This window comes from Testudinibacter aquarius, assembly GCF_004342725.1.
In the GTDB taxonomy this organism is placed as follows: domain Bacteria; phylum Pseudomonadota; class Gammaproteobacteria; order Enterobacterales; family Pasteurellaceae; genus Chelonobacter; species Chelonobacter aquarius.
This window is the reverse complement of record NZ_SMCP01000004.1, coordinates 115,343-292,881: the sequence shown is the minus strand read 5'-3', so window position 1 is coordinate 292,881 and position 177,539 is coordinate 115,343. Positions and strand designations below refer to the sequence as shown.

Sequence of the window (177,539 nt, the reverse complement as noted above, 5' to 3'; positions counted from 1 at the left end):
TAAAGTCTGTTGTGAAGAGCTTTTTCATTGTCATTTCCTTTTTTATTACACAATAAAGTGGTCTTTAGTATGTTGCAAGGAATTAGACTATTACATAATTGGCAAATTTGAAATGGCGCTACCCGAGAAGAAATATACGCAGATATAATGAGGAAGTTAGGGATCGTCAGGTTAAAAAATCACCAATTATCCCAATTTCAGCGGTTAGAACTCGACTGATTGAGTTTGACTGGGTATAATCCCGTGTCTATTTTTTTAAGTTCGGTGTTGGTTGTTCATACAATTGAGATGAGTGGCGCCGAGAATATCCGATTTTTTTGAGGTAAAAAATGCAATTTTCCGTAGAAACTACCCAAGGTCTTGAGCGCCGTATGACAGTCACTGTTCCGGCTGAAACCATCGAACAAAATGTTCGCCAAGAATTAAAAAATGTGGCAAAAACTGCCCGTATCGACGGCTTTCGCAAAGGTAAAATTCCACCGGCAATCGTGGAAAAACGCTTCGGTGCGTCGGTGCGTCAAGATGTGTTAAGTGATGCGATGCAAAGAAGTTTCTTTGATGCGGTAATGCAAGATAAAATCAATTTTGCGGGTCGTCCGACGTTTGCACCGCAAGAATATAATGTCGGTGGTGATTTTGTTTTCATGGCGACATTCGATGTTTACCCGGAAGTCCAATTACAAGGTTTGGAAAATATTCAAGTTGAAAAACCAGTGGTTGAGATCAGTGAAAGCGACATCGACAAAATGATCGATGTGTTACGTAAACAACAAGCCACTTGGAAAACCAGCGATGCAGCGGCAAAAGCCGATGATCGTGTGACTATTGATTTCGACGGTTCTATCGACGGTGAAGCGTTTGAAGGCGGCAAATCTGCTGATTTCGTTCTGTTGATGGGGCAGAGTCGTATGATTCCAGGCTTTGAAGACGGTATCGTTGGACACAAAGCCGGCGACGACTTCAGCATCGACGTCACTTTCCCGGAAGATTACCACGCGGAAAACTTGAAAGGCAAAGCAGCGAAATTCGCAATTAGCTTGAAAAAAGTAGAAGAGATGGAATTGCCGGAAGTGACTGAAGAATTTGTACAAAAATTCGGTCCTAAAAACAAAACCGTCGCCGATTTACGTGCTGAAATCAGCAAAAATATGCAACGCGAGTTGAAAAATGCGTTAACCAGCCGCATTAAAAACCAAGTGATCGACGGTTTGTTGGCGAATAACAGCATTGATGTCCCGGCGGCTGCGGTTGATCAAGAAATTGAAGTGTTGCAGCAACAAGCAATGCAGCGTTTCGGCGGTCAAGCACCAAAAGATTTCCAACTGCCGCGCGATATTTTTGAAGAACAAGCGCGTCGTCGTGTTCAAGTCGGATTGTTATTTGCCGAAGTGATTGCAACTAATGAATTGAAAGTGGATGAAGCGCGCGTTAAGGCGATGATTGAAGATATCGCAGCCGCTTATGAACAGCCGAGTGAAGTAGTTGAATACTACAGCAATAACAAAGAGTTAATGAATAACTTACGCAATGTAGTGTTGGAAGAGCAAGCCGTTGATGCGGTGTTGGCAAAAGCACAAGTCACTGAGAAAGCAGCTTCTTTCGATGAGATCATGAATGCTCAACAAGCTTAATCGGTAAGCTTTTGTTCTGATGACTAAAGTGCGGTTTATGACCGCACTTTTTGTTTTTAAACCGGTTAAAAATGGGATTGGCCTGTTTTTTAGCCCGTTTTTGGGTAAAATGGCAGAATTCTGTGTCAATTTTTAAGTAGAGGAAAAAATGAGTTTAGTTCCAATGGTGGTGGATCAAACATCACGCGGCGAAAGAGCCTACGATATTTATTCGCGTTTATTGAAAGAGCGGATCATCTTCCTGAGCGGCCAAGTGGAAGATAACATGGCAAATTTAATTGTTGCACAATTGCTGTATTTAGAATCAGTCGATCCGGAAAAAGACATCAACCTGTATATCAACTCACCGGGTGGTGTGGTCACTGCCGGCTTGGCAATTTATGATACTATGCAGTTTATCAAACCTGACGTGCGGACGCTGTGTATCGGACAGGCCTGTTCGATGGGGGCTTTTTTATTGGCAGGCGGCGCTGCGGGCAAACGTTTTGCTTTGCCGCATTCGCGCGTGATGATTCATCAGCCGTTGGGTGGGTATCGCGGACAGGCGTCAGATATTCAAATTCATGCGCAAGAAATTTTGAAAATCAGGGATACCTTAAACAAGCGTTTGGCGTTTCACACCGGGCAACCGTTGGATAAAATTGAAAGGGATACCGAGCGCGATAATTTCATGTCTGCCACTGAAGCGCAGGCATACGGTTTGGTTGATGAAGTGTTGACGCAAAGAATTTAATCGCTATCACAATATTTGGATAAAACAGCATGTCAGAAGAGAAAGAATATCGCTGCTCTTTTTGTGGAAAAGAGCAGCACGAGGTTGAAAAATTAATTGCTGGTGCTTCCGGCTATATCTGCAATGAATGTATTGAAGATTGCTACCATTTGCTGGAAAAAGACGAGCAAGAAAACGGTGACAATGAAAGTGCGGTTGCGCCACTGCAAGACAAATTGCCGACCCCACATGAAATTCGTAAGCACCTGGACGATTACGTCATTGGGCAAGATCACGCCAAAAAAGTGTTGGCGGTAGCTGTATATAACCACTACAAACGTTTACGTAGCGCGCTGAACAATGATGTGGAGTTGGGCAAAAGCAATATTTTATTAATCGGCCCAACCGGCAGCGGCAAAACCTTGCTGGCGGAAACTTTGGCACGAATGCTGAATGTGCCGTTTGCGATGGCGGATGCAACCACGTTAACTGAAGCGGGCTATGTTGGCGAAGATGTGGAAAACATTATTCAGAAATTGTTGCAACGCTGCGACTACGATGTGGAAAAAGCCGAGCGCGGCATTGTGTATATCGATGAAATCGACAAAATCACCCGTAAATCGGAAAACCCGTCGATCACTCGTGATGTGTCAGGTGAAGGGGTGCAGCAAGCGCTGTTAAAATTGATTGAAGGAACCACCGCATCGGTACCACCGCAAGGCGGGCGTAAGCATCCGCAGCAGGAGTTTTTGCGGGTGGATACCTCGAAAATTTTGTTTATCTGTGGCGGTGCGTTTGCCGGTTTGGATAAAGTGGTCGATCAACGTAACAATGTGCGTAGCGGAATCGGCTTTGGTGCCGAAGTCAAAGGCGAAAAAGACAAAGCTAATATCAGCGATCTCTTGAAGCAGGTTGAGCCGGAAGATTTGATCAAATTTGGTTTGATTCCAGAGTTTATCGGGCGCCTACCGGTGGTTGCGGCGTTGTCCGAATTGGACGAAGAAGCGTTAGTCAAAATTTTGACCGAGCCAAAAAATGCGCTGACCAAACAGTATCAAACCTTATTCAGCTTGGAAGATGTCGAACTGGAATTTAGCCAAGAGGCTTTGGTGGCAATGGCGAAAAAAGCATTGGCACGCAAAACCGGTGCACGTGGTTTGCGTTCGATTTTGGAAGCGGTGCTGTTGGATACCATGTATGATTTGCCGTCACTGGATAATTTGCAGAAAGTGCTGATTGATCTTTCAGTCATTGACGATCATCAACCGCCAAAATTAGTCTATAAATTGGATCAGGCAGGTTGAGTTAAGCCAATAACGACATAAAGTGCGGTTTACAGACAAGGATTAAAATATCCGATTGATATTGTAAAAGCAGGGGCGGATTGCATCCGCCCATTTGAAAAAATAAACCTGTGCTATCTAAAATATAAACAAACCTCAACAGACCCTGCTACCGCACTTTTACTTTTAACGTTGCTGCCAATGCACGATTTGAGCAAGAAATATTGCGTGATAGGCGAAATAACGCTTGAGATTTTCTATCAATAACCCAATATACAATCCATTAATCCCAATATAAGCAGAAGCAAGAGAGATGAAATAATGAGCAAACAACAAACCATACAAACACATATTCCGGTATTACCGTTGCGTGATGTGGTGGTATTTCCGTTTATGGTTATGCCTTTATTTGTGGGACGGGAAAAATCTATTCTGAGCTTAGACAAAGCGATGGAAAGCGGTAAACAGCTGTTATTGGTCGCACAAAAACAAGCAGAACAAGAGGATCCGAGCAGTGATGATATTTATAGCGTCGGTACGTTGGCAAATATTATTCAACTGCTGAAATTGCCTGACGGCACGGTTAAAGTGCTGGTAGAAGGACAAAAGCGGGCAAAAATTATTGCGCTGAATGATGAAGAATATCTGTCTGCCACCATTGAAACCATCGACAGTATTCGTGGCGACGAACAAGAGCTGGAAATTATTAAAAACAGTAGCTTGGAAGAGTTTGATTCTTATGTTCAGCTGAATAAAAAAGTGCAGCCGGAAGTGGTGAGTGCCTTGCGCGGGATTCATGATGCGGAGCGTTTGAGCGACACGATGTCGGCGCATATGCCGATCGCGTTGGAAAACAAACAAAAGCTGTTGGAAAAATCCCATGTGATTGAGCGCTTTGAATTTTTGATCGGTAGCATGCAATCCGAACTGGATATCTTGCAAGTCGAAAAAAGAATTCGTAGTCGGGTTAAAAAACAGATGGAAAAAAGCCAGCGTGACTACTATTTGAATGAGCAAATTAAAGCGATTCAGAAAGAGTTGGGTGAACAAGATAACCATAATGATGAAGTGGAAGCGCTGCGCCAAAAAATTGAAGAGGCACGGATGCCGATTGAAGTGCGCGAAAAAGCTGAAGCGGATCTGCAAAAATTACGCATGATGTCGCCAATGTCGGCAGAAGCGACAGTGGTTCGCAGCTATATTGAGTGGCTGGTGCAAGTACCTTGGCACAAGCGTAGCAAAGTGAAAAAAGACATTGCCAATGCACAAAAAGTATTGGATGCCGATCATTACGGTTTGGAGCGGGTTAAAGAGCGGATCTTAGAATATTTAGCGGTGCAAAGCCGTTTGAATCAGGTGAAAGGCCCGATTCTGTGCTTAGTAGGACCGCCAGGTGTGGGTAAAACCTCATTAGGGCAGTCAATTGCCAACGCAACCGGACGCAAATATGTGCGAATGGCGCTGGGTGGCGTGCGTGACGAAGCGGAAATTCGCGGGCATCGCAAAACCTATATCGGATCGTTGCCGGGCAAATTGATCCAAAAAATGTGCAAGGTCGGGGTCAAAAATCCGTTGTTCCTACTGGATGAGATCGACAAAATGGCGGCTGATATGCGTGGTGATCCGGCGTCGGCATTGTTGGAAGTGTTGGATCCGGAACAAAATACCAGTTTCAACGATCACTATCTGGAAGTCGATTATGACCTATCCGATGTGATGTTTGTGGCAACCTCAAACTCGATGAATATTCCATCGCCATTATTAGACCGGATGGAAGTGATTCGTTTGTCAGGCTACACCGAAGATGAAAAGCTCAACATCGCCAAACGGCATTTGCTGGTGAAGCAGATGACACGCAACGGCTTGAAAAAGGGCGAGTTGACGATTGAAGACAGTGCGATTCTGGGGATTATCCGGTTTTATACCCGTGAAGCAGGGGTGCGTTCGCTTGAGCGTGATATCTCGAAAATCTGTCGTCGTGCGGTTAAAAATCTATTGTTAGATAAAAGCCTGAAATCCCTAGTGGTCAACGAAACCAATCTACAAGATTATTTAGGGGTTAAACGCTTTGAATACGGACGTGCCGATACCGAAAATCGTGTCGGCGAAGTGACCGGTCTGGCTTGGACAGAAGTTGGCGGTGACTTACTGACCATTGAAGCGGCTTCAGTGTTGGGTAAAGGCAAGCTCAGTTATACCGGTTCTTTGGGCGATGTGATGAAAGAGTCGATCCAAGCGGCGATGACGGTGGTGCGTGCCCGTTCTGAACGCTTGGGCATTAATCCGGATTTTTATGAAAAACGGGATATTCATATTCATGTGCCGGAAGGGGCAACGCCAAAAGACGGTCCGAGTGCCGGGATTGCAATGTGCACCGCACTTGTCTCCAGTTTGACCGGTAATCCGGTGCGTGCCGATGTGGCGATGACCGGTGAAATCACCTTGCGCGGTAAGGTGTTGCCAATTGGCGGCTTGAAAGAAAAGTTGTTGGCAGCGCATCGTGGTGGCATCAAACTGGTGCTGATTCCGAAAGAGAATGTTAAAGATCTGGAGGAGATTCCGGATAATGTGAAAGCACAACTGGACATTCGTGCGGTCGAAACCATTGATGAGGTGTTGGCGCTGGCATTGCAAAATCCACCGGATGGGATGCAGATACTGACACCGACGGCTGTCGGTGATAAAGTGGTGGTGGCAAATAAGGTTGCCGCTAAAAAACGTGGAACTAAATCGCAGCCTTCACCCATTGTGAATTAACCAATCGATAAAAGCCGAATTTATCTAGCGGGTAAATTTGGCTTTTTTGTATTTTGCAGCGCCGGATTATTCGTGCATAACAGCCATGTTTCACATATAATTCGGCAACATTTTCAGGATTTAATCTTGATAATCGGTATTCAGCAATTGAGTTTTTAGGAATAGGAAAAATAATTATGTTGGAAAAACTGAACAGCGGCGTTGGCGGTGTGATGTGGAAAGTGGTATTCGTATTGATTTCCATCTCCTTTGTCTTAGGCGGCGTCGGCACTTATTTGGTCGGTTCGCATGATACTTCGGCGGCAAAAGTCAATGGAGAAGAGATTAGTCAGCACACCTTTCAATCTGCTTTGCAGCAGCAAACCCGCACTTTCAGCGATGAAATGGGCTCGGAGTTTTCGCTGCTGATGGATTCGCCGGAGTTTCAAACCCGTTTCAGACAGGACGTGTTAAATGGTTTAGTGGATGAGTCGCTGATCGGACAATATCTACAATCATTGGGATTAGCAGTGAGTGATGAGCAGATTAAACGTGCGATTGTCAGTAACCCAAATTTCCAAAAAGACGGCAAATTTGATAATGAACAATACCAAAGCTTTTTACGGTTAAACGGTATCAGTTCCGATTACTACGCACAAACCCTGCGCGCATCCATGGCGATGCAGCAAATGCAATACGGGCTGTTAGGTACTGAAGCTCTCAGCGAACCGCAGTTACAGCAGTTGATCAAACAAATTTTCCAAACCCGTGAAGTGCGGTTGACGGCTTTCCCACTTGCAGAGCAAGTCGCTAAACAAGTCATTAGCGATCAGGAAGCCGAACAATATTATAACGAACATAAATCGGCGTTTATGGTGCCGGAACTGGTTAAAGTTGAATATATTGATATTGCCAAACCCGATGTGGAAAAAAATATTAAGGTAGGCGATGTTGAAATTGCACAGTATTATCAAGACAACAAAGCCCAATTTAGTGGCAAAACCAGCCAGCATTTAGCGCATATTCAAGTGGCGGATCAAGCGCTGGCGCAAGATTTGTATCAACAGTTGCAGAACGGTGCCGATTTTGCGGCATTGGCGCAAGCACATTCACAAGATAAATTATCAGCAGTCAACGGTGGTGATTTAAGTTGGTCAACTGATGGCGCTTTTCCTGCGGCGTTTGAACAAGCGGCGTATGCTACTGATGTTGGAGCTGTCAGCCAGCCAGTTAAAGTCGACGGGGCTTATCATTTGATTAAAGTGCTTGAACGTCGCCAAGGCGAAGTGCAGCCGCTGGATCAAGTGAAAAGCCGGATTGCTGATACCATTCGCAATGAACAAACTTCAAGCGGATTTTTCCGTTTAGAAAAAGAAGCAGCGGAAAAAGCCTTTGAAAATCAAGCTTCTCTTGTCGATGTGGAGCAAGTTATCGGCAAAAAGGCAGTGCAGACCGATTATTTCTCACGCCAAGATGTGCCGACCGCACTTAACTTTTCCAATGTGGTGTATAACATCTTTGATACGGATTTGCTGCAAGGCGGCATGAATTCAGAAGCGATCAATGTTGGCGAGCAGCACTCTCTGATTGTGCGTGTGCTTGATCACAAAGCTGCCGGCAGTAAAACGTTTGAAGAAGCCAAAGCCGATATTGTAGCGCTATTAAAACGGCAAAAAGCAGAGGCATTATTGCTGAGCGAAGCCAAAAAAGCGGCAGACAGTTTAAACCAAGGGGGCAGTCCACAAACGGTTACTTTACCACAAGGCATCGGTTTGGCAGAAAATACACAACAATTTGTGTATGCCAGAATGCAGGATTCCGGATTGCGTGAAGGCGTGTTTTCGATGACTGCGACCGAAGGCAAAAGTGTCTATAAAGCGGTACAAGATGACAACGGTGAGATCTATCTGGCGGAGTTGATCAAGGTCAGTGATGGCGTTGCCGACAGCCAGGAACAGCAGGCTTTAGCCGCAAGTTATTTGCAGGCCAAACAGTTGCAAACCTATAACAATTTGCTTCAATCGCTGCGTAATCAGGCAAAAATTGAGATTAATCAGGATTTTTTACAGCAGCAGAATTAGTACTGAATCCCCGCGAACCATAAAATCCCCGCCTTGATGCGGGGATTTTTGTCTGGCTGATTTCACCAGCAAATCGCTATAAATTTGCTGGTAATTTCTGCTTGATTATGGTATAAAATGCGCCGTTATTCCGAACTGTCGGAACAACATTATGATTAATCAAGACTTCACACACATATCACCCACTGTCAGTCGGGGTGCCAAACGGTCGATGCGACAGGATATGTGGAGGCTAAACCCCAATTATATAAGGAATTATCATGGCACAAGTTTCAATGCGCGATATGTTGCAAGCAGGCGTACATTTCGGTCACCAAACTCGCTACTGGAATCCAAAAATGAAATCTTACATTTTCGGACCACGTAACGGCGTTCATATCATCAACTTAGAAAAAACCGTTCCGATGTTTAACCAAGCATTGACAGAATTGACCCGCATTGCAGGCAATAACGGTAAAGTGTTGTTTGTCGGTACCAAACGTGCGGCAACTGAAGCAGTTAAAGACGCGGCATTAAGCTGTAACCAATACTTTGTTAATCACCGTTGGTTAGGTGGTATGTTGACTAACTGGAAAACCGTTCGTCAATCAATCAAACGTTTGAAAGATTTGGAAGCACAGTCTCAAGACGGTACTTTTGAAAAATTAACCAAAAAAGAAGCGTTAATGCGTGCCCGTGAGATGGAAAAACTCGAATTGAGTCTGGGTGGAATCAAAAATATGTCCGGTTTACCGGATGCGATTTTTGTTATCGCTGCCGATCACGAACACATCGCGATTAAAGAAGCCAACAACTTGGGTATTCCGGTATTCGCAGTTGTCGACACCAACACCAATCCGGATGGCGTAGATTACATCATTCCGGGTAACGATGATGCCGCTCGTGCGATTCAGTTATATCTGACAGCAGTTGCTGCCGCAGTAAACGAAGGTCGTGCGCACGCTAACCCTACTGTAACAGAAGAAAGCTTTGTTGAAGCTGAAGCAGCAGAAGCCGCAGCAGAGTAATGTTATCGTAGTGAGTAGTAATGGCAATTTGCCCTTATTGACCACACAATGATTAATTGGTTAGCAGGGGGCTTTGAGGTTCCCTGCTTTTTTATTAAAAGTGCGGTTATTCCCAACTAATGGGTAGCACTGATAAGAGGATATTAAAATGGCTGAAATTACAGCAGCATTGGTAAAAGAACTGCGTGACCGTACCGGCGCAGGCATGATGGAATGTAAAAAAGCATTGGTTGAAGCGAATGGCGATATTGAATTGGCAATCGACAATATGCGTAAGTCAGGACAAGCAAAAGCAGCGAAAAAAGCAGGCCGTGTAGCAGCAGAAGGCGTGATTTTAGCCCGTGTTGACGGCGGCTATGGTGTGTTGCTGGAAATGAACTGTGAAACTGACTTCGTGGCTAAAGATGCCGGTTTCTTAGCGTTGGCTAACAAAGTCGCAGACGCGGCACTGGCAGGTAAAGTGACCGATGTTGAAGTGTTGAAAGCACAGTTTGAAGAAGAGCGTGCCGCATTAGTGGCGAAAATCGGCGAAAATATGAATATCCGTCGTGTCGCAGCGATTTCTGGTGATGTGGTCGGGGCTTACTTGCACGGTGCGAAAATCGGTGTGCTGGTTGCCGCAACCAATGCGGATGATGAGTTAGTCAAACATATTGCAATGCACGTTGCGGCAAGCCGCCCGGAATTCGTAAAACCGGAAGACGTGTCTGCCGAAGTGGTGGCGAAAGAGCGTGATATTCAAGTCGCTATTGCGATGGAATCCGGTAAGCCACGCGAAATTGCCGAGAAAATGGTTGAAGGCCGCATGAAGAAATTCACCGGCGAAGTCTCTTTAACAGGTCAGCCGTTTGTGATGGATCCGGCTAAATCCGTAGGTGATTTGCTGAAAGAGAAAGGTGCTGATGTGACCGGCTTTATCCGCTTTGAAGTGGGTGAAGGGATCGAGAAAGTCGAAACCGATTTTGCCGCCGAAGTGGCAGCAATGCAAAAAGTATAAGATTGACATAAGGCGAGGCAACTCGCCTTTTTACTGTTTACCGTTTACACTTCATATAGCCGGTTGGTTGAAAACCGTGATTAAATAGCAGACTATTTCATCAATGTTTTTATCATGGCGAGGAGAATAAAATGAGTGTGAAACCGACCTATAAACGTATTTTATTAAAATTAAGTGGCGAAGCTTTGCAGGGCGAAGAAGGCTTTGGCATTGACCCATCGGTGTTGGATCGGATGGCGGTGGAAATTAAAGAGCTGGTCGAGCTTGGGGTGCAAGTTGCGATTGTAATTGGTGGTGGTAATCTGTTCCGTGGTGCAAAATTGGCGAAAGCCGGTATGAATCGCGTGGTTGGTGATCACATGGGCATGTTGGCAACGGTGATGAATGGTTTGGCTATGCGGGATTCGTTACACCGTGCTGAAGTGAATGCCAAGCTGATGTCAGCGTTTCCGTTAAACGGGGTTTGTGATAGTTACAGCTGGGCGCAAGCGATTCGTTTGTTGAACCAAGGTCAGGTCGTGATTTTTTCTGCTGGTACCGGCAATCCGTTTTTTACCACCGATTCTGCTGCCTGTTTGCGCGGTATTGAAATTGAGGCTGATGTGGTCTTGAAAGCGACTAAAGTGGATGGCGTCTATGACTGCGATCCGGCCAAGAATCCGGACGCCAATTTATACCGCACTTTAAGCTATCAAGATGTGTTGGAAAAAGAGCTGCAAGTAATGGATTTGGCTGCCTTTACTTTGGCGCGCGATCACAATATGCCGATTCGGGTGTTCAATATGAATAAGCCGGGTGCGTTGAAACGTGTGATTTTAGGTGAGCCGGAAGGCACGTTAATTTGCCACGAATCTTGATTTATCGGGCAGAATAGGTTAAAAATAGCCGTTTACGGAATATTGATAAAAATAAAGGAAAAACAGCGTGATCAACGAAATTAAACAAGATACTGAACAACGCATGGAAAAAAGTATTGAGGCATTCAAAACTCAAATTTCCAAAATCAGAACCGGTCGTGCCCACCCAAGCCTGCTGGACGGTATTCATGTCGAATATTACGGTGCGGCAACACCGCTGCGCCAGTTGGCAAACGTAGTGGCGGAAGATGCACGCACTTTGGCGGTGAGTGTGTTTGACCGCTCTTTGATCCAAGCGGTGGAAAAAGCGATTTTGACTTCCGATTTAGGCTTGAATCCATCGTCTGCCGGCACCACCATTCGTGTGCCGTTGCCGCCATTGACCGAAGAGCGTCGTCGTGATTTGACCAAAATCGTGCGTGCCGAGGCAGAGCAAGGCAAAGTGGCGCTGCGTAATATTCGCCGTGATGCCAATGATCAGATCAAAGCGTTGCTGAAAGACAAAGCGATCAGCGAAGATGATGAACGTAAAGCGCAAGATCTGATTCAGAAAATCACCGATGCCGGGGTGAAAAAAGTCGATGAAGCGTTGGCAGAGAAAGAAAAAGAGCTGATGGAATTCTAATTCCGGTTAATGCTTTAGTTTAACGTGAAAGTGCGGTTATCATAGAGCTTGATAACCGCACTTTTGGTTTTTATCAACGATATTACTGATAACAATGTAGAGGGCAGGTTATATATCTGCCCGAACAGTGCGTTGAATTTTTCCATTTTGGATTAAATGCCGATATCTCACTTCGTCAATGGGCGGAACTATAATCCGCCCCTACTTTGTCTAATCAGTAACCGTTGTCAATAATTTGAGCGGTAAAACCGCTCATCTGTGCATAATCGATTGCGACCAACAGTCGCTGTCGGATAACAAATTAATACGGTGATCTATGCAACAAAATGTCGTAATTCTTGGTTCGACCGGCTCTATCGGTAACAGCACTTTATCGGTGATTCAGCACAATCCTGAAAAATACCGCACTTTTGCCTTGGTTGGCGGACGTAATGCCGAATTGATGGTGCAGCAATGTTTGGCATTTCAACCGCACTTTGCAGTAATGGCAGACAATCAGGCGGCAAAAACACTCAACATTTTATTAAGCCAAACAGCGGTCAAAACTGAAGTGTTGAGTGGCGAGCAAGCGATTTGCGAGATCGCAGCGCACCCCGAGGCGGATATGGTGATGGCGGCAATTGTTGGGGCGGCAGGTTTAGCGCCAACCTTGGCTGCGATTCAAGCCGGAAAAAAGGTATTGCTGGCAAATAAAGAATCGTTGGTGACTTGTGGGCAATTGTTTATGCAAGCTGTGGCGGAATCCGGCGCTACACTGTTACCGGTCGATAGTGAGCACAATGCGATTTTTCAAGCCTTGCCACAAATCGAACAACAGCGCATTGGCCATTGTCGTTTAAGCGAAAGTGGTATTGACAGTATTATTTTAACCGGCTCCGGCGGACCTTTCCGTGAGACCGCACTTGGCGAATTTGATAGGATTACCCCGGCACAGGCAGTGGCACACCCCAACTGGTCGATGGGACCTAAAATTTCAGTCGATTCGGCAACCATGATGAACAAAGGCTTGGAGTATATTGAAGCCCGCTGGTTGTTCAATGCCTCTGCTGAACAGATGGAAATTATTATTCACCCGCAATCGATTATCCATTCGATGGTGCGCTATCGTGACGGCAGCGTATTGGCGCAGATGGGTAATCCGGATATGCGCACCCCGATTGCACACAGCATGGCTTACCCAAACCGCACTTTTGCCGGGGTTGCCGCGTTAGATTTTTTTAAAATTAAAGCATTAAGCTTTATCGAGCCGGATTATCAGCGCTATCCTTGCTTAAAGTTGGCAATCGATTGCTTTGCCGCAGGACAGTATGCCACCACCGTGATGAATGCCGCCAATGAAATTGCAGTTGCTGCATTCTTACAAGGGCAGATTCGGTTTAGCGATATTGAACGAATTAATCGGCAAACGGTGGAACAATTTCCGGCTTTATCCGTCAAACAGATAGATGATGTATTTGAAATTGACCAAAAAGCCCGACAATCGGCACAACAACTGATTTTAGCTTTTTAAGTTGTTTTGGGCTTGTGATATAGTTAGCCGGATATCATTGGAAAACCGATTATGTACAAAAGATGAGCGAGAGATGAGCGAAAGTGTAACTTCAGCAGCGAATACCCCCGTTGGGCAGATGCCTAAACATGTCGCCATCATTATGGACGGCAACGGTCGTTGGGCGAAAGAGAAGGGTAAGTTACGCTTAGTCGGGCATAAAAACGGGGTGCAGGCGGTGCGTAAAGCGGTGACTTTTGCCGCAAAACAGCAGATCCAGTCGCTGACATTATATGCATTCAGCAGTGAAAACTGGGCGAGACCGGCTAGTGAAGTCAGCGGTTTGATGGATCTGTTCATGCTGGCGCTGAACCGTGAAGTGAGCAAATTACATAAAAATAATATTAAGCTACAAATTTTGGGCGATGTCAGTCAGTTCAACCGCACTTTGCAAAAGAAAATTGCTGAAGCTGAAGCATTGACGGCGAAAAACAGCGGTTTGATATTAAATATTGCGGCGAATTATGGTGGGCATTGGGATATTGTACAAGCCAGTCAAAAATTGGCGCGCCGAGTACAACAGGGTGAACTGGAACCTGAGATGATCACTGCCGCGTTGTTTCAACAAACGTTGGTGACTGAACAGCAAGCACCGGTGGATTTGTTGATTCGTACCAGTGGTGAGCAGCGTATCAGTAATTTTTTGTTGTGGCAGTTGGCGTATGCCGAGCTCTATTTCAGCCCGGTATTATGGCCGGATTTTGATGAGCGGGAATTTGCCCAAGCGATCGCAGTGTTTCAACAGCGTGAGCGGCGCTTTGGCGCAGCGGACTGATGATTAACGATTGAATTTACTATAATAATTAAAGAGGAATGTTAGGTGCTTAAACAGCGTATTATTTCTGCGGCAGCTTTATTGGTTTTTGTCATCGCAGCGTTATTGTTATTTTCGCCTTATGCGTTTGCCTTAACTGTAGCGACAATTGTGGTGTTGGGAATTTGGGAATGGTGCCAGTTTGCCCGACATCAGAACGATATTTGGCGCTGGCTGATTACCGGATTGTCTGCGTGTGGATTATTTGTGATCATTTTTGCCTATCGAGATTACATTAACGCCGGTATTGTACTGAATAGTTATACCGCTTGGCTATTGGTGGTCGCATTAATTTGGTGGACAGTGGCGCTGTTGTTGGTGGCAAGCTATCCGTACTCAACGAAATACTGGCAGAAACCGGCGTTGTTACAACTGTTTTTCGGCTTTTTCACGTTGGCTCCATTCTTGTTGGCGTTGCTGGCGCTGCGTTTGTATAACTATAATCAAAACAGCTACGAGGGTTTATGGCTGCTGTTTTATGTGCTGCTGTTAATTTGGAGTGCTGACACCGGCGCTTATTTTTGTGGCAAAGCGTTTGGCAAACATAAACTGGCAGCACGGGTTTCACCGGGGAAAACATGGCAGGGCGCCATTGGCGGTGTAGTAGTGGCACTGATTGTCGGCATACTGTTTCTGCAAATAACACCAAATGAGTTTGTGCTACGCAGTGTATCGTTACCGCTGTTGCTGCTGGTCTCATTCGGTACTGTCTCAATTTCGATTTTGGGCGATTTGACTGAAAGTATGTTTAAGCGACATGTTGGGATCAAAGACAGTAGCCAGCTGATTCCCGGACATGGCGGTATTTTAGATCGTATTGATAGTTTGACTGCGGCCTTACCGTTTTTTTGTGCCATGTTCTATTTTTGCCTATAGGAAATCGTGTGATGTCAAGCTTGTGGTATATTTTCGCATTTCTGCTGGTTATCTGCGTTTTGGTCTTCGTACACGAATATGGTCACTTTTGGGCGGCAAGAAAGTGCGGTATCAAGGTGCTGCGCTTTTCAATCGGTTTCGGCAAAGTACTGTGGAGTAAAACTGATAAACAAGGAACCGAATTCGCTATCTCGATGATTCCGCTGGGTGGTTATGTCAACATGTTGGACAGTAAAACCGAAGCCGTTTCCGAAGATCAAAAAGCTCAAGATTACAGCAGCAAACCGGTATGGCAGCGCGCTTTTGTGATTGCTGCCGGACCGATGGCAAATTTTATTTTTGCGATTCTAGCCTATTGGCTGATTTATATGATCGGGGTGCCGGCGGTGAAACCGGTGATTGACAGTGTTGTGCCAGATTCGATTGCAGCCCAAGCCGGATTGCAACCAGAGATGCAAATTCGTGCGATTGACGGTAAAGCGGTGGAAGATTGGACCAGTGTCAATATGCTGTTGACCACCAAAGTCGGCACTTCGCAAGTCACGCTCACCGTTTCACCGTTTGATCAGCCGCAACAGGTGCAAGATAAACGTTTGGATTTAAGCGCTTGGCAGTATGAGCCACAGAAACAAGCGGCGTTTACCGCACTGGGTATGGTGCCAAAGAGCGGTAAGGTAGATTTGACGGTATCAAAAATCACAGATAATTCTCCGGCCGCTGCTGCCGGACTGCGCGTTGGTGATAAGATTATGACCGTAAACGGTGAAACCTTGTCATGGCAAGCATTAGTGCAGACTATCGGCAGTCATTTGAATCGACCATTGTTGTTTGAAATCGAACGTCATCAACAGCGCTTGTCGTTATCTATCACGCCTGAGGCTAACAAAGAAGGCAAGGCCTATATTGGTTTTTCACCGACTTTTGAGCCGTTAGCACAACAGTACCGTACCGAATTAAAATATGATATTCTAAGCGCCTTGCAGCAAGGGCTGGAGAAAACGGCTGAATTATCGTTGGTGATTGTGAAATTAGTTGGAAAACTACTGAGTGGCGATATTTCATTGAACAACATCGGCGGTCCGATTTCTATTGCTCAAGGCGCCGGCGTTTCTCTAGATAGCGGTTTAGTTTATTACCTGAGTTTTATGGCGCTGATTAGTGTTAATTTGGGCATTATGAATTTATTTCCACTGCCGGTATTGGACGGTGGACAGTTAGTCTTTCTGGCGCTTGAGGCGATTCGCGGCAAGCCGGTAACAGAGAAAGTTCGCGAGATTTTTTTAAGAGTCGGCGTGGCATTATTATTAATGTTGACAATTTTCGCATTATTTAATGATATCATACGCTTTATTTGAATTTGACACGCTCGCAGGCAATCGGAATCAATATTTTATTTAACAGGGCTTATGTATAGGAAAATGATAATGAAAAAACTCCTAATGACCAGTTTACTTCTGGGCAGCACCACTGTCATGGCAGCACCGTTCACTGTGCAGGATATTCGCGTGGAAGGGACCGACCCAGTGACAGCTGAAAATATTATTGCCGGTTTGCCGGTTAAAGTCGGACAACGGGCAAATGATCAGGATTTGTCGCAAATTGTGCGTAATTTGTTTTTGCGTGGTGGCTACGAAAATGTAGAGGCCGTACGTGAAGGCAATGCGTTAGTGCTGCGCATTCAGCAGCGCCCTTATATCAGCTCGTTAGAGATTGAAGGTAATAAGCAAATTCCAAAAGAAGCACTGGAAACCAATCTACGTGAAAACGGGATTGCCAAAGGGGAAGTATTGGAACGTGCAAAACTGGAATCGTTCCGCCAAGAATTGTTGAACTACTACCATTCTGCCGGCTACAGCAACGCTGAAATCAACACTGTCATTGATGACTTGGGACAGGGCAGAGCAGCATTAAAATTAGAGATTAAAGAAAACGATTCAGCATTAGTCAAAGAGATTAAATTTGTCGGTAACCAAGCATTCAGCGAAGGTAAATTACTGGATCAGATTGAAATTCAGCCGGATGTTTCTTGGTGGAATCTTTTCTCTAGCAGCAAATTCTCTAATCCTAAATTTGAAAAAGACATGACAACATTGCGTGACTTTTACCTCAATCAAGGCTATGCCAAATTCAAATTGTTGAATACCGATGTGCGTTATAGTGAAGATAAAAAAGAGGTGTATTTGACGATTACGCTAGATGAAGGGGAAAAATATACCATTAATGATGTACGGATTATTGGTGATACCGCTGGAATGAATGCGGATCTTGCGCAATTATTAGTTAATATTAAGCGTGGCGAGCAATTCCGTGGCAATACGGTAAAAGCCATTGAAGATGGAATTAAGAATACCCTCGGCGCGCGTGGTTATGCCAATCCTCAAATTAACATCCAGCCGGACTTTAATGATGCCGAACATACTGTTGATTTGATTGTGGTGGTGGACGCCGGTCGTCGTTACTATGTGCGTTCTATTCGCTTTGAAGGCAATGATGTCAGTGCAGATTCCACATTGCGCCAAGAGATGCGTCAGCAGGAAGGGACATGGCTGTCAACCGCCTTGATCGAACAGGGCAAATCTCGTTTGGAAAGAACCGGTTTTTATGAAACAGTGGAAAGCCAAACATTGGCAGTTCCGGGCGTGGATGATCAACTGGATATTTTGTATAAAGTTAAAGAACGTAATACCGGCAGCATCAATTTCGGGATTGGTTTTGGTACCGAGAGCGGTTTGAGTTATCAAGCCAGTGTTAAACAGGACAACTTCTTAGGCATGGGCTCTTCGGTCAGCTTATCCGGCGTCAAAAACAAATACGCCACCAGTATCAATTTAGGCTATAGTGAACCGTATTTCACCCGTGATGGCGTCAGCTTAGGCGGAAATGTATTCTATGATACTTATGACTATGCAAAAAGTGACACTACAGCCTCGTATGCCCGTACCAGTTATGGGATCAACGGTACTTTAGGTTTCCCAGTCAACGAAAATAACGGTTATTATTTGGGTTTAGGATATGTTTATAACAAATTGAAAAATATGTATCCGGAATATAACCGTGCCCGTTATTTACAGTCGATGGGAGCCGATGACTGGAAAATCAAGAGTGATGATTTTGAGTTTAGTTTAGGCTGGAACTACAACACCTTAAACCGTGGCTTCTTGCCGACGAGTGGAACCCGTGCCAGCATTGGCGGCAAGGTGACTATTCCGGGTTCAGATAATAAATACTACAAATTGAGTGCTGATTGGGTCAGTTATTACCCGATCAACTATGATCAGACTTGGGTATTGTCCGGACGAGCAGGGCTATCTTATGCGAATGGTTTTGGTGGTAAAAAATTACCGTTCTACCAAAACTATAGTGCCGGTGGTATCGGTAGCTTGCGTGGTTTTGCTTATGGTGCGATTGGACCAAAAGCGATTTATAATACCAACAGTGGTGCTTTAGTCTCCGCACCGGCTTCAGCCTATAACAACATTAATAATGATGTTGTCGGCGGTAATGCGATGGCGACTGCCAGTGTCGAATTGATTATGCCGACACCGTTTGTTAGCGATAAGAGCCAGAACAATGTCAGAACCTCAGTATTTGTTGATGCGGCCAGCGTTTGGAACACTGCGTGGGATAAAGATAAAGCGAAGTTGTTTACTCAAGGCAATATTCCGCAACGGATTACTGATTATGGCGATCCGACTCGAGTGAGAGCTTCTGCCGGTGTGGCATTCCAGTGGAACTCACCGATTGGGCCATTGGTGTTCTCGTATGCCAAACCGATTAAAAAATATGAAGGCGATGAGATTGAGCAATTCCAATTCAGTATCGGTGGCAGTTTCTAAAGCTTAAATTGTAACAAGTAAATTGAAACTTTTTAGTTAAAATTACGTCATATAAACTAGGCAGATTGATGGTCGATCTGCCATATACATCTCTTTAAAGGATATACCATGAAAAAAGCATTAAAAATCGCAGGACTTTCTTTAGCATTGGCATTGAGCGCCTCACTGGCAAATGCCGCAGAAAATATTGCGTTTATTAACTCGGCCTATTTATTCCAAAACCACCCGGATCGTGAAGCGGCGGGTGCTAAAATTGATGCGGAGTTGAAAGCACCGGCTGAAAAATTGCAAGCCAGCGAGAAAGCGATTGTCACCAAAATTGAAGCGTTACAAAAAGAAGCGTCAAAATTGCGCGCTACCGATATTCAAAAACGCGAAGACGAAATTAATAAAATGCGTGAAGCTTATCAAAAACAAGCCGAAGAGCTGCAAGCTCAAAATGAAGAACTACAGTATCAAGAAAGATCAAAACTGTTGTCCAGCATTCAAAATGCCACCAATGAAGTCGCGGCTAAAGGCAACTATAGCTATGTGATAGATGCTAACGCCGTTGTGTATGCAGCAGCCGGTAAAGATATTACCGAAGAAGTCTTAAAAGCGATTAAGCCGGCAGCAGCGGCTGCGGAAGCTAAGAAGTAATCCGAGGCAAGAGGATATCAATGGCACAATATCGATTACAACAGCTTGCTGAACATGTCAGTGGACGGTTACGCGGCAATCCGGAAGCAACGGTGGAAAGCATTGCTGCGCTGGATAAAGCACAGCCGAATCAATTGAGTTTTATTTCCAATGCGAAATTTCGCGAACGCTTGCAGCAATCTGTGGCGGGCTGTTTGTTGGTGAGCGAAACGGATGTTGAATTTTGTCATGCGGACAGTAATCTGATTGTAGTTAACGATCCTTATATTGCTTATGCGCTGATCGCACAGCTGATGGATACTACCCCGCAAGCTGCCAGTGGTATTGCTAAAAGTGCGGTCTTGTCGCCGTCGGTAATATTGGGCGATAATGTCTCGATCGGCGCCAATGCGGTGATTGAGGACGGCGTGGTATTAGGCGATAATGTGGTGATCGGCGCGGGTTGCTTTGTCGGTAAAAACAGCAAAATTGGTGCCGGTACTCAACTTTGGGCGAATGTCACTGTCTATCACGAAGTAGAAATTGGGCAGGATTGTTTGATTCAAGCTGCTGCGGTGATTGGTGCTGACGGCTTTGGTTATGCCAACGATAAAGGTAAATGGATCAAGATTCCACAGCGTGGGCAAGTGATTATCGGTAATCGGGTTGAAATCGGTGCGTGTACCTGTATCGATCGTGGTGCTTTAGATGCAACGATTATCGAAGATAATGTGATCATCGATAATTTGTGCCAAATCGCACATAACGTACATATTGGTAGTGGTACAGCTGTTGCTGGTGGCGTAATTATGGCGGGCAGTTTGACGGTTGGCAAATACTGTTTAATTGGTGGTGCTAGTGTGATTAATGGTCACATGTCGATCTGTGACGGTGTGACCGTGACCGGCATGAGTATGGTGATGCGCCCGATTACTGAGCCTGGCGTCTATTCTTCCGGCATTCCGCTACAAAGCAACAAAGACTGGCGTAAAACAGCAGCTCTGACTATGAATATTAGTGAAATGAATCGTCGCTTGAAAGCATTAGAGCGAGAGCATGGAAAAGCATAAGCATTATAACAAAACAATTTTTGCTAGCGATACTTTGTCGTGGCAATGGACATCATACTAAGGAAATTAAAACCGTGACAACTGAAAACAACCAAACTGATTCGCAGTCAAGAGAAGCGAAAATTGTCGATATTAACGAAATTATGCAGCTATTACCGCATCGTTATCCGTTTTTATTGGTCGATAGAGTCATTGATTTCGAAGAAGGGAAATGGCTGAAAGCCGTGAAAAATGTAACGGTTAACGAACCTTGTTTCACCGGGCATTTCCCTCAGAAACCGATTTTTCCGGGCGTGTTAATCTTAGAAGCGATGGCACAGGCAACCGGCGTATTGGCGTTTAAAACGTTGGAATTGCCTAAGGATGAATTATTTTATTTTGCAGCTATCGATAATGCTCGCTTTAAACGCCCGGTTGAGCCAGGTGATCAAATGATTCTGGAAGTCCATTTTATCAAGGAACGTCGCGGTGTCACTCGTTTCACCGGAGTGGCAACGGTGGACGGAAAAGTGGTGTGCGAAGCCGAATTGATGTGCGCACGCCGTCCAATGTAACCCAGCAGCATAAGTAGGATAAGATGATTCATCCAACGGCAAAAATTCATAGTTCAGCAATTATTGAAGATGGCGCTAAAATTGGCGCAGATGTTGTGGTCGGCCCTTTCTGTCTGATTGACGCAGATGTGGAAATTGGTGATCGCACCGTGTTGCATTCGCATGTGGTGGTGCGTGGACATACTCAAATCGGCTGCGATAATCAGATTTTCCAATTTGCCAGCATCGGTGAAGTTAACCAGGATCTAAAATATAACGGTGAACCGACCAAAACGATTATCGGTGATCGCAATCGCATTCGTGAAAGCGTTACGATTCACCGTGGTACGGTGCAAGGCGGTGGTGTCACCCGCATCGGTGATGACAACTTATTGATGATCAATGCGCACATTGCACACGATTGTCAGGTTAAAAACCGCTGTATTTTGGCGAATAACGCCACGCTTGCCGGGCACGTTGAGCTAGATGATTTTGTGATTGTCGGCGGTATGTCGGCAATTCACCAATTTGTGGTGATCGGGGCGCACGTGATGTTAGGCGGTGGCTCGATGGTCAGCCAAGATGTGCCGCCATATGTTATGGCACAAGGCAACCATGCGCAACCGTTCGGGGTTAATCTGGAAGGGCTGAAGCGCCGTGGTTTTGATAAACCGGCAATGCATGCCATCCGCAATGTGTATAAATTGATTTATCGTAGTGGTAAAACGTTAGAGGAAGTGATCCCAGAGATCGAGCGGATTGCCGAAACCGAAGCAGCGGTCAGCTTCTTCTTGTCATTCTTTAAACGTTCAACCCGAGGGATCATTCGTTAGATTCGTATTTAGGTTGTAGGGGGGGATTGAATCTGTCCTTAGAATTCTAATCTTGAATCCCTCCTAACGCTTACCTAACCGCACTTTAAGTTAAAAGTGCGGTTATTTTTTAAGGAAAATAGCATGCAGTCAGAACAAAACGCGCCGTTGATCGCCTTGGTTGCCGGTGAGATCTCCGGCGATATTCTTGGTGCGGGCTTAATCAAAGCACTGCGTCAAATTTATCCAAATGCCCGTTTCATCGGCATTGCCGGACCGCAAATGTTGAGCGAAGGGGCAGAAAGCTATTTTGATATGGAAGCGTTATCGGTAATGGGATTGGTGGAAGTGCTGAAACACCTGCCACGCCTGCTGAAAATTCGAAAAACGCTGATTCAAAACCTGCTGGTGGCAAAACCAGATATTTTTATCGGCATTGATGCACCGGATTTTAATCTTGGCGTAGAAAGCATATTGAAACAACACGGGATCAAAACCATTCATTACGTTAGCCCTTCGGTATGGGCATGGCGGCAGAAACGGATTTTCAAAATTGCTAAAGCGACCAATTTAGTGTTGGCATTTTTGCCGTTTGAAAAAGCATTTTATGACCGTTTCAATGTGCCGTGTCGTTTTGTTGGGCACACTATGGCGGATGCGATTCCGCTCGATATCGATCGTCAGCAGGTGTGCGCACAGCTACAGCTTGATCCAAATCAGCGTTATTTGGCGATTTTGCCTGGCAGTCGTGGTTCAGAGCTGGAATTTCTCAGTGAACCATTTTTACAAACCGCACTTTTGCTGAAACAGCGTTTTCCTGATTTGCAATTTTTAGTGCCGTTGATTAACGCCAAACGGCGTCAGCAGTTTGAACAGGCAAAACAGCGGGTTGCACCGGAATTAGAGATGTACTTGCTTGACGGACAAGCTCGGCTGGCAATGCAAGTGGCGGAGGCAACCTTGCTGGCTTCCGGTACGGCGGCGCTGGAGTGTATGTTGTGTAAATCGCCGATGGTGGTCGGCTATCGCATGAAGCCGCTAACTTACTGGCTGGCACAACGCTTGGTGAAAACCAAATATGTCTCATTGCCGAATCTGTTGGCTGATGAAATGCTGGTGCCTGAGTTGATCCAAGATGAATGCAATTCCGAGCGTTTAGCGCAAGAGCTATCGCTCTATTTTGATGATAGCGAAGCGGCAAAAAACCGCACTTTGGGTTTAAAACAGCGCTTTGCCGAACTGCACCAAATGATCCGCTGTAATGCCGATCAACAAGCGGCACAGGCCGTGGCAGATCTGTTACAAGAGCGACAAAAATGACAGCGTTTGAATATCCACACAATGTGGGGCTTATTGCCGGAGTTGATGAAGTCGGGCGCGGGCCGCTAATCGGGGCGGTGGTGACCGCAGCAGTGATTCTTGACCCGAATAAACCGATTATCGGTTTAGCCGATTCTAAAAAACTCTCTGAAAAAAAACGCTTGCTACTGGCTGAAGCGATCAAAATAAATGCCTTAGCATGGGCGCTCGGCAGAGCTGAACCAGAAGAAATTGATCAACTGAATATTTTGCAAGCCAGCCTGCTTGCGATGCAAAGAGCGGTAGAAGCCCTGCCAATTCAACCGCACTTTGTATTAGTTGATGGTAATAAATTGCCAAAATTGCGGATGCCGGCACAAGCGGTGGTCAAAGGTGATAGTTTGGTGGCGGAAATCAGTGCCGCTTCAATTTTAGCAAAAGTGGCACGTGATCAAGAAATGGCGGAGTTGGATCGGCAATATCCACACTACGGCTTAGCGCAGCACAAAGGCTACCCGACCGCACTTCACCTAGAAAAATTACAGCAATACGGTGTTTTACCACAACACCGCCGCAGCTTTGCTCCGGTCAGGAAATGCTTGCCACAAAGCCTATAAGATTCGAATCTGGTTTTTATACTGGTAAACTTCTGTTTGATAATGATAAAGCTCATCAATACTTTGTGCCGTCAGCATATCTGCTGTAGTGCCGTACCCAAATAGATTGCCTTGCTGCAACAGCAGCAAGCGATCACAATAGCGTGCTGCCAAATTTAGATCATGCAGCACAATTAAAACCAAATGCTGTGCCTCTGCCAATTTTACTGCTTGTTGTAGTAAGTCATGCTGATGTTTGAGATCTAACGCACTGCTAGGTTCGTCCAGCAATACGATTTTTGGTGTAGGCGATGATAAAATTTGTAGCCAGCTGCGGGCGGCATGTACACGTTGTTTTTCGCCACCGGACAGTTTGAGATAGTTCTGTTGTTGTAGATCGGATAGTTCGAAATCTGCACTGACTTGCGCCAATAGTCTTTGCTGCTGGCTACGACTCAGGTGTTGTTGGTGGTGTATTAAGCCTAGTTCAATCACCTCTTGTACCATAAACGCAAAGTTTAGGCTGCTGTGTTGTGGCAGAAAGACCATATTTTCTGCCAGTTCTCTGGCGGAAAAGGAAGCAAGCGGTTTTTGCTGCCACAATATTTTTCCCGTATAGGGAAGATCTTGGCCAATAGCTTTTAGTAAGCTGGATTTTCCAGCTCCATTTGCCCCAAGTATGCCAATACAGTGACCGCACTTTAATTTCAGGTTGATATCATTCAGGAGGATTTTTTGTCCACTAACAAGCTGCAATCTGCTAATTTCCAACATTACAATCGTCCTTTATTTTTCACCAGTAGAGTAATAAAAAATGGTGCACCTAAAAGTGCGGTCAGAATTCCGATTGGAATTTCTGCTGGCGCAGCCAATTTACGAGCTAGAATATCAGCACTTAGCAGTAAAATTGCACCGATCAAAGCACAAGCCGGAATTAAAGTTTTGTGGTTAGGGCCTAGCAAAGTGCGAGCAATATGCGGCACAATTAGACCAATAAAGCCGATCATCCCTGAAACCGAGACCACAATCCCGATACCAAGTGCGGTTAAGATAATACAGGACCGTTTTATTTTTTCGACAGAGACCCCTAAATGCCGTGCTTCTAAATCACCGAGTAACAGTGCATTTAATGCAGAGGCTTGCCGCATAAATTGGGTCAATAACAAAAATGCGGTCACGGCACACAATATGACCGTATTGCAATTGCCATGCGCGAGTGAGCCTAGCTGCCAAGTTGTCAATTCCCGCAGCGCTTGGTCATCTGCAATAAATTGTAGTAAGCCCAAAAAGGCAAATGCTAGCGCTCCGATGGCAATACCGCTTAGTAAAATCAATGTCATTCGTGTGCCGTAGTGAGTTTTACCGATGTGGTAAACAAATAGTGTTGCCAGCAGACCACCGATAAATGAAAATAGTGAAAGCAGACTAAGTTTATTCCATAATAGTATCCCTTGCGGCAAGAGTACAATAGCGACAGCAGCGCCCAACGCTGCTCCGGCGCTAACCCCGATAATACCTGGATCAGCAAGAGGATTACGGAACAAGCCTTGTAACACTGCACCGCAACAGCCTAAAATTGCACCGATAAAGACGCCAAGCAAGGTGCGAGGCAACCGTAGCTGCTGCATGATAAAAACAGTGCTGCTGTCCCCTTTACCGTAAAGTGCGGTCAAAGTTTGCCACAGGTCGGTATTTACCGCACCGCTAACTAGAGAGAGCAGAATTGTGGCGCTAAGCAGCAGCAAGCCGATAGCGAGCACCAGAAAGTAGGCGTGATGTTTCATCATTGTAGACAATTTTGGTTATCGGCAATGGCTTGCATAATGCGTTCGCTTTCGCGCAGCGAGCTCAAATTAAAACCACCTAGCAGTGCTTGCCCATCGACGCTAAAAATACATCCCTGCTTAGTGGCATTAAGTTGTTGTAAAAAAGGATATTGTTTCTGTAATGTGTTTAGGTCTTGCGACAGGTTTCGCTCGGAAAGTAGTAAAATATCCGGTTGTAATGCCAAAACAGCCTCAATCGAGTAGGCGTAATACCCCTGTTTTTCAGCTGAGAGATTATGCAATTGCATTAAATCCAGCATGCCGTGAATCGTGGTGCTGTGCCCTCCAGTGGACAGTTGTCCTTTATTGGACAGTAGCAAAAAGAGGGCACGATTTTTACCGCGTGGCAAGGACTGAATCCGCCGGATTTGTTGCATTACCTGTGTCGATAATTTTTCTGCCGATTTGTTTTTCGCTAACAGCTGACCTAGGAGCTGGATATGTTGTTGTAAATCCTGATGGTTTTTTTGTGGGTTCTCTAATACTTCAATTCGGATTTTTGCTTGTCGTAATTGTGTCAACACGGATTCCGGCCCCATTTCTTCGCTGCCGATCAATAGATTTGGCTGCAGTGCCAAAATGCCTTCACTTGCTAAATTGCGTTGATAGCCTAACAGCGGAATCTGATACTTGTCGGCAAAACGGCGGCTGGTGGAATCGACTGCAATAAGTTGATCGCCGACATCCAGCGCCTCCAGTAATTCGGTTACGCCAGCACCGACTGATATAATCCTTTGCGGTGTTGTTGGTTGTGCAAGAGTAACCTCAGAAAGAAAAAAGAGTGATAGTATCAAGCTTAAAATAAAGTGTTTTTTCATATGTTTTCCTATCTGTGAGTTTTTTTTTCTATTTCAAAATCAATGGGTAAGCTAAATCTTAAAGTGGTTTTTTGCCGAATGATCTCTTCGGGCGGCTTAGGGAGTGGTGAAGCACGATAAAGGGTATTAATCGCTTCTTGATCCAATGCTTGATGTTGGCTGCTTTTTTTAAGCGTGACTTTTAATACAGTTCCTAATTTGTCGATTTCTACAGAGACAATCGGTTTTCCTTCGATTTTTTGTTTTAAGGCATTTTCTGGGTAACGTTTATAACGGCCTAAGTGCCCTCTTAGCAAGGCTTGCCAACTGGTTATAACGGTTTTACTATTGCCTTCACTGTTATATTCTGCCGCAATTTGCTGATCATTGCCGTTGGAGGGTGCGGTAACAGTTTGCCCGGTTGCAGTGGATTCGATATCACTGGGGTTTTTAGCTTTTTTATTGTTATCTGGCTGCTTTTTAACTTGTGGTTGTTGCTTTGAAAGTGGCTTTTTTTCCGCTTTAGCCTTGACGATAATCTCGGCATTTTCAACTATTGGGCTCTCTTCTAATTGCGGGGTTTCGAGTATTTCCGGTTGGTTGTCCGCATCCAAAATTTGGCTATCTTGGGTGATGACTTGTGGTGGACCAAGCGGGAGCTCCTCAATGCTGATAATCGATTGTGGCGGATCAGAGAAATTGACCACCACCGCGGTGCTAGCTTGCGGTATGACGGTGACGGTTTTTTTAATAATAAAAGTAATAATAAAAAAGTGGATAGCGCAGACTAATATCGTATTAAACAGCCAAATACGATATTTTTTGAGGCGATATAGTGATGGAATATCAACAATCATCAATTTTCCGCCTGTTCCTTGTTCTCTAAGCCGACCAAGCCGATTTTCAAATAACCGGCAGTACGTAGTTGGTTCATTACGTTCATCAAGATTTCATAGGGAATGGTTTTATCTACTTGAAAGAAAATCACCATGTCGCGATTATTGACGGTGAGTTGATCAAGTGCGGTTGCCAGATTGTGTAAAGGTAGAGGTTCGTTGCCTAAAAACAACTCTTGTTGTTGGTTAAGCGATAAAATAATAGGCTTTTCCAATTGCGGTTCAACATTGGCTTTGGCTATTGGCAGATCAATCGGCACGGTAACTGTGGCGAGCGGGACGGTCACCATAAAAATAATCAATAACACTAACATTACATCGATAAACGGGGTGACATTAATTTCGGAAAGTTCTTGCTCATTTGTGGAATCGGAAAGATGAAATGACATAGAAACCTCATACTGATGTTGCTGGATTTAAGCGATGTAGGGATATGTCACGCTTGATCATAAGGCGTAAAATAGCCGCTAAATTTTCAATCTGTAATCGGTATGTTGTTAAGCGCCTGGTGAAGATATTATAAATAATAACGGCAGGAATTGCCGCTACCAAACCAAGTGCGGTAGCAAACAGCGCTTCAGCGATTCCCGGTGCTACCACCGATAAGCTGGTAGTTTGTGAATGCACGATACCGATAAAACTATTCATTATTCCCCAGACAGTGCCGAATAAACCGATAAAGGGGGCAACTGCGCCAATAGTTGCCAGAGGACCGATGCCGTAGCGCATATTTTGCGTGTAGCTTTGAATTCGGCGATCTAAGCGATAGTCTAGGCGTTGCTTAAAATCATCGTCGCAAAGATAGTTGGAGCGTTGTAATTCATCGTTGATTTCGGATAAAAGATTGTGGCTGACATCAAATTTAATCTTCGAAGGTAACTGCTGCCGTGCTTGTTCAAAATGTTCTTGGGTCAATAAAAATGCTTGTTGTTTTCTCAGTGTTGCAGCGGAGTAATACAACTGAAACAGTTTACTGAAAAAAATTACCCAAGTTAAAACTGAGCAAAAAATCAGTATCCAGATGGTAGCTTGGACAACAGGGTGGGCGGAAAGGTACATCCCAAGTGGCGACATATCTTGTAGGATTTCTGTCTTGATAAGCTCTGGTACAGCAGCTGCCGCAGTAGCGTCGGCTATTGCTCCAGAGGCATGCGTTTCAGTATGTTGCACGACACTGTCGGCAGTTGTGCCGACAGTGTTATCAGCAAAGACTGAAAAACTGATGATAAGCAGGAAAAACAGTGAATAACAGCGAGTTAATAACATATGAAAATATCCGTTATAGTTAGCTAAAGCGAGGTGTGACCGCACTTTTAGTAAAAATTACACTAAATAAATAGCGATGAAATTATTCTTGTTTAGTTGCGCCGAACATAATGCGCTCTTCTCCACCACCAATTTGACCGACAATTTCATTTGCTTCCGGCCCGGCAAATGTCCCGGCATAGTCATTGACACGTACTTGCTGTCCATTATGCAGTAATCTGACTTCACCGTTTTTAAACCCCATGGTCTTGTTGTTGTTTGCAACAATGTTAGCTTCAGAAAGAATTAACTTAACGTTGGGCTGATCAAAGGCAATACCTTCCGCAGTCGGATTATTGTCGTCATCAGTAAACCGCCAGTTATGTCTAACAAAGCTATCTTGCCGAGCGGACATTTCACCTGAGATTGTTTTCGAGGCAATATTCACCTGAAATGAGACATCTCCCATGTAGCCTTCAGTTGGTGTACCGCCTTTTGGCCCTCCTTTATAGCCTAGGCTATGACCGCGATAAGTGATAATACCGTTAGCTGTACTGGCTTGAGCCAACTGATCAAATTGTGTTTCTGTGGTCGGTTGTAGTATATAAGTTCCGAGATTCTCGTGATTTTTAAAGGGGTGAGCCGGATCACCGCCGGCAGCGGGCGCAGTCAATTCCGGCGAAAACGTACCATAGCTGGAGTAAGTTTGGTTAATAAAGCGGAATTTTCCCAATTCTTCTCCGTTTTCGGAGGTGATAACCAGCTCTTGGACTTTATTTGGATCGACATCATAGTTGTTCATCACGGTTTTATCTTTAAACTCATTGCGGAGATCCAGGATATTTCCCTTGCTGTCGCGGAAGTCCATTGGGCCAGACATATAGAAGCCACGATTTTTATCAGTTTCTAATACGGCTTCATATCGTTCTCCTCCTTGACTTGAAACGACGACATTAAGAGTTCGATCTTCTAAGGTTCCATCTTTAAATCGAGGCTCTTCTGATTTAGGCTCTTCTGATTTAGGCTCTTCTGATTTAGGTTCTTCTGGTTTAGGTTCCTCAGATTTAGGCTCTTCTGGTTTAGGCTCTTCTGGTTTAGGCTCTTCTGGTTTAGGCTCTTCTGATTTAGGCTCTTCTGGTTTCGGTTCTTCTGATTTAGGTTCCTCAGATTTTGGTGCTTCTGTGGTAGTATTTGGTTTTTCCTCAGTAAAAGAAGATGAATTTGATGAGCAGGCTGCGGTAAACAAGCTCAGTAAACATACCATGGCAGTAGTTTTGTAGGTTATTTTCATAAGTTTTCCTTGAATTAGTTAATATTGTGGATATTAAAAACGAATTTCAGCGCCTAATAAAAATGTTCGTCCACGTGCTGAATTAGTAAACGAGTAAACGTAGTTGTCATCTTTGTCGGTCCCCACTTGTGAGCCGGTTGAGTTGAGTGAATTTAATGCATCGACATAATTTTTATTTGATAGATTTTGCACCGAGGCTTTGAGTAGGACGTGCTTGTTGAGTCGATATGTGGCGTAAAGATCGATAATAATCGGAATTTTCGGCAGCGCTTGCGAATCATTGCCGTATTTATCTACTTCAAGCCCGTTTGGCACTTCGCGGCGTGACTTTCCGGTGTATTTAAAAATAGAGCCGATGGTTAAATCACGCTCAAAAAACCGCCCACCTAATGTCAGTGTACCGTAGTCTTCCGGTAAATAAGTGAGCGATGTTGTGCCGAATCCTGTGCCGATTGAAGAACTTACATCTAAAGGTAAGGTAGTCTTTTGTCGGCTATAGGATAAATTGGCAAATAGTGTATCTGAATCATATTCTAAAGCGATTTCTATGCCTCTGTGCTTAATGGGGTTTAGTGCGTTAATATACATTTGTGCATGAAAATCCCCATATAAATCAGGATGATTTAGGTCGGTGATTCGAGTACCGCTACGAGTAATATAGAAACTTTGGCTGTGAATATAGTTTTTTATATGATTAACATAGGCTGTCAATTTGAAACCTAAGAAATCATTATCAGTGAATATGTTTTCCTTTTCGGAATTAAAACCAATTTGATAAGTCTTAGCTTTTTCCGGCTTTAAGTAGGGATTCATTGAGCCACTGCCTTCATTATTAAAGAAAACTTCTTGGGTATTGGGAATTCGAGTGGATTGAGAATAGCTGATAAACGGTTTAAACCACGGGTTTAAATCCCAAGATAGCATCACTGACGGCTGCAATGATTTGTTGTTCAATTTCATGCTGGCGGCATTTTTTGGAAAACAACCCAAATCGGCAAAAGAATTATCGCTGTTGCCCAAAGCGTGGCAAGAACCTTTATGACCTCGGACCGTACCATCAACATAGGTCAAGCCGGTATTTAATGTGAAATTCTGATAGGTTAACTCATTGATTAAATATAGGCTGTAGATGGTTTGTCTACCAACAGGAGAAAAGGGCGTATAATCATAGTTGTCTTTATTGACACCTAAGGCTTTTTTGGCATAGGTATTAGTCATAACACTACTGCCCAATGTCAGCCTGGAGGTAAAATCTTGCCAGTGTAATGTGGAAATATTGTTGATATCCAGATAGTAAGAACGGTTGTCTGTTTTCGCTTTATCCAGCTGCCAAATGTTGGCGTCACTATCATAAAGTTGGCGATTATCGGTATAAGCGCCCAACAAGGTAAAATCGATTAAAGGGCTGGCCGGGTCAAACTTATAACGTAGATAATAATTACTGTTTTTTGTTTGGCGACCGCCGACACTGTTTTGGTAGCCGCGGGCAGCCAGTTCAATTTTATGTAGCGCGGAAGGAGATAGATCAAATTTCGCCAACCAAGAGCGTGGCGACTGATCAAGACGGCGAACATAGTCATTTTGAATCGAATGTGTACCGTCACCACGTTTATAATTGGCTTTTTCTTTGCCGCCGCTATAGGCTAACATTGCACCTATTGAACCGCTGTCGAAAGCAGATTGCTTGGCAGCTACCGCCAACATAGCATTTTTTCCTAATCCGTTGGTGCCGTAATTATATTTTGACAGTAAACCAATATTACTGTCGGCAAAAACTACATCATCGACTCCGATGGTACGTAGGTTGGAGTGTCCATTTAAAGCATTAACCCCTTGAGCACCTTGTGAGAATCCTCGAGTGACACTGATACCTGTCAGAAAATTCGGATCAATCATAACGCCGAATTGGCTGCTAGGTCCATATCCTCCGTTTTCGCTATGATATTTACTACTGGAATTAGATGAAGTACCGTAAAAAGTTTGAGGAACATCGTCAACCATCGTGTTGACTCTGCCAAAACCGGTCATTCCCCGAATATTGACACTAACTGTACCTTGCGTCGGGTTGATGTTGGTAAAGGTTCCCGGCAGTGCTCGCACTACACTGTCTAATGATTGCATTTTTCTATTTTCACCCACTGCGCTGACTGCGCCGGGAATACTAAACGTTTTTTGTGATGTAGTACGCGGCAAACCTAATACTTTTAAGTCATCAAGTTGTAATTCATCTTGCGAACCTTGATCGGTATAGCCACCAGTAGCGGGAAGAAGACCGCAGCAAACTAAAGCAATAAAACGGCTGATAATCGAATAATTCATTGTTTTTCCTTGTTATAAATAAGTGTATCTCTTGGTATTAGATGACTTTGGCTAGCAATGCGATCGGCTTTGAGTAAAAATGTGTAGGCGGTAATATTTCTGATCTGGCGACTTGCACCGCCATAACGGCCGCTATGGCCTGAATTGGATTCGATATTGAGTAAAATTGCGCTATCAGCCAGATTATACTGTCGGATTTTAGCGGCATATTTTAAGCTTTCCCAAAATGGAACCCGTTGATCTTGTTGGGCTGTCATAATCAAGATTGAAGGATACTGTTGAGGCTGAATATTTTCATAAGGTGAGTAGCTTTTAATATATTGATACTCTTCAGGTTGTGAAATATCGCCCCATTCTGCAACTTCAGAATCTGTTTTGGTCATCGGATTACCGAGGGCGGCTAGCATATCCAAAAACGGCACTTGTAGCACCACAGCACGAAAAAGCTGTGGTGCTTGATTGACGGCAGCAGCGACCAACAATCCTCCGGCACTTTCTCCAAGGGCGTAAGTGCGGTCAGGAGCTGCATAGCCTTTTAATTGTAAGATTTGAGCAACATCAATAAAATCATGAATACTGTTTAATTTGAATTGCCTGCTCCCTTGGGTGTGCCAAGCAAGCCCCAACTCACCACCGCCTCTGACATGGGCTATTGCATAAACAAAACCTCTATCGAGTAAGCTGCGATAAGCTGTGCCGTATACCGGTTGCATACTGAATCCGTAAGCACCATAGCCGGTTAATAACAGGGGATTTTTACCTTTCTTGAAGTGTGATTTTTTATAAATCAGCGTAACTGGTACAGATATTCCGTCACGTACGGGAATCAATAAATATTCAGTTTGGTAGTGTTGAGCTTCGGTATTATGGACGCCTGATTCAGGCATATCCAACCATTGTCGTTGGTGCAGATCAAACTTCACAATACTTTGCGGTACGTTCAAAGCACTATAGCGTAGTGTTAAATGCGCTGAATCATACCCATCCCCATGTAGTATGCTCACTAAATAATTGGGATCCGGGAATAGGATTTTTTCTACCTTACTATGGTGTGGTATTGACCAATAATATAACTCAGGAACACCGTGATTACGCACTTTGATAATCACCCAATGTTTTAACAAGGTAAAACTTTCGAGGGTACTGCCCTTATGCGGGGTATAAACAGTTTGCCACTTTGCTTGTTTGTCTTTGGCATAGAATAATTCAAATTCGGTATTATTATGGTTACTTTTAATGTAGAAGCCGTCATTATGATGATCTAAATAGTATTCATATCCTATTTTTTCAGGCACAAACAGTGTTATTTCAGGATTGGACTGCATTAGATCTAGAGTGTATATCTCTGAGCTATCTTGTTTATTAAGATCTAAGATTAAATACTGACCAGAAGAAGAGAGTGATATCGACAAATGACTATTCGTTGAATTCTGCTGATAAATCAGATGGTCTTCACTTTGCGGTAAGCCGATAATATGCCGGTATAAACCGATAATATTGCCGGTTTCAGGGGCTTGTTGTAAATAATAGAAAGTGCGATTATTTTTTCCCCAAACAATTTCCCCGTTAGTATTGCTTACTTCTAGTGTTGTTTCGGGAGTCGTTGATTTATCTAAATGGATAAGTGAAATCTGATAATTTTCACTACCGATAATATCTTCTGCAATTAAAGCCAGTTGATTATCAGGCGAAATAACCGGAATATTAAGTTGATAATATGCATGGTTTTTAGCTTGTTGTGCACCATCAACAATTAAGTGCCAATGACTATGTTGAATGGATTTTCGTTCAAAGACAGGATGGTAACCTTGGTTATATCGGCGATAATTATAGCCGTTATCTGACCAATATAATTCGATTGGACGTTGTTGAGAACGAGTGGTTATTTCATTCGACAGTTGTTGTCTGAGAGCTTGCTCCGAGGCAAGGAAATGTTGTGTGTGGCGGTTTTCCTTCTGAATAATTTGCTCAATTTCATCCTGATAGCGATTATCCGCCAGCCAAGCATAGTGATCGATGTGCTGAACATGATCAGGATTTGCTGCTTGTACTTTTGTCGGAATGAGTGGTGGGGCAATTGTGGCTGACGCAATATAACTGACCAGAATGCCTAAAATAACCCGAATAATATTCATCTTTACAGTACCCAAATATAATCGGCATCATTCATCTCAATATCGGACAGATTTTCAACCATTGCGATGACTTTATAATTACTTTCTAAATATTCTGCTAAATGTAGCGGAATACCGATGGACTTTCTTATATGATGTAGCCCACCGATAAAAAAAATTGGTTTATTATTTTTAAGTAAGGTTTCAGCCATTCGGCGATCTTTGAATTGCTGGATCTCCACTAATCGATCAATTAACGGATCGCTATAATCTATTGCGTGAGACTCAACAATTAAGGTCCTAATCGCTTGTTTTACTTCTGTTGCTGTAGATTTTTCCCCGAGTAGCGGATAAGCGCCCTGCAATAAGATATTGATTTCTTCATGACTTAAATTTGCACCGTAAATATTGATATTGGATCTGGACAAGTAGGTGATCAAAGTGCGGTATTGCGTCCAATCCCATTTTGAATCCCAACCCAGTTGAGTGGCAATTTCATGATCCGATATCGTAGGTTGGCGGCGAATGACGGCTTGAGCCCGGTTTAGATTGATTTGTGCGATAGAAGGAAACATTTCTAGAGCAATACCGGTGATCAAAGATCTTTCTTCCAGCATTGTTATTAGCCGTAATTGGGCTTGGTGGTGTTTCTTTTCAGTATGTTTTTCACCGATCAAAATTATTTTACTTTCAGCTAGTTGACCAACCAGATCGTCAATTTGGATATAGCGTTGCTGACTGACATCAAAAATAGTTTTTTGTATGTTCTGTTGCGATTTAATTTGTTGTTTGCTTGCTAAAGTGGTGCAGCCTATACATAGAAAGAATAATAATCCTAATAAGGAGCGCTTGATAAAAGTAGTTTTTTTATACATACCGATAAATTATTTTAATTTATATTGATAATGAGATTGATTTTTATTATCATGCCTAGCCTTATCTATGTCAAGTGGGTTTTTTTCTTTCTTTGGGAAAATAAATATGGAATATGATATTAGTCGCTTTTTTGCTCAACCTGAGGGGATGCCATTTTCTTCAAGAAAGGCAACAATGCCTTGGGCAGGAAGTGTGCCGATTGATCGTTCAATAATTCAGCAGCAGTGGAGTGAATTACAGCAAATTGATAATGGATACCAAAAAACATTGTTATATCTACATATTCCTTTCTGTGAAACACACTGTAAATTTTGTGGATTTTATCAGAATCGATTTGAAATAAATGCAGCGCAAAATTACACCGAATTTCTATTAAAAGAGATTCAACAACATAGTCAGAATAAAGTATATCAGCAGAATCCTATACAGGCGGTTTATTTTGGCGGTGGCACGCCAACCGCACTTTCGACTCATAATTTATTGATTATTTTACAGGCGTTAAAAAGTTATTTGCCATTGGCAAGCGATTGTGAAATTACGATCGAAACTCGGGTTTCAGAAGAAAATAAAGAGAAATTGGCCGCTTGTTTTGCAGCCGGAGCGAATCGGATCTCTATTGGTGTGCAAACCTTTGACACTGATATCCGACGTAAGCTTGGGCGGCAATCAACTCAGGAGCAAGTCCTTGAGTTTATTGATTATCTGATAAAGCTTAATCAAGGAGCAATTGTCTGCGATCTGCTATTCGGCTTGCCAGGGCAAACCTCTGAGGTATTAACAAAAGATTTAGAATGGATAGAATCTTTGCAAATGGACGGCGTTGATCTTTATGCTTTAAATGTTTTACCAAATACAATATTAGGCAAGTCTGTGGCGGCACAGCGTATTTCAATTGCGACTTTTGAAGAGCAGCAGCAGTTATATTTACAAGGATTAAAACAATTAACTGAATATAATTGGCAGCAAATCAGTAATAGTCATTGGGCAAGGAATACGAGAGAGCGTAATTTATATAATTTGTTAATTAAAGAACATTCGAATTGTTTAGCATTTGGTTGTGCTGCCGGTGGAAATATCGGGCGTTGGAGTTTTATGCAACAACGAGAATTGCCTAATTATTATCAGCAAGTTAGCCAAAATCAAAAACCGATTGCAATATTAATGCAAAGACCGTCTTGGGCTGATAAAAGTGCGGTTGTGCAGGGCGGCATAGAAAAAGGATTTCTAGCGTGCGGACGTTATTTTAATGCCGAAGAATTATCGATATTAACGCCATTATTTGAGCAATGGCAACAAAGCGGGTTGTGTTTATATCAAAATACATCATTGAGATTAACATCGAAAGGGCGTTTTTGGGCTAGTCAATTATTAAATGCATTGCAACAATTTATTTTTTTAAAAGCAGATTAAAGATAAAAATGGAAATTTATTTTTATTTTTAAATCGTGTTGAGCTTATTTTTAACGTTATTGTGAAATTTACCAGCAAGAAGGATAGTATTATGTTTAAACCCTCTTATAGCGCACCGGGTCGAGATTTTACACTTGGCGTGCGCTATGAATTTTAGTCAGGTTTACTGAATGAGTAAATGTTAAGTGCGGTTTAAAGAAATAATATATGAAGGAATAAAGCATGGAAAAATTAAAAAAACAGGTTGCTGATTTATTGATGGAAAATCCCGAACTGTTGACATCGGAGCTAGCTGCTGCGTTAAAACAGCCAGAAGGCTTGGTTATTTTAGCGTTGCCATCACCTTTTATCCGGGTTTTTGATAGTGCAGAGGCGGAAGCATTGTTGGGAAAGCTGAGTGAGTGGGGGAAACTGATAACGATTATTGAAAAAGAAGGTTCCATTTTTGAAGTTTCCGGTCCATTTCCCGGTGGAAAAAACGGATATGGCTATTTTAATTTAAATATGAAAGGCGACAGTAACAGTGCCTGGCATGGGCATTTGAAATTAGAGGCAATCAAGAAAATTGTATTACTGAATAAGCCTTTTCGTCGCAAAGAGAGCTACGCTTTTGCCTTTATTGCCGCAAGCGGTAATGTTATTTTTAAAGTTTATCTAGGGCGAGATCGACAGAGAACGCTGTATCCGCAGCAAATTGAGCAGTTTAAACACTTATTTATACAACAATAACAGGATATAATAACTATGGCAGATCGACGAGAGCGGTTACAAAATCGTTTAGGTCCTGAAATTCAGGCAATGAAACAGCAATGCAGAACACTATTATTGGCAACCGTAGATGCTGAAGGTAATCCGAATATCAGTTATGCGCCTTTTGTGTTAAATGACAGGGGATATTATGTTTTTATTTCTGATGTTGCGCGTCACGCACGAAACTTAAAACAAGTGCCGAAAGTATCGTTAATGCTGATTGAAGATGAGGAACAGAGTCGTCAGATTTTTGCACGTCGCCGTCTTTCGTTTGATGCGACAGCAGAAATTGTGCCATACGACTCGACGGAATGGCAACGAGGCACACTGGCACTGGTGGCAAGGCACGGTGAGGTGGTGCAGCATTTGTCTTCGTTGCAGGATTTCACCCTATTTAATTTAATTCCTGAACAAGGATTGTTTGTTAAAGGATTCGGGCAGGCATTTAAAGTCAGCTCGGATGATTTAGTCGGAGCCATCCATTTACAGCAGGGACATTTATCGCGATAAAAGCGTGAGTATATTAAGCGTTAATGTAAAACTGCGCAATTGAGCGCAGTTTTTACTGATTTTGTTTGCTTACTGCCGATAAGTGCTTAAGAAGCGTGCGATTTTGTTAATCGCATCTTCCAGTTGGGTGACATAAGGCAGGGTGACAATGCGGAAATGGTCCGGTTGGTGCCAGTTAAAGCCGCGGCCGTGTACGATCAACACTTTCTCTTGGCGTAGTAGGTCGAGCACCATTTTTTCATCGTCATATAGGTTGAATTTTTTCATATCCAGTTTTGGGAACAGATATAACGCCCCCATCGGCTTGACACAGCTCACACCCGGAATTTGATTCAGCAGGTCATAGGCGAGATTACGTTGTTCTAACAAACGTCCGTTCGGCAAAATCAATTCATTGATACTTTGATAGCCGCCAAGTGCGGTTTGAATCGCATGTTGCATCGGCACATTGGCGCACAGGCGCATCGACGCCATCATATCCAAGCCTTCGATATAGCCTTTTGCCTTATCTTTCGGGCCGTTCAAAATCATCCACCCTTGGCGGAAGCCGCAGCTGCGATATGCTTTGGACAAGCTGTTAATGGTAATGGTCAATAAATCTGGCGCAAGGGCGGCAATGTGATGGTGTACTGCACCGTCGTAGAGAATTTTGTCGTATACTTCATCGGCGAAAATCAATAAATTGTGCTGGCGTGCGACTTCGGCAATTTCTAGTAGCACTGCTTTGCTGTAGACGGCACCGGTCGGATTATTTGGATTGATTAAGATAATGGCTTTAGTGCGTGCAGTGACTTTGCTTTTAATATCGGCGAGATCTGGAAACCAGTCCGCCTGTTCATCACAGACATAATGCACCGCTTTGCCGCCGGAAAGGGTTACCGCTGCCGTCCAAAGCGGATAATCCGGCATCGGCACCAAGACTTCATCGCCATCATTTAATAACGCTTGCATCGACATGGTGATCAACTCTGAACCACCATTGCCGATATAGACATCGTTCACTGTGGAATCTACCACCCCTTTGGATTGGTAATACTGCACCACTGCTTTGCGCGCAGAGTACAATCCTTTTGATTCGCAATAACCTTGGGCGGTTGGCAAGTTGCGGATGATATCGACTAGCACTTCATCCGGCGCATCGAAGCCGAACGGGGCCGTGTTGCCGATATTCAGTTTTAAAATTTTATGTCCTTCTTCCTCTAGGCGCACCGCTTCTTTGTGCACTTTGCCGCGAATATCGTAGCAAACATGTTCTAATTTATTGGATTTAGGGAAAATATTCATGGTTAACCCTTGATTAATGCGTTAAAAACAGTCGATGAAAATGAATTTATTTACTCTACGCTTATTTGCGAAAAATGGAAAGATTTAGTAAATATTTATTTTAAAGTGCGGTAAAATTAGGGCTTTATATGCCGAATAGGCAAGGATCGAGACACTGAATGATAGGTCTTCGATTACGACGATTGATAACTTAAGACAAGATTGGACGTTATGGACTGTTGGCAACAGATAAAACAACAATTACGACAACGGTTGAATGCGCATGACTTCAGCGCGCAAAACTCAGCAATCAGCCAGTATCAGCTGGAATTTACGCCGGATTCAGCGAGCGACGATGTGTTGGCTTGGCTAAAAGGACAGTGCTGTTACCCGCAATTTTTTTGGCAAGCCAGAGAAAGCGCAACGCAATGTGTCGCATTGGGACAGGTAAACTATTTTACCGAGTTGGCAGCAGCGCAAGCGTTTTTGACGGCCTACCCAATGCAGCAGCTGCAATTGGTCGGCGGCTTGACTTTTGAGGGGGAGGCGCATTTTTATCTGCCGCGATTGTGGCTGGAGCAACGGGCGCAAACATGGCGCATCACCCTGACCTTGTCCGCCGATGATCAGCAAAGTGCGGTCGAGGCTTTCTTGCAAGGATTGTCTCCGCCGCTGCCATTGAAACAGGTTCAGACAACATTACGCCTTGAAACGCAAAACTACAGTGAAAACGAGTGGCAGGCGCTAGTCGGCGAAGCCTTGGCGCAGATTGAGCAAGGGCATTTTACCAAAGTGGTGTTGGCACAGAAAAAAACATATCGCAGCGATACCGCAGTAAATCCCTATGATTTAGTGGCGCAGGCGCGTGTTCAGCACGCCGATTGTTACTATTTTTTGTGGGCGCAAACGCCGGAGCAGGTTTTTTTAGGGGCGAGTCCGGAACGCTTGTATCAGCGTGATCGGCAACGGTTGATCACTGAGGCGTTGGCGGGAACAGCGGTCAGTAGTGATGATCCGCAGCAAACCGAGCAACAGCAACAGTGGCTGTTGCAAGACCGCAAAAATATTCATGAAAATCGCTTGGTGGTGGAGGATATTTGTGCAAAATTGGCGAATTTCAGTCAGCATCTGGATATTGAAAGTTTGACCAGTCGTAAACTAAGTTATGTGCAGCATCTGGTACGCAAAATTGCCGCTAAACTTTACCCGGATGCCGATGACAGCACCTGTTTGAGTGCGATTCATCCCAGTGCGGCAGTGGGTGGACTGCCGGACCGAGCCGCCTTGAATTTTATTGCCACGCGGCAAAATTTTCGGCGCGAGTGGTATGCCGGCACTTTGGGTGTGATGTCGTTGGCAAACAGCGAATTTTGTGTTGCGATCCGCTCAACCTTGTTAAATCAAGATAAAATAATGATTTTCACCGGCGCAGGTATTGTTGCCGGTTCCGTTCCCTTGTTAGAATGGCAGGAGATCGAACGAAAAGCAGCGGGAATCCTGTTGTTATTTCCGGCATAAAATTTCCCGTGGATAAAGATGGAGTAGAGGAATGTCAGTTGCGGTATTGAATCGCTGTTGGGCGAGAGTGGTTTTAGAAAGTATAGTGCGCAATGGGGTGCAGCACATTTGTATTGCACCCGGTTCGCGTTCCACGCCGTTGACCTTGGAAGCCGTGCGACTGGAAGACGGGCATCGTGTAACCTGTCATACCCATTTTGATGAACGCGGTTTGGGCTTTTTGGCGCTGGGCTTAGCAAAAGCCAGCAATACGCCGGTAGCAATTATCGTCACCTCCGGCACGGCCGCCGCCAATTTATACCCGGCAATTATCGAAGCCACACAGAGCGGACATAATTTGATCGTGCTGACCGCCGACCGTCCGCCGGAACTGATTGGTTGCGGCGCTAATCAAGCGATTCAACAGCAAGGAATCTTCGCCGATTATCCGATCGCCGCGATCAATTTCCCGCGTCCGAGCGAAGATTATTCGACAGCGTGGTTATTGAGCCGTATCGATCAAGCCTGTCAGCAGCAACGCCTTACTCACGGCGTATTACATTTCAATCTGCCGTTTGCCGAACCGCTTTATCTTGCCGATGAAAATGAAATTCAGCATTTCCCGGCATTAGTCGATTTTAACCGTTGGGCGGGCAAAAAACAGCCGTGGATTGCGTATGCCGAGCAGCAAAGTGAGGTGCTGATTCACGAAAATTGGGACTATTGGCGTACCAAGCAAGGTGTGATCGTGGTCGGCAAATTGCCGCTGGAACAAAGCATGGGCATTTCCGCTTGGGCGGCGACCATGGGGTGGGTGGTGATCAGCGATATTCAGTCGGGGCTTGAGTCGTCATTGCCGTATGCCGATATTTGGCTGGCGAATGAGATTGTTCAACAAAAATTATTGCAAGCAGAAATCGTATTGCAATTCGGCAGTCAGATTATCAGCAAACGGGTCAATCGCTTCCTGGCACAATTCAAAGGTGAATTTTGGTTGATTGAGGCATCACAGAAAGATCTCGATCCGCATCACCATCAACACACTCGCTTTAATGTGAAAGCGCATCACTGGCTGCGTGCCCACCCGCCGCTGCGTCAGCGTCCGTGGTTGCTGGAGCCGCTGGCACTATCGCAATTTTGCGCCAGCTTTATCGAACAACAAATAGGCGGCAATTTAAACGAAGCGTCGTTGGCGCATCATGTCAGTCGTGTGTTGCCGAGCAACGGATCGTTGTTTTTGGGCAACAGCTTGTTTGTCCGTTTGGTGGATGCACTCTGTAAGCTGCCGGAAGGCTATCCGGTTTACACCAACCGAGGTGCCAGCGGCATTGACGGCTTGTTGGCAACCGCAGCAGGGGTGGCAATCGGCACTAACCAACCGCTGGTAGCGATGATCGGTGATATTTCAACGCTCTATGATCTCAACTCGCTGGCGCTGTTTAAGCAAGTCAAACAACCAACGATCCTATTTGTGATCAATAACAACGGTGGTGCCATTTTTGATATGTTGCCGGTCGATGAAAGCGTGAAAGAGCAGTTTTATCGTTTAGGACACGGGCTGGATTTCTCACAGGCGGCGGCAATGTTCAATATTAACTACAGCCGTCCTTATACCTGGGCGGATCTGAATTCGGTATTGAAACAGGCTTATGGACGTAAAGAGACGAGCATCATCGAGATTAAAGTCAATCCGAACGATGGCAGCAAAATTTATAAATCGTTGATTGAACAAATTGCCGGAGCGCAGATTGGCAGCTAACGGCGAGCAGCCAAAGCCGTGTTTGGTCTTTCTACATGGGTTGTTGGGCACACAGGCCGATTGGCAGCCGGTAATCGCTCATTTACCGCACTTTCATTGTGTTAGCTTGGATCTGCCGCTACACGGCAGGCAAAAAGCGACAAGGGTTGCTGATTTTGCCCAAACTGGGGGGTATTTGGCAGAAAAAATCCAAAGTGCGGTGGGTGGCAAGCCCTATTGGTTAATCGGTTATTCGCTCGGTGGGCGAATTGCGCTGTATTATGCGTTGCAGTCCCAGATTGAACGTGGCTATTTGCAAGGGTTGATTGTTGAGGGGGCCAATTTAGGCTTGCATACAGAAGCTGAAAAACAAATGCGGTGGCTGAACGATCAGACGTGGGCGCACCGCTTTGCGACCGAATCACCAAGTGTGGTATTGAATGACTGGTATCAACAACCGGTATTTGCTAATTTAAACATGGCACAACGGCAAGCATTAGTTGAAAAACGCACCCCCAATTGCGGCGTAAATATTGCACAAATGTTGCTGGCAACTTCGTTGGCAAAACAGCCCAATTTAGCCGCTAAAGTGCGGTCAACAGATTTGCCGATTCGTTTTTTTTGTGGCGAATACGATCAAAAATTTCGTGCACAGGCACAACAAAATCAGTTAAATTTAACCCTGATTCAACAGGCAGGACACAACGCCCATCTTGAAAATCCCGATGATTTTGCGGCAAAGCTGACCGCACTTTTAGTTTAAATATAAGAAGGAAACAGTATGTTATATCCAAGCGAAGCATTTTTATACGCCCCGGTCGAATGGCAGGATTGCAGCAACGGCTACAATGATATTTTATATCACAAATCTGCCGACGGTATCGCCAAAATCACCATCAACCGCCCGGAAGTACGCAATGCGTTCCGTCCGCAAACGGTGAAAGAGATGATTACCGCCTTTGCTGATGCCCGTTTTGATGAAAAAATCGGCGTGATCGTGCTGACCGGACAGGGCGAAAAAGCATTCTGCGCCGGTGGTGATCAGAAAGTGCGTGGCGACTACGGCGGTTATAAAGACGATAGCGGGGTACACCACTTAAATGTGCTCGATTTTCAACGCGATATCCGCAGCTGCCCGAAACCGGTGGTGGCGATGGTCGCCGGTTATGCCATCGGCGGTGGTCATGTGTTACATATGTTGTGTGATTTAACCATCGCTGCTGAAAACGCCATGTTTGGACAAACCGGACCGAAAGTCGGCTCGTTTGACGGCGGTTGGGGCGCATCGTACATGGCACGCATCGTCGGGCAGAAAAAAGCGCGCGAAATTTGGTTCTTATGCCGTCAATATAACGCACAAGAAGCGTTGGAGATGGGCTTGGTCAACACCGTTGTTCCTTATGCTGAATTAGAAAAAGAGACCGTGCGCTGGTGTCGCGAAATGTTACAAAACAGCCCGATTGCACTGCGCTGTTTAAAAGCAGCATTAAACGCCGACTGCGACGGACAAGCAGGATTGCAAGAGCTTGCCGGCAACGCCACCATGCTGTTCTACATGACCGAAGAGGGGCAAGAAGGGCGCAACGCCTTCAACCAAAAGCGCGAACCGGATTTCAGCAAGTTTAAGCGTAATCCGTAGTTTTCCTAAAAGGAATAATCTATGCCTATAATTGATTTAAGCGGTGATTACGCTGATTTATTACGTTCAGTGAAAGAACGAGTGCGTGATGCACAGTATAACGCATTGCGCGCTGCGAACTCTGCACTTGTTGAGCTGTATTGGGACTTAGGCAAGCTATTGGTTGAGCGCAAAGCTGATGAGGGGTGGGGAAAATCGATTGTTCAGAAATTAGCGATTGATTTAAAGAAAAGTTTTCCTGATGTTACAGGATTTTCATCTTCTAATTTATGGAGAATGAAGGCTTTCTTTGAGAAATACTCAGCCTATGAAAAACTCGTGCCACTGGTGCGAGAAATTAGTTGGAGCCACAATCTTATTATTCTTGAACGCTGTTCAGATATGCAAGAACGCGAGTTTTACCTCAAAATGAGTCGAAAATTTGGTTGGTCAAAAAAAGTATTGACCCACCAAATCGAAAATCAAAGCTATGAAAAAGCGTTGCTTGGACAAACTAATTTTGATAAAACGCTGCCTGAAACCGTTCGTAATCAGGCGAAATTAGCCGTTAAAGATGATTATCTTTTTGATTTTTTAGATTTGAGTGAGCTACACACTGAATCAGCTTTAGAACGAGCATTGATTGCTAAAGTAGAGGATTTTCTGCGTGCGATGGGTGGAATGTTTGCCTTTATGGGAAGCCAGTATCGTTTAGAAGTGGATGGACGAGATTTTTTTATTGATTTATTACTTTTTCATCGTAAATTACGCTGTTTGATTGCCATTGAACTCAAAATTGGAGAATTTAAACCCGAATATATTGGCAAAATGCAATTTTATTTAACCGCACTTGATAATATGATTCGTCAGCCGGATGAAAATCCATCTATTGGGATTATTCTTTGTAAGGAAAAAAGCCGGACTATTGTTGAATATACGCTACACGATGCGAAAAAACCTATTGGTGTCGCAACTTATCAAATTACCCGAACTCTTCCTTCTGATTTAAAAGGGCAACTACCGCCACCAGAAGAAATTGTCGCATTATTGGAAGATATTCATTAAAGGAAGGAGTTGTCATGACCACTCGCAGTTATCAGCTTTATCGTTATTCAATCCCGGTCGATTCGCAGGTGGTGTTGCGTAACCGCTTTTTAAAACGGCGTGAAGGGCTGTTGGTGCAGGTGAAGTGCGGTCAGCACGAAGGCTGGGGCGAGATTGCGCCGTTGCCGGAATTTAGTGTTGAAACGTTGGAACAAGCACAGGCGCAGACCGCACTTTGGTTGCAACAGTGGGATGAAACACGCAGTCGTAATCAAAAATTAGCGCTAGACGGGCTGCATCCCTCAGTGCAATTTGGCTTGAGTTGTGCTTTGGCAGAGATGAAAGGCTTGCTCGGCGAAGAAGGGAATTATCAAGCAGCGCCGCTGTGTTATGGTGACCCTGATGAATTGTATCAACAACTTGATCAAATGCCGGGCGAGAAAGTGGCGAAAGTCAAAGTCGGTCTGTACGAAGCCAATCGTGACGGTTTGATTGCCGATATGTTGCTGGAAGCAGTGCCGGATCTCAAATTACGCCTTGATGCTAACCGCTCTTGGACACCGGCAAAAGCCCAGCAATTTGCTAAATACGTCAAACCGGAACATCGTGCCAGAATTCAATTTCTGGAAGAACCGTGCAAAACCCGTGATGAAAGCCGCCAATTTGCGGTGGAAACTGGGATTGCGATTGCGTGGGACGAATCGGTGCGCGAGGCGGATTTTGTCGTGCAGGCGGAACCGCACTTGGCGGCAATTGTGATTAAACCGACTTTAGTCGGCTCGTTGCAACGCTGTGTCGACCTGATTCAACAGGCACAGCAACAAGGGATCATGGCGGTGATCAGCTCGTCGATTGAATCCAGTTTCGGTTTAACCCAGCTGGCTCGCATAGCGCAGCAATATACACCTGATGTGATTCCGGGCTTGGATACTTTGGATTTGATGGATTTTCAACTGATCCGCCGTTGGCAAGGTTCACATTTGCCGGTTGTAGAATTGGAGAGCGAATGGGTGAGCAAAGTTTTATAATTATCGCTGATATTCCCAAATCGAGTAGAATGTTGGTATAATCCTAAAATAGTCACGTGACGAAATTATTTATTTAAACGGAATAAAGAGCATGGCGCAAAAAATTCTTGTTTTAAACGGCCCAAATCTGAATATGTTGGGCAAACGTGAGCCGCAGCATTACGGCAGTTTAAGTCTGGCGGACATTGAACGGCAATTGCAACAACAGGCAACCGCACTTGGGCTGGAATTGGATTGCTTTCAAAGCAACAGCGAAGAAAAATTGATTGATAAAATTCATCAAGCTTTTGAACAGATTGATTTTATTTTGATTAACCCCGCGGCATTTACCCATACCAGCGTGGCACTGCGTGATGCGTTGTTGGCGGTGAATATTCCGTTTGTCGAAATTCACCTGTCGAATGTGCATGCGCGTGAGCCGTTTCGCCATCACTCTTATCTGAGTGACAAGGCGGTTGGGGTTGTTTGCGGTTTAGGCGCAAAAGGCTATCAATTCGGACTGGAGTTTGCTTGGGATTATTTAAGCAAAAAACAGTGATTTTCGACAAAATTGCGCTAAAAGTGCAGATTTATATCGCAAATACGCGAAAATTCAGGTAATCTTTGCGTTTAATATAACCTGAATAAAATGATCGAAGTTTACCCTTTGTCGCAAAATTGACGGTAAAGCGATCAGTGTGATTTACATTTCAATCAGCGGAATCAAAACATGGATATTCGTAAAATTAAAAAATTAATTGAGTTGGTCGAAGAGTCGGGCATTATGGAAATTGAAATTTCCGAAGGCGAAGAGTCGGTGCGTATCAGTCGTGGCACTCCGGCACCGGCAGCTGTGCAATACACGTTGCCTGCGGCAGCGCCTGTCGCTGCTCCGGCACCAACCGCTGCACCGGCAGCTGTAGCCGTCGCCGCTCCGGTGGCGACCGAAATTGCAGGGCATGCCGTGCGTTCGCCAATGGTTGGTACTTTCTACCGCAGTCCTAGCCCGGAAGCCGCCGCTTTCGTTGAGGTTGGTAGCGTGGTGAAAGTCGGCGATGCGTTGTGTATCGTTGAAGCGATGAAAATGATGAACCGCATCGAAGCGGACAAAGCCGGGGTGGTGAAAGCCATTTTGGTTAATGACGGCGAAGCGGTTGAATTTGATCAATCCCTGATCATCATTGAGTAATCTGCCTATCAGCAATCGCTTTTGACCGCACTTTGGTTCAAAAGCAAAGAATTCTCAATATAAAGAACTTTCAACATTAAGCGGATAATCGTATGTTAGAAAAAGTTGTTATTGCCAACCGCGGCGAAATCGCACTGCGTATTTTGCGCGCTTGTAAAGAGTTAGGCATTAAAACCGTCGCCGTCCATTCTACGGCAGATCGGGATCTAAAACACGTCCTGTTGGCAGATGAACGTATTTGTATCGGACCGGCGCCCTCAAGTAAAAGTTATCTGAATATTCCGGCACTGATTGCCTCGGCAGAAGTCAGCGGTGCCGACGCTATTCATCCGGGCTACGGTTTCTTGTCGGAAAATGCAGATTTTGCCGAGCAGGTGGAGCGTTCCGGCTTTATTTTTATCGGTCCCACTGCGGACGTGATTCGCTTAATGGGCGACAAAGTCTCGGCGATCAATGCGATGAAAGCCGCTGGCGTACCTTGTGTGCCGGGTTCTGACGGTCCGGTCGGCAATGATGCCAAGAAGAATAAAGAGATTGCCGAACGTATCGGTTATCCTGTGATTATTAAAGCCTCCGGTGGTGGTGGTGGCCGCGGTATGCGCGTGGTGCGTTCAGCTGCTGAATTGGAAGAATCGATTGCGATGACCAAATCTGAAGCAAAAGCCGCGTTTAATAATGATGTCGTATACATGGAAAAATACTTGGAAAATCCACGCCATGTGGAAATTCAAGTGTTGGCAGACACTCATGGCAATGCGGTTTACCTAGCGGAACGTGATTGCTCAATGCAACGTCGCCACCAAAAAGTGGTAGAAGAGGCGCCAGCACCGGGTATCAGCGAAGAGCTGCGTCGTGACATCGGCAGCCGTTGCGCCAAAGCCTGTGTTGAAATCGGTTATCGAGGTGCCGGTACTTTTGAATTCTTATATGAAAACGGGGAGTTCTATTTTATCGAAATGAACACCCGTATTCAGGTGGAGCATCCGGTAACTGAGATGATTACCGGCATTGACTTGGTCAAAGAGCAGCTGCGCATTGCCTCCGGCTTGCCACTATCTTTCAGCCAAGATGATGTGAAAGTCAAAGGGCATGCGATTGAATGCCGTATTAATGCTGAAGATCCGCGCAATTTCCTGCCGTCACCGGGCAAAGTAACCCGTTTACACACACCGGGCGGTTTTGGTATTCGGTGGGATTCCCATATTTATGATGGTTACACCGTGCCACCGCACTATGATTCAATGATTGCCAAGTTGATCAGCTACGGCGAGAACCGTGCCGAAGCGATTAGCCGAATGCGTAATGCGTTATCGGAAGTGATTATCGAAGGGCTAAAAACCAATATTCCTATTCACGAATTGATTATGGACGACCCAAATTTCCAACAAGGTGGCACAAATATTCATTACCTTGAGAAAAAACTCGGTATGCATGATTAATCCGATGTAGAAATCAGTAATAAAATGAAGTGGAATCAAATGGTTCCACTTTTTTCTTTCATGCTGTTCTTTTTGTATGAGGTATTCATATGAAGTTGCAAGAAAAGTATCAACAAGCCAGTAAAGAAGCACGTTGGGCATTGGGTTTAACTATCTTATATGTGATCGGCTGGTGTTTGTGTGCCTATTTGCCGAGTGGCACAACCGGACCAATTGGTTTTCCACTCTGGTTTGAGCTCGCCTGTATCTACCTGCCGGTTTTATTTATTGTGGTTGCCTATTGGGTGCTGCGCATTGTCTATCAGGATTTTGATTTGGATAACCACAGCGACAGCGAGCAGGAGACAAAACCATGAATTTAGGCATCCTATTTCCGTTGGTGATCTATCTGGCGTTCGTGTTTGGCGCAGCAATCTATGCTTACGTTAAACGCTCGAAAGGGGATTTTTTAACTGAGTATTATGTCGGTAACCGCTCGATGACCGGCTTTGTATTGGCGATGACCACCGCCTCAACCTATGCCAGTGCCAGTTCGTTTATCGGAGGGCCGGGTGCAGCGTACAAATTCGGTTTGGGCTGGGTGTTGCTGGCTATGATTCAAGTACCGGCAGTCTGGTTGGCGCTGGGGGCACTGGGCAAAAAATTTGCGCTGCTATCAAGAGAGAGCAAGGCGCTGACGATTAATGATCTGCTGTTGCACCGTTACAAAAATAAATATCTGGTGTGGATCGCTTGTCTGGCGCTGTTAATCGCCTTTTTTGCAGCGATGACCGTGCAGTTTATAGGCGGCGCGCGCTTGCTGGAAACCACCATCGGCATCAGTTACACCCAATCCTTGCTGATTTTTGCACTAACGGTCGGGATTTACACCTTTATCGGTGGTTTTCGTGCCGTAGTATTGACCGATACCATTCAGGGTACGGTAATGATTTTGGGTACTTTTATTTTACTGTTTGCGGTGATTTATGCTGCCGGCGGCGTAGAAAGTGCGGTTGCCGCCTTGGCTGCCACCGATCCACAGCTGGTCAGTCCATATGGTCCAAATGAGATGCTGGATTTCCAGTTTATGGCGTCATTTTGGATTTTGGTTTGCTTTGGTGTGGTCGGGCTGCCGCATACGGCGGTGCGCTGCATGGCGTTTAAAGACAGCAAAGCATTACATGGCGGCATGTTGATCGGGACTATCGTGTTGACGATTGTTATGCTCGGCATGCACCTTTCCGGAGCGCTAGGTCGAGTGATTTTGCCGGATTTGACAATTCCGGATCAAGTCATCCCAAGCCTCATGTTGCAAGTTTTGCCGCCAATTGTTGCGGGGATCTTTCTGGCAGCGCCAATGTCAGCGATTATGTCGACCATTGATGCGCAATTGATCCAATCTTCGGCGATTTTCGTTAAAGATATTTATTTATCAGCGAAACCGGAAATGGCGAATAATCAGAAAAAAATCGGGCTTTTCTCATCAATGGCAACCCTGATTTTGACCGCACTTTTGATTTTAGCGGCACTCAATCCGCCGGATATGATTATTTGGTTGAATTTATTTGCGTTTGGTGGCTTAGAAGCGGCATTTTTATGGGTGATCGTGCTGGGTTTATATTGGGATAAAGCCAATGCTTACGGTGCGATCGCCTCAATGACAGTCGGGTTGGGCAGCTATGTGTTGCTGACCGTTCTTTCACTCAAATTATTGAGTTTCCATGCTATCGTGCCATCACTGGTGTTCGGCTTAATCGCCTTCTTGGTTGCCAATAAACTCGGTGAAAAACAGTATCAAAAAAGAGGAAAAACAGATGCCTTGGGTACAAATTAGAATCAACAGTAACGATAAACAAGCGGAGAAAATCAGTGAAACACTGGAGGCGCTGGGCTCAGTGTCGGTCACCTTTGTTGACAGTCAAGACACACCGGTGTTTGAGCCGTTGCCGGGCGAAACTCGTTTGTGGGGTAATACGGATGTGATAGCGCTGTTTGATGCAGAAACCGATATGCAGCAAATTGTTGCGGAATTGACTGCGCAGCGGATCTTAACCCCCGCAGTCAGTTATAAAATTGAGCAGATTGAAGACAAAGACTGGGAGCGGGAGTGGATGGATAATTTTCATCCGATGCGCTTTGGCGAGCGGTTGTGGATTTGCCCGAGCTGGCGCCCGGTACCGGACGAAAGTGCGGTCAATGTGATGCTCGATCCGGGTCTTGCCTTTGGCACAGGCACCCACCCGACCACCGCACTTTGCCTGAAATGGCTGGACAGCTTGGATTTGAACGGCAAAACCGTCATCGACTTTGGTTGCGGTTCTGGCATTCTGGCAATTGCCGCCTTGAAGTTAGGGGCGAAACAAGCAATCGGTATCGACATCGATCCGCAAGCTATCCTTGCCAGCCGTGATAATGCCGAACGCAACGGCGTAGCCGAGCGCTTACAGTTATTTCTCGCCAAAGATCAACCGCAAGACCTACAAGCCGATGTGGTGGTGGCGAATATCCTTGCCGGTCCGTTGAAAGAGCTGGCTGAACCGATCATCGCATTATTAAAACCGAACGCAGATCTAGGGCTATCCGGCATTCTCGCCAACCAAGCACAAGCCGTATGCGAAGCCTATCAAAACCAAGTGCGGTTAGAACCCGTAGCGGAACAGGAAGAGTGGTGTCGGATTACTGGGAATAAATACTAAAATGTATTTGTTGGATATAGCAGGCAAACATATCACTATTTTGCCTGCTATATTATGTAATTACTCTGTGCTAAAAATGCTGAGAAATAATGAGTAAATGCTATTCAATGTTTACAATATCATCAAAGAGTGTTGCCCATTTGCTATCTTTTCTATAAAAGAGCGGTGGTTGTCCTATTAAGGCGGGAACAAGAAGATATTGTCCGCCGCGGATTTCTTTTTTATCCCATACATAGACCCAAGTTTCACCTGCTGGTAAATATACTTTCCATTCGTGTACAGCTTGTTTGTGAACAGGGGCAACAAGTAATTCTGAACCATAAAGATATTGATCCTGAATATCGTAAGTATTCAAGTCGTTTTCAAAGTGCAAGAATAGCGCCCTTTGTATTGGATAGCCTTTGGTGTGGGCTTCATTTGAGAAATGCTTCAAATATGGTGTTAAATGTTTATAGATTTTAACCATTTTAGCCAAATGAGCCATGGTAGCTATATCATGATCAAACTGAAAATTCTCATCGGGCCGATTGCATTCATGCGTTCTCATCATTGGTGTGAATGCTGCCATATCTACCCAGCGTTCAAATACTTCTTTTGTTCGTCGATTTCCGAAAAGGCTGGTATACCCACCTATATCACTATGGTGATATGCATTGCCTAGGATTCCCGATGAAAGTGCGCCGCAAATAACGGTATTAAGCCCATCATGGCGGGAGAAATCTACACATTGATCTCCAGCCCAGAGCATAGGACAGTATTTTTGCGTATTGGTAAAGCCGGCTCTCATGAAATACATCACTTCGCCGGTTAACCCTCTTTCAGCTACGGCTTCCGCATTAACGCTTGCCCAAAGAGGCGGCCAAGCATTATGCATTATTGTTGAGCTAACACCGTTGGCTAAAAATAAATCCTCAGTTGGCAAGTATTCGCCAAAGTCAGCCATCCATCCAGATACGCCGAGATCTAGCATATTTTTTTGAATAATCTCTTTTTTAAACCACTCTCTCGTTTCTTTATTGGTAAAATCTAATACTCCACAGTTAAATTCTCCAAAATCAACTAAAGCAACTTCACCTTTACTATTAAGAGCAAATAATGATTTTTCTTTTGCAATAGGGAATAACTCCCCGTCTTCACATAAATATGGACTAACATAAGCAAGAAAACGAATATTTTTTTCTTTAAGTGTTTGAATTCGATTATCTAAGTTGGGATAACGGTTTTTACTCCATTTCCAATCCCAAAAAAGCCTTTTACCAAAAGAAGTTTCTCGTATTCCTGCCCAATCCTCACACCATAATCCAGCGACGGGAATTCCAGATTCAACAGCATTTTCCAATCTGGAAAAGGAATTTTCCTCGCCACCTTTTAACCCAAGAATAACGCCATTGTAAATCCATTCAGGCAATTCAGGCTGTCTGCCAAAGCGGAGACTCAGCTTTTCTACGAGTTCTAAAAAAGTCGGAGCAGTAAAAAACTCGATTGATTCAGGAATTTCCCACACTTGTAATTCATAATATGTTTGATTCCTAAAATCAAAATCAGCGTAAGCACTACTGTTAATATGACAGGCGTAATGTTCGGAGGAAACAAAAGTTGGCTGCGGGTAGTTAGTATTATAATAATCTCCTCCAGCCTTATTATATTTATCCGATAAAAAAGTGAGCTCTGTTGACTTATCTCTACCGACACCTGGTTCAGAAGTCCATAATGGAAAGTGGCGTCCCCGCAGGTTGAAATAAGACATCTGTTCACCACAACCCCAAACTTTTTCAGATTCGGATGAGCTAAGTTTAATCCAGAAACGGTTTAGGGTGGGATTTTCACTTTTAATGGTTAATATTGATTTACCATCCTCTAATGAAGAATACATGAGAATTAATAGCGGAGGTGTATTATTTTGATATGAAAGTTGGATTTGATTGTTATCAAATTGACAATGAGTCAAAGGAATTTTTTCCATTAAAATATCTTGTATATCGAAATTTCCTCGATAAGCTGATATTTTTTCTTGCCCCATCCCGACAAAAAATGCAGGGTTATCACTGGTATGATTCAGTAATATCCGATCATCTTGAATGATTTGAAATCCGTTTTCGATGTATTTTAGCTTCATAAACTACCTCATTTATCTGATTAAATTAAGAGTTTAATGAATTATCTTGATGCCATAATTTCATCAACAAGAGTGCCTAGATATTGCATTCTAGGAGCCGAAATATCACGTAACATGAGTTCAGTATCAGGTAAGCCTATAGTTGAAGCCCAAATTGCACGTCCGGCAAGAAAACCAGAGGCACCAGCTTGCATCGCCATTCGGACTGCTCGGCAGAATAGATTTTCATGAATGCCTGAGGATAAAATAACCCAAGGAATATTAATATTATCGTTTAACTTTTTAGCTGCATCTAGCAGTGTTTTTGATTCACCTTTACCAAATAGCGGCATTTCTCCTTTGTACAAATCGGAACCGAGATCGCCTAGCTCTTTTGCAGCATTTAAGATACATTGTTCACGATCAAATTTATCACCAAGTCTAGGAGGTCTTACGACGGGCTCAATAATGCTAAGTAGTCCAGCAGAGTGACATTTTTGATTAAACTCTTTTACCATTTCGATCCGTTGTTGTGCATCTTCATCTTGACGCCACAGGATAAGAAGCTTTAATGCTTTCCCCCCGTTTTGTTTTACTTCTTGAGCATCAATATTTGGATCAATACATACATTATCAACAGGAATACCGTTTCCGGGAATGAATAAATCTCCTGCAACAATTAATGCTGAATTATCAGAAATAGCTTTTTGCTTAACGATCTCTGAGTAACAAAATTGATTATCTACTAATACGGCAGAAGCATATGGCGAGATGATTTTGGCTGCGTTGACTTTAAAATCAGTTAATATATTATCCGCAATAGGCTGCTTCATGCCTGAGTCTGCGAACATATTTCTCATCGCTTCTCGTTGATCAACGGCTAGCATTGCAAAACCGCCAGAAGGTCTAGCAATATCTTTCAAAGTATAAGAATCATTAGTCATTTTAGAATCTCCTATATTATACGGTTATAGTAATTTGTTATTTTTTTAAGCCTGAATTAATTCGAGCTTGCTCCAGTATCGCTGTCCAGTCTTGCTTGCCTCTGCCCATGGCTCTTGCTTGGTTATAGATTTCTAGGGCTGCAGCGCCCATAGATAGCGGAACGTGCAATTGATTAGCGACATCAGTAGCTATTCCTAAGTCTTTATGCGCGAGTTCTATCATGAAAGCGGGAGTTAAATCATTTTGTAATACTTTATTAGCCCAGGTTGTTGTGAAGTGACTCTTAATTGCAGGGGTTCCTTTCATCACTTCTATTGCGATGTCCAAGGGAAGCTCTAATGCTTCGCAAAGTGTTGCCGCTTCGGCAGATAAGGCATTGAGTGAAATACTCATAAAATTATTAATTAATTTAACTCTGATTCCTTTTCCTGGACCTCCGGCATTTATTATTTCTGACCCCATACAGAGCAGTATCGGTGAGGAGCGCTCAATTTGCGATGGCGTTCCTCCGGCTAAAATTAGTAGTGTTCCTGCGATTGCATTATCTGAGGTTCGCCCAACAGGTGCGTCCATAAACTCAATATTGTATTCTGCCAATCGATTACGTAAGCTGTCGCTTTCTAGCGGATGGATAGTTGACATGTCAATTATTAAGCTGTTTTTATCCATAGAATGGATAATTCCATCTTTCCCAAAGATCACGTTCTCAACTAACTTTCCGTTAGGCAACATAGTAATAATAAATTCACACCCTTTTACAGCCTCTTTGGGGGAAATTGAACTGTGTGCACCGAGAGATTGTACTTCGGATATTGCTGTTTTATTAATATCGTAGACGTTTAGCGAATGCCCTTTTTTAATGAGATTGGAAGCCATTGGTTTGCCCATTTGACCAAGACCTATAAATGCTATATTAGACATTTTAACTCCTTTGTGTTCGATTATTTTCGTTTGTTATCATATTTGTAATTTTTAGTTAAGTAAAGTGACCGAGATCACTTTTTTTAAAATTATAATTCAGTACAATTTGACTAAAATTTGGTATAAACCTGTGAGGGAAAAAATAATGATAAAATTGGCATGCGTCGGTATAGCGGTACAGGATAGAATTTATTATTTAGATAAATTGCCTGCTATAGGAGGGGGAAAATTTGTTGCGCATAGTTACAAAGAGGTCGGCGGAGGGCCTGCTGCCACAGCTGCAGTTACGATAGCAAAACTAGGTGCCAAAGTAGATTTTATTGGTCGCTTAGGAGATGACAACATAGGTAGTGCAATTATTTCAGAATTAAATAGCTATCAGGTCGATACCAGTAAAATTAAAGTGTATGAAGCTGCCAAATCATCTCAATCGGCTATTTTTGTTGATAATAATGGCGAAAGAGTGATTGTTAATTACCCAAGTCCAGATCTTTTAAATTGTACGGATTGGTTGGAAGAGATTGATTTTACTCAATATGATTTGGTTCTATGTGATGTCAGATGGCATGAAGGTGCAGAGTATTGCTTGCGAAAAGTGAAAAACTTAGGAATACCGACAGTGCTTGATGCCGATATAACTCCGCAGAGTATAGTATCTTTAGTCAAATTAGCAGAGCATGCAGTATTCTCTGCATCTGGTCTAGAAAAAATGACAAATGAGAAAGATATGAACCGTGCTTTGACAATGGCAAAGAAAATTTGTGCAGGTACAGTATATGTGACGAAAGGTAGTGAGGGGTGTGATTGGATTAAAGACAATTCACAAACTAGCTTTAAAGGGTTCAAGGTAGAAGTCGTCGATACGACGGGAGCTGGGGATGTATTTCATGGTGCGTTTGCTTTTGCAATTGCTAATAATTATTCTATAGATAAAGCAATTATATTTGCCAATGCGGTAGCTGCATTAAAATGTACTGCTGAAGGAGGGCGTGATGGTATTCCTGATTTGCAGCAAGTTGAAAAATTTATGCTGTGTATGAATAGATAGGCTATAATTAAAGTATGATTTAAATGCTATAAACTAAGGAAATATTTTGAACCATACTGCAATAACTGGAAATCCAAGACATGATAAGCTAATTTCTTTGGTGATGGATAATGGTTATATTAGTAATGAAGAGTTAGCTAATATTCTAGATGTTACGACTCAAACTATCCGTAGAGATATTAGAGTGTTAAGTCAGATGAAATTGATCTCTCGGCATCATGGCGGGGCGGGACGAGTCTCGAGTATAGATAATACCGATTTTTCTATACGAGAAACCTCACACATAGAAGAAAAAAAGTCTATTGCAAACAAGATCGCGGAGTACATTCCTGATGGTTCTACTCTATTTATCACTATCGGTACAACAGTTGAATGTATAGCAAAAGCGCTGGAAGTAAGAAAAAATCTGAGAATTATTACAAATAGCTTACGAGTGGCAAATGTATTATACCAAAATGAAAACTTTGAAGTTATCACGGTTGGAGGAATTTTGCGGGCACATAATAGTGGAATAATTGGTCCTAATGTTGTTTCTTCAATTAATAGTTTTCGAGCCGATTACTTGATTACCAGCTTAGGTGCTGTAGCTGAAGATGGAACTCTTTTAGATTTTGATATCAACGAAGTTGCTGTTGTGAAATCAATGTTGGAGAATTCTAAAAAGCTGATTTTAGCTTTGGATCACTCTAAATTTCATACTTCCGCAGCTGTTGAAGTTGGGCACTTGAATCAAGTCGATTTACTTTTTACGGATAAAAAACCACCTGCGTACATTATGGATCTCTTAAAAATGAATAAGGTCGAGGTATTTTTAACTAATAAATAAATTGATTTTATCTCAGCTATCTTACGCTTAATCTTAATCTTGTTTCATATCTTGTGTAGAGACTAATCCGGATCTATCAATAATTTTTTGCAATAAAAAATTACTATCTTCTATTGTAATAATATCCTCTGATTTTTCATAAAAATGTTTTATATCAATAAGATATTCTCCTTTAAAGGTGAAGTATCATCCTTTGTTAATATTTAGACACAAAAAACTTGATATTCCTCACAAAACTTGTTTTTTTGTGTTGTTTTTATTTTCGTTTTTGTCATTATTTATTCGTATATAGTCGCTAATCATAGATTTTATCTTAACAAAGGAAAATATTGTATGAAATGGATCAACACCAAAACGCATAACTCTTGGTTAGAAACAGAAGTAGATCGAATTTTTGAATTTGGAAGAAGAGCGGTTGTGCCGACAGGATTTGGTTGGCTAGGAAATAGTGGAAACATTCGAGAAGAAATGGGAACACAGTTGTGGATTACTGCGAGAATGTTGCATGTTTATTCTTTATCCGCATTAATGGGTCGACCTGGAGCTTATGATCTTGTTGAGCACGGGATCCGTGCTTTAGAGGGGCCTTTGAAGGATAAAGCCCATGGAGGATGGTATGCGATAGTTAATGATTCAGGAGTAATAGATCCCTCTAAACAAGGATATCAACACTGTTTTGTATTATTGGGAGCAGCAAGTGCGGTAATGACGGGGCATCCTAGAGCAAAAGATTTGTTAAATGATGCGATCGGAATTATAGAGAAATATTTTTGGAATGAAGAAGAGCAAATGTGTCTTGAATCATGGGATGAGCAATTTACCAAGACAGAAGAATATCGAGGTGGTAATGCAAATATGCATGCCGTGGAAGCATTTCTGATTGTATATGATGTCACTAAAGATAAGAAATGGTTAGATAGAGCTCTCCGTATTACATCAGTGATTATTCACCATTTTGCCAAAAATAATAACTATCGCGTCAATGAACATTTTGATCCAAGTTGGCAACCGATAGTTGATTACAACAAAGAACAACCGGCAAGTCATTTCCGAGCTTATGGTGGTACACCTGGACATTGGATTGAGTGGGGGCGTTTAATGCTACACCTCCGTGCTACATTAATTTCTATTGGAGCAGAAACACCAGAATGGTTGCTTGAAGATGCAAAAAATTTATTTGCAGCGGGGATTAGAGATGCTTGGTTTGTAGATGGTGAGCCTGGCTTTGTTTATTCGGTTGATTGGGATGGCAAACCGGTTGTTAGAGAGAGAATTCGTTGGGTTATTGTTGAAGCACTAGGTACTGCCTATGCACTATATACGGTCACTAATGATAGCCAATATGAAGAATACTACCAACGCTTTTGGGATTATTGCCGGACATATTTGATGGATTATGAAGGATGTTCTTGGTGGCAAGAGTTAGATGCAAATAATAAAGTATCCAGCAAAGTATGGGATGGTAAACAGGATATTTATCATTTAATGCATTGTTTAATTATTCCAAGATTACCATTGACTCCAGGCTTAGCACCAGCTTTGGCGCAGGGATTACTTGATTGTTATATAAAATAATATATTCGTTTAATTTTATCATTCAAATGTAGAGGGATTCATAATGATTTTAAAAAATATCGAATTTTTTCTATCAAAAATTAATGAGCCAATAGGAAAAATTGGCAAGCAGTTAGGTGGATTATTGCTAATAATTATGACAATAATCGTACTTATTCAAGTGGTTTCTAGATATATCTTCAACGATCCTATTAGCTGGAGTGATGAATTATCATGTTATTTGATGATATACATGACGTACTTATGTATGCCTTTTATTTATCTAAAGGATAAAAATATTGCGATGACATTTCTGCTGGAAAAAGCACAAGGAAATAGATTTTTTCATGTTTTAATGATGTTGATACATATTTTTGCATTAGTGACAATATTAATTTGGATCTACTTCGGATGGAATTTCTTTTTAAGAGGGAATGTGATGGCAAATAGCTTACCTTTTAAAATGTATTATATTTATATTATGCCGCCAGTGCTATTTTCAATAACGCTATTATCTGTTTTTCAAAAAATTATTAGTGAGCTTAATAACTTTATCAGTTTCGAAAAAATTGATGAGAACAAGGGAGTGTAATATATGGTTTCGCCAATTTTTGTTGTTTATTTTCTTATTCTTCTATTGGTTGGAGTACCTGTTTTATTTGCATTAGGATTATCTCCTGCAATAGCCCTATTTCAGGATGATAAAGTTCTATTTATCAATATGCTTTATCAGAGACTTTATTCAGGATTAGATAGCTTCTTATTATTAGCTTTGCCATTTTTTATGCTCGCCGGTGAGTTTATGGTGAGTGGAGGAATAACGACTCGAATTATCACATTTTCCCAAACAATGGTGCGACATATGCGTGGTGGTTTAGGGCATGTCGTTATTTTGGCCTCAACACTTTTTGGAGCATTAACAGGATCTGCGGTCGCCGCTACATCAGCTATTGGTAATATGCTAATACCGGAGATGGTCCGCTATAAATATGATCGTACTTATGCGGCAGCTCTGACAGCAGCTGCTACCGTTTTAGGAACAATTATTCCGCCAAGTGGGATAATGTTAATATATGCATTTGTAATGAATACTTCTGTCGCAGCTATGTTTATGGGAGGTGTTGTTCCTGGAATTATCCTATGTATAGGTTTAATGCTTGTAAACCGGCTTCAAATGAAGAAATATCCCGAAGTTGAGCAATTTGAGCGAGCAACGAGAACAGAACGTGTAGCTGGCTTAAAATTGGCAATCTTACCATTATTTACTCCAATTATTATATTAGGAGGAATTTATGGCGGGATTTTTACACCGACAGAAGCTGCAGCAGTAGCCGTATTCTATGCACTAATCCTCTCTGTATGGATAATGAAAAACCTAAAACTTAAGGAAGTTTTTCCAATGGTTGCAAGAGTGGGAGTTAATGCGGCTGCAATACTTATTATAGTTGCTGCTGCAAGTGGCTTCGCTTCTGCAGTGAGCCTATCTGGTGTCGCTAAAGAAATAACTTCTTTTTTATATTCAATAACTGACAATAAATACATGCTTATCTTTATCATTAATATTTTCTTATTTATTGTTGGAATGTTTCTTGATGCTGGCCCGGCTATATTAATTTTTGCCCCAATCTTAGCCCCAATTATGACTAATGTCGGTATTGATCCTGTCCATTTCGGTGTGGTAATGGTTTCTAATTTATCAATTGGACTTGCCACTCCGCCTATGGGATTAGTTCTATTTGTGGCTTCTGGAGTATCAGGTGTTCCCTTGCAAAAAATTTCAAAAGCAATATTACCTTTCTTATTTGTAGAGTTCTTTATTATATTTCTTATTTCATTTTTCCCTGCATTAGTGATTGGCTTACCTAAACTATTAGGGTTAATGTAGTGTTTTAATCTAAACTTTATACAAAGGAGTTTCTCATGAAATTGAAAAAAATTGTAGCAAATTCTCTATTAATGTTATCTGTATCAGTCATAGCTCAAGCAGCGAATTATAAAATTACAGTACCAATTGTAACTAATCCTGATAGTTATAACTATCAGTCACTACTAGTATTTAAAAATATAGCAGAATCTCACTCTAATGGTGAAATTACGGTGGATATTTATCCAAGTGGCCAATTATGTGGCAATGCAAAAGAATGTCTTGCCGGAGTGCAATCAGGAATGTTTGATTATTTCCAAACCACTGTTCCAGAACTAGCTTATTATTGGAAACCTATGGAAGGTTTTGATCTGCCGTATTTGTTACCGAATGATAGGGTTGCTGAATGCGTATATGATGATAAAGATTTTATGCGTGATGTTAGAGAAAATGTTTTAAAACAAACTAATGGCCTAAGATTAATGATGATTTCAAACTCTGGAGGATGGCGAAATATTGCGACTACTAAGAAAGAAGTTCATAGTCCGGAAGATGTAAAAGGATTGAAATTAAGAACCGTGCCCGCAGCGATTCAACAAAAGTTAGTAACCGCGTTAGGAGGATCCCCAACTCCAATTGCATGGCCTGAAGTTTATACGGCATTATCTACAGGAATGGTTGATGGAACTAAAAATGGCATTGTAGATATTGTTCAAATGAAATTTCATGAAAGTTTAAAATATATTATTTTAGATGGTCATGCGTATATGGGCGGGGCGTGGATTATGAATAATGATAAGTTTAATTCAATGCCGGATAATCTGAAAAAAGTCATTGTTGATGCAGTTTCTGCACAAAATCAATATTTAAGAGCCTATCCAAAATGGAAAGAGTATGATGCTTATGAGGAGTTTAAAAAGACTGGCGGGAAAATCTATAATCCAACCGATAAAGAAAAAGAAGCATTCAAAACAATGTCTGCATCTGTGACAGATAATTATATTAAAGAAAGTAATGAAGAAAGTAAGAAGTGGTTAGAACGGTTTGAAAATGTAGTTAAGGCTTGTGAAATCAGAATTGCTGAAGACGATAAATCTGCTTTGCAATAAAATAATATACTAATCAAGTTGGGGACGGCGTAATTTATAATATACAGCCATTCCCAATTTTATTTATTTTGAGGGAGATTGTATGGAAGCCTTGGTTAATAATTTTGGTGTATTAAATGGGAAAACGGTTGATTTAATCACATTAATTAATAATGACGGGATGAGTATTAGTGTTACTAATTATGGATGTATTCTTACTGCAATTAGAGTAAAGGATCTGAATGGAAATATTGATAATGTCGTTTTAAGTTATGATTCATTTGATAAATATTATGAAGGTCATCCATTTTTTGGCGCCGTGGTTGGTCGCTTTGCAAATCGCATAAGAAATGGTGAATTTAAATTAAAGGGGAAAGATTACAAGCTAGAACAAAATGAAGCAATTACAGGTAATCATATTCATGGTGGTATTAGGGGATTTGATAAATATATTTGGAAGTATGATATTGAAAAAAATTTTGAATCTATAATGATTCATTTTCATAGGCTGTCAGTTGATGGAGAATCGGGTTATCCTGGTAATTTAGATGTGATTCACACGATAGGATTAGATGAAAGTAATCAAGTACACTTTTATTTTCGAGCAACAACAGATAGTACAACTATTTTAAATTTAACAAACCATAGTTACTATAATTTATCAGGACTTGGAAATGGAAATATTCTTGGTCATAAATTAAAAGTGTATAGTGATTTTTATCTTCCAACAGATGATAAATTACTTCCAACAGGAGAGATCTTAAAGGTAGAGAGTACCGGATTTGATTTTAGAAATATGGTGAAAATTGAAGAAAATATGCAGAAGAATAACGGTTGTAGCATAGATAATACTTTTATCTTAAAAGGGGATCTTCAATATGACAATTTTAAAAAAGGGATTGTGCTTTATGATCCTAATAGTGGCCGTAACATGGAAGTCATTACAACACAACCAGGTATTCAAATATACAATGGTTCGAAGCTATCGAATAAAATATGGATTGGGCCGAGTGGTCTTAAATACGAATCTTTTATGGGAATTTGCTTTGAAACTCAACATTTTCCAGATAGCCCAAATCATACGCACTTTCCATCAACTTGCCTATGTCCAGATCAGATTTATGAGGAAAAAACTATTCATAAATTTAGCACTGTGATTCCTAGTGAGCGAAACTGATTAATACAAACGGAAAGGTATAATATGGAATTTATTATTATCTCTATGATTATAGCGCTTGGAGGCTTTGTGCAAGGGCTGACCGGATTTGGACTGGCTCTTGTTTCAGTTCCATTGCTTTCACTGTTTATCGATGTGAAGTTGGCAATACCAATAGCGGGTATTTTTGGTTGGTTTGTAACTTTCCCTATAGTATATAAAATGCGGCATTATGTTAATTGGAAAATAGGGTTGATTTTATTTGTTGGTTCTTTACCTGGTTCATATCTTGGAGCGGATCTTTTAAAACATTTGCCCACAGATATAATTTTGATTACCATGGGAATCATTTTAATTTTATCAGGGTTGTATTCTTTTAGATCAAAAAATACATTGTTTAAGTCTGTTTCAAAGCCAATTTCTCTTGGTGTAGGTTTCTTTTCAGGAGCATTAGGCGCAAGTGTAGGTGAACCTGGCCCACCTGTTATTGCATATACATCAATGCTGCCATGGTCAAATCATGAGACAAAATCTACGTTAGTTTTTTTCTTCATGTTACAAATGATAGGAGCTATAACTGGGTTTTGGTTGAAAGAATTATTGACAAGTGATGTTTTATGGCATGTAGGAAAGGCTATTCCTGCATTTCTATTGGGGACATTCTTAGGAATGTTTTCTTATAACTTACTCAATAGATACCAGTTGAATTATCATAAAATCATCTATACTTTCTTGATTTTTATAGGATTCGTTTTGATTATAAAAAATTTTTGAGTGACTTATTGTAATCAATCATTAACCAGATCAAAAAAATGCAAAAAAACGCATTTTGGATAAAAAATGTACTTCCCTAATTGATAAAAAGTGCGTATTATAGCCCCCCTTATTCGATGATGGTTCTGTTTTGATTCTGCTTTTTGTTGTGGTGAACAGTATATGCGTATTGGACAATTTCAATTAAAAAATCGCGTATTGCTGGCGCCGATGGCGGGGATAACCGATCAGCCGTTTAGACGACTTTGTGCCCGCTATCACGTTGGTATGAGTTATTCTGAAATGATGTCGGCGAATCGGGACGTATGGCATACCGAAAAATCGCGACTTCGAGTGGCACACCATGCGGAGATCGGGATTAATGCGGTGCAAATCGCCGGTAGTGATCCGCTGGAAATGGCACAAGCAGCAGCATTGAATGTAGAATATGGCGCAAAGTTGATTGATATCAACATGGGTTGCCCTGCTAAGAAGGTTAACCGCAAAATGGCAGGTTCGGCATTGATGCAACATCCTGGCTTGGTGGAAAAAATTCTGCGTGAAGTGACGGCAGCGGTCGAAGTGCCGGTGACGTTGAAGATCAGAACCGGATGGGATAAAGCACACCGAAATTGTGTTGAAATTGCCAAAATAGCGGAGCAATCCGGTATTCAGGCGTTGACTGTTCATGGTAGAACTCGCAGCTGCTTGTATCAGGGAGAGGCGGAGTATGACAACATTTGTCAGGTGAAACAGCAAATTTCAATTCCGGTGATTGCCAACGGTGATATCACCAGCGCAGAAAAAGCACGGTATGTTTTAGACTATACCGGTGCAGATGCGGTGATGATTGGGCGAGGCGCACTCGGTCAGCCGTGGTTGTTTCGACAAATTGAGGCTTTCCTGCAATCAGGTACGCTGATTGCCGAGCCGAGTTTGGCGGAAAAGTGTCAAGTGGCGCTCGAACATATTCACAATTTGCACGCTTTTTATGGCGAGCAGAAAGGATATCGGGTCGCTCGGAAACATATAAGTTGGTATTTGGATAACATCAAACCAGATTCTGCTTTTAAACGTACTTTCAATACCATTGCTGATCCTAAGCAGCAGTTGTATGTCTTGGAAGAGTTTCTTGACTCAATCCAATAGTGGATTGGGGTGATTTTTTAGTTAAATGGAACATATTAAAATGTTAGAACAACGTAGCAATTCAGATGCATTAACAGTTTCAACTTTAAATGCACAATCTCAAATTACAAATAAACCATTAAGAGATTCGGTCAAACAAGCGTTGAAAAATTATTTAGCTCAATTAAACGGGCAAGATGTCAATGATCTTTATGAGTTGGTTTTGTCGGAAGTTGAACACCCGATGCTGGATATGGTGATGCAATACACGCGTGGCAATCAAACCCGTGCTGCCAATATGTTGGGTATCAATCGCGGTACATTACGCAAAAAACTGAAAAAATACGGTATGGGCTGATTTTAGTCTCCTAGAATCAAATAATAACAGCAGTCGTCAGAGTAATTTGGCGGCTGCTTTGTTTTATTCTGCCGCTGCAATTTCGGATGTCAAACCGGGAATTGCTTTCTAAAAAGTGCGGTTGTTGTTAAAATTCCGCTGAATATTAAAAAGGTGATCAAGGTTGAGTATGTTGAAAAAATTGGTGTTGCCGGCAATAGCTTTGTCGGTTGCCGCTTGTAGTTTGGATAAACCAGAAGCAGCATTTCCTGCCGAATTTGCCAATGCAGATTATGTCTTGTCGGATGCAGATGCAAAAGGTTGGGTTATGAGTAGCCATCAAGCCGAACAATGCATCTATCCTAATTTAACGCGGATTCAGCAGGCACATTTCTCGCAAGAGGATGCGTATATCCATTCGCAATATGTTTTCTTCTACCCTTTGGAAAAGATTATTGGTGCCGATTATTTGAAAATGATCCAAGAAGATGAAAAATCGATGGGCTATGCACAATATCAATATAAAAAATTTAAACAGTTAAGCACGGAACCATTGCCAAAAGCCCAGTGCGAGCTTTTGAGAGCTAACGCACGAGACGACTTGTCGGTGGTGAAAGGGCAGTATAAGAGTGGTATGGTAGAAGAGAGCAAAACTGACGGCAAGCAAAACGGTGATGCGGTTGCCACCGGTGATAATAAATTCTTCTTCGACATCATTAAATGGGGCGCAGCGCTGGTGCTGTAGCCGTTAGTTGTGTGGATTAAAAAAAGATTGGGGTTGATGATGAATCACCCCAATCTTTGTTTTAAATAGCTACCTTTAATTGGTTCTTAAGTCAGAAACTATTTGGCTTCAAACACCAAAATGGCACCTTTGTTGGCCACTTTCATCACCGGTTGAATATCTTTACCCATCAAGATGCCGGCATCATCGGTAGCAATGTAGATTTTGCGGGTGTCCGGCGAAACCAATACCATACGATAACGGTTATCGGTGCGGAAGTGGGTGATCGATTCGCCCTGCACTTGCTTCCCATCCGCACTCAGCGGCAACTGGTAAAGCGTGCCGGTTTTTACCCCGGTTACCAGTAGTGAATTTTGTAAGCTCTTGATTTTACCGTCTTTCGGGTAGTAAGCGATACTGGTGGTCGCTACCGTCGGCCAGCAGATATAACCGATTTCACATTTTTCATCGTTGAAGTTGTAACCCTGCGGCACGGTGTAAAACGTTTTTTGTGGGAATTTCAGATTGTTGGCTTGGAACTCGCTTTCCTTAAATTCAGGCACAACCGCCCCATTCGGCACGCCGATATATTCCGGCAATTCAGCACAGTTAGGTGCAGCGGAGAAATTGGCGTAGCTGTAAGCCATATCGTCTTGATAACCTGCAATGTGTGGCCAACCGTAGTTACCGGCAGCTTCGACGATATTGATCTCATCATCGACCGCAGGGCCTTGATCGGTGTTGTATAAGGTGTCGCCAACATAAACTAAACCTTGCGGATTACGGAAACCGTAGGCATAAATATGGCTTTTCACGCCGTTGATTTCGGGATTGTCACTCGGGATTGAGCCATCCAGATTGAAACGGATCACCTTGCCGCGATATTTGCCGAAATCATTGGCGGCGACGTCGGCAGCTGTTGGGATTTTTTGCGATTGAATCTCTTTACACATATTGGCGTATTGGTTGTAACCGTTATCGCCCAAACTCAGCAATAATTTGCCACTTTTGTCAAACAACAAACGTCCGCCGTTGTGATCATTGCCTGCCGGGGTTTTGTCCAACACAATTTGTTCATCGCCTAGCATATCTTTTTTGGCATCGTAGCTTAAACGTACCACGCGTCCGAAATCGGATTTATCTTTGCTGCTGTCGCTGTAGGTGTAATACACATATACATAATCTTCGCCTGTACCTTTAGCAAAATTCGGGTGCAGTTCCATGCCTAACACGCCTTGGTGTACCGGTTCAGCGAAGGCTTTATCGAAGGTGTACAACACCTTGCTTGCGCCGGTGGTTGGGTTGATGGCAACAATCTCTTTGCCTTGGCGCGTGGTCGCCCAAATGTCGCCATTTGCGCCCCATTTCATTTCCCAGACATTGTTTAAACCATCGATTAACACGCTGGCTTTGATTTCATCCTGTTGCATTGCAACGGTCGGATTGTCTGCTTTTGCGATTGCAGCGCCGCTGATTAACGTGGTTAAAAGTGCGGTTGCCAACAGAGATTTTTGCATAACATTTCCTTAATTAAATATGATAAAAAATAACCAGCGACATAGTATCAAATTAAAAACCGGTACGGAATACCAACTTTAGGGATAAGCTGTTTGAAAAATTGATTGATATGTGTAACGGTTTAGGTTCAATGGATAAAGCGATGGGCTTGGATAGCGTGCAGATTTAGTGAATTGATATGGCTCATAAACACTTATTATTTTGAAACAATGTCTATGAGCCAGAGATTTTAATTAACGCTTGGTGACTTGGTCAATTTCAGAAACCACGTTGCTGCTGTCTTTTTTCACACTGCCATTGATAAGCGGGAATTTTGCGTCTTTTAAATCTTTGACGGCTTCCTGAATCAACAGCGGAATGTTATTGGAGACATCTAGTTCGCCTTGGTAGCGGTTGTGGTGTCCTGCGATATCTTCGACACCAACAGATACCGTGTTAACGTTCGGGCGGCTGTCAGTCGAAGTGATGCTGGCGCCGTTCAATTGGATGTGATTTTTCACATTTAAATTGACTTCACCACTTTGAATCCCTGCAATCGTTGTCACTTCATCTTGCGAAACGATATTGCCGGAGACATTAAAGGTCGATGGTTTCAAGGTTTTTCCGGTCAGTGGGTTATGCTCGGCAAAACCGGCAGCTTCCGCTGCATTATTGACCGCTGTTGTGACTTTTCCTTTCAATTCATCGGTTTTCTTGGTTGAAGGAACGGCCTTCATCACGCCAGTCAGCGCGCCACCGTTTTGCGAATTGGTCAAATTTAGCCCCAAATTAAAACCAACACTTTCTTCAGTATCTTTACGACTTTCAATGGTGAGATTGTTACCAATATCGCCGTTGACGATATTGCCTTTGACTGTCGCGCCGAGTAGTGCCAGATCTTTTTCACTGCCCAATCGAACGTTTTTCCCTTCGAGATGGCTGATCACTTGTGTGGTTTTTGCAGTTTTATCAATGTTGACCGTCAGATTGCCACTGCCGTCTTGGGTTGTTTTTTCTTCACCGCTGACTTTTTTAATGTTGGCATTCGCATTGATCCCAAAGCCCCAGTTGTTTTTGTGCTCGGCATTTTGTTGCGATTCCACCACAATACCACCGTGGTTTGCATTCACCTTAAGCTCATTGGCTTGAATAGTGCTACCGGCGATATGCACCGCATGATCGCTGTTTGCCCCGGCATGGATGGTGGCTTTGTCGGCATTGAGAGTGGTGGCGGTATAATTGACTGCGGCTTGATCGGTGTTTTTGACATTAATACCGAGTTTGAATGAACCGCCAGTAGATGCTTTGTCACCACCGCTGGAGTTTCCACCGGCGCCGATGTTCAGTGACCAGTCGATACCTTTCTCAGAAGAAGACCCCTGAGCGGCTTTGATGACCGCACTTTCGCCGGCTTGTACATTTAAGCTGTCTGTTTTGCCGTTAACGCCTTGCAATACCACATTTTTAGCCGTCAGATTAGCATGCTGCACGGCAATTTCACCGGCTTTTGCCGTGATCGTTTGGGCACTGGAATTATTTGCGCCACCGCCAATGCCGCCTGAACCGGACTTGCTGCTTGGGCTGGTGCCAGCAGAGGCACTGATATCCAAGTTAAAGCCATTTTTATCACTTTGTTTGATATTATTGGCTTGTACCAATTCAATATTGCCTTGTGAGGAGAGCGCTAAAGTGCCCTTTTCTGATTTTAGTGTATTACCTTCCAGCAAGATACCGTCTTTAGCGTTGATTGTAATATCACCGACAGTGTCAAAGCCACCGCTGACCGCCTCAGATGAGAGGCTATTGCTTTCGCTGTGACTGCCTTTTCCTTTCGCTGATACGCTGATGTCCAGTCCGGTGCTGGTGGAAACACCAAGGCTGCCTTCGCCTTTATCCTCAATTGTTTTGCGAACTTCGGTATTGGCGGCAGCCACATTGGCGTAATTTTGGGTGTTAATCACGACGCTGTCAGTGGCTTGATAGTGGGTGGCAACATCACGAACATCATTTGCCGTAGCGTTAATGTTAGCGGCTTGAATTTGGGTACCAAGTGCGGTACTGTTTTCGTTCGTTTCAACTTTTTTACCGCCGCCTAACTTCAGCGTTGTATTGGCATTTGGGGCACCGATAGCACTGACTGAGCCAAATGCGCCGACCGGGTTGCCTTCAGCTAAGCCGTTAACCGCTTTTTCAACCGCACGGGTGACGCCGCTGATATCAACACTGGCACCTACTTCAACATTAACGGTGGTGGTTTCACGTTGCTCTTTTTCACTATTTGTAGCGACATTTCGAATGATGTTATCGGCATTTTCTTGCAATTTACCATTCACCTGATGTTTGCCGCCTTCATATTGTAAGGTGTTTTTGGCATTCAGTGTTAAATCGCCATTAACTTCTGTTGACGATTGAAGTGCGGTTTCAGTGGTTTTGTCGGCATGAACTTTAGTCATTCCGCTTTCTAGGCCGACGGTCACTCGATCCATTCCGCCACCCACATAAACTCCAAAGCTGCTTTTTCCACTGTCGGTTTGTAGACTTTTTTGATCTTGCTGCGCCGTAATATGGATATTTTCTGCATTGACAGTCGCATTACCTTGAGAGGTTTTTAGACTTGATCCCTTAATATTGGCATCGCTGTCAGTAGTCAGCTTCAAGCTTCCGCCTTGTACTTGGCTGCCCAAATGGGTTACTTCATTGCGCGTTTCTTTACTGCTGCTCAGCTCAATACCGACACCGGCACGGTATTGTTTATCGCCATCTTCACGCGCATAAGCCGCTGCTTTGACCTCATCAGTTTTCGTGGTTTTGTTTAACGCCTGCTTCGCACCTTCGATATTGATGTTGCCGACACTTGTTAAATTGAGCTGTTCAACCACATTGATGATGCTGCCGATGACATTGATATCTTGTTTTGCGATAACATCGAAGGTTGCCTCAGAAAGTAGTTCCGCACTTTGGGCTTTTTCCTGTTGTTCATCACTGGATAGTGCATTTTTGGTAATGTTAAACACGGTGCCGTTGCGCTGATTGATAATTTCATGGCTGAAATTGGTTGCATGATCAACGGTCACACTGCCAGCGCCGGATTGGGCATAGCCTCCTTTTTGTGCCTGCACTTTGCTGCCTTGAATATTGACGCCTTGCTCACCATTCAGTAGTACGATGCCTTTGGCTTTGACATCGGAAGCAACTTGCAGTTTATCGCTGCGGTTATTATCGGTGTTGTGCCCGCCACCAATACCACCCCAATAAACTTGGTCGTTGCGGATGACTTTATTATTGCTGATTTGCTGGGTGCCGATTTCGACTTTGCCACTCTCGGAGGTTATCAGCATATCACCGTCTGCCCAAACATCTGCGCCACTGATGCTCACCCCGCTTTTTCCGGTAATCCCTAAATTATGATTAGCCGTCAGCCAAGTTTTTTTCAGGGTTTCGCTTTCGTTGGCTTCGTTCCAGCTGCCGGTTTCCAAGCTTGCGGTGTGGTTACGTTTATTTCCCACATTTATGCTGCGTGATTTCTGTACTGCACCGTCCAGCAACACTTTGCCCCGATCAGCACTGACGGACAAATTTTGGTCGGCGTGAACCGCACTCCCGGTGATCTCCACATTGCCTTCGGTGGCTTTAATCTTGACATTTTCGCCTCGGAAATCATTACCGATCTGACGTTCGTTTTCAGTGATTTGTGTTTGATTATGCACCCAAGAATAGTACCAGTTATGGTCAATATGCTCAGTTTTGTTTTTCAGTTTTTGGCTGTTCAAGTCAATGTTTTTCGAGAGCACTTGAATATCCTTGCCACGTAGTTTAGCAGCGTTGATTTCCACTTTATTCGTGGCATTCAAATGGATCACATCGCCTTGAATTTCCGTTTGATTCCATTGTTGATCTTCAGTGCTGCGCTGTTTCTTGCTCGCGCCGTTGTAAGCGGAGTAGTTGCCGTCCAGCTGCTGCACTTGATTGTTATCCTCAACCTTTCCGCTCACAACCAGATCTTTCGCATTGGTATTGACATTACCTTTGATCTTTGCAGAGACTAAATTAATTACCCCATGTCCTTTGAGATTAAGCCCTGCTTCAGCAGAGGTTTGAATTTCACCACTTAAGTTAACGCCGTTACCTTGCCCAGTGCTGACAATGTTGATTCGACCGGCTTGCATACCACCGACGTAGTAACCGTCCAAATTTTGTTGTTGACTATGAATTCCGGTCACTTGTTTGCTTTGGTAATCCATTTTGTTATGGCCGCTGGCAGCATTGATCTCTTTTGTTGCTTTAATGCTGGCTGAAGCATTAATCTTAGGGGCAACCAGATCCAATACTTCGCTGCCGGATACGCCTTTGCCTTGAATGGTCAGGCTATTGTTATTGCGCGTGCTGTTCAGGGTTTTGATTTGTCCTTCGCTGATTTCAGCCTCGCCGACCACCATGGAAGCTCGTGGAATATTGATAAAGCCACAGCCATCACAAGTAATACCATTCGGATTTGCGAGTACATAATCGGCTGCCATGCCGAAAACCTCTTGCTGACCAAGCAGTAGCGACGGATTGCGACTGACTACCTCGTTTAAAATGACTTTTGCAGCATGATCGGTGATATTTTTATTGGCTTGAACTTGCCCTGCCAGCTGTGATTGCCCATCTTGTGTGGCGTTGTTGAGCACTGCACCGGCGGTATCAACATTATATTTGTCATAAGTGTTGTGTGATAATCCCTGATCATTGGGTTTGACAATATTGATCACGGCAGCACCGTTAGCCGCAGTGCTGACAGACGGCGCAGCATTGCCGCCACCAACAATCGATTGATTAGCATGCGCAATTGCCGTACTTGCACCGGTAATCAACGCAATACTCAATGTACAGCTCAGTTTGCCCTTAAATGACAATTTAAATGATTTCATTCAGAATTCCCTCTCTATTAGAAATTATTTTTAGTGATAATTAAAAAGTTATTGTTATTTTGCCTAAAAATTGGCTTTCATTTTGACGTTTAGGTGAAGAGACAAACCACCCGCGATCAAAAGAAAAAGATCCACTCAATTGCCGGTAAGACAAGTGAATCCCAAAGCTGGTGCCAACCGCACTTTGCCACGCATTTGGCGTATTGCGATTGAAAAGTCGTCCGGCATCAAGCCCGATAAAAGGCGTCAGATTTACCGTTTTATAGGTTGCCGGATAAGATAGAGTATTGCGTAAATACCACCCGTTATCGCTGCTTAAACTAAGCTGGTCAAAACCGCGCAGCGCACTGTTGTCGGTAAGGTCAAAGGTTTCCATTGACGGTAAACGATCGTTTGAATATTGCGCAGCAAAACGGTGTTGCAGTTGAAATTGCCGATCTAAAATAGAGAATGGATATTGCCAGCTGGCACTCAAACCAAATTTGGTAAACTGCGGTTCAGTAATCCGCTGCTTGTTGCTGCGGCTAGCACCGAACAGCGGTAGACCTTGTTGTATTCCCAGATTCAGTGATAAAGTGCCGTGGTCTAAAATCCGCAGGTGATCAAAGGAGAGATCCAACACCGTCAAACGCAAGTTTTGATCGGGGTTGCGGTAATCCAGCAAAACATTACTGTTTTGTTTACGGCTTAAGCTAAAGCTCAAGGTATTGATATGGAATTGATTACGTGACAGTACTCGATCTAAGCGTAGACCAAATTGGCGGCTGGAACCATAATATTTGGCGCCGGAAACCGGCAAACTGACCGCGGAGTCGGAACGCGCAGCAAAGGCACTGAACGTCCAATAACCGTAAGGAATAAAATATAGCCCACTATAGCTGCGGTTGTAGCGACTGGAGCGGTGATCCAAATTTTGGCTGTGGTGCAGTGAAAGAAAGTCAGCGTGCTTGGTCAGATTATCCCAAGAGAAGCCAACTCGCCCAATGAGGCGACCACTGTTTTTCTTGCCGTGGTTATCAACAGTGGTATAAAAACGGAAAGGTGACTGTGCCAGTGCATGGTTTTTCAACACAAGCGTGGAGCCACCGAACTGCTTGCCGGGCAAAATATCAACACTTATTTGTTGTGAAGGCAAGCGATTGAGTTGATCTAAACCTTGATCTAACTCGCGAATATTCAATGGCTTCCCCAACATTGAAGGAAAAATATTCTGCACGCTGCCCAGTGCGGTGTGCTGCTCAAATTCAATACTTTCAACGGTTCCCTCAACGGCGTGCAGACGCAAAGTGCGGGTTTCGTCCAGTGGAGCAAACACCATTCGGGCGGTAATATAGCCACGATCCAAATAGCGTTGGGTCAATTCGCGGATCAGGCGGTTGACATTGGCGTCACTGATACAATTTTCCGGAATTGGTGTTAAAGTTGTGAGATCTTTTTCGTCCAGTAAATGGATTCCAGTGAGTTGTAGTCCGTTAACGGGCAGGCATGCCTGAGAAAAGGAATCGGTTTCTGGTTCAGTGGCAGTGTTGGTTTGTTGACTGGTTTTGAGCAGTTGTTGGTAACGATTTTGCTCAATTTGCTGGTTGATTTCTCGCTCGCTGTTGCGCAGGCTTTGTTCGTGTTGGTTGTTCGTTTCGGCATGGGTAAGGTGGGGCAGTGCTAGCAGCGGCAACAAGGTGTAATACACCTTATGTTTAAAACGTAATGTCATACAAGATACTCAATTTTTTAATATTATTATTAGACTCTATAAGCTATAAATTTAGTAACGTAGTGTTATTAAATTGGGCGCAGAGTATATTATTTGAGAATAACTCTCAATAGAATTTTCCTAAAATATCATTTATCTATAATAAAATAGATAAAACGGCGAAAGTTTACCCGAAAAGATAATAACGTAAAGAAATAACGAAGCGGAAAAAAGGAGTGGTTTGATTATATGGGTAATATATCTATTTGATAAATAAGTAAGCTAAAATCTGTGATTGATCTCACAGATTTTAGTGTAAAGTATGTTATATCACGAAGGTGGATGGTTATCGACTTTAATGATTACACTATTTCATAGCCGCTTTGGGTTTCAAACCAGCTTTCTAAGATAATGCAGGCAGAGATTGAATCAACTTTGCCTTTTTCTAAGGCTTTGTAACCGCGGCGGGAGAAGAGTTTGCTGCGCGCTTCGACGGTGCTGAGGCGCTCGTCGTGCAGGATGACCGGCGTGGCAAATCGACCGTGAATTCGTTGTGAAAACTTTCTGGCACGCTGGGTAATTTCTTGTTCTGTGCCGTCCATATTCAGCGGCAAGCCAACAATAACGACTTGCGGCTTCCATTCGTTCAGGCATTTTCCAATCAAATCCCAGTTGGGAATACCATCGTTGGCTTTAAACGCATTGAGGGCTTGTGCCGTGCCGGTGATGCTTTGCCCGACGGCACAGCCGATACTTTTCACCCCAAAATCAAAGGCAAGTGCGGTAAAGCCCATTACGCATGCCCTACCAGTGCGGTCAAATGAGTCGGCTCGAAACCCAAAGTGCGGTTGGCTTCCAGCCAGCGGCGATCATAAGGCACATCAAACAGCAAACGTGGATTGGATTCCAGCACCAACCAGACATTATCGGCAATCTCTTGTTCCAACTGTTCCGCACGCCAACGGCAGCAGCCTAGCGCAACCAGATATTTTTCCGGGGCATCAGCGCGACCAATGGTTTGCAGCACGTCAGCGGAGGTGGTCATCCAAACTTGATCGGACACCGCATAGCTGTGTTCAAAAGCGGGAATACATTTACTGTGTAAAATAAATCCCCGTTCGAGATTGACCGGCCCACCCATCAGCACAATATCATCTTGTCGATATTCTCGCTGATCAGCAATCAGAAAATTCATTTTGGCAATAATTTCTGCCACACTTAAGTCGGTCACCTGGGTTAGCATAATCCCCATTGCCCCTTCACTATTGTGTTCACAGATATAAATCAGTGCATGTTTGAAAAAAGGGTCTTCCATGCCCGGCATTGCCAGCAAAAAGTGGTCTTGTAATTTCATTGTCATATGGTCCTGCATTGTTATGGCTTATCCTGTAAACGTCGCTCAATCGCATCCATTAACATGCCACTAATCGAAACTTGCGGAAATGCTGCTTCAATTTCACGGATACAGGTTGGGCTGGTGACGTTAATTTCGGTCAGTTTATCGCCGATTACGTCCAAACCGACAAAGATCAACCCTTTTTGTTTTAAATAAGGTGCAACGGTTTTTGCAATCAACCAGTCGCTGTCAGTCAACGGACGTGCTTCGCCACTGCCGCCGGCTGCCAGATTACCACGGGTTTCGCCTTTTTGTGGAATCCGTGCCAAACAGTAGGGCACCGGCTCGCCGTCCACCACTAAAATCCGTTTATCGCCGCTGACAATTTCTGGGATATAAGTTTGCGCCATACAATACTGTTGCCCTAGTTTGGTCAAGGTTTCGATAATTACGGATAGATTCGGGTCGTCTTGTTTAACCCGAAAAATTGAACTGCCACCCATGCCATCCAACGGCTTTAAAATAATATCGCCGTGTTGCTGATGAAACGCCTTGATTCGTGCCGCATCACGGGTGACCAACGTCTCCGGGGTTAACTCGGCAAACCACGCGGTATACAGTTTTTCATTGCAGTCGCGCAAACTTTGCGGTTTATTCACGATTAAACAACCTTGTTGTTCAGCCCGTTCTAAGATATAAGTCGCGTAAATAAATTCAGTGTCAAACGGCGGATCTTTGCGCATTAAAATCACGTCCAATTCAGCCAGTTCCAGCGTCTCTTCGCTGACAAATTCAAACCAATCCTGATAGTCATACCGCACTTTCAGTTCACGCACTCGCGCTTTCGCTACGCCTTTGTGCAAAAACAGATCATTCATTTCCATATAATACAATTGATAACCGCGCGCTTGCGCCTGTTCCAACATCGCAAAACTGGAGTCTTTTTTGATATTGATGGACTGAATCGGATCCATCACAATGCCGAGTTTAATCATGATTTTTTTCCTTATGATAAATCGCCGAAACAGACTTGCAGGGCGGTAATTGCCGCCAACGCAGCGGTTTCGGTGCGCAGCACGCGCTTGCCAAGCAGTACCGATTGAAACTGTTGCTGTTCGGTCATGGCGATTTCGCTTGCCGATAAACCGCCTTCCGAACCGATGAGCAGGCGTACCCCGGCTTCGGGAATCTTGCTGAGCTGACGAATGCTGCATTCGGCGCGCGGATGCAGGTTCAGTTTCAGCATTTCGCTTGTTTCGGCGCACCAATCGGTCAGTTTCATCAACGGGCGGATGTTGGGAACTCGATTACGCCCGCACTGTTCACAGGCCGCAATCGCAATTTTTTGCCATTGCTGAATTTTTTTCTCCATTCGATCCGCATCAAGTTTCACGCCGCAGCGTTCCGACCAGAGCGGTGTGATCACATTCACGCCCAGCTCCACCGATTTTTGAATGGTAAATTCCATGCGGTCGCCACGGGAGATCACTTGCCCTAAATGAATATTGAGATTGGATTCCCGGTCGTCTTCAATTGCGCTGTCTAACCGCACTTTGACTGTTTTTTTACTGATTTCATCAATCGTTGCCGGATAAATATGGTTGCTGCCGTCAAATAATTCAAGCTGCTGTCCGACACTCATGCGCAACACGCGTGCAACGTGATTGACCGCATCGTCGTTCAGCTCACACCGGTGAAGTGCGGTTAAGGGTTCAGGGTGATAAATTCGTGGAATTCGCATAATTAATCGGATTATAGAGATGCCATAACAGAATGATAACACCGATAAAAACAAAACACTAACCGCACTTTGGATTATCCAGTGTACAACATGACATAAGTTCGCTGGTTTGCCGCTAAAAATCAAAAAGTACGCGACTGTTGTGCCAGAGGGTTTCTTGGATTTGTGTCGCTGGCTCATTGCGCAATTCGCTTAGGGTTTGCAGCACTAAAGGCAACCGTTCCGGGCGGTTCGGTTGTCCTTGAAAACCAAGTAGTGGCATATCCGGACTGTCGGTTTCCAACACCAGACTGTCTAACGGCAATTGTCGAATCGCTTCACGGGTTTTGTTGGCACGCGGATAACTGATGGTGCCGCCGACACCGATAAAATAGCCCAGATCGACAAAGCGTTTAGCCTGGTGATAACTGCCGGCAAAGCCGTGCACCACGCCTTTTCTCGGCAATGAAATTCGTTTTAAAAAAGGGTAAAGTTGATCGTGGCTGCGGCGTGAATGCAGGCTGACCGGCAGATTGAAATCGCGCGCCAGATAGAGTTGTGTTTCGAGAAAATGGCACTGTTTTTGCCAAAGTTCAGGCGTGATCAATTCCGCAACCGCTCTTTCCAAACCGATTTCCGCCACAGCTTTGCATAAGTGCGGTTTTGCATTCAATCGCACTTTTAACTGCGCTAAATCTTGCTCTTCGTGCCGCTGAATATACAGCGGATGCAACCCCAAACCATAACAAAGCTGTGCAGGTGCTTGCTCACAAAGTGCGGTCAAGCTGTCGAATTGTTCCGCAACGACCGCAGCAATCAAGATTTTCTCCACGCCAACTGCGCTGGCATCTGTCACAGCTTCGCTCACGGGCTGCTGCAACTGCTGAATCAGATAATCAAAATGGGTGTGGGTGTCGAAAAAGGGCATAGCGGTTCTCTTGTTTAAATAGTGGTACAGTATAAATTTTAAGAATTCCTTCGCCCCTTGTGGGAGAAGGACAGATTTTAGCGTCGTTCAGACGCTAAAACCAGGATTAGGGGGAGTACAAATTTGCTTGATTTCACCCTCATCCGCCCTGCGGGCACCTTCTCCCATCAAGGGAGAAGGGAATAATGTGCTGGTTCACTTATCCCTCAAATCTGCCAATTTAGAATTCCTTCGCCCTTTGTGGGAGAAGGACAGATTTTAGCGTCGTTCAGACGCTAAAATCAGGATGAGGGGGAGTACAAATTTGCTTGATTTCACCCTCATCCGCCCTGCGGGCACCTTCTCCCATCAAGGGAGAAGGGAGTCGTGTCAATATTACGACAAAAGGGCGTATTAACATACGCCCTTATTTTAAATCGTCGGATTTAAACTCAACTTACATCGCATAATACATTTCAAATTCAGCCGGGTGCGGCAGCATTCTTAAACGTTGTACGTCTTTGGCTTTCAACTCGACATAGGCATCAATGAAGTCGCTGCTGAATACGCCACCACGAGTCAGGAAGTCGTGATCGGCTTGCAGGGCTTGCAGGGCTTCTTCCAAAGAACCGGCAACGTGCGGCACTTGTTTCAACTCTTCCGGCGGCAAGTCATACAGGTTTTTATCCATCGCATCGCCCGGGCTTAATTTGTTGATGATGCCGTCCAGACCCGCCATCAAAATTGCTGAGAATGCCAAATATGGGTTGGCACCCGGATCTGGGAAGCGCACTTCGATACGGCGTGCTTTCGGGCTGGAAACCGTCGGAATCCGAATTGAAGCGGAGCGGTTGCTTGCCGAGTAAGCCAACAGCACCGGTGCTTCGTAGCCCGGCACCAAACGTTTGTAGGAGTTGGTGGTCGGGTTGGTGAACGCATTCAAGGCTTTGGCATGTTTAATCACACCGGCGATAAAGTGCAGTGCGGTTTCGGACAAGTTGGCGTATTTATCACCGGAGAACAGGTTAGCGCCGTCTTTGCCCAACGAGATGTGGCAGTGCATACCGGAACCGTTGTCACCGAACAGTGGTTTTGGCATAAAGCACGCTGTTTTGCCGTGTTCGTGTGCCACATTGCGCACCACATATTTATAGATTTGCGTTTCGTCCGCTTTTAAGGTTAGCGTGTTGAAACGACAAGCAATTTCATTTTGACCAGCTGTTGCCACTTCGTGGTGGTGTGCTTCAATCACCAAACCGAACTCTTCCATCAACAAACACATTTCAGAGCGGATGTCTTGGGAAGAATCAACCGGAGGCACCGGGAAATAGCCGCCTTTCACGCCCGGACGATAACCCGTGTTGCCGCCTTCGTATTCGGTGTTGCTGTTCCATGCCGCTTCGATGTCGTCAATTGCAAATGAGCTGGCGCCCATGCCGACCTGAAAACGCACATCGTCAAACAGGAAGAACTCTGGTTCAGGCCCTAATAATACCGTGTCAGCGATGCCGGAGGCTTTCAAGTATTCTTCGGCGCGCAAGGCGATGGAGCGAGGGTCACGATCATAACCTTGCATGGTGGTCGGCTCGTAAACATCACAGCGAATGGTTAAGGTCGGAATCGCGAAAAACGGATCGATAATCGCTGTTTCAGGAATCGGCATCAGCACCATGTCGGATTTATTGATGGTTTTCCAACCAGCAATCGATGAACCGTCAAACATTTTGCCGTCTTCGAAAAAATCGTCATCTACCGCACTTTTAGGAATCGAAACGTGCTGTTCGGTGCCCTTGATGTCGGTAAACCGTAAATCGACAAATTTGACATCATGCTCTTCAATGAGCTTAAATACGTTGGCGATAGCTGCTTGAGACATAACTAAATCCTCTATTGGTTAATGTGAAAAATATAAAAATATTAGGGTTTGTTTGAAACATAACTAAAATATAATCCATAAAAATAAAAAATCAACCTATTTTTTTGCCATTTTATTAGATTTCTTACTAAATGGGCTATTTTGTTAAATTTTCAATATTTAATAGCCGTTTTGTTTGAAAAACGTTATAATTTGCCACCTTCCAATGAATTTTATCTCAAAGCCACCGCATTGACGGTTTTTTGGAATCACTTTTCTTTCACCCAATAAACGAAGATTTTTACATGAATAATGAATTAGATATCAATAAATTGCGCAACATCGCAATTATTGCTCACGTCGACCATGGTAAAACCACGCTGGTTGACAAATTATTGCAACAATCCGGCACACTAGAAAATGCCCGTGGCGACAGCGACGAACGGGTTATGGACTCCAATGATCTGGAGAAAGAGCGTGGCATCACGATTTTAGCCAAAAATACTGCGATTAACTGGAATGGTTATCGTATTAACATCGTCGATACCCCGGGGCACGCCGATTTCGGCGGCGAGGTAGAACGGGTGTTATCGATGGTAGATTCGGTTCTGCTGTTAGTGGATGCTTTTGATGGTCCAATGCCGCAAACCCGTTTTGTAACGCAAAAAGCCTTTGCTCACGGTTTGAAACCAATTGTGGTGATCAATAAAGTGGATCGCCCGGGCGCACGTCCTGACTGGGTGGTCGATCAAGTCTTCGATCTGTTTGTGAATTTGGGGGCGACCGACGAACAGTTGGACTTCCCGATTATCTACGCTTCAGCGTTAAATGGCGTTGCCGGTATTGAACACGAAGATCTGGCAGAAGATATGACTCCGTTATTTGAAGCCGTGGTCAAATATGTTGAACCGCCACAAGTTGAAAGCGATAAACCGTTCCAAATGCAGATTTCACAACTGGATTACAACAACTATGTCGGTGTAATCGGTATTGGTCGCATCAAACGTGGTGCCGTCAAACCTAACCAGCAAGTGACGATTATCGACAGCGAAGGCAAAACCCGCAATGGCAAAGTTGGACAAGTGTTGGGACATTTGGGCTTGCAGCGTTATGAGGCCAATATTGCCAGTGCCGGCGATATTATTGCAATCACCGGTTTGGGTGAACTGAACATCTCCGATACGATTTGTGATGTCAACAGCGTCGAAGCGCTGCCGGCATTGAGCGTGGATGAACCGACCGTCACCATGTTCTTCTGTGTCAACACCTCGCCATTCTGTGGCAAAGAAGGTAAATATGTGACTTCACGCCAAATTTTGGAACGCTTGAATAAAGAGTTGGTGCATAACGTAGCATTGCGTGTGGAAGAAACCGAAGATCCGGATGCGTTCCGTGTTTCCGGTCGTGGTGAGTTACATTTGTCGGTATTAATCGAAAATATGCGCCGTGAAGGCTACGAGCTGGCGGTGTCGCGTCCAAAAGTTATTTTCCGTGAAATTGACGGTCGCAAACAAGAGCCGTTTGAGCAAGTCACGATCGATATTGAAGAGCAGCACCAAGGTTCGATCATGGAAGCATTAGGCATCCGCAAAGGCGAAGTGCGCGACATGGTGCCGGACGGAAAAGGACGCACACGTTTGGAATACATCATCCCAAGCCGTGGCTTGATCGGTTTCCGTAACGAATTTATGACGATGACTTCCGGCACAGGCTTGTTGTACTCCAGTTTCAGCCACTACGATGACGTCAAACCGGGTGAAATCGGACAACGCATCAACGGCGTGTTGATCTCCAACGCCACCGGTAAAGCCTTAGCATATGCCTTATTCAGCTTGCAAGAGCGTGGCAAATTGATGGCGGAACACGGCAGCGAAGTGTATGAAGGGCAGGTGATCGGCATCCACAGCCGTGGCAACGATTTAACCGTTAACTGTTTGCAAGGTAAAAAACTGACCAATATGCGTGCATCCGGTAAAGATGACGCCGTGGTATTAGTGCCGCCGGTACGCTACACCTTGGAACAAGCGCTAGAATTTATCGACGACGACGAACTGGTTGAAGTGACCCCGGTTTCGATCCGAATCCGTAAAAAATTGCTGACCGAAGTCGATCGCAAACGCGCCAGCCGCACAACAACCAGCACCAGCACACGCTAATTCGGGTTTCGTTATAAAACATGCAATTTGCATGTTAAAACTAGGGGCGGATATACAACCTACCCCTAGTTTATCTGATTAATCATCAAATAATAAAACGCCTGATAACATCAGCTATCAGGCGTTTTTCAATTCAATATTCTGCAAATTACTTTCTGGAAAGTGGTGGCACGAAGGTGATGCCCATATCCCAAGGTTGTTCGATCCAAGTATTCTGTGGGATATCAACCACATATTCGTCAACCAGTGGTGCGCCGGACGGTTTGGCGAATACGGTGACGAAGTGAGCTTTAGGGTACATTTGGCGAATGGCGCGGGCGGTGTTGCCGGTATCCACCAAGTCATCAACCACAATAAAGCCTTCGCCATCGCCTTCGGCAGCGTGCAATACTTTCAATTCACTTTGTTGGTCATGGTCGTAACTGGCGATACACACGGTTTCCACATGGCGCAAGCCTAATTCACGTGCGATCACGGCTGTTGGGAACAGTCCGCCGCGGCTGACGGCGATGATGCCTTTCCAACGGGATGCCGGCATTAAACGTTCGGCAAGTTTGCGGGTGTGCATGTGGAACATATCCCAAGTGACAATGTATTTTTCGCTCATAATAAACCCTTGTAAAGAATGAAAATAGTTGCTGGCGATTTGACCAGTATGATTTTAAAAATTGCGATAGGATAACCTGAAAAAAGATTTCATGCTATTATTAATCCCAACTTTCCGTCGATTTTTTTAGGTTTTTATAAGACGGAGCTAGGCGCTTGCAAGGAGCAGGCTTTAGTTTTTATTTTTAGTGCGTGAGGATGATTATGCAACAAATCAAACAGCTTCAACCGACCCTTTTATGGCAGTGGTTTCAACAAATTTGTGATATTCCGCATCCCTCTTATCAAGAAGAGCAACTGGCTGAGCATATTGTTGCTTGGGCAAAACAACAGCAATTGTGGGTGGAGCGCGACCAAGTTGGCAACATTTTGATCCGCAAAGCAGCGACCGCAGGTATGCAGAACCGCAAAAAAGTGGCGTTGCAGGCGCATTTGGATATGGTGCCACAGAAAAATGAAGGCACGGCGCATGATTTCAGCACTGATCCGATTAAACCCTATATCGACGGCGAATGGGTGACCGCAGAAAATACCACTTTGGGGGCAGACAACGGCATCGGTTTGGCGTCGGCGCTGGCGGTGTTGGCCAGTGATGATTTGGCGCATCCGGATTTGGAAGTGTTGCTGACCATGACAGAAGAGAGTGGCATGATTGGTGCCAACGGCTTGCAGCCGAATTGGTTGCAAAGTGAAATTTTGATCAACACCGACACCGAAGAAAACGGGCAGATTTATATCGGCTGTGCCGGCGGAATCGACGGTGATTTGCGTCTTGATCTGGAGGTTGAGGTGAACTCGTTGCCACAGGTTGCTAAGCTGGTGCTGAAAGGCTTGAAAGGCGGGCATTCCGGCGCGGATATTCACACCGGACGTGGCAATGCGATCAAATTGTTGGGACGAGTGTTGGCGCAGTTGCAAGCGCATTTTGATTTCCAATTGGCGGATATCGGCGGCGGCTCGGTGCGCAATGCGATTCCGCGTGAAGCCTTTGCGCTGTTGGCGTTTGACGGCAGCGATGAAAAATTGCAAAGTGCGGTTGCCGTGTTGCAAAACGAGCTGCAAGCGGAACTGGCATTCAGCGAACCGACACTGGAATTGAAATTGGAAGCGGCACAACCGACAGCGCAGGTGATCAATCAAATCAGTACCGATCGTATTATTGATCTGCTCAACACCCTGCCGAACGGCGTAATTCGCAACAGCGACGTCGTGCCTGGCGTGGTGGAAACCTCATTGAGTATCGGGGTGTTGAAACTCAACGGCGAGCAGTTGCAAGTGGTGATTTTGATCCGCTCTTTGATCGAAAGCGGCAAGCACTATGTCTGCTCGGTGTTGGATTCGTTGGTCAATCTGGCAGGTGCAGAGATTGAATTCAGCCATGATTATCCGGGCTGGGAGCCCAATCCGCATTCTGCAATGCTGCCGGTGACGCAACGACATTATCAGCAAATTCTAGGGGAAGAGCCGATAATCCAAGTGATCCACGCCGGCTTGGAGTGCGGTTTAATCAAAAAACACTATCCGAATCTGGACATGGTCTCGATTGGACCGACCATTCGTGGTGCGCATTCACCGGACGAACGAGTGCATATCCCGGCGGTGCAAACTTATTGGACGTTGTTGACCGCACTTTTGGCCGATATTCCACAGGCATAGCCTTGAGAACACAGTCTAGTCTATACAGGGCGAGCGGAAGCGCCGCCCTGATTTCCTTGGCTAAAAGTTTTTCTCAAAAACCAGATGAATATTTTTACTCGAATAGGAATACATTGACGAGATATTACTATCCTGTTTTTTCCACGACAATTGCAGTTTCGGCGTAATGCCCCATAGATGCCAATCACGTTTCCACAGGGTTAAATTCGCACTGTAAATCTTGTCATTGCGTACGTTGCCCAGCGGAATCAATTCACCCAATTTGGCTTGATCTTTATAATTGCGCTGTGCATACGACAGTCCGATGCGCGAAGAAATGCCCCATTGCCACTCTTGTCCCCAGCCGATCCGCAACGTGCGGGTGTTGTTGCTGTATTGCTGCAGCTGAGTTTTTTCACGGTTGTAATCCACACCGAGCGAGAAAAACTGGCGTGGCGTGCGCAGCCACAGTAGCGTGACAGATGCCAATTGGCTGTGTCCGTTCAGATTTTGGCTGTCGTAATAATGTTGTTGTGCGTGTTCCAGTGCGGTCGAGAGTTGCCAGTTGTTGCTCAGCCAACGGTGGTATTCGCCACGCACGCCGTTTGCCCATTTGTACGATTGGTTGCCAAACCAGCGTTTTTCATAAAATGGCAATATCGACCAACTTTGCAGCGCACTTTTGTGGCTGTAGCCGAGGTAAGTGCGGTTGTAAATATCATCGTAAGCGTGATTATCCCAAAAATTCTTGCCGAATAGCTCCGTGCCAAGATGCAAATAGTGTGAGCCACTCAGATTGAAATCCCGCTCTAGACTGAAAGCGTAAGCAACACCGTGCGCCGATTGTGGCAGCATGCTGTCACCTTTGACAAAACCCGTGTTTTCAATTTCGCGAGTGGCGGCAGTGTTGTTGACATTGGTATCACGCAGATAATAGGCACTGAAACTGCTTTGCCAACCGCTGCGTTGTTGCAGGGTATTCAGATAAGAATCGATTAAGGTTGCCACCGTCATAGGCAAATTGACCGCACTTTTGGCTTTTTCAAACTGATCGCGTGCCGCACTGTCTTGGCGGTCGTGAAACAAGGCTTTTGCCAATTCAATCCGCACCGGATTGAGGTCGGGATTCGCGGCTAAAATCTCACGAAAATGCCGAATTGCCAACGGATAATCCTGTGCGATTTGTGCCAACGTCGCTTCCGAAAATTGCACCAAAATTGGATCGTGTTGCGCAAAAGTGCGGTAAATCGCCAACAATTCTTGAATCAATTCCGGATTGCGTTGCTGCAACGCCAAATTCAACCAGTCTTGGGTTAATTGCGGACTTGCCAACAACTGCGCCCGACTGACCCGCAACGGCTGCACCGTACTTTGCCCCGATTTTTCCACTTTTTGCGGCGGCATGGTCGGGTGCGCAATATTTTGAATGCTGTCGGGCGTTGTCGCTTGATTCACGCTGACCGAGGTTTCCGCCACCGCACTTGCTGCACAAAGTGCGGTCACCGAAAAAATATAAAATTGTTTTTTCATTGTTCTGCTCAAAAACAGAGGCGCCAAGTGCGCCTCAAACCATTGCCTAATACAGGGTAAAAGAGGATTCTTAACGATGTATTGAAAACGAGAATTGTAGGAGCGTATTGAATACTCCGATTATGGTTTTTATATTTAATAATTTGATTTTAAAATAAATTTTATTAAAATATATTCAATCCGCTTCTACAGCATGAGGTTAAAAACTTACTTTTTCTCGTGACCAATCATAGTGCTGCCACCAATGCGTCCAACAATTTTTTCAGCATCCGCACCAATCATCATACCCGGATAAACTAATTGATCCTTGCCTTGATAGCCCCCGTTTATACCTGTGAATTCAACTTCGACATAGCCGTCACCACCGAATTGAATAATGCCGTCTTTGCTGTAAATTGGGTTGTCAGTAAAGGTGATGTTGCCTGGAGCTGTAATTGGATTATCATCTTTTTTAATCCCTTGACCCGAGACAGTGGCTTTGCCAAAATCAGCGATTAAGGTAATATCATAGCTGTCCAACCATCTTTCTAAGCCCGGCGCTGCTTTCACGTCATAGGTTTTTTTCACATCTAATTTTTGATAGTCAGATAATCTCTCTGCTGGCGTGCCTTGACCGCCATATAATAGTGTGGAACTTCTGATCTCTTGCCCATCAATAGCGCCTGAGGCTGAAATTTCAGCTAAATAGGCATCGTTTTCACTATAACGATAGGTTGTATAAACCATATCGACAGCTTTTCCGTCAACCGTTTGCTTAACGGTATAGCTATTTAAGCGACTATCATTAGGTTGAGGCAATATACCGGATGTAGCTGGCGCAAATAAGAATTTGCGTAAACGTTCGTCTGTATTTGTTGCCGGTTGTAAAAGATAATCGAGTGAAAGATTCAGTAATTTTTGCTCTTCTTCTCCGGATATTCTTTTGCCATTTTTATCGAATACACGAATCCGTGAATCCATTGCATAACCTGTAATTGGATTGATATTGGTTTCTCTAAGTTCTGTGATTTGTTTGTTTAACTCAGTAATACTTTTCTGTAGATTCGCTAAAGTTTGTTTGTTAGATTCAGTTTCTGATTTTAAGGCTTGCAATTGTTGGTTGGCAGTCGCTAAGTTTTTTTCGCTTTCAGTGAGCGCAGCTTTTTCTTGTGTAAGTTGCTTTTCCAGTTGTGCTAATTGTTTATTTTTTTCAGCATCGGCAAGTTGGTAATCAGTTTTTATTTTTTGAATTTCTGCGGTGGTTTGCTGGATTTTTAATTCGGAGGCTTTAACCGCACTTTGTGCTTGTTGTAGTTGTTGTGCAATTTGCAGCGCTTTTTCTTCGGCAACCGTTTTTTGTTGTTGCGCAGCTGCTACTTGCGCTTCCGCTTGCTTAACTTTTTCCTCCGCCGCTTTAACTTGGGCGGCTTTATCGCTTTCTGCTTTAGTTTGGGCGTTTTGCGCATCTTTTGCTGCTTGTTGCGCGATGGCGAGTTGTTTTTCTGCCGCTGTTTTTTGTTGTTGTGCTAATTCGGCTTGCTTTTTGGCTGCTGCTAATTGTTCTGAGCTTTGTTCGGTTTGCGTTTGGTCTGTGGTATTAGTCGTTGATTTATTACTGCTTGAGCCTCCCGACGAGCCGCAAGCTACTGCGCCTAAAGAGATTAAAATGGCAAGTGCGGTGGTTTTTATGGTGGGTTTCATATTGGGTTCCTTACTGGGTTAAAATTGGCAAAAGCGTGATATTTGCTCATTTTTGCTATGAAAACGGCAAAAAATCATGAAACTTTCTCAGTTTAAAAAAAAAAAAAAAAAAACAACGCTTTAGCGATTTTTTGTCAGTTTTTTTGATCTATGTCACTTTTTTTAGTGATCTTTGTTTTAGAAAAAGAGCCGTTTGTTGAACTTCCACAATCGGTGGATTTTTTTCTGCTGCAATGATCAACCTCGCGGTGGTTTTGTGCTAAAGTGAGGCAAGTTTAATTCACTCAGAAAATGGCGATGAAGCAAGATATGAACCAATCACAAAATCCAAACGATAATCCACTCAATGTGACGCAGCCTCAAGCGGAAACCACCCATTTTGGTTTTAAAACCGTTGGCAAGGCAGAGAAGCAGCAGTTGGTTGCCAATGTGTTTCATTCGGTAGCTGGCAAATATGATTTGATGAATGACTTGCTGTCATTTGGTGTGCATCGAGTTTGGAAACGGTTCACCATTGATTGCAGTGGGGTTCGCAAAGGACAGAACGTGTTGGATTTGGCTGGCGGAACCGGCGATTTTAGCGCTAAATTTTCACGGATTGTGGGTGCCGATGGGCGTGTGGTGTTGGCCGATATTAATGATTCAATGTTGCAGGTCGGGCGCGAAAAATTGCGAAATTTGGGCGTGGTCGGCAATGTGGAATATGTGCAGGCAAATGCCGAAGCGCTGCCGTTTGCCGATGCCAGTTTCGATTGCATTATCATCAGTTTTGGCTTGCGCAACGTGACGGATAAAGACAAGGCGTTGCGGTCGATGTATCGGGTGTTGAAACCGGGCGGGCGTTTGCTGGTGTTGGAGTTTTCCAAACCGATTCTTGATCCGTTAAGCAAGTTGTATAACTTCTATTCATTTAATATTTTGCCGAAAGTGGGCGAAGTGGTGGTCAATGATGCGGAAAGTTATCGTTATTTGGCAGAATCGATCCGAATGCACCCGGATCAGGATACGCTGAAAACAATGATGGGCGCAGCCGGTTTTGAAAATGTGGACTATTACAATTTGAGTGCCGGGATTGTGGCGTTGCATCGAGGCTATAAATTTTAGAGGCTACAAATTATAAACAAAGATCAACAGACCCTAGCAAGTGTTAGATTAAAAAAGGAAATCGGACGATGTTACCCAATTGGTCGCAGATAAAGACACAATTAATGTTGCCACAGTTTGCCGCAGCCGCGCTGGAAACCGCACTTTCGCATTTATTAAAAAATACTGAAAATTATCAGCCGCTGTTGCGAAAATTGAGTGGCAAGGTGCTGGCATTGCAATTGCAGCAACCTGAGATCAGTTACTATTTTATCTTTTCGGAACAAGCAATCGATGTGTTGCAGCAATATGAAGGCATCGCCGATTGTTCGCTGCAAACCTCAGCGAAAATTTTATTAAAATTGCCAAAAAAATCAGAATTAAGTCAATATATTAATGATAAATCGATTGTGATCCACGGCGATCTGCAAGTGTTGCAAGATTTTCTGGGGTTGATGGCGTTTTTGCAAACAGATCCGGCGGAGTTGCTGGCGCCGTATGTGGGCGATGTGCTGGCCTATAACGGCATTAAGCTATTGCGCCAGGGATGGGGTTTTTTGGCAGGTCAGCGGCAAACTGCTGAGCGGCATTGGAGCGAGCGTTTGGGCGAAGAGTGGCAAATTGTTACGCCTAAATTGGCGTTTGCAGATTTTCAGACGCAAGTGGCACAAGTGCAGCAGCAGTGCGATCAATTGGAGCATCAATTTCAGCAGCTACAAAATCGTGTAGCGGCAAAAGAGGCGAACCGTGATTAAGTCAACCCTGCGTTTTTATCGAATTATCCAAGTAATTTTGCAATACGGTTTGGATCAAGCGCTGCCGAAAACCGGGTTCACCCGTCCGATCCGCTGCGGGCGCAAACTGCTGTTTTGGCTGCGCAACCGTCATCACGACAAGGCGTTCGGCTTGCGTTTGCGCTTGGCGTTGCAGGAACTGGGGCCGGTGTGGATAAAATTGGGGCAAATGTTGTCAACCCGGCGTGATCTGTTTCCCGATGCGATTGCCGATGAATTAGCGTTATTGCAAGATCAGGTTGAACCGTTTTCCGGCAAGTTGGCACGGCAGCAGATCGAAACCGCACTGGGCGGCAAACTGGAAAATTGGTTCAGTGATTTTGATGAAACCGCATTGGCGTCCGCTTCGATCGCACAAGTGCATACCGCCCGTTTTAAGGCCGACAGCGAATTTGCCGGGCGTGAAGTGGTGCTGAAAGTGATTCGGCCGAACATCGAAACAGCGATTGAGGCGGATATTGGCTTGATGTATCGCTTGGCACGTTGGATTCCTCGCTTATCAAGCGAAGGGCGGCGTTTACGCCCGGTGGAAGTGGTGCGCGAATATGAAAAAACCATTTTGGACGAGCTAGATTTGCGGCGCGAAATGGCGAATGCAATCCAATTGCGGCGCAATTTTGAAAACAGTCCAATGCTGTATATACCGGAAATGTACAGCGATTTTTGCTATAAAAATGTGATCGTGATGGAGCGGATCTACGGCATTCAGGTGTCGGATATTGCCGCATTGGAAGCCAACGGCACCAATATGAAATTGTTGGCGGAACGTGGCGTGCAGGTGTTTTTCACCCAAGTGTTCCGTGACAGTTTTTTCCATGCCGATATGCACCCCGGCAATATTTTTGTCAACCCGAACCACCCTGACGATCCGCAATATATCGGTATTGACTGTGGTATTGTCGGTTCGTTGAATCGGGAAGATAAACGCTATTTGGCGGAAAATTTTTTGGCATTTTTCAATCGGGATTACCAACGGGTGGCGCAGTTGCACATTGATTCCGGCTGGGTGCCGGAAGACACCAATGTGCAGGAGTTTGAACAGGCGATCCGCACCGTGTGCGATCCGATCTTCGCTAAGCCGCTGAGCGAGATTTCGTTTGGGCATGTGTTGTTGAATCTGTTTAATACTGCACGTCGCTTCAATATGGAAGTGCAGCCACAATTGGTGTTGTTGCAAAAAACCTTGTTGTATATCGAGGGTCTAGGGCGACAAATTTATCCGCAATTGGATTTATGGCAAACCGCAAAGCCATTTTTGCAAGATTGGTTGAACGATCAAGTCGGGTTGAAATCGGTGTATCGCAGTTTGAAAGAGAAGTTGCCGTATTTCCGTGAACATTTTGCCGAGCTGCCGGAAACCCTGTATCACGCTTTGCAACAACAACAGCAGATCAGCCGACAAATTGGCGAATTAAACCGCACTTTGCTGGGGCAGGAGCGACAGCGGCGACGTTCTTGGTATAGTGGGCTGATCGGCAGTGTGATATTTATCACAACACTCCTGCAATTTGCACATTTGCCGCGATATTTTAGTTCGTGCTTATTGCTAAGTGCGGTTATAATCTGGCTCTACGGCTTGTTGAAAAGTGATTAATGAAAAATTGATCCTAAATACACTTGCAGATTGACTGCAAGCTATCAATGGTTTAAAGTTTTTCGAGTGGCACAACAATTTATTTAACAATCGAAATCTAGTCGTTTTAAGGCTATTTTTCATCTTATGAGGTGGTTTTATGGGTATCAGCGTTTGGCAACTGGCGATTATTGTCTTAATTGTGGTTCTTTTATTCGGAACAAAAAAATTGAAAAGTTTAGGTTCAGATCTGGGTGAGTCGGTTAAAGGCTTTAAAAAAGCGATTAAAGAAGATGATCAAAAAGATGCTGATTTCAAACAATCTTTAGAAAACAGTGCTGATAAATCAGCAATGAAAGAACAAGCTAAAGATAAAGAGCAGGCGTAACCCGTGTTTGATATTGGATTTTCCGAACTGGTTTTAATTTTTGTGGTGGGTCTGGTGGTACTAGGCCCGCAACGTTTGCCGGTGGCGATCAGAACGGTTGTGAGCTGGATTCGAACCATTCGTGGCATTGCCACCAATGTGCAGAACGAATTGAGCCAAGAACTGAAACTGCACGAGTTGCAGGAAAGTATTAAAAAAGCGGAAAAACTGAGTTTGAGTGAGCTGTCGCCGGAGTTGGCGAAAAATATTCAGGATTTGAAAGAATCGGCACAAAAAATGCAACAAAGCGTGCAGCAGCAAGGCGAACAATTACAAAGCGGTATCAAAAATATCGAACAAAATTTGAAAGAGAATGCTTTGAGTGAAGATGATCAAGCGATGTTGGCAGAAGCGGGTGAACCGCAGTTGGTTACAGATGAAAGTGCGGTGGCTGAAGATACCGCTCTTGCCGTGCCTAACGGCGAAGCTGATAAAATAGCTGTCGATACAGTCGTTGTTGATAAAGTCGTTATTGATAAAACCGTTGCCGATAAAACAGCAGACGCTGCTAAAGTTTAACCCGAAAGGAATGTTGTATGTCGTCAGTTGAAGACTCCCAACCGCTGATTAACCATCTGATTGAATTGCGTAACCGCTTGCTGAAAGCGATTTTGTGTATCTTGCTTGTTTTTTGTGCTTTGGTCTTTTTTGCCAATGATATTTACCGCTTGGTTGCGTTGCCACTGATCGAACAGTTGCCACAAGGCTCGACCATGATTTCAACCGGCGTAGCTGCGCCATTCTTTACCCCGTTGAAACTGACCGGTGTGGTGGCGATTTTCTTGTCGGTTCCCTATTTGCTCTATCAAGTGTGGGCATTTGTTGCCCCGGCGCTTTATCAACATGAAAAACGCTTGATTTATCCTCTGTTATTTTCCAGTACTCTGCTGTTTTATGCCGGTGTGGCATTTGCCTATTATGTTGTGTTCCCGCTGGTGTTCGGTTTCTTAACCAAAACTGCGCCGGAAGGGGTGGCCATTGCGACCGATATCAGCAACTACCTGGACTTTGTGCTGACCATTTTCTTGGCATTCGGGATCTGTTTTGAAGTGCCGATTGCGATTATTCTGCTGTGTTGGAGCGGAGTGACTACAGCGGACGATTTGCGCAAAAAACGTCCGTATATTATTGTTGCCGCCTTTGTCATCGGGATGTTTTTGACACCGCCGGATGTGTTTTCGCAAACTTTGTTGGCGATTCCGATGTGGTTGTTGTTTGAAGTGGGCTTGTTAGTGTCACGGTTTTATAAACCGAGAGAGGAACAAGAGCGTTCGCCAAGCTGAGCTGTATGTTTAACTAAGACGCCGTTGTGCGTCTTAGTTGTTTGTAATTGACAGATTTTAAAATAGATTTTGCAAGGATATTTTATGACACAACAAATTTTTGCGCATTTTCCGGCTAGCCGTATGCGCCGCCTGCGTCGCCATGATTTCAGTCGCCGTTTGGTTGCAGAAAATAAATTGACCGCCGATGATTTGATCTATCCGGTGTTTATTATGGAAGGCGAGAATGAGCGTGAGGCTGTTCCCTCAATGCCCGGCGTGGAGCGTTTAACGTTGGATCAATTGTTGATCGAAGCTGGGTTATTGGTGAAATACGGCGTGCCGGTGATTGCGTTGTTTCCGGTGATTGCGCAGGAGAAAAAATCCTTATTGGCAGAAGAGGCCTATCATCCAAACGGCTTGGTGCAACGTGCGGTCAAAGCGCTGAAAGCGGCTTATCCCGAATTGGGCGTACTGACTGATGTGGCGCTGGATCCTTATACCACACACGGACAAGACGGGATAATCGATGCTGAAGGCTATGTCATCAACGACACCACCACCGACATTTTAGTTAAACAAGCCTTATCACATGCCGCTGTCGGTGCCGATATTGTGGCGCCAAGTGACATGATGGACGGACGCATCGGCGCCATCCGCACCGCACTTGAGCAAAACGGCTTTGTAAACACCCAAATAATGGCGTACTCCGCCAAATACGCCTCCAGTTTCTACGGCCCCTTTCGTGATGCGGTCGGTTCGAGCAACAACTTAAAAGGCGGCAATAAGAAAACCTACCAACTGGATCCCGCCAACAGCAACGAAGGATTGCAGGAAGTGGCGTTAGATCTACAAGAAGGCGCAGATATGGTGATGGTGAAACCGGGTATGCCGTATCTGGATTTGGTATATCGGGTGAAACAACACTTTGGCGTCCCAACTTTCGCCTACCAAGTTTCCGGCGAATACGCCATGCTGCAAGCCGCCATTCAAAACGGCTGGCTCGCCGAAAAACCGGCAATCATGGAAGCACTGCTGTGTTTCAAACGCGCCGGCGCCGACGGCATTTTGACCTATTACGCCAAACAAGTGGCGCAATGGTTGTATGAGGAAGGTCACAAAAATTGATATTTATCAATTAAATATAGCATTATTAGCTAGCCAAAAATCCCTTGTTGCGATATGTTACCAACAAGGGATTTTTGTTTTTATTAGGAAATAATATGGCATCTTCTCACCAACATTTAACCTCTTCTGATCTCAAAACGATTCTACATAGCAAACGTGCCAATATTTATTACATCGAACATTGTCGAGTAATGCAAAAAGATGGCCGTATCCTCTATTTAACTGAAGCGGATAAAGAAAATTTGTATTGGAATATTCCGATTGCAAATACAACGTGCATTATTTTGGGTACGGGAACCTCTGTTACTCAAGCGGCAATTCGAATGTTGGCATCTGCAGGAGTGTTGGTGGGGTTTAGCGGTGGTGGGGGAATACCGCTGTTTATGGGTAGCGAAATCGAATGGTTTACACCACAGAGTGAATATCGTCCGACAGAGTATGTGCAAGCTTGGCTAGGATGGTGGTTCGATGATGACAAGCGTTTGTTGGCTGCCAAACAGCTTCAGCTGGCACGGATTCAATTTTTGCAGCAAGTTTGGAGTAAAGATAAAGAACTAAGAATAGAGGGGTTTGATGCAAGTGAACCGCACTTGCAAGCGTTATTGATGCAGCATCAGCTGGATATTCCGAAACAAAGCGAGGTTAGCTATCTATTACAGCAGGAGGCACGCTTTACCAAGCAATTGTATAAATTCGCCGCACAGAATACACAGTTAGGAGAATTTACCCGTGATCGTGATGCAGGCGATCGAGCGAATATTTTTCTCAATCACGGCAATTATTTAGCCTATGGTTTGGCAGCTACAACCACTTGGGTGTTAGGTATTCCGCATGGTTTTGCGGTAATGCACGGTAAAACTCGCCGAGGTGCATTGGTTTTTGATGTGGCGGATTTAATTAAAGATGCGATTGTTTTACCTCTGGCGTTTATTTGTGCCCGTGAAAAAGCGAGTGAACAGGAGTTTCGGCAAGAATGCCTAAGGGCTTTTACCCAGCATAAGGTGCTGGATTTTATGTTTGAAGTGGTAAAAAATTTGGCGCTAATGCATAGCGCCAATAAATAAACCACCTGTGTGGTGGGTAAAATCAATATCAAACAAGTATATATATTTCTAAGCCTACAGTTAAGTAGTTTTATTATTATACCTATATGCAGAGAAAAACAAATGGATATAAAAATAAGTATATATAGGTCTTGAATGATGTTTGTTCTTGATGTATTATGATGTTCAACGCTGATATAAAACTATTCTTTGTATGAATAGTCACTCTTGAAGGGGGCGTCAGTGATCATTTGGTATGTGATGCTGATGTGTCAGGGGATATCTTGCGGTATCCCCACTTCCAATTAGGTTTAAGGAACTAGCTCTAATGATGGTCTTGTTTGTTTCGCAGTGTGAAAAAAAATCGCTATCACGCACCCGTAAAGTGTTGGATGCTTTTGCTAATCGCATTGGCGATAATACCTGGCAAACAGTGATCACAGAAGATGGCTTGCAGATGCTCAGGCGGTTGCTACGGCAAACAGCAACCCGTAATACGGCGGTGAGCTGTCATTGGATTCGAACTCGCGCCAGATCCGATTTATTATGGATTGTAGGCAACCGAAAACGTTTTAATCAACAAGGTATTGTGCCGGTAAACCGCACTCGTCGAAATTTGTTGCATAGTGAATGGGAAAACCACTGGCAACATATTACAAGCATTCAAATTATCGCAACGCTAGCTGCACTTTTTCACGATTTAGGCAAATCAACAATCGGATTTCAGCGAAAATTAAGAGAGTCAGGCATCAAAGGCGATCCTTATCGGCATGAATGGATTTCGTTAAAAATAGTTGAATGGTTGTTGCTAGGTTGCGATAGCGATCACGCATGGTTAATGCGTTTAACCGATCTTGGTACTTATTTGCACAATCCCGTCATTTCACTTGAGCAATTTTTGCAACAAAACCGAGAAAGTAGCAAAATTGCCGATTTTCCTCCCTTAGCGCAATGGATTGGCTGGCTAATCGTCACTCATCATCGTACTGCTCCTTTTGATAAAGTACGCTATGTTTCTTCGACTGCGGAAAATTTAAAAAGTGGGAAGTATTTTAAACAACCATTATCGATATTTTACAAGCAGTTGAAAGCGGTTGACTGCTGGGTAAAAAATACGCTGCTACTTGATAGTCTATCGTCTTCAAAACAAGCAGATTATTGGCGCTTTGACAGTTTGGTTTTAAAAAGTGCGGTCTGGCAAAAAGCAGTAAAACGCTGGGCAAATAAAGCCCTACAGCATCCGCTATTGATGCAATTGAGTGAACAGGCAGTTAGTCAGCAAAAGGGCAGTATTGATGACAGCCTGTTGCTACAATTTTCACGATTATGCTTAATGATGGCGGATTATCACTATTCTAGTCTTGATAGTGAGGACAAACGCCGCGTATTTGGGGATAAAGCATTTATTGAATTGGCGGCAAATACTGATCGAGAAACAAAAGCGGTTAAACAGAGTTTAGACGAACACTTGTTGGGTGTGGCAAACGCTGCTGCGCAATTTGCCCGAATTTTGCCGGTGGTGGCAACTGAATTACCGACATTAAAACAGCAAGATAGCCTGATTCAAAACAGTTCGATTACACGATTTAGTTGGCAGAACAAAGCATTTCAGCTGGCAAAATCCGTGCAGCAACAGTCAGAAGAACAAGGTTTTTTTGGTGTAAATATGGCTTCCACCGGATGTGGAAAAACCATTGGTAATGCTCGAATTATGTATGCACTGGCAGATAAAGAAAAAGGGGCGCGTTTCACTGTTGCTTTGGGATTGCGGGTTTTAACCCTGCAAACGGGGCAAAGTTACCGTGACAATTTGGGCTTGAATGCGGAGCAGTTGGCTATTTTGGTTGGTGGCAACGCACAGCGTCAATTGTATGAAGTGTTAAATAAAAATTCAGACCAGCAAGGGGCTATCAATGAATTGCCGGAAAATAATGTTTTAAGTACGGTTTGGGGGAGTGAATCTGCAGCAGAGATACTCAATGAAGTGGTTGATTCGGAGATTGATTACAGTCAATACGATAATCTAAATTTAGAAAGGTTGCTGGATAGCCAGAAAGCCAACTCTTTATTGTTTTCCCCCATTGCGGTTTGCACGGTTGATCACTTAATTCAGGCAACGGAATGTAAGCGTGGCGGACAATATATGCTGCCGGTTTTACGATTATTGAGCAGTGATTTAGTGTTAGATGAACCGGATGACTTTGATCAGGCAGATTTGCCGGCATTGAGTCGATTGGTACACTTGAGCGGTTTGTTGGGTGGACGCGTATTGCTTTCTTCCGCAACGCTGCCTCCTGATTTGATTCAAGGATTATTCAATGCTTATCTTGCCGGTAGAGTGCTTTATCACCGTCATCAGAATAAAGCAGCACCGCAAGTGGTTTGTGCTTGGATTGACGAACAGCAGAAAGCAATGAAAACGGCGTTGTGCAAAGACAGCGGACAGTTTTGTGACGAACATTTAGCTTTTATTCGAAAGCGGCTCGATTTTTTACATCAACAACCGATTCGGCGATTCGCGGCTATTTTGCCTTTCAACACAGGTTATTCTCAGGGAAAAATACAGGAATTTTTCGATGAGTTGGCACAGACTCTCGCCAATGCTGCAATTTCATTACATCAACAATATCATGTAGAGCATCCTGTGACTAATCAAGGTGTTAGTGTCGGATTGATCCGAATTGCCAATACCAAAAATATTATCGAGATTGCAAAAGCCTTTATGCGAGGTATATCAATTGCCCCCGATATTCATCTTCACCTCTGTTGTTATCATGCCAAACAATTGTTGCTGCTGCGTAATATTTTAGAAAGCCGTTTGGATCGAATTTTGAAACGTGACATGGACTGTCCGGAGCGTCTTTTTCAGCAATCCGATATTGTCGAAGCAATGCAGCAATATCCTGAAAAACAGCATATTTTTATTGTGCTGGCAACACCGATAGCAGAGGTTGGCCGTGATCATGACTACGATTGGGCGATTGCTGAACCCTCGTCAATGCGTTCGCTTATCCAATTAGCAGGGCGTATTTGGCGACATCGGCCGAATAAAATAGCAACAACGCCGAATTTATTGATTTTACAGAAAAATATCCGTGCATTAGAACATCCGGGTGAAGTGGCTTTCACTAGACCCGGGTTTGAAAGTAACCAATTTAAATTGGAAACACACGATATGCAACGGTTGATGCCATTAGAACAGCTACAGCGTGTAGATGCCAGTGTACGGATTAATAAGGCTGAGATTTTGCAGGCGAATAGTATTTTGACGGATCTGGAGCATCGGGTTATTCAGGACTTGATGAACAATAATGAGTTGAATCTGGTGAACGCCTATTGGCGTGACGAGTCAACATCCAATCGTGTTTGTAGCCATTTGCAAATTCTCAGCCCGTTTCGTGCTGGGCAAACAGAGGAAGAATGGCTGTTGATCCCAAATGGCGATAATTTTGATGTGTATTCAGTGGAACAAGTCAGAATGTGCCAATTAGCGCATTCAGCAACCCATAATGCGTATATTCAGTATCAGAAGATTGAACTAGAACACTCGCAAGTCAGTGCTTGGCTGAATATCAATTTAGCGCAAGGGCTGAAATGGTTTGCCGATTATCAGGCAAAAATCGGGCTAAAAAATGAGGGAAGTAAAATCGGATTGGCACTGAAATATTCCAGTGTCGCATTAGCAGATAATACCCACGGTTGGATTTTTAATGAATGGTTGGGATTTTGGCGAAATAAATAGCAAGAAGGAGCGAAAATGAGTGAAATAACATCGGCTCAGGTAAAAAGTGCGGTTTTGGCGTTTTTAACCGCTCAATATGAGAAAAAAACCGAATCGGAGCGCAAGCAATTGGATAAGGCACAGCAAGCCGACGATCTGACTAAAGTTAATCAGCTTGAAGCTACGTTGGCGACGATGAGGCAAAAATACAGTTTTGTTGATTGGTTGGAGGATGCGGCGGAACGCATGGCGAAACAATTAAAATTCGGTTCACATATTTCAAAAGGTGTTCACCCTGATGCAAAAGGCGATAATATCAATTTTCAAACTAACCGCGCTTTACCGCCGGGCTTCTTGGGTTCACAACATTTAAACAGCCCTTATTTAGATGCGAATGGTAACGCAGCTGCTCTACCTTTAGCTGCTTTTTTGGATACCGAAATTGCCGAAACCGGCATCAAATTACGCACCTTGATTATGCAAGATCACTCAGCTTTGGACGGTGTTTTTGCCGATGACAAAGTGCGGTCTGCACGATATCAAACATTGTTTAAAAGCGCACTGGTTAACGAATTGAGTGAGCAGGTGACACACGAGCGGAATAAGCAGCTATTATTTCCACTCAATCACCATGATTATCGTTGTCTTGTGCCACTTTATCCGTCTGTATTAACTCATGAGTTGTATCAAAAAATGATCGCTTTGCGTTTTTCAACAGAGAATAAAACGGCGCGTGAAAATCGCTTTAAAAAAACGGTGGAACAGCAACCTTATGTGAGTGTTCTCAATATTGCAGTGACAATTTTGGGCGGTACAAAACCGCAAAATGTCAGTCAACTCATGAGTAAACAAGGAGGGCGGAACTATTTGCTGCCTTCGTTACCACCGCACTTTAAACAATCCTATTCTTTGTCGATTGGCGATGACAGTGAGAGTCTTTTTGCAAAAAGTTTGGCTTATCTTTGCCGTAAGCCACTAAAGTCACTGTTCAAAATAGGAAGAACCAATTATAACAATGTGGCCATTCGTGATGCTCGAAAAGCCTGTTTAGATGATATTTTATTTCGGTTGATCGGAGCCGTTAGTGAAATCCAGCAGCAAAAAGAAGCCGGGTGGACGCGTGAGATTAAACTTAATTACCATGAAAAATTATGGCTTGATCCTAAACGGATCGAGTTGGATGGTGAAGCAGTGTTCAAGCAAGATCGGGCAACGGGGGATTGGCGCGATAAAGTAGCAGAGCGTTTTGCAAATTGGTTAAACAGTATGTTAAAGGCTGAATTTAAGGAGATAAGTAAACACTTTTCTGATGCCGAACATCAAGAATGGCGTAAGGAAATGAATGAAATGATTCAGGAGAGTTTGCAATATGGACAGGAGGTATTTCAATGACCGAACAACAGCAAGAACGGGTAGGCTATCTGATTTTTAAGCGTGTCAAGATTCAAGATGCAAACAGCATTTCCAGTCCGATCACTTATGGTTTTCCGGCAGTTAGCGGTTTTTTGGGGGCATTTCATGCAATGTCACGCCGCCTGCAACAGCATCAATTGCCAGAGGAGTTGAACGAGGTCGGTTTATCATTGAAAGGCGTTTTAATTGCGTGCCATGATTGTCAAGTTAAAGCCTATCGCCAAAGTGATTATAGTGATTATACTTTTAATCAAACCCGAAACCCGATTAAAAAAGACGGTTCAGTAGCCTCAATTATCGAGGAGGGAAAATGTAATTTGCTGGTGACGCTGGTAGTGGAAGTCTTTGCGGAAAATATTTGGCCGCTTGAAGATGAGCAGTGTCAAACACAATTAGTCAATTTAAGCCGGCAGTGGATCCAACAACAGCGGTTAGCCGGTGGAAGTGTACTGGGATTAAAATCCGTTGAATATATTCAGGCGGAAGCAATCGGTGAGATTTCTCGACACCTATTACCCGCTTTTGTGCTAATGAACGCACAACAGGATTTGATTGAGCTTACCCAAATTCAGCAACATAAAAATCCGACTGCCACCGCACTCGATGCCTTGATTGATGTTGTGACACTACAGCATATTCCGATAGAGCAACAAGAGAAAGGTAAGACCGTCTGGCAAACCGTTTCTCCAAAGAGCGGTCGAGGTTGGCTGGTGTCAATGGCGATTGGGTTTCAAGGAATTGCTGACAGTGTTGAAGCCGGAAAAATGCAGAATAGCCGTAATGCTGAATATTCCAGTCAATATGTCGAAGCAGTTTACAGTTTGGGCAAATGGGTGTTCCCACATCGAATTAATGATCTCAACAAAGCATTTTGGCACTACCACCACATTGCAGAACAGGATTTATATTTAACCATTCAAAACACGCAGTTTGATTATATTAATACTTTTTTAAAGGAGCAATAAAATGAGTAAATTAACCGTCGCCACTGTCTTGGCTTTTGAACGTAATTTGGATATTTCTGATGCTGTTTTTTGGCAAATTGATAGTAATAATCCGAATTCAAAGCAAACCGATGTTAAAGTAAAAGAAAAATCGGTACGCGGTACAATCAGTAACCGTCTAAAAAATGCTCTAGTTAATGACCCAGAGAAACTGGATGCGGAAGTTGAAAAAGCCAATTTGCAGAAAGTTGATTCTGCCGCATTAGATCCTGAAAATGATACTTTAATTGTGAAATGGACGTGTAAAGTGCTTCCTTTTAACGGCAGACCAAGTGTGTGTAACGACCAAGATTACCAAAAGGCTTTGGTTGATACTGTTGAAAGTTATATTGCAGAGCAAGGGTTTGCAGTGCTAGCACAGCGCTATGCGAATAATATTTTGAATGGACGTTGGCTATGGCGCAACCGCGTAGGTGCAGAAAAGATTGAGTTAACCATAAAGTGCGGTGAGCAGTCGGTAAGTATAGATAATGCTTTAGCGTATAAACTGGACACTTTTGAGAACGATCAACCAATTCAAACAGTTGCAAAATGGATAGAACAAGGTTTATCCGGTGCAGCGTTTATTTTATTGAAAATCGAAGCAAAAGTCAGCGTTGGCTACGGACAGGAGGTTTATCCTTCACAAGAGTTGGTACTGGATACCGGAAATAAGAAAAGCAAAGTGCTTTATCAGATCAGTGATAAAGCAGGAATGCACTCACAAAAAATCAGTAATGCTATTCGTACAATTGATAACTGGTATCTAGATGCCAAATTTCCGATTGCAATTGAACCTTATGGCGCGGTGACCTCAATGGGTAAAGCTTTTCGCCAGCCAAAACAGAAACAAGATTTTTATACCTTGTTTGATAATTGGGTATTAAAAGGGAAAAAACCGATGCTCGAACAACAGCATTATGTCATCGGAGTGCTTATCCGTGGCGGTGTGTTTGGTGCAAGCGGCAAGGAGTAAACGATATGCAGTACTACCAAGATCTAACTATTATCAAAAGCCCCGATATTTCACCTTATTTTATCTGGAGCAAGCTATATACTCAGCTGCATTTGGCATTAGTGGAGCTGCAACACCCAAATTCGGTCAGTGAGATTGGCGTCAGTTTTCCTGAATATCAATATATTAAGGAAAATAACAAGACAATCATGACATTAGGTTGCAAATTGCGTATTTTTTCCCACAAAAAAGAAATGCTAGAGCAGCTGAATATTTCTCATTGGTTGGAAAGACTGAAGGATTACGTTCATATACTAAGTATTCAGAATGTACCATCAAATGTTACTGAACACCTTGTGGTCAAACGCTTACGCCAGCGTACGAATAATGACAAATATACCCGGGATTATGCGAAAAAGCATAATCTCAGCTTTGAAGAAGCGAAAGAGGCAAGAGTGCAGCGTTTTATGGAAGTTCATAATGTCACACTCCAAGAATCTCTTGAGCATTACGAAAATCCAGTGTTAAAACGCCGCCCTTTTATTATTATGCAAAGTTTGCGGACAAAGCAGCAATATTCTTTAGAGATCGAACAGTTACGAGTGAATGGACCAGTAGCGGGTGCTTTTAGCAGTTATGGATTAAGCAGCACAACAACAGTTCCGGCTTGGTAAAATACCTTCATAAAACCGCTCTTTAAAAATTTGTTATTTATCAAATTGTTACAAGATTACTTAAAATAATGGTCAAGCGCAAGGTTTTAATGTCATCCCTTGCCTTGACTATTATTTTAGGTGTAATCTTCTAGTTGCCTATCACACAGATGGTTTAGAAATTGCAGTATAACGCCGCAGTTAAGCAGTTAAAGTTGCCTATCACACAGATGGTTTAGAAATATGCGCGCGTATGAAAACATGTTTTTTCACGGTTGCCTATCACACAGATGGTTTAGAAATTGCGGTATTGTATTCCTCGCACTGTCGATCAGTTGCCTATCACACAGATGGTTTAGAAATCGGCACAACAGCGCACGCTCTCGCCGAATTCGTTGCCTATCACACAGATGGTTTAGAAAAATAAAGGCGAAAAACCCGAACGGCTTACGCCGTTGCCTATCACACAGATGGTTTAGAAATTAAATTCTAAATTGGAGCAACAGGGCGTAGTGTTGCCTATCACACAGATGGTTTAGAAACAAGGCTTTGAACTTACACGCTTATAAATCCAGTTGCCTATCACACAGATGGTTTAGAAATCAATGCCTGAACAGACTGAGCCGTAAGTGAAGTTGCCTATCACACAGATGGTTTAGAAAACCACTAAAAATGGCGTCTTCTAAGGCTTCAAGTTGCCTATCACACAGATGGTTTAGAAATCTACGACACAGCTCAACAAGTTTATCACTATGTTGCCTATCACACAGATGGTTTAGAAAGATTTGCCGACTTTTCAGTAGATTACGTACATGTTGCCTATCACACAGATGGTTTAGAAAGCTTTCGGGCGGGGCTGAAAGGAGAAACTATGGTTGCCTATCACACAGATGGTTTAGAAATTGAAAAAAGGTGATGCATTATATTTTCCCATGTTGCCTATCACACAGATGGTTTAGAAACATACGCCGTAACCGAATGCCGCCGTCAGCACGTTGCCTATCACACAGATGGTTTAGAAATTTGGGGGTGTGCAGCAGGCTATGCAAGTTAAGTTGCCTATCACACAGATGGTTTAGAAATGCTGAGAAGTTGCCTATGGCAGTGGCGTATTGTTGCCTATCACACAGATGGTTTAGAAAATTATATCGCGCAAATAATTTTCGTCCTTTTCGTTGCCTATCACACAGATGGTTTAGAAAGAAAGAGGACAAGGATAAGGCATGAGGCTGATGTTGCCTATCACACAGATGGTTTAGAAATTTTTAAAGTAAGATTCACCACTCCGTTTACTGTTGCCTATCACACAGATGGTTTAGAAAGCAAAGCGGCTATGACTTTGCTAAAGCTGTACGTTGCCTATCACACAGATGGTTTAGAAAGTTTATTTTATTTTCATCAACAAAAAGTGAGAGTTGCCTATCACACAGATGGTTTAGAAAATGCCGAAAAGCACACTGCAACAGCGCATTGTGTTGCCTATCACACAGATGGTTTAGAAATGACCCGCCAGCTGATCATCAACGATGATATGGTTGCCTATCACACAGATGGTTTAGAAAATGTTCAACGAGAGCATACCGACTAAGCGGGAGTTGCCTATCACACAGATGGTTTAGAAAACCGGACAGACTAATGTCGTCATACTGCGTTCGTTGCCTATCACACAGATGGTTTAGAAATGCAGGAACTCTGTCATCGTCGTTCGCCCAAAGTTGCCTATCACACAGATGGTTTAGAAAAAGACCGCATTAAGCGGGTGATTATTCAGCTTGTTGCCTATCACACAGATGGTTTAGAAAACCATTTCCAACACCACTGGCGGTAAGCAGTCGTTGCCTATCACACAGATGGTTTAGAAAATTCGCCGATTTCATCGGCTTGTGTTTGGCTTGTTGCCTATCACACAGATGGTTTAGAAAAATTTACTTTTGAGGAACAAGCAAGGTATTTTGTTGCCTATCACACAGATGGTTTAGAAACCGTTGACGGTGGTCAATCATCAAGTGCAAATGTTGCCTATCACACAGATGGTTTAGAAATAACAGATCAAATATGAACAATAAAGCACTGTGTTGCCTATCACACAGATGGTTTAGAAACTAAGCGAGGATCTTTTTTCCACGATTCAATGGTTGCCTATCACACAGATGGTTTAGAAAATTGACAATCGCCCACCACTGGCGGTAAAACCGTTGCCTATCACACAGATGGTTTAGAAAGTTACGCCGAACGAAAGAAAGGCTAATCGAGCGTTGCCTATCACACAGATGGTTTAGAAATGCATATCTGGATTATCAGCGCACATTGCTAAGTTGCCTATCACACAGATGGTTTAGAAACACTTGCCGCAGGGTTTCCGTGCTGTCTGTACGTTGCCTATCACACAGATGGTTTAGAAAAGGCTGATTTAGCTGATAAATGTGGCGTTGCTGTTGCCTATCACACAGATGGTTTAGAAATGCATATCTGGATTATCAGCGCACATTGCTAAGTTGCCTATCACACAGATGGTTTAGAAACACTTGCCGCAGGGTTTCCGTGCTGTCTGTACGTTGCCTATCACACAGATGGTTTAGAAAAGGCTGATTTAGCTGATAAATGTGGCGTTGCTGTTGCCTATCACACAGATGGTTTAGAAACGACGTGCAACACTGGAGCAGACCGCACTTGAGTTGCCTATCACACAGATGGTTTAGAAAAACAGCAATTAATGGGATTCAAAGTGCGGTCAGTTGCCTATCACACAGATGGTTTAGAAAAGATTGGACTTACGATTGCGGCAATTACCGGGGTTGCCTATCACACAGATGGTTTAGAAAGATCGTATTGAGCAACGGCGCTGAATTGCATTGTTGCCTATCACACAGATGGTTTAGAAACCGAATATGCCGCTCACTATAGCGGAAATACTGTTGCCTATCACACAGATGGTTTAGAAAACGATTTTGAAGACGGCGACATCATCGTGCAAGTTGCCTATCACACAGATGGTTTAGAAATAGCTGCTGCACTTGCTGCATTAGCTGCATTAGTTGCCTATCACACAGATGGTTTAGAAATATATCTCGCTGATTAATCACATCAACAGCCTGTTGCCTATCACACAGATGGTTTAGAAAAAAGCTGGACAGGTGATTGGTAACTTTAATAAGTTGCCTATCACACAGATGGTTTAGAAAAAAATCAGAAAAGGGGCTTACCACCCTCCTGAGTTGCCTATCACACAGATGGTTTAGAAAACTGAACATAAGTAAAATCACCGCTATCACACGTTGCCTATCACACAGATGGTTTAGAAAACTCAAAGTCCAAATACAGGATTCTGGGTAACTGTTGCCTATCACACAGATGGTTTAGAAAAAAATGAATGACTGTGAAGGTGCCGGCAGTGAGTTGCCTATCACACAGATGGTTTAGAAACACCGGAACCACTATATTGTGATAGTATGGTTTGTTGCCTATCACACAGATGGTTTAGAAATTGAACAAGACCTTTTTTATCAAGTTGGCGGAGTTGCCTATCACACAGATGGTTTAGAAACGGAGCCGCCAAACGCATCAACAACCGTCCAGCGTTGCCTATCACACAGATGGTTTAGAAAGCCAAGCGCAGTTAAGGTTTGCAAGCTACTCAGTTGCCTATCACACAGATGGTTTAGAAACCTGCGCCGGAACGGGCGCGAATGCCCCATAAGTTGCCTATCACACAGATGGTTTAGAAAAAGTGCGGTATTGGCGCACCATTTCCCAGATGGTTGCCTATCACACAGATGGTTTAGAAATTTGGCAAACGTGCCGTCGGCGATGGTGATCGGTTGCCTATCACACAGATGGTTTAGAAAATCAGATATGCGCCCCGACAGTGGTCTTTTTGGTTGCCTATCACACAGATGGTTTAGAAAGGCAGTTGCCGCAGGAGTATCAAAACGGAGGTGTTGCCTATCACACAGATGGTTTAGAAAAGAATGCGCAACACAGCGGTATTTTACACAGCGTTGCCTATCACACAGATGGTTTAGAAACATATCAAAATAAAAAGAAAAGAGAGGTTTTCGTTGCCTATCACACAGATGGTTTAGAAAAACTAGAAGCGGTAAAGGGGTTGGTATTGTTAGTTGCCTATCACACAGATGGTTTAGAAAGCACTAGGCGTTTCAGAAAGCGAATTAACATTGTTGCCTATCACACAGATGGTTTAGAAAAGACTGCGATTGTCACATCTGGGATAGTAAAAGTTGCCTATCACACAGATGGTTTAGAAAACGACCAAGTTTGTGAAAATGCTGATTGCGCAGTTGCCTATCACACAGATGGTTTAGAAAAGTCAAGATTAGACTGAATCTGCATTTGTCGAGTTGCCTATCACACAGATGGTTTAGAAATCATCAAACACTTGTGACGAACCGCCTTTACTGTTGCCTATCACACAGATGGTTTAGAAATAACAATATCGCTGAAATGGTTATCCGCCGCCGTTGCCTATCACACAGATGGTTTAGAAATTTAAAGTTACCGATAAAAAAAGAGTTGTTGAGTTGCCTATCACACAGATGGTTTAGAAAATATCAATAAATAACTTTTGATATCGCACTTTGTTGCCTATCACACAGATGGTTTAGAAAGCACTTTTAAAGAATTCGCCGAAAAAGGGTTAGTTGCCTATCACACAGATGGTTTAGAAATCTAAGCCGTCCATACCGCTCAACCCCGCCGAGTTGCCTATCACACAGATGGTTTAGAAAGCGCTATATCAGTTATATCAAATCGGATTAATGTTGCCTATCACACAGATGGTTTAGAAAGACTTAAGGTGCTTTAAAAAATTGCGCTTTTGGTTGCCTATCACACAGATGGTTTAGAAATTGCAAATTTATTCGATTAAACAGACCGTCGGGTTGCCTATCACACAGATGGTTTAGAAAATTGCAACAAATGCCATTGCCGCAAGGAAAACGTTGCCTATCACACAGATGGTTTAGAAATTTCTATTTTCTAACAAATCACTCCATACCTTGTTGCCTATCACACAGATGGTTTAGAAATACCTCATTGCCATTTTCATCGATTTCCAAGTGTTGCCTATCACACAGATGGTTTAGAAAAGATTGATGCACGATATTGAGAGGGAATAGAAGTTGCCTATCACACAGATGGTTTAGAAATTTTTTAACATTATCTTGTTTTCATCACTGGCTGTTGCCTATCACACAGATGGTTTAGAAATGCCGAGTGGCTAAATCGGCTTTCTTTTCGTTGTTGCCTATCACACAGATAGTTTAAAGCGCAGAATGTAAATCTCCGAATTTTCCTAGTGTTATCTATCACATAGATGGTTTAAATATTAATCAATATCTACTTTTTGCAACATACTAGGTTGTCTATCATTACTTATAAACAAAATAAACCCCAACCATCGCTACTAAATAAACTATTCCGGTCCAAGCCAGATAAGTCAGCCAGTCTTTTTGCTGTTTATCTTGGCGTGCGAGGCTGAAGTTGAGCCAGGCAAACACCGGGGCGGAGACGAAGGAGGCGGTCATGGCGAAGGGGATCATTTTGCCGATGGCGCTGCTGAAGAACTGGATCACGATAAAGGCGGATAAGGTGGTGAAAAACATCGAGTAACGCAAGGTTTTGTCGTGGTAAGTCGGGTTAAAAGTGCGGTTTTCCTTTGCGGATTTTATCGATTGTCGGAGTAAAATAACAGTTTGTTGGTTGCAGCGGGAATAGCCGTCGACGGCGACGATGGTGGTGCCGTAGATGCAGATAAATGCCACCAGTGCCATAAACCAGCGGGTCCATTCACCGATGCTGAGGGCGTACATCTCTACGAATTGTCGGATAAATTGTCCGCCGGCGAGGGTGGGAATCGGCTTGCCGTATTGCACCAAGGCGCCGAGCGTCATGAACATCAAAGCTAATATCATCGTGACGAGGTAGCCACTGTTGAAATCTAGCAGGCGTTTTTGGCGATAGTTTGGGTCAAGACGGTTTTTTTCCACCACCCAGAGCGAACCGGCGACACTGAGTTCCATCGGGGCGGGCATCCAGCCCATGAGGGCGATTAAAAACGGAATCGCACTCAGTTGCCAAGCAGAAGGTGCGATGAAATCAGCGGGGATGCTGTTGCCACTGCTGCGAGTGAAAGCGATCAATAGCGCAATCAAGGTGATCAGCGACAGCAGAAACATGATGCTTTTCGATACACTGTCTAAGCGCGGATATTGGCGTGAAAACAAAATAGCGAGAAAGCTGAATAGCACAATAATATTCAACCAATTAAGTGAAATTTCAATCGGAATCAACATATTCAGCAACACGGCTGACAACAATGTGCCGCCCGCCACATTGACCATAGTGGCGAACAGGTTGAACAACAGGAAAAGCCAGAGATAGCCGTTGCCTTTGTCGGCGTAACCCTGCAATACGCTTTTATTGTTCAGCGCACTGTAATCAAATGCAAAACGGAAAAAAGGGTATTTCAGCAGATTGACGGCGACGATCAACAGTGCCAATTGATAGCCGTAATAAGCGCCTGCCTGCGTTGAGGCGATGATGTGCGAGCCGCCGACGCAGGACGAGGCCATAATAATCCCTGGTCCGAATTGTTTGCTGAATGATGCCATGGTTATTGTCCTTTTAATTGTTGTATGCTGTTGGTGATATTTGTGCTTCGGCTGATGGCTGAAATTACCGCCACGCCGTCCGCCCCGGCTTGACGGATGGAAATTGCGGTTGCGGGGGTGATACCGCCAATGGCGACCAGCGGTTTTTCAATACCTTGTTGGCGAATCTGTTGTAATAATTTCAACCCGACGGCTGCTTTGGCATCGGCTTTCGATTGGGTCGGGAAAACAGGTCCGACACCGAAATAATCCACTGCCTGCAATGCGGCATTTGCTATCGCTTGCGGCAGGGTATTCACTGATAAACCCAGTAATAATTTGCCTTGGCATTGTTCGATCACCTGTGCAATCGGACGATCATCCTGCCCGACGTGCACACCGTCCGCTTGCACGGCTAAAGCGAGATCCACATCATCGTTGATAAAAAACGGCACATGATACTGGCGGCAAAGCTCGCGGCATTTTTGCGCTAATTGAACAATTTTTTGTGGATCTTGTAAGGCATTTTTGCCCTTTTCGCGAAATTGAAAACAGCTGATACCGCACTTTAAGGCTGTTTCCAATACCGACAATAACGCTGGTTCAGGCAGCAGCCCGAGATGTTGGCAATCTTGGGTGCCGGCAATAAAATAAACCGTGAGCATTTTTCTAATATCCTGCATTTAATAAACTCCGGTGCGGGGCAGAGAGGAAAATGCCCAGTGGTTGGTGGGACCATGTCCATGGCCGATATTTAACGGTTGGCTGATGGCGGCGGTGATAAACTGTTTTGCCAAACGAATCGCAATCACCGTATTTTGCCCTTTGGCAAGCTCGGCGGTGATGCAGGCGGAAAAGGTGCAGCCGGTGCCGTGGGTGTGTTTGGTCGGATAGCGCGGGCTGACCAGCGTGAAATGCTGCTCCGGCGTGAACACCCAGTCTTGGCAAACCGCACTTTGCGAGTTGTTGCTGTGTCCGCCTTTGATCACCACTGTTTTAGCACCAAGTTGTTGCAACGTGCGGGCGGCTTGCTCGGCACTGCGGCCATCGATAATCTTAATACTGGTCAAAGCTTCGGCTTCCGGCAAATTGGGCGTGATAATGTCGGCAAGCGGCAGCAAATGTTGTTTCAGGGCAGCGACCGCACTTTGTTGCAGCAGCGGTGCGCCACCTTTGGCGACCATCACCGGATCCAGCACCATTTGTCCGAATTTGTAACGTTGCAAGGCAGCGGCAACACACTCAATGATTTCTTCCGAGCCTAACATGCCCAATTTAAAAGCGCGGATATCAAAATCTTCGGCGACTGCTTTCAGTTGCGCCTGGATAGTGGCCGGCGGAATCGGGTGAATGTCGAAGACGCCGAGGGTATTTTGCGCGGTGACCGCCGTGATGGCACTGGTGCCGAATACGCCACGCATCTGAAAGGTTTTTAGATCTGCCTGAATGCCTGCGCCACCGCCGCTGTCTGATCCGGCAATGGTTAAGGCTTGTGCAATTTTAGTCATCATCAATCCTCGCCAGTTGTTGCACTTGCGTGCTATCCAATGTTGCTAATTTATCCAAAAGTGCGGTATAAAATTGTCCGACTTGCTGCGGTTGCAGATTTTTTGCCGCCAGTTCGCCGGCAATAGCATACGCCGTTGCCGCTTCAACCAATGCCGGAAAATCATGCTGTTGCGCCACCGCTAAAAATGCACCGCAAACCGCACTTAATAGACAGCCTGAGCCGGTAATGTGCGGGAATAGCGGCGTACCATTTTGAATATGCGCCAGTTGTTTGCCATCACTAATCACGTCAATCGCACCGCTGATCACGGCGGTGCAGCGATATTGCTGTGCAATTTTTTTAGCGACATGGTCTAAATCAGCATCCCCTTGTCCGACATCGACGCCTTTGGTTTGCCAATTGACGTTGGCAAGGTACGCCATTTCGCCGGCATTGCCGCGAATCGCACTGAATTGGATTTCTTGCAGCAGTTGTGCCACCGTTTGTTGGCGGAAACAGGTTGCGCCGACGCCGACCGGATCCAGCACCACCGGAATGCCATGACGGTTCGCCGCTTTGCCGGCAATCAACATGGCTTTCACTTGTTCGGCGGTCAGCGTGCCGATATTTATCACCAATGCCTGGCAAATCGCCGGCAGTTCGTCCATCTCCTCGACCGCACTTGACATAATCGGTGAGGCGCCGAGCGCCAGCAAACCGTTGGCGACATAATTGGCGACCACGATGTTGGTGATATTGTGGATCAGCGGGTTACGTTGGCGCAGTTGGCTGAGATAATCGGTTTTTAACATAATCAATCCTTCAGTTGTATGGTGTAATCGGTGAGTGGCGGCACGGTTTTGATCAAGCCCTGTTGCTGCATAAATTCCGCCATGTGTTGATAGCGGTTTTCGTCAAGAGCGCGTGGGCGCAAGGTTAAACGTGGTAGAGTGTCTCGCCAGGCAAGGCGGTTCAGTTCGTTGTCTAGCTCATTCGGTTTATAACTGACGAAATCCTGCCAGGCTTGATCGGGGTGGTTGATCAAATAGATCGTCGCTTGTTCAAGTGCGGTTAGAAAGGCGTGCAATTTTTTGTCGGTCAGGTTGTTTTTATTGGCGACTAAAATCAGTTCGTCATAAGCCGGTACGCCGTGTTCTTCCGGGTAAAATGCACGTCCCGGCTGCTGTTCAAGTGCCATTTGATTCAATTCAAAATTACGGAAAGCGCCGATCACGGCGTCCACTTGTCCGCTGATTAATGACGGTGACAGTGACCAGTTGACGTTCACCATTTCCACGTCTTTTTCGCTCAAGCCATGTTTTGCCAACATCGCTTGCAGTAGGCTGGTTTCAAACCCACTGACCGAATAGCCGATTTTTTTGCCTTTCAGATCCGCCAGACTTTCAATACCGCTGTTTTGCAGCACCACCACGCTGTTTAACGGGGTGGACACCAGCGTGCCGATGCGCACCAACGGCAGCCCCTCGGCAACCTGCATTTGCAACTGAGGTTGGTAATCCACTGCAATATCGGCTTTGCCCGCGGCAACCAATTTGGGCGGCATTGACGGATCTGCCGGTTCAACGATCTCCACCGCTAAATCGTGGGCGGCGAAAAAGCCTTTTTGTTGTGCCACGATCAAGGCGGCGTGATCCGGATTGACAAACCAGTCTAGCAGCAGTGTTACTTTTTGTTTGGCTTGTAACGGCAGATTGATCAGCAAAAGTGCGGTCAAGAGGGCGAATAGTTTCGTATTCTTCATATTTATCTCCTGTAAATGATTAGCTTAAATCCAATCCCATTTGCCAAAAGGCAACTTCCATACGGGTGGCAGTGTTGAAGATGGTCTGCACTTTCGTCCGTTGTTTCGCTGTCAGTTCCTGGCAAAGTTGATCTAAAAAATCGGTCAGTTCGGCAGTGGCAAGTTGAAAATCGTCACTGGCGTAGGTGTCGATCCAATCTTGATACGGATTGCCGGGTGGGCTGAGCTGGCGCTCGACAATATGGCGGGCGATCTCGGCATAACCGAGGGCGCAAGGCGCAATCGCAGCGTAGAGATCCACCAGACTGCCGTTGATGCCGCAGTCTAACACATAACGGGTGTAGGCGACGCAGGCGGCAGATTCGGGTGTTTGCAGCAGTTCTGTTTCGGCTATTCCCCAGCGTTGGCAGAACGTAACGTGCAGTTTGCTCTCTTGCAAAATGGTTTGAATGGCATGGTGTGCCTGTTCCATTTGGGCAAAATTTTCGGCTTTGAACAGCGCCAATGCCAAAGCACGGTTATAGTGAAACAAGTAGCGATAGTCCTGCTTCAAATAGTGCTGAAAACAGCGTTTATCCAGCGTGCCGTCGGCAAGGCGCAGCACAAAATCATGTTCGATATAGGCCCGCCAGTGCGGCTCGGCATTTTGTATCAGTTGTTGAACGCTAGACATCTTTTTTCCTTTTAGGTTAATGGGTTAACGAAGATGAGCTGCCCACGGAATCAAGCGGCGTAAGGCATGATCCAGTAAAAAATAGAGCGACAGGGCGATGATCAGTAAGACAAACAGCGCCGAAAACATCAGATCAACTTGCATGCGTGCATTAGCTTGCAGCATCAAATAGCCCAAGCCTTGTGACGAGCCGACCCACTCCCCGACCACCGCACCGATCGGCGCAACCGAAGCGGCAATGCGCAAACCGGATGCTAATGACGGCAATGCCGCAGGCAACCGCACTTTAAACAGTAATGTGGCAGGCGTAAGCCGCATTGAACGTGCTAAATCCAGCCAAGCATGCGGAGTGTTGCGTAAGCCGTCGTAGCAGGCGGTGGTGACCGGAAAATAGATAATCAGCACCGTCATCACGATTTTGGACGCCATGCCATAGCCGAACCACAGCACCAACAGCGGCGCAATTGCAAAAACCGGAATCGCCTGTGAAATCACAAGTAACGGCATTAAAAAAGCGGAAACCGGTGCAGAAAATGCCAATAACAGTGCCGAACCCAAACCGAGCAGAAAGCCGAGCGTCAGCCCGAGTACGATTTCGAGTAATGTAACTTGGGCGTGCTGCCATAACAACACATGCTGTTTTAACAGTTGCTGCCACACCGCTTCAGGCGACGGCAGCATATAGTGCGGCAGCGCCAACAAGCTGACCGCACTTTGCCATAACAGCAGTAAAAGTGCGGTCAGCAACATGATTTTAGCGAGCCGTTTAAACCAATTCATGCGGCGCTCCTTGCAAAAGCTGGTGAAACAGCATTTGTTGCAATGCCGATTGCGGGTTTTCAGTCAGGTCGCGTGGTTTTTTACCCTCAGGAAGATGTGCAGGATTTAAAGGTCGGCGGGGATCGTGTAGCACATAAATCCGATCGCCCACGCGAATCGCTTCTTGCGGATCGTGGGTGATCAAGAGCACGGTTTTTTGTTGCAATAAGTCACACGCCAGATCTTGCAGTTGCAAGCGGGTGACCGCATCAAGAGCGGAAAACGGTTCGTCCATCAAAATCAGATCGGCGTTTTGCATCAGCGTGCGCGCCAGTGCCACCCGTTGCCGCTGTCCGCCGGAGAGTTGCTGGCAACCTTTGTGCAGATGGTTTTCCATTTGCACCGCCGCTAATAAGTGCTCTGCCTGTTGCCGGGATTGACGGGTTTTCTTGCCTTTGAGATGTTGTTCCAACTGGACATTATCCAGCAGCGACAACCACGGATACAGCGAATCTTGTTGTGCCAGCCAAGCCAGTTTGAGCGGGCGGGGAAAATGAATGTTTCCTTGCTGAATAGCGGTATTTTCTAAACCGGCAATCGCTCGCAGCAGCGTCGATTTGCCGACGCCGGAACGTCCGAGCAGCACCGTCCATTGTTGTTGCGGCAAATCAAAATTGAAATCGGTGAACAGCGCTTGCTGTTCAAACGCCAGGGTTAAGGAGCGAATTTCAACGGCATTCATTTTACGCCACCATCGGTTCAGCAAATGGTTAACTAATGCGTTGCAACAGGTTGAAAATCGGCTAAATCAGAGAAAAGTGCGGTATGGTGTGTTGGCATATTTAGTTTCCTACGTCAGCATTAACTGGATCAGGTTCACGGGTTTAATCTCAGCCGTTTTGTGGTCACCACAAAATCAGCACCCCGACTAATGGACATCCAATCTATAAAAATTTCCGCTATAACACAACCGTTTTGTTAAATAAATTTGAAGTGAGTCAAATCTTACGAGCAACAGCACCGATTATGTTGAGAATAAGTGCTAAGATAAAGTCAGATTTTAATCGGATTAACGGAGGAGCAAATATGAAAGTCAGCAGTTCAGCGATTAAAAACGGGTTTTTTGAGGATAAATACGGTAAGCGGGGAACGCAATTCAGTCCGAATGGCATGCCGAACTATTCGATTCCGCTGGAAATCAGTGATGCGCCGACAGGCACAAAGTCATTTGTGTTGGTGTTGGAAGATAAAGATGCGGTCGGGGCGGCAGGTTATGTGTGGATTCATTGGCTGGTTGCCAATCTGCAGCGCACATCGTTGCCGGAAAACGACAGCATTTCCGCCACCGATTATGTACAAGGCAGAAATAGCTGGTCGGGAAAATTGGGTGGCTTATCGGCGGAAGAAGCCTCGTTTTACGGCGGCATGGCACCACCGAATGCAGATCACCGTTATGAGCTTTATGTCTATGCGTTGGATTGCGAATTGGATTTAGCCCCGGGTTTCGGCTTTAATGAACTCCATTTTGCGATGCAGGGGCATATTCTTGATCGGGCTTATCTGGTTGGGGTTTATACGCTTTAATCCGCTTAAGATTGAATTAAAGTGCGGTCAGCAGCAATCTCTGACCGCACTTTCGCATTTTCAGTGTGCAATGCCATGACCTTTCGCCTAAATTCAAGTATAATGTGTGCCATTTTCTCTTAACCATCAGCGATAACTAAACATGAGTTCAACATTCAACGTAAAAACCTTTCAAGGTATGATTCTCGCCCTGCAAGAATACTGGGCAAACGTGGGCTGCACGGTGGTGCAACCTTTTGATATGGAAGTCGGGGCGGGTACGTCACATCCGATGACCGCACTTCGGGCGTTAGGGCCGGAGCCGATGGCGTTTGCCTATGTGCAGCCGTCGCGTCGCCCGACCGACGGGCGCTACGGCGAAAACCCGAATCGTCTGCAGCACTATTACCAATTCCAAGTGGTGATCAAACCGTCACCGGATAACATTCAGGAACTGTATTTAGACAGTTTGAAAATGCTTGGTTTTGACCCGACGCAGAATGATATCCGTTTTGTGGAAGACAACTGGGAAAATCCGACGCTGGGCGCTTGGGGCTTGGGGTGGGAAGTGTGGCTGAACGGTATGGAAGTGACCCAGTTTACCTATTTCCAACAAGTGGGCGGTTTGGAATGCAAGCCGGTGACAGGCGAAATCACCTATGGTTTAGAGCGCTTGGCGATGTACATTCAAGGTGTGGACAGCGTATATGACTTGGTGTGGTCGGACGGTGCGTTGGGCAAAACCACTTACGGCGATGTGTTCCATCAAAATGAAGTGGAGCAATCGACCTATAATTTTGAATACGCCAACACCGAATTTCTGTTTTACTGTTTCGAACAATACGAAAAAGAAGCCCAGACATTGCTGGCATTAGAAAAACCGCTGCCGCTTCCGGCTTATGAACGTATTTTAAAAGCAGCGCACAGTTTTAACTTGCTGGATGCACGCAAAGCGATTTCGGTGACCGAACGCCAACGCTATATTTTACGCATTCGTGCGCTGACTAAAGGCGTTGCTGAAGCCTATTACGCCAGCCGTGAAGCCTTGGGCTTTCCGGGCTGTAAAAAATAAACTGCAATAAAGAAGTAGGTAAACAATGACCAAGCCAGTTCTGTTTTTCGCCCACCTTTGCCCCGACACTGAGCCGTTTGTGGCGGAGTTAGATGCCTTAAAGGTGGAGTATGGAAGCGTGAATATTTTTGAAAGTATGGCAAATTTTAAACGTTTTTTAAAACTGCGTGATACTGACCGTACTTTTGATGAGGCGAAACAAAAGGGCTATATCGGCATTCCGGCATTGTTGTTGGCAAACGGTGAAATTATTCTTGAGCTGAATGAATTAAAACGCCGATTTGGTTAAGTCTATGAATTCACTGCAAACGACCGAGCACCAATTAATCAGTAATATTGCGAATATTATCACCGCCGCACGCCAGCAAGTGCGGCAGACGGTGAATATCGCCATGGTGCAAAGTTATTGGGAAATCGGGCGTTTGATTGTGGAAGAGGAACAACAAGGTGAACAACGTGCGCAATACGGAAAACATCTGTTACAAGCAATTTCGCAACGTTTAACGGAAATGTTCGGTAAGGGATTTGATGTCACCAATTTGCGTAATATGCGCTTGTTTTATTTAGCGTTTCCAATTCGAGACGCAGTGCGTCTCGAATTGAGTTGGACACATTATCGAAGTTTAATTCGCATTGAAAACCCACAAGCGAGGCAATGGTATCAGCAAGAAGCGATTGAAAATAACTGGTCTTCTCGAGCCTTAGATCGCCAAATTTCGGTTTTATATTACGAACGGTTATTGGCAAGTCAAAATAAAGCCTTGGTTACGCAAGAAGCGGAACAAAAAACCGAACCGTTAAAAGAAAGCATTCACGATTATTTGCGCGATCCCTATATTTTGGACTTCTTGAATTTGCAAGATAAAACCTATCAAGAAAACCAGATTGAACAAGCGATTATTAGCAATTTGCAAGATTTTCTGTTGGAACTCGGTAAAGGTTTTGCCTTTGTGGAACGACAAAAACGCATACGGTTTGACGATGAAGATTTTTATATTGATTTGGTTTTCTATAATTTCAAACTGAAATGTTTTTTATTGATTGACCTCAAAATCGGCAAATTGAAGCATCAAGATATCGGGCAAATGGATACCTATGTGCGTTTATATGACGAGCAATTTAAAGGCGAAGATGATAACCCGACCATCGGCTTAGTGTTATGCAGCGAACAGAGCGAAGCAGTGGCGAAATATTCGGTGCTTGCCGACAGAAAACAAATTTTCAGCTCAAAATATGTCGCATATTTACCGACCGAACAAGAATTGGAACGGCAATTGACGACGAGTGTAATGCAATTGCGAGAAGCTGCTGCAATGTATAAAGTAAAGTATAACTAAATGGATAATAACCTGTTAATTTCATTAGAAAATTCACAAACCTTTGTGAACGAAATCAGTGAATTGATCCAATCGTCAAAACAGCGAGCGGCGGTTGCTGTCAATGCGGAATTGACCTTATTGTATTGGCATGTTGGGAAGCGGATCAATGAATATGTTTTACAAGGTGATCGTGGAGATTATGGTCAGCAAGTTATTACGATATTAGCTAAAAAATTGACAGAACAGTTCGGCAAAGGTTGGGGACGCACCCATTTATTATATTGTATAAAATTTGCAGAAATCTTTTCAGATATTGAGATTGTCCACGCACTGCGTGGACAATTAAGTTGGACGCATTTTAAAACCTTGTCGTATATTGAGGATCCATTAAAACGAGAGTTTTATGCCACGATGGTGGTACAAGAATGCTGGTCTACTCGAACCTTAGATGAGCGAATCGGTTCGTTATTATTTGAACGGACAGCGATTTCTAAAAAGCCCGATGAAACCGTTATTCAAGAGCTTAATTTATTAAGAAAGCAAGGCCAGTATAATCAATCTTTGGTATTAAAAGATCCCTATATTTTGGATTTTTTAGAGTTGAATGATCGGTATTTAGAAAAAGATCTTGAAGATGCTATTTTGCGAGAAATAGAACAGTTTTTATTGGAACTGGGAGCAGGATTCACTTTTATCACACGGCAGAAACGTATTCAGATTGATGAAGATGATTTTTATATTGATTTACTGTTTTATAATCGCAAATTAAAGCGGTTAATTGCAATTGAACTGAAAACAGAAAAATTTAAACCTGCGCATAAAAGCCAAATGGAATTATATTTGGCATGGTTGGCAAAGTATGAACAGGAAGAAGATGAAAATCCACCATTGGGCATTATTCTGTGTACTTCAAAAAAGCAAGAACAAGTAGAATTATTGGATTTAAAGCAATCGGATATCCATATTGCTGAGTATTTAACCGTATTACCGTCTAAAAAGTTATTAGAACAGCGATTACATTTGGCGGTCAAAAAAGCAAAACAGCGATTTTCCCATTAATAAAGCCCCACTTCCGCCTTAAAATAGGTATTAAAGTGCGGTTTTTAATAGACTATATTTGATGAATAAAACGTGGGTAATCTACGTTAAGTTAATAAAGAGAACAAAAATGACAACACAAAATTTCCTGGTTGAGATCGGCACCGAAGAGTTGCCACCGAAGGCGTTGAAAAAATTGGCAACCGCATTTGCCGAGAATATACAGCAAGCCCTAACTCAAGAAGGCTTAGCCTTCGACAACGTAGCCTGGTTTGCCGCACCTCGTCGTTTGGCGGTGAAAGTGAGTGCGTTGGCGACTGAACAGCCGAGCAAGCAGATCGAAAAACGCGGGCCGGCAGTGGCGGCAGCGTTTGATGCCGAAGGCAAGCCGACCAAAGCGGCAGAAGGCTGGGCGCGTGGTTGTGGCATCAGCGTGGAGCAGGCGGAGCGAGTCGCCACTGATAAAGGCGAATGGTTGTTTTACCGCACGTTGGAAGCCGGCAAGCAGACCAAAACGCTGTTGATCGATTTGGTCGCCAATGCGTTGGCTAAATTACCGATTGCCAAGCCGATGCGCTGGGCAGACAAAACCGTACAATTTATCCGTCCGGTGCATACTGTCACGTTGTTATTGGGCGATGAATTGATTGAAGGCGAAATTTTGGGCGTAGCGAGCGGCACGACGATTCGTGGACACCGTTTCTTAGGCGAGCGTGAATTCCAAATCAGCCATGCCGATCAATACCCTGCGTTGTTAGCGGAAAAAGGCTCAGTGATTGCCGATTTTGAGCAGCGTAAAGCCTTAATTTTGGCAAAAGCGCAAGAAAAAGCGACCGCACTTGGCGGTGTGGCGGATATTGAAGAGGATCTGCTGGATGAAGTGACTTCATTAGTGGAATATCCGAATGTGTTGAGTGCCACCTTTGAAGAGCGTTTCTTGGCTGTGCCGGCGGAAGCCTTGGTTTACACCATGAAGGGCGATCAAAAGTATTTTCCGATCTATGATAAAAACGGCAAATTACTACCGCACTTTATCTTTGTTTCCAATATCAATCCGCAAGATCCGACCGCAATCATCGAAGGCAATGAAAAAGTGGTGCGTCCACGTTTAACTGATGCGGAATTTTTCTTTAAAACCGATTTAAAACAGCGTTTGCAAGATAACTTGCCACGTTTGGAAAGCGTATTATTCCAACAGCAGCTTGGTACGTTGCGTGATAAAACCACACGCATTGAGGCACTAAGCGGCATTATTGCAGCACAAATCGGTGCAGACGAAACCCAAGCCAAACGTGCCGGTTTGCTGTCGAAATGTGATCTGATGACCAATATGGTATTTGAATTCACCGATACTCAGGGAGTGATGGGCATGCACTATGCCCGTCATGACGGCGAAGACGAAGCCGTTGCAGTGGCATTGAACGAACAGTATATGCCACGTTTTGCCGGCGATGAACTGCCGCATAGTTTAGTGGCGTGTTCAGTGGCGTTGGCGGATAAATTGGATACCCTGAGTGGCATTTTCGGTATCGGGCAACACCCGAAAGGCGATAAAGACCCGTTTGCCTTACGCCGTGCCGCCTTGGGCGTGTTGCGGATTATCGTCGAGAAAAAACTGCCGCTGGATTTGCAGAGCTTAGTGCAAAGTGCGGTGCAATTATATGCTGATAAACTGACGAATAATAATGTCGTCAACGATGTGATTGATTTTATGCTGGGGCGTTTCCGTGCCTGGTACCAAGACGAAGGTTTTGGCGTGGATGTGATCCAAGCGGTGTTGGCACGCCGTCCGACCAAACCGGCGGATTTCGATAAACGTGTGCGTGCGGTGGCACATTTCCGCACTTTAGATTCTGCCGAAGCCCTTGCCGCCGCCAATAAACGGGTGAGCAATATTTTGGCGAAAGTGGAAGGGGAGCTGCCGACTGCCGTCAACCGCATGTTGTGCCAAGATGCGGCGGAAATTGCGCTGGCGGAGCAAGTGACAGAGTTGCAACAAAAACTGCAACCGCTGTTTGCCAATGGTGATTACCAAACCGCACTTGAGCAACTTGCCGCCCTGCGTCAACCGATCGACAATTTCTTCGATAATGTGATGGTGAATGCCGAAGATCCGGCCTTGCGCAACAACCGCTTGGCGCTATTGCACAATCTGCGTGAATTGTTCTTGCAAGTGGCGGATATTTCGTTGTTGCAATAAAAAGGTATATAACACTGCAAAGCCATCGAATCTCAGGTTTGATGGCTTTTTTACTTATTTAAGCTTAGTGATATAGTTAGGCAAATCCGCCACTGAATCCAGCACTGCTTCGGCTAATTGTTCGCCTTCGGTGGTGACGGTTTTGCCGCTGCGAACCAAGATATTATGCGCAACACCAGCCGCTTTACCTGCCATGAGATCTTCGATTTTGTCACCGATCATAAAAGAGCGGTTTGGGTCGATATTCAATTCTTGAATCGCTTGCAGCAACATGCCCGGTTTCGGTTTGCGGCAGTCACAGTCTTGGCGGTATTCACCGACGCCGTCGGGCAGGTGCGGGCAGTAGTAAATGCCGTCAAAATCGACACCGCGATCGGCCAGCGACCAATCAAACCATTCTGTGAGTTGCAGAAATTGCTCTTCACTGAAATAACCACGAGCAATGCCGGACTGATTGGTGACCAATACCAGCAAATAACCCATTTTTTTCAATTCGGCCAGCGCTTCGATACTGCCGTTGATAAAGTCAAACTGATCAATTTCATGTACATAGCCATGATCGACATTAACGGTTCCGTCGCGATCTAAAAAAATTGCTTTTTCCACATTTTCCTCACTTAAAGTAATAGGTTGCTGTTTAGCATAGCACTTTTTAGCACAAAAAGACGCAGAAGCAGCAAGCTATCAAAGGATCTTGCTATAAAATTGATAGCTTATAATTTGTTGTTATAAAAAAGTACTAACTACTGGTTGACATAGCAATCTGGACGTCTAAAATAGCAAAATCATTTTGATAATCCCCATTATAAAGGGCTTATATGATTAAGCTAAAAAATATTAATAAAATTTTTGAGGTCAAAGGTAAAAAGCTGACCGCACTTGACAACGTCAATCTGGAGATCCCGAAAGGGCAGATTTGTGGCGTAATCGGCGCATCGGGCGCCGGCAAAAGCACCTTGATTCGTTGCGCCAACTTGCTTGAACAGCCGACCAGCGGACAGGTGTTTGTGGATGGTGAAGAGCTGACCGCAATGAATGACGCACAATTGGTGGCTGCTCGTCGTCATATCGGTATGATTTTTCAGCATTTTAACCTGTTGAGCAGCCGCACGGTGTTCGGTAATGTGGCGTTGCCGTTGGAATTGATCGGCATGGATAGTACGGCAGTGACGCAGCGTGTCGATGAATTGCTGGAATTGGTGGGCTTGAGTGATAAGAAGCATGTGTATCCGAGCAATCTGTCCGGCGGTCAAAAACAGCGAGTGGCGATTGCGCGTGCTTTGGCGTCTGAGCCAAAAGTATTATTGTGTGACGAAGCCACTAGTGCGCTAGATCCGGCGACGACCCAGTCAATCTTAGCACTACTGCAAGAGATCAATCAGAAATTGGGCTTGACTATTTTGTTGATTACCCACGAAATGGAAGTGGTGAAGCAGATTTGCCATCAGGTGGTGGTGATTGATAAGGGGCAATTGGTTGAAAGTGGTAGCGTCAGCGAAATTTTCTCTAACCCGAAAACCGAATTGGCAAAAAGTTTTATCCAATCGACCTTTCGGATTAACCTGCCGAAAGAGTATATGGAGCAGCTCTCCGCTGCCCCGAAGGGTGCGAACTCTTACCCGATTATCAAATTTGAATTTACCGGACGTTCGGTCGATGCGCCGCTGTTGTCACAAACCTCGAAAAAGTTTGGCGTGGATTTGAGTATTTTGGTGTCACAAATTGATTATATCGGCGGTGTGAAATTTGGTTTTACCATTGCGGAAGTGGAAGGGCCGGAGGATGCGATTACCGAAACAAAAATTTATTTAATGGAACATAATGTGCGAGTTGAGGTGCTGGGATATGTTTGATCGTTTAACGTCACAAGTGTGGCAGATGATTTTGCAAGCCAGCGGCGAAACGCTGTATATGGTGTTTGGTTCGGGCTTTTTAGCCGCAATCTTTGCCATTCCGCTCGGTGTATTGTTGTTTATCACACAACCGGGGGGAATTAAAGAAAATCCGAAATTCTACCGACTGTTGAGTATGGCGGTGAATATCGGACGTGCGATTCCGTTTGTGATTTTGCTGTTTTGGATTATTCCGTTTACCCGAGCAATCGTGGGAACTTCTATCGGAACAACCGCAGCCATCGTACCGTTGACGGTGTCGGCGATTCCGTTTATCGCACGCTTAGTCGAAGGGGCATTGCTCGAAATTCCGAGCGGCTTAATCGAAGCGGCGCGTGCGATGGGGGCTAGTAATTTTCAAATTATCGTCAAATTTTTATTAGCCGAAGCAAAACCGGCGCTGATCAACGGCATGACCATCACCTTGGTTGCGTTGGTCAACTATTCCGCAATGGCGGGTATTGTCGGTGGCGGCGGCTTGGGTGATGTGGCGATTCGTTATGGTTATCAAACTAATGTGCCTGAAATTCTGACCACCGTAGTCGTGATTTTGGTGATATTGGTACAACTGATTCAATTTGTAGGGGATCGTTTAGTCCGCTATGTTGATCACCGCTAGCGCTCGGTTTAGCGTATTTTTATCCATTAATAACGTAAGGAAATGATGATGAAATTAAAAAATATTTTCACCTTAACCGCACTGGCGACCGCTGTAGCATTTTCCGGTTCAGTCTTGGCGAAAGACGGTAAAATCAAAGTCGGGATTCAAACCGGTCCTGAGTTTTCTGTAGCGGAAGTGGCGAAACAAGTCGCCAAAGACCAATATGGCTTAGAAGTAGAGTTGGTGCCATTTACCGACTATGTCACCCCAAATGTGGCGTTGGAAGAAAAATCGATTGATGCCAATGCGTTCCAACACAAACCGTATTTAGATGCGCAAGTGGAGTCTCGTGGCTTGAAAGGTTTGGTGATTGTCGGCAACACCTTTGTTTACCCGATTGCCGGTTATTCGAAAAAAATCAGCAAATTGGACGAATTGAAAGACGGCGCAACCGTAGCCATTCCAAACGATCCGACCAACGGCGGACGTGCGTTGTTGTTGTTGCAAGCACAAGGTCTGCTGAAATTGAAAGACGGCGTTGGCTTAACCCCGACCGCACTTGATATTGTGGACAACCCGAAAAAACTGAAAATTCGTGAGTTAGAAGCGCCATTGTTGCCGCAAGTGTTACCGGAAGTGGATTTTGCGATTATCAACAACACCTATGCCGGACAAGCCGGCTTGTTCCCGAGCACCGATGCGATTTTCGTGGAAGACAAAGATTCCCCGTATGTGAACATCATCGTGGCACGTGAAGATAACAAAGCGGATCAAGATGTGGTCAATTTTGTTAAAGCTTATAACTCTGATGCAGTGTATGAAAAAGCCAAACAAGAGTTTAAAGATTCAGTGGTGAAAGGCTGGTAATTGAACTGCATTTTCATTATCGTACGGTTGTAGGGGCGCATTGCATGCGCCCGCTTACCAAATTCGATGAAATATTTAATAGTATCAATAGGTTGATTGAGATATTCTCTTAATCAACCAATTTTTTTATAGCATGTGAAAAGAAAATGACTGAATTAGCCACTCCTTATTATCTGATTGATAAAAGCAAACTGTTAGCCAATATGCAGAAAATCGCCTATCTGCGGCAGCGTTCCGGCGCAAAAGCGTTGCTGGCGCTGAAATGCTTTGCTACGTGGGGCGTGTTTGATGTGATGCGTGATTATATGGACGGTACGACTTCCTCTTCGCTGTATGAAGTCAAGCTAGGACACTGCAAATTTGGCGGTGAAACCCATGCTTACAGCGTGGCGTATAGCGATGCGGAAATTGCGGAAGTGGTAGCCAATGCAGATAAAATTATTTTTAATTCCATCAGCCAATTGAACCGTTTTGCTGATCAAGCGCGTGATATTCAACGTGGTTTGCGGGTTAATCCGCGCGTCAGCACTTCAGATTTTATTCTGGCGGATCCGGCACGTCCGCACAGTCGTTTGGGCGAGTGGGATATCGAAAAAATCTGTGCAGTGATGCCGCTGATTAACGGCTTTATGTTCCATAATAACTGTGAAAACGGCGATTTTGATCGCTTCGATCAGATGCTAAAACACATTGAAAGTGAATTCGGCGAGTTGCTGTATCAAGTAGATTGGGTCAGTTTGGGCGGTGGCATTCATTTCACCGGCGCAGATTATCCGCTCGATCAATTTGCCGATCGTTTAAAACAGTTTGCCGAACAATACGGGGTGCAGCTGTATTTAGAGCCGGGGGAAGCGGCGATTACGCTCAGCACCAGTCTGGAAGTGACGGTATTGGACACCTTATATAACGGCAAACATTTGGCAATTGTCGACAGCTCGATCGAAGCGCATATGTTGGATTTGCTGATCTATCGCCAAACCGCAAAACTGCTGCCGAACAGTGGTGAACATCAGTATATGGTTTGTGGCAAATCCTGTCTTGCCGGTGATATTTTCGGTGAATATCGCTTTCCACAGCCATTGAAAATCGGCGATCGCCTCTCGTTTGGCGATGCTGCCGGTTATACCATGGTGAAAAAGAATTGGTTCAATGGCGTCAATATGCCGTCCATTGCCAGCAAAGAATTGAATGGTGAGATTAAATTAATCAAACAATTCAATTTTGACGATTACGTTGACAGCTTGTCTTAGTCAAGATTTTTGACGGCAGCAAGCGGCTTCAACGAATCAATCAGGTTTTGCCGACAGTGGCAAGATTAAACCCAAGGTCAATTATGACCGCACTTTGGTGATGCAAAGCGCGGTTGTGATTAAGGAGGATTATGCAAACATGAAAAAAAACATCTTGATTATTGGCGCCGGTGGTGTGGCCCAAGTGGTCGCACATAAATGTGCCCAACACAACGATATTTTAGGCTCTATTGCGATTGCTTCGCGCGGCATCAGCAAATGCCAAGAGATTGCCGCCAGCGTGCGTGAAAAGAACGCCTTCAAAGTGCCGGCAGAAATTGCCTGCTTTGAGCTGGATGCGCTGAATATCGAAGCAACCAAATCGATTATCAAAGAAACCGAAGCACAAATTGTGATTAACGTCGGTTCCGCCTTCTTAAATATGTCGGTGCTGCAAGCCTGCATTGAAACCGGGGCTGCCTATCTCGACACCGCAATCCACGAAGAACCGCATAAAATTTGTGAAACCCCGCCGTGGTATAATAATTACGAATGGCAACGTCGTGAATTGTGTGAAGCCAATCGCATCACCGCCATTTTGGGTGTCGGTTTTGATCCGGGCGTGGTCAATGCCTATGCGGCGGTTGCGGTCAATGGCTACTTAGACCAAACAAATAGTATTGATATTATTGATATTAATGCCGGAAGCCATGGGCGTTATTTCGCCACTAATTTTGATCCGGAAATCAATTTCCGTGAATTTACCGGTGAAGTCTGGAGTTGGCAAAACAGCCAGTGGACCAGTAATCAAATGTTTGAAATCAAACGGACGGACGACCTGCCGGTTGTCGGTCAGCAAACTTCCTATATGACAGGACATGACGAAATTCATTCGCTGTCACAAAACCTGAATGTACCGAATATTCGTTTCTGGATGGGCTTTGGCGAGCATTATATTAATGTGTTCACGGTGCTGAATAATCTGGGCTTATTATCCGAACAGCCGGTCACTACTGCCGAAGGACTGGAAGTGATTCCACTGAAAGTGGTGAAAGCGGTGCTGCCGGATCCATCCTCGCTGGCACCGGATTACACCGGCAAAACCTGTATCGGTACTTTAGCGAAAGGCAAAAAAGACGGTAAAGACAAAGAGGTCTTTATCTACAACGTTGCCGATCATAAAGAAGCCTACCAAGAAGTGGGCAGTCAGGGTATTTCCTACACCGCCGGCGTACCGCCGGTCGCCGCCGCAATTTTGGTGGCGCAAGGCACCTGGGATGTGCAAAAAATGGTGAATGTGGAGCAACTGGATCCAAAACCATTCCTTAACCTGCTCAACCAAATGGGCTTGCCAAATCGGATTAAAGACGAGAACGGCGACAGAGCATTAAGCTTCTAAGCTATTTCCAGACAGTAAAAAACCGCACTTTTACCACTAAATTTGGGATAAAAGTGCGGTATCCGATCAAGTTTTGTCGATACTTATCTCACAACTGCCTACTTATTTGCTTTTATGATTGAAATTATTTCTTCAAATGGAGAGATTTTTGACGATTATTTGGCAAAATAGCAAGAAATCATCTTATAGTATTGCTGATAGTATAGCTCTCCGAATCTGAAATGGCAGCTATTTCAGATTCTGAATTGCCCTATATCCCCTTATCTTCGCGAGCCCATTTATCATCAATATTAGTCATGTCCGTTATTTTTTGTTGACAATGAAAAAAGAAATTAAGTTCATTTTATTTCCTTAAAAAACAAAATATTACACTTGATTAAATTGCAGCCTGATATTGTTCGCTTTACATTCTTTTATTTAAATAAAATATAAAAATAGAAAATAAATAAAAAAAATGCTTTAATAGCGATCTTTAGTATTTTGTTGTTATTTAAAGCGCTTTTATTTAAAGTTAATGTATGCTTATGTATTTTTGAGATTGGATAAGGAATATTTATGAATAAAATTTACAAAATTATCTGGAGCGTTGCAAAACAGGCTTTAGTAGTGGTTTCCGAGTTGGCTTCTAGTCACGGCAAAGTGGCAAGTGAATCCCAAAAAACCTCCTCAGCGAGTCAACCAGTAAATTTTTCATTGAGTAAAATCTTTTTAGCACTTTCTGTGGCGTTTACCGGCGCTTCGGCTTATGCCGCAGGCACAGAAGTGGGTGGTGGTACAGCTATTGATAACAGTATTGCGGTAGGTAGCACTGCTCAAACTGCACGTGCGGTAACAACAGGATCGATTGCAATTGGAGCCGGTGCAACGGCCGGCCGTGCAAATATGGATAACCCGCAAGATCCAAGTAACCGCACTACTGTGGGTAAAATGAATAATATCGCTATTGGTTCCGGTGCAACCGCGGATGGTGGTCGCAATATTTCCATTGGTGAGAATGCCGCTACCGGTACAGTGGACAACTGGAATATTCAAAATGTGAATATCGGTACCAATGCAGGCACAAATTCGAAAAAAGATTATAGCGTCGCGATTGGTTTTGAAGCCGGAAGCTTGAATAGTGCAACCCAAACCCTGCAAGCCGCAGTCGCTGACGGCAACCGTGCGCCGAGCGTTTATATCGGTAAAAATGCCGGCTCTAATACGGCTTCATACGGTAATATTGCTTTGGGTACCAATGCTGGCAGCGGTATTCAGGATACCCGAGTTCTCAGCAATATTATGATCGGTAATGGTGCTGGTGTCGGTTTGACAACTAATGATGGTAGGAATATTACTTTCCCAGGCTTTGGTTCAGGTGGTAATACACTGATTGGCTCTGCGGCAGGTCGCAATTTATCGGGTGATAGTAATGTTGCCATCGGTTCGATTGCCGGTGACGGTTCAAAAGGTGATAACAACATTTATGCCGGTCATCTGGCAGGTCAAAATTCAACTTCCGATCGTTCTATTATTATGGGACCGCAAACCGGTTTAAATAGTATTAATGACCGAAGCGTATTAATTGGTAACTTCGCCAACGGTGGGGTAACCACCGCTACCCGTAATGTAGTCGCTTTAGGGTCAAGCGCCAGAGCACTTGGTAATGAAAGCGTGGGAATTGGTTTTAACGCCAACGCCGGTGCCAACAATACAACTGCAATTGGCAGAATGGCTCAAGCCATCGGCGTAAGTGCTGTGGCTATCAGCACCAGTGCACAAGCAACCGGAGCAAACTCAATCGCTATCGGCAACAATGCCGCAACCAATGCAGATTTGGCGGAAGCAGATGTAAAATATCATGGTGACGGCGCCATCGCGATTGGTGAAAATGCGAATACCAGCTATGAAGGCAGCACCGCAATTGGTAAAGATACACTTGCGTCAAATTGGCGTTCGACTGCGGTGGGAGCAAGTTCGCAAGCCACAGGAACATCTTCAACTGCAATGGGGAACGGTGCAATTGCAAGCAGCACCGGCGCTTCGGCTTACGGCACATCTGCCAATGCCAGCGGCTCGAATGCCACTGCGCTGGGTAATGCGACTCAAGCTGCCGGTGCACTCAGTGTGGCTGTCGGGGTGAACGCTAAAACCGGCGGTACATCTGCTGTTGCTGTCGGACAAAACGCCAATGCGCAAGGCGGTTATGCGATTGCACAGGGTCACGATAGCGTAGCGAATAGAGATAATGCTATTGCCATCGGCAGAGTTGCTCAGGCAACGGCGGCTTCTGCGACAGCTATGGGCAATGAAGCACAAGCCAGTGGCGCATCATCTATTGCAATTGGTAATGGCGCACAAGCAACCGCACTTAACAGTATTTCTATCGGTACCGGTAACCAAGTATCCGGTGAAGGATCCGGTGCAATCGGTGACCCGACAGTGATCACCGGTGATGCTTCTTACTCTTTGGGTAATGATAATAACATCGCTCAAGATAATACCTTCGTTGTCGGTCACAATGTAACCTCCACACAAGCCAACAGCGTAATCTTGGGTAACAATTCAACCGATCGTGCTGCGACTACTGAAAATACTGCTACCGTCAATGGAATTACCTATACTGGTTTTGCTGGTCAAGGTAGTGCTGACAACGGTGTAGTCAGTGTGGCTGCGCCAGGGAAAGAACGTCAAATCATCAATGTGGCAGCGGGTCAAATTTCAGCAACTTCTACCGATGCTATCAACGGCAGCCAGCTGTATCAAGTATCAAACGAATTGGCGAACAATTTAACTCATTATTACAGCGTCAATGATAATGGCACGCATCAAAATAATTATGCCAACGACGGTGCGACAGGCGTTAATGCGCTGGCGGCAGGTGTCAATGCCAGCGCAACGGGTTTAGGCGGCATTGCGGTTGGTAATGCTGTAACCGCCGGAGATGCGAGGTATGTGACGGCAATTGGCACCAACACTAAGGTTGATGGTCTCCAATCCACGGCAGTTGGTGCATTCACCACTGTGAATGGCGAAGGTAATAATGCTTTAGGCAGCAACATCACCATGAACAGCACGCAATCAGTTGCCGTTGGTAATGGTGCTACTGCCGGAACGGATAGAACACAAACTGAAATCACAGTCGTTGGTCGCCGAGCTTCAGCTACCGGTAATAGAGCAACTGCATTAGGGGCAGGATCTAGTGCAACTGGTGAAGTTTCAGTTGCGGTTGGGTACTCTTCAAACGCCGCTGCTAATAATGCCATTGCGATAGGTAATGGTGCACAAGCGACAGCTGGTAATATTATTGCGATCGGCGCAGCTGCCGGTAGTAATATGACCACTCCAAACAATCATTCTATCTTAATTGGTACAGGAGCCGGTGCGAACAGTACTGCGACTGGTGGAACAGCAGATGCAGATATCTATATCGGCCAAAATGCGGGGCAGTTCTCTACTGGTATGCGCAACACAGTTATCGGTTCACAAAATGCCGGTACTGACTTAAAAGGCAATATGAACTCAGGCTTCGGTATGGCTTCATTGCGTACGGTAACCGGTAATGAAAATGCAGCTTTCGGTGCATATGCCGGTCAATTGAGCACCGGCAATGAGAATACTGCGATGGGTGCACAGGCGGGTCGTCGAGTAACGGGTAGCGACAATACCGCTGTCGGCTATAACGCCGGTACCAGTGTCACTGGCAGCAATAATATTGCTTTAGGGGTTAATGCAGGGCAGTCAATCAGCTCAAGTAATACAATTAGTATCGGTAACACAGCGGTTGCTACAATGACTGGAGCGAATGCGATGGGGATGCGTGCCAATGCTTCAGGTGCTTCCAGTGTGGCAGTTGGTACTATGGCAAATGTCAGCGGAGCCAACGCTATTGGTGTAGGGACTACAGCTAGTGCGGTAGGAGCTGATGCAGTAGCCATCGGGCGACAAGCCAGTGCGGCAGAGTCTTCTGCTGTAGCGATGGGAACTCAGGCAAATGCTAGTGGTGAATCTGCGATTGCTATCGGAGATGGTGCACAAGCGACAGCGGCTAATACTATCTCTATCGGTACTGGCAACGTAGTCAGTGGCCAAGGCTCTGGTGCAATTGGCGATCCAAGCACGGTGAGTGGCAGTGAATCTTATGTTTTGGGTAACAATAATGTTGTTGCTAATAACAATACCTTTGTTTTAGGGAATGATGTCACGTCCAGCCAAGACAATAGTGTGATTTTGGGCAATGATTCAACAGATCGGGCAGCGACGGAAGTGTCTACTGCTACTGTTGGTAATACGACCTATAGTGGTTTCGCTGGAACAGGCAGTGTTGCAAATGGTGTAGTCAGCGTTGGAGCCGCAGGTAAAGAGCGGCAACTCATTAATGTGGCAGCGGGTGCAATTTCTGCGACTTCGACCGATGCTATTAACGGCAGCCAGTTGTATATGGTAGCGAATGAATTGAATAGCAGCAAAACCCATTATTACAGCGTGAACTCCACCAAGCAGTCTGCAGGCAGTAACTATAATAATGATGGTGCGACCGGTGTCGATGCATTGGCAGCGGGAGTGAACACCTTAGCGGCAGGTGCTGGGGCAACAGCTATCGGCTTGTCTGCTACTGCAGGTGGTGCCAATGCCGTGGCTATCGGTAGTAGCAGTAAAGCGGATGCTTCGCAAGGTGTGGCAATTGGTAACAATTCGAATGCCTCTGCAAATGCCGGAGTGACCAGTGGCGTGGCAGTTGGCTTCACGGCGCGGACTTTTGGTAATAATGGTATTGCTATTGGCCGCTACAGTGCTGCGCAAACCAATGGTATTGCTTTGGGTACGAGCGCTGATGCCAACCAAGCCAATTCTATTGCTATTGGTAACAGTGCTTATGCCGGGGTAGAGGCGGTGCAAATTGGTACCACGTCAACGCGTGGTAATTGGAGCAACCATACCGGTGCATTCCGTCGTGGTAGCACAATGATTGGTTATGAAGCGGCTACTCAAGGCTTGTATTCTACAGTAACGGGTAATAACAATAAGATTTTGATTAACCAACGGGCAACGACAGGCGGCTTCTTTGGTTACGGCGCTTTTGCCAGCCAAGGGGCATTCTCGCATATTTATGGGTCACAAAATACGGTGGGTGACACAACTAGCACGGATGTTGCGAACAGTATTGCAGTGACGGTCACCGGATCAGGCAATACGGTACAGAACAGTAATGGCGCATTAGTGAGTGGTTATGGCAATACCTTGACCAACTCTTCAGATGATAAGTTGGTATTACCGACCATTGAAGCGAGTATGAATGATGCCGCCCAACTCTTTGCTAATAACGGTACTCAGTTAGGACAAACGGCATTGATTGGTGCCGGCAATAGTCTGAACAAAGGGAAGGACACGCTGGTTATCGGTATGCACAATACTGTAGATACCTCCAATGATTCTGCTATTACCGGTAGCAATTTGACCGTCAACAATATTGACCGCACTTTGATCAGTGGTAATGAGAATGTGGTTCACAGTGCTATCAACTTGTTAGCCATGGGGAATAACCTGACCTTAGGTTCAGAGGGCAATTCGATTAGTGACACTATTGTGTTGGGGAATAATATCACCCTCGCCGATAGTGCGGAGCTGAAAGAGGCGATTGCGATTGGTAATGAAACTAAAGTCGGCAATCAGGCCATTGCGATTGGTCAAGGCGCACAAGCATTGGCGAATCAAACGATCTCGATTGGTTTAGGTAATATTGTGAGTGGAATTGGCTCAAGTGCGGTTGGTGATCCGTCAATTGTGGCCGGTACCAACAGCTTCTCGGCCGGTAACAATAATGCGGTGGGCAGCACGACAGACAATTCATTTATTCTGGGTGGACGTAACGACCTAGGTGGTGCTGCGGTTACTCGTGATGCCAACGGTGTGATTACCACGGCAGACGGTATTACAAGTGAAGTGGATGCTTCAAATTCTGCTATTGTTGGTTACGATAACAGCGTACAGCAAAAGAATGTGTTTGTGCTGGGTAATCGCGTGAAAACAACCGTTGAAAATTCCGTGTTCTTGGGGGATTCAACCGCTTACTTGGCTGATGATGACACTAGAACTAAAGGAGTCAGTAATAGCTACTTAACCCATAAAGTCAATGATAGTCTGACGTTAGATTTTGCCGGTGGTGATCAAGTTGTTGGTGTTGTCAGTGTCGGCAACGGCACTCAAACCCGCCGCATTCAAAATGTGGCACCGGGCTTAATTTCAGCAAGTTCAACCGACGCCATCAACGGCAGCCAATTGTATGCAGTAATGAACAGCGGCTGGAACTTTACCGTAGGTAATAATGGCGGTACCAGTTCAGCCACTTACACTAATGGTGCGGCTTTTGAAGCGGTTAAATTAGGCGATACGCTGAATTTTGTTGCCGGTGATAATATTGATATTACACAAAACGGCAAAGAGATCAAAATTAGCGCCAAAGTGATGAAAGGCGAAAAAGGCGACACCGGTGCCACAGGTGATACAGGCGCGACTGGTGCTACGGGTGCGACTGGTGCCACAGGAGCTACGGGCGCAACTGGAGCCACAGGTGCTACTGGTGATACAGGTGCTACCGGCGCAACTGGAGCCACGGGTGCGACTGGAGCTACCGGCGTAACTGGATCCACCGGCGCAACTGGAGCCACAGGTGCGACTGGTGGTACAGGCGCAACTGGAGCCACAGGTGCGACTGGCGATACAGGTGCTACGGGCGCAACTGGAGCCACGGGTGCGACTGGCGATACAGGTGCTACCGGCGCAACTGGAGCCACAGGTGCGACTGGCGATACAGGTGCTACCGGCGCAACTGGAGCCACAGGTGCGACTGGCGATACAGGTGCTACCGGCGCAACTGGATCCACGGGTGCGACTGGCGATACAGGTGCTACGGGCGCAACTGGAGCCACGGGTGCAACTGGTGATACAGGTGCTACGGGCGCAACTGGAGCCACAGGTGCGACTGGTGATACAGGTGCTACCGGCGCAACTGGAGCCACAGGTGCGACTGGTGATACAGGTGCTACCGGCGCAACTGGAGCCACAGGTGATACCGGTGGTACGGGGGCAGGAACTGAATGGCAATTAGCCACAGATGGCGATGCAGAGAAAAATCCTGCCCAAGCCCCAAGTGCGGTTTCTGGTGAGACGGTGACAGTGAAACACGGTACTAACACTAAAGCGTCAGCAGTCAGCAAAGATGCCAATGGTAACTATAGCTATGAAATTGATGTGGTTGGTTTACCGATGGAGTATGTGGATCAAGACGGAAATTCGCTGACCAATGTTGGTGGCAATTTCTACCGTTCACAAACCAATTCTGACGGTACCATTACATTAACGCCGGCAACTCCGGCTAAAGTGCGGATTGTCAGTGATCAACCGATGGTGGTGACCAATGTCGCCGATGGTAAAGTCGCTGCAGGTTCAACCGATGCCATCAACGGCAATCAGCTACATGGCACAGCGCAATCGGTTGCCAATGCGTTAGGCGGCGGTTCAACGGTTGACCAAGACGGTAAAGTCACGGCACCAAGCTATGTGATTACACAAACCGATGGCAATACCACTACAGCAAATGATGTTGGCACAGCCTTGAATGCCTTGAATAAAGAGGTGATTAAACCGATTACCTTCGGAGCAGACAGTGGCACGGCATATGCAGCGACGTTGGGCAGCACAGTTAATATTAAAGGTGATGGCAACAATATCTCGACTGAGTCTGATGGTAAGGGCAATATCAAAGTGAAAATCAGCGATACGCCAACCTTTACCACTGTGACGGCCAATAGCTATAAAGTGGGTGATAAAACCTATATTGACAGCAATGGTATCAATGCCAACAACCAAACTATCAATAACGTTGCTGACGGCGAAATTTCGGCAACATCGAAACAGGCGGTTAATGGTAGCCAGTTGCATGCAACCAATCAGGCGATTAACAATATCAACAATCGTGTTGACGGTTTAGCAAAAGATATTGACGGTGTCGGCGCAACGGCAGCAGCGATGGCGAGCTTGCCGCAAGCCTACCTACCGGGACATTCGATGGTTGCTGTTGCCGGCGGTGCGCATAAATCGCAAAATGCGGTGGCGTTAGGGGTATCACGAATTTCCGATAATGGAAAAGTGATTATCAAATTAAATGCCTCACATAATAGCCGCGGTGATGTCAGCGGTGGCGTTGGTGTTGGTTATCAGTGGTAATAAACCTGACCGCACTTTGCCTAATAGGTAAAAGTGCGGTTCTCACTCAATAATTAAGTGGAGAATATTGAATGAAAAAAGTGACAAAATATTTATTGCCGCTTGCTGTGGTAATGGTACTAGCGGGCTGTCGTTTGAGCGATGTTAAATCCGATGGCACGACCGATCAGCCGGTGTGGCCGAAAGTGGAAGATGCCGGTGTGAATTTCAGCGGTTCGCAGTATGGCATTTGGCCGAACTGGGATAACGTGCGCATGATCGAAAAAGGCATGAACAAAGATCAGCTGTATTATCTGATTGGCAGACCGCACTTTAGCGAAGGTTTATTTGCCGTGCGTGAATGGGATTATGTGTTCAACTACCGTCAAAACGGTGAGCATAAAATTTGTCAATACAAAGTGTTGTTCGACAAAGACATGAATGCCCAATCATTCTTCTGGAAACCGACCGGCTGTAACAATCAGTATGAACTGTCCGGCGACTTCTTGTTTGATTTTGACTCGGCGACCTTGAGTGCCAAAGGCAAATCAGTGATTGATGAGGTGGCGCGTGGTTTAAATGCGAGTGGCAGCAAAGCGCTGACAGTGGACGGCTATACCGATCGTTTAGGTTCGGACAGCTACAATCAAGTGTTGTCGCAAAGACGTGCCGAAGCGGTGAAAACCTATTTGGTTTCGAAAGGATTTGCGGCAAGTGCGGTGACAGCAGTCGGACACGGCAAAGCAGATCAAGTGGTGGCGTGTGAAGCGGAACAAGGGCAAGCGTTGCGTGACTGCCTGCGTCCAAACCGCCGTGTAATAATCTCAGCGAAATAACCTAATAACCTACGCTATCCTACTTCTAAAAACCACACTTGCTATAAATAACAAGTGTGGTTTTTTATTTTTGCAATTTTTAAGTAGTTTTCTGTTCTCTTCACTATTTTTAAATACCTTTCTCTTACAGCTATCTTCTTTGTTTATTTTACCTTGCTTACTTAATTTTTTAATAAAATTACTTTTTATTAAAGCAATTGCTGTGATAAAGAAAACAAATGAATAATGGGATTTTATAACACTGGTTTCTATTATTTTTATTTTATATTCTATTTTTATTGGGAAATAAAAAATCATTTCGAGTGTGATTTGAGCTGCTTATGATAACGGCATAGCTTGATTTATAAGCGATCAACGCTTTTTATATAGAATTTGAATATCGAAAAAAAATGAAATTTTACATTGATATTTTGTAAAAATAATTACGACGAGTTACTTTTTACTCTTGTAATCATTGGGTATTTTCTTGATTTTCCAAATGTAAATGCATTTTGAGTTTAATTGAAGTTGTGGTTTAATCCGCTCCTAAATTTTACTGTATGTATAAATTTTATGTATATGTTAGTTATGTCGAATTGATAAGAGAAACAGAATGAACAAAATTTATAAAGTCATTTGGAATAAAACAACGCAAACTTTTGTGGTGGTTTCAGAGTTGGCAACGTCACAGAATAAAGCTGCAAGCAGTGTCGATAATGTGGTAATCAAACAAGAAAATAGAATATCTGCGTTTTTGTTTAAATTAAAAGCAACCATGATTGCGAGTTTAGTGGCGCTGTTGCCAATGGCAGCGTCAGCGACGCTTATTATTACGAATAATGATAATAGTGGTTATGCTTTTAATAATAATCCGGCGAATCCGGCTAATCAATTGGGCGGAGATAGAGCGTTTAATTATAATAATCCGGGAAATTTGTCATACACTAATCCGAATGTAGCCAGAGTTGGCAGTAATCTCTATTCTCCTGATGAGGCAGTAACCGGAGTTGCGATTGGTCGCAACAGTAATGTGGTCACAACCGGTGGAGCTACTGTTTCAGGCATTGCAATCGGTGATTATTCCCGTGCCGTCGGCGGTTTGGCATTTGCCTTAGGCGGGTATTCTCAGGCAACGAATGTGGGCGCAACGGCAATTGGAACCAGTGCTCTGGCTTCGGGTTTTAACTCTTTATCGATGATGCGCCAAGCTGCCGCGACTAATGATTATGCGATGGCGATTGGTACAGTTGCTTGGGCGAGTGGTAAAGGCAGTTTAGCGATGGGACAGTCTTCCACCGCAACAGGTAATCAATCGATTGCGATCGGGAGTGCCGATGTTTCCCCAAGCACTGCCGCAAATGGTGTTAGTGTTGCGTCTTATGACAATACCACCAACACTAAAGCGACTGCTGATTTTGCTGTCGCTGTTGGGGCACAGAGTAAAGCGACTGCACAAAGTGCATTGGCGATAGGAACAAAATCAACAGCAAGTGCTGCGAGTGCCACTGCCATCTCTAGTAATGCCACGGCTTCAGGTGGAAATTCTCTTGCACTTGGCGTGTTTTCACAAGCTGCTGCAACAGCGGCAATCGCAATTGGTTCGGGCGCACAAGCGTTGGGCAACAGTACCGTTGCAATTGGTAATGCGGCTGGTGTTAATGCGGCTCCAAATACTCGTTATATTCACAATGTTGCGGTGGGTACCAATGCCGGCCAAAATGTGCCGGGGCAATACAATGTTGCCCTTGGCTACCAAGCTGGCAGCAATATGACCACTGGCAGCGATACCGTTAAAAATGTCGTGATTATTCCGCAAGATAATATCGCCATTGGTCGTGATGCCGGCAGTAATTTGAGCGCACGGGCAGAGCAGACCAACGATGGGCTGGGTGGTACTTACGCCATCCAAAACCCTGCATTGTATAATGTGGCCATTGGTTTGTCCGCAGGGAGCAATCTGAGCGGTTCTGCCAATGTCGCTTTGGGGCGCAATGCAGGCAGTGGAATTAACGGCTGGCGAAATTCGGCGTTGGGTGATGATGCAGGTGCGCGCGTGACCGGCGAGGCAAATACGGCTGTTGGCAGTATTTCAGGCAATGATGTCAGCGGCAACAGTAATGTGGCGCTTGGTGGCAACAGCGGTTCGACCGTTACCGGCAATAACAACGTGGCACTTGGCGGTGCCGGTCAGAGGGTAACCGGCAATAAAAACTTCTCTACCGGTAATGGCAGTGGCAATGATGTCATCGGCAACAGCAATATTAGTATGAACGGTAAAGGCACAATCACTAATGGTCACAATAATGTGGCGATTGGTGAGGGAGCCGGCGGTACATTAATCGGCACCGAAAGTGCGCCGAATAGTAACAATATCGCCATTGGCAGTGGTGCCGGTGCGGCTTCTTCACGCAGTCTCGGTTCTAATATTGCTATCGGTTACGAAGCCGGAAAAACAGTTAATGGTGCGGAACAAACTAGCGCATTCACGATTGCTTTGGGGCAGTCAACCAAAGTAAGCGGCTCGGATGCTGTGGCGCTTGCACTGAATGCGCAAGCTAACGGTGCCCATGCGATGGCATTGGGTACGAATACTAAAGCCACGGGCGACAGCGCAGTGGCACTCGGCATGATGGCGAATGCCAACGGCAACAATGCAACTGCTTTGGGACGTCAGGCTAATGCTACCGTTGCTAACGCTTTGGCAGTTGGCTATCTGGCAACAGCGTCGGCAACTCGTGCGGCAGCGTTGGGTTATCAGGCGCAGGCAACGGCGGCAAATGCCACCAGCCTTGGTAATGAAGCGAGAGCTACTGCGGCTAGATCAATTGCGTTGGGTAATACTTCTGCTGCAAGTGGGATCAGCTCTATAGCACAAGGTGATGCAGCAATTGCTTCAGGCGCAAATGCAGTTGCAATCGGTAAAGGTGCGCAAGCCACCGCGGAAGACAGTATTGCTATCGGTACTGGCAATGTGGTCAGCGGCAAAGGTTCCGGTGCGCTGGGCGATCCGTCTTATATTACGGGTGCAGGCACTTATACTGTCGGTAATGATAACGGTACGCAAGCTGCGCCGATTGCGGCAGATAATGCCGGCGCATTCGGTAATGGCAATCTGATGGGCGCAGACGCTGACGGTAGTCGGATTATCGGTAATCAAAATAATGTGCAACAGGCTAATACTTTTGTGGTTGGTAATAACGTCACCACTTCACAAGCAAACAGCGTCATTTTAGGCAATGCCTCGGCGGATCGTGCAGCTACGGCGGAAACATCTGCAACCATTAATGGTATTACTTACGGCACCTTTGCCGGTGTCGGTAGTGCAGCGAACGGTGTGGTAAGCGTTGGCGCAGTTGGTGCGGAACGTCAGATTATTAATGTCGCCGCTGGTCAAATCAGTGCAACCAGCACCGATGCGATTAACGGTAGTCAGTTATATACCGTTGCAGAGGTGGCAGCCAAGGGTTGGAATATTCAAGCTAACGGTGGAACTTCAGCAAAAGTGGCGCCGGGCGATACGGTGAATTTCATCAATGGTACCGGCACGACGGCTACAGTGGCAACAGCAAATGGTATCTCAAATGTCAGTTATTCGGTGAATAAATCGGATTTAACCGTGGCGGATAACGGTACGGTCAGTGCGCAGACTGACGGTGATAATTTTGCAACTGCGGCTGATGTAGCGGAAGCGATTAACTCAGCAAACAAAACTACCGTTGTAGAGGCAGGTAATAATGTTACGGTAAATGATCCGGTAGTCAACGGCACAGTCACCACATATACCGTTAATGCGGAAAAAGCCACCGTCAGTGCGGCGGCAGATAGCGGTTTGAGTGCGGTTGCCGGTGCTGCCAGTGCAACAGGGGTAACCGATTATGCCATCAGCTTGTCGCAAACCTCGAAACAGAGCTTGGAGAAAGCCGATAGTGCACTTCAAACTGTGGTAACGCAAATTGATGGCGCAACGGTGAAAACACTGAAGCAAGATGACAACAGCGCTAACTTCATTACTGGCGACAATATTACTTTGACGGCAGACAGTGGCGGCATTAAAGTGGCGACTAAGCAAGATGTGACGTTTAATAACGTAACAACTAACAGCCTGACAGCAGGACCGGTGAGTATTAATAACGGCGGTATCAATGCCGGCGATACGGTGATCAGCAATGTTGCCAGTGGCGGCGATGTGACCAGCAATGCCGCGAATATCGGTGATGTGCAAACTGCAGCGGCAGCAGCGAAAAGCGAAGTTAAAGCCGGCACGAATGTTGCGTCAGTGACATCAGAAACCGGCGAAACTAAGCAAACGATTTATACCGTGAATGCCGATGGCGCCAGCGTTTCTGCCGCGGAAGGAAGTGCGGTCAGCGTGGCTAAAGGTGAGAAAAACAGCAGCACAAATGTCACTGACTATGCGTTGGATTTAACTCAAAACACCAAAGATGACATTAAGAAAGGGGTCGATGCCAAAGAGGCGGTTGACGGCAAAGGCTTAACTTTCACCGGCGACAGCGGTAACACCGATGAAAAATTGTTGGGCAGCGAAGTTGCAATCAAGGGCGATGAAAATATTACCACAACGGCAACCGCAAACGAGGTGAAAATTGCACTAAACAAAGCGTTAAAAGTGGATAGTGTTACTGCAGGAAATACTACGCTTAATAACGATGGCGTGACGATTACTGGTGGAACCAATAATGTCAGTTTGACTAACACCGGGTTAAACAACGGTGGCAATCAGATTACTAATGTAGCTAGTGGCGGCGATGTGACCAGCAATGCCGCGAATATTGGTGATGTGCAAACTGCAGCGGCGGCAGCGAAAAGCGAAGTTAAAGCCGGCACTAACGTTGCGTCAGTGGACGAAAGTAAAGGCGATAATAATCAAACCGTTTACACCGTCAATGCAAATGGCGCCAAAACTTCAGCCGGTTCAAGTGCGGTCACAGTAGCGGCAGGTACGTCGGATACGAATAATGTCACCGACTATAAAGTCGATCTATCAGACAATAGCAAAGAAAGCCTGGCTAAAGCCGATAGTGCACTTCAATCCTGGACAGCCCAAGTGAACGGTGCGAATGCGAAAACGGTTGATCAAACAAATAACAGCGTGAACTTTGTGAATGGTGACAATATTGTGGTTTCCAACGAGAACGGCGATATTAAAGTCTCGACCGCAAAAGAGGTTACCTTTGACAGTGTCACCATCAACAACGGCGGCAGCGTGACCGAAGGCAGCAAAAGTGCGGTCAACGGTGGCGATGTTTATACCGCCATTCAAAATACCGAATCCCAATTTAAAGGGGATAACGATACCCTGATTAAGCGAAAACCGGCAGAGGTGTTAAGTATCACCGGCGGCGCAACAGGCGAGACCACGGCGAATAACATCAAGACAGTGGGCAATGCGGACGGTTCAATTGCGATTGAGTTGGCAAAAAATCTGACTGGATTGAGCAGCATTGCGACTGAAACAATCAAGGTGGGCGATACTGTTGAGATTAGTAAAGACGGTATCAATGCCGGCAATACGGCGATCAGCAATGTCGCCAGTGGTGGCAATGTGGACAGCAATGCCGCCAATATCGGTGATGTGAAAAATGCAGCGGCGGCAGCGAAAAGTGAAGTGGCAGCCGGTACCAATGTCAGCTCAGTAACAACAGCAACAGGGGCAAATGATCAAACGATTTACACCGTCAATGCCGATGGCGCCAGCGTTTCTGCAGCAAATGAAAGTGCGGTCAGTGTGGTTAAAGCGGAGAAAGATAGCACCACGAATATCACTGATTATGCACTGGATTTAACCCAAACCACCAAAGATAACATTCAAAAAGGGGTCGATGCGAAAAGTGCGGTTGACAGTAAAGGTTTAACTTTTACCGGCGACAATGGTAGCACTGATGAAAAACTGCTGGGTAGCAAAGTGGCAATCAATGGTGATGATAATATTACGACGACGGCAACCGTAGACAGTGTGAAAATTGGATTAAACAAAAATTTGACGGTTGACAGCGTTGTTGCAGGCAATACCACGATCAATACTGACGGTATCACCATCACTGGCGGAACAAATAATGTCAGCTTGACTAACACCGGATTAAACAACGGTGGCAATAGCATTACCAATGTCGCCAGTGGCGGCGATGTGGACAGCAATGCCGCGAATATCGGTGATGTAAAAACCGCAGCCGCTGCAGCGAAAAGTGAAGTGAAAGCCGGTACCAATGTGGTTTCTGTGGACGAAAGCAAAGGTGCTGATAATCAAACTGTTTACACTGTTAATGCCAAAGGAACCACGGCTTCAGCCGGTTCAAGTGCGGTTACGGTAGAGCCTGATACGTCGGATGTGAATAACGTCACTGACTATAAAGTGGATCTGTCAGAGGCGAGCAAAGCAAGTTTAGCTAAAGCCGATACTGCACTTCAAACTGTGGTAACACAAATTGATGGCACTGAAGTGAAAACGCTGACGAAAGACAGTAATAGCGCCAACTTTGTAACCGGTGACAATATTGAGCTAACAGCTGACAACGGCGGCATTAAAATTGCGACGGCGAAAGAAGTGGTTTTTGATAAGGTCAGTGTTGGTAACACGGTAATCAACGGCGATGGGTTAAGCATTAACAATGGTCCGAGTATCACTTCGACTGGTATTGATGTGGCGGGTAATAAAATCAGTAATGTTGCCGCAGGTGAGAATGACACCGATGCGGTAAATATGAGTCAGCTCAACCAAGTAGCAGCCAACCAGAAAGTCGCCAAAGTGATTGCGGGTAATAATACCAAAGTGACAGCTGAAGTGGATGACAACACCACGACTTATACCGTCAATGCGGAAAAAGCAACGGTAACAGGTTCAACAGCGATTGTGGCAACAGCCAGTGACAAAGGCAATGATGTCACCGATTATGCACTGGATTTAAGCCAAGCGACTAAAGATGACATTCAAAAAGGCGTTGATGCTAAAGAGACCGTTGACAGTAAAGGCTTGACCTTTACCGGAGACAGTGGCAGCAGCGATGAAAAACTGTTAGGCAGCCAAGTTGCGGTCAATGGCGATGAAAATATCACTACAACTGCTGATAAAAATGGCGTAAAAGTGAAGTTGAACAAAGACTTAACAGGGCTGAACAGTGTCAGTGCGAATACGGTTAATGCCGGTTCTGTGGTTGTAGGTGATGCAAATAACAGCACAACCTTAACCGGCACAGCAAACGGTTTGGATGTCGGTGGAGATAAAATCACGAATGTAGCAGCCGGAGATGTCAACGAAAACTCAACTGACGCGGTGAACGGCAGCCAATTGCATACGACTAATACAAATGTTGCTAACAACACTAAAAATATTGCACAGAATACAGCAGAAATCGAAAAAGGGATTAACTTTGGCGATGGTGCGACAAGCACGCAATATCAGTTAGGAGATACCATTAATGTTAAAGGAGATAGCAATGTCACTAGTACTACAACAGCAGATGGGGTGCAGTTAGCGTTAGCCAAAAATATTAATTTGGATAGTGTTACCGCCGGTAATACGGTGCTCAATGACGCCGGAATAACAATCAATGGTGGTGCGAATAGTCCGGTTAGTTTAACCAATAATGGGTTAAATAACGGCGGCAACCAGATAACTAATGTCGCCAGTGGCGGCGATGTGGACAGCAATGCCGCCAATATCGGTGATGTGAAAAATGCAGCGGCGGCAGCGAAAAGTGAAGTGGCAGCCGGTACCAATGTCAGCTCAGTAACAACAGCAACAGGGGCAAACGATCAAACGATTTACACCGTCAATGCTGATGGCGCCAGTGTTTCTGCGGCAAATGAAAGTGCGGTCAGTGTGGTTAAAGCGGAGAAAGATAGCACCACCAATATCACCGATTATGCGCTGGATTTAACCCAAGCAACCAAAGATGACATTCAAAAAGGGGTCGATGCGAAAAGTGCGGTTGACAGTAAGGGCTTAACTTTTACCGGCGACAATGGCAGCACTGATGAAAAACTGCTGGGTAGCAAAGTAGCAATCAATGGTGATGATAATATTACGACGACGGCAACCGCAGACAGTGTGAAAATTGGATTAAACAAAAATTTGACGGTTGACAGCGTTGTTGCAGGCAATACCACGATCAATACTGACGGTATCACCATCACTGGCGGAACAAATAATGTCAGCTTGACTAACACCGGATTAAACAACGGCGGCAACGCCATCACGAACGTGGCAGCCGGTGTTAACGATAGCGATGCAGTTAATGTTGCACAGTTAAAGGAAGTTAGAACGACTGCGGCGGCGCACAGCACTGTCGTGGCTGGTGATAATGTCACTGTGACGACGGATACTAATGCTGATGGTGGTGTGGAATACAATGTCGCAGTGCCGAATGCGGTAGTCTATGACAATGATGCGCACGACAGCATTACACTGGGGGGCACTTCGGCGAGTGAGCCGGTGAGCTTGACGAATGTTAAAGCAGGTGAGCTGAATGCAACTTCAACCGATGCGGTTAATGGTAGTCAGTTGCATGCCACTAACCAAAATGTCGCGGCTAACAGTGCTAATATTGCGCAGAACACCGCAGATATTGCGACCAATGCAGCGAATATTGTTAAAGGGATCAACTTTGGTGATGGCAACAGCAGTAATAATTTTGCCTTGGGCGCTACCATTAATGTTAAAGGTGACAACAACATCATTAGCACTACAACAGCAGATGGCGTTCAGTTAGGATTATCGAACAATGTCACGATTGGCACTGCTAAACCGGTGACCATCAACGGTGATAGCGGCACTATCGGCGGCTTAAGCAACACCAGTTGGAATGCGGATAACATCACCAGCGGTCAGGCGGCGACAGAAGATCAGCTTAAAGCAGTCAGCAACATCGCCAACCAAGGCTTCAATTTGACCAGCAGTGCTTCTGACGGTGAAGTGTCAGGTAGCAGTGTCGAACAAGTTGCACCGGGCGAAACCGTGACGATAGATGCCGGTAAAAATATTGCTGTGACTCAAAACGGCAATCAAATCAGTATTGCTACACTGAATAATCTGACTGTAGACAGCGTTGTTGCAGGCAACAGTGTGCTAAACAATACTGGGCTAACTATCAATGATGGTACTAACGGCACGGTCAGCTTAACCAACGCCGGATTAAACAATGGCGGCAATGCCATCACCAACGTGGCAGCCGGTGTTAACGACAGTGATGCGGTTAATGTTGCGCAGTTAAATGATGTGAAGAAAGCAGCGGCGGCTGCGGCAACGGAAATAACACAAGGGGATAATATTGTTGTTACCGAAAGTAAAGGTAAGGACGGACAGACTATCTACAATGTAGCAACAGCCAAAGACCTGAATATTGACAGTGTGACTGCCGGTAATACTGTGTTAAATCAAAATGGCGTAACCGTGTCAGACAAAGTCGCGCTGAACAAAGACGGTTTGCGCGTGGGTGATGTCAGTATTAGCACGACCGGCATTAATGCTGGCGGTAATAAGATCAGTGGTGTTGCAGAGGGTGATATTTCGGCAACCAGCACGGACGCAGTAAATGGCAGCCAGCTGTATAAGATCCAACAGCAGGCTCAGGCGCAGAGTTCAGTTGTTGCCGGTGATAATATTGAAGTGACAACGGCTACCAATGCCAATGGCGGCGTGGAATATAGCGTGGCTACAGCAAAAGTCGTCAGTTTTGATAAAACGACAGTTGGCACGGTGGTAACCGACTCAAACACCAATAAAATCAGTGGGCTGGCTAACGGAAACATCTCGGCGACCAGTAGCGATGCCGTAAACGGTAGTCAATTATACAACAACGCTAAAGCGGTGGCGGCGACATTAGGTGGTGGTTCAGCTGTCGATGTAAACGGCAACATTACTGCACCGACTTATACTGTAACCGATGGAAATCCATCCAGTGGCAATAGTGTGACGGTGCATACTGTCGGAGCCGCAATCAGTAATTTGACTGCCGGAGTACAAAAACCGTTAACCTTTGAAACTGATAGCGGAAGCTATGTTGCTAGACTGGGTAGTACTATCGGGATTAAAGGTGATGGCAATAACATCTCCACTTCAGCCGATAGCAATGGCAATATCACGGTGAAAATGAGCGATACCCCTAATTTCACCAGCATTAAAACAGGCAATACGACAGTAGGCAACAACGGTGTGACTGTTACTGGCGGAGATAACGGTACGGTTTCGTTGACATCTAACGGCTTGAATAATGGTGGCAACCGAATCACTAACGTCGCGCCGGGAGTAGAGGGTACTGATGCGGTGAATGTGAACCAGTTAAGTGCGGTTAGCAATACTATTAATAACCGCATTAACAAAGTTGACAATCGTGCTAGTGCAGGTACGGCTTCTGCTATGGCAGCGGCGGGCTTGCCACAGGCTTATTTGCCGGGACACTCAATGGTTGCCGTCGCTGGCGGTACTCATCGTGGTGAAAATGCGATGGCGTTAGGGGTTTCCCGTATCAGTGATAACGGCAAGGTTATTGTGAAACTGACGGGAGCCACCAATAGCGAGAAAGATACCAGTGCCAGTATCGGTGTTGGTTATCAGTGGTAATAAATCTTAACCGCACTTTGGACAACGTTGTGCAAAGTGCGGTCAACAAAAAGGAAATGGTGAGATGAAATTAAAGTTAGTGAAGTATGCGTTACCACTGGCAGTTGCAGTCGCATTAGCGGGCTGTCGTTTGAGCGATGTTAAATCGGACGGCACGACCGATCAGCCGGTGTGGCCGAAAGTGGAAGATGCCGGTGTGAATTTCAGCGGTTCGCAGTATGGCATTTGGCCGAACTGGGATAACGTGCGCATGATCGAAAAAGGCATGAACAAAGATCAGCTGTATTATCTGATTGGCAGACCGCACTTTAGCGAAGGCTTGTTTGCCGTGCGTGAATGGGACTATGTGTTCAATTACCGCCAAAACGGTGAGCATAAAATTTGTCAATACAAAGTGTTGTTCGACAAAGACATGAATGCCCAATCATTCTTCTGGAAACCGACCGGCTGTAACAATCAGTATGAACTGTCGGGCGACTTCTTGTTTGATTTTGACTCGGCGACCTTGAGCGCCAAAGGCAAATCGGCGATTGACGAGGTGGCGCGTGGTTTAAATGAAAGCGGCAGCAAAGCGCTGACAGTGGACGGCTATACCGATCGTTTAGGTTCGGACAGCTACAATCAAGTGTTGTCGCAAAGACGTGCCGAAGCGGTGAAAGCCTATTTGGTTTCGAAAGGATTTGCGGCAAGTGCGGTGACAGCAGTCGGACACGGCAAAGCAGATCAAGTGGTGGCGTGTGAAGCGGAACAAGGACAAGCATTGCGTGACTGCCTGCGTCCAAACCGCCGTGTGGTGATCTCGGCTAACTAAGTTTTTGTGCTATGAATAAGCCGTGTCAATCTATATTGGCACGGCTTTTTAGTCACAGTGATTTTAAATATTCAATTATTTCTGTGGCAGTTGCGTTATTTTTAGGTGATAGATCAGCGGTTAATTTATCCAATAATTTATTTACTTCTGATACTGAATCTTGAGCCGCCTGCTGCTGATAAAATTTTAAATTATTAATCGTAATATCTCTGATATGTGGCTCAGGATGAGAAAATAAGATTTTTTTACAACATTGATAGCCTAATTGGAAATCATTAACATAATAAGCACTGATAGATAGCTCAAAATTAATCCAAAAATCATGGATGGATTTTTTAACAAATAAAATATCATTTTTGGGGAAAGGAATATTTTTAGCAATCATCCCAAGTTGATAAGCTAATTTACACTTTCCTTGAATTCGCAATAATCGAACGGCATTATACAAACACTCTATCCGATTCGGATTATAATCATAACCGGCAAGCCAATAATAAATAGCGGATTTATTATCATTCAGGTGTTCATAACAGATTCCCAAGGACTCATAGGCGCAGGTGACCTCTTCAATCCAACCGCCTAATTCAATTCGTTTTAGATACCATTCGATTGCTTGCTGGTAATATTCTGCATCTCGATAAGATTGAGCGCAATAAAAAGCATAACGGGGTTTTAAATCCTCATCTTCATTTTGCTGATATGCCGCTTCGAGCAGTTCGGCATCTTTCAAATATTTCTCCGGATCTTGGCTGCGATGTCCAAAACGTCCGGATACAATGTGATAGTCGCCTGAAATTAGTGCTTTTGAGTGATTTGTTTGCTTGGATTGTAAAAATTCATGCAATACACTGCGCCAAAAAAATTGGCCGTTATTTTTGATTAATAATGGGCGTTGGTATTCTGTGCCTTGGTTTGACATTAAAAAATAATAGCTGTCTTCGGTTAAACTCGGCAATTTAAATGAGCCGTTGAAACGATCGTCGGCATCAAAGATAAAAATATAATCTGATTTTCCTTGGCACAAATCCAGTGCTAAATTTCGATTGTGTGAAAAATTCAGCCAATCATGTTGGTGAATTTCACCTTTAATATTTTTTTCAGCAAAAAAATCGGTAATCAATTTAATCGTATTATCACTAGAGCCGGTATCTGCAATCACCCAATAATCGATGTTAATATGTTGGATAATATTATGTAGGGTATCTTGAATAATATTTTCTTCATTTTTAACGATCATATTTAAACATATTGTCTGTTGCATGATTTCCCTCTATTTTATCTAATCTTTTGCATAGACCAAGCATATAATAAGTGAGAACGTTATTTTGACTGAACTATGTTAATCCGTAAAGTCTTTAAATTTGAAATTAGATCAAATGGGGAGCAGCAAGGCAAAATGGCTCAATTTTGCAGTTGTTCTTGTTTTGTATTTAACAAGGCGTTAGATTGGCGAAAAATAGTCTATAGCTCAAATTATAACAAAGATCAACAGATCCTAGTAATTGAACAATGACTTATAACACAATCTGCCGAAAAATCACGTGGTCAGATTGCTATCACCAAGCGCAGTTTCCTGCTAAACTAGCGACGTATTTATTTGAAGAATTGTGAATGATGAAAAAACTGATTTATTGCTTTTTGGGATTGAGTTTACTGATGTTTATCGCGGTTGCCGCTGCGGGTTATTGGGGCTATCGGCAAATCGAAAACCTGGCGCAGCAACCGATCACGGCACAAGCCGATCAATTGTTGACGATTGAACGCGGCACCACCGGCAAAAAATTGGGTGAGTTTTTACAGCAACAAGGTTTGCTGAAAGACGCGACGTTTTTCCCGTTTTTATTGCGTTTTCAGCCGGAGCTGAGTGCGGTCAAAGCCGGCACCTATTCGTTGAATGGTGTGACGAATGTGACCGAGCTGTTGCAGTTGTTGAACAGCGGCAAAGAGGCGCAGTTTGGCATTCGTTTCGGTGATGGCGAAACATTCAAGCAGATCCGTCAGACGCTGGCTGCCGCACCGCACTTGCAGTTGCAATTGGGCGAGAAATCCGAAGCGGAGGTGTTTGATTTGTTAGGTTTGGCACCGGTAGAAGGGCAAACCCTGAAAAATTTGGAGGGGTTGATCTATCCCGATACCTACCATTACACGGTTAATGCCACCGATGTGGGCCTGCTGCAACGAGCGATTCAGCGCACTCAGCAGGCGCTGGATAAGGCGTGGCAACAACGTGATAAGGATTTGCCGCTGAAAAATCCGTATGAAATGTTGATCTTGGCGTCGATTGTGGAGAAGGAAACCGCAATTGCGTCTGAACGGCCGCAAGTAGCGGCGGTGTTTATTAACCGTTTGAAACGGGGTATGCGCTTGCAAACCGATCCGACCGTGATTTACGGCATGGGTGACAATTATCAAGGCAATATCCGGCGCAAAGATTTGGACGAGAAAACCGCCTATAATACTTATCAAATCGACGGCTTGCCGCCAACGCCGATTGCGATGCCGAATGAAGCTTCTTTGCAGGCGGTGGCGCATCCTGCTGATACAACCGCACTTTACTTCGTGGCGGACGGCAGCGGCGGGCATAAATTCAGCAACAGTCTGGCGGAACATAACCAAGCAGTGCAGCAATATTTAAAATGGCTGCGTTCGCAAAAAAATGGAAATTAAGATGCAAAAGTGCGGTAAATTTATTGTGCTCGAAGGCTTAGAAGGTGCCGGTAAAACCACCGCCCGTGAGGCGGTGCTGAAGGCATTGCAGGCGAATGGTATTTCGCAAGTTGAATTTACCCGCGAGCCGGGGGGCACACCATTGGCGGAGAAATTACGTGAGCTGATTAAATTCGGCGACGGCAATGAGGTGATCAGCGATAAAGCGGAATTATTGATGTTGTATGCGGCACGGATTCAGTTGGTCGAAAACGTGATTCGTCCGGCATTGCGAACCGGAAAATGGGTGCTGGGTGATCGGCATGACATGTCGTCGCAAGCCTACCAAGGCGGCGGACGCCAAATTGACCGCACTTTGCTGGCAACGCTGCGTGATACCGTTCTGGGGAATTTCAAACCCGATCTGACGCTGTATCTGGATATCGATCCCGAACTGGGGTTAAGTCGTGCCAGAAGCCGTGGCGAGCTGGATCGAATCGAACAGCTGCAACTGGATTTTTTCCAGCGCACTCGTGCACGCTATTTAGAATTAGTGGCGACTGATCCGAATGCGGTACTGATTGATGCGTCGCAATCGATGGTACAAGTCGCTGCCGATGTGCAAAGTGCGGTTTGCTCTTGGCTGGCCAAACAGGATAACTAACCATGTACCCTTGGTTTGCGCCGCTGTTTCAGCAATTAAACGCAGCTTTTGCAGCCGGTCACGGGCATCATGCGTTGTTGTTTAAAAGTGAAGCAGGATTGGGCAGTGAAACCTTACTGAATGCCATCGCCAAAGGGCTGCTATGTCAGACAGCGCCGGGATTACAAGCTTGCGGGCATTGTCAGCACTGCCAACTGTTCGACAGTGGCAATCACCCGGATTTACACCGCTTGCTGTTGCAGGATGGGAAAAATATCGGTATCGATCAAGTGCGCGAGCTAATCGCTAATTTACAGCAGTATGCTCGTCAAGACGGCAACAAAGTGGTGTATCTGCCGACGCTCGAGCTGTTGAGCGAAGCTGCGGCGAATGCGTTGTTGAAAACACTGGAAGAACCAACCGATCAAACCTATTTTGTGTTATTAGCCGATATTGCGGCACCGCTGATGCCGACGATTTACAGCCGTTGTCAAGTCCAAACCCTGATTGCACCGCCGGTGCCATTGGCGACAACATGGTTACAACAACAATTTTCTGCAGCGGATGAAGAGATTGCCACCGCACTTCGGGTCAATTATAACCGCCCATTGGCGGCGTTGAATGCGTTACAACAGGGCTGGTTACCGCTGCGAAAACAGTTTTTGCGTCAATTTTGGTTGTTTTACCAAAATCGCCAACTGGAACTGTTTTTACAGCAGTTTGCCTTTAAAGATGAAATATTGCTGCAACGTCAACTGAATTGGCTGTCGGCATTTTTTAGCGATAGTCTGAAGTGTAAATTGCAGATCAAACAGGGTTGGATCAACTACGATATTGCCAATGGTATTGAGCAATTTAGCCAAGGTTTATCGCAGACCGCACTTTTGCAGGGAAACCAGTTGGTTTCACAATTGCGACAGGATTTTGCACAAATCAATGCCGTTAACCAAGAGTTGATCGTGTTGGATTGTTTAAGCAAATTAATTAGTGATGTTTTTGAAAAACAGATTGAGGTATAAGTGTTTATTGTCGATTCCCATTGTCATTTAGACAGTTTGGATTATGAAAAATTACATAAAAACATGGACGAGGTGGTGGATAAAGCCAAAGCGCGTGATGTGCAGCACTTACTGTCGATCAGCACCACCTTGAGTGGTTTTGAACGGCTACAGACCGCACTTTCGCATCGTCACGAGGTGTCGCTCTCTTGTGGTGTGCACCCGTTAAATGTGGAAGATGAAGATTTTGAAGCTGAAAAAATGCAGCGCTTAGCGCAAGATCCAAAGGTGGTTGCGATCGGCGAATGCGGTTTAGATTATTACTACAGCGTCGAAAACAAAGCAAAACAGCAATCGATTTTCAGCCAACAAATTGAGATCGCCAGACAACTGAATAAACCATTGATTATTCACACGCGTGCAGCAAGAGAAGATACGATGGCGTTGCTGCAACAGGGGCAAGCGCAGCAGTGCGGTGGCGTGTTACACTGTTTCACTGAAAATCAATGGATGGCGGATCAGGCGCTGGAACTGGGGTTCTATATTTCGGTTTCCGGCATCATCACGTTTCGCAACGCACAAGAGATTCGTGATGTGATCCAAACCGTACCGCTTGATCGACTGTTGGTGGAAACCGATTCACCGTATTTAGCGCCGGTGCCATACCGTGGCAAACAGAATCAGCCGGCGTATGTGCGCGAAGTGTGCGAATATCTGGCAGTACTAAAAGGGGTAAGTGCGGTAGAATTGGCACAGATTACCACACAAAATTTTGAACGTTTGTTTAATGTCAGTGTGCTGACAGATTCATCATTAACCGAGGGATAAGGTATGGCTAAACTCAGTTTTCGCAGTGTGACTAAACTCTTTTTTATTGCAGTCACTTTATTGATTCATGTTGTCTTGTTTGCGACAGTCAATTTTTATTTTCCGCACTACGATGTAACGCATATCACTGGGGTGGAAGTGAAACGAGTCGATAAAGACGGCCCAATCACCAAAGCCAATCCGGCAGATGGTCCGACTCGTGATGTGTACTACATTTATACCCAGAATCCGCAAAATGATAAAGTGATGGTCTATCGTAATGAAGATACCCGCTGGGGTTTCCCATTCTATTTTAAATTTAACTCAGCTGATCTGCAGGCAAGAGCACAAAGTTTTGCGGTCGACAAAAAGAGTGTGCAGGTTAAATATTACGGTTGGCGCCTGGTGATGTTTGATGAATTCCGCAATATGACATCAATGAAAGAAGTCGACCAAAATGCGACGGCTGCTTGGCCAATCGCCAGCTATGTGCTGTATTTCTTATTGTTGATCACCCTTTTCCTATCGATTCAGTTTATTCGCGGCTGGTTTGATAGCGAGGAGTCGTAGTCACTAAATGTATTTGATAATCGGGCGGCTAATTAGCGCCCGATTCTGTTCAACCTCGCAAGATTATTTCAAGCGATTCTGTTCGGTTTCCGGCTCTAAATCCAATTTTTCCATTAACAGGCGGTCACCGTCTTCTTGTGGATTTTCGGTGACTAATAGTTTATCGCCGTAGAAAATTGAGTTGGCACCCGCCATAAAGCACATAGCCTGCATACTTTCCGACATACCTTGTCGTCCGGCGGATAAGCGTACATAACTTTGTGGCATAGTGATGCGAGCGACGGCAATGGTGCGGACAAACTCGGTCCAGTCCAGATCTTCTGCATCCATCAACGGTGTGCCTTCCACTTTCACCAACTGATTAATCGGCACCGATTCCGGCTGCGGATCCAGATTGGCCAGGCTGGCGATTAAGCCGGCTCGTTCTTTGCGGGTTTCATTCATGCCGACAATGCCGCCGCAGCAGACTTTCAGCCCGGCAGACCGCACTTTGCCCAATGTATTGATGCGATCATCAAAGCGGCGAGTGCCGATCACCTCATGATAGTGTTCCGGTGCGGTGTCGAGGTTATGGTTGTAGTAATCCAGCCCAGCCTCTTTCAACTGCTCTGCCATGCCATCTTGCAACAAGCCGAACGTACCACAGGTTTCCATGCCTAACGCTTTGACTGCTTTGATAATTTCAGTGATTTTTGTAACATCTTTCGGTTTCGGACCGCGCCATGCAGCCCCCATGCAGAAACGCCCGGCACCGCGAGATTTCGCAATTTTGGCTTTTTCAACAATTTCATCGATCTCCAGTAACTGCTGGTTCTGCACTCCAGTTTGGTAGCGTGCGGATTGAGGGCAATAGCTGCAATCTTCCGGACAGCCACCGGTTTTAATCGATAACAGGGTAGAGAGCTGAATGGCTTGCGGATTAAAATGTTGGCGGTGAACTAGTGCTGCACGATAAATCAGTTCTAAAAATGGCGTTTCAAACAGCGCTTCGACTTTGCACACTGACCAATACTCTAGGCTTGGGTGTGGGGTTAAACGGCTGAGCTCGACCGATTGAGTCGTCATATTATTCCTCGGTAATACGTTATTGGAGTGTCATTGTGACAATCCGGTGAATGTTGGCGCCTATGTTAGCGGAAAACAAGATTGCTGAAAAGTAATGAAAAATCAATACCTCCTGCGGCAGTTTACAAGACTTGATTATTGATTAAAGTTCCGTGATCAACGGTTAAAGTGTGGTCAACAAAATGGCCGACCTCTTGCGGTTGGTGCGTCACCATCAACAGGGTGAGGTTTTTATCACGGCAGATTTGCGCCAATAGCTGTAACATTTCTTGGCGAAGTGCGGTATCCAGCGCAGAAAAAGGTTCGTCCAGCAGTAGAATCGGTTTATCGCGCAGCATACAACGTGCCAAAGCAATCCGTTGTTTTTGCCCGCCGGAAAGTTGTTCCGGCAGACGGGATAAATACGGGGTTAAGCCGACTTTGTCTGCAATATGCAACACGGCTTGTCGCTGTTCGGCGTTGATGTTTAAATTGGGTTGCAAACCCAGAATAATATTCTGCTCTACACTGAGATGATTAAACAGATTGTTCTCTTGAAACAGTATCGAAACCGGACGCAAGTGCGGTTGGCTGTGGCTGTGATTTTCGCCATTCAGCCAAATTTGTCCGCTATCCGGTTGTTCAAAACCGGCAATCAGATTTAGTAGAGTGCTTTTTCCGGCACCGCTAGCGCCAATCAGCGCAACTTTTTCACCGGTTCGAATTTGCAGATCAAACTGCATCGGCATCTGTTTATAATTAAATTCTAGTTGTCTCAGATTGATCATCGCTTTTCTCGATCACAAGGAAAATTAAGCCGCACAGCAGCAGTAAAATCAAGGCAGTCACTGCCGCTTCTTGGCTGCGGTAGTGCCCCAGTTGTTGATACAGCAGGCGTGGCAGCGAGCTGAAATCTTGGTTGCCAAACAGGGCAATAGCGCTGAAATCCCCCAACGATAGCGCTACTGCATAAGCATAAGCGCTGCGCAGCGGATTCTGCAAGCTGTGCCATTCGATTAAGTGCCAACGTGTCCATCCACGAATGCCGAGTGACTGGCACAAATTTTCATAGTGGCGCATATTGTTGTTAAGTGGGGTCGCCAGAATGCGAAGTACAAACGGCATGGCAATTAAGGCGTTGCACAAAGCAACGATTAGAAACAAGTGCCACACCGCAAAATCCAGTTGTTGCAGCAGCAAAAACAGCCCGATTGCCAAGACTAAGGTTGGAATCGCAAGAATCATCATGCCGATATTGATCATCATGTTGGCGGTTTTAAGTTGATAGTGCCAGCGCAAACGGCGTGCCCCGATCAGCAGCGCAATGCTCAACAACAGCGCCAGCAAAGCCGCAAACGGCGCAAGGGTCAGCGAATAGCCGAGCGCTTGCCATAGCTGTGGACTTTGCCAGATTTTCGATAGTGCCGAGGAGGTTAAACCACTGTAGACAATATTCAGCAGCGGCAGGGCGATAAACAGCGCAACGCTAACCAACGTAATCCAATGGACAGAGACAAAAGTGCGGTTCAGTGGCTGTCGCCAGCGGTGTTGGGTGCTGAGCGGTGTCGGGGTATGCCGGCTAAAATAGCTGCTGGTTTGAAACAGCACAAAACACAACATGAATTGCACCAACGCCAGCATCGCTGCTTTGCCCAGATCAAAATCAAACGTCACCGCTTGGTAAATTGCCACTTCCAGCGTGGTGTATTTCGGACCGCCACCCAATGTCAACACAATGGCAAAGCTGGTGAAACACAGCATGAAAATCAGTGCAAACACCGGCAACAATTGCTGGCGCAGATAAGGCCACTCGATTAAACGCAAAAAATGGCCGTTGCGAATGTTCAATTGTGCTGCCAGTTGTCGCTGCTGCTGCGGAATACTGTGTAGCGCCTGCAAAAAAATCTTACTTGCCAGTGGCAGATTGAAAAACAGATGTGCGATCAAAATACCGTTTAAACCGTAGAATTTCGGCTGCCAGTCGATATGTAGCCAGCCGAGCCCGGTGTTCAACCAACCGGACAGGCCATAGATACCGATGAGACCAAAAACCGCCACCAGCACCGGCAAGACAAACGTCAGTGAAAAAATTTTCAGCAGCCATTTTTTTGCCCAGAAAGTGCGGTAAAACAGGGCGTGAGCAGTGAGCAGTCCGATAAATACCGACAGCAGTGCCGAGAGCGTGGCTTGCAGCAAGCTGAAGCGCAGAATATGCCAGAAGTAGCGATCAGCAAACAGCAAAGACCAAGAGGAATCCTGACTTTGCCGCCATAGTTGCCACAAACTGTTGCCACTGATTGCCAGCAAAAAAGCGATGACCGCCAAGCCGAGCAAGCTCTGTTTTTGGCAGTAAACGCTGAATTTAGACCGCACTTTGTTCATTTCAAGTTAGATTTATTGGCTTAGTGCCTGCTGCCAAACTTGAATTTGTGCTTTGCTATCGTCGCTGCTCGGGAACGGAATCGCTAAGGTTTTGAACGGTGTAAATTGATCAAAGCGTGGTTCGACTTCGGTTTTGATTACCGGCAGCATAATGTTGTGCAGCGCAATGGTTTTTTGTGCTTCGGAGCTGAGTAAAAACGCTAAAAACTGGTCAGCTAATTCGGGCTGCTGACTTTTTTTCAACTTGGCGGCAAGTTCGATTTGCACAATGTGACCTTCCTCAAATTCGGCAGCAGCGTAATTGTCTTTTTGTTCATGAATTTGATGGTACAGCGGTGAGGTGTTGTAACTTAATACCATGTCGGACTCACCTTTTAAGAATGCACCGTAGGTTTCAGACCAGCCTTTGCCGACGGTAACGGTATGTTTCGCCAAGGTTTTCCACGCATTTTCGGCCTGATCCTGCGGATAAACTGTGTTGACCCACGCTAATAACCCTCTTCCGACGGTGCTGGTGCGCGGATCTTGATAAATCACCTTCAGATCTTGGCGTTCGACTAAGGCTTTCAGGCTTGTCGGCGGATTTTTCAATTTTTGTTGATCGTAGATAAAGGCATATTGCCCGTAGTCATATGGCATAAAAGTGCGGTCTTGCCATTCGATTGGCAGTGCCAGTTGACTTAAATCGACGTTGTTTTCTGCAAATAAACCGGATTGGCGAGCATTGGCAAGTTGATTATTGTCTAAACCGACCAACACATCGGCTTTGCCACCTTTTTCCAAATAGAGGCGGTTGAGCATGGTCACCCCGTCTTCAAACGGCACGAAAGTCAATGTACATTGGCATTGCTGCTCAAATGCTTGTTTGAGTTTCGGACCGGGGCCCCAATCGGAGGTGAAAGAGTCGTAACTATAGACAGTTAAGGTTGGTTTTTCAGCGCTGATTGCTGCACTGGCGCTCAATAAAAGGGTGGCGGAGATAATGCTACGGTTTAACAATTTTTGTGCTAATGAAAACATGATAGAAATCCTTTTTTATAAAACTATAAGAAAAGAATTCAAGTGCGGTGACCAGTGTGGAAACGCAATCTCAAATCCCTTCGCTGCTACTAATCAGATCAGGTTCAGCGGGTATTTCTCAGCGTTATCTTACACATAAAAAAAAGATAAGATAATGCACCCCGATGAGAGCGCTTTATCTTATCCAAAACCGTTGGCAAAGAAAAGGGTTAATCAATGGTTTTCGGCCAGTTGCTGGTATCGACTTTTGGATATTGCATCTGCATCGCACGCAAGGTGTCGAGCAGAATTTGCATGATGATCACATTTCGTCCGGATTTCGAGTCGGCAGGAATCACATACCAGGGGGCATAATCGGTGGAGGTGGCGTTAATCACTTTCTCGTATTGCTTTTGAAAGTCACCCCATAATTTGCGATCGTCCAGATCGCCTAAATTGAATTTCCAGTTTTTATCCGGATTATCCAACCGCTCTTGCAACCGCTCTTTTTGCTCATCTTTGGAAATATGCAGGAAAAATTTGACAATCACAGTGCCGGTTTCGCTCAGCAACCGTTCAAACTCGTTAATCTGGCGTAAGCGGCGCTGTTCTTCGTCATCATCAATCCAGCCTTTGACTTTGGTAACCAGCACATCTTCATAATGGCTACGGTTGAAAATCACGATTTCACCGCGCCGCGGCACGACATTGTGCACCCGCCACAAATAGTCACGATCCAGCTCATTTTCAGTCGGGGCTTTGAAGTAAGCAGTGCGTACCGCCAGCGGATCAACACTTTGGAATACCGCTCGAATCGTCCCGTCTTTGCCGGAAGTATCCATGCCTTGCAACACGATTAACACTTTGCGTTGATGTTCGGCATACAGCAAATCTTGCAAATGATCCAATTCAGGCGCCAGTTCACGCAAAATGGTATTGCGTTCGTCTTTATTTTCAGCAATATCTTTTTTGCCGTTAGTTGAAAAGTTATCGATCTTGAAACTGTTTTTACGATCAATCCGGTAGTTTTTAATCTCGAATGCCATAGACGTTCCTTATTGAGTGTATTGAAGATCACAAAATCGGTTAATTGACAAAATGGGAACTGACAGGAATAAAATGCTGTGCCAACAATTCAGGCCGTTGCAGCACATCCGCCAAGCTATAACGAGCCAGCTGTTCATAAAAGGCGGTGACCGCTTGATCAAAAATAGTCGGCAGTTTACAAATTGGGGCAATGCAGCATGTGCTGTCGCCGGTTTCACTGTGGCATTTCACCAGCGTACCGTCATCGCCTTCTGCCTTACGGATCACATCCGCCAGATTGATTTGATTAGGAGAATGGGCAAGTTGAATACCGCCGCCTTTGCCACGGCGTGACAGAATGGTTTTTTGTTTTGCCAAATGGTGAATCACTTTCATCAAATGATTTTCTGAAATTTGGTAAGCTGCGGCAATTTCTTGAATGGTGCAGAGACGATCGCTGTGTAGTGCCAGATAAATCAGAACACGAAGGTTATAATCGGTGAATTTGCTGAGTTTCATAATATTCGTTTAGCTAGGGGAATTGCCTGAGTTTAACACAGCTTGGGCAAAAGTGCGGTTGATCAGAATCAACCGCACTGCCTAAAATGGTTAAATGAATTTAACCGGGGTTGGATAAGGTATTAAAATCCACCCATAAACATAAACAGCAGCGTTTGTGCGATACTTTCTTCCGGAATCACTTCGCCGTTCAGTTTCAGTTCGCCGTTTTCCAAAATCAGTTTGGACTGATAGTTTGCGCCGTTATCGTTGCTGACCAACATTTTTTGCTGTACAGCTTCTTCAAGCGACTGATTTAATTCAGATTCGGCATACTGTTCAGGGTTTTCTATGCCGTCTAATTTTGCCGAGCTGGTCATCAACATTTGTGCAGATTGGCGATTGACGTTGGCGTTCATTTCCAATTTATCGAACAGCGAAAGAATTTTGCCTTGCATTAGTGCAGCTTGTTGATCGGCTTTGGAGAAAACCAGATCAAAGGTTAGTTGGTTTTCGCCCGCACTGTTTTTCAATCTAAGCGGTTGAATTGCCAATGTTGGTTGCTGTTGCAGCAGTTTTAATCCTGCCTCGTTCAATTGCGCCTGCTGTTGTTCCAGATCAGGGTTGGTAAAGGCTTCAACGACTTGATTTAGCTCGGCGGCAGCCAGATGACCTAAATTCAGGTTAAAATCAATTTGCCCGAAATTTTCGCCGTTTATGCTTAAGGCTTCGATGCTGTTATTTAAGCGGTAGTCGGCAAATTGAGCGTTGACATTGGTGTCATAATCGAAACGAACATTTTTCAGCTCGATATTTTCTGCTGCGTAATCGGTTGCAGCTGCATCAGCAATGCTGATTAACCCAATATCAAAACGCTGCTTTCCGCTTGGAACATATTTGAAGTCAGTCGGGCTGAGATCGGAATTCAATGTGACATTATTGAAGGTCAAAGTGCGGTTGACGGTGATGGGTTGATAACGCTCATTAAATTCATCAACCTGTAAAGTGGAAACCCATTTTTCCAAACGCATTTTCAGCAAGCCGACTCCTTCTTGATTCGTATCGCTTTCAATATAAATTGGCGTGCTGTTGATGCTAAATTGCTCGTTGCTGTAATCAAAAGCAGCAATGGTTGAATTTTGCTTGATTTGCCCGCTATAGCTGATACTGAAATCACCGCTGTAAGGTGCAACGCCTTTACTGGCTTTAAACACTTCGCTGATCGACGGATCTTCGGTCATTTCGGAATGCGCATCAGCTAAAACCGGCATCAGTTTCAGACTGGTTAAGCGTGACAGCGGTAATGGTCCGTGCTCAGCAGTGCTTTTGAACGGCAGTATCAGCTGAGAATTATCTTTTAAATCAGTAATGATCACTTGATCTTCAATCTGAGTCGAGAAAAAGCCGCGCTCTAGTTTGGTATTTTTAATTTCAAGGTGGTAATTGCCGTGAGCGACATTATTATAGCCACTGGTAACGCGTTCATTGGCTAATGCGATATATTCTGGATATTTTTGTTCCAGTGCTTTACCGGAATACCAAGTGCCGCCAGCCCATGCCGCCACCAAAACTGCGATGGCGCCAAGCGCCAGAGATGATTTTTTCATAATAATTCCTTTTTATTAAATGCTAATAAATGTCAATCTAATTAAACGGTAAACAGAGTATAGCCATTCGCTGAAAAATATACCAGCAGCAGTTTGAATACGGTTGTACTGTTTTTGGGATTTTTTCGCAAAAAAATGATTTTTGCTCTTGAACTTTGTGTTTTCACCCCTATTTATTGCTGCAAGTCAGGATCAACGTTGTTTTTTGACGGTTACAACAAATTTAACGGTAGCAGTTGAAATTCAATTTTTAGTCCGCATCTTAAAAGCATCGAAGCAATTCGCATGCTTTACAGAGAACAAATTTCAGATTTAACAGGAGAAATCAAATGGGAAAAATTATTGGTATTGACTTGGGTACAACAAACTCATGTGTAGCGGTGATGGACGGCGACAAACCGCGTGTGATTGAAAATGCAGAAGGCGACCGCACCACGCCGTCGATTATTGCTTATACACAAGATGGCGAAACTTTGGTTGGACAACCGGCAAAACGTCAAGCGGTAACTAACCCGAAAAATACTGTGTTTGCAATCAAACGCTTGATTGGGCGTCGTTTCACTGACGAAGAAGTGCAGCGTGACGTTAATATTATGCCGTTTGACATTGTGAAAGCGGATAATGGCGATGCGTGGGTATCAGTGAAAGACGAGAAAATGGCACCACCGCAAATTTCTGCCGAAGTATTGAAAAAAATGAAAAAAACCGCCGAAGATTTCTTAGGCGAGAAAGTCACTGAAGCGGTCATCACCGTGCCGGCGTATTTCAACGATGCGCAACGTCAAGCGACTAAAGACGCCGGGCGTATTGCCGGCTTGGAAGTGAAACGTATCATCAACGAACCGACAGCGGCAGCGTTAGCATACGGCTTGGACAAAGATAAAGGCAACCACACTATCGCTGTTTACGACTTGGGCGGTGGTACGTTCGACCTTTCGATCATTGAAATTGATGACGTTGAAGGCGAAAAAACGTTTGAAGTGTTGGCAACCAACGGCGATACTCATCTGGGCGGCGAAGATTTTGACAACCGTGTGATCAACTATTTGGTGGACGAGTTCAAAAAAGATCAAGGTATCGATCTGCGTAACGATCCGTTAGCGATGCAGCGTCTGAAAGAAGCGGCAGAAAAAGCCAAAATCGAACTTTCTTCTGCGCAACAAACCGATGTGAATCTGCCGTATATCACCGCAGATGCGACGGGTCCAAAACACCTGAACATCAAATTGACCCGTGCCAAACTGGAATCTTTGGTAGAAGACTTGGTACAACGTTCACTGGAGCCGGTGCGTACTGCGCTGAAAGATGCTGACTTGAGCGTATCTGAAATTGATGAAGTGATTTTGGTGGGCGGACAAACCCGTATGCCAATGGTACAGCAAAAAGTGGCTGAATTCTTTGGCAAAGAGCCACGCAAAGACGTCAACCCGGACGAAGCGGTTGCGATCGGTGCGGCGGTGCAGGGTGGCGTGTTGGCCGGTGATGTGAAAGACGTGTTGTTGCTTGACGTAACCCCGTTGTCATTGGGTATCGAAACCATGGGCAGCGTGATGACCAAACTGATCGAGAAAAACACTACAATCCCGACCAAACACAGTCAAGTGTTCTCCACGGCGGAAGATAACCAAAGTGCGGTTACCATTCATGTGTTGCAAGGGGAGCGTAAACGTGCCGCTGACAATAAATCTTTAGGTCAGTTCAACTTGGAAGGAATCCAAGCTGCACCGCGCGGTATGCCGCAAATCGAAGTGACTTTCGATATTGATGCCGACGGAATCTTGCACGTTTCTGCCAAAGATAAAGGCACGGGTAAAGAGCAAAAAATCACCATCAAAGCTTCTTCAGGCTTGAGTGATGATGAAATTCAACAAATGGTGCGCGATGCGGAAGCCAATGCGGATTCGGATCGCAAATTTGAAGAGTTAGTGCAAGTGCGTAACCAAGCGGATCATCTGGTGCACTCAACCCGTAAACAGTTGACCGAAGCCGGTGATGCCCTGTCAGCCGATGACAAAGCCGCAATCGAAAGTGCGGTCAGCGAGTTGGAAACCGCAGCCAAAGGCGAAAACAAAGATGTGATTGAAGCCAAAACTCAAGCCTTGATTCAGGCGTCGGAAAAACTGATTGCTGCAGCACAGCAACAAGCCCAAGCCGGTCAACAACAGGCGCAAGGTCAAACCGAACAAGGCAAAGGCGGTGATGACGTAGTTGATGCCGAATTTGAAGAAGTGAAAGACAAGTAAGTCGATGGCGATTAAAGAAGGTCAAATCCACTTTCTTTAGCACCAAGCAGGGCGATGAGTAATCTTCGCCCTTTTGCACATATAAAAACAACTCAAGAGAAGCAAACGGAAAGACTATGTCAAAGCGTGATTATTATGAAATATTAGGCGTTGCCCGCAGTGCCGATGAAAAAGAGATCAAAAAGGCGTATAAGCGTCTGGCGATGAAATATCATCCGGATCGCAACCCGGACAATAAAGACGCGGAAAGCAAATTTAAAGAAGTCAAACAAGCCTATGAAATTTTAACTGACCAACAAAAACGTGCCGCCTATGATCAATATGGTCATGCTGCCTTTGAGCAAGGTGGCTTTGGTGGTGGTGCAGGCGGCTTCGGCGGTGCAGATTTTGGCGATATTTTCGGTGACATGTTCGGTGATATTTTTGGCGGCGGTGGACGTGGTCGTCAGCGAGTAGTGCGTGGCGATGATCTGCGTTACGACTTGGAAATCACTTTAGAAGAAGCGGTTAAAGGTACGACCAAAGATATTAAGATCAATACCTTAGTTGAGTGTGACAGCTGTCATGGCAGCGGAGCGCAAGCGGATTCGAAAGTGGAAACCTGCCCGACCTGTAAAGGTGCGGGGCGAGTACGCCGTCAACAAGGCTTTTTTGTCACCGAACAAGTCTGTCCGACCTGCCACGGCAGTGGTAAAAAAATTGAGAAACCTTGTACGAAATGCCATGGTGACGGGCGTGTACATAAAACCAAAAATCTGTCGGTTAAAATTCCGGCCGGTGTTGATACCGGCAACCAACTGCGGTTGAGCGGTGAAGGCGCGGCTGGGGAGAATGGTGCACCGGCAGGGGATTTATATGTGGTTATTCACGTTAAAGATCACCATATCTTCGAACGTGACGGCAATAATCTGTATTGCGAAGTGCCGATTAGTTTCACTATGGCGGCGTTGGGCGGAGAGATTGAAGTGCCGACGTTGGACGGACGGGTCAATCTGAAAATTCCGGCGGAGACCCAAACCGGTAAACTGTTCAGAATGCGCGGCAAAGGTGTGACGTCAACCCGCAGTCATTATGCCGGTGATTTAATTTGTAAAGTGATTATTGAAACGCCGGTGAAACTGAACGAAGAGCAGAGGAACTTATTGAAACAATTGGAAGAAAGTTTAGAAGGCAGCGGCAAAAACCGCCCGAAATCCTCTAGTTTTCTGGATGGCGTGAAGAAGTTTTTTGATGACTTAACCAAATAAAAAACAGAGACGAAATACAACGTTTGAAAGCGATTATCTCAGGGTAATCGCTTTTTTATTATAGCTAGATAGCGTCTAGCTATAATAACCAGACACTATGGGTATGGAGTCAAAGAGCTTTAGCGATGAAAGATCAGGGTATTAAAAAACTCTGACTTGATGAAAAATTTATAGTAATTAGCTATTCAAACATTTGAGTGATTTAAGATTGAATGGCTCCTTGATTTTCTGTTAGGTGTCCTTGTTGCAAATGAATTGCACCAACTAGATCATCAGCACTAACTCGAAACGCCTGTCCGAAGCCTTTTACAAATAATCCTTGTTGCGGAATTAAATTAAACAGAGTGAAGTCCTTCATTTCAGTTAAATTTTCAACAATTTTTCCGTGGCGTTCTAATAGCGCTGCCGTGCCATGATGCCATTCTGCGCTATCGTACGAAATGATTTCCGATTTAGCATCAAACGAGAGGCGGCGGCGAGCAAAGATTTGTCGACTATCGGCTTCATCTTCAATCAGCATTAACGAAACTTGGTTATTGCTTTTTAAATTGCGTGCATGGCGTGCAATATCGGAAATAAAAACATAATATCCTTTTTCATTGCTGACAAAAGGCGCATAACTCACATTCGGTTTCCCCTCTTCATCAACGGTTGCCAACATAAGTGTGCGGCAGCGTTGTTTCAATTCCTGAATTTCAGGCCCTAAGCGATTTTGCAGGCGTTGTTGGCGATCGTCCATATTTTATTTCCCCTCAACAGTGGTATAGTGTTGCATTTGCTCGAAATGCTGTAATTGCTCGTTTAACAGTTGACGGTGCGAATCACGTCCGACAAAAATTTTGCACATTGCCTGTCCTTGATGGTTTAAAAAAATGACGCTCGCCGTCTCCGCCCCCATAAATTGCCGTTTTAAAAATGCGATTTTGGCACAGTTTTCAAAACGGATATGCCCTGAAAGCCCTTCTTTTGAACGTAAATTAAAAAAGCCATGACGATAAGTGCCTGTCGGTAATTTTCCGCCCCATTCCCAAATACCATCGGTAGTATGAACGATTAGGGTAACGTTGCTCCATTCAGTAATTTCATGCCAAATACGATCAAATAATGACCCGGAAATCATCGGGCAACCCAATGTTTGTAAAATTTGTTCTAAAGTAACTTTGTGTTGTGAGGCAAAATCTTCCAGTACCATTGGTTGTTCTTCGCCCAATTTTTGTTTTAGTGTTAATAAATCCATGTTATGACCTCGATTTAATAAAAGTTTGTAATGCACCTAATAATTGGCTTGCCCAAAACCGCCCTTTGGTGGTCAAAATCAAGCTTTGCTGTGCAAAAAATAATGAAATATCAAACGACTCTTTATTTTTCTCTATATAATTTTTCTTAACATTAAAAGCGAAATTCCAAGTTAAATTGAATTTCATTTTGTTTATAGGAATATAACCAGTCTACATTGCTGCGATTGCGTGTGTGTTTTAAAGTGAGGTTTGGCGTGATCCCATGATATTCCCACTTCGGCACTTTAAAAATCGCCATATAGATTTGTTGCCGATCTCGACGTTTGGCCTCTAATGCCGCGGAATAGCCCTGATAGCCAGTGGTGCGCCATAAACCGATTAGCGTGGTGTTCAAGCCAAAGCGGAATTGATGATTAATCCCTGCTCGAATGCCACGAAGATAATAACGATTCACATCATCTGCAGCGTTGCGATAAGTCCAGTCTGCACCGGCAAACAGCGTGCTGCGCTCGGAAAGAGTGTAATATAACGTGGCGTAAGCCGAATTTAACCGCACTTTGTCCAATCCCGAACGGACAGTGGCATAACGCTGATATTTTTGCTCCAGCTGAAGATTGAAAAAATACCGTGCTGATAGTTCTTGCGACCACGCCGCCAGCAGTCCGATCCCATGCTGATATTTATGGTTTGCCGACGTTTGATATTCCACAAGCGGCGCAAGGGTAAGTGCGGTTTTGGCATTTTGAAAATGATAGCCCCCATAAACCCGCAATGTATTTTCGCTATATTGGTGTTGGTGCGGATAAAATTGTCCGTAACTGTTGAGGCTAAACTGAATGCCATGATTGCCCGATACGGAAGTATGTTTTTGCAGCGCCAAATCATAACGCCAACCCTTTGCATTCAATGCCGTCGGCGCAGTTCGTTCAACAAAACAACGATGATTATTCATCAATAAACAACTGTTTTTTCGTGATGATTGGTTGATATTGGCACTATATTGATAGCCGACACTTAATGAACCCTGCCATTCATCACGTTGTTTCACGCTATATTGATATTGTTGCAGTGTCTGTTCAATGACTGGAGGCAACTCGGCTTGACGCAATTGGGTGAAAAGTGCGGTTGCTTCGCGGTTTTTATGGTTTTCAAATAAAATTCGTGCCAAATCAAGCTGCCCGCGCACAAAATCAGGTTGTGCATTCAATAGCAAACGGTAGTAATGTTCGGCTTGATACAACTGTTTTTCTTCTCTTGCTAAAGCGCCTTCGGCAAACCAAATTAACTCTTTTTTGGCGGTAGGAAAGGTTTTATATCGACTTAAAAAAGGGGCAATATACTGCCATAAATTTTGATTAAGCGTGATATACAGCGCTTGCCCGACGGCTTCCGCATTATTATCCACCTCGAATGATTGCCCGTCTAAGGTGATTTCATCAGTTAGCGACGACTGTCCAGCAGGATTAGGTCGATTCAATTGCTGTTCGTGCTGTTGCCACAGGCGCACGGCTTGATCGTCCTGCAGGTTGGCATAAATGCTCTGAACCGAGAAACAAGCAACAACCATAAAAGAAAGCGTACGAGCATTTTTTATCATCAGATCACCATAAAAAAACACCAAAAATGCAGAAAAGGGGATCACTCCCCCCTGTTGGTTTTATTGTTTTGTACCGCCAAATGCGGTGTCAAACTGGTTATTACCGTCAAATTTGGCAACACCGGCTAACGCCGCGGCATTATTGCCGAAGAAGTTACCTTCGGTTTGACCGTTAATGCCATTGGCTTTTGCATTACCTTTGAAGCTAGCCTCAGCATTATTAATGCCTGCATCAATAGAAATTAACAAACCACTCTTACGCATATTGCCTTTCAGCGTATTTGCATTAAAGTCAGCATTTAGAGACCCAGCTAGCAACGGTTGATTCAATTCAGTATTTTTATTAATACCACTCACACTGTAAGTTGCTTTTCCACCCGTCGGCATATTCGCCGTTTTGTTATTACCGGCATAGTAAACTATCCGATCTTGATTAATATCACCGTCGCGCACTAGCCATTCCCCGTAATACAGCTCTTCTGCCCCAACTTTTTTAAAAGCAAAATTGCCCAGTTTGTTATGGAAACTAGACACCCAACTTGGCATATTATTCATTTTCAGCACAACCATATCATTATCATCAATACCACCAAATACACCTAAAAACTCTGTACGTTTGGTTACACCCGTTAATGATTTGAAACTACTTACTTTTGTACTTACACCTTTAATATCAACACCAGGTAATCCTTCCTCATCTGTATGAAACCAACCATTATGCTCCGCCGCTCCTTTCTCAGGTAACGTGAACACCTTACCTTTATCGGTTGGCGCATTATTTTTGTGGGATAATCTCACGCTTCAAAATCACACTTAAATAATGTGGCTATTCAAGGCAGTAAAACCTGATTAACGGTCGCGGTTTTATTGCCTTTCTTATTTAGGAACAGGGCTTATTTACGCCATTTTCCTAAAATTTTGCTGTTAAACCCAATTTAACGGTTCTGCCCGGTGCGGGGATCATCGAACGGGTCATCGGATCTAAATAGTAACGGTTGGTTAAATTAGTGCCGGTCAATTCAAGGATCAGGTTTTTATTCACGGCATATTTAATATAAGCGTCCAGTGTCAGCACCGGCTGCCAAGACATCGGACGATTCCAAACCCCCTCATTCAGCACTCCTTTCTCCCATAATCTGTCTTCATCACGGTTTTTGGCTTTGCTGTGATAGAGCCAGCGTGTTCCCACTTCCAGCTTACGATCGAAGAAGCGTGCCCCCAAATTGCTGCTGATCGAATATTTTGGTTGTAACTGAGTACGCAAATAGCCCCAGGCAAAACCACCGGTCATACAAGAGGGCACACGCAGCTCAACCGGATCCATTTCCATCGCGGCATTGACATCACACACTTGATTTTTTAGGTTATACACCACGCCTAAGTCGCCAAAAAAGCTGCCGTTGTCGTAACGTGCCTGCAATTCAATCCCCTCTAAAACCCGTTTATCCAGTTGATAAAAGCGGAAATCAGTACTACGGTCGATCACATTTTTGGTCACATTGCGGAAATAACTCAGTTTCAAATCTGCTTTACTCGGTCGACTGAAAAGAGCCGAAGCATCATATACATAACCCACTTCAATATTTTTCGCTTTTTCCGGTTTCAGATAGTTATCTTTAAAACGCGCTGAGGTGTCGCTACCGGAAGAAAAACCGATGGTATCTTCAAAAATACTCGGCATACGGGCATATTCGGTATAACGCAGATAAACCCGATTTTGATCGTTGATAAATGCCGTGGCAGAAAATGCCGGTGAGAAGGCTTTACCGCGACGTTTTTTCACTTCGGTCAATTGCTCTGATTTTTTCAATGTCGTGTAATACTCTCCACCACTACCGACTTGCTGATATTTGGCTTCACTTTTGCCGGTTAGCGGATTGATTACGGTTTCGTTTTTCAATGTACCATTCACAAATGGATTATCGGCAGCGCGTGGACGCCCATCACTGTGAAAAGGCAGCTTAAATGTTTGTACTTTGTCTTCCATACCAAACTTACAATTATTGCTGCACCCCATATCAGTCAGTTTTGTACGAATCTCTTTGCGCAATTCTCCATATCCTCCAGATTTTTGCTTATCTAATGCCCAAATTTGCTCGCTGATTTCATCAACTTCATCATCAGATAAATTAGGATCTAGAACTTTTTCCCATAATTCTGCTTCTTTTGCTTTAATCACTTCATTTTCTACATCTTCCTTTACATAGGATTGATCATAATCACGAACAAGTGCACTTCGGGTATCCCATTCCTTCTGCGATAAAACACGCTCGTAAGCAATTGAGTGGCCTGCCGCAGCTCTCGGCTCACGATAAGTGCCTCCTATTTGATAACCTTTATACAAATCTCCACTTGCAAGCAATTTATTTAAATAATCATCAAACGACCAATATTCGTTGTAACGAGCGCCAGCAGTGAGAATTAGCCAATTGGTCGGGCGGTAGTTGAAATTAAAGGCAATATCTCATTCTTGACGACGCCCCATGCGTGGCGGCGATTCCCATGTGCTGTTGGGATTTGGGGTTGATTTAAAATGGTTGCTGGTCAAACGCTCTTTCTGAAATGCGCCGGACAACGTGAGATCCAACTGTTCGGTTAAATTCATCGTGTTACTTAAATTGAAACCGCGTCGGGTGTTATAAGCATTCACTTGTGCCGCATTGACATAACTGTATTTGCCGTTGGTATTCGGATTTGCCGCAATCCAACGCCCCCCTTTGGCGGCTAAACAAGCGTGATCAATTAAAAAATAATCATGCGGTGTAGTGGGATTAGGATTAACCCGCACACAACCACTGGTTGCCTGCGTCCACTCTACATCACGACTTTCCATTTCACGCGGATTGCCGCCGGAGGTATTGGTGCCACTTTCAGTCTGGGTGTACCACACACCGGCTTTGAGATTGACCCAACGGTTGTCTTGCGGATTGTAGGCATAATCCGCATTAAACGCTCTTTGCTTTACGGTTGCCAACGGCCATTGTGGCACAAACCCGTGAAACGCTTTGAAATCCAAACGAGAAGGCATAATTTCACCGTAGGTGATTTTAGTGTCGCGATAACCCAATTTTAAATTTTGCTTCGGAGTAAAGTGCACTGTCCCCTTTAATAAATAAGACGCCATCACGCTGGAGGTATTGGGAATTTCACTACCTGGACGGTAAATTGAGGCGGCAAAAGGCAAATTTGGCTCCATTTGTTTTAGTGTACGCCCACCGTCTTTCAGATCGACTTCGCCCTCATACTTATGTGCACCGCCTTTACCGGCTAAATAGTTGCCTTTGCTGCGGTAGCTGTATGCCGCCAATAGATCAAATTTCTCCTCTTTGACCCCTACCGCCAAACGCATTGCATTATCTTTGAAAAATTGCCCTTTTGATTTGGGTTTAACCAACGTGGTTGCAGAAAAATCTCCCGGTGTACCATCACCGGCTTCACGATAATCTTGCCCCCATTTAAAATCCGGAACCCGCTCTTTCACCGAATTATTTGCGGTTTCCAATTTCAGCTCCACACCGACTTTTTGCCCTTCACGAACAATATCATCGGCATCAAGGGTGCGCATTTTGACTGAACCACCGATACCGGATGCATTGCCGGAGGCGATATCCGGGCCTTTTTCAACCGTAATATTGCTGATTAAATTCGGATCTAAATAGTTGCGGTTATTCGCGCCATTGTATCCACGCCAAGTCGTAATTGCCTGCTCTATTAAATTCCTGTAATAAATCTGCCGGCGATGCACCTTTATAACGCTCTACAGTTTCCTTATCAGCATACATATTGGTAATATTGCGGTAATAAACATCATCTTTACCCTGCTCGTCCTTTTGTTCCTTATTAGCAGTAACATGAATAGTATCGAGTATTTCAGAGGAATTGGCTTGAGAGAGAGAGGCGCTAGCTAAAGCACAAAATAGAAACAGTGTAACTGTAGTGGAATTATCCATTTTCTTATCCTTTCAACCTATAAACATTATTGAAAATCATTATTATTAAGGATTGAAAAAGATATAGATTTTTGTTTTTTTAGCAATAGGATTTACTTTGACATTCAAATTTTTGTGACTTGTATCAAAAAATGAAATAACTAGATACTGGCATAATTATTCAATATAACTTCTTTTTAACCTTTTATCTCATCTTGAAAATTAGATTGATGTCCTATTGTTATTTAAAATTTGATCTATGTTTATTTTCGAAAATAAAATGATTGATTTAAAACAAAAAAGCGATTACAACAGCATTGATTTTGAACACTGAAATTTGATGAACAACGATCAACCGACGTTAATCCTAGGAAGGAGCATAAATTATGAAAAAAATGATCAATCAGGCTGAAAATATCGTGAGTGAAATGCTGCTGGGGATGCTGAAGGCTTACCCAAATATGTTGCAACAAGTGGCGGATTTGCCGATTATCGTTCGCAAACAAAAAAAACAACAGAAAGTCGGCTTGGTTAGTGGCGGTGGCAGTGGACATGAGCCGGCGCATGCCGGTTTTGTCGGCTATGGTATGTTGGACGCCGCAGTAGCGGGCGAGGTGTTTACCTCACCGAGTGCCGATAAAGTGTATGAGGCGATCAAAGCAGTCGATAGTGGTAAAGGCGTGTTGTTAGTCATCAAAAATTACAGCGGCGACGTGATGAATTTTGAAATGGCGGCAGAAATGGCAGCAATGGAAGGCATTACGGTCAGCAAAATTATTGTTGATGACGACATTGCGGTGGAAAACAGTACATATACCGTTGGCAGACGTGGCATTGCCGGCACGGTGTGGGTGCACAAAATGGTCGGTGCGGCGGCGGAAAGCGGCTATTCGCTGGAAGCGTTGGAACAGTTTGGCAATAAAGTGATTGCCAACACCAAAAGCATCGGTATGGCGTTGAAACCTTGCTTAGTTCCAACCACTGGTAAGTTGAGCTTTGAATTGGCGGATGACGAAGTGGAAATCGGTTTGGGGATTCACGGCGAACCGGGCACGCATCGGGAAAAAATTCAAAGTGCGGATCAACATGTCGATCATTTATTGGAAAAATTACTGGCGGAATCAAACTTAAGTGCAGAGGACGAGGTGGCTGTGTTGGTTAACGGTTTGGGTGAAACCACATTAATTGAGCTGTTTATTATCAACAATCGAGTTGCCGATGTGTTGCAAAGCAAAAATATTCGGGTGGTGGATACTCTGGTCGGCAATTATATGACCTCTTTGGATATGGGCGGTTTCTCGATCACCTTGAGCAAATTGGATTCAGAAATGAAACAAATGTTGCAGGCTAAAGCCGACACAGTTGCTTTTAAACGTGGTTAATCAACACAAGATTAGAGAATAACAGATGGAACGATTAGAGATTATCAAATCAATTTGCCAAGTGATTAACGACAACAAAGACTATTTGACCGAGTTGGATCGGGAAATTGGTGATGGCGATCATGGGGTTAATTTAGCCAGAGGTTTCGAAAAAATCGCTGCTGAATTGCCGAATATGACAAATTTGTCTGCGGCAGAGGTGTTGAGCAAGATGGCGATGTTGCTGATGTCAAATGTCGGCGGCGCATCGGGTGCATTGTATGCCAGTGCTTTAATCAAGGGAAGTGCGGTATTGAAAACCCACACGACACTCGATGCGCAGGTGATTGCCGATACTTGGCAACAGATGATTGACGGTATTCAATTGCGTGGTAAAGCAGTATTGGGTGAAAAGACGATGTTGGACAGCCAAATTCCGGCTTATCAAGCGTTTCTGGCTGAAATTTCTCAAGCTGGCTCCCTTAGCCAAGGGTTTGCGGCGGCTGAACAAAGCGCACTGAACGGATTGAATGCTACGCGTGATATCATTGCCACCAAAGGCAGAGCCAGTTATTTGGGCGAAAGAAGCCTTGGCCATCTTGATCCGGGTGCTGCCTCATCTTACCTGATGATCAAAGCGATCAGTGAGGCATTGGCAGAACAGACGACTAAGGAGAAAATATGCTAGGCATTGTTATCGTTTCGCACAGTGAAAAATTGGCGCATGAAGTCATCGAATTATGTCGTGAAGTAAAACAGTACGATTTTCCGCTGCTTAACGGCAGCGGCACTGAAGGCGGACATTTGGGGTCTGATCCAATGCGGATTAAAGAGGCTCTCCAGCAGGCTTACACTGATGATGGCGTCTTAATCTTTGCTGATATCGGCAGCTCAATTTTAAACAGTGAAATGGCGATCGAGTTTCTGGAGATGCCTTATGACAAAACCAAAATTAAAATCGCCGATGCTGCGATTGTTGAAGGCGCGATTGTTGCCATGGCAATCAACGATGAAAAAGCAACAATGGACAGCTTGCTCAACGAGTTAGCGGAGTTTAAGAGTGTGAGTAAACTTATTTGATCCAAAATATTTTTCTGTATGAATAAAATAGCAAACGACACTTTTAGGTGAGGTTTGCTATTTTATTTTAAGACTATTTGGCAAATAAATGATTTTAAAGTAAAAATTTTATTTTAAATAGCCATTGAAATGTGATTTTTCTCTAATATTTAAAAAATGGAAATTTACTCCAAAAATAAATTAGGTTAGCCTAAAGTGCGGTTTTTATTAATCTAATGCACTGTTTTATAAGGTGTTTGTATTTAAATGTCCTATTTTATTCTATGGAGGAAGTCCAATGAAAAGAAGCATACTCTCGGCTATAATTGCCGGATTATTTGTTTCATCAAACTATACTTTTGCGGCTACAGTAGATTATAGCTTGAAAGATGTAGATTATATTTCACAACCAAGATTACTGGACAACATTAATTTTGCAGGTTCTTCACTAAAAGGTAAATCTATTACGCTACGGTATCGGAAAGATGGTGCTGGGCTCTCTTCTTTGCTGTCTTTTTCTGATAAAAATAAAACCACAGACTATATTGCGTTATATGCAATGAATAATGTGATTGGTATTGAACAGCAGACTAACGGCGATACACCGGATAAAACACAAAAGCATGTGACGGCTAATGTAACCCCGGAAGAGGGATTTAATACAGTAACTTACTCTTTCTCTGAGCAGGGAGAAATGCAGGTCTATTTCAATGGGATAAAAGCGGTCACGACCAATAAAACAAGAGGTGATGCGATCTTTGATCGAATCCCAGAAAATTATACCAATATAAAATTGGGTGCATTGGATAGAATTGATACCAGAACACAGAGCTTGAGCCAAGGTTGGACATTTAATGGCGATATTTATGTGTTGGAAGTCGGTAGTGCTTTAGACGATATTGCTGCCAAGCGTTTACATGAGAATTTGAAAACCATGCATGAACAAGAGCTTGCTTCACCGTTTGCGCGAAATCCGTTGACTATGGGGGTGAAAGATTTTGCACCAACCGCACTTTTTGATGCCGGATATGCCGATAATATTCCATATTGGCGAATTCCGTCATTGTTGCGTACTCAAGACGGCGTATTGATAGCCGCAGCGGATAAACACTATCAGAATACTTGGGATTGGGGCGCGATTCATACAGCTTATCGAACGAGCCGAGACGATGGTAAAACGTGGGAAGACATTCAAACTTTAATGGGATTGGCAACACACCATAACGAAAGACCGCCACTTTATACTGAAAATCCGAAAAAATTTACATTACGAGAAATCGCGAGTAATTCGGCATTTTTAATTGATGCGGTGATGGTGCAGGACAAGAACAGCAACCGACTCTTTTTAGGCATTGATATGTTTCCTGAGTCCCTGGGACTTTTTCGTTCTGGTGAAGAAAAAAACGGTAACGGGCATGTCAAAATCGGCGACAAATACTATTTAAAACTGCACCGTTCTGACGGCACTGTATGGACCTTGCGGGATGCAGGAGAGGTTTATAATGAACTAGGAGAAAAAACAGAGTATAGGGTGACGGTGAGCGGCACTCAGGAGCAGCACTTTAAACAGTTGGGGGATGTTTATAAAGGAACAGAAAAGTTGGGTAATATTTATTTGCAGGCTTATGGGCAAAATGAAAATGCTCCGTTTGTCGCACAAGCAACCTCTTATTTCTGGATTACCCATTCCGATGATAACGGAAAAACGTGGTCCAGCCCGACAGATATCACGGCACAAATCAAAAAAGACTGGATGCGGTTTTTAGGCACTGGACCGGGTGTTGGTATTCAGACTAAAAACGGCAATTTGATTATGCCGGTTTATTATACCAACCGTAATAACGCACAATCTTCAGCCTTGATTATCAGTAAAGATGGTGGCAAAACATGGGATTTAGGTGCAAGCCCGAATGATAGTCGTTTCCCGAATAGCACAAAAAATTCACAGACATTGACCGGTGGCGCCGATGAACTGACAGAATCGCAGGTGGTTGAGTTAGACAACGGCGATTTGAAGCTTTTTATGCGTAATATGAGTGGTAAAGTCAGAGTTGCAACCAGTAAGGACGGTGGCTATACCTGGCTTCCAATGGAACAGCGGATTGATCTGGATGGAATTCAAGACAGTAAAGTTAAAGAGTTAAATAATCCTTATTCACAGCTGTCAGTGATTAAATATTCGAAAAAAATTAATGGCAAAGAATACCTGATTTTCTCTGGTCCGTCGGTCAGCGCCAGTGGTGGTGCTCAAAACCGCCGAGACGGAAAAATCTTTTTAGGTGAAGTGCAAGATAGTGGTGAAATCAAGTGGTTCACTGACAGTTATAAAGCAATTGAAAGTGCAGACAGTGCGAATGGTTATGTTTATAGCTCACTGGCCGAGTTGGGAGATGGTAGTCTAGGCTTGTTATATGAAAATTCGATTGAACATACAACGATTGTTTTCCAGCCGTTGGATATGCAGCAGTTATTTTGGAAACAAAATAAAATCTTTAGTGATATTCGTGAAAAATCACCAAGAATATTCACTTATACCGGTAATAAGCATATTGAGAAAATAGGTGATGGAACGGCAATTAAGCAAGGAGTAGGAGAAAGCTTAGGGGGTATAACGGTTAGCGAGGGGATCTTGGTTTTAAATCAACAAGCTGATGACAAGCATAAAAATTTAGCGTTTACCGATGTGATTTTAAATAACAATGGCATATTACGGGTTGCTGGACAGCAAAATATCGCAACACTTGACGTCAGTGATAATGCAACGGGTTATATTGAGTTTGATATCAGTGACGCCGAGACAGCAACATTGACGGTTGCCGAGGCAATGAAAGCCAGCGCATTGGATGTTAAAGTGAATTTGTTGAAAAAACTCAAACCTAGCGACGCAAAGCTTTATGGGCAGCAAGGTGAGGCATTATTGAATTATAGTCGTGCCGAAAGTGCGACCAATATTCAACTGACCGACAAAGAGATTGTGCAAGGCTTGTATATTTATACTCTTGCCACTGTGGAAAAACCAACTTTATTTCGTTCTGTTGAACGTGATTATTCAGTCTATTTGACTAATAAATTAATTACCGAAGATGGAAAAGCGGCACCAACTTTCGTCGCTTCTTCAACGATTGCTCCGGTTGCGCGTCCACAGGTGAACCCAGTGCTGGCGTCTTATTTAACTGCCAATATTGCTATGGGTAATATGAGCGAGCAAATTCAGCGGTATTTTGAGCAGGAGGCTCAAGGGTTATCAGATAAAAATCGTAGTTTATTTGTGAAGTATTTGAATGGTAAACAAAAATATGCCTCCGATTTAGCTTTTGTCGATTACGGTTATACTTTTAATACCGATTATAATGGAGTGATGCTGGGGGGTAAGTTGTGGCAGTCGGCAGATTTGAACAGTGCTTTTTATCTGGCCGCAAATAAAACGAGCTACCGTGTTACGCCACAGGCGGCGGATGGCGAAAGCAAAGCCAAATACCAAAGTTGGGGCGGTAGTGCCAATTGGCATATAACATTAACCGATAACTTAGCAATGGATGTTCTAGGAGGCTATCAACTGCATCAAGCCAAGGTTGAGAATGGCGAATCTATCAAAGGGCGCAGTTTAAATATCGGTTCGAATCTAGGTTATCAGATCAAATTGCAAGACAATTTTTTACTTGTACCGACGGTTGGCTTGCATTATTTACGTACCGATATCAGTGATATTATTGATCAAGCACATGATACCCAACTCAGATATCATAAGTTCGCAGCGCTTAAAACGCACTTAGGCATTGATCTAAATTATAAGTCGACAGGATATGAGTTGAAGGGGCAGATCGCCTATGCAATATATCATCAAAAGCAGGGACGATTGTATGTTGATGATATAGCATATAAACAAGGAAAACTGGCGAATGCTTTGAATGTGGGTACCCAACTTAAAGTGAATATAACCCCTGCATTATCGTTGACGACTGATCTAGGTTATCAAACCGCACGTAGTCAATCACAATACACTTGGGGAGTTGGATTAAACTATCAATTTTAAGTCGTCGTTTAAAATTGTGATAGCAACAGGTAGTTAAGAAAGTGCGGTTGAACCTAATTGGGGTTGACCGCACTTTGTTCTACGCTAGTGCTTTTTTTCGTAGCCTAAACCCATCATACATCAACAGTAGCATGGCGGCGGAAAGTCCGAACAGTAGCGGGTAAGAAGCCGGTTGAATGGTTTCGCCGATGTACAGCGAAATAAACAACATTGCCACGGTTTCTAAATAGCCGAGTAAACCTAATAAATTAATAGGTAGCCAGTTGCTGGCTAAGATATAAGCAATAAAGGCAATGCTGCTGATCAAACCGAGCAGAAAAACCAGC

At 44.5% G+C, this 177,539-nt stretch carries 138 protein-coding genes, 1 pseudogene, 1 CRISPR repeat array and 2 riboswitches (1 of these 142 cut by a window edge); of the genes and pseudogenes, 88 read left to right on the top strand and 51 right to left on the bottom strand.

The window, feature by feature from the left end:
* Positions 1-329: 329 nt before the first annotated feature.
* The 20 genes and pseudogenes from tig to rnhB all read left to right on the top strand — a co-directional run bounded on the left by tig (position 330) and on the right by rnhB (position 23,953).
* Positions 330-1,631, top strand: a complete 1,302-nt coding sequence (tig, locus tag EDC16_RS06010; protein WP_132966417.1) for a trigger factor — start codon at positions 330-332, stop codon at positions 1,629-1,631.
* A 148-nt stretch (positions 1,632-1,779) separates the two neighbouring features.
* The gene (gene clpP / locus EDC16_RS06005) at positions 1,780-2,364 is read left to right on the top strand and encodes an ATP-dependent Clp endopeptidase proteolytic subunit ClpP (RefSeq protein WP_132966415.1); all 585 of its coding nucleotides are present in this window, start codon (positions 1,780-1,782) and stop codon (positions 2,362-2,364) included.
* Positions 2,365-2,393: 29 nt separating this feature from the next.
* Entirely contained in the window at positions 2,394-3,647 is a 1,254-nt protein-coding gene (clpX, locus tag EDC16_RS06000; protein WP_132966413.1) for an ATP-dependent protease ATP-binding subunit ClpX, read from the top strand.
* Positions 3,648-3,947: 300 nt separating this feature from the next.
* A pseudogene (gene lon, locus EDC16_RS05995) lies at positions 3,948-6,287 on the top strand (endopeptidase La); the annotation flags it as partial.
* Positions 6,288-6,559: 272 nt separating this feature from the next.
* Positions 6,560-8,443: a SurA N-terminal domain-containing protein gene (locus tag EDC16_RS05990; protein WP_132966409.1), complete on the top strand. Its 1,884-nt coding sequence runs from the start codon at positions 6,560-6,562 to the stop codon at positions 8,441-8,443.
* 260 nt (positions 8,444-8,703) lie between these two features.
* Entirely contained in the window at positions 8,704-9,450 is a 747-nt protein-coding gene (gene rpsB / locus EDC16_RS05985) for a 30S ribosomal protein S2 (RefSeq protein ID WP_132966407.1), read from the top strand.
* A gap of 148 nt (positions 9,451-9,598) precedes the next feature.
* Positions 9,599-10,447, top strand: a complete 849-nt coding sequence (tsf, locus tag EDC16_RS05980) for a translation elongation factor Ts (protein WP_132966406.1) — start codon at positions 9,599-9,601, stop codon at positions 10,445-10,447.
* A gap of 131 nt (positions 10,448-10,578) precedes the next feature.
* Positions 10,579-11,304 carry a UMP kinase gene (gene pyrH / locus EDC16_RS05975; protein WP_132966404.1) on the top strand — a complete coding sequence of 242 codons (726 nt, stop codon included), beginning with the start codon at positions 10,579-10,581 and terminating at the stop codon, positions 11,302-11,304.
* A 67-nt stretch (positions 11,305-11,371) separates the two neighbouring features.
* Positions 11,372-11,929, top strand: coding sequence for a ribosome recycling factor (frr, locus tag EDC16_RS05970; RefSeq protein ID WP_132966402.1), 558 nt, complete (start codon positions 11,372-11,374; stop codon positions 11,927-11,929).
* 316 nt (positions 11,930-12,245) lie between these two features.
* Entirely contained in the window at positions 12,246-13,439 is a 1,194-nt protein-coding gene (ispC, locus tag EDC16_RS05965; RefSeq protein ID WP_132966400.1) for a 1-deoxy-D-xylulose-5-phosphate reductoisomerase, read from the top strand.
* Positions 13,440-13,512: 73 nt separating this feature from the next.
* A complete protein-coding gene (gene uppS / locus EDC16_RS05960) occupies positions 13,513-14,253 on the top strand; it encodes a polyprenyl diphosphate synthase (RefSeq protein ID WP_132966398.1) in 741 nt (246 codons plus the stop codon).
* A gap of 45 nt (positions 14,254-14,298) precedes the next feature.
* Positions 14,299-15,168 carry a CDP-archaeol synthase gene (locus EDC16_RS05955; protein WP_132966396.1) on the top strand — a complete coding sequence of 290 codons (870 nt, stop codon included), beginning with the start codon at positions 14,299-14,301 and terminating at the stop codon, positions 15,166-15,168.
* A gap of 11 nt (positions 15,169-15,179) precedes the next feature.
* Positions 15,180-16,523 carry a sigma E protease regulator RseP gene (gene rseP, locus EDC16_RS05950; RefSeq protein WP_132966394.1) on the top strand — a complete coding sequence of 448 codons (1,344 nt, stop codon included), beginning with the start codon at positions 15,180-15,182 and terminating at the stop codon, positions 16,521-16,523.
* Between the two features lie 69 nt (positions 16,524-16,592).
* Entirely contained in the window at positions 16,593-19,004 is a 2,412-nt protein-coding gene (gene bamA, locus EDC16_RS05945) for an outer membrane protein assembly factor BamA (RefSeq protein WP_132966392.1), read from the top strand.
* Positions 19,005-19,112: 108 nt separating this feature from the next.
* A complete protein-coding gene (locus EDC16_RS05940; RefSeq protein WP_132966390.1) occupies positions 19,113-19,643 on the top strand; it encodes an OmpH/Skp family outer membrane protein in 531 nt (176 codons plus the stop codon).
* A gap of 20 nt (positions 19,644-19,663) precedes the next feature.
* Positions 19,664-20,692 carry a UDP-3-O-(3-hydroxymyristoyl)glucosamine N-acyltransferase gene (gene lpxD / locus EDC16_RS05935; protein ID WP_132966388.1) on the top strand — a complete coding sequence of 343 codons (1,029 nt, stop codon included), beginning with the start codon at positions 19,664-19,666 and terminating at the stop codon, positions 20,690-20,692.
* A gap of 74 nt (positions 20,693-20,766) precedes the next feature.
* Positions 20,767-21,246 carry a 3-hydroxyacyl-ACP dehydratase FabZ gene (fabZ, locus tag EDC16_RS05930; RefSeq protein WP_255296795.1) on the top strand — a complete coding sequence of 160 codons (480 nt, stop codon included), beginning with the start codon at positions 20,767-20,769 and terminating at the stop codon, positions 21,244-21,246.
* A 23-nt stretch (positions 21,247-21,269) separates the two neighbouring features.
* Positions 21,270-22,058, top strand: coding sequence for an acyl-ACP--UDP-N-acetylglucosamine O-acyltransferase (lpxA, locus tag EDC16_RS05925; protein ID WP_132966386.1), 789 nt, complete (start codon positions 21,270-21,272; stop codon positions 22,056-22,058).
* A gap of 123 nt (positions 22,059-22,181) precedes the next feature.
* Entirely contained in the window at positions 22,182-23,357 is a 1,176-nt protein-coding gene (gene lpxB / locus EDC16_RS05920) for a lipid-A-disaccharide synthase (protein WP_132966384.1), read from the top strand.
* Positions 23,354-23,953, top strand: coding sequence for a ribonuclease HII (gene rnhB / locus EDC16_RS05915; protein WP_132966382.1), 600 nt, complete (start codon positions 23,354-23,356; stop codon positions 23,951-23,953). The genes lpxB and rnhB overlap by 4 nt, the downstream gene beginning before the upstream one ends.
* Here the strand turns inward: rnhB and EDC16_RS05910 are convergent.
* From EDC16_RS05910 to EDC16_RS05865, 10 genes are all read right to left on the bottom strand, one after another.
* Positions 23,948-24,706 carry a heme ABC transporter ATP-binding protein gene (locus tag EDC16_RS05910; protein WP_132966380.1) on the bottom strand — a complete coding sequence of 253 codons (759 nt, stop codon included), beginning with the start codon at positions 24,704-24,706 and terminating at the stop codon, positions 23,948-23,950. The genes rnhB and EDC16_RS05910 overlap by 6 nt on opposite strands.
* Positions 24,706-25,719, bottom strand: a complete 1,014-nt coding sequence (locus tag EDC16_RS05905) for a FecCD family ABC transporter permease (protein ID WP_132966378.1) — start codon at positions 25,717-25,719, stop codon at positions 24,706-24,708. Before EDC16_RS05905 ends, EDC16_RS05910 begins: the two co-directional genes overlap by 1 nt.
* Positions 25,716-26,576: a heme/hemin ABC transporter substrate-binding protein gene (locus EDC16_RS05900; protein ID WP_132966376.1), complete on the bottom strand. Its 861-nt coding sequence runs from the start codon at positions 26,574-26,576 to the stop codon at positions 25,716-25,718. The genes EDC16_RS05905 and EDC16_RS05900 overlap by 4 nt, the downstream gene beginning before the upstream one ends.
* An 8-nt stretch (positions 26,577-26,584) precedes the next feature.
* Complete coding sequence (locus EDC16_RS05895) at positions 26,585-27,412, bottom strand: TonB family protein (RefSeq protein WP_132966374.1); 828 nt, start codon at positions 27,410-27,412, stop codon at positions 26,585-26,587.
* Positions 27,412-27,840, bottom strand: coding sequence for a TonB system transport protein ExbD (gene exbD / locus EDC16_RS05890; RefSeq protein ID WP_132966372.1), 429 nt, complete (start codon positions 27,838-27,840; stop codon positions 27,412-27,414). The genes EDC16_RS05895 and exbD overlap by 1 nt, the downstream gene beginning before the upstream one ends.
* Before the next feature lie 7 nt (positions 27,841-27,847).
* Positions 27,848-28,717, bottom strand: a complete 870-nt coding sequence (gene exbB, locus EDC16_RS05885; RefSeq protein ID WP_132966370.1) for a tonB-system energizer ExbB — start codon at positions 28,715-28,717, stop codon at positions 27,848-27,850.
* 82 nt (positions 28,718-28,799) lie between these two features.
* A complete protein-coding gene (locus EDC16_RS12740) occupies positions 28,800-29,987 on the bottom strand; it encodes a hypothetical protein (RefSeq protein WP_176551963.1) in 1,188 nt (395 codons plus the stop codon).
* A gap of 33 nt (positions 29,988-30,020) precedes the next feature.
* Positions 30,021-32,306 carry a TonB-dependent receptor domain-containing protein gene (locus EDC16_RS05875; RefSeq protein WP_132966368.1) on the bottom strand — a complete coding sequence of 762 codons (2,286 nt, stop codon included), beginning with the start codon at positions 32,304-32,306 and terminating at the stop codon, positions 30,021-30,023.
* Positions 32,303-34,441 (bottom strand): prolyl oligopeptidase family serine peptidase, encoded by a 2,139-nt coding sequence (locus EDC16_RS05870; protein ID WP_132966366.1) that lies wholly within the window; start codon positions 34,439-34,441, stop codon positions 32,303-32,305. The genes EDC16_RS05875 and EDC16_RS05870 overlap by 4 nt, the downstream gene beginning before the upstream one ends.
* Positions 34,442-34,443: 2 nt before the next feature.
* Entirely contained in the window at positions 34,444-35,295 is an 852-nt protein-coding gene (locus EDC16_RS05865; RefSeq protein ID WP_132966364.1) for a ChaN family lipoprotein, read from the bottom strand.
* 106 nt (positions 35,296-35,401) lie between these two features.
* Between EDC16_RS05865 and hutW the strand changes: the two genes are divergently transcribed.
* The 3 genes from hutW (at position 35,402) to hutZ (EDC16_RS05850) (ending at position 37,966) form a co-directional block, all read left to right on the top strand.
* Entirely contained in the window at positions 35,402-36,706 is a 1,305-nt protein-coding gene (gene hutW, locus EDC16_RS05860; protein ID WP_157330435.1) for a heme anaerobic degradation radical SAM methyltransferase ChuW/HutW, read from the top strand.
* Positions 36,707-36,928: 222 nt separating this feature from the next.
* Complete coding sequence (gene hutX, locus EDC16_RS05855; RefSeq protein WP_132966360.1) at positions 36,929-37,435, top strand: heme utilization cystosolic carrier protein HutX; 507 nt, start codon at positions 36,929-36,931, stop codon at positions 37,433-37,435.
* A gap of 15 nt (positions 37,436-37,450) precedes the next feature.
* Entirely contained in the window at positions 37,451-37,966 is a 516-nt protein-coding gene (gene hutZ / locus EDC16_RS05850; protein WP_165894195.1) for a heme utilization protein HutZ, read from the top strand.
* 69 nt (positions 37,967-38,035) lie between these two features.
* Here the strand turns inward: hutZ (EDC16_RS05850) and EDC16_RS05845 are convergent, their stop codons facing one another.
* Positions 38,036-39,250: a pyridoxal phosphate-dependent aminotransferase gene (locus EDC16_RS05845; protein ID WP_132966356.1), complete on the bottom strand. Its 1,215-nt coding sequence runs from the start codon at positions 39,248-39,250 to the stop codon at positions 38,036-38,038.
* A gap of 210 nt (positions 39,251-39,460) precedes the next feature.
* Between EDC16_RS05845 and EDC16_RS05840 the strand changes: the two genes are divergently transcribed.
* The 12 genes from EDC16_RS05840 to prmA all read left to right on the top strand — a co-directional run bounded on the left by EDC16_RS05840 (position 39,461) and on the right by prmA (position 51,436).
* A complete protein-coding gene (locus EDC16_RS05840; protein WP_132966354.1) occupies positions 39,461-40,747 on the top strand; it encodes an isochorismate synthase in 1,287 nt (428 codons plus the stop codon).
* A gap of 31 nt (positions 40,748-40,778) precedes the next feature.
* Positions 40,779-42,485 (top strand): 2-succinyl-5-enolpyruvyl-6-hydroxy-3-cyclohexene-1-carboxylic-acid synthase, encoded by a 1,707-nt coding sequence (menD, locus tag EDC16_RS05835; RefSeq protein WP_132966352.1) that lies wholly within the window; start codon positions 40,779-40,781, stop codon positions 42,483-42,485.
* The gene (gene menH / locus EDC16_RS05830) at positions 42,475-43,227 is read left to right on the top strand and encodes a 2-succinyl-6-hydroxy-2,4-cyclohexadiene-1-carboxylate synthase (protein ID WP_132966350.1); all 753 of its coding nucleotides are present in this window, start codon (positions 42,475-42,477) and stop codon (positions 43,225-43,227) included. The genes menD and menH overlap by 11 nt, the downstream gene beginning before the upstream one ends.
* Before the next feature lie 18 nt (positions 43,228-43,245).
* Positions 43,246-44,103 (top strand): 1,4-dihydroxy-2-naphthoyl-CoA synthase, encoded by an 858-nt coding sequence (gene menB / locus EDC16_RS05825; RefSeq protein WP_132966348.1) that lies wholly within the window; start codon positions 43,246-43,248, stop codon positions 44,101-44,103.
* Positions 44,104-44,124: 21 nt separating this feature from the next.
* Positions 44,125-45,147 carry a PDDEXK nuclease domain-containing protein gene (locus EDC16_RS05820; protein ID WP_132966346.1) on the top strand — a complete coding sequence of 341 codons (1,023 nt, stop codon included), beginning with the start codon at positions 44,125-44,127 and terminating at the stop codon, positions 45,145-45,147.
* A 14-nt stretch (positions 45,148-45,161) separates the two neighbouring features.
* Complete coding sequence (gene menC, locus EDC16_RS05815; RefSeq protein WP_132966344.1) at positions 45,162-46,154, top strand: o-succinylbenzoate synthase; 993 nt, start codon at positions 45,162-45,164, stop codon at positions 46,152-46,154.
* A 91-nt stretch (positions 46,155-46,245) separates the two neighbouring features.
* A complete protein-coding gene (aroQ, locus tag EDC16_RS05810; RefSeq protein WP_132966342.1) occupies positions 46,246-46,692 on the top strand; it encodes a type II 3-dehydroquinate dehydratase in 447 nt (148 codons plus the stop codon).
* Positions 46,693-46,863: 171 nt separating this feature from the next.
* On the top strand, positions 46,864-47,322 hold the full coding sequence (gene accB, locus EDC16_RS05805) for an acetyl-CoA carboxylase biotin carboxyl carrier protein (RefSeq protein WP_132966340.1): 459 nt from the start codon (positions 46,864-46,866) through the stop codon (positions 47,320-47,322).
* Between the two features lie 92 nt (positions 47,323-47,414).
* Positions 47,415-48,761, top strand: a complete 1,347-nt coding sequence (gene accC / locus EDC16_RS05800; RefSeq protein ID WP_132966337.1) for an acetyl-CoA carboxylase biotin carboxylase subunit — start codon at positions 47,415-47,417, stop codon at positions 48,759-48,761.
* Between the two features lie 89 nt (positions 48,762-48,850).
* Entirely contained in the window at positions 48,851-49,117 is a 267-nt protein-coding gene (locus EDC16_RS05795; protein WP_132966335.1) for a YhdT family protein, read from the top strand.
* Positions 49,114-50,574 (top strand): sodium/pantothenate symporter, encoded by a 1,461-nt coding sequence (gene panF / locus EDC16_RS05790; RefSeq protein ID WP_132966333.1) that lies wholly within the window; start codon positions 49,114-49,116, stop codon positions 50,572-50,574. Before EDC16_RS05795 ends, panF begins: the two co-directional genes overlap by 4 nt.
* Complete coding sequence (gene prmA, locus EDC16_RS05785; RefSeq protein WP_132966331.1) at positions 50,555-51,436, top strand: 50S ribosomal protein L11 methyltransferase; 882 nt, start codon at positions 50,555-50,557, stop codon at positions 51,434-51,436. The genes panF and prmA overlap by 20 nt, the downstream gene beginning before the upstream one ends.
* Before the next feature lie 100 nt (positions 51,437-51,536).
* Here the strand turns inward: prmA and EDC16_RS05780 are convergent, their stop codons facing one another.
* Genes EDC16_RS05780 through yihU form a run of 3 tightly spaced genes read right to left on the bottom strand, consistent with a single transcriptional unit; the run spans position 51,537 to position 55,397 of the window.
* Positions 51,537-53,552, bottom strand: coding sequence for an alpha-glucosidase (locus EDC16_RS05780; RefSeq protein WP_132966329.1), 2,016 nt, complete (start codon positions 53,550-53,552; stop codon positions 51,537-51,539).
* A 41-nt stretch (positions 53,553-53,593) separates the two neighbouring features.
* Positions 53,594-54,475: an aldolase gene (locus tag EDC16_RS05775; protein WP_132966327.1), complete on the bottom strand. Its 882-nt coding sequence runs from the start codon at positions 54,473-54,475 to the stop codon at positions 53,594-53,596.
* 37 nt (positions 54,476-54,512) lie between these two features.
* The gene (yihU, locus tag EDC16_RS05770; protein ID WP_132966324.1) at positions 54,513-55,397 is read right to left on the bottom strand and encodes a sulfolactaldehyde 3-reductase; all 885 of its coding nucleotides are present in this window, start codon (positions 55,395-55,397) and stop codon (positions 54,513-54,515) included.
* Positions 55,398-55,542: 145 nt separating this feature from the next.
* Between yihU and EDC16_RS05765 the strand changes: the two genes are divergently transcribed.
* The 11 genes from EDC16_RS05765 to EDC16_RS05715 all read left to right on the top strand — a co-directional run bounded on the left by EDC16_RS05765 (position 55,543) and on the right by EDC16_RS05715 (position 65,896).
* On the top strand, positions 55,543-56,445 hold the full coding sequence (locus EDC16_RS05765) for a sugar kinase (RefSeq protein ID WP_132966322.1): 903 nt from the start codon (positions 55,543-55,545) through the stop codon (positions 56,443-56,445).
* A 46-nt stretch (positions 56,446-56,491) separates the two neighbouring features.
* Positions 56,492-57,271: a DeoR/GlpR family DNA-binding transcription regulator gene (locus EDC16_RS05760; RefSeq protein WP_132966320.1), complete on the top strand. Its 780-nt coding sequence runs from the start codon at positions 56,492-56,494 to the stop codon at positions 57,269-57,271.
* Positions 57,272-57,604: 333 nt separating this feature from the next.
* Complete coding sequence (locus tag EDC16_RS05755; RefSeq protein WP_132966318.1) at positions 57,605-58,846, top strand: AGE family epimerase/isomerase; 1,242 nt, start codon at positions 57,605-57,607, stop codon at positions 58,844-58,846.
* Between the two features lie 43 nt (positions 58,847-58,889).
* A complete protein-coding gene (locus tag EDC16_RS05750) occupies positions 58,890-59,417 on the top strand; it encodes a TRAP transporter small permease (protein WP_198362722.1) in 528 nt (175 codons plus the stop codon).
* A gap of 3 nt (positions 59,418-59,420) precedes the next feature.
* Entirely contained in the window at positions 59,421-60,710 is a 1,290-nt protein-coding gene (locus EDC16_RS05745; RefSeq protein ID WP_132966316.1) for a TRAP transporter large permease, read from the top strand.
* A gap of 35 nt (positions 60,711-60,745) precedes the next feature.
* Positions 60,746-61,798, top strand: a complete 1,053-nt coding sequence (locus EDC16_RS05740) for a TRAP transporter substrate-binding protein (protein WP_132966314.1) — start codon at positions 60,746-60,748, stop codon at positions 61,796-61,798.
* A gap of 82 nt (positions 61,799-61,880) precedes the next feature.
* Positions 61,881-62,954: an aldose epimerase family protein gene (locus EDC16_RS05735; RefSeq protein WP_132966312.1), complete on the top strand. Its 1,074-nt coding sequence runs from the start codon at positions 61,881-61,883 to the stop codon at positions 62,952-62,954.
* Between the two features lie 24 nt (positions 62,955-62,978).
* Positions 62,979-63,707: a sulfite exporter TauE/SafE family protein gene (locus EDC16_RS05730; RefSeq protein WP_132966310.1), complete on the top strand. Its 729-nt coding sequence runs from the start codon at positions 62,979-62,981 to the stop codon at positions 63,705-63,707.
* Between the two features lie 162 nt (positions 63,708-63,869).
* A complete protein-coding gene (gene dusB, locus EDC16_RS05725; RefSeq protein ID WP_132966308.1) occupies positions 63,870-64,835 on the top strand; it encodes a tRNA dihydrouridine synthase DusB in 966 nt (321 codons plus the stop codon).
* A gap of 40 nt (positions 64,836-64,875) precedes the next feature.
* Positions 64,876-65,172 carry a DNA-binding transcriptional regulator Fis gene (gene fis, locus EDC16_RS05720; RefSeq protein WP_034612369.1) on the top strand — a complete coding sequence of 99 codons (297 nt, stop codon included), beginning with the start codon at positions 64,876-64,878 and terminating at the stop codon, positions 65,170-65,172.
* A gap of 169 nt (positions 65,173-65,341) precedes the next feature.
* Positions 65,342-65,896, top strand: coding sequence for a DUF5358 domain-containing protein (locus tag EDC16_RS05715; protein WP_132966306.1), 555 nt, complete (start codon positions 65,342-65,344; stop codon positions 65,894-65,896).
* Positions 65,897-65,994: 98 nt separating this feature from the next.
* On the opposite strand, the gene EDC16_RS05710 is transcribed toward EDC16_RS05715, so the two are convergent.
* The 9 genes from EDC16_RS05710 to glnA form a co-directional block, all read right to left on the bottom strand.
* Complete coding sequence (locus tag EDC16_RS05710) at positions 65,995-67,392, bottom strand: glucose/sorbosone family PQQ-dependent dehydrogenase (RefSeq protein ID WP_132966304.1); 1,398 nt, start codon at positions 67,390-67,392, stop codon at positions 65,995-65,997.
* 234 nt (positions 67,393-67,626) lie between these two features.
* Entirely contained in the window at positions 67,627-72,282 is a 4,656-nt protein-coding gene (locus tag EDC16_RS05705) for a hemagglutinin repeat-containing protein (RefSeq protein WP_132966302.1), read from the bottom strand.
* 40 nt (positions 72,283-72,322) lie between these two features.
* The gene (locus tag EDC16_RS05700) at positions 72,323-73,993 is read right to left on the bottom strand and encodes a ShlB/FhaC/HecB family hemolysin secretion/activation protein (RefSeq protein WP_132966300.1); all 1,671 of its coding nucleotides are present in this window, start codon (positions 73,991-73,993) and stop codon (positions 72,323-72,325) included.
* Between the two features lie 341 nt (positions 73,994-74,334).
* Positions 74,335-74,766, bottom strand: coding sequence for a Holliday junction resolvase RuvX (ruvX, locus tag EDC16_RS05695; RefSeq protein WP_132966298.1), 432 nt, complete (start codon positions 74,764-74,766; stop codon positions 74,335-74,337).
* Complete coding sequence (locus EDC16_RS05690; protein WP_132966296.1) at positions 74,766-75,326, bottom strand: YqgE/AlgH family protein; 561 nt, start codon at positions 75,324-75,326, stop codon at positions 74,766-74,768. The genes ruvX and EDC16_RS05690 overlap by 1 nt, the downstream gene beginning before the upstream one ends.
* A gap of 20 nt (positions 75,327-75,346) precedes the next feature.
* Positions 75,347-76,303, bottom strand: coding sequence for a glutathione synthase (gshB, locus tag EDC16_RS05685; RefSeq protein ID WP_132966294.1), 957 nt, complete (start codon positions 76,301-76,303; stop codon positions 75,347-75,349).
* 11 nt (positions 76,304-76,314) lie between these two features.
* Positions 76,315-77,049: a 16S rRNA (uracil(1498)-N(3))-methyltransferase gene (rsmE, locus tag EDC16_RS05680; protein ID WP_132966292.1), complete on the bottom strand. Its 735-nt coding sequence runs from the start codon at positions 77,047-77,049 to the stop codon at positions 76,315-76,317.
* Positions 77,050-77,164: 115 nt separating this feature from the next.
* Entirely contained in the window at positions 77,165-77,956 is a 792-nt protein-coding gene (locus tag EDC16_RS05675; protein WP_132966290.1) for a TatD family hydrolase, read from the bottom strand.
* A gap of 436 nt (positions 77,957-78,392) precedes the next feature.
* Positions 78,393-79,811 carry a glutamate--ammonia ligase gene (gene glnA, locus EDC16_RS05670; protein WP_132966288.1) on the bottom strand — a complete coding sequence of 473 codons (1,419 nt, stop codon included), beginning with the start codon at positions 79,809-79,811 and terminating at the stop codon, positions 78,393-78,395.
* Between the two features lie 284 nt (positions 79,812-80,095).
* On the opposite strand from glnA, the gene typA reads away from it, so the two are divergent.
* On the top strand, positions 80,096-81,946 hold the full coding sequence (typA, locus tag EDC16_RS05665; protein WP_132966286.1) for a translational GTPase TypA: 1,851 nt from the start codon (positions 80,096-80,098) through the stop codon (positions 81,944-81,946).
* Between the two features lie 148 nt (positions 81,947-82,094).
* Here the strand turns inward: typA and gpt are convergent, their stop codons facing one another.
* On the bottom strand, positions 82,095-82,553 hold the full coding sequence (gpt, locus tag EDC16_RS05660) for a xanthine phosphoribosyltransferase (protein WP_132966284.1): 459 nt from the start codon (positions 82,551-82,553) through the stop codon (positions 82,095-82,097).
* 203 nt (positions 82,554-82,756) lie between these two features.
* On the opposite strand from gpt, the gene EDC16_RS05655 reads away from it, so the two are divergent.
* The gene (locus EDC16_RS05655; protein ID WP_132966282.1) at positions 82,757-84,208 is read left to right on the top strand and encodes an aminoacyl-histidine dipeptidase; all 1,452 of its coding nucleotides are present in this window, start codon (positions 82,757-82,759) and stop codon (positions 84,206-84,208) included.
* Between the two features lie 60 nt (positions 84,209-84,268).
* Here EDC16_RS05655 and EDC16_RS05650 read toward each other — a convergent pair whose 3' ends face one another.
* Positions 84,269-85,717 (bottom strand): surface lipoprotein assembly modifier, encoded by a 1,449-nt coding sequence (locus EDC16_RS05650; RefSeq protein WP_132966280.1) that lies wholly within the window; start codon positions 85,715-85,717, stop codon positions 84,269-84,271.
* Positions 85,718-85,924: 207 nt separating this feature from the next.
* On the bottom strand, positions 85,925-87,397 hold the full coding sequence (locus tag EDC16_RS05645) for a hypothetical protein (RefSeq protein ID WP_132966278.1): 1,473 nt from the start codon (positions 87,395-87,397) through the stop codon (positions 85,925-85,927).
* 309 nt (positions 87,398-87,706) lie between these two features.
* Between EDC16_RS05645 and ubiE the strand changes: the two genes are divergently transcribed.
* The 13 genes from ubiE to cas6f all read left to right on the top strand — a co-directional run bounded on the left by ubiE (position 87,707) and on the right by cas6f (position 102,453).
* A complete protein-coding gene (ubiE, locus tag EDC16_RS05640) occupies positions 87,707-88,501 on the top strand; it encodes a bifunctional demethylmenaquinone methyltransferase/2-methoxy-6-polyprenyl-1,4-benzoquinol methylase UbiE (protein WP_132966276.1) in 795 nt (264 codons plus the stop codon).
* Between the two features lie 68 nt (positions 88,502-88,569).
* Positions 88,570-89,235 carry a ubiquinone biosynthesis accessory factor UbiJ gene (locus tag EDC16_RS05635; protein WP_132966274.1) on the top strand — a complete coding sequence of 222 codons (666 nt, stop codon included), beginning with the start codon at positions 88,570-88,572 and terminating at the stop codon, positions 89,233-89,235.
* A complete protein-coding gene (gene ubiB / locus EDC16_RS05630) occupies positions 89,228-90,868 on the top strand; it encodes a ubiquinone biosynthesis regulatory protein kinase UbiB (RefSeq protein ID WP_232517208.1) in 1,641 nt (546 codons plus the stop codon). The genes EDC16_RS05635 and ubiB overlap by 8 nt, the downstream gene beginning before the upstream one ends.
* 139 nt (positions 90,869-91,007) lie before the next feature.
* Positions 91,008-91,235 (top strand): twin-arginine translocase TatA/TatE family subunit, encoded by a 228-nt coding sequence (tatA, locus tag EDC16_RS05625; RefSeq protein WP_132966272.1) that lies wholly within the window; start codon positions 91,008-91,010, stop codon positions 91,233-91,235.
* Between the two features lie 3 nt (positions 91,236-91,238).
* A complete protein-coding gene (tatB, locus tag EDC16_RS05620; protein ID WP_132966270.1) occupies positions 91,239-91,793 on the top strand; it encodes a Sec-independent protein translocase protein TatB in 555 nt (184 codons plus the stop codon).
* Between the two features lie 17 nt (positions 91,794-91,810).
* Positions 91,811-92,557, top strand: a complete 747-nt coding sequence (gene tatC / locus EDC16_RS05615; protein WP_132966267.1) for a twin-arginine translocase subunit TatC — start codon at positions 91,811-91,813, stop codon at positions 92,555-92,557.
* Positions 92,558-92,641: 84 nt separating this feature from the next.
* Positions 92,642-93,664, top strand: coding sequence for a porphobilinogen synthase (gene hemB / locus EDC16_RS05610; RefSeq protein WP_132966265.1), 1,023 nt, complete (start codon positions 92,642-92,644; stop codon positions 93,662-93,664).
* Positions 93,665-93,759: 95 nt separating this feature from the next.
* A complete protein-coding gene (cas1f, locus tag EDC16_RS05605) occupies positions 93,760-94,728 on the top strand; it encodes a type I-F CRISPR-associated endonuclease Cas1f (RefSeq protein WP_132966263.1) in 969 nt (322 codons plus the stop codon).
* Positions 94,729-95,035: 307 nt separating this feature from the next.
* Positions 95,036-98,449 carry a type I-F CRISPR-associated helicase Cas3f gene (cas3f, locus tag EDC16_RS05600; RefSeq protein WP_132966261.1) on the top strand — a complete coding sequence of 1,138 codons (3,414 nt, stop codon included), beginning with the start codon at positions 95,036-95,038 and terminating at the stop codon, positions 98,447-98,449.
* A gap of 15 nt (positions 98,450-98,464) precedes the next feature.
* Positions 98,465-99,820, top strand: a complete 1,356-nt coding sequence (gene csy1, locus EDC16_RS05595; protein ID WP_132966259.1) for a type I-F CRISPR-associated protein Csy1 — start codon at positions 98,465-98,467, stop codon at positions 99,818-99,820.
* The gene (gene csy2, locus EDC16_RS05590) at positions 99,817-100,806 is read left to right on the top strand and encodes a type I-F CRISPR-associated protein Csy2 (protein WP_132966257.1); all 990 of its coding nucleotides are present in this window, start codon (positions 99,817-99,819) and stop codon (positions 100,804-100,806) included. Before csy1 ends, csy2 begins: the two co-directional genes overlap by 4 nt.
* 1 nt (position 100,807) lies before the next feature.
* On the top strand, positions 100,808-101,800 hold the full coding sequence (gene csy3, locus EDC16_RS05585; protein WP_132966255.1) for a type I-F CRISPR-associated protein Csy3: 993 nt from the start codon (positions 100,808-100,810) through the stop codon (positions 101,798-101,800).
* Between the two features lie 5 nt (positions 101,801-101,805).
* A complete protein-coding gene (gene cas6f / locus EDC16_RS05580) occupies positions 101,806-102,453 on the top strand; it encodes a type I-F CRISPR-associated endoribonuclease Cas6/Csy4 (RefSeq protein ID WP_132966253.1) in 648 nt (215 codons plus the stop codon).
* Positions 102,454-102,586: 133 nt separating this feature from the next.
* Positions 102,587-107,776: direct repeats of the CRISPR family, unit length 28 nt; unit sequence GTTGCCTATCACACAGATGGTTTAGAAA.
* A gap of 43 nt (positions 107,777-107,819) precedes the next feature.
* On the opposite strand, the gene EDC16_RS05575 is transcribed toward cas6f, so the two are convergent.
* Genes EDC16_RS05575 through EDC16_RS05540 form a run of 8 tightly spaced genes read right to left on the bottom strand, consistent with a single transcriptional unit; the run spans position 107,820 to position 114,465 of the window.
* Complete coding sequence (locus EDC16_RS05575; protein WP_132966251.1) at positions 107,820-109,061, bottom strand: NRAMP family divalent metal transporter; 1,242 nt, start codon at positions 109,059-109,061, stop codon at positions 107,820-107,822.
* A gap of 2 nt (positions 109,062-109,063) precedes the next feature.
* Positions 109,064-109,723 carry a thiamine phosphate synthase gene (gene thiE / locus EDC16_RS05570; protein WP_132966249.1) on the bottom strand — a complete coding sequence of 220 codons (660 nt, stop codon included), beginning with the start codon at positions 109,721-109,723 and terminating at the stop codon, positions 109,064-109,066.
* Positions 109,724-110,548, bottom strand: coding sequence for a bifunctional hydroxymethylpyrimidine kinase/phosphomethylpyrimidine kinase (thiD, locus tag EDC16_RS05565; protein ID WP_132966247.1), 825 nt, complete (start codon positions 110,546-110,548; stop codon positions 109,724-109,726).
* Positions 110,541-111,341 carry a hydroxyethylthiazole kinase gene (gene thiM, locus EDC16_RS05560; protein ID WP_132966245.1) on the bottom strand — a complete coding sequence of 267 codons (801 nt, stop codon included), beginning with the start codon at positions 111,339-111,341 and terminating at the stop codon, positions 110,541-110,543. Before thiM ends, thiD begins: the two co-directional genes overlap by 8 nt.
* 2 nt (positions 111,342-111,343) lie before the next feature.
* Positions 111,344-112,291, bottom strand: coding sequence for an ABC transporter substrate-binding protein (locus tag EDC16_RS05555; RefSeq protein ID WP_132966243.1), 948 nt, complete (start codon positions 112,289-112,291; stop codon positions 111,344-111,346).
* Between the two features lie 19 nt (positions 112,292-112,310).
* Positions 112,311-112,964 carry a thiaminase II gene (tenA, locus tag EDC16_RS05550; RefSeq protein ID WP_132966241.1) on the bottom strand — a complete coding sequence of 218 codons (654 nt, stop codon included), beginning with the start codon at positions 112,962-112,964 and terminating at the stop codon, positions 112,311-112,313.
* 24 nt (positions 112,965-112,988) lie between these two features.
* The gene (locus EDC16_RS05545) at positions 112,989-113,744 is read right to left on the bottom strand and encodes an ABC transporter permease (protein ID WP_132966239.1); all 756 of its coding nucleotides are present in this window, start codon (positions 113,742-113,744) and stop codon (positions 112,989-112,991) included.
* Positions 113,731-114,465, bottom strand: a complete 735-nt coding sequence (locus tag EDC16_RS05540; RefSeq protein WP_132966237.1) for an ABC transporter ATP-binding protein — start codon at positions 114,463-114,465, stop codon at positions 113,731-113,733. Before EDC16_RS05540 ends, EDC16_RS05545 begins: the two co-directional genes overlap by 14 nt.
* An 88-nt stretch (positions 114,466-114,553) precedes the next feature.
* Positions 114,554-114,660: riboswitch (TPP riboswitch) on the bottom strand.
* A gap of 149 nt (positions 114,661-114,809) precedes the next feature.
* Between EDC16_RS05540 and EDC16_RS05535 the strand changes: the two genes are divergently transcribed.
* The 6 genes from EDC16_RS05535 to glyS all read left to right on the top strand — a co-directional run bounded on the left by EDC16_RS05535 (position 114,810) and on the right by glyS (position 120,915).
* Complete coding sequence (locus tag EDC16_RS05535) at positions 114,810-115,307, top strand: YbhB/YbcL family Raf kinase inhibitor-like protein (protein ID WP_132966235.1); 498 nt, start codon at positions 114,810-114,812, stop codon at positions 115,305-115,307.
* A gap of 142 nt (positions 115,308-115,449) precedes the next feature.
* On the top strand, positions 115,450-116,358 hold the full coding sequence (glyQ, locus tag EDC16_RS05530; protein ID WP_132966233.1) for a glycine--tRNA ligase subunit alpha: 909 nt from the start codon (positions 115,450-115,452) through the stop codon (positions 116,356-116,358).
* 25 nt (positions 116,359-116,383) lie between these two features.
* Entirely contained in the window at positions 116,384-116,647 is a 264-nt protein-coding gene (locus EDC16_RS05525) for a hypothetical protein (protein WP_132966232.1), read from the top strand.
* A gap of 4 nt (positions 116,648-116,651) precedes the next feature.
* The gene (locus tag EDC16_RS05520; RefSeq protein ID WP_132966230.1) at positions 116,652-117,695 is read left to right on the top strand and encodes a PDDEXK nuclease domain-containing protein; all 1,044 of its coding nucleotides are present in this window, start codon (positions 116,652-116,654) and stop codon (positions 117,693-117,695) included.
* A complete protein-coding gene (locus EDC16_RS05515) occupies positions 117,696-118,736 on the top strand; it encodes a PDDEXK nuclease domain-containing protein (RefSeq protein ID WP_132966228.1) in 1,041 nt (346 codons plus the stop codon).
* A gap of 109 nt (positions 118,737-118,845) precedes the next feature.
* Entirely contained in the window at positions 118,846-120,915 is a 2,070-nt protein-coding gene (glyS, locus tag EDC16_RS05510; protein WP_132966226.1) for a glycine--tRNA ligase subunit beta, read from the top strand.
* A gap of 54 nt (positions 120,916-120,969) precedes the next feature.
* Here the strand turns inward: glyS and gmhB are convergent, their stop codons facing one another.
* Entirely contained in the window at positions 120,970-121,521 is a 552-nt protein-coding gene (gene gmhB / locus EDC16_RS05505; RefSeq protein ID WP_132966224.1) for a D-glycero-beta-D-manno-heptose 1,7-bisphosphate 7-phosphatase, read from the bottom strand.
* A 212-nt stretch (positions 121,522-121,733) separates the two neighbouring features.
* Between gmhB and metN the strand changes: the two genes are divergently transcribed.
* The 9 genes from metN (at position 121,734) to EDC16_RS05460 (ending at position 147,286) form a co-directional block, all read left to right on the top strand.
* A complete protein-coding gene (metN, locus tag EDC16_RS05500; RefSeq protein WP_132966222.1) occupies positions 121,734-122,768 on the top strand; it encodes a methionine ABC transporter ATP-binding protein MetN in 1,035 nt (344 codons plus the stop codon).
* Positions 122,761-123,426, top strand: a complete 666-nt coding sequence (locus tag EDC16_RS05495; protein ID WP_132966220.1) for a methionine ABC transporter permease — start codon at positions 122,761-122,763, stop codon at positions 123,424-123,426. The genes metN and EDC16_RS05495 overlap by 8 nt, the downstream gene beginning before the upstream one ends.
* 48 nt (positions 123,427-123,474) lie before the next feature.
* Positions 123,475-124,275, top strand: a complete 801-nt coding sequence (gene metQ, locus EDC16_RS05490; RefSeq protein WP_132966218.1) for a methionine ABC transporter substrate-binding lipoprotein MetQ — start codon at positions 123,475-123,477, stop codon at positions 124,273-124,275.
* A gap of 146 nt (positions 124,276-124,421) precedes the next feature.
* Positions 124,422-125,525 carry a carboxynorspermidine decarboxylase gene (locus EDC16_RS05485; RefSeq protein ID WP_132966216.1) on the top strand — a complete coding sequence of 368 codons (1,104 nt, stop codon included), beginning with the start codon at positions 124,422-124,424 and terminating at the stop codon, positions 125,523-125,525.
* A gap of 139 nt (positions 125,526-125,664) precedes the next feature.
* The gene (locus EDC16_RS05480) at positions 125,665-126,903 is read left to right on the top strand and encodes a saccharopine dehydrogenase family protein (protein WP_132966214.1); all 1,239 of its coding nucleotides are present in this window, start codon (positions 125,665-125,667) and stop codon (positions 126,901-126,903) included.
* Between the two features lie 555 nt (positions 126,904-127,458).
* Complete coding sequence (locus tag EDC16_RS05475; RefSeq protein WP_132966213.1) at positions 127,459-135,105, top strand: ESPR-type extended signal peptide-containing protein; 7,647 nt, start codon at positions 127,459-127,461, stop codon at positions 135,103-135,105.
* Between the two features lie 71 nt (positions 135,106-135,176).
* On the top strand, positions 135,177-135,920 hold the full coding sequence (locus EDC16_RS05470; RefSeq protein WP_132966212.1) for an OmpA family protein: 744 nt from the start codon (positions 135,177-135,179) through the stop codon (positions 135,918-135,920).
* A 592-nt stretch (positions 135,921-136,512) separates the two neighbouring features.
* Positions 136,513-146,475: a YadA-like family protein gene (locus EDC16_RS05465; protein WP_132966210.1), complete on the top strand. Its 9,963-nt coding sequence runs from the start codon at positions 136,513-136,515 to the stop codon at positions 146,473-146,475.
* Positions 146,476-146,539: 64 nt separating this feature from the next.
* Positions 146,540-147,286 carry an OmpA family protein gene (locus tag EDC16_RS05460; protein ID WP_132966208.1) on the top strand — a complete coding sequence of 249 codons (747 nt, stop codon included), beginning with the start codon at positions 146,540-146,542 and terminating at the stop codon, positions 147,284-147,286.
* Between the two features lie 52 nt (positions 147,287-147,338).
* On the opposite strand, the gene EDC16_RS05455 is transcribed toward EDC16_RS05460, so the two are convergent.
* Positions 147,339-148,523, bottom strand: a complete 1,185-nt coding sequence (locus EDC16_RS05455; protein WP_198362770.1) for a glycosyltransferase — start codon at positions 148,521-148,523, stop codon at positions 147,339-147,341.
* A gap of 99 nt (positions 148,524-148,622) precedes the next feature.
* Between EDC16_RS05455 and EDC16_RS12835 the strand changes: the two genes are divergently transcribed.
* From EDC16_RS12835 to EDC16_RS05425, 6 genes are all read left to right on the top strand, one after another.
* Complete coding sequence (locus EDC16_RS12835; RefSeq protein ID WP_255296799.1) at positions 148,623-148,799, top strand: helix-turn-helix domain-containing protein; 177 nt, start codon at positions 148,623-148,625, stop codon at positions 148,797-148,799.
* 101 nt (positions 148,800-148,900) lie between these two features.
* On the top strand, positions 148,901-149,953 hold the full coding sequence (gene mltG, locus EDC16_RS05445) for an endolytic transglycosylase MltG (protein WP_132966429.1): 1,053 nt from the start codon (positions 148,901-148,903) through the stop codon (positions 149,951-149,953).
* Positions 149,943-150,596, top strand: a complete 654-nt coding sequence (gene tmk, locus EDC16_RS05440; protein WP_132966204.1) for a dTMP kinase — start codon at positions 149,943-149,945, stop codon at positions 150,594-150,596. Before mltG ends, tmk begins: the two co-directional genes overlap by 11 nt.
* A gap of 2 nt (positions 150,597-150,598) precedes the next feature.
* Positions 150,599-151,594 (top strand): DNA polymerase III subunit delta', encoded by a 996-nt coding sequence (gene holB / locus EDC16_RS05435; RefSeq protein ID WP_132966202.1) that lies wholly within the window; start codon positions 150,599-150,601, stop codon positions 151,592-151,594.
* Positions 151,595-152,401, top strand: coding sequence for a YchF/TatD family DNA exonuclease (locus EDC16_RS05430; protein ID WP_132966201.1), 807 nt, complete (start codon positions 151,595-151,597; stop codon positions 152,399-152,401).
* A gap of 3 nt (positions 152,402-152,404) precedes the next feature.
* Entirely contained in the window at positions 152,405-152,950 is a 546-nt protein-coding gene (locus EDC16_RS05425; protein ID WP_132966199.1) for a DUF1523 family protein, read from the top strand.
* A 63-nt stretch (positions 152,951-153,013) separates the two neighbouring features.
* Here EDC16_RS05425 and bioB read toward each other — a convergent pair whose 3' ends face one another.
* From bioB to EDC16_RS05390, 7 genes are all read right to left on the bottom strand, one after another.
* Positions 153,014-154,015 carry a biotin synthase BioB gene (bioB, locus tag EDC16_RS05420; RefSeq protein ID WP_132966197.1) on the bottom strand — a complete coding sequence of 334 codons (1,002 nt, stop codon included), beginning with the start codon at positions 154,013-154,015 and terminating at the stop codon, positions 153,014-153,016.
* A 122-nt stretch (positions 154,016-154,137) separates the two neighbouring features.
* Positions 154,138-154,782: a thiamine ABC transporter ATP-binding protein gene (gene thiQ / locus EDC16_RS05415; RefSeq protein WP_132966195.1), complete on the bottom strand. Its 645-nt coding sequence runs from the start codon at positions 154,780-154,782 to the stop codon at positions 154,138-154,140.
* Positions 154,754-156,376, bottom strand: a complete 1,623-nt coding sequence (gene thiP, locus EDC16_RS05410) for a thiamine/thiamine pyrophosphate ABC transporter permease ThiP (protein ID WP_132966193.1) — start codon at positions 156,374-156,376, stop codon at positions 154,754-154,756. The genes thiQ and thiP overlap by 29 nt, the downstream gene beginning before the upstream one ends.
* Before the next feature lie 12 nt (positions 156,377-156,388).
* Positions 156,389-157,396, bottom strand: coding sequence for a thiamine ABC transporter substrate binding subunit (gene thiB / locus EDC16_RS05405; protein WP_132966191.1), 1,008 nt, complete (start codon positions 157,394-157,396; stop codon positions 156,389-156,391).
* A gap of 57 nt (positions 157,397-157,453) precedes the next feature.
* Positions 157,454-157,570, bottom strand: a riboswitch (TPP riboswitch).
* A gap of 35 nt (positions 157,571-157,605) precedes the next feature.
* Positions 157,606-158,421, bottom strand: a complete 816-nt coding sequence (locus tag EDC16_RS05400) for a PPK2 family polyphosphate kinase (protein WP_132966189.1) — start codon at positions 158,419-158,421, stop codon at positions 157,606-157,608.
* Between the two features lie 40 nt (positions 158,422-158,461).
* Positions 158,462-158,920 carry an RrF2 family transcriptional regulator gene (locus tag EDC16_RS05395; RefSeq protein WP_132966187.1) on the bottom strand — a complete coding sequence of 153 codons (459 nt, stop codon included), beginning with the start codon at positions 158,918-158,920 and terminating at the stop codon, positions 158,462-158,464.
* A gap of 122 nt (positions 158,921-159,042) precedes the next feature.
* Entirely contained in the window at positions 159,043-160,506 is a 1,464-nt protein-coding gene (locus tag EDC16_RS05390) for a YdgA family protein (protein ID WP_132966185.1), read from the bottom strand.
* A gap of 329 nt (positions 160,507-160,835) precedes the next feature.
* Between EDC16_RS05390 and dnaK the strand changes: the two genes are divergently transcribed.
* A complete protein-coding gene (gene dnaK, locus EDC16_RS05385; RefSeq protein WP_132966183.1) occupies positions 160,836-162,749 on the top strand; it encodes a molecular chaperone DnaK in 1,914 nt (637 codons plus the stop codon).
* A 116-nt stretch (positions 162,750-162,865) separates the two neighbouring features.
* Positions 162,866-163,996, top strand: coding sequence for a molecular chaperone DnaJ (dnaJ, locus tag EDC16_RS05380; protein WP_132966181.1), 1,131 nt, complete (start codon positions 162,866-162,868; stop codon positions 163,994-163,996).
* A 202-nt stretch (positions 163,997-164,198) separates the two neighbouring features.
* On the opposite strand, the gene hutZ (EDC16_RS05375) is transcribed toward dnaJ, so the two are convergent.
* From hutZ (EDC16_RS05375) to EDC16_RS12820, 7 genes are all read right to left on the bottom strand, one after another.
* On the bottom strand, positions 164,199-164,735 hold the full coding sequence (hutZ, locus tag EDC16_RS05375) for a heme utilization protein HutZ (RefSeq protein ID WP_132966179.1): 537 nt from the start codon (positions 164,733-164,735) through the stop codon (positions 164,199-164,201).
* A 3-nt stretch (positions 164,736-164,738) separates the two neighbouring features.
* Entirely contained in the window at positions 164,739-165,233 is a 495-nt protein-coding gene (gene hutX / locus EDC16_RS05370) for a heme utilization cystosolic carrier protein HutX (protein ID WP_132966177.1), read from the bottom strand.
* A gap of 152 nt (positions 165,234-165,385) precedes the next feature.
* A complete protein-coding gene (locus tag EDC16_RS05365) occupies positions 165,386-166,831 on the bottom strand; it encodes a surface lipoprotein assembly modifier (protein ID WP_232517302.1) in 1,446 nt (481 codons plus the stop codon).
* Between the two features lie 60 nt (positions 166,832-166,891).
* On the bottom strand, positions 166,892-167,629 hold the full coding sequence (locus tag EDC16_RS05360) for a Slam-dependent surface lipoprotein (protein ID WP_132966175.1): 738 nt from the start codon (positions 167,627-167,629) through the stop codon (positions 166,892-166,894).
* A 112-nt stretch (positions 167,630-167,741) separates the two neighbouring features.
* Positions 167,742-169,175: a TonB-dependent receptor domain-containing protein gene (locus EDC16_RS12830; RefSeq protein WP_232517303.1), complete on the bottom strand. Its 1,434-nt coding sequence runs from the start codon at positions 169,173-169,175 to the stop codon at positions 167,742-167,744.
* A gap of 120 nt (positions 169,176-169,295) precedes the next feature.
* Entirely contained in the window at positions 169,296-170,576 is a 1,281-nt protein-coding gene (locus EDC16_RS12825) for a TonB-dependent receptor (protein ID WP_232517304.1), read from the bottom strand.
* A complete protein-coding gene (locus EDC16_RS12820) occupies positions 170,497-170,781 on the bottom strand; it encodes a hypothetical protein (protein WP_232517305.1) in 285 nt (94 codons plus the stop codon). The genes EDC16_RS12825 and EDC16_RS12820 overlap by 80 nt, the downstream gene beginning before the upstream one ends.
* Positions 170,782-171,146: 365 nt before the next feature.
* On the opposite strand from EDC16_RS12820, the gene dhaK reads away from it, so the two are divergent.
* From dhaK to EDC16_RS05335, 4 genes are all read left to right on the top strand, one after another.
* The gene (gene dhaK, locus EDC16_RS05350) at positions 171,147-172,142 is read left to right on the top strand and encodes a dihydroxyacetone kinase subunit DhaK (protein WP_132966173.1); all 996 of its coding nucleotides are present in this window, start codon (positions 171,147-171,149) and stop codon (positions 172,140-172,142) included.
* 25 nt (positions 172,143-172,167) lie between these two features.
* A complete protein-coding gene (dhaL, locus tag EDC16_RS05345) occupies positions 172,168-172,809 on the top strand; it encodes a dihydroxyacetone kinase subunit DhaL (protein WP_132966171.1) in 642 nt (213 codons plus the stop codon).
* Complete coding sequence (dhaM, locus tag EDC16_RS05340) at positions 172,803-173,201, top strand: dihydroxyacetone kinase phosphoryl donor subunit DhaM (RefSeq protein WP_132966169.1); 399 nt, start codon at positions 172,803-172,805, stop codon at positions 173,199-173,201. Before dhaL ends, dhaM begins: the two co-directional genes overlap by 7 nt.
* Before the next feature lie 277 nt (positions 173,202-173,478).
* Positions 173,479-177,213: an exo-alpha-sialidase gene (locus EDC16_RS05335; protein WP_132966167.1), complete on the top strand. Its 3,735-nt coding sequence runs from the start codon at positions 173,479-173,481 to the stop codon at positions 177,211-177,213.
* A gap of 79 nt (positions 177,214-177,292) precedes the next feature.
* On the opposite strand, the gene rarD is transcribed toward EDC16_RS05335, so the two are convergent.
* Positions 177,293-177,539: the 3' end of an EamA family transporter RarD gene (rarD, locus tag EDC16_RS05330; RefSeq protein WP_132966165.1), read on the bottom strand. Its footprint extends 629 nt past the window's final position; 247 of the gene's 876 nt are visible here — the last part of the coding sequence; its start codon lies beyond the right edge, outside the window — the gene reads right to left on this strand; the stop codon is at positions 177,293-177,295.

What these genes read in the sequence shown, in the direction of transcription:
- tig (WP_132966417.1), top strand. Translation starts at nt 330, where the DNA reads ATGCAATTTTCCGTAGAAACTACCCAAGGTCTTGAGCGCCGTATGACA.
- clpP (WP_132966415.1), top strand. Translation starts at nt 1,780, where the DNA reads ATGAGTTTAGTTCCAATGGTGGTGGATCAAACATCACGCGGCGAAAGA.
- clpX (WP_132966413.1), top strand. Translation starts at nt 2,394, where the DNA reads ATGTCAGAAGAGAAAGAATATCGCTGCTCTTTTTGTGGAAAAGAGCAG.
- EDC16_RS05990 (WP_132966409.1), top strand. Translation starts at nt 6,560, where the DNA reads ATGTTGGAAAAACTGAACAGCGGCGTTGGCGGTGTGATGTGGAAAGTG.
- rpsB (WP_132966407.1), top strand. Translation starts at nt 8,704, where the DNA reads ATGGCACAAGTTTCAATGCGCGATATGTTGCAAGCAGGCGTACATTTC.
- tsf (WP_132966406.1), top strand. Translation starts at nt 9,599, where the DNA reads ATGGCTGAAATTACAGCAGCATTGGTAAAAGAACTGCGTGACCGTACC.
- pyrH (WP_132966404.1), top strand. Translation starts at nt 10,579, where the DNA reads ATGAGTGTGAAACCGACCTATAAACGTATTTTATTAAAATTAAGTGGC.
- ispC (WP_132966400.1), top strand. Translation starts at nt 12,246, where the DNA reads ATGCAACAAAATGTCGTAATTCTTGGTTCGACCGGCTCTATCGGTAAC.
- uppS (WP_132966398.1), top strand. Translation starts at nt 13,513, where the DNA reads ATGAGCGAAAGTGTAACTTCAGCAGCGAATACCCCCGTTGGGCAGATG.
- rseP (WP_132966394.1), top strand. Translation starts at nt 15,180, where the DNA reads ATGTCAAGCTTGTGGTATATTTTCGCATTTCTGCTGGTTATCTGCGTT.
- bamA (WP_132966392.1), top strand. Translation starts at nt 16,593, where the DNA reads ATGAAAAAACTCCTAATGACCAGTTTACTTCTGGGCAGCACCACTGTC.
- EDC16_RS05940 (WP_132966390.1), top strand. Translation starts at nt 19,113, where the DNA reads ATGAAAAAAGCATTAAAAATCGCAGGACTTTCTTTAGCATTGGCATTG.
- lpxD (WP_132966388.1), top strand. Translation starts at nt 19,664, where the DNA reads ATGGCACAATATCGATTACAACAGCTTGCTGAACATGTCAGTGGACGG.
- lpxA (WP_132966386.1), top strand. Translation starts at nt 21,270, where the DNA reads ATGATTCATCCAACGGCAAAAATTCATAGTTCAGCAATTATTGAAGAT.
- lpxB (WP_132966384.1), top strand. Translation starts at nt 22,182, where the DNA reads ATGCAGTCAGAACAAAACGCGCCGTTGATCGCCTTGGTTGCCGGTGAG.
- rnhB (WP_132966382.1), top strand. Translation starts at nt 23,354, where the DNA reads ATGACAGCGTTTGAATATCCACACAATGTGGGGCTTATTGCCGGAGTT.
- EDC16_RS05910 (WP_132966380.1), bottom strand. Translation starts at nt 24,706, where the DNA reads ATGTTGGAAATTAGCAGATTGCAGCTTGTTAGTGGACAAAAAATCCTC.
- EDC16_RS05905 (WP_132966378.1), bottom strand. Translation starts at nt 25,719, where the DNA reads ATGATGAAACATCACGCCTACTTTCTGGTGCTCGCTATCGGCTTGCTG.
- EDC16_RS05900 (WP_132966376.1), bottom strand. Translation starts at nt 26,576, where the DNA reads ATGAAAAAACACTTTATTTTAAGCTTGATACTATCACTCTTTTTTCTT.
- EDC16_RS05895 (WP_132966374.1), bottom strand. Translation starts at nt 27,412, where the DNA reads ATGATTGTTGATATTCCATCACTATATCGCCTCAAAAAATATCGTATT.
- exbD (WP_132966372.1), bottom strand. Translation starts at nt 27,840, where the DNA reads ATGTCATTTCATCTTTCCGATTCCACAAATGAGCAAGAACTTTCCGAA.
- exbB (WP_132966370.1), bottom strand. Translation starts at nt 28,717, where the DNA reads ATGTTATTAACTCGCTGTTATTCACTGTTTTTCCTGCTTATCATCAGT.
- EDC16_RS12740 (WP_176551963.1), bottom strand. Translation starts at nt 29,987, where the DNA reads ATGAAAATAACCTACAAAACTACTGCCATGGTATGTTTACTGAGCTTG.
- EDC16_RS05875 (WP_132966368.1), bottom strand. Translation starts at nt 32,306, where the DNA reads ATGAATTATTCGATTATCAGCCGTTTTATTGCTTTAGTTTGCTGCGGT.
- EDC16_RS05870 (WP_132966366.1), bottom strand. Translation starts at nt 34,441, where the DNA reads ATGAATATTATTCGGGTTATTTTAGGCATTCTGGTCAGTTATATTGCG.
- EDC16_RS05865 (WP_132966364.1), bottom strand. Translation starts at nt 35,295, where the DNA reads ATGTATAAAAAAACTACTTTTATCAAGCGCTCCTTATTAGGATTATTA.
- hutW (WP_157330435.1), top strand. Translation starts at nt 35,402, where the DNA reads ATGGAATATGATATTAGTCGCTTTTTTGCTCAACCTGAGGGGATGCCA.
- hutX (WP_132966360.1), top strand. Translation starts at nt 36,929, where the DNA reads ATGGAAAAATTAAAAAAACAGGTTGCTGATTTATTGATGGAAAATCCC.
- hutZ (WP_165894195.1), top strand. Translation starts at nt 37,451, where the DNA reads ATGGCAGATCGACGAGAGCGGTTACAAAATCGTTTAGGTCCTGAAATT.
- EDC16_RS05845 (WP_132966356.1), bottom strand. Translation starts at nt 39,250, where the DNA reads ATGAATATTTTCCCTAAATCCAATAAATTAGAACATGTTTGCTACGAT.
- EDC16_RS05840 (WP_132966354.1), top strand. Translation starts at nt 39,461, where the DNA reads ATGGACTGTTGGCAACAGATAAAACAACAATTACGACAACGGTTGAAT.
- menD (WP_132966352.1), top strand. Translation starts at nt 40,779, where the DNA reads ATGTCAGTTGCGGTATTGAATCGCTGTTGGGCGAGAGTGGTTTTAGAA.
- menB (WP_132966348.1), top strand. Translation starts at nt 43,246, where the DNA reads ATGTTATATCCAAGCGAAGCATTTTTATACGCCCCGGTCGAATGGCAG.
- EDC16_RS05820 (WP_132966346.1), top strand. Translation starts at nt 44,125, where the DNA reads ATGCCTATAATTGATTTAAGCGGTGATTACGCTGATTTATTACGTTCA.
- menC (WP_132966344.1), top strand. Translation starts at nt 45,162, where the DNA reads ATGACCACTCGCAGTTATCAGCTTTATCGTTATTCAATCCCGGTCGAT.
- aroQ (WP_132966342.1), top strand. Translation starts at nt 46,246, where the DNA reads ATGGCGCAAAAAATTCTTGTTTTAAACGGCCCAAATCTGAATATGTTG.
- accB (WP_132966340.1), top strand. Translation starts at nt 46,864, where the DNA reads ATGGATATTCGTAAAATTAAAAAATTAATTGAGTTGGTCGAAGAGTCG.
- accC (WP_132966337.1), top strand. Translation starts at nt 47,415, where the DNA reads ATGTTAGAAAAAGTTGTTATTGCCAACCGCGGCGAAATCGCACTGCGT.
- EDC16_RS05795 (WP_132966335.1), top strand. Translation starts at nt 48,851, where the DNA reads ATGAAGTTGCAAGAAAAGTATCAACAAGCCAGTAAAGAAGCACGTTGG.
- panF (WP_132966333.1), top strand. Translation starts at nt 49,114, where the DNA reads ATGAATTTAGGCATCCTATTTCCGTTGGTGATCTATCTGGCGTTCGTG.
- prmA (WP_132966331.1), top strand. Translation starts at nt 50,555, where the DNA reads ATGCCTTGGGTACAAATTAGAATCAACAGTAACGATAAACAAGCGGAG.
- EDC16_RS05780 (WP_132966329.1), bottom strand. Translation starts at nt 53,552, where the DNA reads ATGAAGCTAAAATACATCGAAAACGGATTTCAAATCATTCAAGATGAT.
- EDC16_RS05775 (WP_132966327.1), bottom strand. Translation starts at nt 54,475, where the DNA reads ATGACTAATGATTCTTATACTTTGAAAGATATTGCTAGACCTTCTGGC.
- yihU (WP_132966324.1), bottom strand. Translation starts at nt 55,397, where the DNA reads ATGTCTAATATAGCATTTATAGGTCTTGGTCAAATGGGCAAACCAATG.
- EDC16_RS05765 (WP_132966322.1), top strand. Translation starts at nt 55,543, where the DNA reads ATGATAAAATTGGCATGCGTCGGTATAGCGGTACAGGATAGAATTTAT.
- EDC16_RS05755 (WP_132966318.1), top strand. Translation starts at nt 57,605, where the DNA reads ATGAAATGGATCAACACCAAAACGCATAACTCTTGGTTAGAAACAGAA.
- EDC16_RS05750 (WP_198362722.1), top strand. Translation starts at nt 58,890, where the DNA reads ATGATTTTAAAAAATATCGAATTTTTTCTATCAAAAATTAATGAGCCA.
- EDC16_RS05745 (WP_132966316.1), top strand. Translation starts at nt 59,421, where the DNA reads ATGGTTTCGCCAATTTTTGTTGTTTATTTTCTTATTCTTCTATTGGTT.
- EDC16_RS05740 (WP_132966314.1), top strand. Translation starts at nt 60,746, where the DNA reads ATGAAATTGAAAAAAATTGTAGCAAATTCTCTATTAATGTTATCTGTA.
- EDC16_RS05735 (WP_132966312.1), top strand. Translation starts at nt 61,881, where the DNA reads ATGGAAGCCTTGGTTAATAATTTTGGTGTATTAAATGGGAAAACGGTT.
- EDC16_RS05730 (WP_132966310.1), top strand. Translation starts at nt 62,979, where the DNA reads ATGGAATTTATTATTATCTCTATGATTATAGCGCTTGGAGGCTTTGTG.
- dusB (WP_132966308.1), top strand. Translation starts at nt 63,870, where the DNA reads ATGCGTATTGGACAATTTCAATTAAAAAATCGCGTATTGCTGGCGCCG.
- fis (WP_034612369.1), top strand. Translation starts at nt 64,876, where the DNA reads ATGTTAGAACAACGTAGCAATTCAGATGCATTAACAGTTTCAACTTTA.
- EDC16_RS05715 (WP_132966306.1), top strand. Translation starts at nt 65,342, where the DNA reads ATGTTGAAAAAATTGGTGTTGCCGGCAATAGCTTTGTCGGTTGCCGCT.
- EDC16_RS05710 (WP_132966304.1), bottom strand. Translation starts at nt 67,392, where the DNA reads ATGCAAAAATCTCTGTTGGCAACCGCACTTTTAACCACGTTAATCAGC.
- EDC16_RS05705 (WP_132966302.1), bottom strand. Translation starts at nt 72,282, where the DNA reads ATGAAATCATTTAAATTGTCATTTAAGGGCAAACTGAGCTGTACATTG.
- EDC16_RS05700 (WP_132966300.1), bottom strand. Translation starts at nt 73,993, where the DNA reads ATGACATTACGTTTTAAACATAAGGTGTATTACACCTTGTTGCCGCTG.
- ruvX (WP_132966298.1), bottom strand. Translation starts at nt 74,766, where the DNA reads ATGGGCTTTACCGCACTTGCCTTTGATTTTGGGGTGAAAAGTATCGGC.
- EDC16_RS05690 (WP_132966296.1), bottom strand. Translation starts at nt 75,326, where the DNA reads ATGAAATTACAAGACCACTTTTTGCTGGCAATGCCGGGCATGGAAGAC.
- gshB (WP_132966294.1), bottom strand. Translation starts at nt 76,303, where the DNA reads ATGATTAAACTCGGCATTGTGATGGATCCGATTCAGTCCATCAATATC.
- rsmE (WP_132966292.1), bottom strand. Translation starts at nt 77,049, where the DNA reads ATGCGAATTCCACGAATTTATCACCCTGAACCCTTAACCGCACTTCAC.
- EDC16_RS05675 (WP_132966290.1), bottom strand. Translation starts at nt 77,956, where the DNA reads ATGCCCTTTTTCGACACCCACACCCATTTTGATTATCTGATTCAGCAG.
- glnA (WP_132966288.1), bottom strand. Translation starts at nt 79,811, where the DNA reads ATGTCTCAAGCAGCTATCGCCAACGTATTTAAGCTCATTGAAGAGCAT.
- typA (WP_132966286.1), top strand. Translation starts at nt 80,096, where the DNA reads ATGAATAATGAATTAGATATCAATAAATTGCGCAACATCGCAATTATT.
- gpt (WP_132966284.1), bottom strand. Translation starts at nt 82,553, where the DNA reads ATGAGCGAAAAATACATTGTCACTTGGGATATGTTCCACATGCACACC.
- EDC16_RS05655 (WP_132966282.1), top strand. Translation starts at nt 82,757, where the DNA reads ATGCAACAAATCAAACAGCTTCAACCGACCCTTTTATGGCAGTGGTTT.
- EDC16_RS05650 (WP_132966280.1), bottom strand. Translation starts at nt 85,717, where the DNA reads ATGAAAAAACAATTTTATATTTTTTCGGTGACCGCACTTTGTGCAGCA.
- EDC16_RS05645 (WP_132966278.1), bottom strand. Translation starts at nt 87,397, where the DNA reads ATGAAACCCACCATAAAAACCACCGCACTTGCCATTTTAATCTCTTTA.
- ubiE (WP_132966276.1), top strand. Translation starts at nt 87,707, where the DNA reads ATGAACCAATCACAAAATCCAAACGATAATCCACTCAATGTGACGCAG.
- EDC16_RS05635 (WP_132966274.1), top strand. Translation starts at nt 88,570, where the DNA reads ATGTTACCCAATTGGTCGCAGATAAAGACACAATTAATGTTGCCACAG.
- tatA (WP_132966272.1), top strand. Translation starts at nt 91,008, where the DNA reads ATGGGTATCAGCGTTTGGCAACTGGCGATTATTGTCTTAATTGTGGTT.
- tatC (WP_132966267.1), top strand. Translation starts at nt 91,811, where the DNA reads ATGTCGTCAGTTGAAGACTCCCAACCGCTGATTAACCATCTGATTGAA.
- hemB (WP_132966265.1), top strand. Translation starts at nt 92,642, where the DNA reads ATGACACAACAAATTTTTGCGCATTTTCCGGCTAGCCGTATGCGCCGC.
- cas1f (WP_132966263.1), top strand. Translation starts at nt 93,760, where the DNA reads ATGGCATCTTCTCACCAACATTTAACCTCTTCTGATCTCAAAACGATT.
- cas3f (WP_132966261.1), top strand. Translation starts at nt 95,036, where the DNA reads ATGATGGTCTTGTTTGTTTCGCAGTGTGAAAAAAAATCGCTATCACGC.
- csy1 (WP_132966259.1), top strand. Translation starts at nt 98,465, where the DNA reads ATGAGTGAAATAACATCGGCTCAGGTAAAAAGTGCGGTTTTGGCGTTT.
- csy2 (WP_132966257.1), top strand. Translation starts at nt 99,817, where the DNA reads ATGACCGAACAACAGCAAGAACGGGTAGGCTATCTGATTTTTAAGCGT.
- csy3 (WP_132966255.1), top strand. Translation starts at nt 100,808, where the DNA reads ATGAGTAAATTAACCGTCGCCACTGTCTTGGCTTTTGAACGTAATTTG.
- cas6f (WP_132966253.1), top strand. Translation starts at nt 101,806, where the DNA reads ATGCAGTACTACCAAGATCTAACTATTATCAAAAGCCCCGATATTTCA.
- EDC16_RS05575 (WP_132966251.1), bottom strand. Translation starts at nt 109,061, where the DNA reads ATGGCATCATTCAGCAAACAATTCGGACCAGGGATTATTATGGCCTCG.
- thiE (WP_132966249.1), bottom strand. Translation starts at nt 109,723, where the DNA reads ATGCAGGATATTAGAAAAATGCTCACGGTTTATTTTATTGCCGGCACC.
- thiD (WP_132966247.1), bottom strand. Translation starts at nt 110,548, where the DNA reads ATGACTAAAATTGCACAAGCCTTAACCATTGCCGGATCAGACAGCGGC.
- thiM (WP_132966245.1), bottom strand. Translation starts at nt 111,341, where the DNA reads ATGTTAAAAACCGATTATCTCAGCCAACTGCGCCAACGTAACCCGCTG.
- EDC16_RS05555 (WP_132966243.1), bottom strand. Translation starts at nt 112,291, where the DNA reads ATGAAGAATACGAAACTATTCGCCCTCTTGACCGCACTTTTGCTGATC.
- tenA (WP_132966241.1), bottom strand. Translation starts at nt 112,964, where the DNA reads ATGTCTAGCGTTCAACAACTGATACAAAATGCCGAGCCGCACTGGCGG.
- EDC16_RS05545 (WP_132966239.1), bottom strand. Translation starts at nt 113,744, where the DNA reads ATGAATTGGTTTAAACGGCTCGCTAAAATCATGTTGCTGACCGCACTT.
- EDC16_RS05540 (WP_132966237.1), bottom strand. Translation starts at nt 114,465, where the DNA reads ATGAATGCCGTTGAAATTCGCTCCTTAACCCTGGCGTTTGAACAGCAA.
- EDC16_RS05535 (WP_132966235.1), top strand. Translation starts at nt 114,810, where the DNA reads ATGAAAGTCAGCAGTTCAGCGATTAAAAACGGGTTTTTTGAGGATAAA.
- glyQ (WP_132966233.1), top strand. Translation starts at nt 115,450, where the DNA reads ATGAGTTCAACATTCAACGTAAAAACCTTTCAAGGTATGATTCTCGCC.
- EDC16_RS05525 (WP_132966232.1), top strand. Translation starts at nt 116,384, where the DNA reads ATGACCAAGCCAGTTCTGTTTTTCGCCCACCTTTGCCCCGACACTGAG.
- EDC16_RS05520 (WP_132966230.1), top strand. Translation starts at nt 116,652, where the DNA reads ATGAATTCACTGCAAACGACCGAGCACCAATTAATCAGTAATATTGCG.
- EDC16_RS05515 (WP_132966228.1), top strand. Translation starts at nt 117,696, where the DNA reads ATGGATAATAACCTGTTAATTTCATTAGAAAATTCACAAACCTTTGTG.
- glyS (WP_132966226.1), top strand. Translation starts at nt 118,846, where the DNA reads ATGACAACACAAAATTTCCTGGTTGAGATCGGCACCGAAGAGTTGCCA.
- metN (WP_132966222.1), top strand. Translation starts at nt 121,734, where the DNA reads ATGATTAAGCTAAAAAATATTAATAAAATTTTTGAGGTCAAAGGTAAA.
- EDC16_RS05495 (WP_132966220.1), top strand. Translation starts at nt 122,761, where the DNA reads ATGTTTGATCGTTTAACGTCACAAGTGTGGCAGATGATTTTGCAAGCC.
- metQ (WP_132966218.1), top strand. Translation starts at nt 123,475, where the DNA reads ATGAAATTAAAAAATATTTTCACCTTAACCGCACTGGCGACCGCTGTA.
- EDC16_RS05485 (WP_132966216.1), top strand. Translation starts at nt 124,422, where the DNA reads ATGACTGAATTAGCCACTCCTTATTATCTGATTGATAAAAGCAAACTG.
- EDC16_RS05480 (WP_132966214.1), top strand. Translation starts at nt 125,665, where the DNA reads ATGAAAAAAAACATCTTGATTATTGGCGCCGGTGGTGTGGCCCAAGTG.
- EDC16_RS05475 (WP_132966213.1), top strand. Translation starts at nt 127,459, where the DNA reads ATGAATAAAATTTACAAAATTATCTGGAGCGTTGCAAAACAGGCTTTA.
- EDC16_RS05470 (WP_132966212.1), top strand. Translation starts at nt 135,177, where the DNA reads ATGAAAAAAGTGACAAAATATTTATTGCCGCTTGCTGTGGTAATGGTA.
- EDC16_RS05465 (WP_132966210.1), top strand. Translation starts at nt 136,513, where the DNA reads ATGAACAAAATTTATAAAGTCATTTGGAATAAAACAACGCAAACTTTT.
- EDC16_RS05460 (WP_132966208.1), top strand. Translation starts at nt 146,540, where the DNA reads ATGAAATTAAAGTTAGTGAAGTATGCGTTACCACTGGCAGTTGCAGTC.
- EDC16_RS05455 (WP_198362770.1), bottom strand. Translation starts at nt 148,523, where the DNA reads ATGATCGTTAAAAATGAAGAAAATATTATTCAAGATACCCTACATAAT.
- EDC16_RS12835 (WP_255296799.1), top strand. Translation starts at nt 148,623, where the DNA reads ATGTTAATCCGTAAAGTCTTTAAATTTGAAATTAGATCAAATGGGGAG.
- mltG (WP_132966429.1), top strand. Translation starts at nt 148,901, where the DNA reads ATGAAAAAACTGATTTATTGCTTTTTGGGATTGAGTTTACTGATGTTT.
- tmk (WP_132966204.1), top strand. Translation starts at nt 149,943, where the DNA reads ATGGAAATTAAGATGCAAAAGTGCGGTAAATTTATTGTGCTCGAAGGC.
- holB (WP_132966202.1), top strand. Translation starts at nt 150,599, where the DNA reads ATGTACCCTTGGTTTGCGCCGCTGTTTCAGCAATTAAACGCAGCTTTT.
- EDC16_RS05425 (WP_132966199.1), top strand. Translation starts at nt 152,405, where the DNA reads ATGGCTAAACTCAGTTTTCGCAGTGTGACTAAACTCTTTTTTATTGCA.
- bioB (WP_132966197.1), bottom strand. Translation starts at nt 154,015, where the DNA reads ATGACGACTCAATCGGTCGAGCTCAGCCGTTTAACCCCACACCCAAGC.
- thiQ (WP_132966195.1), bottom strand. Translation starts at nt 154,782, where the DNA reads ATGATCAATCTGAGACAACTAGAATTTAATTATAAACAGATGCCGATG.
- thiP (WP_132966193.1), bottom strand. Translation starts at nt 156,376, where the DNA reads ATGAACAAAGTGCGGTCTAAATTCAGCGTTTACTGCCAAAAACAGAGC.
- thiB (WP_132966191.1), bottom strand. Translation starts at nt 157,396, where the DNA reads ATGTTTTCATTAGCACAAAAATTGTTAAACCGTAGCATTATCTCCGCC.
- EDC16_RS05400 (WP_132966189.1), bottom strand. Translation starts at nt 158,421, where the DNA reads ATGGCATTCGAGATTAAAAACTACCGGATTGATCGTAAAAACAGTTTC.
- EDC16_RS05395 (WP_132966187.1), bottom strand. Translation starts at nt 158,920, where the DNA reads ATGAAACTCAGCAAATTCACCGATTATAACCTTCGTGTTCTGATTTAT.
- EDC16_RS05390 (WP_132966185.1), bottom strand. Translation starts at nt 160,506, where the DNA reads ATGAAAAAATCATCTCTGGCGCTTGGCGCCATCGCAGTTTTGGTGGCG.
- dnaK (WP_132966183.1), top strand. Translation starts at nt 160,836, where the DNA reads ATGGGAAAAATTATTGGTATTGACTTGGGTACAACAAACTCATGTGTA.
- dnaJ (WP_132966181.1), top strand. Translation starts at nt 162,866, where the DNA reads ATGTCAAAGCGTGATTATTATGAAATATTAGGCGTTGCCCGCAGTGCC.
- hutZ (WP_132966179.1), bottom strand. Translation starts at nt 164,735, where the DNA reads ATGGACGATCGCCAACAACGCCTGCAAAATCGCTTAGGGCCTGAAATT.
- hutX (WP_132966177.1), bottom strand. Translation starts at nt 165,233, where the DNA reads ATGGATTTATTAACACTAAAACAAAAATTGGGCGAAGAACAACCAATG.
- EDC16_RS05365 (WP_232517302.1), bottom strand. Translation starts at nt 166,831, where the DNA reads ATGATAAAAAATGCTCGTACGCTTTCTTTTATGGTTGTTGCTTGTTTC.
- EDC16_RS12820 (WP_232517305.1), bottom strand. Translation starts at nt 170,781, where the DNA reads ATGGATAATTCCACTACAGTTACACTGTTTCTATTTTGTGCTTTAGCT.
- dhaK (WP_132966173.1), top strand. Translation starts at nt 171,147, where the DNA reads ATGAAAAAAATGATCAATCAGGCTGAAAATATCGTGAGTGAAATGCTG.
- dhaL (WP_132966171.1), top strand. Translation starts at nt 172,168, where the DNA reads ATGGAACGATTAGAGATTATCAAATCAATTTGCCAAGTGATTAACGAC.
- dhaM (WP_132966169.1), top strand. Translation starts at nt 172,803, where the DNA reads ATGCTAGGCATTGTTATCGTTTCGCACAGTGAAAAATTGGCGCATGAA.
- EDC16_RS05335 (WP_132966167.1), top strand. Translation starts at nt 173,479, where the DNA reads ATGAAAAGAAGCATACTCTCGGCTATAATTGCCGGATTATTTGTTTCA.